This window comes from Pseudomonas sp. LBUM1641 (genome assembly GCF_059716235.1).
Genome location: NZ_CP166815.1, coordinates 922747 through 1150096 on the forward strand (window position 1 = coordinate 922747; position 227350 = coordinate 1150096).

At 59.8% G+C, this 227350-nt stretch carries 220 protein-coding genes, 4 tRNA genes, 3 rRNA genes and 2 pseudogenes (2 of these 229 running past the window's edge); 110 read left to right on the forward strand and 119 right to left on the reverse strand.

The window, feature by feature from the left end; genetic code table 11:
• The 11 genes from acs to dksA all read right to left on the reverse strand — a co-directional run.
• Positions 1-1913, reverse strand: the 5' portion of a protein-coding gene (acs, locus tag ACA046_RS04050) for an acetate--CoA ligase (protein ID WP_497675950.1). 25 nt of this gene lie to the left of the window's left edge; the window shows 1913 of its 1938 coding nt (coding positions 1-1913); its start codon is at positions 1911-1913; its stop codon lies beyond the left edge, outside the window.
• A gap of 105 nt (positions 1914-2018) precedes the next feature.
• Positions 2019-3683 carry a glucose-6-phosphate isomerase gene (gene pgi, locus ACA046_RS04055; protein ID WP_459025984.1) on the reverse strand — a complete coding sequence of 555 codons (1665 nt, stop codon included), beginning with the start codon at positions 3681-3683 and terminating at the stop codon, positions 2019-2021.
• 225 nt (positions 3684-3908) lie between these two features.
• A complete protein-coding gene (gene panC / locus ACA046_RS04060) occupies positions 3909-4760 on the reverse strand; it encodes a pantoate--beta-alanine ligase (protein WP_459025986.1) in 852 nt (283 codons plus the stop codon).
• Positions 4757-5557, reverse strand: coding sequence for a 3-methyl-2-oxobutanoate hydroxymethyltransferase (panB, locus tag ACA046_RS04065; RefSeq protein WP_459025988.1), 801 nt, complete (start codon positions 5555-5557; stop codon positions 4757-4759). Before panB ends, panC begins: the two co-directional genes overlap by 4 nt.
• Positions 5558-5905: 348 nt before the next feature.
• Complete coding sequence (gene folK, locus ACA046_RS04070; RefSeq protein WP_459025990.1) at positions 5906-6394, reverse strand: 2-amino-4-hydroxy-6-hydroxymethyldihydropteridine diphosphokinase; 489 nt, start codon at positions 6392-6394, stop codon at positions 5906-5908.
• A gap of 4 nt (positions 6395-6398) precedes the next feature.
• Positions 6399-7805 (reverse strand): polynucleotide adenylyltransferase PcnB, encoded by a 1407-nt coding sequence (locus tag ACA046_RS04075; protein ID WP_017478579.1) that lies wholly within the window; start codon positions 7803-7805, stop codon positions 6399-6401.
• 712 nt (positions 7806-8517) lie between these two features.
• Positions 8518-9954 carry a sigma-54-dependent transcriptional regulator gene (locus tag ACA046_RS04080; RefSeq protein WP_167665372.1) on the reverse strand — a complete coding sequence of 479 codons (1437 nt, stop codon included), beginning with the start codon at positions 9952-9954 and terminating at the stop codon, positions 8518-8520.
• Positions 9955-9976: 22 nt separating this feature from the next.
• The gene (locus tag ACA046_RS04085) at positions 9977-12931 is read right to left on the reverse strand and encodes a sensor histidine kinase (protein ID WP_173860361.1); all 2955 of its coding nucleotides are present in this window, start codon (positions 12929-12931) and stop codon (positions 9977-9979) included.
• The gene (locus ACA046_RS04090; RefSeq protein WP_003176118.1) at positions 12915-13091 is read right to left on the reverse strand and encodes a hypothetical protein; all 177 of its coding nucleotides are present in this window, start codon (positions 13089-13091) and stop codon (positions 12915-12917) included. The genes ACA046_RS04085 and ACA046_RS04090 overlap by 17 nt, the downstream gene beginning before the upstream one ends.
• Before the next feature lie 84 nt (positions 13092-13175).
• The gene (gene gluQRS / locus ACA046_RS04095) at positions 13176-14063 is read right to left on the reverse strand and encodes a tRNA glutamyl-Q(34) synthetase GluQRS (protein WP_497675951.1); all 888 of its coding nucleotides are present in this window, start codon (positions 14061-14063) and stop codon (positions 13176-13178) included.
• Positions 14064-14147: 84 nt separating this feature from the next.
• On the reverse strand, positions 14148-14582 hold the full coding sequence (dksA, locus tag ACA046_RS04100) for an RNA polymerase-binding protein DksA (RefSeq protein ID WP_088423525.1): 435 nt from the start codon (positions 14580-14582) through the stop codon (positions 14148-14150).
• 321 nt (positions 14583-14903) lie between these two features.
• Between dksA and ACA046_RS04105 the strand changes: the two genes are divergently transcribed.
• Positions 14904-16076 carry a pyridoxal phosphate-dependent aminotransferase gene (locus ACA046_RS04105; RefSeq protein WP_497675952.1) on the forward strand — a complete coding sequence of 391 codons (1173 nt, stop codon included), beginning with the start codon at positions 14904-14906 and terminating at the stop codon, positions 16074-16076.
• Positions 16076-16789, forward strand: a complete 714-nt coding sequence (gene sfsA, locus ACA046_RS04110; RefSeq protein WP_459025998.1) for a DNA/RNA nuclease SfsA — start codon at positions 16076-16078, stop codon at positions 16787-16789. The genes ACA046_RS04105 and sfsA overlap by 1 nt, the downstream gene beginning before the upstream one ends.
• Here the strand turns inward: sfsA and ACA046_RS04115 are convergent.
• A complete protein-coding gene (locus ACA046_RS04115) occupies positions 16786-17103 on the reverse strand; it encodes a Rieske (2Fe-2S) protein (RefSeq protein WP_497675953.1) in 318 nt (105 codons plus the stop codon). The genes sfsA and ACA046_RS04115 overlap by 4 nt on opposite strands.
• A gap of 206 nt (positions 17104-17309) precedes the next feature.
• Here ACA046_RS04115 and ACA046_RS04120 point away from each other — a divergent pair, with 206 nt between their 5' ends.
• The 3 genes from ACA046_RS04120 to ACA046_RS04130 are packed head-to-tail and all read left to right on the forward strand — an operon-like array spanning position 17310 to position 19989.
• Complete coding sequence (locus ACA046_RS04120; protein ID WP_497675954.1) at positions 17310-18188, forward strand: heme/hemin ABC transporter substrate-binding protein; 879 nt, start codon at positions 17310-17312, stop codon at positions 18186-18188.
• Positions 18185-19222: a FecCD family ABC transporter permease gene (locus ACA046_RS04125; protein ID WP_167665379.1), complete on the forward strand. Its 1038-nt coding sequence runs from the start codon at positions 18185-18187 to the stop codon at positions 19220-19222. The genes ACA046_RS04120 and ACA046_RS04125 overlap by 4 nt, the downstream gene beginning before the upstream one ends.
• Positions 19222-19989 carry a heme ABC transporter ATP-binding protein gene (locus ACA046_RS04130; RefSeq protein WP_497675955.1) on the forward strand — a complete coding sequence of 256 codons (768 nt, stop codon included), beginning with the start codon at positions 19222-19224 and terminating at the stop codon, positions 19987-19989. The genes ACA046_RS04125 and ACA046_RS04130 overlap by 1 nt, the downstream gene beginning before the upstream one ends.
• Before the next feature lie 248 nt (positions 19990-20237).
• Here the strand turns inward: ACA046_RS04130 and ACA046_RS04135 are convergent, their stop codons facing one another.
• The 3 genes from ACA046_RS04135 to ACA046_RS04145 all read right to left on the reverse strand — a co-directional run bounded on the left by ACA046_RS04135 (position 20238) and on the right by ACA046_RS04145 (position 22707).
• Positions 20238-20510, reverse strand: a complete 273-nt coding sequence (locus tag ACA046_RS04135; protein ID WP_010174414.1) for a TfoX/Sxy family protein — start codon at positions 20508-20510, stop codon at positions 20238-20240.
• Positions 20511-20711: 201 nt separating this feature from the next.
• Entirely contained in the window at positions 20712-21056 is a 345-nt protein-coding gene (locus tag ACA046_RS04140) for a pentapeptide repeat-containing protein (protein WP_076013731.1), read from the reverse strand.
• A 94-nt stretch (positions 21057-21150) separates the two neighbouring features.
• Positions 21151-22707 (reverse strand): bifunctional aminoglycoside phosphotransferase/ATP-binding protein, encoded by a 1557-nt coding sequence (locus tag ACA046_RS04145; RefSeq protein ID WP_459026006.1) that lies wholly within the window; start codon positions 22705-22707, stop codon positions 21151-21153.
• A gap of 118 nt (positions 22708-22825) precedes the next feature.
• Here ACA046_RS04145 and mrcB point away from each other — a divergent pair, with 118 nt between their 5' ends.
• From mrcB to ACA046_RS04230, 17 genes are all read left to right on the forward strand, one after another.
• The gene (gene mrcB, locus ACA046_RS04150) at positions 22826-25150 is read left to right on the forward strand and encodes a penicillin-binding protein 1B (RefSeq protein WP_076013729.1); all 2325 of its coding nucleotides are present in this window, start codon (positions 22826-22828) and stop codon (positions 25148-25150) included.
• A 16-nt stretch (positions 25151-25166) separates the two neighbouring features.
• Positions 25167-25901, forward strand: a complete 735-nt coding sequence (locus tag ACA046_RS04155; RefSeq protein WP_258343643.1) for a tetratricopeptide repeat protein — start codon at positions 25167-25169, stop codon at positions 25899-25901.
• Positions 25901-26230, forward strand: a complete 330-nt coding sequence (locus tag ACA046_RS04160; protein WP_003212129.1) for a YqcC family protein — start codon at positions 25901-25903, stop codon at positions 26228-26230. Before ACA046_RS04155 ends, ACA046_RS04160 begins: the two co-directional genes overlap by 1 nt.
• Positions 26231-26661: 431 nt before the next feature.
• Positions 26662-28386 carry an acetolactate synthase 3 large subunit gene (locus ACA046_RS04165; RefSeq protein WP_003212127.1) on the forward strand — a complete coding sequence of 575 codons (1725 nt, stop codon included), beginning with the start codon at positions 26662-26664 and terminating at the stop codon, positions 28384-28386.
• Positions 28387-28388: 2 nt separating this feature from the next.
• The gene (gene ilvN / locus ACA046_RS04170) at positions 28389-28880 is read left to right on the forward strand and encodes an acetolactate synthase small subunit (RefSeq protein ID WP_003176102.1); all 492 of its coding nucleotides are present in this window, start codon (positions 28389-28391) and stop codon (positions 28878-28880) included.
• A 46-nt stretch (positions 28881-28926) separates the two neighbouring features.
• Positions 28927-29943 carry a ketol-acid reductoisomerase gene (gene ilvC / locus ACA046_RS04175; RefSeq protein WP_007948647.1) on the forward strand — a complete coding sequence of 339 codons (1017 nt, stop codon included), beginning with the start codon at positions 28927-28929 and terminating at the stop codon, positions 29941-29943.
• Between the two features lie 144 nt (positions 29944-30087).
• Positions 30088-30945, forward strand: a complete 858-nt coding sequence (gene pssA, locus ACA046_RS04180) for a CDP-diacylglycerol--serine O-phosphatidyltransferase (protein WP_003212123.1) — start codon at positions 30088-30090, stop codon at positions 30943-30945.
• A 63-nt stretch (positions 30946-31008) separates the two neighbouring features.
• Positions 31009-32022: a protein-methionine-sulfoxide reductase catalytic subunit MsrP gene (msrP, locus tag ACA046_RS04185; protein ID WP_497675956.1), complete on the forward strand. Its 1014-nt coding sequence runs from the start codon at positions 31009-31011 to the stop codon at positions 32020-32022.
• Entirely contained in the window at positions 32022-32642 is a 621-nt protein-coding gene (gene msrQ, locus ACA046_RS04190) for a protein-methionine-sulfoxide reductase heme-binding subunit MsrQ (protein ID WP_497675957.1), read from the forward strand. Before msrP ends, msrQ begins: the two co-directional genes overlap by 1 nt.
• A gap of 544 nt (positions 32643-33186) precedes the next feature.
• Positions 33187-34723: ribosomal RNA gene (locus tag ACA046_RS04195) — 16S ribosomal RNA — on the forward strand.
• 83 nt (positions 34724-34806) lie between these two features.
• Positions 34807-34883 (forward strand) — tRNA-Ile (locus tag ACA046_RS04200).
• A 30-nt stretch (positions 34884-34913) separates the two neighbouring features.
• Positions 34914-34989, forward strand: a tRNA-Ala gene (locus ACA046_RS04205).
• A gap of 248 nt (positions 34990-35237) precedes the next feature.
• Positions 35238-38131: ribosomal RNA gene (locus ACA046_RS04210) — 23S ribosomal RNA — on the forward strand.
• A gap of 174 nt (positions 38132-38305) precedes the next feature.
• Positions 38306-38421 (forward strand): 5S ribosomal RNA (gene rrf, locus ACA046_RS04215).
• Together the 16S, 23S and 5S rRNA genes with 2 tRNA genes alongside form the textbook arrangement of a ribosomal RNA operon.
• A gap of 170 nt (positions 38422-38591) precedes the next feature.
• Positions 38592-39251 (forward strand): paraquat-inducible protein A, encoded by a 660-nt coding sequence (locus tag ACA046_RS04220; RefSeq protein WP_063033189.1) that lies wholly within the window; start codon positions 38592-38594, stop codon positions 39249-39251.
• The gene (locus ACA046_RS04225) at positions 39238-39861 is read left to right on the forward strand and encodes a paraquat-inducible protein A (protein ID WP_497675958.1); all 624 of its coding nucleotides are present in this window, start codon (positions 39238-39240) and stop codon (positions 39859-39861) included. The genes ACA046_RS04220 and ACA046_RS04225 overlap by 14 nt, the downstream gene beginning before the upstream one ends.
• Positions 39854-42157: a PqiB family protein gene (locus ACA046_RS04230; RefSeq protein ID WP_459026011.1), complete on the forward strand. Its 2304-nt coding sequence runs from the start codon at positions 39854-39856 to the stop codon at positions 42155-42157. Before ACA046_RS04225 ends, ACA046_RS04230 begins: the two co-directional genes overlap by 8 nt.
• 187 nt (positions 42158-42344) lie before the next feature.
• On the opposite strand, the gene mksF is transcribed toward ACA046_RS04230, so the two are convergent.
• The 3 genes from mksF to mksB are packed head-to-tail and all read right to left on the reverse strand — an operon-like array spanning position 42345 to position 47171.
• Entirely contained in the window at positions 42345-45185 is a 2841-nt protein-coding gene (mksF, locus tag ACA046_RS04235; protein ID WP_258343647.1) for an Mks condensin complex protein MksF, read from the reverse strand.
• Positions 45182-45889: an Mks condensin complex protein MksE gene (gene mksE / locus ACA046_RS04240; RefSeq protein ID WP_076014910.1), complete on the reverse strand. Its 708-nt coding sequence runs from the start codon at positions 45887-45889 to the stop codon at positions 45182-45184. Before mksE ends, mksF begins: the two co-directional genes overlap by 4 nt.
• Complete coding sequence (mksB, locus tag ACA046_RS04245; protein ID WP_063033185.1) at positions 45879-47171, reverse strand: Mks condensin complex protein MksB; 1293 nt, start codon at positions 47169-47171, stop codon at positions 45879-45881. The genes mksE and mksB overlap by 11 nt, the downstream gene beginning before the upstream one ends.
• Positions 47172-47377: 206 nt before the next feature.
• Here mksB and ACA046_RS04250 point away from each other — a divergent pair, with 206 nt between their 5' ends.
• Both ACA046_RS04250 and rimI read left to right on the forward strand, forming a co-directional pair.
• Positions 47378-48115, forward strand: a complete 738-nt coding sequence (locus ACA046_RS04250; protein ID WP_459029189.1) for an energy transducer TonB — start codon at positions 47378-47380, stop codon at positions 48113-48115.
• The gene (rimI, locus tag ACA046_RS04255; protein WP_003214382.1) at positions 48108-48560 is read left to right on the forward strand and encodes a ribosomal protein S18-alanine N-acetyltransferase; all 453 of its coding nucleotides are present in this window, start codon (positions 48108-48110) and stop codon (positions 48558-48560) included. The genes ACA046_RS04250 and rimI overlap by 8 nt, the downstream gene beginning before the upstream one ends.
• Positions 48561-48680: 120 nt before the next feature.
• On the opposite strand, the gene ACA046_RS04260 is transcribed toward rimI, so the two are convergent.
• The gene (locus tag ACA046_RS04260) at positions 48681-49085 is read right to left on the reverse strand and encodes a serine kinase/phosphatase (protein ID WP_459026015.1); all 405 of its coding nucleotides are present in this window, start codon (positions 49083-49085) and stop codon (positions 48681-48683) included.
• A 151-nt stretch (positions 49086-49236) separates the two neighbouring features.
• Between ACA046_RS04260 and can the strand changes: the two genes are divergently transcribed.
• A complete protein-coding gene (gene can, locus ACA046_RS04265; RefSeq protein WP_003214385.1) occupies positions 49237-49881 on the forward strand; it encodes a carbonate dehydratase in 645 nt (214 codons plus the stop codon).
• On the opposite strand, the gene ACA046_RS04270 is transcribed toward can, so the two are convergent.
• From ACA046_RS04270 to ACA046_RS04285, 4 genes are all read right to left on the reverse strand, one after another.
• Positions 49878-50402 carry an SET domain-containing protein gene (locus ACA046_RS04270; RefSeq protein WP_459026018.1) on the reverse strand — a complete coding sequence of 175 codons (525 nt, stop codon included), beginning with the start codon at positions 50400-50402 and terminating at the stop codon, positions 49878-49880. The two genes, can and ACA046_RS04270, sit on opposite strands and share 4 nt — an antisense overlap.
• A gap of 171 nt (positions 50403-50573) precedes the next feature.
• On the reverse strand, positions 50574-51743 hold the full coding sequence (locus ACA046_RS04275; protein WP_459026020.1) for a hypothetical protein: 1170 nt from the start codon (positions 51741-51743) through the stop codon (positions 50574-50576).
• Between the two features lie 122 nt (positions 51744-51865).
• Positions 51866-53566 (reverse strand): acid phosphatase, encoded by a 1701-nt coding sequence (locus ACA046_RS04280; RefSeq protein WP_497675959.1) that lies wholly within the window; start codon positions 53564-53566, stop codon positions 51866-51868.
• A 264-nt stretch (positions 53567-53830) separates the two neighbouring features.
• Complete coding sequence (locus ACA046_RS04285; RefSeq protein WP_497675960.1) at positions 53831-55249, reverse strand: short-chain fatty acid transporter; 1419 nt, start codon at positions 55247-55249, stop codon at positions 53831-53833.
• A gap of 188 nt (positions 55250-55437) precedes the next feature.
• Between ACA046_RS04285 and ACA046_RS04290 the strand changes: the two genes are divergently transcribed.
• Positions 55438-56727 carry an MFS transporter gene (locus tag ACA046_RS04290; RefSeq protein WP_459026026.1) on the forward strand — a complete coding sequence of 430 codons (1290 nt, stop codon included), beginning with the start codon at positions 55438-55440 and terminating at the stop codon, positions 56725-56727.
• 3 nt (positions 56728-56730) lie between these two features.
• On the opposite strand, the gene ACA046_RS04295 is transcribed toward ACA046_RS04290, so the two are convergent.
• Positions 56731-58101 (reverse strand): GntT/GntP/DsdX family permease, encoded by a 1371-nt coding sequence (locus tag ACA046_RS04295; RefSeq protein WP_023659163.1) that lies wholly within the window; start codon positions 58099-58101, stop codon positions 56731-56733.
• Between the two features lie 217 nt (positions 58102-58318).
• On the opposite strand from ACA046_RS04295, the gene ACA046_RS04300 reads away from it, so the two are divergent.
• The gene (locus ACA046_RS04300) at positions 58319-59224 is read left to right on the forward strand and encodes a cation diffusion facilitator family transporter (RefSeq protein WP_497675961.1); all 906 of its coding nucleotides are present in this window, start codon (positions 58319-58321) and stop codon (positions 59222-59224) included.
• Positions 59225-59227: 3 nt separating this feature from the next.
• Here ACA046_RS04300 and ACA046_RS04305 read toward each other — a convergent pair whose 3' ends face one another.
• Positions 59228-59902 (reverse strand): heavy metal response regulator transcription factor, encoded by a 675-nt coding sequence (locus ACA046_RS04305; RefSeq protein ID WP_008437506.1) that lies wholly within the window; start codon positions 59900-59902, stop codon positions 59228-59230.
• A gap of 160 nt (positions 59903-60062) precedes the next feature.
• Between ACA046_RS04305 and ACA046_RS04310 the strand changes: the two genes are divergently transcribed.
• The 3 genes from ACA046_RS04310 to ACA046_RS04320 are packed head-to-tail and all read left to right on the forward strand — an operon-like array spanning position 60063 to position 65602.
• Positions 60063-61286 (forward strand): TolC family protein, encoded by a 1224-nt coding sequence (locus ACA046_RS04310; RefSeq protein ID WP_445572674.1) that lies wholly within the window; start codon positions 60063-60065, stop codon positions 61284-61286.
• A 17-nt stretch (positions 61287-61303) separates the two neighbouring features.
• Positions 61304-62422, forward strand: coding sequence for an efflux RND transporter periplasmic adaptor subunit (locus ACA046_RS04315; protein ID WP_497675962.1), 1119 nt, complete (start codon positions 61304-61306; stop codon positions 62420-62422).
• Between the two features lie 18 nt (positions 62423-62440).
• Positions 62441-65602: a CusA/CzcA family heavy metal efflux RND transporter gene (locus ACA046_RS04320; RefSeq protein WP_497675963.1), complete on the forward strand. Its 3162-nt coding sequence runs from the start codon at positions 62441-62443 to the stop codon at positions 65600-65602.
• Between the two features lie 139 nt (positions 65603-65741).
• Here ACA046_RS04320 and ACA046_RS04325 read toward each other — a convergent pair whose 3' ends face one another.
• The 4 genes from ACA046_RS04325 to ACA046_RS04340 form a co-directional block, all read right to left on the reverse strand.
• The gene (locus tag ACA046_RS04325) at positions 65742-67145 is read right to left on the reverse strand and encodes a heavy metal sensor histidine kinase (RefSeq protein ID WP_459026035.1); all 1404 of its coding nucleotides are present in this window, start codon (positions 67143-67145) and stop codon (positions 65742-65744) included.
• Positions 67142-67816 (reverse strand): heavy metal response regulator transcription factor, encoded by a 675-nt coding sequence (locus ACA046_RS04330; RefSeq protein WP_076014924.1) that lies wholly within the window; start codon positions 67814-67816, stop codon positions 67142-67144. The genes ACA046_RS04325 and ACA046_RS04330 overlap by 4 nt, the downstream gene beginning before the upstream one ends.
• A gap of 220 nt (positions 67817-68036) precedes the next feature.
• Complete coding sequence (locus tag ACA046_RS04335) at positions 68037-68222, reverse strand: hypothetical protein (RefSeq protein WP_076014925.1); 186 nt, start codon at positions 68220-68222, stop codon at positions 68037-68039.
• Between the two features lie 236 nt (positions 68223-68458).
• Positions 68459-69787: an OprD family porin gene (locus ACA046_RS04340; RefSeq protein WP_459026039.1), complete on the reverse strand. Its 1329-nt coding sequence runs from the start codon at positions 69785-69787 to the stop codon at positions 68459-68461.
• 237 nt (positions 69788-70024) lie between these two features.
• Between ACA046_RS04340 and ACA046_RS04345 the strand changes: the two genes are divergently transcribed.
• The 4 genes and pseudogenes from ACA046_RS04345 to ACA046_RS04360 all read left to right on the forward strand — a co-directional run bounded on the left by ACA046_RS04345 (position 70025) and on the right by ACA046_RS04360 (position 72411).
• A complete protein-coding gene (locus ACA046_RS04345; RefSeq protein ID WP_459026041.1) occupies positions 70025-70357 on the forward strand; it encodes a DUF2790 domain-containing protein in 333 nt (110 codons plus the stop codon).
• Between the two features lie 107 nt (positions 70358-70464).
• Positions 70465-71241: pseudogene (locus ACA046_RS04350) on the forward strand (PAS domain-containing protein); the annotation flags it as partial.
• Between the two features lie 108 nt (positions 71242-71349).
• Positions 71350-71781 (forward strand): annotated as a pseudogene (locus ACA046_RS04355) (methyl-accepting chemotaxis protein); the annotation flags it as partial.
• 54 nt (positions 71782-71835) lie between these two features.
• Positions 71836-72411 carry a flavin reductase family protein gene (locus ACA046_RS04360; RefSeq protein WP_497675964.1) on the forward strand — a complete coding sequence of 192 codons (576 nt, stop codon included), beginning with the start codon at positions 71836-71838 and terminating at the stop codon, positions 72409-72411.
• A gap of 165 nt (positions 72412-72576) precedes the next feature.
• Here ACA046_RS04360 and ACA046_RS04365 read toward each other — a convergent pair whose 3' ends face one another.
• A complete protein-coding gene (locus ACA046_RS04365; RefSeq protein ID WP_459026045.1) occupies positions 72577-73461 on the reverse strand; it encodes a LysR family transcriptional regulator in 885 nt (294 codons plus the stop codon).
• A gap of 121 nt (positions 73462-73582) precedes the next feature.
• On the opposite strand from ACA046_RS04365, the gene ACA046_RS04370 reads away from it, so the two are divergent.
• Positions 73583-74953 carry an MFS transporter gene (locus ACA046_RS04370; RefSeq protein WP_497677042.1) on the forward strand — a complete coding sequence of 457 codons (1371 nt, stop codon included), beginning with the start codon at positions 73583-73585 and terminating at the stop codon, positions 74951-74953.
• Between the two features lie 122 nt (positions 74954-75075).
• On the opposite strand, the gene ACA046_RS04375 is transcribed toward ACA046_RS04370, so the two are convergent.
• Positions 75076-75879, reverse strand: coding sequence for an AraC family transcriptional regulator (locus ACA046_RS04375; protein WP_459026047.1), 804 nt, complete (start codon positions 75877-75879; stop codon positions 75076-75078).
• A 203-nt stretch (positions 75880-76082) separates the two neighbouring features.
• Here ACA046_RS04375 and ACA046_RS04380 point away from each other — a divergent pair, with 203 nt between their 5' ends.
• Genes ACA046_RS04380 through ddlA form a run of 4 tightly spaced genes read left to right on the forward strand, consistent with a single transcriptional unit; the run spans position 76083 to position 78677 of the window.
• Positions 76083-76637, forward strand: a complete 555-nt coding sequence (locus ACA046_RS04380) for a DUF2975 domain-containing protein (protein WP_459026049.1) — start codon at positions 76083-76085, stop codon at positions 76635-76637.
• A gap of 7 nt (positions 76638-76644) precedes the next feature.
• On the forward strand, positions 76645-76860 hold the full coding sequence (locus tag ACA046_RS04385) for a helix-turn-helix domain-containing protein (protein WP_010177071.1): 216 nt from the start codon (positions 76645-76647) through the stop codon (positions 76858-76860).
• A gap of 40 nt (positions 76861-76900) precedes the next feature.
• Positions 76901-77539 (forward strand): LysE family transporter, encoded by a 639-nt coding sequence (locus ACA046_RS04390; protein WP_076014934.1) that lies wholly within the window; start codon positions 76901-76903, stop codon positions 77537-77539.
• 43 nt (positions 77540-77582) lie between these two features.
• Entirely contained in the window at positions 77583-78677 is a 1095-nt protein-coding gene (gene ddlA / locus ACA046_RS04395) for a D-alanine--D-alanine ligase (RefSeq protein ID WP_497675965.1), read from the forward strand.
• A 13-nt stretch (positions 78678-78690) separates the two neighbouring features.
• Here the strand turns inward: ddlA and ACA046_RS04400 are convergent, their stop codons facing one another.
• The 4 genes from ACA046_RS04400 to ggt all read right to left on the reverse strand — a co-directional run bounded on the left by ACA046_RS04400 (position 78691) and on the right by ggt (position 82044).
• Positions 78691-79005 carry a helix-turn-helix domain-containing protein gene (locus tag ACA046_RS04400; RefSeq protein WP_017478621.1) on the reverse strand — a complete coding sequence of 105 codons (315 nt, stop codon included), beginning with the start codon at positions 79003-79005 and terminating at the stop codon, positions 78691-78693.
• Positions 78992-79312 (reverse strand): transcriptional regulator, encoded by a 321-nt coding sequence (locus ACA046_RS04405; RefSeq protein ID WP_497675966.1) that lies wholly within the window; start codon positions 79310-79312, stop codon positions 78992-78994. The genes ACA046_RS04400 and ACA046_RS04405 overlap by 14 nt, the downstream gene beginning before the upstream one ends.
• A gap of 159 nt (positions 79313-79471) precedes the next feature.
• Positions 79472-80194 (reverse strand): purine nucleoside phosphorylase YfiH/LACC1 family protein, encoded by a 723-nt coding sequence (locus ACA046_RS04410; RefSeq protein WP_497675967.1) that lies wholly within the window; start codon positions 80192-80194, stop codon positions 79472-79474.
• A gap of 23 nt (positions 80195-80217) precedes the next feature.
• Complete coding sequence (ggt, locus tag ACA046_RS04415) at positions 80218-82044, reverse strand: gamma-glutamyltransferase (protein WP_497675968.1); 1827 nt, start codon at positions 82042-82044, stop codon at positions 80218-80220.
• Between the two features lie 191 nt (positions 82045-82235).
• Here ggt and ACA046_RS04420 point away from each other — a divergent pair, with 191 nt between their 5' ends.
• Positions 82236-83126: a bifunctional helix-turn-helix transcriptional regulator/GNAT family N-acetyltransferase gene (locus tag ACA046_RS04420; protein WP_497677043.1), complete on the forward strand. Its 891-nt coding sequence runs from the start codon at positions 82236-82238 to the stop codon at positions 83124-83126.
• Between the two features lie 42 nt (positions 83127-83168).
• Here ACA046_RS04420 and ACA046_RS04425 read toward each other — a convergent pair whose 3' ends face one another.
• The 4 genes from ACA046_RS04425 to fabI form a co-directional block, all read right to left on the reverse strand.
• Positions 83169-85577: a TonB-dependent siderophore receptor gene (locus ACA046_RS04425; protein ID WP_497675969.1), complete on the reverse strand. Its 2409-nt coding sequence runs from the start codon at positions 85575-85577 to the stop codon at positions 83169-83171.
• 75 nt (positions 85578-85652) lie between these two features.
• Positions 85653-86597 (reverse strand): FecR family protein, encoded by a 945-nt coding sequence (locus ACA046_RS04430; RefSeq protein ID WP_497675970.1) that lies wholly within the window; start codon positions 86595-86597, stop codon positions 85653-85655.
• Positions 86594-87109: a sigma-70 family RNA polymerase sigma factor gene (locus ACA046_RS04435; protein WP_087693776.1), complete on the reverse strand. Its 516-nt coding sequence runs from the start codon at positions 87107-87109 to the stop codon at positions 86594-86596. The genes ACA046_RS04430 and ACA046_RS04435 overlap by 4 nt, the downstream gene beginning before the upstream one ends.
• 101 nt (positions 87110-87210) lie before the next feature.
• The gene (fabI, locus tag ACA046_RS04440; protein WP_497675971.1) at positions 87211-88005 is read right to left on the reverse strand and encodes an enoyl-ACP reductase FabI; all 795 of its coding nucleotides are present in this window, start codon (positions 88003-88005) and stop codon (positions 87211-87213) included.
• Between the two features lie 160 nt (positions 88006-88165).
• Here fabI and ACA046_RS04445 point away from each other — a divergent pair, with 160 nt between their 5' ends.
• From ACA046_RS04445 to ACA046_RS04455, 3 genes are all read left to right on the forward strand, one after another.
• Entirely contained in the window at positions 88166-88717 is a 552-nt protein-coding gene (locus tag ACA046_RS04445; protein ID WP_003217838.1) for a hypothetical protein, read from the forward strand.
• Positions 88718-88757: 40 nt separating this feature from the next.
• The gene (locus ACA046_RS04450) at positions 88758-89357 is read left to right on the forward strand and encodes a hypothetical protein (RefSeq protein ID WP_003217840.1); all 600 of its coding nucleotides are present in this window, start codon (positions 88758-88760) and stop codon (positions 89355-89357) included.
• 101 nt (positions 89358-89458) lie between these two features.
• Complete coding sequence (locus ACA046_RS04455) at positions 89459-90496, forward strand: SMEK domain-containing protein (protein WP_003217842.1); 1038 nt, start codon at positions 89459-89461, stop codon at positions 90494-90496.
• Between the two features lie 51 nt (positions 90497-90547).
• On the opposite strand, the gene rimJ is transcribed toward ACA046_RS04455, so the two are convergent.
• Positions 90548-91102 carry a ribosomal protein S5-alanine N-acetyltransferase gene (gene rimJ / locus ACA046_RS04460; protein ID WP_497675972.1) on the reverse strand — a complete coding sequence of 185 codons (555 nt, stop codon included), beginning with the start codon at positions 91100-91102 and terminating at the stop codon, positions 90548-90550.
• Between the two features lie 145 nt (positions 91103-91247).
• Between rimJ and ACA046_RS04465 the strand changes: the two genes are divergently transcribed.
• Positions 91248-92288, forward strand: coding sequence for a DMT family transporter (locus tag ACA046_RS04465; protein WP_497675973.1), 1041 nt, complete (start codon positions 91248-91250; stop codon positions 92286-92288).
• Between the two features lie 81 nt (positions 92289-92369).
• Here ACA046_RS04465 and ACA046_RS04470 read toward each other — a convergent pair.
• Both ACA046_RS04470 and ACA046_RS04475 read right to left on the reverse strand, forming a co-directional pair.
• Positions 92370-92446, reverse strand: a tRNA-Met gene (locus ACA046_RS04470).
• A gap of 269 nt (positions 92447-92715) precedes the next feature.
• Positions 92716-93036: a DUF6124 family protein gene (locus ACA046_RS04475; protein WP_497675974.1), complete on the reverse strand. Its 321-nt coding sequence runs from the start codon at positions 93034-93036 to the stop codon at positions 92716-92718.
• 427 nt (positions 93037-93463) lie between these two features.
• Between ACA046_RS04475 and ACA046_RS04480 the strand changes: the two genes are divergently transcribed.
• Positions 93464-94681 (forward strand): MFS transporter, encoded by a 1218-nt coding sequence (locus tag ACA046_RS04480; RefSeq protein ID WP_008430708.1) that lies wholly within the window; start codon positions 93464-93466, stop codon positions 94679-94681.
• 108 nt (positions 94682-94789) lie between these two features.
• Here ACA046_RS04480 and ACA046_RS04485 read toward each other — a convergent pair whose 3' ends face one another.
• Positions 94790-95341: an RNA polymerase sigma factor gene (locus ACA046_RS04485; RefSeq protein WP_497675975.1), complete on the reverse strand. Its 552-nt coding sequence runs from the start codon at positions 95339-95341 to the stop codon at positions 94790-94792.
• Positions 95342-95605: 264 nt separating this feature from the next.
• Here ACA046_RS04485 and sctW point away from each other — a divergent pair, with 264 nt between their 5' ends.
• From sctW to sctU, 11 genes are read left to right on the forward strand one after another with little or no spacing between them, the layout of a single operon-like run.
• Entirely contained in the window at positions 95606-96700 is a 1095-nt protein-coding gene (gene sctW / locus ACA046_RS04490) for a type III secretion system gatekeeper subunit SctW (protein WP_497675976.1), read from the forward strand.
• Positions 96697-98793, forward strand: coding sequence for a type III secretion system export apparatus subunit SctV (gene sctV, locus ACA046_RS04495; RefSeq protein WP_497675977.1), 2097 nt, complete (start codon positions 96697-96699; stop codon positions 98791-98793). The genes sctW and sctV overlap by 4 nt, the downstream gene beginning before the upstream one ends.
• Positions 98794-98803: 10 nt before the next feature.
• Positions 98804-99703, forward strand: a complete 900-nt coding sequence (locus tag ACA046_RS04500; protein WP_497677044.1) for an FHA domain-containing protein — start codon at positions 98804-98806, stop codon at positions 99701-99703.
• Entirely contained in the window at positions 99700-101058 is a 1359-nt protein-coding gene (locus tag ACA046_RS04505; protein WP_497675978.1) for a FliI/YscN family ATPase, read from the forward strand. Before ACA046_RS04500 ends, ACA046_RS04505 begins: the two co-directional genes overlap by 4 nt.
• Positions 101045-101485 carry a type III secretion system stalk subunit SctO gene (gene sctO / locus ACA046_RS04510; protein ID WP_497675979.1) on the forward strand — a complete coding sequence of 147 codons (441 nt, stop codon included), beginning with the start codon at positions 101045-101047 and terminating at the stop codon, positions 101483-101485. Before ACA046_RS04505 ends, sctO begins: the two co-directional genes overlap by 14 nt.
• Positions 101457-101915, forward strand: a complete 459-nt coding sequence (locus ACA046_RS04515) for a type III secretion system HrpP C-terminal domain-containing protein (protein ID WP_497675980.1) — start codon at positions 101457-101459, stop codon at positions 101913-101915. Before sctO ends, ACA046_RS04515 begins: the two co-directional genes overlap by 29 nt.
• The gene (locus tag ACA046_RS04520) at positions 101912-102925 is read left to right on the forward strand and encodes a FliM/FliN family flagellar motor switch protein (protein WP_497675981.1); all 1014 of its coding nucleotides are present in this window, start codon (positions 101912-101914) and stop codon (positions 102923-102925) included. Before ACA046_RS04515 ends, ACA046_RS04520 begins: the two co-directional genes overlap by 4 nt.
• Positions 102922-103575, forward strand: coding sequence for a type III secretion system export apparatus subunit SctR (gene sctR / locus ACA046_RS04525; RefSeq protein ID WP_497675982.1), 654 nt, complete (start codon positions 102922-102924; stop codon positions 103573-103575). Before ACA046_RS04520 ends, sctR begins: the two co-directional genes overlap by 4 nt.
• Before the next feature lie 7 nt (positions 103576-103582).
• Positions 103583-103846, forward strand: coding sequence for a type III secretion system export apparatus subunit SctS (gene sctS / locus ACA046_RS04530; protein WP_497675983.1), 264 nt, complete (start codon positions 103583-103585; stop codon positions 103844-103846).
• 10 nt (positions 103847-103856) lie between these two features.
• Positions 103857-104645 (forward strand): type III secretion system export apparatus subunit SctT, encoded by a 789-nt coding sequence (gene sctT, locus ACA046_RS04535; RefSeq protein ID WP_497675984.1) that lies wholly within the window; start codon positions 103857-103859, stop codon positions 104643-104645.
• Positions 104642-105739: a type III secretion system export apparatus subunit SctU gene (sctU, locus tag ACA046_RS04540; protein ID WP_076014954.1), complete on the forward strand. Its 1098-nt coding sequence runs from the start codon at positions 104642-104644 to the stop codon at positions 105737-105739. Before sctT ends, sctU begins: the two co-directional genes overlap by 4 nt.
• Here the strand turns inward: sctU and ACA046_RS04545 are convergent.
• The 7 genes from ACA046_RS04545 to ACA046_RS04575 form a co-directional block, all read right to left on the reverse strand.
• Positions 105736-106098, reverse strand: coding sequence for a transcriptional regulator (locus ACA046_RS04545; RefSeq protein WP_497675985.1), 363 nt, complete (start codon positions 106096-106098; stop codon positions 105736-105738). The genes sctU and ACA046_RS04545 overlap by 4 nt on opposite strands.
• Positions 106099-106103: 5 nt before the next feature.
• Positions 106104-106307, reverse strand: a complete 204-nt coding sequence (hrpT, locus tag ACA046_RS04550) for an HrpT family type III secretion system protein (RefSeq protein WP_497675986.1) — start codon at positions 106305-106307, stop codon at positions 106104-106106.
• Positions 106304-108445, reverse strand: a complete 2142-nt coding sequence (gene sctC / locus ACA046_RS04555; RefSeq protein WP_497675987.1) for a type III secretion system outer membrane ring subunit SctC — start codon at positions 108443-108445, stop codon at positions 106304-106306. Before sctC ends, hrpT begins: the two co-directional genes overlap by 4 nt.
• 14 nt (positions 108446-108459) lie before the next feature.
• On the reverse strand, positions 108460-108852 hold the full coding sequence (locus tag ACA046_RS04560) for a type III secretion protein (protein WP_497675988.1): 393 nt from the start codon (positions 108850-108852) through the stop codon (positions 108460-108462).
• Between the two features lie 127 nt (positions 108853-108979).
• Positions 108980-110130 (reverse strand): IS3 family transposase gene (locus ACA046_RS04565; RefSeq protein ID WP_497675450.1). Its coding sequence is split into 2 segments (ribosomal slippage): positions 108980-109896 and positions 109896-110130, totalling 1152 coding nucleotides; the frame shifts between segments, so codons are not numbered across the junction.
• An 18-nt stretch (positions 110131-110148) separates the two neighbouring features.
• Positions 110149-111036: a LysR family transcriptional regulator gene (locus tag ACA046_RS04570; protein ID WP_497675989.1), complete on the reverse strand. Its 888-nt coding sequence runs from the start codon at positions 111034-111036 to the stop codon at positions 110149-110151.
• Positions 111037-111055: 19 nt separating this feature from the next.
• Positions 111056-111805 carry an SDR family NAD(P)-dependent oxidoreductase gene (locus ACA046_RS04575; RefSeq protein ID WP_497675990.1) on the reverse strand — a complete coding sequence of 250 codons (750 nt, stop codon included), beginning with the start codon at positions 111803-111805 and terminating at the stop codon, positions 111056-111058.
• 96 nt (positions 111806-111901) lie between these two features.
• Here ACA046_RS04575 and ACA046_RS04580 point away from each other — a divergent pair, with 96 nt between their 5' ends.
• Positions 111902-112273: a winged helix-turn-helix transcriptional regulator gene (locus tag ACA046_RS04580; protein ID WP_497675991.1), complete on the forward strand. Its 372-nt coding sequence runs from the start codon at positions 111902-111904 to the stop codon at positions 112271-112273.
• Here ACA046_RS04580 and ACA046_RS04585 read toward each other — a convergent pair.
• From ACA046_RS04585 to ACA046_RS04595, 3 genes are read right to left on the reverse strand one after another with little or no spacing between them, the layout of a single operon-like run.
• Positions 112262-113119, reverse strand: a complete 858-nt coding sequence (locus ACA046_RS04585) for an SDR family NAD(P)-dependent oxidoreductase (RefSeq protein WP_497675992.1) — start codon at positions 113117-113119, stop codon at positions 112262-112264. The two genes, ACA046_RS04580 and ACA046_RS04585, sit on opposite strands and share 12 nt — an antisense overlap.
• Before the next feature lie 50 nt (positions 113120-113169).
• Complete coding sequence (locus ACA046_RS04590; RefSeq protein WP_497675993.1) at positions 113170-113919, reverse strand: sulfite exporter TauE/SafE family protein; 750 nt, start codon at positions 113917-113919, stop codon at positions 113170-113172.
• A gap of 46 nt (positions 113920-113965) precedes the next feature.
• Positions 113966-114613: an AraC family transcriptional regulator gene (locus ACA046_RS04595; RefSeq protein WP_497675994.1), complete on the reverse strand. Its 648-nt coding sequence runs from the start codon at positions 114611-114613 to the stop codon at positions 113966-113968.
• A 66-nt stretch (positions 114614-114679) separates the two neighbouring features.
• Here ACA046_RS04595 and ACA046_RS04600 point away from each other — a divergent pair, with 66 nt between their 5' ends.
• A complete protein-coding gene (locus ACA046_RS04600) occupies positions 114680-115315 on the forward strand; it encodes a helix-turn-helix transcriptional regulator (protein ID WP_497675995.1) in 636 nt (211 codons plus the stop codon).
• A gap of 56 nt (positions 115316-115371) precedes the next feature.
• On the opposite strand, the gene ACA046_RS04605 is transcribed toward ACA046_RS04600, so the two are convergent.
• From ACA046_RS04605 to ACA046_RS04635, 7 genes are all read right to left on the reverse strand, one after another.
• On the reverse strand, positions 115372-116157 hold the full coding sequence (locus ACA046_RS04605; protein WP_497675996.1) for an ABC transporter substrate-binding protein: 786 nt from the start codon (positions 116155-116157) through the stop codon (positions 115372-115374).
• A gap of 104 nt (positions 116158-116261) precedes the next feature.
• Positions 116262-117212, reverse strand: a complete 951-nt coding sequence (locus ACA046_RS04610; RefSeq protein ID WP_497675997.1) for an ornithine cyclodeaminase family protein — start codon at positions 117210-117212, stop codon at positions 116262-116264.
• Entirely contained in the window at positions 117209-118186 is a 978-nt protein-coding gene (locus ACA046_RS04615) for a threonine/serine dehydratase (RefSeq protein ID WP_497675998.1), read from the reverse strand. The genes ACA046_RS04610 and ACA046_RS04615 overlap by 4 nt, the downstream gene beginning before the upstream one ends.
• Positions 118187-118210: 24 nt before the next feature.
• Entirely contained in the window at positions 118211-119344 is a 1134-nt protein-coding gene (locus ACA046_RS04620) for a succinylglutamate desuccinylase/aspartoacylase family protein (RefSeq protein ID WP_497675999.1), read from the reverse strand.
• A 249-nt stretch (positions 119345-119593) separates the two neighbouring features.
• Positions 119594-119803 carry a helix-turn-helix domain-containing protein gene (locus ACA046_RS04625; RefSeq protein ID WP_497677045.1) on the reverse strand — a complete coding sequence of 70 codons (210 nt, stop codon included), beginning with the start codon at positions 119801-119803 and terminating at the stop codon, positions 119594-119596.
• Between the two features lie 92 nt (positions 119804-119895).
• A complete protein-coding gene (locus ACA046_RS04630) occupies positions 119896-120069 on the reverse strand; it encodes a cupin domain-containing protein (protein ID WP_497676000.1) in 174 nt (57 codons plus the stop codon).
• Positions 120070-120337: 268 nt separating this feature from the next.
• The gene (locus ACA046_RS04635) at positions 120338-121258 is read right to left on the reverse strand and encodes a LysR family transcriptional regulator (RefSeq protein ID WP_497676001.1); all 921 of its coding nucleotides are present in this window, start codon (positions 121256-121258) and stop codon (positions 120338-120340) included.
• Between the two features lie 140 nt (positions 121259-121398).
• Here ACA046_RS04635 and ACA046_RS04640 point away from each other — a divergent pair, with 140 nt between their 5' ends.
• Positions 121399-121794 (forward strand): RidA family protein, encoded by a 396-nt coding sequence (locus ACA046_RS04640; RefSeq protein WP_497676002.1) that lies wholly within the window; start codon positions 121399-121401, stop codon positions 121792-121794.
• A gap of 172 nt (positions 121795-121966) precedes the next feature.
• On the opposite strand, the gene ACA046_RS04645 is transcribed toward ACA046_RS04640, so the two are convergent.
• Complete coding sequence (locus ACA046_RS04645) at positions 121967-122584, reverse strand: helix-turn-helix domain-containing protein (protein WP_497676003.1); 618 nt, start codon at positions 122582-122584, stop codon at positions 121967-121969.
• Between the two features lie 45 nt (positions 122585-122629).
• On the opposite strand from ACA046_RS04645, the gene ACA046_RS04650 reads away from it, so the two are divergent.
• The 5 genes from ACA046_RS04650 to ACA046_RS04670 all read left to right on the forward strand — a co-directional run bounded on the left by ACA046_RS04650 (position 122630) and on the right by ACA046_RS04670 (position 127470).
• Positions 122630-123325 (forward strand): B3/B4 domain-containing protein, encoded by a 696-nt coding sequence (locus ACA046_RS04650; protein WP_497676004.1) that lies wholly within the window; start codon positions 122630-122632, stop codon positions 123323-123325.
• Between the two features lie 61 nt (positions 123326-123386).
• The gene (locus ACA046_RS04655) at positions 123387-124022 is read left to right on the forward strand and encodes a LysE family translocator (RefSeq protein ID WP_497676005.1); all 636 of its coding nucleotides are present in this window, start codon (positions 123387-123389) and stop codon (positions 124020-124022) included.
• A gap of 520 nt (positions 124023-124542) precedes the next feature.
• A complete protein-coding gene (locus tag ACA046_RS04660; RefSeq protein WP_497676006.1) occupies positions 124543-124977 on the forward strand; it encodes a hypothetical protein in 435 nt (144 codons plus the stop codon).
• The gene (locus tag ACA046_RS04665) at positions 124974-126434 is read left to right on the forward strand and encodes an ATPase domain-containing protein (protein ID WP_497676007.1); all 1461 of its coding nucleotides are present in this window, start codon (positions 124974-124976) and stop codon (positions 126432-126434) included. Before ACA046_RS04660 ends, ACA046_RS04665 begins: the two co-directional genes overlap by 4 nt.
• Positions 126435-126444: 10 nt before the next feature.
• On the forward strand, positions 126445-127470 hold the full coding sequence (locus ACA046_RS04670) for a sensor histidine kinase (RefSeq protein WP_497676008.1): 1026 nt from the start codon (positions 126445-126447) through the stop codon (positions 127468-127470).
• Between the two features lie 155 nt (positions 127471-127625).
• Here the strand turns inward: ACA046_RS04670 and ACA046_RS04675 are convergent, their stop codons facing one another.
• The 3 genes from ACA046_RS04675 to ACA046_RS04685 form a co-directional block, all read right to left on the reverse strand.
• Entirely contained in the window at positions 127626-128354 is a 729-nt protein-coding gene (locus tag ACA046_RS04675; RefSeq protein WP_497676009.1) for an SDR family oxidoreductase, read from the reverse strand.
• 127 nt (positions 128355-128481) lie between these two features.
• Positions 128482-128967, reverse strand: a complete 486-nt coding sequence (locus ACA046_RS04680; RefSeq protein ID WP_141606912.1) for a nuclear transport factor 2 family protein — start codon at positions 128965-128967, stop codon at positions 128482-128484.
• Between the two features lie 205 nt (positions 128968-129172).
• On the reverse strand, positions 129173-129913 hold the full coding sequence (locus tag ACA046_RS04685) for an SDR family NAD(P)-dependent oxidoreductase (RefSeq protein ID WP_497676010.1): 741 nt from the start codon (positions 129911-129913) through the stop codon (positions 129173-129175).
• A gap of 174 nt (positions 129914-130087) precedes the next feature.
• On the opposite strand from ACA046_RS04685, the gene ACA046_RS04690 reads away from it, so the two are divergent.
• Both ACA046_RS04690 and ACA046_RS04695 read left to right on the forward strand, forming a co-directional pair.
• Entirely contained in the window at positions 130088-130687 is a 600-nt protein-coding gene (locus ACA046_RS04690) for a TetR/AcrR family transcriptional regulator (protein ID WP_497676011.1), read from the forward strand.
• A gap of 288 nt (positions 130688-130975) precedes the next feature.
• Positions 130976-131515 (forward strand): NADPH-dependent FMN reductase, encoded by a 540-nt coding sequence (locus ACA046_RS04695; RefSeq protein ID WP_497676012.1) that lies wholly within the window; start codon positions 130976-130978, stop codon positions 131513-131515.
• Between the two features lie 396 nt (positions 131516-131911).
• Here ACA046_RS04695 and ACA046_RS04700 read toward each other — a convergent pair whose 3' ends face one another.
• From ACA046_RS04700 to ACA046_RS04750, 11 genes are all read right to left on the reverse strand, one after another.
• Positions 131912-132490 carry a hypothetical protein gene (locus ACA046_RS04700; protein WP_497676013.1) on the reverse strand — a complete coding sequence of 193 codons (579 nt, stop codon included), beginning with the start codon at positions 132488-132490 and terminating at the stop codon, positions 131912-131914.
• A 37-nt stretch (positions 132491-132527) separates the two neighbouring features.
• On the reverse strand, positions 132528-133391 hold the full coding sequence (locus ACA046_RS04705) for a hypothetical protein (RefSeq protein WP_497676014.1): 864 nt from the start codon (positions 133389-133391) through the stop codon (positions 132528-132530).
• Complete coding sequence (locus ACA046_RS04710; RefSeq protein WP_497676015.1) at positions 133378-134565, reverse strand: tyrosine-type recombinase/integrase; 1188 nt, start codon at positions 134563-134565, stop codon at positions 133378-133380. Before ACA046_RS04710 ends, ACA046_RS04705 begins: the two co-directional genes overlap by 14 nt.
• Positions 134566-134779: 214 nt before the next feature.
• Entirely contained in the window at positions 134780-135880 is a 1101-nt protein-coding gene (ychF, locus tag ACA046_RS04715; RefSeq protein ID WP_076014965.1) for a redox-regulated ATPase YchF, read from the reverse strand.
• Between the two features lie 23 nt (positions 135881-135903).
• Positions 135904-136488 (reverse strand): aminoacyl-tRNA hydrolase, encoded by a 585-nt coding sequence (gene pth, locus ACA046_RS04720; RefSeq protein ID WP_017475979.1) that lies wholly within the window; start codon positions 136486-136488, stop codon positions 135904-135906.
• A 165-nt stretch (positions 136489-136653) separates the two neighbouring features.
• Positions 136654-137253 carry a 50S ribosomal protein L25/general stress protein Ctc gene (locus ACA046_RS04725; protein WP_497676016.1) on the reverse strand — a complete coding sequence of 200 codons (600 nt, stop codon included), beginning with the start codon at positions 137251-137253 and terminating at the stop codon, positions 136654-136656.
• A gap of 138 nt (positions 137254-137391) precedes the next feature.
• Complete coding sequence (locus tag ACA046_RS04730; protein WP_003208392.1) at positions 137392-138333, reverse strand: ribose-phosphate pyrophosphokinase; 942 nt, start codon at positions 138331-138333, stop codon at positions 137392-137394.
• Between the two features lie 45 nt (positions 138334-138378).
• Positions 138379-138453, reverse strand: a tRNA-Gln gene (locus ACA046_RS04735).
• 36 nt (positions 138454-138489) lie between these two features.
• Positions 138490-139341: a 4-(cytidine 5'-diphospho)-2-C-methyl-D-erythritol kinase gene (gene ispE, locus ACA046_RS04740; protein ID WP_076014967.1), complete on the reverse strand. Its 852-nt coding sequence runs from the start codon at positions 139339-139341 to the stop codon at positions 138490-138492.
• A 1-nt stretch (position 139342) separates the two neighbouring features.
• Complete coding sequence (gene lolB / locus ACA046_RS04745) at positions 139343-139960, reverse strand: lipoprotein insertase outer membrane protein LolB (protein WP_063033130.1); 618 nt, start codon at positions 139958-139960, stop codon at positions 139343-139345.
• A gap of 4 nt (positions 139961-139964) precedes the next feature.
• Positions 139965-141689, reverse strand: coding sequence for a tetratricopeptide repeat protein (locus ACA046_RS04750; protein WP_076014968.1), 1725 nt, complete (start codon positions 141687-141689; stop codon positions 139965-139967).
• Between the two features lie 303 nt (positions 141690-141992).
• On the opposite strand from ACA046_RS04750, the gene hemA reads away from it, so the two are divergent.
• From hemA to ACA046_RS04780, 6 genes are all read left to right on the forward strand, one after another.
• Positions 141993-143282, forward strand: coding sequence for a glutamyl-tRNA reductase (hemA, locus tag ACA046_RS04755; RefSeq protein WP_076014969.1), 1290 nt, complete (start codon positions 141993-141995; stop codon positions 143280-143282).
• Entirely contained in the window at positions 143279-144361 is a 1083-nt protein-coding gene (gene prfA, locus ACA046_RS04760) for a peptide chain release factor 1 (protein ID WP_003208405.1), read from the forward strand. Before hemA ends, prfA begins: the two co-directional genes overlap by 4 nt.
• Positions 144362-145192 (forward strand): peptide chain release factor N(5)-glutamine methyltransferase, encoded by an 831-nt coding sequence (gene prmC / locus ACA046_RS04765; RefSeq protein WP_459026087.1) that lies wholly within the window; start codon positions 144362-144364, stop codon positions 145190-145192.
• Positions 145186-145941: a molybdopterin-synthase adenylyltransferase MoeB gene (locus tag ACA046_RS04770; RefSeq protein ID WP_459026089.1), complete on the forward strand. Its 756-nt coding sequence runs from the start codon at positions 145186-145188 to the stop codon at positions 145939-145941. The genes prmC and ACA046_RS04770 overlap by 7 nt, the downstream gene beginning before the upstream one ends.
• Positions 145934-146728 carry a glutamate racemase gene (gene murI / locus ACA046_RS04775; RefSeq protein WP_459026091.1) on the forward strand — a complete coding sequence of 265 codons (795 nt, stop codon included), beginning with the start codon at positions 145934-145936 and terminating at the stop codon, positions 146726-146728. The genes ACA046_RS04770 and murI overlap by 8 nt, the downstream gene beginning before the upstream one ends.
• 111 nt (positions 146729-146839) lie before the next feature.
• Positions 146840-147358 carry an acyloxyacyl hydrolase gene (locus ACA046_RS04780; RefSeq protein ID WP_497676017.1) on the forward strand — a complete coding sequence of 173 codons (519 nt, stop codon included), beginning with the start codon at positions 146840-146842 and terminating at the stop codon, positions 147356-147358.
• Between the two features lie 136 nt (positions 147359-147494).
• On the opposite strand, the gene ACA046_RS04785 is transcribed toward ACA046_RS04780, so the two are convergent.
• The 12 genes from ACA046_RS04785 to ACA046_RS04840 form a co-directional block, all read right to left on the reverse strand.
• Positions 147495-147800, reverse strand: coding sequence for a YkgJ family cysteine cluster protein (locus ACA046_RS04785; RefSeq protein ID WP_063033124.1), 306 nt, complete (start codon positions 147798-147800; stop codon positions 147495-147497).
• Between the two features lie 54 nt (positions 147801-147854).
• The gene (locus tag ACA046_RS04790; protein WP_076014974.1) at positions 147855-148346 is read right to left on the reverse strand and encodes a DUF2878 domain-containing protein; all 492 of its coding nucleotides are present in this window, start codon (positions 148344-148346) and stop codon (positions 147855-147857) included.
• The gene (locus ACA046_RS04795) at positions 148339-149610 is read right to left on the reverse strand and encodes a class I SAM-dependent methyltransferase (RefSeq protein WP_497676018.1); all 1272 of its coding nucleotides are present in this window, start codon (positions 149608-149610) and stop codon (positions 148339-148341) included. Before ACA046_RS04795 ends, ACA046_RS04790 begins: the two co-directional genes overlap by 8 nt.
• The gene (locus ACA046_RS04800) at positions 149597-150403 is read right to left on the reverse strand and encodes a DUF1365 domain-containing protein (RefSeq protein WP_497676019.1); all 807 of its coding nucleotides are present in this window, start codon (positions 150401-150403) and stop codon (positions 149597-149599) included. Before ACA046_RS04800 ends, ACA046_RS04795 begins: the two co-directional genes overlap by 14 nt.
• Complete coding sequence (locus ACA046_RS04805) at positions 150400-151647, reverse strand: NAD(P)/FAD-dependent oxidoreductase (protein ID WP_497676020.1); 1248 nt, start codon at positions 151645-151647, stop codon at positions 150400-150402. The genes ACA046_RS04800 and ACA046_RS04805 overlap by 4 nt, the downstream gene beginning before the upstream one ends.
• Positions 151644-152426, reverse strand: coding sequence for an SDR family NAD(P)-dependent oxidoreductase (locus ACA046_RS04810; RefSeq protein ID WP_497676021.1), 783 nt, complete (start codon positions 152424-152426; stop codon positions 151644-151646). The genes ACA046_RS04805 and ACA046_RS04810 overlap by 4 nt, the downstream gene beginning before the upstream one ends.
• A complete protein-coding gene (locus tag ACA046_RS04815) occupies positions 152423-152845 on the reverse strand; it encodes a nuclear transport factor 2 family protein (RefSeq protein ID WP_459026100.1) in 423 nt (140 codons plus the stop codon). The genes ACA046_RS04810 and ACA046_RS04815 overlap by 4 nt, the downstream gene beginning before the upstream one ends.
• Positions 152838-154283, reverse strand: a complete 1446-nt coding sequence (gene phrB / locus ACA046_RS04820) for a deoxyribodipyrimidine photo-lyase (protein WP_497676022.1) — start codon at positions 154281-154283, stop codon at positions 152838-152840. The genes ACA046_RS04815 and phrB overlap by 8 nt, the downstream gene beginning before the upstream one ends.
• The gene (locus ACA046_RS04825; RefSeq protein ID WP_459026104.1) at positions 154284-155213 is read right to left on the reverse strand and encodes a MerR family transcriptional regulator; all 930 of its coding nucleotides are present in this window, start codon (positions 155211-155213) and stop codon (positions 154284-154286) included.
• Positions 155214-155216: 3 nt separating this feature from the next.
• Positions 155217-156188, reverse strand: a complete 972-nt coding sequence (locus ACA046_RS04830; protein WP_256576889.1) for a YbgA family protein — start codon at positions 156186-156188, stop codon at positions 155217-155219.
• A 112-nt stretch (positions 156189-156300) separates the two neighbouring features.
• Entirely contained in the window at positions 156301-156516 is a 216-nt protein-coding gene (locus ACA046_RS04835; RefSeq protein WP_497676023.1) for a TIGR02450 family Trp-rich protein, read from the reverse strand.
• The gene (locus ACA046_RS04840; protein WP_076014983.1) at positions 156513-157499 is read right to left on the reverse strand and encodes an NAD(P)/FAD-dependent oxidoreductase; all 987 of its coding nucleotides are present in this window, start codon (positions 157497-157499) and stop codon (positions 156513-156515) included. Before ACA046_RS04840 ends, ACA046_RS04835 begins: the two co-directional genes overlap by 4 nt.
• 209 nt (positions 157500-157708) lie before the next feature.
• On the opposite strand from ACA046_RS04840, the gene ACA046_RS04845 reads away from it, so the two are divergent.
• Complete coding sequence (locus ACA046_RS04845) at positions 157709-158608, forward strand: TIGR01777 family oxidoreductase (protein WP_459026110.1); 900 nt, start codon at positions 157709-157711, stop codon at positions 158606-158608.
• A gap of 14 nt (positions 158609-158622) precedes the next feature.
• Positions 158623-159648, forward strand: a complete 1026-nt coding sequence (gene hemH, locus ACA046_RS04850; protein ID WP_497676024.1) for a ferrochelatase — start codon at positions 158623-158625, stop codon at positions 159646-159648.
• Positions 159649-159788: 140 nt separating this feature from the next.
• On the opposite strand, the gene ACA046_RS04855 is transcribed toward hemH, so the two are convergent.
• The 3 genes from ACA046_RS04855 to algW form a co-directional block, all read right to left on the reverse strand.
• A complete protein-coding gene (locus ACA046_RS04855) occupies positions 159789-160508 on the reverse strand; it encodes a DUF4198 domain-containing protein (RefSeq protein WP_459026114.1) in 720 nt (239 codons plus the stop codon).
• 12 nt (positions 160509-160520) lie between these two features.
• Positions 160521-162632 (reverse strand): TonB-dependent siderophore receptor, encoded by a 2112-nt coding sequence (locus ACA046_RS04860; protein ID WP_497676025.1) that lies wholly within the window; start codon positions 162630-162632, stop codon positions 160521-160523.
• Positions 162633-162740: 108 nt separating this feature from the next.
• Entirely contained in the window at positions 162741-163895 is a 1155-nt protein-coding gene (gene algW / locus ACA046_RS04865; RefSeq protein WP_017476007.1) for a Do family serine endopeptidase AlgW, read from the reverse strand.
• Positions 163896-163997: 102 nt separating this feature from the next.
• Between algW and ACA046_RS04870 the strand changes: the two genes are divergently transcribed.
• The 3 genes from ACA046_RS04870 (at position 163998) to cysN (ending at position 167859) form a co-directional block, all read left to right on the forward strand.
• Positions 163998-164756: a Nif3-like dinuclear metal center hexameric protein gene (locus tag ACA046_RS04870; protein ID WP_459026119.1), complete on the forward strand. Its 759-nt coding sequence runs from the start codon at positions 163998-164000 to the stop codon at positions 164754-164756.
• Between the two features lie 277 nt (positions 164757-165033).
• Positions 165034-165951: a sulfate adenylyltransferase subunit CysD gene (gene cysD, locus ACA046_RS04875; RefSeq protein WP_016971196.1), complete on the forward strand. Its 918-nt coding sequence runs from the start codon at positions 165034-165036 to the stop codon at positions 165949-165951.
• A 9-nt stretch (positions 165952-165960) separates the two neighbouring features.
• Positions 165961-167859 (forward strand): sulfate adenylyltransferase subunit CysN, encoded by a 1899-nt coding sequence (gene cysN, locus ACA046_RS04880; protein ID WP_497676026.1) that lies wholly within the window; start codon positions 165961-165963, stop codon positions 167857-167859.
• 174 nt (positions 167860-168033) lie between these two features.
• On the opposite strand, the gene yihG is transcribed toward cysN, so the two are convergent.
• From yihG to ACA046_RS04895, 3 genes are read right to left on the reverse strand one after another with little or no spacing between them, the layout of a single operon-like run.
• Positions 168034-168927: a 1-acylglycerol-3-phosphate O-acyltransferase, YihG family gene (gene yihG, locus ACA046_RS04885; RefSeq protein ID WP_076014989.1), complete on the reverse strand. Its 894-nt coding sequence runs from the start codon at positions 168925-168927 to the stop codon at positions 168034-168036.
• Positions 168928-171027, reverse strand: a complete 2100-nt coding sequence (gene pta / locus ACA046_RS04890) for a phosphate acetyltransferase (protein ID WP_459026124.1) — start codon at positions 171025-171027, stop codon at positions 168928-168930. It lies immediately after the preceding gene.
• A 60-nt stretch (positions 171028-171087) separates the two neighbouring features.
• Positions 171088-171426: a DUF3565 domain-containing protein gene (locus ACA046_RS04895; RefSeq protein ID WP_459026126.1), complete on the reverse strand. Its 339-nt coding sequence runs from the start codon at positions 171424-171426 to the stop codon at positions 171088-171090.
• Here ACA046_RS04895 and ACA046_RS04900 point away from each other — a divergent pair.
• The 3 genes from ACA046_RS04900 (at position 171395) to ACA046_RS04910 (ending at position 173873) form a co-directional block, all read left to right on the forward strand.
• Positions 171395-171880 (forward strand): FKBP-type peptidyl-prolyl cis-trans isomerase, encoded by a 486-nt coding sequence (locus ACA046_RS04900; RefSeq protein WP_003208457.1) that lies wholly within the window; start codon positions 171395-171397, stop codon positions 171878-171880. The genes ACA046_RS04895 and ACA046_RS04900 overlap by 32 nt on opposite strands.
• A gap of 135 nt (positions 171881-172015) precedes the next feature.
• Complete coding sequence (locus ACA046_RS04905) at positions 172016-172498, forward strand: glutathione peroxidase (protein ID WP_459026128.1); 483 nt, start codon at positions 172016-172018, stop codon at positions 172496-172498.
• Between the two features lie 271 nt (positions 172499-172769).
• A complete protein-coding gene (locus ACA046_RS04910) occupies positions 172770-173873 on the forward strand; it encodes an NADH:flavin oxidoreductase (RefSeq protein ID WP_459026130.1) in 1104 nt (367 codons plus the stop codon).
• Here the strand turns inward: ACA046_RS04910 and ACA046_RS04915 are convergent.
• Together ACA046_RS04915 and cysZ are read right to left on the reverse strand one after the other, a co-directional pair.
• Positions 173842-175044 carry a glycosyltransferase family 4 protein gene (locus tag ACA046_RS04915; RefSeq protein ID WP_459026132.1) on the reverse strand — a complete coding sequence of 401 codons (1203 nt, stop codon included), beginning with the start codon at positions 175042-175044 and terminating at the stop codon, positions 173842-173844. The genes ACA046_RS04910 and ACA046_RS04915 overlap by 32 nt on opposite strands.
• A 64-nt stretch (positions 175045-175108) precedes the next feature.
• Positions 175109-175864, reverse strand: a complete 756-nt coding sequence (cysZ, locus tag ACA046_RS04920) for a sulfate transporter CysZ (protein WP_459026134.1) — start codon at positions 175862-175864, stop codon at positions 175109-175111.
• A 293-nt stretch (positions 175865-176157) separates the two neighbouring features.
• Here cysZ and trxB point away from each other — a divergent pair, with 293 nt between their 5' ends.
• Complete coding sequence (gene trxB, locus ACA046_RS04925) at positions 176158-177120, forward strand: thioredoxin-disulfide reductase (protein ID WP_063033099.1); 963 nt, start codon at positions 176158-176160, stop codon at positions 177118-177120.
• Positions 177121-177302: 182 nt separating this feature from the next.
• Here the strand turns inward: trxB and ACA046_RS04930 are convergent, their stop codons facing one another.
• Genes ACA046_RS04930 through ACA046_RS04955 form a run of 6 tightly spaced genes read right to left on the reverse strand, consistent with a single transcriptional unit; the run spans position 177303 to position 180240 of the window.
• Complete coding sequence (locus ACA046_RS04930) at positions 177303-177644, reverse strand: HopJ type III effector protein (RefSeq protein WP_076014996.1); 342 nt, start codon at positions 177642-177644, stop codon at positions 177303-177305.
• Positions 177637-177933 carry a DUF1244 domain-containing protein gene (locus tag ACA046_RS04935; protein ID WP_008432302.1) on the reverse strand — a complete coding sequence of 99 codons (297 nt, stop codon included), beginning with the start codon at positions 177931-177933 and terminating at the stop codon, positions 177637-177639. The genes ACA046_RS04930 and ACA046_RS04935 overlap by 8 nt, the downstream gene beginning before the upstream one ends.
• A 23-nt stretch (positions 177934-177956) precedes the next feature.
• On the reverse strand, positions 177957-178328 hold the full coding sequence (folX, locus tag ACA046_RS04940) for a dihydroneopterin triphosphate 2'-epimerase (protein ID WP_003208474.1): 372 nt from the start codon (positions 178326-178328) through the stop codon (positions 177957-177959).
• A 2-nt stretch (positions 178329-178330) separates the two neighbouring features.
• Entirely contained in the window at positions 178331-178891 is a 561-nt protein-coding gene (gene folE / locus ACA046_RS04945) for a GTP cyclohydrolase I FolE (RefSeq protein WP_076014997.1), read from the reverse strand.
• A gap of 20 nt (positions 178892-178911) precedes the next feature.
• On the reverse strand, positions 178912-179622 hold the full coding sequence (gene folM / locus ACA046_RS04950) for a dihydromonapterin reductase (RefSeq protein WP_459026140.1): 711 nt from the start codon (positions 179620-179622) through the stop codon (positions 178912-178914).
• A 57-nt stretch (positions 179623-179679) separates the two neighbouring features.
• Positions 179680-180240, reverse strand: a complete 561-nt coding sequence (locus tag ACA046_RS04955; protein ID WP_497676027.1) for an antibiotic biosynthesis monooxygenase — start codon at positions 180238-180240, stop codon at positions 179680-179682.
• 246 nt (positions 180241-180486) lie between these two features.
• Between ACA046_RS04955 and ACA046_RS04960 the strand changes: the two genes are divergently transcribed.
• Positions 180487-181413 carry a MerR family transcriptional regulator gene (locus ACA046_RS04960; RefSeq protein WP_459029195.1) on the forward strand — a complete coding sequence of 309 codons (927 nt, stop codon included), beginning with the start codon at positions 180487-180489 and terminating at the stop codon, positions 181411-181413.
• Between the two features lie 2 nt (positions 181414-181415).
• Here the strand turns inward: ACA046_RS04960 and ACA046_RS04965 are convergent, their stop codons facing one another.
• Both ACA046_RS04965 and ACA046_RS04970 read right to left on the reverse strand, forming a co-directional pair.
• Positions 181416-182021 carry a hypothetical protein gene (locus tag ACA046_RS04965; protein WP_459026142.1) on the reverse strand — a complete coding sequence of 202 codons (606 nt, stop codon included), beginning with the start codon at positions 182019-182021 and terminating at the stop codon, positions 181416-181418.
• Positions 182022-182079: 58 nt separating this feature from the next.
• Positions 182080-182547, reverse strand: a complete 468-nt coding sequence (locus tag ACA046_RS04970) for a PAS domain S-box protein (RefSeq protein ID WP_459026144.1) — start codon at positions 182545-182547, stop codon at positions 182080-182082.
• 113 nt (positions 182548-182660) lie between these two features.
• On the opposite strand from ACA046_RS04970, the gene ACA046_RS04975 reads away from it, so the two are divergent.
• Positions 182661-183116, forward strand: a complete 456-nt coding sequence (locus tag ACA046_RS04975) for a flavodoxin (RefSeq protein ID WP_003208486.1) — start codon at positions 182661-182663, stop codon at positions 183114-183116.
• Here ACA046_RS04975 and ACA046_RS04980 read toward each other — a convergent pair.
• Entirely contained in the window at positions 183097-183993 is an 897-nt protein-coding gene (locus ACA046_RS04980) for a LysR family transcriptional regulator (protein ID WP_497676028.1), read from the reverse strand. The two genes, ACA046_RS04975 and ACA046_RS04980, sit on opposite strands and share 20 nt — an antisense overlap.
• Positions 183994-184092: 99 nt before the next feature.
• Between ACA046_RS04980 and ACA046_RS04985 the strand changes: the two genes are divergently transcribed.
• The 5 genes from ACA046_RS04985 to ACA046_RS05005 all read left to right on the forward strand — a co-directional run bounded on the left by ACA046_RS04985 (position 184093) and on the right by ACA046_RS05005 (position 188892).
• On the forward strand, positions 184093-184479 hold the full coding sequence (locus ACA046_RS04985) for a CidA/LrgA family protein (protein ID WP_497676029.1): 387 nt from the start codon (positions 184093-184095) through the stop codon (positions 184477-184479).
• Entirely contained in the window at positions 184469-185155 is a 687-nt protein-coding gene (locus ACA046_RS04990; RefSeq protein WP_497676030.1) for an LrgB family protein, read from the forward strand. The genes ACA046_RS04985 and ACA046_RS04990 overlap by 11 nt, the downstream gene beginning before the upstream one ends.
• 165 nt (positions 185156-185320) lie before the next feature.
• Positions 185321-186103, forward strand: coding sequence for a class II aldolase/adducin family protein (locus ACA046_RS04995; RefSeq protein ID WP_167665440.1), 783 nt, complete (start codon positions 185321-185323; stop codon positions 186101-186103).
• Positions 186103-187005 (forward strand): alpha/beta fold hydrolase, encoded by a 903-nt coding sequence (locus tag ACA046_RS05000; RefSeq protein WP_459026152.1) that lies wholly within the window; start codon positions 186103-186105, stop codon positions 187003-187005. Before ACA046_RS04995 ends, ACA046_RS05000 begins: the two co-directional genes overlap by 1 nt.
• A 975-nt stretch (positions 187006-187980) precedes the next feature.
• Complete coding sequence (locus tag ACA046_RS05005; RefSeq protein ID WP_177083339.1) at positions 187981-188892, forward strand: SDR family oxidoreductase; 912 nt, start codon at positions 187981-187983, stop codon at positions 188890-188892.
• 161 nt (positions 188893-189053) lie between these two features.
• Here the strand turns inward: ACA046_RS05005 and ACA046_RS05010 are convergent, their stop codons facing one another.
• A complete protein-coding gene (locus ACA046_RS05010) occupies positions 189054-189296 on the reverse strand; it encodes a hypothetical protein (protein WP_459026156.1) in 243 nt (80 codons plus the stop codon).
• A gap of 80 nt (positions 189297-189376) precedes the next feature.
• On the opposite strand from ACA046_RS05010, the gene ACA046_RS05015 reads away from it, so the two are divergent.
• From ACA046_RS05015 to ACA046_RS05025, 3 genes are all read left to right on the forward strand, one after another.
• A complete protein-coding gene (locus ACA046_RS05015; RefSeq protein ID WP_459026158.1) occupies positions 189377-191167 on the forward strand; it encodes a DUF1302 domain-containing protein in 1791 nt (596 codons plus the stop codon).
• Positions 191168-191193: 26 nt separating this feature from the next.
• A complete protein-coding gene (locus ACA046_RS05020) occupies positions 191194-192561 on the forward strand; it encodes a DUF1329 domain-containing protein (protein WP_497676031.1) in 1368 nt (455 codons plus the stop codon).
• A gap of 240 nt (positions 192562-192801) precedes the next feature.
• The gene (locus ACA046_RS05025; RefSeq protein ID WP_497676032.1) at positions 192802-195282 is read left to right on the forward strand and encodes a LuxR C-terminal-related transcriptional regulator; all 2481 of its coding nucleotides are present in this window, start codon (positions 192802-192804) and stop codon (positions 195280-195282) included.
• A 155-nt stretch (positions 195283-195437) separates the two neighbouring features.
• Here ACA046_RS05025 and ACA046_RS05030 read toward each other — a convergent pair whose 3' ends face one another.
• Positions 195438-196226, reverse strand: a complete 789-nt coding sequence (locus ACA046_RS05030) for an IclR family transcriptional regulator (RefSeq protein ID WP_167663781.1) — start codon at positions 196224-196226, stop codon at positions 195438-195440.
• Positions 196227-196345: 119 nt separating this feature from the next.
• Between ACA046_RS05030 and hmgA the strand changes: the two genes are divergently transcribed.
• From hmgA to ACA046_RS05050, 4 genes are all read left to right on the forward strand, one after another.
• Complete coding sequence (hmgA, locus tag ACA046_RS05035; RefSeq protein WP_497676033.1) at positions 196346-197629, forward strand: homogentisate 1,2-dioxygenase; 1284 nt, start codon at positions 196346-196348, stop codon at positions 197627-197629.
• A 3-nt stretch (positions 197630-197632) separates the two neighbouring features.
• On the forward strand, positions 197633-198919 hold the full coding sequence (gene fahA, locus ACA046_RS05040; protein WP_459026165.1) for a fumarylacetoacetase: 1287 nt from the start codon (positions 197633-197635) through the stop codon (positions 198917-198919).
• Between the two features lie 12 nt (positions 198920-198931).
• Positions 198932-199576, forward strand: coding sequence for a maleylacetoacetate isomerase (gene maiA, locus ACA046_RS05045; RefSeq protein WP_497676034.1), 645 nt, complete (start codon positions 198932-198934; stop codon positions 199574-199576).
• 68 nt (positions 199577-199644) lie between these two features.
• On the forward strand, positions 199645-201012 hold the full coding sequence (locus tag ACA046_RS05050; RefSeq protein ID WP_167663777.1) for an MFS transporter: 1368 nt from the start codon (positions 199645-199647) through the stop codon (positions 201010-201012).
• Here the strand turns inward: ACA046_RS05050 and ACA046_RS05055 are convergent.
• Positions 200983-201807 carry a class I SAM-dependent methyltransferase gene (locus ACA046_RS05055; protein ID WP_497676035.1) on the reverse strand — a complete coding sequence of 275 codons (825 nt, stop codon included), beginning with the start codon at positions 201805-201807 and terminating at the stop codon, positions 200983-200985. The two genes, ACA046_RS05050 and ACA046_RS05055, sit on opposite strands and share 30 nt — an antisense overlap.
• A gap of 42 nt (positions 201808-201849) precedes the next feature.
• Complete coding sequence (locus tag ACA046_RS05060; RefSeq protein ID WP_167663775.1) at positions 201850-202653, reverse strand: SirB1 family protein; 804 nt, start codon at positions 202651-202653, stop codon at positions 201850-201852.
• Between the two features lie 186 nt (positions 202654-202839).
• On the opposite strand from ACA046_RS05060, the gene ACA046_RS05065 reads away from it, so the two are divergent.
• A complete protein-coding gene (locus tag ACA046_RS05065; protein ID WP_076017715.1) occupies positions 202840-203859 on the forward strand; it encodes a Leu/Phe/Val dehydrogenase in 1020 nt (339 codons plus the stop codon).
• Positions 203860-203865: 6 nt separating this feature from the next.
• Here ACA046_RS05065 and ACA046_RS05070 read toward each other — a convergent pair whose 3' ends face one another.
• The gene (locus tag ACA046_RS05070) at positions 203866-205173 is read right to left on the reverse strand and encodes an acetamidase/formamidase family protein (RefSeq protein ID WP_497676036.1); all 1308 of its coding nucleotides are present in this window, start codon (positions 205171-205173) and stop codon (positions 203866-203868) included.
• 204 nt (positions 205174-205377) lie between these two features.
• Here ACA046_RS05070 and ACA046_RS05075 point away from each other — a divergent pair, with 204 nt between their 5' ends.
• Positions 205378-206103, forward strand: a complete 726-nt coding sequence (locus ACA046_RS05075; protein WP_087695180.1) for a dienelactone hydrolase family protein — start codon at positions 205378-205380, stop codon at positions 206101-206103.
• Positions 206104-206293: 190 nt separating this feature from the next.
• Here ACA046_RS05075 and ACA046_RS05080 read toward each other — a convergent pair whose 3' ends face one another.
• Positions 206294-206554 (reverse strand): YebG family protein, encoded by a 261-nt coding sequence (locus ACA046_RS05080; protein ID WP_003212789.1) that lies wholly within the window; start codon positions 206552-206554, stop codon positions 206294-206296.
• Between the two features lie 461 nt (positions 206555-207015).
• On the opposite strand from ACA046_RS05080, the gene ACA046_RS05085 reads away from it, so the two are divergent.
• The 4 genes from ACA046_RS05085 to ACA046_RS05100 all read left to right on the forward strand — a co-directional run bounded on the left by ACA046_RS05085 (position 207016) and on the right by ACA046_RS05100 (position 208636).
• Positions 207016-207351, forward strand: a complete 336-nt coding sequence (locus ACA046_RS05085; RefSeq protein ID WP_459026175.1) for a DUF6124 family protein — start codon at positions 207016-207018, stop codon at positions 207349-207351.
• A gap of 173 nt (positions 207352-207524) precedes the next feature.
• Positions 207525-207716: a type II toxin-antitoxin system RelB family antitoxin gene (relB, locus tag ACA046_RS05090; RefSeq protein ID WP_093201623.1), complete on the forward strand. Its 192-nt coding sequence runs from the start codon at positions 207525-207527 to the stop codon at positions 207714-207716.
• Positions 207706-207975, forward strand: coding sequence for a type II toxin-antitoxin system RelE/ParE family toxin (locus ACA046_RS05095; protein ID WP_010176957.1), 270 nt, complete (start codon positions 207706-207708; stop codon positions 207973-207975). The genes relB and ACA046_RS05095 overlap by 11 nt, the downstream gene beginning before the upstream one ends.
• 172 nt (positions 207976-208147) lie before the next feature.
• A complete protein-coding gene (locus tag ACA046_RS05100) occupies positions 208148-208636 on the forward strand; it encodes a phosphate-starvation-inducible protein PsiE (protein WP_497676037.1) in 489 nt (162 codons plus the stop codon).
• On the opposite strand, the gene ACA046_RS05105 is transcribed toward ACA046_RS05100, so the two are convergent.
• From ACA046_RS05105 to ACA046_RS05115, 3 genes are all read right to left on the reverse strand, one after another.
• The gene (locus ACA046_RS05105) at positions 208633-208950 is read right to left on the reverse strand and encodes a DUF3509 domain-containing protein (RefSeq protein ID WP_076017627.1); all 318 of its coding nucleotides are present in this window, start codon (positions 208948-208950) and stop codon (positions 208633-208635) included. The two genes, ACA046_RS05100 and ACA046_RS05105, sit on opposite strands and share 4 nt — an antisense overlap.
• Positions 208951-209251: 301 nt before the next feature.
• Positions 209252-210547, reverse strand: coding sequence for a serine/threonine transporter (locus ACA046_RS05110; RefSeq protein ID WP_076017626.1), 1296 nt, complete (start codon positions 210545-210547; stop codon positions 209252-209254).
• Between the two features lie 60 nt (positions 210548-210607).
• Positions 210608-211984 carry an L-serine ammonia-lyase gene (locus ACA046_RS05115; RefSeq protein WP_497676038.1) on the reverse strand — a complete coding sequence of 459 codons (1377 nt, stop codon included), beginning with the start codon at positions 211982-211984 and terminating at the stop codon, positions 210608-210610.
• A 137-nt stretch (positions 211985-212121) separates the two neighbouring features.
• Here ACA046_RS05115 and ACA046_RS05120 point away from each other — a divergent pair, with 137 nt between their 5' ends.
• Positions 212122-213069 carry a LysR substrate-binding domain-containing protein gene (locus ACA046_RS05120; protein WP_010176953.1) on the forward strand — a complete coding sequence of 316 codons (948 nt, stop codon included), beginning with the start codon at positions 212122-212124 and terminating at the stop codon, positions 213067-213069.
• A gap of 211 nt (positions 213070-213280) precedes the next feature.
• Positions 213281-213691, forward strand: coding sequence for an HPF/RaiA family ribosome-associated protein (locus ACA046_RS05125; RefSeq protein ID WP_010176952.1), 411 nt, complete (start codon positions 213281-213283; stop codon positions 213689-213691).
• A 69-nt stretch (positions 213692-213760) separates the two neighbouring features.
• Here ACA046_RS05125 and ACA046_RS05130 read toward each other — a convergent pair whose 3' ends face one another.
• The gene (locus ACA046_RS05130) at positions 213761-215269 is read right to left on the reverse strand and encodes an MFS transporter (protein WP_497676039.1); all 1509 of its coding nucleotides are present in this window, start codon (positions 215267-215269) and stop codon (positions 213761-213763) included.
• A 104-nt stretch (positions 215270-215373) separates the two neighbouring features.
• On the opposite strand from ACA046_RS05130, the gene ACA046_RS05135 reads away from it, so the two are divergent.
• Entirely contained in the window at positions 215374-216246 is an 873-nt protein-coding gene (locus tag ACA046_RS05135; protein WP_459026182.1) for a LysR family transcriptional regulator, read from the forward strand.
• Here the strand turns inward: ACA046_RS05135 and fecA are convergent, their stop codons facing one another.
• From fecA to ACA046_RS05150, 3 genes are all read right to left on the reverse strand, one after another.
• On the reverse strand, positions 216247-218592 hold the full coding sequence (gene fecA / locus ACA046_RS05140; RefSeq protein ID WP_497676040.1) for a TonB-dependent Fe(3+) dicitrate receptor FecA: 2346 nt from the start codon (positions 218590-218592) through the stop codon (positions 216247-216249). It lies immediately after the preceding gene.
• A gap of 90 nt (positions 218593-218682) precedes the next feature.
• Positions 218683-219624, reverse strand: coding sequence for a FecR domain-containing protein (locus ACA046_RS05145; RefSeq protein ID WP_497676041.1), 942 nt, complete (start codon positions 219622-219624; stop codon positions 218683-218685).
• Positions 219621-220109 (reverse strand): sigma-70 family RNA polymerase sigma factor, encoded by a 489-nt coding sequence (locus tag ACA046_RS05150; RefSeq protein ID WP_076017621.1) that lies wholly within the window; start codon positions 220107-220109, stop codon positions 219621-219623. The genes ACA046_RS05145 and ACA046_RS05150 overlap by 4 nt, the downstream gene beginning before the upstream one ends.
• A gap of 159 nt (positions 220110-220268) precedes the next feature.
• Between ACA046_RS05150 and ACA046_RS05155 the strand changes: the two genes are divergently transcribed.
• From ACA046_RS05155 to ACA046_RS05180, 6 genes are all read left to right on the forward strand, one after another.
• Positions 220269-220571 carry a DUF3649 domain-containing protein gene (locus tag ACA046_RS05155; protein WP_459026188.1) on the forward strand — a complete coding sequence of 101 codons (303 nt, stop codon included), beginning with the start codon at positions 220269-220271 and terminating at the stop codon, positions 220569-220571.
• A complete protein-coding gene (locus ACA046_RS05160; protein WP_459026190.1) occupies positions 220568-222142 on the forward strand; it encodes a PepSY-associated TM helix domain-containing protein in 1575 nt (524 codons plus the stop codon). The genes ACA046_RS05155 and ACA046_RS05160 overlap by 4 nt, the downstream gene beginning before the upstream one ends.
• Entirely contained in the window at positions 222143-222469 is a 327-nt protein-coding gene (locus tag ACA046_RS05165) for a DUF3325 domain-containing protein (protein ID WP_459026192.1), read from the forward strand.
• Between the two features lie 11 nt (positions 222470-222480).
• A complete protein-coding gene (locus ACA046_RS05170) occupies positions 222481-223041 on the forward strand; it encodes an RNA polymerase sigma factor (RefSeq protein WP_076017617.1) in 561 nt (186 codons plus the stop codon).
• On the forward strand, positions 223038-224027 hold the full coding sequence (locus ACA046_RS05175; RefSeq protein WP_459026194.1) for a FecR family protein: 990 nt from the start codon (positions 223038-223040) through the stop codon (positions 224025-224027). The genes ACA046_RS05170 and ACA046_RS05175 overlap by 4 nt, the downstream gene beginning before the upstream one ends.
• Positions 224028-224300: 273 nt before the next feature.
• The gene (locus ACA046_RS05180; protein WP_497676042.1) at positions 224301-226541 is read left to right on the forward strand and encodes a TonB-dependent receptor; all 2241 of its coding nucleotides are present in this window, start codon (positions 224301-224303) and stop codon (positions 226539-226541) included.
• 135 nt (positions 226542-226676) lie between these two features.
• Here ACA046_RS05180 and ACA046_RS05185 read toward each other — a convergent pair whose 3' ends face one another.
• Positions 226677-227027 carry a glutaredoxin family protein gene (locus tag ACA046_RS05185; protein ID WP_497676043.1) on the reverse strand — a complete coding sequence of 117 codons (351 nt, stop codon included), beginning with the start codon at positions 227025-227027 and terminating at the stop codon, positions 226677-226679.
• Positions 227027-227350, reverse strand: partial view of a nucleoid-associated protein YejK gene (gene yejK, locus ACA046_RS05190; RefSeq protein ID WP_003212745.1) — the 3' end only. Its footprint extends 681 nt past the window's final position; only the last 324 of its 1005 coding nucleotides appear in the window; its start codon lies off the right edge, out of view; it ends in the stop codon at positions 227027-227029. Before yejK ends, ACA046_RS05185 begins: the two co-directional genes overlap by 1 nt.

Here is a 227350-nt window from a genome sequence, read left to right on the forward strand (position 1 = left end):
AGGCCATCCACCACGCTCGGGTCGGCCAGGGTGGAAGTATCTCCCAGGCTGTCCAGTTCATTGCAGGCAATCTTGCGCAAAATCCGCCGCATGATCTTGCCTGAGCGGGTTTTCGGCAAGGCCGGTGCCCATTGAATCAGTTCGGGCTTGGCGAAGCTGCCGATTTCCTTGCTCACCAGGTCCAGCAAGTGCTTTTTCAGCGCGTCGTCGGGCTCAACGCCATTCATGGGCGTGACGAAGGCATAGATGCCCTGGCCCTTGACGTCGTGGGGATAGCCCACCACGGCGGCTTCGGCGACCTGATCATGCAACACCAGGGCGCTTTCCACCTCGGCGGTGCCGATACGATGCCCGGACACGTTGATCACATCATCGATACGCCCGGTGATCCAGTAATCGCCGTCCTCGTCCCGCCGGGCGCCGTCGCCGGTGAAGTAGTAGCCGGGGTAGGGTTTGAAATAGGTGTCGATCATCCGCTGCGGGTCGCCGTACACGCTGCGGATTTGCCCTGGCCAGCTGGACTTGATCGCCAGCACGCCGCTGCCGGCGCCGCTGATTTCCTTGCCTTGCTCATCAAGCAGCACCGGCACTACGCCAAACATCGGCTGGGTAGCACAGCCGGGTTTGATGCGCTGGGCGCTGACCAGCGGGCTGAGCATGATGCCGCCGGTTTCGGTCTGCCACCAGGTGTCGACAATCGGGCAGCGTTGTTCGCCGACCGCGTTGAAGTACCAGTCCCAGGCCTCCGGGTTGATCGGCTCGCCGACACTGCCCAGCAGGCGCAGGCTGGCGCGGGAGGTATTTTCCAATGGGCCGTGGCCTTCACGCATCAGCGCGCGCAAGGCGGTAGGCGCGGTGTAGAAGATGTTGACCTTGTGTTTGTCGATTACCTGCCAGAAGCGCGAGCTGTCCGGATAGCTCGGCACACCCTCGAACATCAGCGATGTGGCGCCATTGGCCAGCGGCCCATAGACGATATAACTGTGGCCGGTGACCCAGCCGACATCTGCAGTGCACCAGAACACTTCGCCGTCGCGGTAGTCGAGGACGTACTTGAATGTCATCGCAGCCTGCAACAGGTAACCGCCGGTGGTGTGGAGCACACCTTTGGGTTTGCCGGTGCTGCCGGAGGTATAGAGGATAAACAGCGGGTCTTCCGCCTCCATCGGCTCGGGCGGGCAGTCGTCGCTGGCCGCATCCAGGGCCTGTTGATACTTGAGGTCGCGGCCTTCGGTCCAATTGACCGCCGCGCCGGTGCGCTGCACCACCAGAACTGTGCTGACGTCCGGGCAACTGGCCAGGGCCTTGTCGACATTCTGTTTCAGCGCCACAGGCTTGCCACCGCGCACGCCTTCATCGGCGGTGATCACCGTGCGGCAGTCGGCGTCGAGAATACGGTCGCGCAGAGCGTCCGGCGAGAAACCACCAAACACCACCGAATGCACCGCGCCGATCCGCGTACAGGCGAGCATCGCGTAGGCCGCCTCGGGAATCATCGGCATGTAGATACACACCCGGTCGCCTTTCTTTACGCCGCGGCTTTTCAGCACGTTGGCCAGGCGGCTGACGTTTTGGTGCAGTTGGCGGTAGGTGATTGTCGAAGACGTTGCAGGATCATCGCCTTCCCAGATGAAGGCCGGCTGGTCGGCACGTTGCGCCAGGTGGCGGTCGATGCAGTTGTAACTGACGTTCAGTTGGCCGCCGGCAAACCATTGGGCGGCGCCGGTCTTGATGTCGGATTTCTGAACGGTTTGCCAAGGCGTGGACCAGTCGAGAAAGCGCTTGGCTTGCTCGGCCCAAAAGGTATCGGGTTGTTCGACGGATTGGCGGTAGAGGCGCTGGTAGTCATCTTGACTGAGTTGCGCAGCCCGGCGGACGGCATCGGCGGTGGGGAACGTGCTGATATCGAACATGAGGGATCCTTATTCTTGTTTTTGCGACAAGCAATAAAGATGCACCCTGTGGCAGGCGGGTTCAAGGCCAACGTCCAAACAGACGTTGGCCTTGCAGGCATTACATCAACCGCGGTGACGACCGCGGAAGTAGTTGATCAACCCTTGGGTGGACGCATCGTCCGCCGGCTGCTCTTCAGTGCCGGTCAGGCGGTTGTAGACGCCTTTGCCCAGTTCCTTGCCCAACTCTACGCCCCATTGGTCGAAGGCGTTGATGCCCCAGATGACGCTCTGCACGAACACTTTGTGTTCATACATGGCCACCAGCGCGCCGAGGCGGCGAGGGCTGATGCGTTCAACCACAATGGTGTTGCTCGGACGGTTGCCCGGGATCACCTTGTGCGGTGCCAGCTTCTGCACTTCGGCCTCGTCCATGCCTTTTTCGCGCAGCTCGGCTTCGGCTTCGCTGCGGGTCTTGCCGAGCATCAGTGCCTGGCTCTGGGACAGGCAGTTGGCGTACAGCCACTGATGGTGGTCGGAGACCGGGTTGAAGCTGACGATCGGCACGATGAAGTCGGCCGGGATCAGCTGGGTGCCTTGGTGCAGCAACTGGTGGTAAGCATGCTGACCATTGCAGCCTACGCCGCCCCAGATAACCGGGCCGGTGTCGGTGGAAACTGGTGTACCGTCCTGGCGCACGCTCTTGCCGTTGGATTCCATGTCCAGCTGTTGCAAGTGCTTGGTGATGTTGCGCAGGTAGTGGTCGTACGGCAGGATCGCGTGGCTCTGCGCGCCCCAGAAGTTGCCGTACCACACGCCCAGCAGACCCAGCAGCACGGGCATGTTCGCTTCGAACGGCGCGGTCTGGAAGTGCTGGTCCATGGTGTAGGCACCGGACAGCAGTTCCTTGAAGTTGGACATGCCGATGGCCAGCGCGATCGGCAGGCCGATGGCCGACCACAGCGAGTAACGACCGCCAACCCAGTCCCACATCGGGAAGATGTTCTCTTCGCGGATACCGAACGCCACGGCGGCCGCGTTGTTGCTCGATACGGCGATAAAGTGGCGATACAACTCGGCTTCCGAGCCACCCTGGGCCAGGTACCAGGCGCGGGCAGCCTGGGCATTTTTCAGGGTTTCGAGGGTGTTGAAGGATTTCGACGAAACGATGAACAGCGTGGTCTCGGCGCGCAGCTTCATGGTCAGCTCGTGGAACTCGCTGCCGTCGATGTTCGCCAGGTAATGGCAGCGCACGCCTTTGTGGGCGTAGGACAACAGCGCTTCAGACACCAGCTCCGGACCGAGGAACGAGCCACCGATGCCGATGTTCACCACGTCGGTGATCGGCTTTTCGGTGTAGCCACGCCACAGGCCGTCGTGGATGCGGCCGACCAGGTCAGTGATCTGGTTCAGCACCTTGTGCACGTCCGGCATGATGTTCACGCCGTTGACCGACAGCTTGTCGCCGACCGGGCGACGCAGCGCGGTGTGCAGCGCCGGGCGACCTTCGGAAGAGTTGACCGGCTCGCCGTTGAACAGCGACTTGATCGCGCCCTGAAGGTCGACTTCCTTGGCCAGGCCTACCAGCAGGTCGCGGGTTTCGCTGGTGATCAGGTTTTTCGAGTAATCGAGGAAAAGTCCGCAGCTGCTCAAGGTGAACTGGGTAAAGCGCTGGGGATCGGCATTAAAGGCTTCGCGCATGCTGAAATCCTGCATGGCTTGGCGATGTTGATTGAGCGCTTGCCAGGCGGGCAGAGCGGTAACGTCATGAGGGGTGCGGTAGTACGCCATCGCTGCGGGTTTCCTTTTTATTGCTGGGACTGCTTGTAGGACACTTCAAAGCCGGGAATGTCCTGTCTTTGTGAAGATGACAGGCTCCGGTCGACGCCAACGAATAGCGTAGGGCGAATACATTAAACCTAGCGTGTCGATCTGTCTTGGCTTTGTCTGCGCTGTGGCCGGTACTTTTTTATACCGGCCGATCAGGCAGTGCAACAGGAGGGGTGTGCCGCGGGGTCAGTTCAGCTGCAAATGCAGGTTGTCGATCAGCCGGGTGGCGCCCAGGTAGGCGGCGACCAGAATCACCAGATCCTTGTCTTCAGCGGTGGCCGGACGCAGGTGCAGGCCCTGGCGGACCTCCAGGTAATCCATGCGAAAGCCCGCGGCTTCAATCTGCTGGACCTGTGCCGCGCGCAGTTTGGCGAAATCACGGTCGCCCGCTTCAATGGCGGCGGCAATCTGGCTGAGGCTGCGGTACAGCACCGGTGCGATCGCGCGCTGCTCTTCGGTGAGGTAACCGTTGCGCGACGACAGCGCGAGGCCATCGTCGGCGCGAACGGTCGGCTCGCCGATAATCTGGATCGGCATGTTCAGGTCATGGACCATGGCGCGAATGACTGCCAGTTGCTGGTAGTCCTTCTGGCCAAAGATCGCCAGGTCTGGCTGGACCATGTTGAACAGCTTGCTGACCACCGTGGCCACACCTTCAAAATGCCCGGGACGGCTGGCGCCGCACAGTCCTTCGGACAGTTGTGGCACGCTGACGCGCGTCTGGCCGGCCATGCCGTCGGGGTACATCTCGTCGACGGTCGGGGCGAACAGCAGGTTGCAACCGGCTTGCAGCAGCTTCTCCTGGTCAGCTGCCAAGGTGCGCGGGTACTTGTCCAGGTCTTCGCCGGCGCCGAATTGCAGCGGGTTGACGAAAATGCTCGCGACCACGAAGTCCGCTTGTTGCGCAGCCTTGGTCACCAGCGTGGCATGGCCACTGTGCAGGTTGCCCATGGTGGGCACAAAGCCGATGCGTTTGCCTGCGCTGCGGGCATGGGCAACGGCGGCGCGCAGTTCGCGCACGGTCTTGACGGTGTTCATGCAGAGAATCCGTGTTCAGCGCCTGGGAAGGTAACGGCTTTGACTTCGCTGACGTAGGCGGCGAGGGCCGATTGAATGCTGTCCTGGCCAGCCATGAAGTTCTTCACGAACTTGGGTACGCGACCGGTCAGGGACAGGCCCAGCATGTCGTGCAGTACCAATACCTGGCCGTCGGTGCCAGAACCGGCGCCGATGCCGATCACCGGGATTTTGACGGCCTGGGTGATTTCCGCTGCCAACTCGCTTGGCACGCACTCCAGCAAAATCATGCACGCACCGGCCTGCTCGAGGGCGATGGCATCGGCCCGCATCTGACGCGCCTGGGCTTCGCCGCGGCCTTGCACCTTGTAGCCGCCGAGGATATTCACCGACTGGGGCGTGAGGCCCATGTGCGCGCAAACCGGCACACCACGTTCAGCCAGCAGGCGAATCGACTCCGCAAGCCACGCGGCACCTTCAACCTTGACCATGTGTGCACCGGCACGCATCAGTTGAGCGCTGTTGGTCAGGGTCTGTTCGATGGTGGCGTCGGCCATGAAGGGCAGGTCGGCGATGATGAAGGCGCCTTCGTTGCCGCGTTTGACGCAGGCGGTGTGGTAAGCGATTTCGTCGTTGGTGACCGGCAGGGTGCTGTCATGCCCTTGTAGAACCATGCCCAGGGAGTCCCCCACCAACAACACTTCAACTCCTGCCTGGCAGCTGGCCTGGGCAAAAGTGGCGTCGTAGCAGGTCAGCATGGTGATCTTTTCACCTTTGAGTTTGAGGCTCTGCAAGGTGCTCAGGGTAACGTTTGGCATGAAAAGGGTCCTCATTCAGGCGCTTGGAAACAGCGAGTAACGCGCGTGAGTCTTCGTTTATACAGGCGCACTTTCTTAAGGATCAGTGCTTATAAGGCCTGGATTGCGCCCTTTAGCGCCGGGTAGGCGGCAGCGGGACGCCTATAGTCGTGAGGAGGACTCTGGAAGTCAATTGGATGTGTTACCGCATTGTTACGCGAGGGGTGTTACCGCTGTTACTGATGCGATTCAGCAGTAAATGATGCGTAGTTAATGTAGGAGTGAGCTTGCTCGCGAAGGTCGTTAACGATGACGCGGGAAGCATGACACCCAGCGGTGTTCTCAGGTTTTTCGCGAGCAAGCTCGCTCCTACAGGTTTGAAGGCAGGCGTTCCAGGCCGACAAACGGGCAGGCGTCCAACAGGTCGCTGAGCAGGCGGCCATCGGCGAGTTGCAGGCTGGCGGGGGCCAGTTCTGCCAATGGGTAAAGCACGAATGCACGCAGATGCATTTGATAGTGCGGCACCTTCAGGCGCGGCTCGTCGATAAGCCGGCCGCCAAAGATCAGGATATCCAGGTCCAGGGTGCGCGGGCCCCAGCGCTCGAGGCGCTCGCGGCCTTGGTCATTCTCGATGGCTTGCAGGGCATCAAGCATTTCCAGAGGCGCAAGTGCGCTGTCCAGGGCCGCGACCGCGTTGGTGTAGCGCGGTTGGCCCGGGAGCAGGGAATCACTTTGATAGAAGGCGGAGACGCCCGCCAGCGTGGTGTTCGGCAACTGCGCCAAGGCCTCGATGGCATGGCGCAATTGTTGTTCAGGGGCCGCCAGGTTGCTGCCCATGCCGATGTAGATACGTTCCACGGGCTTACTCGCCAGACGCGCTCGAGGCGTCGCCAGCGCTTCGCTTGCGCTTGCTGCCACTGCTGCGGCGACGCTTTTTCGGGCCATCGCCGGTGGCTTCGCCTTTGCTGCTGAGCTCTTTGATCATCTCGCGGCGCTGGCTGTCGTTGGCGTCCTGGTAATCGGTCCACCATTCACCCAGGCCGTCGGTCTGCTCGCCGGCGCTTTCACGCAGCAGCAGGAAGTCGTAGCCGGCACGGAAGCGCGGGTTGTCCAGCAACAGGTCGGCACGTTTACCGCTGCGGCGTGGCAGGCGCTCCTGCATGTCCCAGATCTCGCGGATCGGCATGGTGAAGCGTTTCGGGATCGCGATGCGCTGGCATTGCTCGGCGATCAACTCGTGAGCCGCTTCCTGCATGGCCGGGATCGCCGGCATGCCACGGTCCTGCAGGCGCATCACGCGTTTTGGAAGCGCTGGCCACAACAGTGCAGCAAACAGGAACGCCGGGGTGACCGGTTTGTTCTGTTTGATCCGCAGGTCGGTGTTGATCAAGGCTTCGCTGATCAGCGTGTGGGTGTAGGTCGGGTTGTACTCCAGTGCCTCGGCGCTGGCCGGGAACAATGGGTCGAACAGCTGCAGGTCTACGAGCATTTCGAACGTGTCGGCGGCATAGCCGGAGAGGAACAGCTTGAGCACCTCTTCGAACAGCCTGGCCGAGGGGATTTCCCGCAACATCGGCGCCAGGTCGCGAATCGGCGCGGCCGTGTGCTTCTCGATGCCGAAGTTCAGCTTGGCCGCGAAACGCACGGCCCGCAGCATGCGCACCGGGTCTTCCTGGTAGCGCTGCGTCGGGTCGCCGATCAGGCGCAGCAGGTTGTTGCGAATGTCGTGTACGCCATTGGCGTAGTCGAGGATGCGCTCGCTGACAGGGTCGTAATACAAGGCATTGATGGTGAAGTCGCGGCGTTGCGCGTCTTCTTCCAGGGTGCCGTAGACATTGTCCCGCAGGATGCGACCGCTTTCATTGCGGGAAGACTGGTTAGTGTCTTCTTCTTCATCGTTTTGCGGGTGGTTGGCGCGGAAGGTCGCGACCTCGATGATCTCGCGACCAAAGTGGATATGCACCAACTTGAAGCGCCGGCCAATGATCCGCGCATTGCGGAATTCGGCACGCACTTGTTCCGGCGTGGCACTGGTGGCGACGTCGAAATCCTTGGGAGTGATGTTGAGCAACATGTCGCGCACGCAACCGCCAACCAGGTAAGCCTGGTAGCCGGCGTTCTGCAGGCGTTCGACGATGTTCACCGCATAACGGCTGAACTGGGCACGCTGCAACGAATGCTGGTTGCTATTAAGCACTTCAGGCGTGCTGCGGATGTGTTGCGTACGACGCAAGGGAGAACGGAATGACTGGAACAACTTCTTCAGCATGGGATGCACTGTTTGAAGGAATGTTCGGCCATAACGAAGAATGACCGCATGATGGGCGGGGATTCTAGCATTTAGTCAGGGGATGGTGTAGGAACTAGCTGCAAGGCTTGAGCCAGAAGCTTAAAAGAAGGGTGGCAGGTACCAAATCGCGGAAACTACAAGGGGAGCCGAAGCTCCCCCAGAAGTAGTTGCGTGCTCTATTTTTATTATTGGTTTCGGGCTTCTTGTTTTTGTTGATCGCCCTCGCCATGAAGCTTCACCTTCATGACACTCCCAATCGGGAGCCAAGAGCAAACGGATTGCTTTGGTCGCTGTGTTGCTGATCTACGATCCAACCAGTTCAGGCTCTGCCTTAGGGCAGTTTTTGTTGTTCTCGGCCTGGTTGCGGGGCAAGCCCCAAATGCAACGCCTCTCCAAAAGAATCAGTTAGCTGCGCCTCCGCCGTGTTGTTTTTGTTATGCGTGAGTCGATTCGTCTTATTTTTATTGTCTTGTACATTTGCTTGTTATTGTTTTTGTAGTAAGCATATAGCAGGGTGCGTGCCAACTTTTGCGAAGCCCAGCAAAATAAGGGGTTCGGAGCGCTTTCGGGTTTTTTGAAGGCGAAAAAAAGCCGGGGCTTCGTTACCGTAAGCCCCGGCTTTTGTTACGTGAAAAATCAGCGGTAACAGTTTTTTCACATCTGAGGGTGTTACCTGTGGGGGCGCCCCCACTCAGCTTTCGCTGGCAACCCCGGTTTTGCGCCGTGGGATACCCAGGCGCTGGCGCCGTTCCCACAGGCATTTACGGCTGACGCCCAGTTTGCGCGCCAGTTCGGTCTCGGTCATATGGTCCTGATGCTCGAGGACGAAGTGCTGGAAGTAATCCTCCAGTGACAAATCTTCCGTCGGCTCGTGGCTGCTGTTACTGCCACCCTGCTGCGGCGGAAGGCCGATGAAGTCGTCGTCATCCAGGTCGCTGAGCTCGATATCGATCCCCAGCAGCTCGGCGGAAATCTCCGGGCTCTCCGACAGGATCACCGCGCGTTCTACCGCGTTCTCCAGCTCCCGCACGTTACCCGGCCAGGAGTAGTGTCGGATTGCCTGCTCGGCATCGGCAGCAAACTTCAGGTCGGTACGGTTGATCCGCGCACTCTGGCGGGCCAGGAAGGCCGTGGCGATTTCGTTGACGTCGGCGCCACGCTCACGCAGGGCCGGCAGTTTGAGCGCGATCACGTGCAGGCGGTAATAAAGGTCTTCACGGAACTGGCCGATCTTGGCCAGGCTTTTCAGGTCACGGTGCGTGGCCGCGATCAGTCGTACATCGACCTTCTGCGACTGTACCGAGCCAACGCGGCGGATTTCACCTTCCTGGAGTACCCGCAGCAAACGTGCCTGAGCTTCCAGTGGCAGTTCGCCAATCTCGTCGAGGAACAGCGTGCCGCCATCGGCGGCTTCAACCAAACCCGCACGGCCAGCGCTGGCGCCGGTAAAGGCACCTTTTTCATGGCCGAACAATTCGGATTCGATCAGGGATTCGGGGATCGCCGCGCAGTTCACCGAAATCATCGGTGCCTTGGCGCGCTTGGACAGGTTGTGCAGGGCGCGGGCCACCAGTTCTTTACCGGTGCCGGATTCGCCCTGAATCAATACATTGGAGTCTGTTGGCGCCACTTTGCGGATCTTGCTGTACAGGTCCTGCATCGGTGGGCAGGAACCGATAATGCCGATTTCGCCATTACTGTTATCCACGCCGGGCTTTTCAGCGCCGTTGACGGCCTTGCCCGCTGCCGGGCGTTCAGCCGGTGTGCTGCTGGCGGATTGACGGTCACGCAGGATGCGCGCCACGGCCTGGAGCATTTCGTCGTGGTCGAAAGGCTTGGCGATGTAGTCCACCGCGCCCATCTTCATCGAGTCCACTGCCGAGCGCAGGCTGGCGTAGCTGGTCATGATCAGCACCGGAGTGCCTTGGCCGAGTTTGATCAACTCGGTGCCAGGGGCGCCCGGCAAACGTAGGTCACTGACGATCAGGTCGAACGTGGGAATGCTGAAACGCTCTTGGGCTTCCTGCACCGAGCCGGCTTCGCTGACCTGGTACTGATTACGTTCAAGCAGGCGACGCAAGGCAGAGCGGATAATGGTTTCGTCTTCGACGATCAAAATGTGCGGCATTGATTCAACTCTCTCGACGGTCTCAGTTCACAGCGGACGTCGCTTCGACATGACGCGGCAAGGTCACCCGAATACGGGTGCCGCGTTGGCTTTCGGTGTCAGCCGGGCTGTCGATGGTGATTTGTCCATAATGCTCTTCAACGATGGAATAGACCAGTGCAAGGCCCAGACCGGTACCTTCACCCGGATCCTTGGTGGTGAAGAAGGGTTCGAACAATCGATCCATGATGTTCTGTGGAATGCCGCTGCCTTCGTCCTCGACGATCAGATCGACCGTGTGCTCGAAAGCCTCGCTCTTGACCCGTACTGCGCTGCCGGCCGGCGACGCGTCGCGGGCGTTGGACAGCAGGTTGATCAGCACCTGGGCCAGGCGTTGTGAATCACCGTCGACCCAATGTTCCGGGTCGCACAGGTTAAAGAACTGTACTTCGAAATTGCGCCGGTTCAAGGCCAGCAGCCCAATGGCATCCTGGGCGACTTCGGCCAGGCACACTGCTTCGTCGTGATTCTGATGGGCACCCGCGTGGGCAAAGCTCATCAGCGACTGCACGATGCGCGAGACACGCTTGGTCTGCTCGAGAATCTGCCCGCTGATTTCGATGATTTCGCCGTCTTCCTCGCGCTCTTCCCGCAGGTTTTGCGCCAGGCAGGCGATGCCGGTGATCGGATTGCCGATTTCATGGGCCACACCCGCCGCCAAACGCCCGATGCTGGCCAGGCGCTCGGAGTGCACCAGTTTGTCTTCGAGCATCTGGGTGTCGGTCAGGTCTTCCACCAGCAACACCAGGCCGCTGTTACCGGGAGCGAGGGGCTCGTCGATGGCGGCCTTGTGCAGGTTGAGCCAGCGGGTCTGGCCGTCCAGTGCCAGGTGCTGTTTGTGCAAGTGTTCGTCGGGCAGGTTGATGAAGCCCTGGAGCAGTTCTTTCCATGGGTCGCCAATAGTGTTCAGGCGCGAACCCACCACGCGCTGGGCGGCGATCCCGGTGAGTTCTTCCATGGCCTTGTTCCACATCAGGATCTCTTGATCCTTGGCCAGGGAGCAGACGCCCATCGGCAACTCTTGGAGCGTCTGGCGGTGATAACGGCGCAGCGCGTCGAGTTCGGCGGCCAGGCCGGTGAGGCGCGAGTGGTAGTCCTCGAGCCGGCTCTCGATGAAGTGGATGTCTTCGGTCACGTAGTTTTCGCCACCGGCCTTGTAGGGCAGGAAGGTCTCGACCATGTCTTGGGACACACTCGGGCCCATCAAGCCGGAAAGGTTGGCCTCGATACGGTCACGTAACCGGCGCAAAGCGTAGGGCCGGCGTTCGTCGAATGGCAGGTAAAGGTCGCGCAGGGCCTGCTCGACTTCCTTTTGTGCAGCCTTGGCGCCCAGCGGCTTGGCCAGTTGCGTGGCGAACTCCTGGGGCGAGGCAGCGTGCAGTTCGCGGCGTTGCGGGCGGCGTACGTTGTCCACGGCGCAGGCTTCGGCGGCGCTGGTTTCTTCCGGGCTGGCGTTAGTGAACAGCGAGATCAGAGTGAACATCAGCACGTTGGCCGCCAGCGAAGCAATCGCCGCCATGTGCCAACTGGTGTCATCCAGCACGTAGATCATGTTCAGCAGCGGGATGTAGAAACCCTGCAGATTGCCCACCAAGGGCAGCAGCATGGTTACGGTCCACACCAGGATGCCGGCCAGCAGCCCGGCGATAAACCCACGGCGGTTAGCGGTCGGCCAGTACAGCACCGACAACACGCCCGGCAGGAACTGCAAAGTGGCGACGAAGGCGACGATGCCCAGGTTGGCCAGGTCCTGCTCGGCACCCAGCATCAGGTAGAAGCCATAGCCAGCCATGATGATGGCGACGATCAGGGCGCGGCGGGTCCATTTCAGCCAGCGGTAGATATTGCCTTCGGCTGGCGGCTGGTAGAGCGGCAGTACCAGGTGATTGAGCGCCATCCCCGACAGGGCCAGGGTACTGACGATGATCAGGCCGCTGGAGGCCGATAATCCGCCGACATAGGCCAGCAGGGCCAGTGACTTGCTGTTGGCGGCAATGCCGATGCCCAGCGTGAAGTATTCCGGATTGGTGGTGGCGCCAAGCTTCAGGCCCGCCCAGAGAATCAGCGGCACCGCCAGGCTCATCAGCAGCAGGAACAGCGGCAAGCCCCAGCTGGCGCTGACCAGTGAACGCGGGTTGAGGTTTTCGGTGAAGGTCATGTGGTACATGTGCGGCATCACGATGGCCGAGGCGAAGAACACCAGCAGCAGCGTGCGCCATGGGCCTTCCTGCAACGGCGTGTGCAGCGCGGCCAGGGCGGTCTGGTTTTGCAGCAGCCACAGTTCCAGTTGTTGCGGGCCGTCGAATACACCGTAGAGCGCATACAGGCCAACGCCGCCAATGGCGATCAGCTTGATCACCGACTCAAATGCGATCGCGAACACCAGGCCTTCATGCTTCTCACGGGTAGCGATATGCCGTGAGCCGAAGAAGATTGTGAACAGGGTGATCAGCGCACAGAAGCTCAATGCAACGCGGTGCTGCACCGGCTCGCGGGTGAGGATGCTGATGGAGTCGGCCACCGCCTGGATCTGCAACGCCAGCAACGGCAGCACGCCGATCAGCATGAAGATCGTGGTCAGCGCACCGGCCCAGGTACTGCGAAAGCGGAACGCAAACAGGTCGGCGAGTGACGACAGCTGATAGGTGCGGGTGATTTTAAGGATCGGATACAACAGCACCGGCGCCAGCAAGAATGCCCCGGACACCCCGAGATAACTCGAAAGAAAGCCATAACCGTACTGATAGGCCAGGCCCACCGTGCCGTAAAACGCCCAGGCGCTGGCGTACACGCCCAGGGACAAGGTGTAGGTCAACGGATGGCGAATGATCGCCCGCGGAATCATTCCACGCTCACTGATCCAGGCTACCCCGAACAGCGCGGCCAGGTAGGCGGCGCTGATCAGCAGCATCTCGGTCAGGCTAAAGCTCATCGGCATCTTTTTGGCTCTGCAGGATGAAAGTCACGACGATCAGAATCAGCCAAAGCAGATAGGGCCGGTACCAGGCGCCTGTGGCGTCGATCCACCAATCCATGATGGCGGGAGAAAACAGGTAGATCCCGACGACCAACAGTAGGACCAATCGATAGATGTACATGTTGGCCCTTGATTGAAATTGCGGAAATATAACGATTTTTTGTATGAGCGATGGTAACGGATGGCTCGCAAGCTGCAAGCGCCTTCAGCGCAATTGCGCTTCGGCCAGTGTGAGTGTGCGCGGGATCTGTGTGGCATCCCAGTGCGCAATGCCCCACTCCAGCAGTTCCCGTGGGCTGGCGTGGTTCAGCTCGTCGCCCGCTGGCTGGCCCAGGGCACGCAGTGCTCTTAACAGCAAAGGCGTGGCCTGGTCGGTGGCCAAGGGCGGTGAACGATAGGATTTGCCCAGTTTGTTACCGTCCGGCTGGATGATCAGGGGCAAATGCAGGTAGCGCGGTTGGCGCAGGCCCAGCAGTTCTTGCAGATACAGCTGGCGCGGCGTGGAGTCGAGCAGGTCGGCGCCACGCACGATGTCGGTCACACCTTGCCAGGCGTCATCGAGGACCACCGCCAGTTGGTAGGCATACAGGCCGTCGCGACGGCGAATGATGAAATCGCCTACGTTGCGACCCAGATGCTGTCGGAATTCGCCTTGTACACGGTCAGTAAAGTAGTACTCCAACTCTGGCACCCGCAAACGAATGGCGGCATCTTGCTGGTCATGCCCGGCATTGCGGCACAGGCCGGTATAAATCCCGTTGTAGGGTTCCAGTTGCTTGCGCGAACAGGTGCAGGCATAGGCCAGGCCGTGGTTGAACAGGCGGTTGAGCACTTCGGCGTAGGCATCGTGCCGCTCGCTTTGTCGGACCAATTCCCCGTCCCATTCGAAGCCGTAGCTTTCAAGGGCATTGAGGATTGCGGCCTGGGCGCCGGGTTCTTCCCGTGGCGGATCGAGGTCTTCCATGCGCATCAGCCAGCGGCCTTGATTGGCGCGGGCGTCGAGGTAGGAGGCGAGGGCAGCGACCAGGGAACCGAAGTGCAGGTGTCCGCTGGGCGTGGGGGCGAAACGCCCGATATAGGAGGAGGCTGTCATGGGCCGGATATTACTGGAAAACCAGCAAACGCCAGAAACAAAAATGGAGCGTTCGCACGCCCCATTTGTACAGCTCGGCGGTGATTACTTGCCGACCTGTTTTTCCTTGATTTCAGCCAAGGTCTTGCAGTCCACGCACAAGTCGGCGGTAGGACGCGCTTCCAGGCGGCGAATACCAATCTCGACGCCGCAGGACTCGCACCAGCCATACTCTTCGTCTTCGATGAGTTGCAGGGTCTTGTCGATTTTCTTGATCAGCTTGCGCTCGCGATCACGGGCGCGCAGTTCAAGGGCGAACTCTTCTTCCTGGCTGGCACGGTCTGCCGGGTCCGGGAAGTTGGCCGCTTCGTCCTTCATATGGTCAACGGTACGGTCAACCTCTTGCATCAAGTCCTGTTTCCACTGCTTCAGGATCTTGGAGAAGTGATCGCGCATGGGCTTACCCATGTATTCCTCACCCTTCGATTCGACGTAGGGTTGGAAGCCGCTGATGCTCTGTTGCTTTGCTTGGGTGGGCATGAATGGACCGCCTCTCACTCTTCTAATCCATTGCGCAGGATTGCAACATCACCGACACCTGCCGGCCCTGCGGCTGCAAGCGGGCGAACTTACCAGATAGATTCGGGGTGCGCCACTCCCGGTTGTCGAGGCACCGTCTCCTGAGGGTTGCAAACCACCGCAGGCCCCAGCAGGGCGGGCTTGTACGGTCTCGAATGTTGATTTTAGCTGTTTTGCAGGTAGTTGCTCGCCGTGCTTGCTACATGGCTTCGGGCAATAGAGCAGGTTTTGCGCGGCGGGTTGGGTAGAATCAGGGTTTGTCCTCACAGTTAAGGAAGGCTAATGGCTCAGCCCTACAGTGCTCGCAGTCGCGCTATCGAACCTTTCCATGTCATGGCGTTGCTGGCGCGGGCCAATGAATTGCAGGCCGCCGGTCACGACGTGATTCACCTGGAAATCGGCGAGCCGGACTTCACCACCGCCGAGCCCATCATCAAGGCCGGGCAGGCGGCGCTGGCCAATGGCAAGACCCGCTATACCGCGGCCCGCGGGCTGCCGGAGTTGCGTGAGGCTATCAGCGGTTTCTACCAGCAGCGCTACGGGCTGGATATCGACCCTGAGCGAATTTTGATCACCCCGGGTGGCTCAGGTGCCCTGCTGCTGGCGAGCAGTTTGCTGGTGGATCCCGGCAAGCACTGGCTGCTGGCAGACCCCGGTTACCCGTGCAACCGTCACTTCCTGCGCCTGGTGGAAGGCGCGGCGCAATTGGTCCCGGTCGGCCCCGACGTGCGTTATCAACTGACCGCCGACCTGGTGGCACGCCATTGGGATCAAGACAGCGTGGGCGCGCTGGTCGCTTCGCCTGCCAACCCTACCGGCACCATCCTGACGCGCGAAGAGTTGGCCGGACTGTCGAGCGCCATCAAGGCGCGCAATGGGCATTTGGTGGTGGATGAGATCTATCACGGCCTGACCTACGGCACCGATGCCGCCAGCGTGCTGGAAGTCGACGATGAAGCCTTCGTTCTAAATAGTTTTTCGAAGTATTTCGGAATGACCGGCTGGCGCCTGGGCTGGCTGGTGGCGCCGCCGGCGGCCGTGGGTGAGTTGGAGAAGTTGGCGCAGAATCTCTACATCAGCGCACCGAGCATGGCCCAGCATTCGGCCCTGGCTTGCTTTACCCCGGAAACCTTGAACATTCTTGAAGACCGCCGGGCCGAGTTTGGTCGTCGTCGCGACTTCCTGCTGCCAGCCCTGCGGGAGCTCGGCTTCGGCATCGCCGTTGAACCGGAAGGCGCGTTCTACTTGTATGCCGATATCAGCGCATTCGGCGGTGATGCCTTCGCTTTCTGCCGGCACTTCCTTGAAACCGAACATGTAGCCTTCACCCCGGGCCTGGATTTCGGTCGCTATCAAGCCGGTCACCATGTGCGTTTTGCCTACACACAAAACCTTGATCGACTACAGGAAGCTGTTGAACGGATTGCTCGTGGCTTGCGGAGTTGGCAAGGCTGATGCGCTTTAATCCTCCCCTCGAAGAAGGCCGGCTGATCCGCCGCTATAAGCGTTTTCTCGCCGATATCGAAACCGTTACCGGCGAGTTCCTGACCATTCACTGCCCGAACACCGGCTCGATGTTCAACTGCATGGTGGAAGGTGGCCAAGTCTGGTTCAGCCGCTCCAATGACCCCAAGCGCAAGCTCCCCGGCACCTGGGAAATCAGCGAAACCCCTCAAGGGCGCCTGGCATGTGTGAACACCGCGCGGGCCAATCAGTTGGTGGAAGAGGCGCTGCGGGCCGGTGTTATCAGCGAGCTCAACGGCTTTACGGCGCTGAAGCGCGAAGTGGCCTACGGTCAGGAAAACAGTCGGATCGATTTCCGTCTGGATTACCCAACGGGCCCAGCGTATGTCGAAGTCAAAAGCGTCACCCTTGGTTTTGACGGGACCTCGACGGCGGCGTTTCCCGATGCCGTGACCCAGCGCGGGGCCAAGCATTTGCGGGAACTGGCGCATCTGGCGCGTGAGGGTGTGCGGGCGGTGCAGTTGTATTGCGTCAACCTCTCGGGGATTGATGCGGTGCGTCCTGCCGAAGAAATTGATGCCGGTTATGCGGCTGCATTGCGTGAGGCCAAGGCGGCGGGCGTCGAGGTGCTGGCCTATGGCGTGCGGGTGACGTCAGAGGAAATCTGTGTCGACCGTCGCCTGGAAGTATTGCTCGGCGATTAGAGTTGTACCCAGAGGCCCTGTTCGTCCTCACGGCCGGGCAGGGTTGTCAGGCTTTGACCGGCGCAAGGCCCGGCGACGCACTCACCGCTTTCGATCAGGAACAGTGCGCCGTGGGTGGCGCACTGGATCAGGCTCGCGCTCGGGTCGAGAAACTGGTGCGGCTGCCATTCCAGCGGCACCCCGCGATGTGGGCAGCGGTTGATATAGAAGTAGGCAATGCCTTCGCGGCGCACGGCAAACAGCTTGCGGCCGTCGATATCGAAACCGCGGCTGGCGTTGGGTGCGAGTTCGCTGGAGGCGCAGAGAAACTTCATATCGGTCCTTAAGTGCCGCCGTTTGCGGGCTGCAAGGCTATCCTGATTTTACCGAAGAGCCCGGCGCTTGACGTGCAAATGCAAACAATTATCAAATGCCGGCTTCGCCCGTTAGCTGACTGGGCGCTCTGTACGATGTCGGGCAGCCTTGATCTGTCACATTGCGAGTGTTTCAGCGGGCTCACCCCTTGGAAGGAAACCCTTTTATGCGCCTGAGTGCCAGTGCTATCGCGCTCGTTGTCGGACTGCTGGTCAACGCTGGGGCCCAGGCCTCTGAACTGCCACAACGTTGGGTCAGCGCCGGTGGTGCGTTGTCGGAATGGGTGGCGGCCCTGGGCGGTGAGTCAAAGCTGGTGGGCGTGGATACCACCAGTCAGCATCCTGAATCCCTCAAGGCGTTGCCGAGCATTGGTTACCAGCGGCAGTTGTCGGCGGAGGGCATTCTGAGCCTGCGCCCGCAAATCCTGGTCGGCACCGAGGAAATGGGCCCGCCGCCGGTATTGGCGCAAATCCGCAATGCTGGTGTGAAAGTGGAGCTGTTTTCGGCCGAGCCGGATCTGCCGACGCTGCAGGGCAACCTTCAGCATTTGGCCAAGTTGCTGGGCAACGAAGCCAAGGCTGCGGAGCTGTTCGGCGACTATCAGCAACAACTGGATCAACAAAAGAACTGGGTGACCAAGGCCCAGTCCACGCAAAAAGCGCCTGGAGTGCTGTTGCTGCTGGGGCACGCTGGCGGCAAACCGCTGATTGCGGGTAAAGACACGGCGGCTGACTGGATGTTGCAGCAGGCCGGCGGCCATAACCTGGCGACGCACAATGGTTACAAACCGTTTTCCGTGGAGTCCCTGGCGGGTCTCAATCCTGAAGTGCTGGTGTTTGCCGATCGTGCCCTGACGGGCGATGCGGCCCGCGCAGCGTTATTCAAGGAGAACCCGATCCTGGCTTCGACGCCAGCGGCCAAAAACGGTCGCGTCTACGAATTGGACCCGACGCTGCTGGTGGGCGGGCTTGGGCCGCGCTTGCCGCAAAGTCTGGTGAAGTTGTCCGCCGGGTTCTATCCGTCCCAGGCTAAAACCGCCCCATGACCACTCTGGTTAAACCGCGAACCCTGTTTATCGGCTTGAGTCTGCTGTGTGTATTGGCGATTTGGCTGTCATTGGCCCTGGGGCCGGTCAGCTTGCCGTTGATGGACACACTCCGGGCGGCGTTGCGCTTGTTGGGTGTGCCCATCGACGCGCACGGCCTGGAGCAGGCGGAGTTAATCCTCGGGCAGATTCGCCTGCCGCGTACGTTACTCGGCTTGGCCGTCGGCGGGGTTCTGGCACTTTCCGGCGTTGCAATGCAGGGGCTGTTTCGTAATCCCTTGGCCGATCCCGGGTTGGTCGGGGTTTCCAGCGGTGCAGCGTTGGGCGCGGCGATTGCGATTGTCGGTGGTTCGTTTTTTGGTGGTTTGCCGGATGCCCTCGGGCCGTATCTGCTGTCGTTGTGTGCCTTCCTCGGTGGTTTGGGGGTGACGGCGCTGGTCTATCGCCTGGGGCGGCGCAACGGACAAACCAATGTCGCGACCATGTTGCTGGCGGGTATCGCCCTGACGGCGCTCGCCAGTTCCGCGGTGGGCCTGTTTACCTACCTGGCAGATGACGCCACCTTGCGCACCCTGACGTTCTGGAACCTGGGCAGCCTGAATGGCGCCAGCTACTCGCGGTTATGGCCGCTGTTGTTGGTGAGCGCTGGCGTCGCCCTTTGGCTGCCGCGCCGGGCCAAGGCGCTGAATGCCCTCCTGCTGGGTGAGTCGGAAGCCAGCCACTTGGGCATCAATGTTGAAGGTCTCAAGCGCGAACTGGTGTTCTGCACCGCGCTGGGCGTGGGCGCCGCTGTGGCGGCGGCGGGGATGATCGGCTTTGTCGGGTTGGTGGTGCCGCATCTGGTGCGCCTGCTGGCGGGGCCCGATCATCGGGTGCTGCTGCCAGCCTCGGTGTTGGCGGGGGCGAGTTTGCTGTTGTTTGCCGATCTGGTGGCGCGCCTGGCCTTGGCGCCGGCGGAATTACCTATCGGCATTGTTACCGCGTTTATCGGTGCGCCGTTTTTTCTCTACCTGTTGTTACGAGGGCGCGCCTGATGCTGCGAGTAGAAGGCCTGCAGATCCGCCGTGGGCGCAAAACCGTGTTGGCGGACGTCACCTTGGACCTGCTGCCAGGTGAAGTGCTTGGCGTGCTGGGCCCCAACGGTGCGGGGAAAAGTACATTACTCGGTGCGTTATGCGGCGAGTTGCAGCCCGACCAGGGCCGTGTGTGGCTGGACCAGCGCGAGTTGAAGGACTGGGGCGGAGCGCAGCGTGCCCAGCGCCTGGCGGTGTTGCCGCAGACCTCGACCCTGGACTTTGCCTTTCGCGTCGAAGAGGTTGTGGGCATGGGGCGCTTGCCCCATCAGACCGGCCGGGTGCGTGACGATGAAATCATCAACGCCGCCTTACAGGCTGCCGACGTCGGCCACTTGAGCGGGCGCAGTTACCTGGCGTTGTCGGGCGGTGAGCGGCAGCGTGTGCACCTCGCACGAGTGCTGGCGCAGCTATGGCCAGGTGAGGCGGGGCAGACCTTGTTGCTGGATGAGCCGACGTCGATGCTTGATCCGTTGCACCAGCACACCACCTTGCAGGCGATCCGTACCTTTGCCGACCGTGGTGCGGCGGTGCTGGTGATTCTTCACGACCTGAATCTGGCGGCGCGCTACTGTGATCGCATCCTGTTGCTGGAGGATGGGCGGCCCCATGCGTTGGATACACCTGCGCAGGTGCTGCGGCCTGAGCCGCTGAAGGCGGTATTCGGGTTGGATGTGTTGGTGCAGCCGCATCCGGAGCGCGGCCATCCGTTGATCATTGCACGCTGAAATCGCCGCAGTTTTTCATAGGCAAAAAAAGACCCGGCAAGAGCCGGGTCAAATAACCGTGATTAGCCTGATGAGGAGATAATCTGAGAGTCCGAACCAATGGTCTTTCAGTTATCGGCTGATCTCGCGACCAGTTGTGATAATCATAACGATTCTCATTTAAGAGTCAACATTTGTTTTTGCGACCTTTTCGAATTTCCTCAAACATTCGTTTGGAACCCCCGGAAACGTGGGGGCAAGTTGCCGTCTCAATTCTTTTGGCGTGCCGAAAGAGCGTCCAGTTGACGGTTTAAAGCCTCCTTGCGTTCAACGGGAATGTCATTCCAGTGCACATCCATCAGCGCGCCTTCAATGGCGTACAGCAATACCTTGGATGCCCTGAAGCCACGGGTGCGTACTGCACGGTACGCGTCTACTGCCCCCAGACGGCGTAAGTCGGACGCACTGTGGATGCCCACCGCATGCAGCCATTGCGCCGACGTCTTGCCAAGGTTTTTCAGGTGTTGCAGCTCATCATTCATCAAGCCTCCTTGCGACGGCCGAATGGTTCGGTGGGTATCGTGACCAGGCAAGCCTGAAAGGAGTGTAGCGCTCAGTAGGAAAAGCGTAGTTCTTTGGTTGGCAACGACCTAAAGCTTCTAAGGCAGGCGGGGATTTTGGCGTAGGAAAGGGTGAAGCCCCCCGGTAAGCCTTGGGCGTAGCCGGGAGGCGATACAGCGGTTTTACCGTGTACGGTAGCGCAAGCGCGTGCCGAAATTGACGGACATCAGGATCTCGTCAGCGCTCAGCTCAGGGGGGAAATAAGTGCCGGAAATCTGGGCATGCGCCAGGCTCGCGCCTTCCAGTGGGCAGTCGCGCAAATCCAGGCCGCGCAAGTCGGCGGAGCGGAAATAAGCGTCGGTGAAATCTACGCCCTCGGCATTCAGGTCGCGCAGGTCCAGGCCGCGAAAGTCCCCGCCGCGCATATCGATCGGACCGTCTTTCGGACGCTCCTGGTTGAAGCCGCGGATGTCATCTTTATGCAGAAGCGCGTACAGCGGGGTATCAAGTAGCTTCGGATGGCTCACAATGGCGACTCCCGTGTTGGAATTATGACGCCATTATAGTGCCACTATTGCTCGGCCGTGAGCCCCGGAAGGCTACACGACCAAGAAATATTTCTTACAGGCCCGGCAGGCGCTGGCGGATATGGGCCACCAATGCGTCCAGGGTTCCGCTTTCATTGGTTTCCACGCGTTTGCTCAGCAGTAGCTCTTCAGCGCTGAGTGGGTCACGGGTGGCTTGCTGCTCTTCGATGATAGTCAGGGTGGCGTCGGACGGATCATTCTTGTCCGCCTGACGCTGTGCCAGCCAAGCGGCGATAACAGCCTGTGGCGCATTGCAGTCGAGGATCAGGAACGGTGCGCCGGTGGCCTCGGCGATTTTCGCCGCAGCGTCGCGCTGTTCGCGCTTGAGGAAGGTCGCGTCCAGTACCACCGGGAAACCGGCGCGCAGCACGGTGTCGGCGACCTCGTTCAAGCGCGCGTAGGTGGCGGCGCTGGCGTCTGCGGCGTAGATCCCGGCCTGTGGCGTGTTCTCGACCTTCTGCTCACCGAACAGGCGCTTGCGCTCTACGTCCGAACGCAGGCGAATCGCCCCCAACGCTTCTACGAGGCGCATGGATACATGGCTTTTGCCAACGGCCGATACGCCGTGGGTGATGGCCAGGAAGCGTGATGGGATGGTGCTGTAGCTTTCCGCCAGGTTGGCGTAGTTGCGGTATTGGCGCAGGGTGGTAGCACGCTGCACCGCGTCCGCTTCGGAAGGCATGCTGAACAGCGCGACCTTGGCGCGTACCAAGGCGCGGTAGGCTTTATAGAAGTTCAGCACCTCCAGGCCTTGATAATCGCCGGTCAGCTCCAGGTACTGGCTGATGAAGCGTCGCGCCAGGCTCTTGAGGCCACGGTCTTCCAGGTCCATCGCCAGGAAGCCGGTGTCGGCATACACGTCGGTGAAGCGGAATGGCTCGTTGAACTCGATGCAGTCGAAGATCACCACGTGGCCATCAATCATCGTGGCGTTGCCCAGGTGAATATCACCGTGGCATTCGCGGGTAAAGCCGTTGAGCTTGCGTTGTTCGAACAGGGGCTTGAGGCGCTCGAAGCTGCTTTCGGCCCAGGCCTGCAAGGCGTCCAGTTGCGCCAGATCGGCCTTGTCGCTGAGGAACGGGCGGATCTGCTCGAAGTTCTGCAGCACCGGCGCCATGACGTCGTGCGGGGTGCCGGCGGAGTGGGTGGCCGGCACTTTCGGGGCGTTCAGGTGAAAATGCGCGATCTGCCTGGCCATTTCGTCGATGTGTGCGTTGGTCAATTCGCCGTTGGCTTGCAAGGTGCTGAGCAGTTGGCTCTGCGGGAACTGGCGCATTTTCAGCACATAGTCGATCACCGGGCCGTCGCCATCCAATTGCGGTGCTTCGGCGCTGCCGGTGATTGGCAACACTTCAAGATACAAATCATCGGTCAGGCGCTGGTTGAGGCGCAGTTCTTCATTGCAGAAGTGGGCGCGGGCTTCCAGAGTGGTGAAATCGAGAAAGCCGAAATTCACCGGCTTCTTCATCTTGTAGGCGTAGTCACCCGTGAGAAGGACCCAGGAAATATGGGTCTCGATGACTTGGAACTGATCCACCGGGTGGGGAAACAGGGCCGGGTTTTGCAGGGCAGCAATCAGGGACTGGCTCACGGGCGATCCTTCAGAGTCTGGGAAAATTCATGGCGGGCATTATGGCGGCTACAGACGGTCATGCAAACCGCTGTCCGGCTCATGTTGGTCATCAATAAAGTGCGTATAATCCGCCGCCATGACTCGTACCCGATCTCCCCGTTCCCGTAAAAAACCTCCTTCCCGCGGCCTGCGCCCTTGGCTGGGCTGGGCGCTTAAGCTCGGCCTGGTAGGGCTTGTAGTGATCGCCGGCTTCGCGGTTTACCTCGACGCTGTGGTCCAGGAGAAGTTCTCCGGCAAGCGCTGGACCATTCCGGCCAAGGTATACGCGCGCCCGCTGGAACTGTTCACCGGCCAGAAGCTGAGCAAGGATGACTTCCTTACCGAACTCGATGCCCTGGGCTATCGCCGCGAACCCGTGAGCAATGGACCCGGTGCCGCTGCCGTCTCCGGTAACACCGTCGACTTGAACACCCGCGGCTTCCAATTCTATGAAGGCCTGGAAAAACCCCAGCCGGTGCGCGTGCGTTTCTCTGGCGACTATGTGGCCGAACTGTCCTCGCTCAACGGTTCGAAGCTGCCGGTGGTGCGCCTGGAACCCTTAATGATCGGTGGGATTTATCCGAAAAACCTGGAAGACCGCATCCTGATCAAGATCGATCAGGTGCCGCCTTACCTGCTGGATACCCTGATTGCCGTAGAAGACCGGGATTTCTACAGCCACTGGGGCGTATCACCGAAGTCCATCGCTCGCGCCGTGTGGGTCAATACCTCCGGCGGCAAGATGACCCAGGGTGGCAGTACGCTGACGCAACAATTGGTCAAGAACTTCTACCTGACCAACGAACGCAGCCTGACCCGTAAACTGACCGAAGCCATGATGGCGATGCTGCTGGAGCTGCATTACAGCAAGCAGGAAATTCTTGAGGCGTACCTCAATGAAGTGTTCGTCGGCCAGGACGGCCAGCGTGCGGTGCACGGTTTCGGTCTGGCCAGCCAGTTCTTCTTCGGCCAGCCGTTGTCCGAGTTGAAACTGCATCAAGTGGCGCTGCTGGTGGGCATGGTCAAGGGGCCGTCCTACTACAACCCGCGTCGCAACCCGGAGCGCGCGCTCGAACGGCGCAACCTGGTACTTGATGTGCTTGAGCAGCAAGGCGTCGCCACTCCTGAACAAGTCGCTGCCGCGAAGAAAATGCCACTGGGTGTGACCACCCGAGGCAAGCTTGCCGACAGCTCATTCCCAGGCTTCATTGACCTGGTCAAACGCCAGTTGCGTGAAGACTACCGTGACGAAGACTTGACCGAAGAAGGCCTGCGGATCTTCACCAGTTTCGACCCGATCCTGCAAATGAAGGCTGAAGCTTCGGTCAATGACACTTTCAAACGCCTGGCAGGCCGTAAAGGCTCCGACGACGTCGAGGCCGCGATGGTGGTAACCAACCCGGAAACCGGTGAGGTCCAGGCCATGATCGGCAGTCGCCAGGCCAGCTTTGCCGGCTTCAACCGCGCGCTGGACGCGGTGCGTCCGATCGGCTCGCTGGTCAAGCCGGCGGTGTATCTGACGGCGTTGGAAAAACCGAGCAAGTACACGCTGACCAGTTGGCTGTCCGATGACCCATTGTCGGTCAAAGGTGCCGATGGCCAGATGTGGACGCCGCATAACTTTGATCGTCGCTCCCACGGTACGATTTTCCTGTACCAGGGCTTGGCGCATTCCTACAACATCTCGACCTCTCGTCTTGGCCTTGAGCTGGGCGTGCCGAATGTTCTCAAGACACTCGGTCGGCTGGGCATCACTCGCGAGTTCCCGGCGTTCCCGTCGATGCTGCTGGGTGCGGGTGCGATGAGCCCGATGGAAGTGGCGACCATGTACCAGACCCTGGCCAACGGTGGTTTCAATACGCCGATGCGCGGGATCCGCAGTGTGTTGACGGCTGAAGGCGAACCGCTCAAGCGTTATCCGTTCCAGATTCAGCAGCGCTTTGACCCGGCCTCGATCTACCTGATCCAGAACGCCATGCAGCGCGTTATGCGTGAAGGTACCGGGCGCTCGGCCTACAGCGTGTTGCCAGCCAACCTGACGCTGGCCGGCAAGAGCGGTACCAGTAACGATTCGCGGGACAGCTGGTTCGCAGGTTTCAGCCAGGACCTGCTGGCGGTGGTCTGGCTGGGGCGCGACGACAACGGCAAGACGCCGTTTACCGGTGCCACCGGCGCGTTGCAGGTGTGGACCAGTTTCATGAAGAAGGCTGATCCACTGCCGCTGAACATGCCGCAGCCGGACAATATCGTTCAGGCCTGGATCGATCCGCATACCGGACAGGGTTCCGATGCCAACTGTCCGGGCGCGGTGCAGATGCCGTATATTCGCGGCAGCGAACCGCCACCCGGTGCAGCGTGCGGTGCCAGTGCACCCGCGAGCGCTGAATCGGTGATGGATTGGGTCAAGGGCTGGATGAATTAAGCAAAGAGGGTTTCACGTGAACAAGTTGTTGATTCCAGCTATTACAGTTTTGGCATTGCTCGGTGGTTGCGCCAGCGTGGAGCGGGGTTCTATCCCGGTGGTGGATTCCAGTACAACGGTGTCCAACAACGACCGGATCTCGGCCAATGGCGGCTTCCGTCAAACCGTCACCAACCGCCCAGCCCAGGCTAAGGCGCAAGCCGTGCCTCAGGATTCGGGCGTAGTGGTGATGATCCCGGGCGCTGGCGCAGCTACCTCGGCACCTATCAGTACTCAGCCGTGGACTCCAGGCCCGAGCACCTCGGGCCCGGCGGACTCTGCGCCGATTCAAACGGCGCCAATCAACCAGGGCACCTACAACATGCCGTCGACGCCAAGCGGGATTCCGTCCGCCAGCAGCGCCGGTGGCTTGTCGGCCGATGAGCAGTTGGACGGCCCGGTGCTGGCATTGCTGACTACCGCCCAACAGCAGCAGTCTGGTGGCGACTTGAACGGCGCATCGTCGAGCCTCGAACGCGCCCAGCGCGTAGCGCCTCGCGAGCCACAAGTGCTTTACCGCCTGGCTCAGGTGCGCATGGCCCAAGGCGATGCCCCGCAAGCAGAACAATTTGCCCGCCGTGGCCTGACCCTGGCCAATGGCCGTCCTGATCTTCAGGCCAGTCTGTGGAGCTTGATCGGTGATGCCCGTGAGAAGCAGGGCGATGCTGCCGGCGCTGCCCAGGCTCGGCAAAAAGCCAAGGTAAGCCTCTGATGGATGCACGCTTTCCGGCGATTGCCGAACAGTTGTTGTTGATCGAGCGCGAACTGCGCTTGCAGGGCTGGTGGGACGAAGTGTCCCCCAGTGCTGAAGCCTTGAGCAGTGTTGAACCCTTTTCCGTCGACACCCTGGACTTCCACCAGTGGCTGCAATGGATTTTCCTGACACGGATGAAGCAGATCCTCGAGCAGGACCTGCCATTGCCCAATGCGTCGGGGATTCTGGAAATGGCCGAGATGGTTTACGCCGATCGTCCGCTCGAGAGCCTTGGCCTACGGACTGCGCTGAAAAAGTTCGATCAACTGATCGTCGACGCTCGTTAATTGCCTGGCTGCCGGTTTTTCCGGCAGTCTTGCGCATATTTCTACCGCTTTGCGCCATTCAGGCGAGTTTTATCCCTCCTCAAGCCGCTTTCTTCTACGTTCTCATGCGCTTAGTTGGAAAAAAGCGCAATTATTGCTTGACTTGCAGAGGCTGAAACAGAAGAATCCAAAGTCCGCTGTAGAGGGACTGCCAGAAGCAGACCCACTCAGCAGATCATGAGGCGCATACCCGCGCCGACCTGTTACACCCGCAACGCGTTACCTCGCGCTGGGTGGGAAAATCCCGCAACACTTGGGACGCTCCCAATACTTGCTCAGTCAGTGCTGACGTAGTCGGCGACCACCGTCGCTCATGCTCTGCTGAGAAGTAAACCTATTAAGACCCGTCGGTTTTTAACGGACGGTATTCTGGCGTTTTAGAGGTGAACAACGTGGAGCTTTTATCTGGCGGTGAGATGCTCGTCCGCTTTTTGCGTGACGAAGGCGTCGACTATATCTACGGGTACCCAGGCGGTGCTCTGCTGCATGTCTACGACGCACTGTTCAAGGAACCGGCTGTTACCCACATCCTGGTTCGCCACGAACAAGCTGCTACCCATATGGCTGACGGTTACGCCCGTGCCACCGGTAAAGCCGGTGTAGTACTGGTGACTTCCGGCCCTGGCGCGACCAATGCCATTACCGGCATCGCGACGGCTTATATGGACTCCATCCCGATGGTGATCATTTCCGGCCAGGTGGCGAGCACCATGGTCGGTACCGATGCATTCCAGGAAACCGACATGATCGGTATCTCCCGGCCGATCGTGAAACACAGCTTCATGATCAAGCATGCCTCGGAAATCCCGGAAGTCATGAAGAAGGCGTTCTACCTCGCACAGTCCGGTCGCCCGGGTCCTGTGGTGGTCGATATCCCGAAAGACATGACCAACCCGGCGGAAAAATTCGAATACATCTTCCCGAAGAAAGCCAAGCTGCGTTCCTACAGCCCGGCTGTTCGCGGGCACTCGGGGCAAATCCGCAAGGCGGCAGAAATGCTGTTGGCGGCCAAGCGTCCGGTGCTCTACTCGGGTGGTGGCGTGATTCTGGGCGGCGGTTCTGCACCGCTGACCGAACTGGCCAAGATGCTCAACCTGCCAGTCACCAACACCTTGATGGGCCTCGGCGCATTCCCGGGTTCGGACCGTCAGTTCGTCGGCATGCTCGGCATGCACGGCAGCTACACCGCCAACCTGGCCATGCACCATGCTGACGTGATCCTCGCCGTCGGTGCGCGGTTCGATGACCGGGTGATCAACGGCGCGAGCAAGTTTTGCCCGAATGCAAAGATCATCCACATCGATATCGACCCGGCATCGATCTCCAAGACCATCAAGGCCGACGTGCCTATCGTAGGTCCTGTGGAAAGCGTGCTGACCGAAATGGTTGCTGCGCTCAAGGAAATCGGCGAAGCCCCGAACAAGGATTCCGTCGCCAGTTGGTGGAAGCAGATCGACGAGTGGCGCGGTGACCGCGGCCTGTTCCCTTACGACAAGGGCGATGGCAGCGTCATCAAGCCGCAGACCGTGATCGAAACGCTGTGCGAAGTGACCAAGGGCGATGCCTTTGTGACCTCCGACGTGGGCCAGCACCAGATGTTCGCGGCGCAGTACTACAAGTTCGACAAGCCTAACCGCTGGATCAACTCCGGTGGCCTGGGCACGATGGGCTTTGGTTTCCCTGCGGCCATGGGTGTGAAGCTGAGCTTCCCGGATACCGACGTTGCTTGCGTCACCGGCGAAGGCAGTATCCAGATGAACATCCAGGAACTGTCGACCTGCCTGCAATATGGTTTGCCGGTGAAGATCGTCTGCCTGAACAACGGTGTACTGGGCATGGTTCGCCAGTGGCAGGACATGAGCTACGGCAGCCGTCACTCCCATTCCTACATGGAGTCTCTGCCGGACTTCGTCAAATTGGTTGAAGCCTATGGCCATGTCGGCATGCGCATCACCGATCTGAAGGATTTGAAGCCGATGATGGAAGAGGCGTTCGCCATGAAGGACCGCCTGGTGTTCCTCGATATTCAGGTCGACACCAGCGAGCACGTCTATCCGATGCAGATCAAAGACGGCTCCATGCGCGATATGTGGCTGAACAAGACGGAGCGTACCTAATCATGCGGCACATTATCTCCCTGCTTCTGGAGAACGAACCGGGCGCTCTGTCACGTGTGGTCGGACTGTTTTCGCAACGCAACTACAACATCGAAAGCCTGACCGTGGCGCCGACCGAAGACCCGACCTTGTCGCGTCTGACGTTGACCACCGTTGGCCATGATGAGGTGATCGAGCAGATCACCAAAAACCTCAACAAGCTGATCGAAGTGGTCAAGCTGGTCGACTTGTCGGAAAGTGCCCACATCGAGCGTGAACTGATGCTGGTCAAGGTCAAGGCAACAGGCGCCCAGCGCGCCGAGATCAAGCGCACTACCGATATTTATCGCGGGCAGATCGTCGATGTGAGCGCCAGCGTTTATACCGTTCAATTGACCGGTACAAGCGACAAGCTGGACAGCTTCATCCAGTCGATCGGGACGGCCTCGATTCTGGAAACTGTACGCAGTGGCGTCACCGGGATTGCTCGTGGCGACAAAGTACTCAGCATCTAACCCAATTAGTGAATGGCCTAACGGCCTGGATATATAGAGGAACCTCATGAAAGTTTATTACGAAAAAGATTGTGACCTGTCGATCATCCAGGGCAAAAAAGTCGCCATCATCGGCTACGGTTCCCAGGGCCACGCTCAAGCGTGCAACCTGAAAGATTCCGGCGTTGACGTGACTGTTGGCCTGCGCAAAGGTTCGGCCACTGTTGCCAAGGCTGAAGCTCACGGCCTGAAAGTAACTGACGTTGCTTCTGCTGTTGCTGCTGCCGACCTGGTCATGATCCTGACCCCGGACGAGTTCCAGTCCGCGCTGTACAAGAACGAAATCGAGCCGAACATCAAGAAGGGCGCCACCCTGGCCTTCTCCCACGGCTTCGCGATCCACTACAACCAGGTTGTGCCGCGCGCTGACCTCGACGTGATCATGATCGCGCCGAAAGCACCGGGCCACACCGTGCGTTCCGAGTTCGTCAAAGGCGGCGGCATCCCTGACCTGATCGCGATCTACCAGGACGCCTCGGGCAACGCCAAAAACGTTGCACTGTCCTACGCCGCTGGCGTTGGTGGCGGTCGTACCGGCATCATCGAAACCACCTTCAAGGACGAGACTGAAACCGACCTGTTCGGCGAGCAAGCCGTTCTGTGCGGCGGCACCGTTGAACTGGTTAAAGCCGGTTTCGAAACCCTGGTTGAAGCTGGCTACGCGCCAGAAATGGCCTACTTCGAATGCCTGCACGAACTGAAGCTGATCGTTGACCTCATGTACGAGGGCGGTATCGCCAACATGAACTACTCGATCTCCAACAACGCCGAATACGGCGAGTACGTGACTGGCCCGGAAGTGATCAACGCCGAGTCCCGTCAGGCCATGCGCAACGCCCTGAAACGTATTCAGGACGGCGAATACGCCAAAATGTTCATCAGCGAAGGTGCAACCGGCTACCCTTCGATGACCGCCAAGCGTCGTAACAACGCCGCTCACGGTATCGAAATCATCGGCGAGCAACTGCGCTCCATGATGCCGTGGATCGGTGCCAACAAGATCGTCGACAAAGCCAAAAACTAAGTCGTACGTATCAAGGGAAAACGCGGCTTAGGCCGCGTTTTTTCGTTTGCGGGGCAGGTTCTGGTATAAAGCTGCATCGTTTGCGGGCGAACACTCGCCGCAAGTTTCTGTCGAAATTTTTCACACCGTTGCAAGGTAAAGTCCATGAGCGAACGTCCCGAAGAGCCAAACCAGGCCTCTGACGCCGAAAGCCTGCTACCGATCGATGAACATGTCGAAGAGGGGCACGATGCTGAAGGCCGTAAAGTCCGGCATCGTGGCATCTATCTTCTGCCCAATCTGTTTACCACTGCGAACCTGTTCGCGGGGTTCTACTCCATCATCAATTCCATGAGTGCCCAGAGTGCATTGGCGGCCGGCGATGCTGCCGGGGCAAGCAAGTATTTTGGTTTCGCCGCGATTGCGATCTTCGTCGCCATGGTCCTTGATGGCCTGGATGGGCGCGTGGCACGCATGACCAATACCCAAAGTGCCTTCGGCGCCGAGTATGACTCGCTGTCAGACATGGTTGCCTTTGGTGTGGCACCGGCGTTGCTCGCATTCGCCTGGGCGCTGGGTGATATGGGCAAGGTCGGCTGGATGGTCGCCTTCATCTATGTGGCTGGCGCGGCATTGCGTCTGGCGCGGTTCAATACCCAGGTAGGGACTGCCGACAAGCGCTACTTCATTGGCCTGGCCAGTCCGGCTGCGGCGGGTGTGGTAGCCGGTATTGTCTGGGCATTCAGCGACTACGGTATCCAGGGCTCGAAGATGTCATTCCTGGTGGCCTTGATGGTTGCGGCGGCCGGCATGCTGATGGTCAGCAACATCAAGTACAACAGCTTCAAGGAGCTGGACCTCAAGGGGCGCGTGCCATTTGTGGCCATTCTGGCGGTGGTGCTGGTGTTCGCCGTGGTCTTCAGCGATCCGCCGCGAATCCTGCTGTTGGCGTTCCTTGTCTATGCCGCGTCGGGCCCGGTGCAGTATTTGCTGCATCTTCGTCAGCGCAAAACGTTGCCTTAATGTAATTTCCCCCATACTCCGCAGTCTATTGGTGCATCTGTCCTCCAAAGCTGCGGAGTTGCCATGTTAATCAAGTTTCCCAAAGCGTCTGATTGCCAAGAATCGGACGTCACGCCTGAATCCCTCTATTTCTCCCGTCGCAGCTTGCTCGGTGGTGCGCTTGCCGGCCTGGCTGCCAGCAGCCTGCCGCGTTGGGCCAGTGCGGATGATGCTGCGCGTTACGCGGATGTTGAGCCGGGCAAGGCGCCCGGATGGTTTGCCGAAAAGCTGCCGGGTACGAAATGGCAGGCGGTAACCGTCAAGGACGAGGCGATCACTCCGTTCAAGGATGCGACCCACTACAACAACTTCTATGAGTTTGGTACGGACAAGGGCGATCCGGCGGCGAATGCCGGGTCTCTGAAGACCGAACCGTGGAGCGTGGTGATTGATGGCGAGGTCGCCAAGCCCGGGCGTTACGCGCTTGAAGACTTCATGAAGCCGTATCAGTTGGAAGAGCGAATCTATCGACTGCGCTGCGTAGAGGCGTGGTCGATGGTCATTCCGTGGATAGGTTTCCCTATTTCGGAATTGCTCAAGCACGTCGAGCCGACGTCCAAGGCTAAATACATCCGCTTTGAAACCCTGCAGGATCCCAAGAGCATGCCGGGGCAGCGGTCTAACTTCGCTTTGATCGACTGGCCTTATGTAGAAGGGTTGCGACTGGATGAGGCGATGAATCCCCTGGCGATCCTGGCGGTAGGTATGTATGGGCGGGAGTTGCCAAATCAGAATGGTGCCCCGTTGCGGTTGGTGGTGCCATGGAAGTATGGATTCAAGAGCGTGAAGTCGATCGTGCGCATCAGCCTCGTCAGCGAGCAGCCGAAAACCACCTGGCAAAGCATTGCGGCGAGTGAGTATGGGTTTTATGCGAACGTGAATCCTACCGTCGACCACCCTCGCTGGACTCAGGCGCGGGAGCGGCGTTTGCCCAGTGGGCTGTTCAGTCCCAATGTGCGTGAGACGCAAATGTTCAACGGCTACGCCGATGAAGTCGCCTCTCTATATACGAGCCTTGATCTGCGGAAGAACTATTGATGCGCTACCCGGTTTGGCGCATCAGCGTCTTTATAGCAGCGGCGGTGTGGCCGCTGTTCTGGTTGTACGAGGCCTGGAGTTTTGCTCTGGGGCCTGACCCGGGGAAGGTGCTGATGGATCGGCTCGGGCTTGGGACCTTGATTCTGCTGCTGGTCACTCTGGGCATGACGCCCCTGCAGAAGCTCAGTGGTTGGGCGGGGTGGATTGCTGTGCGGCGGCAGCTGGGGTTGTGGTGCTTTGCGTATGTGGTTTTGCATCTTGCGGCTTACTGCATCTTCATCCTGGGCCTTGATTGGTCGCAGTTGGGCGTCGAGCTGCAGAAGCGGCCTTACATTATCGTCGGTGCCTTGGGGTTCCTTTCTTTATTAGTGCTCGCAGTCACTTCCAACCGCTACAGCCAGCGGCGGCTTGGTACGCGCTGGAAGAAGCTGCATCGCTTGGTTTACGTGATTCTCGGGCTTGGACTGCTGCACATGTTGTGGATCGTACGGGCAGATCTGAAGGAGTGGGCTATCTATGCATCTATTGGAGCGCTGCTTCTAGTCCTGCGTGTACCACCTGTAACGCGCCGGATTCCCCGTCTTATTGCTAAAAAACCATCTTCTGCAACAAAAGCGTAATTAACCCTTGACGGCAGATTCTGGAAGTCTATAATTCGCCCCACTTCCGGCGCAGTCGAAACGGAAAACTCCTTGGTAAACAAAGAGTTATGTAGGTTTCGATAGCGAGCTGCTTCAGATCATCGAAGCCCAGAAGGAGTTAGTAAGGTCGTGTTGTTTAGCCCTATTAACGGTTCGATCTTCTCGGTCGAAAGCGGAGAAAAAGAGGTGTTGACAGCAGCGTGTAACGCTGTAGAATTCGCCTCCCGCTAACGAGAGATCGGAAGCGCAAGTGGTTGAAGTTACAAAGGAAACTTTGAAAACTTCTTAAAAAAACCGCTTGACAGCAACAGAGGCTGCTGTAGAATGCGCGCCTCGGTTGAGACGAAAGATCTTAACCAACCGCTCTTTAACAACTGAATCAAGCAATTCGTGTGGGTGCTTGTGGAGTCAGACTGATAGTCAACAAGATTATCAGCATCACAAGTTACTCCGCGAGAAATCAAAGATGTAACCAACGATTGCTGAGCCAAGTTTAGGGTTTCTTAAAAACCCAAAGATGTTTGAACTGAAGAGTTTGATCATGGCTCAGATTGAACGCTGGCGGCAGGCCTAACACATGCAAGTCGAGCGGTAGAGAGAAGCTTGCTTCTCTTGAGAGCGGCGGACGGGTGAGTAATGCCTAGGAATCTGCCTGGTAGTGGGGGATAACGTTCGGAAACGGACGCTAATACCGCATACGTCCTACGGGAGAAAGCAGGGGACCTTCGGGCCTTGCGCTATCAGATGAGCCTAGGTCGGATTAGCTAGTTGGTGGGGTAATGGCTCACCAAGGCGACGATCCGTAACTGGTCTGAGAGGATGATCAGTCACACTGGAACTGAGACACGGTCCAGACTCCTACGGGAGGCAGCAGTGGGGAATATTGGACAATGGGCGAAAGCCTGATCCAGCCATGCCGCGTGTGTGAAGAAGGTCTTCGGATTGTAAAGCACTTTAAGTTGGGAGGAAGGGCAGTAAATTAATACTTTGCTGTTTTGACGTTACCGACAGAATAAGCACCGGCTAACTCTGTGCCAGCAGCCGCGGTAATACAGAGGGTGCAAGCGTTAATCGGAATTACTGGGCGTAAAGCGCGCGTAGGTGGTTCGTTAAGTTGGATGTGAAATCCCCGGGCTCAACCTGGGAACTGCATTCAAAACTGACGAGCTAGAGTATGGTAGAGGGTGGTGGAATTTCCTGTGTAGCGGTGAAATGCGTAGATATAGGAAGGAACACCAGTGGCGAAGGCGACCACCTGGACTGATACTGACACTGAGGTGCGAAAGCGTGGGGAGCAAACAGGATTAGATACCCTGGTAGTCCACGCCGTAAACGATGTCAACTAGCCGTTGGGAGCCTTGAGCTCTTAGTGGCGCAGCTAACGCATTAAGTTGACCGCCTGGGGAGTACGGCCGCAAGGTTAAAACTCAAATGAATTGACGGGGGCCCGCACAAGCGGTGGAGCATGTGGTTTAATTCGAAGCAACGCGAAGAACCTTACCAGGCCTTGACATCCAATGAACTTTCTAGAGATAGATTGGTGCCTTCGGGAACATTGAGACAGGTGCTGCATGGCTGTCGTCAGCTCGTGTCGTGAGATGTTGGGTTAAGTCCCGTAACGAGCGCAACCCTTGTCCTTAGTTACCAGCACGTAATGGTGGGCACTCTAAGGAGACTGCCGGTGACAAACCGGAGGAAGGTGGGGATGACGTCAAGTCATCATGGCCCTTACGGCCTGGGCTACACACGTGCTACAATGGTCGGTACAGAGGGTTGCCAAGCCGCGAGGTGGAGCTAATCCCAGAAAACCGATCGTAGTCCGGATCGCAGTCTGCAACTCGACTGCGTGAAGTCGGAATCGCTAGTAATCGCGAATCAGAATGTCGCGGTGAATACGTTCCCGGGCCTTGTACACACCGCCCGTCACACCATGGGAGTGGGTTGCACCAGAAGTAGCTAGTCTAACCTTCGGGAGGACGGTTACCACGGTGTGATTCATGACTGGGGTGAAGTCGTAACAAGGTAGCCGTAGGGGAACCTGCGGCTGGATCACCTCCTTAATCGACGACATCAGCTGCTCCATAAGTTCCCACACGAATTGCTTGATTCATTGAAGAAGACGATAAAGAAGCAGCCCGAAATTGGGTCTGTAGCTCAGTTGGTTAGAGCGCACCCCTGATAAGGGTGAGGTCGGCAGTTCGAATCTGCCCAGACCCACCAATTTTGTGTGGGAAACGCCTGTAGAAATACGGGGCCATAGCTCAGCTGGGAGAGCGCCTGCCTTGCACGCAGGAGGTCAACGGTTCGATCCCGTTTGGCTCCACCACTACTGCTTCTGTCATGTAAAGCTTAGAAATGAGCATTCCATCGTTGTGATGGTGAATGTTGATTTCTAGTCTTTGATTAGATCGTTCTTTAAAAATTTGGGTATGTGATAGAAAGATAGACTGAACGTTACTTTCACTGGTAACGGATCAGGCTAAGGTAAAATTTGTGAGTTGCTCTTAATTGAGTATTATCGAATTTTCGGCGAATGTCGTCTTCACAGTATAACCAGATTGCTTGGGGTTATATGGTCAAGTGAAGAAGCGCATACGGTGGATGCCTTGGCAGTCAGAGGCGATGAAAGACGTGGTAGCCTGCGAAAAGCTTCGGGGAGTCGGCAAACAGACTTTGATCCGGAGATGTCTGAATGGGGGAACCCAGCCATCATAAGATGGTTACCTTACACTGAATACATAGGTGTATGGAGCGAACCAGGGGAACTGAAACATCTAAGTACCCTGAGGAAAAGAAATCAACCGAGATTCCCTTAGTAGTGGCGAGCGAACGGGGACTAGCCCTTAAGTGGCTTTGAGATTAGCGGAACGCTCTGGAAAGTGCGGCCATAGTGGGTGATAGCCCTGTACGCGAAAATCTCTTAGTCATGAAATCGAGTAGGACGGAGCACGAGAAACTTTGTCTGAATATGGGGGGACCATCCTCCAAGGCTAAATACTACTGACTGACCGATAGTGAACTAGTACCGTGAGGGAAAGGCGAAAAGAACCCCGGAGAGGGGAGTGAAATAGATCCTGAAACCGTATGCGTACAAGCAGTGGGAGCCCACTTTGTTGGGTGACTGCGTACCTTTTGTATAATGGGTCAGCGACTTATTTTCAGTGGCGAGCTTAACCGAATAGGGGAGGCGTAGCGAAAGCGAGTCTTAATAGGGCGTCTAGTCGCTGGGAATAGACCCGAAACCGGGCGATCTATCCATGGGCAGGTTGAAGGTTGGGTAACACTAACTGGAGGACCGAACCGACTACCGTTGAAAAGTTAGCGGATGACCTGTGGATCGGAGTGAAAGGCTAATCAAGCTCGGAGATAGCTGGTTCTCCTCGAAAGCTATTTAGGTAGCGCCTCATGTATCACTGTAGGGGGTAGAGCACTGTTTCGGCTAGGGGGTCATCCCGACTTACCAAACCGATGCAAACTCCGAATACCTACAAGTGCCGAGCATGGGAGACACACGGCGGGTGCTAACGTCCGTCGTGAAAAGGGAAACAACCCAGACCGTCAGCTAAGGTCCCAAAGTTATGGTTAAGTGGGAAACGATGTGGGAAGGCTTAGACAGCTAGGAGGTTGGCTTAGAAGCAGCCACCCTTTAAAGAAAGCGTAATAGCTCACTAGTCGAGTCGGCCTGCGCGGAAGATGTAACGGGGCTCAAACCATACACCGAAGCTACGGGTATCACCTTCGGGTGATGCGGTAGAGGAGCGTTCTGTAAGCCTGTGAAGGTGAGTTGAGAAGCTTGCTGGAGGTATCAGAAGTGCGAATGCTGACATGAGTAACGATAATGGGTGTGAAAAACACCCACGCCGAAAGACCAAGGTTTCCTGCGCAACGTTAATCGACGCAGGGTTAGTCGGTCCCTAAGGCGAGGCTGAAAAGCGTAGTCGATGGAAAACAGGTTAATATTCCTGTACTTCTGGTTATTGCGATGGAGGGACGGAGAAGGCTAGGCCAGCTTGGCGTTGGTTGTCCAAGTTTAAGGTGGTAGGCTGGAATCTTAGGTAAATCCGGGATTCTAAGGCCGAGAGCTGATGACGAGTGTTCTTTTAGAACACGAAGTGGTTGATGCCATGCTTCCAAGAAAAGCTTCTAAGCTTCAGGTAACCAGGAACCGTACCCCAAACCGACACAGGTGGTTGGGTAGAGAATACCAAGGCGCTTGAGAGAACTCGGGTGAAGGAACTAGGCAAAATGGCACCGTAACTTCGGGAGAAGGTGCGCCGGTGAGGGTGAAGGACTTGCTCCGTAAGCTCATGCCGGTCGAAGATACCAGGCCGCTGCGACTGTTTATTAAAAACACAGCACTCTGCAAACACGAAAGTGGACGTATAGGGTGTGACGCCTGCCCGGTGCCGGAAGGTTAATTGATGGGGTTAGCTAACGCGAAGCTCTTGATCGAAGCCCCGGTAAACGGCGGCCGTAACTATAACGGTCCTAAGGTAGCGAAATTCCTTGTCGGGTAAGTTCCGACCTGCACGAATGGCGTAACGATGGCGGCGCTGTCTCCACCCGAGACTCAGTGAAATTGAAATCGCTGTGAAGATGCAGTGTATCCGCGGCTAGACGGAAAGACCCCGTGAACCTTTACTATAGCTTTGCACTGGACTTTGAATTTGCTTGTGTAGGATAGGTGGGAGGCTTTGAAGCGTGGACGCCAGTTCGCGTGGAGCCAACCTTGAAATACCACCCTGGCAACTTTGAGGTTCTAACTCAGGTCCGTTATCCGGATCGAGGACAGTGTATGGTGGGTAGTTTGACTGGGGCGGTCTCCTCCTAAAGAGTAACGGAGGAGTACGAAGGTGCGCTCAGACCGGTCGGAAATCGGTCGTAGAGTATAAAGGCAAAAGCGCGCTTGACTGCGAGACAGACACGTCGAGCAGGTACGAAAGTAGGTCTTAGTGATCCGGTGGTTCTGTATGGAAGGGCCATCGCTCAACGGATAAAAGGTACTCCGGGGATAACAGGCTGATACCGCCCAAGAGTTCATATCGACGGCGGTGTTTGGCACCTCGATGTCGGCTCATCACATCCTGGGGCTGAAGCCGGTCCCAAGGGTATGGCTGTTCGCCATTTAAAGTGGTACGCGAGCTGGGTTTAGAACGTCGTGAGACAGTTCGGTCCCTATCTGCCGTGGACGTTTGAGATTTGAGAGGGGCTGCTCCTAGTACGAGAGGACCGGAGTGGACGAACCTCTGGTGTTCCGGTTGTCACGCCAGTGGCATTGCCGGGTAGCTATGTTCGGAATAGATAACCGCTGAAAGCATCTAAGCGGGAAACTAGCCTCAAGATGAGATCTCACTGGAACCTTGAGTTCCCTGAAGGGCCGTCGAAGACTACGACGTTGATAGGTTGGGTGTGTAAGCGCTGTGAGGCGTTGAGCTAACCAATACTAATTGCCCGTGAGGCTTGACCATATAACACCCAAGCAATTTGACTACTCCTGACTTGGAAACAAGTAGAAGCATCAGATTGCGGTGTGTGAAGACGAAACGAACCGAAAGTTCGAGATACTCACAAAACACCGAAAGCTATCACATACCCAATTTGCTGAAGCGAGACCAATTGGTCACGACTCAGTACCCGAATTTCTTGACGACCATAGAGCATTGGAACCACCTGATCCCATCCCGAACTCAGCAGTGAAACGATGCATCGCCGATGGTAGTGTGGGGTTTCCCCATGTGAGAGTAGGTCATCGTCAAGATTAAATTCCGAAACCCCTGATTGCTAACGCAATCAGGGGTTTTGTTTTGGGCGGTCGGAAAGATTACCGACATGCTCGATATACAGCGGTACCCCGACAAATTTGCACAGTTATTTCTGAACCAGAACACTAGAATAGGCACCTAACCTTTTTTAGAGTCCGAGCCCTATATGCCCGACCCGGTTGATGCCCTCGAGGTGTCAGACTTACCGCTGGACGAACTCGTGGCATGCCATGAGTGCGACTTGTTGATGCGCAAGCCGGAGCTTGCCCGCGGTGAAAAGGCCCAATGCCCACGCTGCGGCTACGAGCTGTACGCTCACCGCCACAACGTCGTTGAACGAAGCCTGGCCTTAGTGATTGCCGCGCTGCTGTTGTACGTCCCCGCGAACTTTTTACCCATCATGCAGCTCAATCTACTCGGGCAGTCCTCGCAGGACACCGTATGGACCGGCGTGGTTGGTCTGTTCGACACCGGTATGCAAGGCGTCGCTGTGGTGGTGTTCCTCTGCAGCATGGGCATTCCATTGCTCAAGCTCCTGTGCCAACTGGCGGTATTGCTGAGCATCCGCTGGAACATCGGCCGCAGCTACGGCCTGCTGTTTTATCGCATCTACCACCATCTGAAAGACTGGGGGATGCTCGAGGTCTACCTGATGGGCGTGCTGGTGGCGATCGTAAAACTGGCCGACATGGCCACCATCACCGTTGGGCTGGGCCTGGCCTGCTTCGTAAGTCTGTTAATGGTCCAGATACTGCTGGAGGTGGTCATGTCACCTCACCAGATCTGGGAAGCGCTGTCAGGAGAGGATGCTCATGCGGGCGATTGATGCGGGCATTCTGATCTGTACCGAATGCCATGAACTAAACAAACAAGACCCCGACACCGACGAGCAAACCTGCACCCGTTGCGGTGCGCTGGTCCACGCCCGTCGTCCGAACAGCCTGACGCGCACCTGGGCGCTGCTGATCACGGCAGCCATCTTGTACATCCCGGCCAACCTGCTGCCGATCATGACCGTCAACTCCCTGGGCCAAGGCGATCCGAGCACCATCATGTCCGGCGTGATCCAGCTGATGCAGCACGGCATGTTCCCGATCGCCGCTGTAGTGTTTATCGCCAGCATCCTGGTGCCCACCTTCAAGCTGGTGGGCATCGGCTTGTTACTGTTCTCGGTGCAACGTCACCAACCACTTTCCGCGCAACAACGCATTATCATGTACCGCTTTATCGAGTTCATTGGCCGCTGGTCCATGCTGGATATCTTCGTGATTGCCATCCTTGTGGCGGTCGTAAACTTTGGGCGACTTGCCAGTGTCGAGGCCAATCTCGGTGCCGTGGCGTTCGCCAGTGTGGTGATCTTGACGATGCTTGCCGCAGTAACTTTCGATCCCCGACTGATTTGGGATAACACGGAGTCGGACGACGACCATGAGTGATTTGCCTAAGGCTAAAACCCGCCCAGCTTCCAACTGGTCGGCCATTTGGGTGCTGCCCCTGATTGCCCTGATTATCGGCGGCTGGCTGGGATGGCGTGCCTATAACCAACAAGGGATCGAGATTCAGGTTCGCTTTGAAAGCGGCGAAGGCATTCAGGCCAACAAGACCGAAGTGGTCTACAAAGGCATGTCCGTGGGTAAGGTGAAAACCCTGGCCCTGGATGACGAAGGTAACAATCGCGGGGTGATTGCCACCATCGAGATGAACAAGGATGTGGAGCAATACCTCAAGACCAACACCCGCTTCTGGCTGGTAAAGCCGAGCGTCAGCCTGGCCGGGATCACCGGCCTGGAAACCCTGGTCTCGGGTAACTACATCGCCGCCAGCCCGGGCGATGGTGAGCCGACACGCAAGTTCAAGGCCCTGTCCGAAGAACCCCCGTTATCCGACGCCAAGCCCGGCCTGCACCTGACGATCAAAGCCGATCGCCTCGGCTCGCTGAACCGTGGCAGCCCGGTGTTCTACAAGCAGATCCAGGTTGGCCAGGTCAAAAGCTACCTGCTCTCCGAAGACCAGACCACCGTTGAAATCAAGGTCTACATCGAACCGACCTACGCCAGCCTGGTGCGCAAACACACGCGTTTCTGGAACGCCAGCGGCATCAGCATCGACGCCAACCTCTCCGGCGTAAAAGTGCGCAGTGAATCCCTGGCCAGCATCGTTGCCGGCGGTATCGCCTTCGCCACGCCAGAGAACCGCAAGGACAGCCCACCGACGGATCCAAGCCTGCCGTTTCGCCTGTACGAAGATTTCGACGCCGCCGCGGCGGGCATCAAGGTCAAGATTAAACTCACCGACTTCGAAGGCCTCCAGGCGGGTCGTACACCCGTGATGTACAAAGGCATCCAGGTCGGTAGCCTGAAAACCCTGAAGATCGACCCGGACCTCTCCAGCGCCAATGCCGAGTTGACCCTCGATCCACTGGCTGAAGACTACCTCGTCCAGGACACCCAATTCTGGGTGGTCAAACCCTCCATCTCCCTGGCGGGCATCACCGGCCTGGAAGCGTTGGTCAAAGGTAACTACATCGCCATTCGTCCTGGCGACAAGGGCAGCGCGCCACAACGGGAGTACGTCGCCCGGGCCAAGGCACCGCCACTGGACCTGCGTTCCCCCGGCCTGCATATGGTGCTGTTCACCGACAACCTCGGTTCCCTGGACGTCGGCAGCCCGATCCTCTACAAGCAGGTCAAGGTCGGTTCCGTACAGAGCTACCAGTTCTCCCGCAAGAACAAGCAACTGGTGATCGGCGTCCACATCGACAAAGAATATGAAGGCCTGGTCAACGGCTCTACCCGATTCTGGAATGCCAGCGGTGTGACCCTGACCGGCGGACTCACCGGCGGCATCCAGGTGAAGAGTGAATCCCTGGCCAGCCTGATGGCGGGCGGTATCGCCTTCGAAACCCCGGAGCCGAATGTACCGCTGAAAAAGCGCATCCCGCGTTTCCGTCTGTTCCCGGACCGCGAAGCCGCCAACCAGCACGGTACGCTGGTGACCATCAAGGTCGACCGCGCCGACGGCCTGCGCCCCGGTACGCCGGTACGCTTCAAAGGCCTGGACGTAGGTAAGATCGAAAGCGTCGACTTGAGTGCCGACATGCAATCGGTACTGCTCAGCGCGCGTATCACCCAAGTGGCTGATCGAATCGCCCGGGCTGGCAGTCAGTTCTGGGTGGTCAAGCCTGAGCTCGGGCTGATGAAAACGTCGAACCTGGAAACCCTGGTCACCGGGCAATACATCGAAGTGCAGCCAGCGGTGAAAAACGCCGGCCCGCAAAAAAGCTTCGTTGCCCTCGAACAACCGCCTGAGGCCGTTCATCAGGAAGCGGGCTTGAGCCTGGTGCTCAGCGCTGCGCGTCGTGGTTCGCTGAAGGAAGGTGTGCCGGTTACCTATCGAGAAGTCACGGTAGGCAAGGTCACAGGCTACGAGTTGGGCCAGACCGCCGACCGCGTGCTGGTCCACATCCTGATCGAGCCCAAGTACGCGCCGCTGGTGCGCAGTGGCAGCCGGTTCTGGAACACCAGTGGCTTTGGTCTCGACTTCGGCCTGTTCAAGGGCGCGACGGTACGCACCGAATCCCTGGAGACCCTGGTCGCCGGCGGAATCGCCTTTGCCACGCCAGACGGCGAACGCATGGGTAATGCTGCTCGGCCCCAGCAAACTTTCCCGCTGTTCGACAAGTTCGAAGACGAGTGGCTGACTTGGGCTCCTAAAATTTCGCTAGGTAAATAGACCGAGTCGCGGCCATCGCGGGCAAGCCCGGCTCCCACATTAGAGATGCATTGTCAGGAAGAGTGCATTCCAAGTGTGGGAGCCGGGCTTGCCCGCGATGAGGCCCTCAGCAGCACCACAAAATCCAAGCCACAAAAAAGGCCGCGATCCAAAAGATCGCGGCCTTTTTGCATTTCAGCGCAGTTGATTAAACCTCATCCAACTCCGGTTCATCCGCCTGCACATTCACCGTCGCCTTCACCACATCGTGACGACGAATGTATTTCCAGTCCGCCTCATCAATGTAGATCCCGTTCGGCCCGCTGCCGCCTTCCAGATCAATCGCCACCTGGGCGGAAACCTGTGGCTTCACACTGGCCAGAATCGGCACGAAGCCCAACTGCAAGCTGGTTTCCAGCAACGCCGCCTGGTTCTTCTCATCGATATCCGCCGCCTCGTCGAGGTAGTAAGGCAAGCGCACGCGCCCGGCCTGGTCGCGGTCCATCAAGTGCAGCAACAAGTACATGTTGGTCAGCGCCTTGATGGTCATGGTGGTGCCGTTGGAGGCGGCGCCATCAATGTCGGTGTGAATGATCGGCTGGCCGTTGACCTTGGTGATCTCGAACGCCAATTCGAACAAGTCCTTGAGGCCCAACTGGTTATGGTTGGCCGCCACCAGGCGCGCCAGGTATTCCTTGGCTTCCTCGTTCTTGTTGTCCTGCTCGGCGCTCTGGCTCAGGTCGAATACCGACAGGGTTTCGCCTTCTTCATACTGACCGGCACTGTGGATGATCTGGTCGATATGCTTGAGGGCTTCCTTGTTCGGCGCGAGCACGATGCGGAAGCTCTGCAGGTTGGACACCTGGCGCTTGTTGATCTCGCGGTTGAACAACGCCAACTGGTGCTCAAGGCTGTCGTAGTCGCTGCGGATATTGCGCAAGGTCCGCGCGATATCGGTGACCGCCGCACGCCGTGCCTTGCCCAACGTCAGGGCTTCATCGGTACGGTGCGCGTAAGCGTTGATCAGCAGGTGCAGGCGGCGCTCCATATCGTCTTCACTGTCGAACTTGGCCACGCCCTTGAGGCGCACCTGTGCATACAGCGCGTCGATCTGGCCGTCAGCCCGCAGCAAACCCTGCCAACTGTCCTGATAGTCATTAAGCAGTGGCAGCAGGTTTTCCATGGAGTCGTCGACCGGGTCCATGAACGGCGTACCAAACGGCAAGTCCGCCGGCAGCAGCTGGCGACGACGCAACGCGTCATCCAGCGTGCGCTGCTTGGCTTCCATATCACCAATCTGGCGGCCTACCAGTTGCAGCTTGGCCGACAGTTGCTGGACGCGCTCGGTAAACGCATCGCTGGAACGCTTCAACTCGTCCTGGGCCGCTTCCATCTGCGCCAGGCTTTCCAGCTTCTCGCCTTCTTCGGCACTCAGGGTTTGCGAGCGGCGGAAATCTTCCAGCGCCTTCTGCGCGTCCAATACCTGTTGGTACAGCGCTTCAGTCTGGGTCTTGCTCGCCGCGCGGTCAGACGCCACGGCTTGCTGGGTTTTCAGTTGCTTGAGTTCTTTTTCCAGACGCTCTTTCTGGTCACGCAACGCGGCGCGGTCAGCCAAGGCCTGCAATGCCGGCGGCTCGATATGCGAGATATCGATGGCCAACCCCGGCACTTCAAAACGCTCGCCCTTGAAGCCGTCGAGGATCTGCTCCAGGGATTTCACCCACAGGCCGTCTTCATCCAGGGTGATGCCATGCTCACCCAGCGGCAAGCTGAACAGCGAACTGTTGAACAAGCGCATCAGACGCTCGACATCCTGCTGCGAGAATTCTTCCCGCAGCTTGGCGTAGCTGTTGTTGTCGGCGTGATCGAGTTGTTGCTTCACCGACTTCAGGCGTTTTTCCAGGTCCCGCAGACGCTCGTCCAGATCCTCGGCACTGAACTGACGCGACTGCGCCAAGGCACCGGCCAATTCATCGTGAGCATCCTTGGCGGCCAGCAGTTGCTGCTCCAGCACCTTGACGTCATCCACCAGGGCGAAGCGATGCTTGAGCACCGACAGTTCACCGAGCCAGCGCTGAATGCCGCTGATTTCCCGCTCCAGGCGCATCAGTTCCTGAGTGCCGCCGCGCTGGTCGTTCTGCAGTGCGTCTTGCTCGTTGCGGTAATGCTCGGCCTGGATCGTCAGCTCTTCCTTGCGCGCACTGGCGTAGTCCGACCAAGTGCCCAACAACGAATCCAGCAGCGGCGACAGGCGATGCAGTTTGCCCCGCAGGATTTCCCGCTGTTTCACGCCATTGGACAGCGCTTCCACCAGCGGCCCGGCGGCTACCAATGAGTTGTAGTCCTGCTCCATGCGTCGTACATCACGGAAGGCTTCTTCACACGCTGCGATGTAATCCACGCTGCCGGAACGCAGGCTGTGTTCGAAGGCATCCAGGAACAGCTGCTTCAACTTGGCCGCGGTAATTTCCCGCATGTGCAGCAAGTTGATAAACAGCGCACGGAAGGTCTTCAGGCTCTGCTCGCTGGTGGAGCGCAGCGGAATCAGAGTCAGGTCCAGCGGGATCGACGTGTGGCCGCCCACCAGCAAACGCCGCAGTTCATCCGGCTTCAGCTCGTAGGCCTTCAGGCCTTCACGCTCAAGGTTGGTGAACAGCTCTTTCTGGCGCAGGCAGGTGTCGTTCTTCTGGTAGTGAGCCAGGTCCAGCTTGCCCGCGTAGGCAAAGAACTGGTGACCGAAACCGCCGCCCGGGCCGCGACCGACCACGCCGATCACGTGTGGACCATGGGGCAGGGCCACTTCCACCAGGATGTAGCTGGTGTCGGTAGCAAAGTAGAAACGCCGGGATTGCTCCAGGGTGTACTTGCCGAAACTCATGTCCGACATGCGCGCCAGAATCGGGAACTGCAAGGCGTTGATCGACGCTGATTTACCGAGGTTGTTCGCGCCGTACACCGACAACGGCTCTTCCAGCGGGAACAAACCCAGGCTGTAACCGGCGGTGTTCAAAAGGGCGAAGCGGCGAATGCCGTAGCGTTCCTTGCTCATGCATCGGTCTCCTGTTCTTCGGCAATGGCACGGGCCATGGCGTCTTCTTCGCTTTCTTCTGCGAAGTCACTCAAGTCCAGCGGGTCATCGGTCTTCAGCAGCTTTTCATCGCTGTCTTCGTCGATGATTACCGGGGCCGGCAACGGCAACACGCTGTGGATACTCGCGGCGAGGTCACGGTCTTGCTGCACCGAGAGACACACATCGAGGAAGCGGTGCATCGGCGGCAGGAAGCGGTAGATACCGTTCTCTTCACTGGCAAAACCCAGCTGGGTCATGCGACGCATGATTTTTTCTTCCAGCTCCTCAACGGTCGTCACTTCAGCCTGGATAAACAGGTCGCGGTACTTTTCCAGCAACGACGGCAGCTCATCTCGGCCCAGGCTGCCACCGTCAAGCACAGCGATCGGGTCGCGGCCCTGGTCGGCCAGGTGCTCGACGATGATGAAGGTGAACAACGCCAGGCGCTGGGCGGTCTTGTTGACCTGCGCGGCGGCCACGGCGGAGTCCGGTACGAAGTAGTAGAAACCCCGCGTGTCGCACACCAACTCAAAGCCCAGGGCCTTGAACAGCGTGCGGTACTGGTCCTGGAAGTTCGACAGTTGGGCGTACAGCTCCGGGTCGCGGCGGCTGACGTGGTAACCCTTGAACAGCTCGCGAAAGATCGGCGCCAGCTGGGACAGTTCGGATAGATCAAGTTGCATGCGAAGTCCTTACATAAGCAATGCTCGCAGAATTCTCGGCAGAGTCAGGCGTGGCCGGGAGCAGGGCGAATGAGCGCAGGCTGACCTGGTGCTCGTGAGTGTGGTAATCCCGTCGTTCCAGACGTTCGCGCTTGAAGCGTTTCTCCCGCGAAAGGCGTGAGAACCAGTACAGCAACTCGTCGGTTGCGCCGTCCGGTTCCTGCTCCAGCAGCCAGGTCATCAGGTCGGGCATCGGCAGCGCGTCTTCGCAGCGCTCGAGCATTTCCTTGACCGTGCGCGGTGCGCGAGGGGCTTCGCCCTTGTGGGACTTGTGCGCCTTGGGAAAACGCGCCGGTTTCGGTTCGAAGTTGGCCAGGGCGTACACATAGGCTTCGACTTGGCTCGCACTGCCGAGAAAGGTGCTTTGCGGCCGGGTGAACATCGGCATCGCCGCTTGCGGCACCGCGTCCAGGCCCTTGCGGCGAATCGCCGACAAGGCCAGCGCCGCGCCTCGGGTCACGGCGTTGTGCCGACGCGCTTCTTCACGCAGCGGCAGCAGCAGTTCCCGGGCGTGACGCAAGGTCAACTGGGCGCTGGTCTGCATTTCGAGGATGCGCGCGTGGGTGCGCAGCAGCATGTCGTCGTCCACCAGGTGGCCGAGGCGCTGCTGTTCGGTAAGCATGCGCAACAGCACGTTCTCGACCTTGCGCACGCCTTGTTCGAAGGCGCCGTCGGCGTTTACCAACTGAATCATCGGTTCGACGTATTCGTCCCAGGTCGCCAGTACTTCGGCGTAGCGCTGGCGCAACGGGATCTGCCGGTCGCTGGTCTTGGCGCGGTCGGCCACGGCGGCGAGGGCTTGTTCGTCGTTGGCGAGTTTTTTCAGCACATCGCGCACGCGCATGTCCAGCAGGCGCAATTGGCGCGCCAGGTCATGGCCATCACGGATGTCGAAGGCGTCCTGGATATAACCTGCCAGGCGCTCAAGGTGGCGCAGGTAGGCTTCGATTTCCAGGCACAGGCCTAGCCGGTGCTCCTTGCGAAGATAAGCCAGGAAGTCGTGGATCTGCGCGTTGAGCTCGAAACGGTTCGGGCTCTTGGCGACAGGCACCAGGATATCCAGGCGAATCCACACGTCCAGCAGGCTGGTGATGTCCTGTGGCGTGCTGTCCAGTTGTTGGGCAGCCAGTTGGGCGCGCAGTTCGCTGAGGCTCAGGGTGCCTTGGTCGAAGTGTTCGCACAGTGGCTCAAGCAGGGCCCAGTGTTCGGCGAGGGCGCGCAAGACGCGCTTGGGTTCGATCATCGGAATGGCCGGCTGGTTAGCGATTAAAAGCAGCGATTGTACTGCATCGGTGGTGGGATTTATCCACAGCCGGTCGTGAGGCACCCACTTGCACGATCAACTGCGGGCGATCTTCGTCGAAGGGCGGTAGAATCCCCGTTCTTTAGTTATCCACAAGTGGCCGACCTTTGCTTATCGAGTCCCGACGTCGCGCTTACTTGACCGCCATGCAGGTGGTCAACTGGCTGCCGCGCACTGAATTGCCCTTCGCCGCACCCTCGCGGCCCGAGCTGCTGGAGGCCCCGGAACCGTTCGAGGCTTTCGAGCCTTCGGGTGAGGAGGCGGCGGCGCCCGTGCCGCTGGTCAAGCCTGTGGCTGAAACCCCGGTGGTTCGGCCAAAGGTCGAAGTCCCACGGCCGTCGCCGGTTGCCAAGCCGGTCGTCGCCGAGGAAGCGCCTGCCGTGGCCAAGGCCCCGGTCGTGCCGCCGCCGCGCTTTGCCCTGCAACTGCTGCGGGCCGGGCGTTGCCTGTTGCTGGTGGAGTTGCCGACCGGCGAGCGCTTCCAGTCCCGTGACCCGGCCTATCTGCTGCTCAAGGACATGTTGCGCGCCGCCGGCCTGCCCGACAGCCCGCAAATCGTCGGCGAGCCGGTACGCTGGCCACTGCTGGCCCGTGGCACCATGGACCAGGGCCCGGAGGCTGCGCGGGACTTTGTGCAAGGTTTTGTCTCGGCACGGCTGGAAGACGAGCCCTGCGTATGCCTATGGCTGATCGGCCTGCCCGCCGTGCGTTTTGCCGGCGAAGCCGACGCCGAGGCCTGGTACCGCGAACTGCAGGTCGAAGGTCTGGGCTCCGTCTGGGCCTTGCCGGGCCTGGAACTATTAATGGAAGAGCCACAGCGTAAGGCTGATGTCTGGCAAGCCATGCGCCGGCTGATGGCGCGCTGGAAAAGTACCGATGAGTGAAGCTTTATCCTTCCGCCCGATGACCGAGGCGGACCTCGACGCTGTACTGAAGATCGAATACGCAGCGTTCAGCCACCCCTGGACCCGCGGGATTTTTCTCGATGGGCTGGGCAAGTACCAGATCTGGCTGATGTTCGAAGGTGAGCAGCAGGTGGGCCACGGGGTGGTGCAGATCATCCTCGATGAAGCGCATTTGCTGAACATCACGGTCAAGCCGGAAAACCAGGGCCGTGGCCTGGGTTTGAGCCTGTTGGAACACCTGATGTCACGGGCCTACGAGGCCAAGGCGCGGGAATGTTTCCTGGAAGTACGCGACAGCAACACCGGCGCGTTCCGGCTGTATGAGCGTTACGGATTCAACGAAATTGGCCGCCGGCGGGACTATTACCCCGCCGTCGGTGGTCGTGAAGATGCGGTCGTGATGGCCTGCACCCTGGTCGACTAAACACAGGGCCTAATGTGGGAGCGGGCTTGCTCGCGAAGGCGGTGGTTCAGTCGCCCGATGTATTGACTGACACATCGTATTCGCGAGCAACCCCGCACACACATTTAGTTCAGCAGAGTGTCAGCGGTTTCCATCTACTGGATCGATATCGGCCAGCTCGGCCTCATCCAGGCCATTGCCGCCGCCAATCTCGTCTTCATCGACGATGCTCAGGTCCCAATCGGCCTGTCCATCTTCACCTTCTTCCCGCGCGTCCCGCGCACCATCTTCGCGGATCAGCGTTTCCGGGCTCATGTCATCATCGGTTGATTCATGATCAGCAGTGGAAGCCCCGGTCATCCCGGCTTCGCGCACCCGTTCGTCGGGCATCAAATGCTTGCGTTCACCTGGCGGAATTTCTTCGCCGATCTCTGCCGTTGGCTCCTCTTCGTCAAAATCCAGTTCGCGCATCGAACCCATGCGGTCTTCGTTATCATCAATCGGCTCGGGTTGGGTGGCGCCGAAAGGACGTCGTGAATCAGTCATGGCGATTCCTCATACTGTGGGGCTTATAGTGTGTGGACAGGCATGGCTCCCCAAGATTCAAGTAATTGCCAGCCGGCTATCTTTATTCCCGGCGTGACCCGGATGGGCGGTCGTCTGTCAAAGCTGCGCATCATTCCTGAGGCTTTCCCTGATGAACGAACTACAAGACCTGCTTGATAACAACGAACGCTGGGCGGATGCGATCAAACAGGAAGATCCCGAATTCTTCGCCAAGCTCGCCCGCCAGCAAACCCCGGAATACCTGTGGATCGGTTGTTCCGACGCCCGCGTACCGGCCAACGAGATCGTCGGCATGCTGCCAGGCGACCTGTTTGTGCATCGCAACGTGGCTAACGTGGTGCTGCACACCGACCTCAATTGCCTGTCGGTGATCCAGTACGCGGTCGACGTGCTCAAGGTCAAACACATCCTGGTCACTGGCCACTATGGCTGTGGCGGTGTGCGCGCCTCGATGCAGGACAACCAGTTGGGCCTGATTGACGGCTGGCTGCGCACGATCCGTGACCTGTACTACGAAAACCGCGACGTGCTGGCCCAGTTGCCCACGGAAGAGGAACGCGTAGACCGCCTGTGCGAGCTGAACGTGATTCAGCAAGTGGCCAACGTCGGGCACACCAGCATTGTGCAAAACGCCTGGCACCGCGGGCAGAGCCTGTCGGTTCACGGCTGTATCTACGGGATCAAGGACGGTCGCTGGAAAAGCCTGAACACCACCATCAGTGGTTTCGAGCAGTTGCCGCCGCAATACCGCCTGCGCCCGCTGGGTGCGGTCTAAGGGCTTTTGCGTTTGCGCCACTGCTCCATGAACTGTTGACCCTCGGTGTTCAGCGGCTCGTTCATGCCGGTGATCCATCCCCGGCAGTTGAGTTCGCCACATTGGCAGCGAAACTGTCGGAACAACACTTCCTCGGTGTGGGCGTAATCCATGGTCAACAGGGCGCCTGCGGGCACCGGCTGAACGGACCACAGTTCCAGGTACGTCATGTCGAGAAACACGTTCGGGTTGCACGAGTGCGACAGCAGACCGCTGAACCACGGGTCGTACAAGTGGATTCGCGAGGATATCTGCACCGTATGCAGGCGCCGCTCACTCAGGGCATAGCCGGACACCTTGGCGATGCACAGACGGCTATCAAAGGCGACGCGGGTTTTGATGCCATCCCCTGAGCCGTCCCGGGCACGCACCACTTCGTAGTCGCGGGTGCGTGGGTAGGCGTGTTGGGCGAGCACGGACGCAAACGGGTAAAGACAGTCACTCACAACGGTTTTAGCCTGATCCATGGCTTGAGTTTTCATGACTCTCCAAGAGGGGCTGCATCGACCTGCCGAGGGTGTCTGGACTGCCAGTCTTGCAGCGGATGGGCACGGCTCAAGCCTCGCCTAAGCGGGAGCCGATTTCTACTGTCAAATCTGACAGTAGAAATCGGCTATTTTTTCTGTAGGAAAACGCCCCCCTTGCAGCTTGTGTCAAAGCGCCGGCGCATCAACCGACGATGCCGGCACTGCGCCCTTCAATTGCCTTAGCTGAGTTTTGATCGCCGGTTGGGCGCACTTGGCGTTCGCTTGTTCGGGCGTCAGTTCGCGGATCGAGGTGTAGAACAGTTCGCAGGTCTGCTCTTTGCGTGTTACCTGCCAGGTGTTCATGCAGCCCTTGAGCTGCACATTCGGATCGCTGGCGGGTTTCTGGCCCATCGAGGCCTGCCAGCAGGCGGCGCTCAAATCCTGGCCCATCACCTTCAAACCGGCCTCATCGGCCTTTTGCTCGTCGCCGTCATAAGTGTCGGGGTTGGCGGCGTACCAGATGTAGCTCGGGTGATTGGCCCCCAGCACGGCGACCTTGCTGCCATCGACCGGACTGATCTGCGCCAGGCCCAACACACCTACGGTTTGCCCGTATTGCTGCTTGATCCAGCTGCGCACTGGCGCCCCGAAGGCCACCATCGGCAGTGCGCCGCCCGCGTGCAGGCTCAGCTCCTTGACCATGCGCGTCTGGTAGTCGGTGAAGTAACCGTACACGCCTTCCAGGTCCTTGCCCGCGGTGGCGGGGGCGGCGATCGGGGCGATGTCGATGATGGTCTGGTATTCCGGCGTCTGGGTTGCCGGGATGCCATTGGCCGTCAGCAGGGTCGCCCAGCGGTCAGTGGTGGCCGACTCCAGGTAGTCCTGGAAGTGGGTCAATGAATAGTCCGGCGGGAAGTGCAGCAGTTCGATGCTCTTGCGGTTTTCCAGGGCCATGCCCAGCGGCAGGAACAGGTACCAGTTGAACTGCCACTTGCCATCGCCATTGAGTTTGCTGGCGCCCTGGTAAGCCAGGTCGGCGGTGTCGAGCAAGGTGGTCAGCGGCTGGCCATAACCGTCCGGCACGCCGCTGAAGGTGGCAAGCACCTGGTCATGCTCGGTTTTTACGCTGACTTTGCCTCGGCTGTAACCGTCTCGTTGCAGGCTCTGGTTCAGGTAGTGCTCGACGGTCTGCTCCAGCGTCCAGGGACGAAAGCAGATGACGTTGCAATTGTTCGGGTACGCGAACAACTGGGTGACCCGTTGCGGGGTACCCAGCGGTACGGTGACGTCAGCGTGTACGACCGCACTCAAGGTCAGTGCGGCCAGGGTGAAGGACAACCTGGTGAGTTTAAACATGGATGGTTCCCTGTCAGCGAAAGCCCGTCTGCGCGGGGTGAATGCCCACCCTCACACAGTAGCGGTTGACCGGGAAAAGCGCGTAGAAAAACTGCGCGCTTGTCGCTTTTGAGCAAGAGCGTCTACACCTTGAAGTGCAGCGCGTTGGTCAGGTCACCCATGGGTTTCTGGCCGCGTGCGACCATCGATTCGTCCCGCAGCTTGATGCCATCGAGTTTCTCCAGTTGGAACACCCGGGTGATCAGGCGCAGGATCGACGCCGTGTCATACACCGTATGGTCCACCGTGCCCTTGCGCGCGAACGGTGAAATCACCAGCGCCGGAATGCGCGTGCCCGGGCCCCAGCGGTCGCCTTTTGGCGGTGCCACGTGGTCCCACCAGCCGCCGTTCTCGTCGACGGTGATGATCACCACCATGTTTTTCCACTGCGGGCTTTCCTGCAGCATCTTCAACGTACGGGTGATATGCCGGTCGCCCGAAGCCACATCGGCGTAACCGGCGTGCATGTTCAGGTTGCCCTGGGGCTTGTAGAAACTCACCGCCGGCAGCGTGCCGGCCTGGGCGTCGGCCATGAAGTGGTTGGTGCTCGGGTCGTCGCCCAGGCCACCATCGCGCAGGCGTTTCTTGCGCTCTACCGGGTTTTCCGGGCCTTGCTGCTTGAAGTAGTTGAACGGCTGGTGGTGGTACTGAAAGCTCGGGATCTTCGGAATCGCTGCCGAATCTTTGTGCTCGTCGATCGTTGCCTGCCAAGCGCCGCCGTACCAGGCCCAGTCGACGTTCTTCTTCGACAGTTTGTCGCCGATGTGCTCGTGGGATTGTGGCACCAGTACGCTGGGCAGGTCCGGCTTGGCGTAGTCCGGACGTTCCGGGTCGCGGATCCAGGTGGGCCAGTAGGGCGGCGCCATGGTGTTCACTGCATAGCCATCGGGGGTCAATGCGCTCGGACCGAATTGCGGCGGGCCGGTCATCGCGCTGGCCGGGGATTTGTCCAGCGGCTTGAGGCGTGTGCCGGTCGGGTCGTCGCTCTGCAACGTGGCGATCTGCGACTTGGCCACTGAATTGGCGGCGTCCGGGTAGAACGGCACTTGGGCGCTGATCAGGTACTGGTGGTTGAGGTACGACCCGCCAAAGGCGCCCTGGAAGAAGTTGTCGCACAGCACAAATTCCCTGGCCACGTCCCACAGGCGCAGGGAATAGCGGGTTTGCGGGTAATGGCCGAAAGTCAGCGCGCCCGAGTCGGCCCAGGCGACGAAACGGTCGTTCTTGCCGCCGTTGATCTGCATTTGGTTTTGATAGAACACGTGCCACAGGTCGCGGGTGACCAGGGCCAGCGGCAGGTCTTCACCGTCAGGGCCTTTCAACGCGAAAGGCGCGTTGGGCAGGTGTTGCTGATATTGGGTGGCACTGGGGTAGACCACCCCGTCGATGGTCTGCGGGCCCAACTGGGTCACCCCGCCCCACACCTCAGGCAAAGTGTCCAGCAGGCTGCCGTCACGGTCGTGTTGCTGGTAGTCGGCGGGCTTGAGCGCGGAGAGCGGGCTCTCCACGCCGGGGAAGTCGGCAAACAGATTGTTGAAGCTGCGGTTCTCGCCGTAGATCACCACCACGTTTTTCACGTTGTCGTGCAGGGCCTTGTCCAGTTCTGCAGGAGTCAGTTCGCGGTCGACCGGCGAGCCCGGCTTGTCCGCCGTGCCACCGCAGGCGCTCAGGGTGGCTCCGGCGCCGAGTACGGCAACCCCGCCTAGAAAGCGCCGACGGCTGGAGTCGGGGAGGGTGTCGGAGGCGTTTTTGGAGGCGTTCTGGTCTTCTGTTTCGTCAGTCATCCGAGGCTTCTCACTGCTGTTTTTGGTTTATTTTATTTCTGGATGTTTCATTGAAATGGCGTGAAATATGGCAAAGCTTAAACGCTTCAGTCTATAAGGCGAGGCCTTAGGGCGTAAGGGAACTGTTTGTGACTGACGGGTTTTGTAACGCGACCGCGCTGCGACGCACTGATTTGCCCCTTGATCGGCGAGGTGCCGATCAAGGGGCAAGAGGCGTTGCCGGGCCTGGGTGAGAAGCTTAAGCAGGCAATATGACAGAAGCGTTTACGGCATCACCGGCGGCAAATATTTAAGCGTCGTGCCCAACGCCCACAGCAAAAACAGCACCAGCGGCGTATGCACCAGCAACTGCACAAACGAAAAACCGATCAAGTCCCGCGCCTTCAACCCCAGCACGCCCAGCAGCGGCAGCATATAGAACGGATTGATCAGGTTCGGCAGCGCTTCGGCGGCGTTGTAGATCTGCACCGCCCAGCCCAGGTGATATTCCAGGTCATTGGCGACCTGCATCACGTACGGCGCCTCGATGATCCACTTGCCGCCGCCCGACGGAATAAAGAAGCCCAGCACCGCCGAGTACACGCCCATCAACAGCGCGTAGGTGTCGTGGGACGCGATCGAGGTGAAGAAGGTCGAGATATGGTGGGCCAGGGTTGCGCCGTCACCACCTTTGACCACCGTCATCAGCGCCGCAATCGAGCCATACAACGGGAACTGGATCAGCACCCCGGTGGTGGTCGGCACCGCCCGGGCCACCGCATCCAGGAAGCTGCGCGGGCGCCAGTGCAGTAACGCACCCACCATCAGGAACAGGAAGTTATAGGTGTTGAGCCCCGAGATCGCGCTGATCGCCGGCTTGGTGGAGAACTCGTGGAACAGCCACCCGGCCGCCAGCAACGCCAGCAGGATGGTCAGCAACGGGCTGTGTTCCAGCCACTCGCCCGGGCGCGTCGGCGGTTGTGGCTTGGGCAGGTTGAAGGCTGGGTCGACACCGCAGGCCTTGGCGTCACGGGCGGAGTTCGGACCCGGCGCGGTGGCGTAGGCGATGATCAGCGAGACCACGATCAACGCCAGCAACAGCACGCCGGATTGCCACAGAAAGATCGTCTCGGTGAACGGGATCATCCCGGTGATCGACAGAATCGAAGGCGGCAAACTGGCCGGGTTGGCCTGCAACTGCGCTGCCGACGACGACAGCCCCAGCGCCCAAACGGCACCTAGACCGAGGTAGGCCGCAGCACCGGCCGCGCGATAGTCCATGCGCAAATCCGTACGACGGGCCAGTGCCCGCACCAGCAAACCGCCGAACACCAGGGACAGGCCCCAGTTGAGCAACGAGGCGACCATCGAAATCAGCGCCACCCACGCCACGGCAGAACGGCCGTTCTTCGGAATGCGCGCCAGGCGATCGATCAGTTTCACGGCGGGTGGGGAGCTGGCGACCACGTAACCGCCAATCACCACAAAGGCCATTTGCATGGTGAACGGGATCAAACTCCAGAAACCGTCACCAAAGGCCTTGGCGGCCTCGGTCGGCGCGGCGCCCATGCTCAGGGTCGCCACCGCGACAATGATCACGGCGAGGGCGGCAAACACCCAGGAGTCCGGAAACCAGCGCTCGGCGAAGTTTGAACAACGCAGGGCGAATCGGGCGTAGCGGCTGTCTTCGATAGCATCGGCCACGTTCAGTACCTCTATTTGTATTTATTATGGGGGCGGCAGTTTTGCTGCATGTTCCTCTACGGCTATTCATTTGGGAATGTAGTTATCTTCATTGATCAATGAGTAAAGCAAATATATCCAGCGTGATTGCCATCACTCGGCCCAGCTCATAACCTGCAGTCCATTTCGTTTGTCTGCCGAGCTTTCACATGACTGCCACCGCTTATCCACAGGCGCAGCGTTTCTCCCGCGCCGACTACAAAACCCTGGGCTTGGCCGCCCTGGGCGGGGCCCTGGAAATCTACGACTTCATCATCTTCGTATTTTTCGCGCTGACCCTCAGCCAGCTGTTCTTCCCGCCTGAAATGCCCGAGTGGCTGCGCCTGCTGCAAAGCTTCGGCATCTTCGTCACCGGCTACCTCGCGCGCCCGCTGGGCGGGATCCTGATGGCGCACTTCGCCGATCACCTGGGGCGCAAACGGGTGTTCAGCCTGAGCATCCTGATGATGGCGCTGCCGTGCCTGCTGATCGGGGTGATGCCCACCTACGCACAAATCGGTTATTTCGCGCCGTTGATCCTGCTGGCGCTGCGCATCCTCCAGGGCGCGGCGGTGGGCGGGGAAGTACCCAGTGCCTGGGTGTTTGTCGCCGAACACGCCCCGGATAATCATCGCGGCTATGCCCTCGGCTTCCTGCAAGCCGGGCTGACTTTCGGCTACCTGCTCGGTGCGCTGACCGCGACACTGCTGGCGCAAGTCTTCACCCCGGCAGAAATCCTCGACTACGCCTGGCGCTTCCCGTTTCTGCTGGGCGGCGTATTCGGCGTTATCGGCGTGTGGTTGCGGCGCTGGCTCAGTGAAACCCCGGTATTCATCCAAATGCAGGCCCGCCGCCAGGCCGGCGCCGAACTGCCCCTGCGCACCGTCTTGCGAGAGCACCGCAGCGCGCTGCTGCCGGCGATGATCCTCACCTGCGTACTCACCTCGGCGGTCGTCGTGCTGGTAGTCATCACCCCGACCATGATGCAGAAAACCTTTGGCATGAGCCCCAGCCACACCTTCGCCCTGAGCGCGCTGGGCATCGTGTTCCTGAACATCGGTTGTGTGTTGGCCGGGCTGCTGGTGGACCGTATCGGCGCCTGGCGCGCGGTGTTGGTCTACAGCCTGTTGCTGCCGGTGGGGATTGCCGTGCTGTATGCCAGCCTGATTGCCGGCGGCGTATGGCTGGGCGCGGCATATGCGATTGCCGGGTTGAGTTGTGGGGTGGTGGGCGCGGTGCCGTCGGTGATGGTCAGCCTGTTTCCGGCGCAAGTTCGGGTGTCGGGAATCTCCTTCACCTACAACATTGCCTATGCGCTGTGGGCGAGTACCACGCCGCTGATGTTGATCGCACTGATGCCCACCAGCCCATGGATCTGCGTGGGGTATTGTGTGGTGATGGGTGCGGTGGGCGCAGTGAGTGCGGCGCTTTTTGGCAAGCGCCGCACCCAGGCAGGATAAGGCTTACGTCAGGAAGTGCCACATCAGCAGCGTGCCGACCAAACCGACCACCGACACAATGGTCTGCAACACCGACCATACCCAAATCGTCTGCTTCAACTGCAAGCCGAAGTACTCACGCACCATCCAGAAGCCGGCATCATTGACGTGGCAGAAGAACACCGAGCCGGCACCAATCGCCAGGGCGACCAGTGAGCTTTGCGTCGCCGCCAACCCCGCCATCATCGGCGCGAGGATGCCCGCCGTTGTCGTGGTGGCGACGGTCGCCGAACCTGTGGCCTGACGCAGCGCTACCGCAATCAACCAGGCCAGCAACAGGTACGGCATGTGTGCGCCTTCGGCCACCTTGCTGATGGTCTGGCTCACGCCGGCATCCAACAGGGTTTGCTTCAACCCGCCGCCCGCGCCGATGGTCAGCAACAGCACCGCGATTGGCGCCAGCGCCTTGCGCAAGGTATTGCCGACATCGGCCCGCGGCATGCCGCTGGCCCAGCCCAGGCAAATCACGGCGGCAATCACCGCCAGGCCCAGCGCGATCAACGGCTCACCGAGGAATTTCAAGGTCAACGCCACCGGGCTTTCCGGCGACATGGCGACCTTGGCCAAAGTGCTGCCGAGCATCAGGATCACCGGCAACAGAATGATCAGCAGCGACACCCCAAAGCTCGGCTGGCGCGGGGCCTTGGGCGGTGCACTGAACAGCGCGCCAATGTCGGCCGGCTCGTCCACGTGCATGCGCTTGGACAGCCAGTTGCCGTACAACGGGCCCGCCAGAATCACGGCCGGTACCGCCAGGCAGAAGCCCAGCAACATGGTCAGGCCCAGGTCGGCGTGCAACGCGCCCACCGCAATCAGCGGGCCCGGATGCGGCGGCATCAAAGCGTGCAGGGTGGTCATGCCCGCCAGCGCCGGGATAGCGATTTTCAGCAGCGGCTGGTTCGAACGCTTGGCCATCACAAAGATGATCGGCACCATCATCACCAGGCCCACTTCGAAGAACAACGGCAAGCCAATCACCATTGCCACCAGCGCCATCACCCAGGGCAACGACTTGCCCTTGCCCAGCCCGAGCAGGGTGGTGGCGATACGGTCGGCAGCGCCGGACTCGGCCATCAACGCGCCGAGCATCGAGCCCAAGGCAATGATGATCCCGGCTTCACCGAGGATCGCCCCGGCGCCTTTGCTGAACGCCTTGGCCACTTCTTCCGGCGGTAAGCCGGCGCCGACACCGGCGATAAACGTGCCGATCAGGATCGACAGGAAGGGCGGCAGCTTGGTCGCGCTGATCAACACAATGATGCTGGCGATGGCCAGTAATACGCAGAACATGAGGCGGGTGTCGTGAACCATCCACGCGGCAGTCGATAACTCCAAAACGGGACTCCTTATCGAACAGGTTGGCTAATATGTTTCTTTTTGTTTCCTGCTCGAAAAGCATACCTGATACAACGGTTCCAGAGCGTTCATGTTCAATTTTGGTGCGCATGGCGTAACGTCCAGCTGACGGCGGGATGACAATTTCGCAACCCATGCCGGTGGTTTTGACCTATAGCTCTATGATCAACCGGACCACGACCCACGAGGACATTTCATGAGTGCAGGACACAGCCACGCCCAAGTACGCGCCGGTCACGAGCGGTTGTTATGGATCGCATTGGCACTTACCGGCAGCTTTATGATTGCCGAGGTGATCGGCGCCTTTATCACCGGCAGCCTGGCGCTGTTGTCCGATGCCGCGCACATGATGACCGATGCCTTGGCGCTAGGGATTTCCCTGGTGGCGATCCAGGTGGCCAAGCGCGCCGCCGACCGCAAGCGCACATTCGGCTATGCGCGTTTCGAAATCCTGGCGGCGGCGTTTAATGCGCTGCTGCTGTTCGGCGTGGCGTTCTACATCTTGTATAAGGCGTATCAACGCTTGCAGGCGCCCGCTGAGATCCAGTCCACCGGCATGCTGGTGATCGCGGTGCTGGGGCTGATCGTCAACCTGATTTCCATGCGATTGCTGAGTGCGGCCAGCGGCGAAAGCCTGAATGTGAAGGGCGCGTACCTGGAGGTCTGGAGCGACATGCTCGGCTCCGTCGGCGTGATCATCGCGGCGTTGGTGATCATGTACACCGGCTGGGGCTGGGTGGATTCAGTGGTGGCGGCAGCGATTGGCTTCTGGGTGTTGCCACGTACCTGGACGCTGCTCAAGGAAAGCATGAACGTGCTGCTGCAAGGTGTGCCGGACGGCATCGATATCGACAAGGTGGAGCAGGCGATTCGCGGCGTTCCCGGCGTCAAGGACGTGCACGATCTGCATATCTGGGCCCTCACCAGCGGCAAAAATGTGCTGAGCACTCACTTGGTGGCGGATTCGGCGCAAGTCACCGAGCAACAGATCCTCAGCCAGGTGACGGAGTTACTGCATGAACAATTCGATATTTCCCACGCCACGATCCAGATCGAAGGCGAAGGTTTTCAGCATGACGAGCACGACGAGGTGCACGCCTGACCGTCATTCACGGTCTTCCAGCACATAACCCACGCCGCGCAAGGTATGGATCAACTTGCGCTCGAACGGGTCATCGATCTTCGCCCGCAGGCGGCGGATCGACACTTCCACCACATTGGTGTCGCAATCAAAGTTCATGTCCCACACGAACGAGATGATCTGCGTGCGGGACAGCACCACGCCGCTCTGGCGCATCAGCAGGTGCAGCAGGGCGAATTCCTTGGTGGTCAGGTCGATGCGCTGCAGGCCGCGAAACGCCCGGTGGCGGCCCTGATCCAATTCCAGGTCGGCCACCCGCAACACATCCGGCACCGGCGAGTGCACGCTGCGGCGCATCAAGGTGCGCACTCGTGCGAGCAATTCGGGGAATTCAAACGGCTTGACCAGGTAATCATCGGCGCCCAGGTCCAGGCCCTTGATCCGGTCGGCGAGGCGGCCTTGGGCGGTCAGCATCATGATCCGCGTGCTGCTGTTCTGGCGGATGCGTTGCAACACATCCCAGCCATCCATCAGCGGCAGATTGACGTCGAGCATCACCAGGTCATAGGCGTGCTGGCGGGACAAATGCAAGCCGTCGGCACCGGTGGCGGCACAGTCGACGATATAGCCACTTTCACTCAATCCCTGATGTAAATAATCGGCGGTTTTAGGTTCGTCTTCGATGACCAGAATACGCATGTCGGGGATCCCGCTGGGCAGTGGAAAGTTGCCGGGAGCTTAAAGCAAAAGCCCGTGGCAGAGCCGTTGCTAACGGATTTGTAATGTTCTGGCCACTCCTCTGATAAGTACTGAAAGTTACATTGCCCACCTGTTAATTCATGGGCATGGAACTCTGGTTATGCCAACTTTTATAAGCACGTTCATTGGGCCCGCCGTTCTATTGCTGATGACGGTTCAGGGCGTCAATGCGCAAACCCTGACCCTCGAATCGGCCCTGCAAACCGCCTTCGCCAACAACCCGGACATGGCCGCTGCACAGTGGGAAATCGACATCGCCCAAGGCGGTCGCCAACAGGCCGGTTTGATCCCGAACCCGGTCGCCTCGTGGGATGCCGAAGACACCCGCCGCAACTCGCGCACCACCACCGTCAAGCTGAGCCAGACCCTGGAACTGGGTGGCAAGCGCGGCGCACGGATTGATGTCGCCACCCGCGCCCAGGAAGCCGCCGCACTGACCCTGGAGCAGCGCCGCAACGGACTGCGTGCGGATGTTATCGACGGTTACTACGGCGCGCTTCGGGCCCAGGAACGTCTCGACCTGGCCCAGCGCTCATTGGCATTGGCCGAGCGCGGCCTGGTGGTTGCCAACGGTCGCGTCACTGCCGGCAAATCGTCGCCAGTGGAAGCCACCCGGGCCCAGGTTCAGCTCTCGGAAATTCGCCTGGAATTCAACCGCGCGCAGATGGGCCTGACCGACGCCTATCGCCGCCTCGCTGCCAGTACCGGCGCGGCCAGTACCGACTTCCAGGCGGTCGCCACCCAAGCCCAGGCGGCACCTGAATTACCGCCGACCGCGCAGTTGCTGGGGCGTCTGGAGCAAACCGTCGAACTGCGTTTGGCCGAGCTGCAAATCGTCCAGGGTGAAGCGGCACTGGGCCTGGAAAAAGCCCAGCGCATTCCCGATCTCGACGTGTCCATCGGCAGCCAGTACGACGCCAGCGTACGTGAGCGGGTCAACGTGGTGGGCGTGTCGATGCCCATCCCGCTGTTCAACCGCAACCAGGGCAACGTGCTCGCCGCCAGTCGCCGTGCCGACCAGGCCCGCGACCTGCGCAACGCCGCCGAACTGCGCCTGCGCACCGAAACCCGCCAGGCCCTGGACCTCTGGCAAACCGCGAATACCGAAGTGCGCTCGTTCAACCAACAGATCCTGCCCGCCGCCCAAAGCGCCGTGGACAGCGCCACCCGTGGCTTCGAAATGGGCAAGTTCAACTTCCTCGAGGTGCTCGACGCCCAGCGCACCTTGATTGCGGCCCGCACCCAATACCTCGCGGCGACCGCCCAGGCCACTGAAGCCTGGGTGCGTATCGAACGGATTTACGGCGACCTCGCCCGGTTTTGAATTTCCAGGAGCATTCCATGAACAACACACAAAGTAGGGCACTGGCCATTGCGCTGGGGCTGATGCTGGCGTGGCCGGCCATCAGCGGTGCGGCAGAGGCGGAAGAAGAAGGCAAAATCGAGCTGACCGAACAGCAGATCCAGGCCGCCGGCATTCAACTTGCCCCGGCGCAATCCCGGCAGATCAGCACCGTGCTTTCACTGCCAGGCGAGGTGCGTTTCGACGAGGACCGCACCTCCCACATCGTCCCGCGTGCCGCTGGCGTAGTGGAGTCGGTGAAGGTCAACCTCGGCCAATCGGTAAAGAAGGGCGAGCTGTTGGCGGTGATCGCCAGCCAGCAGATTTCCGATCAGCGCAGTGAACTGGCAGCCAGTGAGCGCCGGGTTGTGCTGGCCCGCACCACCTTCCAGCGCGAACGCCAGTTGTGGCAGGACAAAATCTCTGCCGAACAGGATTACCTGCTGGCGCGTCAGGCGCTGCAAGAGGCCGAAATCGCCCTGAACAATGCGCGGCAAAAGATGAGCGCCCTGAGCGGCAGCGCTGTGTTGGTCGGCGGTAATCGCTACGAATTGCGGGCGCCGTTCGACGGCGTGGTGGTGGAAAAACACCTGGGTGTCGGCGAAGTGGTGAGCGAGACCAGCAACGCCTTCACCCTCTCGGACCTGTCCCAGGTGTGGGTCACCTTCGGCGTGTTCCCCAAGGATTTGAACAAGGTCCGAGTCGGCAAACCGGTGAAGGTCACCTCCTCGGAAATGGGCACCGAAGTGCTCGGCACCGTGGCCTATGTCGGCAATTTGCTGGGGGAGCAAACCCGCACGGCCACCGTGCGCGTCACGGTGCCGAACCCCGACGCTTCGTGGCGTCCAGGGCTGTTCGTCTCCGTGCAAGTTGCCACCGACACTTACCAGGCCAAGGTCACGGTCCCGCAGGAAGCGATCCAGACCGTCGAAGACAAACCCTCGGTGTTCGTGCGCACCGGCGACGGCTTCATGACCCGGCATATCGAACTGGGCGTCAGCGAAAACGGTTTCGTCGAAGTCCGCCAGGGCCTCGACGCCGGTGCGCAGGTGGCCACCGTCGGCAGCTTCATCCTCAAGTCCGAGTTGGGCAAGGCCTCGGCCGAGCACGCCCATTGACCCTGCGAGTGATTTCCCATGTTTGAGCGCCTTATCCAATTCGCCATCGAGCAGCGCATCATCGTGTTGCTGGCGGTGCTGTTGATGGCCGGTGTCGGCATCGCCAGTTATCAGAAATTGCCCATCGACGCAGTGCCCGACATCACCAACGTCCAGGTGCAGATCAACTCGGCGGCGGCGGGGTTTTCGCCGCTGGAAACCGAGCAGCGCATCACCTTTCCCATCGAAACCGCCATGGCCGGGCTGCCGGGGTTACAGCAGACCCGCTCGCTGTCGCGCTCGGGCTTGTCCCAGGTCACGGTGATTTTCAAGGACGGCACCGACCTGTTCTTCGCCCGCCAACTGGTCAACGAGCGCTTGCAAGTGGCCCGCGAGCAATTGCCGGATGGCATTGAAACCATGATGGGGCCGATTTCCACCGGGCTCGGGGAGATTTTCCTGTGGACCGTGGAGGCGAAAGATGGCGCCCGCAAGGAGGACGGCTCAGCCTATACGCCGACTGATCTGCGGGTGATCCAGGATTGGATCATCAAGCCGCAACTGCGCAATGTGCCGGGCGTGGCCGAGATCAATACCATCGGCGGATTTGCCAAGGAATACCAGATCGCCCCGGACCCCAAGCGCCTGGCGGCCTACAACCTGACCTTGGGCGACCTGGTCACGGCGCTGGAGCGCAACAACGCCAACGTCGGCGCCGGTTACATCGAGCGCAGCGGCGAGCAATTGCTGATCCGTGCGCCGGGGCAAGTCGGGTCCATCGACGACATCGCCAACATCGTGATCACCACCTCTGACGGTACGCCGATTCGCGTGCGCAACGTCGCCCAGGTCGATATCGGCCGTGAGTTGCGTACTGGCGCCGCCACTGAAAATGGCCGCGAAGTAGTGCTGGGCACGGTGTTTATGCTGATCGGTGAAAACAGCCGCACCGTGTCCCAGGCGGTCGCGAAAAAACTCGAAGAGATCAACCGCTCACTGCCTGACGGTGTGGTCGCCGTCACCGTCTACGACCGTACCAACCTGGTGGAAAAAGCCATCAGCACCGTGAAGAAAAACCTCTTCGAAGGCGCACTGCTGGTGGTGGCGGTGCTGTTCCTGTTCCTTGGCAACATCCGCGCCGCGCTGATCACTGCGATGGTGATTCCCCTGGCGATGTTGTTCACCTTTACCGGGATGTTCACCAACAAGGTCAGCGCCAACCTGATGAGCCTCGGCGCCCTGGACTTCGGGATTATCGTCGATGGTGCGGTGGTGATCGTCGAAAACTCCATCCGCCGCCTGGCCCATGCCCAGCAGCGCCACGGGCGATTGTTGACCCGCAGCGAGCGCCTGCATGAAGTGTTCGGGGCGGCCAAGGAGGCGCGGCGCGCGCTGATCTTCGGGCAACTGATCATCATGGTGGTGTACCTGCCGATCTTCGCCCTCACCGGGGTGGCCGGGAAGATGTTCCACCCGATGGCGTTCACCGTGGTGATCGCGCTGCTGGGGGCGATGATTCTGTCCGTGACCTTCGTGCCGGCAGCGATTGCGCTGTTCGTCACTGGTAAGGTCAAGGAAGAAGAAAACCTGGTGATGCGCACCGCACGTCGCGTCTACGCGCCGGTGCTGGATTGGGTGATGGCGCGCCGCCCGTTGGTGTTCGGCCTGGCGGTGCTGACCATCGTCGTGTCGGGTGCGGTGGCCAGTCGCATGGGCAGCGAATTTATCCCCAGCCTGAGCGAAGGTGACTTTGCCCTGCAGGCCATGCGCGTTCCGGGCACCAGCCTCACGCAATCGGTGCACATGCAGCAACAGTTGGAAAAAACCCTGATGGCCGAAGTGCCGGAAATCGAGCGGGTATTCGCCCGCACCGGCACCGCGGAAATCGCCTCCGACCCGATGCCGCCGAACATCTCCGACAGCTACGTGATGCTCAAGCCCAAGGACCAGTGGCCGGATCCGAAGAAGTCCCGCGAGGCGATCATTGCTGACATCCAGCGTGCCAGCGCGATTGTGCCGGGCAGCGTGTATGAACTGTCGCAACCGATCCAGCTGCGCTTCAACGAGCTGATATCCGGGGTGCGCAGCGACGTCGCGGTGAAGGTGTTTGGTGACGACATGGCGGTGCTCAACAAGACCGCCGGGGAAATCGCCGAGACCTTGCAAACCCTCAAGGGCGCCTCGGAAGTGAAGGTGGAACAGACTTCCGGCTTGCCGGTGCTGACCATCAATATCGACCGTGACAAGGCCGCGCGCTTTGGCCTGAACGTGGGTGATGTGCAAGACACGATTGCCGTCGCCGTGGGTGGGCGCCAGGCCGGAACGATGTACGAAGGCGACCGGCGTTTCGACATGGTCGTGCGTTTGTCCGACGCCCTGCGTACCGACATCGAAGGCCTGTCGCGGCTGTTGATCCCGATTCCGGCATTGGCGAATAACGCGGCGGGGCAGTTGGGGTTTATCGCGCTGTCGGAAGTCGCCAGCCTGGACCTGGTGCTCGGCCCCAACCAGATCAGCCGCGAAAACGGCAAGCGTTTGGTGATCGTCAGCGCCAACGTGCGTGGGCGGGATATCGGCTCGTTTGTCGAGGAAGCCGGGACTGCCATCGGCACCCAGGTGAAAATTCCTGCGGGCTACTGGACCAGCTGGGGCGGCCAGTTCGAGCAGTTGAAGGAGGCCTCCGAACGCTTGCGCATCGTGGTGCCGGTGGCGTTGCTGCTGGTGTTCGGGCTGTTGTTCATGATGTTCAACAACCTCAAGGACGGGCTGCTGGTGTTTACCGGGATTCCCTTCGCGTTGACCGGTGGGATCATGGCGCTGTGGCTGCGGGATATTCCGCTGTCGATCTCGGCGGGCGTGGGCTTTATCGCGCTGTCGGGAGTGGCGGTGCTTAACGGGCTGGTGATGATCGCGTTCATACGTAGCCTGCGGGAGGAAGGGCGCTCACTGTCGGTGGCGATTAACGAAGGCGCCCTGACGCGCTTGCGCCCGGTGTTGATGACGGCACTGGTGGCGTCGCTCGGGTTTATCCCCATGGCCCTCGCCACCGGCACCGGCGCCGAAGTACAGCGCCCGTTGGCGACGGTGGTGATTGGCGGGATTATCTCGTCGACGCTGCTGACCCTGCTGGTATTGCCGGCGCTGTATCACTGGGCGCATCGGCGTGAGGAACAGGAAGACCGCGTGATGTCTGACCAATAACCTGTGGCGAGGGAGCTTGCTCCCGCTGGGCTGCGCAGCAGCCCCAACACTGGTGACCTATTTTCAGCTGAAAGAATGCGGTGGGCTTTTTAGGGTTGCTGCGCAACCCAGCGGGAGCAAGCTCCCTCGCCACAATGATTTATTGGCAGATAGCGTTGGTGTGAAGAGGAAACACCAGTCGAAACTCAGTGAAACTTTCAGGCAGGCTGCTGACTTCAGCCCGCCCCTGATGCAGCATCATGATCGACCGCACAATCGCCAGCCCCAGCCCGGTGCCACCTTCGGAGCGGGCGCGGCTGCTGTCGACGCGGTAGAAGCGTTCGAACAGGTTCGGCAGGTGTTGCGCTTCAATCCCCGGGCCGGAATTGCCCACCGACAGCGATACTTGCTCGGTGTGAGTCTCTACCTGCAACGAAATATTGGAGGCTGGTGGACTATGACGAATGGCATTGGACAGCAAATTGGAAATCGCCCGCTGAATCATCAAACGGTCGCCATGCACGAAGGCATCGCCGTCGAGGCTCAAGGTCAATTGCTTGTCTTCGGCACTCAACGCAAACAGCTCCATCACCCGGCGTGCTTCAGCGGCCAGGGACACCGGCGCAAACGAAACCCGCGCCGCAGGGTGGCTGACCTGCGCCAGGAACAGCATGTCGGAGACAATCCGCGCCAAGCGTTCCATCTCTTCAGTGCTGGATTCCAGCACCGCTTTGTACTCCTGCGGCGGGCGCTCCCGGGACAACGTCACCTGGGCCTTGCCCATCAAATTGGTCAGCGGCGCGCGCAGCTCATGGGCCAGGTCATCGGAGAACTGCGACAGCTGCTGCACGCCGCCGTCCAGGCGCTGCAACATGAAGTTGATGCCTTGCGCCAACTCGCCCAGCTCCTTGGGCAAGTTATCCACAGCCAGGCGGTGGGTCAGGTCCTGCGTGGTGACTTTTGCGGCGACGCGGCTGAACTGCTGCAGCGGCGCCAGCCCGCGTTGCACCACCCACCAGGCGCCGATGCCGATCAGCAGCAACAGCAGCGGCAGGGCGATCACGGTGGAACGCAGGTAGGCGCTGAGCAGCGCCTGATCGTCCCTGCGATCCAGCGATAACAGGACCCGCACGCGCTCGCCACTGGCCAGGCGCATCAGGCTGGAGGCACTGAGTACTTGATTGCCGTTGCCGTCGTCCCAGTTCAGGTAACCGAGGTTCTGGGACGGGGCGAAGTCGGTCAGCAACGGTTCCTGGGGCTTGGCGCCGATGCTGAGCAGCACCACTTCATTGGGCGCAGTGCCAACGATGGTCAGGTAGAAATTATCGTGCCCCATCACCAGGTCCATCAGCGAGTGCGGGCGGGCTTGGATGTCGCGGGTGTCCAGGCCGAGGGCGAGGCTGTGCTGGATCTGTTCCATCTTGCTTTCCAGGCCCTTGCGCGCCAGTTTCTCCAGCTCGTGGGTCAGCGCCAGGTACGCCAACGTTGCGAGCAACACCACCAGGCCGGCGCCCATCAGGCTCACCGTCAGCCCAAGGCGCATCGACAGGCTGCTGGCTTTCATTGACGGGCCTCCAGCACATAACCCACGCCGCGAATGGTGTGGATCAGCTTGACGTCACTCTGGTCATCGACCTTGGCCCGCAAGCGGCTGATGGAGACTTCCACCACGTTGGTGTCGCAGTCGAAATTCATGTCCCAGACCAGGGAAATAATCTGCGTGCGGGTCAATACTTCGCCGGACTGGCGCATCAGCACGTGCAGCAGTGCAAATTCCTTGGTGGTCAGGTCGATACGTCGGGTGCCTCGGTACGCGCGGTGGCGGCGTGGGTCAAGTTCAAGGTCCGACACCTGGAACACTTCCGGCACCGGTATGTGCTCACTGCGACGCAGCAGGGTGCGCACCCGGGCGAGCAACTCCGGAAACTCGAAGGGTTTGACCAGGTAATCATCGGCGCCCATGTCCAGGCCCTTGATCTTGTCGGCCAACCGGCCACGGGCCGTCAGCATCATTACCCGCTGGCTGCTGTCGCGGCGCAATTGCTCAAGCACTTCCCAGCCATCCTTGGCCGGCAGATTGACGTCGAGAATCACCAGTTCATAAGCGTGTTGCGCGGCCAGGTGCAGGCCGTCCACGCCGCTGGCTGCACAGTCGACCACGTAACCGCTTTCGGTCAGGCCCTGCTGCAGGTAGGCGGCGGTTTTTTGCTCGTCCTCAACCACAAGGATACGCATGGGGAATTTACCTTTTATTGATAGAGAGAGACTGTGATTCGGATTTTCCGAAGCCTGAAGGCTGAAGTAACTACAGGGTCAACCGGGCAGTTTGTGACTGCTTGTTGCGCTGCAAAACCGGCAGGCAAAAAAAACGCCCCATGCGGGGCGTAAAAAATTCATCTCTTTCCAAAGGAGCTACACAAAAGCTTCAGAGATGAATGTGCTCGGTGTGCGCCGTTCAGATCGACTGCTTCTGTGCGTCGGCGGGCGCGGTCTCGGCCACGGACTGTTCGCCGTGGACCTGCTGCTGTTGCTGGCGGAACTCGGCGAGGAACTGCCGGGAACGGTCGGCACCGTCGTCGGCCAATGCGAGGCTGGAAGTGGCGCCGAGAAAACTGATCAATAACAAGTGCGATGGCTTCATGACGTGTCTCCAAATAAGGCGTGTGCCGTTAGTTGTAGCCAGTATAAGAAGCGCAACTTAACGAGAAGGTGAGGCGCATATTACAGTTCTGACAGGCTTCAAATTGTGAACAGATGTTATTCAATTGTAGGAGCGAGCTTACTCGCGAAAGTCGTTAACGATAACGCGGGGCTTCTGGTTTAACGCAGCGCTCTCAGGTTCTTCGCGAGCAAGCTCGCTCCTACAAAGGGCGTCGTTTAGAGAATTGCCAATGGATATTCGACAATCAGCCGAACTTCTTCCAGGTCCGACTCAAAGGCACTTGAACGAACCGTCGCCTGGCGCAGCCGCAGCGACAGGTCTTTCAAGTTGCCGCCCTGCACCACGTACTTGGCCTCGATATCCCGCTCCCAGCGGCGTTGATCGGTCAACGGGTCGCCGGCCGCGTCACGGCGCATGTACACCGCATTGGCGTTGCTGTAGTCGGCGCCGGTGCCCTTGCCGTAGCGGGTCATGAACGACAGGCCGGGGATGCCGAAGGCCTGCATGTCGAGGTTATAGGCGAGCATCCACGAGCGTTCCTTGGGCGAGTTGAAGTCGCTGTACTGGATCGAGTTGTTGAGGAAGATCGAGTCCGACATGCGCAGGTAGTCAAAGTCGTCATCACCGTTGTTGCGCTGGTGGGACAACGCCAGGCTGTGGGCGCCCACCTTGACCCCGACCCTGGCGCTCCAGATGTTGTTATCGAACTCGCCCAGGCGTTTCTTGCCCTCGTCCACCGCCTTGTAATAGTTGAAGTCGCCAAAGAGCGACACATCATCGTTCAGCGGGTAGCTGGCGGCGCTGCCGAAGTAGTACTGGTCCCAGGCATCCTTCAGGCGGCTGGTGTACAGGCTGACGCTGAGGTGTTTGTTTACTTGATATTCGCCACCGGCGTAGCCGATCCAGGGCGAGTCCACCTTGCCCGCATAAAACGTCGCAAAGCCTTTATCCATGCCGCTCTGGGTGGGCTGGCTCATGCCGCTCAAATGCCCGGCCTGCAGGCTCAGGCCTTCAACACTGGTGTTTTGCGCGGTGACGCCACGGAAACTTTCCGGCAACACCCGCGAGTCGCCATAGGCCACCACCGGGGTCAGCGGGAATACATCACCGGCCTTGATCACGGTATCCAGCAGGCGCAGTTTTACCGCGCCGCCGAGCTTGCTGTAGCCGTCCTCCGGGTGGTTGTCGCTGTCTACCGGCAGCACGCCGAACGAGCCCTTGCCACCGCTGCGGCCGGTGCCGGAGTCGAGTTTCAGGCCATACATCGCAAACGCGTCCAGGCCGAAACCTACCGTGCCTTGGGTAAAACCGGATTCGAATTTGCCGATAAACCCTTGGGCCCAGGCTTCCGAGTAGCCATTGCCGGTGGGGCTGGACTGGCCCTTGCGATCGTCACGGTTGAAGTAGAAGTTGCGGGCCAGCACGTTCAACGTGCTGCCTTCGATAAACCCTTCAAGTTTATCTTCCGCGGCCATGCTTGAAAGCGGGGTAAGCCCCGCGAGTGCGGCAATCATGGAAAGCGAAAGTGTGCGGTGATTACTCATGTAGCGCTCCTCGGTAGTGGCAGCTATTAGCTTCTTATCGATGGGGCATTCTTGTTTTAGTGGTGCCCGCGCAGATAGTTGCAAACACGAGATAACGACGAGGTGGCGCACAGATTACAATTTTGGAATTTCAACAAGACATAACGGATAAGTAATCTTTCGGTGAACTTTGCGACAGGCTTAGTTAGTTACTCTTGCTCTGACTTTCAATCAATGAAATCAGACGAGGACGCCCTCATGAACACCCTGAAAACCACTGTCGCTGCATTGGCCCTGATCTTTTCCGTCGGCGCGATGGCTGAAGGCGGCGGTGATCGCACCTTCGCCCAGATGCTGCAAAACAACGAGCAAGCCATGGCCGCCTATGCCGCGAAAAAAGGCAAGGCGGTACCCGTGGTCCAGGACTATCGCTACGGCATGAAGCTGGACATTGCCAAGGTGGTCAACGTCACGCCGCCGATCCGTTCGTGCAACGCGGTACCGTCGCGCATGACCTATGAAGATTCCACCGGCAAGCTCAACACGCTCCAGTACCAGGTCATGGGCATCTGCCGTAACAACGGCAGTTGAGGGGCCGCGAAAATATAGTTGAGCAATGCGCTAAAGCGCTCTTCAGAAAGCGCCAGCAGCGCCGATGCAGGTCAGACCCACGTCCTTACTTGCCCACCGGTGCCTCCATGTTCAACACCCGTCTCAAGCAGGAGCTGTCCGCTCTTCGCGAAGAATTGTCCAGCCTGCAGCAAGTCAGAGAGAGCCTGGAAAGTGAAATGATGACCCTGACCCTGGATCCCGAAGGGCGCATCGAGTCGGTCAATGCCATCTTTCTTCAGGAGATGGCGTACCAGACAGGCCAACTGCAAGGCCGCTTGATCGAAGACCTGGTACCGGCGCACGTCAAGCAGGACGCGTTTCAACTGCGCTTCAAAAACGCCCTGGTGCGTGGCGAACATTTCGCCGGCACGGTGCGCCTGACGCGGGGCAATGGCAACGAGGCGTGGCTGCGTTCCATCGTGCAACCGGTGCGCAGCAGCGACGGGCGTATCAAGCATATTTCGATGTTTTCCAGCGACCTGACCCGCACCATCGAGGCCTCCCGCGAGCACGAAAACCTGATCACCGCGCTGGTGCGCTCTACGGCGGTGATCGAGTTCGACCTGAACGGTAATGTGCTGACGGCCAACGACCGTTTCCTCAACGGCATGGGATACAGCCTGGCGCAAATCCAGGGCAAACATCACCGGATATTTTGCGAACCGCAGGACGCCAACAGCGTCGAGTACCAGCAGTTCTGGAAGCGTCTGAACGCCGGCGAATTCGTCGCCGGCCGCTTCAAACGTGTAGACAGCCACGGGCGGGTGGTGTGGCTGGAGGCCTCGTATAACCCGGTACTCGACGCCAATGAGCGGCTGTACAAAGTGGTCAAGTTCGCCACGGTGATCACCGACCAGATCAACCAGGAACAGGCCGTGGCCGAAGCGGCCAACATCGCCTACAGCACCTCGCTGCAAACCGATAGCAGTGCCCAGCGCGGTACCACTGTGGTCACCCAGGCGGTGGACGTGATGCGCGACTTGGCCAAACACATGCAACAGGCAGGCGAGGGCATTGAAGCGCTGAACGCCCAGTCCCAGGTGATTGGCAGCATCGTCAAGACCATCAGCGGCATCGCCGAACAGACCAACCTGCTGGCGCTCAACGCCGCCATCGAAGCCGCCCGCGCCGGTGAGCAAGGCCGTGGTTTTGCGGTGGTGGCCGATGAGGTTCGGCAACTGGCTTCGCGTACCAGCAAGGCCACTGAAGAAATCGTTGGCGTGGTGCGCCAGAACCAGGACATGGCCCGCGATGCAGTGGCGCTGATGACCGATGGCCGCCTGCAAGCCGAGCAAGGCCTGGCGTTGGCGGCCGAGGCGGGCACGGTGATCGTCGAGATCCAGGACGGTGCCCAAAAGGTGGTCAGCGCGGTGGGGCAGTTTGCCAATCAACTAAGCAGCTAGCCACCGGGGTTCGTGCTTGAGGTATCGTAGGTTTTTTTTTCGAGCCTTTCGTCCATGAGCCCTAACCATCGCCGTCCCGTCCCGCTGTCCAAGGCCTACCGCTTGCTCAACCACGGCCCGACCGTGCTGGTCAGCGCTGCGCACAACGGCCAGCGCAACATCATGGCGGCGGCCTGGGCCATGCCGCTGGATTTCGAACCGCCCAAAGTCGCCGTCGTACTCGACAAGGCCACCTGGACCCGGCAACTGCTGGAAAGCGCCGGCACCTTCGTGCTCAACGTGCCGTGCGCGGCCCAAGCCGATATTGTGCAGACCGTAGGCAACACCACCGGCAGCGAGACGGACAAGTTCGCGGCGTATGGCTTGCAGGCGTTCAGCGGCGAACACACCGAAGCACCGATGCTCGAAGGTTGCGTGGCGTGGCTGGAGTGCCGGTTGCTGCCGGAGCCGCATAACCAGCAGACCTACGACTTGTTCCTCGCCGAAGTGGTGGCGGCCGAAGCGGATGAGCGGGTGTTCAGCGACGGTCGTTGGCATTTCGAAGGGCACGATGCGCTGCGTACCTTGCACCATGTGGCGGGTGGGCATTTCCTGACGATCGGTAAGCCCATTGATGGGCGACAGCTTTAAGCCCAGTGCCTAATTCTTCCGGTAAAGCCTGGTTTTGTGGCGAGGGAGCTTGCTCCCGCTGGAGCGCGAAGCGGTCCCATTGTTTCCTGCCAATACACTTGGTCGGTAGATATACGACTGCTGCGCAGCCGAGCGGGAGCAAGCTCCCTCGTCACAAAGGTTGTGTTACCACTGGGTTTTGCTGAGCGCTTCGGCAAACGCCATCAACTTCGGTGAGTACTGCCGCGATGGCGGATACACCAGGGATATCGCTCGACTGCGCCCGGCAAAATCCTCCAGCAAGGGCACCAGGCGCCCGGCGGTCAGGTCCTCCCGCACTGCAAAATCCATCACCTGGGCGATGCCAAACCCGCCCAGTGCGCCGTCCACCAGCGCATCGCCAATATCAAAGATCAGCCGTCCCTCGACGCTCACGTCCTGCACCTTGCCCTCCAGCATGAACTGCCAGTCCACCAGTCGGCTGGTGCGCAGGTTACGTACGGTCAGGCAGTTGTGGTCTCTCAGTTCATCGACGGTTTGCGGTGTGCCAAAACGCGCGAGATAAGCCGGGGCGGCAACGGTGACCCAGCGCAGCGGCGGCAGTGCCCGGGCGATCAGGCGTTGGTCCTGGATATCGCCGGTGCGCAGCAAGGCATCAAAACCTTCGTCGACGATGTCCACCAGGCGATCAGTCATCACTGCTTCGATACGCAGTTCGGGGTATTGCAAAGTCAGTTCGCCGATCACCGGCATCACCACTTTGCGGCCAAACAACGATGGCGTGCTGATCTTCAGCAACCCCGAGGGTGAAGCGCGGCGGTCGAGCATCTGTCGTTCGGCTTCGGCCAGTTCAGCCAGCAACGGCGCGCTGCGTTCATACAGCATCTGGCCGTCGGGTGTGAGGCTGACGCTGCGAGTGTTGCGTTGCAGCAGGCGTACGCCCAACTGGTTTTCCAGGCGGGAAATGGCGCGAGACAAGCCCGATTGGGTTAACCCCAAGTCTCCTGCAGCCCGGGTGAAACTGCGGGTTTCGGCGACCCGCACCAGTAGGCGAACAGCGTTCAGATCCATGATTAAATTCATTACTGAAAGAGTGATAAGGCTATTTATCATCTGTTGGGCATGAAAGACACTGGCGCCTCTCACTTTTTGGCAGGACGCTGTGATGTCTTTATCTCGACCCTCAGGCTGGATGCTGTTGCTGCTGGCGACCGCGCAACTGATCATCGCCCTCGACGCGACCATCGTGTTTGTCGCGCTGCCGCAGATCGGCAACCACCTGGGTTTTTCCGCCCAGCAATTGCAGTGGGTGGTCAGCGCCTACAGCGTGGCGTTCGGCGGCTTCCTGTTGCTGGGCGGTCGCGCCGCAGACCTGCTGGGCAAGCGGCGCTTGTACATTCTCGGCCAGTCTCTGTATGCGCTGTCTTCCCTGGCGGCGGTGCTCGGCGGCAGCGCGTTGTTGCTGGTGCTGGCCCGGGCGGTACAGGGCGTGGGTGGGGCGCTGTTGTTCCCGGCCACGCTGGCGCTGATCAACACCCACTACGCCGAAGGGCCGGCGCGTAATCGTGCATTTGCGGTGTGGAGCGCGGCCTCGGCAGCGGGCCTGGCATTGGGCGCGTTGCTCGGCGGCGTGCTGACCCAGGCCTGGGGCTGGGAAGCGGTATTCCTGGTGAACGTGCCGCTGGCCGGCGCCTGCGCCCTGGCGGCGCGTTACTGGATTCCCGCCGATGGCGAGCGGGCCTGTGGGCGCAACTTTGACATCAGCGGCGCGTTGACCGTGACGGTAGGCGGCACGCTGCTGGTGTTCTCCCTGGTGCAGGGGCCGGAGTGGGGCTGGGCGGCGCCGTCGACCCTGGGTTGCATGGCCTTGGCGCTGGCGCTGCTCGGGTTGTTTGCCTGGATCGAACACCGAGGGCGCGATCCCCTGATGCCGCTGCGGTTGTTGGGCTATCGGGAGTTGCGCATGGCCATGGTGTTGACGGCGGTGTTCATGAGCAGCTTTGGCGTGCAGTACTACTTTCTGGCGGTGTATTACCAGCAGGTCTACGGCTATAGCGTGTTGCAGGCGGGCTTGGCATTTTTGCCGGCGACCCTGGTGTGCACCGGCGGTATCTGGCTGGCGGAGCGTTCGTTGGCACGCCTGGGATTGCGCACCACCTTGGTCAGCGGCCAGTTGGCGGGTGCGGTGGGCATCGCCCTGGTGTGCCTGGCATTGCCGACGGGGGCGGGGTTCTGGTCATTGCTGCCGGGGATTTTCATCTTGAGCATCGGCCAGGGCATGACCTGGACGGCGATGTGGGTGGCCGCCGGTTTGGGCATCCGGCCGGGAGAGCAAGGTGTGGCGGCGGGCATGGCGTCCACCAGCCAGCAGATTGGCGGCGCATTGGGGTTGGCGTTGCTGGTGTCGCTGGCGAATGCCGGCGGGTCGACGGGTGCGGCGCAGGCGGGCGGGATTGAACTGGCGTTGTGGTGGAGCGCGGCGATTGCCCTGGCGGGGGCGGTGCTGGCGTTGGCCCTTAAAGAACGAGCTCCAGCGTCGAATACGATTTCGGCAGCGACATAGTTCAAATGTGGGAGCGGGCTTGCTCGCGAAGGCGGTGGATCAGTCAATGCATTCAGTAGCTGACACACCGCATTCGCGAGCAAGCCCGCTCCCACAGGTTGATCGCATTTCAAGGCGGGATTTCAGCGCCCGAGCATCTTCACCCAGCGCGACGGCGGCATGCCGAAGGTGCTGCGAAACTGGCGGGTCATGTGACTCTGGTCGGTGAAACCGGCGGTCAGTGCCGCATCCACCAGTGACTGGCCCTGACCCAGCAAGCTGCGCACCAGGTCCAGGCGGCGCATGGTCAGGTAGCGATAGGGACTGGTCCCGAACAACAACCGAAAATCCCGCGACAGCGCCCAGCGGTCGCGGTTGGCGTGCTCCGCCATTTCATCGAGGGTGATCGGCCGGCCCAAGGCGCTGTGGATAAATTCCCGCGCGCGTTCGGCAGCGCGGTAGTCGAAAGTCTTGCGATTCACCGTGATCCCCGAGGCATTGTTCAGCGCCTGGGCCAGGTCGAACATTGCGTCCTGTTCCTGCAACGGATCAATCGGGCAATCCAGGCTTTGCAGCAACACTTCACTGGCGCGGTACAGCCACGGGTCGCTGGACAGCCCGCCGGGAATAAACGGTAACGGCTTGCCACCGAGCACTTGCTGGATCAGCGCCGGCTCCACGTAAATCATCCGGTATTTGAAACCTTCCTCGCTGCCGGCCCACCCGTCATGCACTTCATCGGGATGAATCACCATGGTCCGCCCCGGCAGGCTGTGGGTCATGCCGCCGCGATAGTGAAAACTCTGCACACCGAACAGGGTACGGCCGATGGCGTAGGTGTCGTGGCGATGAGGGTCGAAGCCAAACCCGGCAAAATACGCCTCGATACGCTCCAGGCCACTGGCGTGGGGCGCGCGGTGCAGCCAGTCGAGAGAGGGTTTGATCATGGTGTCAGTCGCAGGTCGGGACGCAAATACGTTACCCCAGTGTGACCGGGCTGTCTGCTGCGGTCTTGAACGATTGTGCCACTGCTGAAATTTCGGAGGGCAGTATCGGTTTTGTGTTCAGGTATCGTTAATCATTAAAAAATGATTGTTTTACAATAATTAATCGTTTATTTTTCCGCCTCAAATTTCTGAGAGGCTTCCCCATGAATTCCCAACGTCTTGCCCAGCTCAGCCAGCGCATGGCACTGCTTACCCTGTTGATGATTGTCGCCATACTGCTGCTCAATACCGCCGCGTGGCTTTACCCGCAACAAAGCGCTTCGTTCGGATTTGGTTTCGCCTTGAGTGGCAAACAAATCGAGGGGCGGGCGGAGATGGTGGCGGCTTTCCCTTGGTGGCAGACACTGGGCGGCGTCCTGCTCTCCAGCATTCCCTTGATGGCGCTGGTGTCCGGTTTGAATCATTTGCGCCAGCTGTTCCAGAACTATGCTCGTGGGGAGTATTTTTCCTGCGCCGCCGCGCAGCACTTGGGTAAAGTAGGCCGGGCCGTGGCACTGTGGGTGTTGCTGGATTTTCTGTGTGAGCCCTTGCTCAGTGTCTGGGTCACGATGAACGAGCCGGTTGGCCAGCGGCTGCTCACCTTGAGTTTTACTCCGCCCAGCATCGTGGCGCTGTTTCTCGCCGGCTGCATTTCGGTGATCGCGCGTATCCTGTGGCAGGCCAGTGAAGTGGATTCTGAAAACCGCACGTTTGTTTGAGAACAGCATGTCTATTGTGATTGAGTTGGACGTTATGCTCGCCCGGCGCAAGGTCAAGTCCAAGGACCTGGCCGCCGCCATTGGTATCACCGAACAAAACCTGTCATTGCTAAAGCAAGGCAAGGTCAAGGGCATACGGCTGGCCACCCTGGATGCAATCTGCAAGTATCTGGAGTGTCAGCCGGGCGACCTGCTGGTGCATGAACCCGAACCTGAGCTGTAAACGGCAAGGATCTTTAATTCCCTGAAGGATGGATCAACCGATGCTTTTCCCAAGCCTGCCGTACGCCGCGCCTCTTCTGTCGCTGGCCTTGCTCTGGACCGTCGCGGTCGTCACCCCCGGGCCGAACTTCTTCAACACGGCGCAATTGGCCGCCAGTTGCTCGCGCCGCCATGGCGTGGTGGCGTCCGCTGGCGTGGCCACCGGCACAGTGATGTGGGGCCTGGCCGGCGGCTTGGGGATCAAGTCATTGTTTACCGCAGCGCCGATGCTGTACCTGGCGTTCAAGATCATCGGTGGCTGCTACCTGATTTACCTGGGGTTGAAACTGTTCCGGCGCTCGGCGCCGGCCATGGCCCAGAACCTGTTGCCCGACGAACCTCGGCGCTCGCTGTTTTCCGCCTGGCGCCTGGGTTTATTGGGCAACCTGTCCAACCCCAAGGCGGCGCTGTTCGTCGCGACGATCTTTGCGTCCACTATGCCCCCATCACCGTCGCCGATGCTGCTGACCCTGGCTGTGATCACCATGGCGACGCTGTCATTCAGCTGGTATTCCTGCGTGGCGCTGGTGTTTTCCAGTGAACGGATGGCCAACGTCTACAGCCGCTCGCGCAAGTGGCTGGACCGGTTTGCCGGTGGTTGTTATGTGCTGTTCGGGGCTACGCTGGTAGCGAATCGCTGACGGCTCATGGTAAGAAGCCTTACTTTCAAACGTGAGGCCGATCATGAGCAAGCTGCGGGTAGGGATTATTTTTGGTGGCCGTTCGGCCGAGCATGAAGTGTCGCTGCAGTCGGCGCGCAACATCGTCGATGCGCTGGACCGTTCGCGCTTCGAGCCGATCCTGATCGGCATCGACAAGGCCGGCCACTGGCACCTCAACGACACCTCGGGCTTCCTGCTCAATGAAGAAAACCCGGCGCTGATCGCTCTCAATCAATCCAATCGTGAACTGGCGGTCGTGCCGGGCAAGGCCAGCCAGCAACTGGTGGAAACCGCCAGCCAGGCCTCGCTGGAACACGTCGATGTGATCTTTCCAATCGTCCACGGCACCCTCGGCGAAGACGGCTGCCTGCAAGGGCTGCTGCGCATGGCAGACCTGCCGTTTGTCGGCTCCGACGTGCTGGGCTCGGCCGTGTGCATGGACAAGGACATCAGCAAACGCCTGCTGCGCGATGCCGGGATTGCCGTGACGCCGTTCATCACCCTCAACCGCAGGAATGCGGCGCGTACCACCTTCGACCAAGCCCAACAGAAACTCGGATTGCCGATGTTCGTGAAACCGGCGAACCAGGGGTCGTCCGTGGGTGTGAGCAAGGTGGGCAGCGAGGCTGAATATCACGCTGCCGTAGAGCTGGCACTTGGGTTTGATGAAAAGGTGCTGGTGGAGTCGGCGGTAAAAGGCCGGGAAATCGAATGCGCCGTATTGGGCAACGAGAATCCCATCGCCAGCGGTTGTGGCGAGATCGTGGTGCGGGACGGGTTCTATTCCTACGACAGCAAATACATCGATGACCAGGCGGCCCAAGTGGTGGTGCCGGCGGATATCAGTGTTGAAGCCAGCGAGCGCATTCGTGCGTTGGCCATCGAAGCGTTTGAAACCCTGGGCTGCGCCGGGCTGGCGCGGGTGGATGTGTTCTTGACGGATGAGGGTGAGGTGCTGATCAACGAAATCAACTCGTTGCCCGGGTTCACCCGCATCAGCATGTACCCGAAGTTGTGGCAGGCGGCTGGCATGAGCTACAGCGAGCTGGTGAGCCGGTTGATCGAGCTGGCGCTGGAGCGGCATTCGGCGCGTAAGGGGTTGAAGATTAGCCGGTAGACCAGTAACGCCATCAGGCGTTACTGAGGACTTCTCGAAAAACGTCTGGCCTGATGGCTGCTATGTGCAGCAAGGAACGTGCCGCGCCGGAAGGAGAACGGCGCCCTTGCTCCCATTCTTGAAGCGTTCGTACAGAGACCCCCAGCAGTTCGGCAAACTTGGGCTGTGACAACCCGGTCTTGCTGCGCGCCTCAGCCGCTTGGGTAATTTCGACGTGATGGACGTGACCATGACGCCCTTCCTTGACGTCGATAACGGCAGCCAGCAATTCCTCGCCGATGTTGCGCTTGGCGTCACGTTCCTTCAGCTGTTTCTCAGTGAGTGGCATGGTTCATCTCCTTGGCGATTTTGTAGAGGACATGCGCGGGAATATTCTCGGTGGCACCTTTGGCATAAATCAGCAAGGCAACTAGTGCGCCGCACGCCAATTGCGTTGTGTAAATGATCCGTACTGAGCTGCTCTTGCCCCGGCCTTCCAAGCTCCAGCGTACTTTTCGGCAACCACCAGAACCTGGAATGACAGTACCTGAATCGGGGTGGTTGGCTAGAAAAGCCATAAAAATACCCCGTTCTTCTTCGGTCCAGTAATCGGGCCATAGCTTACTGAATAATGGTGACTCGATGATCGTTAACACGCAAAAATTCTACGTCTTTGACGTAGCCTCTGGCAAGAAGGGGCGGGGCCAGAAAATGTCAGCGGATGGAGGGGGATTCAAGAAACGTTGTTTCGCAAAAAATGACAGCCTACAGATTTTCTTAGGCTAATAGCTAAGAGAGCTGTGGGTGTCGTCCCATTACACGGCGCGAGCAATCCACGAATACAACAACGTCTTCCTTTCCGTACTGTCATGGGTCCTTCTGCGATAACTCGCAAACGCCGGCGAGGTGCAATACGTACACACCTCGCTCACCTCAACCTGCTCACGTTTTATCCCTGCCGCCTCCAGTAAGATCAGCGCATAACGGCTCAAATCAAACCACGCACTCAAATCCTGCCTCGGATCAGGCGGCGCAATCTGTGGCGCCAACAGCGGCCCCGGCTGCTCAAACGTCCACGGCGCATTTCCATCCCGCCACAAATTCCCCTGGCTCGCCTGCAACTGCGCCACAAACTCGCCACTCACCTCATAACAACAAGGCTTGATCGAAGGCCCAATCGCAATCCGCAACTGATCCAGCGCCACACCCTCGGCGGTAAACCTTTGCATGGCATTGGCGATGATCCCGCCTTGCAGTCCCTTCCAGCCGCCATGAATCGCTGCGACAAAGTCCCCGTTCTCCGAGGCCATCAGCAGCGGCAGGCAGTCGGCGGTGATCACCGCAATTGGCTGCGTATCCCGGCTGAAAACCCCATCGGCTTCAACCGTATTGGCTACCAGCTCCGGGCGCCATTCAAGGGTCGTGGCGCTGTGCACCTGCTTGCAGATGAACACCTCGTCAGGCCGCAATGGATCGTCAATCGAACAAAACCCATGATCGACGCCCACCAGGGCGCCGAGGTTATTTGCCTTGTGCACGCGCAGCTCTCCAATGAGTCAACTCAATCCCCCAGCGCTTCGCCTTCACGGCGTGGATCAGCCCCGCCGATCAACGACGCTTTGCCCTGCGCATCGCGCACCCGGACGATCGCCTGGGCGCCGCTGGTCATGTCGATTTCGCTCAGGGCGTGGCCTTTGTCCTTCAGCGCCTGTTTCAACGGTGCACTGAACAACCCGGCTTCCAGCTCGGTCGCGCCGTTGCGGCTGCCGAAGTTGGGCAGGCCGACGGCGGCTTGCGGGTCGAGGTTCCAGTCGAGCATGGCCACCAGGGACTTGCTCACATATTCGATGATCTGCGATCCGCCCGGGGAACCAACCGTGGCCACCAGCTCGCCGCTCTGGCGATCAAACACCAGCGTCGGCGCCATGGACGAACGCGGGCGTTTGCCCGGCTCGATCCGGTTGGCCACCGGCTGGCCGTTCTCTTCGGGAATGAAAGAGAAGTCGGTCATCTGGTTATTCAGCAAAAAGCCCTGGACCATCACATGGGAACCGAATGCCGCTTCCACCGTAGTGGTCATCGACACCGCGCCACCCACGTCATCCACTGCCACCACTTGCGAGGTGGAAATGCGCAGCGGCGAGCGATCCGGCGCGTAGGCCACTTCAATCCCGGCCGGCTTGCCCGGCTTGGCGACGCCCATGCTGCGTTCACCAATCAACGCGGCGCGGCTGGCCAGATAGTTCGGAGCGATCAGCCCGGCAACCGGCACCGGCACGTAGTCCGAATCGGCCACGTATTGGGCGCGGTCGGCGTAGGCCAGGCGGTCGGCCTCGGCGATCAGGTGCACCGCTTCGGGCACCGGCTCCAAGCCTGCCGGTGAGTCGCTCTTCACCGGCTTCAACGGCGCGAGGGCCATGCGCGGGTCGCGGGCTTCCAGAGCCTGCAACGTGCCGAGGATCTGCGCAATGGCAATCCCGCCCGACGACGGTGGTGGCATGCCGCAGACTTTCCAGCGCTTGTAGTCAGTGCACAACGGCGCCCGCTCAACCGCGTTGTAGCCCTTGAGGTCGGTCAGCGTCAGGCTGCCGGCGTTGCTGTTGCCCTGCACCTTGCGGGTGATCTCCTCTGCAATCGGGCCGAAGTACAGCGCGTCCGGCCCTTCCTTGGCGATGCGTTTGAAGACGTTGGCCAGCGCCGGGTTTTTCAGCAGTGTGCCCGTGGCCTTGGGGCTGCCGTCGGCGTTCAGAAAGTACGCGGTCATTTCCGGCGAGCGGGTGATGTAGCGGTCGGCGGCAATCAGGCTGTGCAGGCGTGCCGAGATCGGGAAGCCCTGTTCAGCCAGGCGAATGGCCGGCTCGAACAGCGTCGCCCATTGCAGGTGGCCGGTCTTCTTGTGGGCCATCTCCAGGGCGCGCAACACGCCCGGAGTTGCCACGGAACGCCCGCCAATCTGTGCATCGGGGAAGGCCATCGGCGTACCGTCGGCCTTCAGGAACAACCGCTCGGTAGCGCCCGCTGGTGCGGTTTCGCGACCGTCGTAGGCATGCACCTGCTTGCCGTCCCACAGCATGATGAACGCGCCGCCGCCGATCCCGGAGGACTGCGGCTCCACCAGGGTCAGCACGGCCTGCATGGCAATCGCGGCGTCGATGGCCGAGCCGCCCTTGCGCAAGATTTCCCGCCCGGCTTCGGCGGCCAGCGGGTTGGCGGCGGCGGCCATATGGCGCTCGGCGTGGCGGGTGCTCATGTCGGTGCGATAGCCCGAGCCGAGTTCCGGGGCGGGCGGCAGTTCAGGTGCGGTGGCACTGTGGCAAGCGGCGAGGGTGAGGGCGGCGGTGATCAGCGAGAGGGTGGTAAGGCGTTGGCGGTGGAAAATCGAAAGCACGCGATGACTCCGTTCATTTGAGAATGATCTGTTGTCCGTGTAGGGAATGTACCTCAGTGCTTTAGGAGAGGGGAGATTGATCTGTATTTGGTTGTGCGGTACAACTATATCTCTTCATTCGGGCAAGAGGTTTTTCCGTGAACCGTTCCAGGCCAGACCTTATCGATCAGATCCGCTGTGCCTCACGCCTCATGGTGCGGGAGCTGGGCTTCATGCAGCCGAGGTTGGCGGCCAGCAGTTATCCACCGTCATCAGTGCACACGATTGTTGAAATCGGCGAGCGTGGCGCACTGACAGCGGCTGAACTGGTCACCTTGCTGGGCCTGGAAAAATCGTCGGTGAGCCGCATGGTGCGCAAGCTGATCGAGGCGGGCGAGCTGGAAGAGTTTGCCAACGAGGACGATGCCCGCTCGAAAAAGCTGCGGCTCACCACACGAGGCCAGAAGACGTTACGCGACATCGAAACGTTTGCCCGGCGCCAAGTGGGCGAGGCGATTGGCGACTTGTCCAGCGAACAGCAACAGGCCGTCAGCCGTGGGCTTGATCAGTACGCCGCAGCCCTGCAAACCCAACGCACCGGCGTCCGACAGCCAAGGCACTACAGCATTGCCCGTGGCTACCGGCCTGGGGTGATTGGGCGCATCGCGCAGATGCACGCTGAGTACTACGCCAAACACGCCCATTTTGGCCAGCCGTTCGAAAGCCTGGTGGCGGCGGACATGGCCGAGTTGATGGGACGCCTGGCCAACCCTCGCAACGAAGTGTGGGCGGTACTGGATGGGCCGCAGATTGTGGGTTCGATTGCCATTGATGGCGAGGGCGAAAACGGCGAGGCGATCTTGCGCTGCTTCATCCTGGACCCGTCGGCTCACGGTCAGGGCCTAGGTAAACGGCTGCTGAAAGAGGCGCTGGATTTCTGTGACGAGCACCGGTTCCCGGCGGTGCGGCTGTGGACGTTCAAGGGCCTGGATGTGGCGCGCAAGCTTTATGAAAACGCGGGCTTTGTGCTGGAGTCCGAGCAGGAAGGGCAGCAGTGGGGCAAGTCGGTGGTGGAGCAGTGTTTTGTGCGGCACGCTATTTGACGCAACAGCGCCCCATGCCACGGGGCGCTGGCGCCTGGCCGGTTAAAAGTCCCAGCGCGTGGTGAGCATCACATTGCGCGGGGTGCCGTAATAGGCCGTGTTATAGAACCCGATGTTGGTGTAGTACTGCTTGTCGAACAGATTGTTGACGTTCAGCGTCGCGGAAAGGTGTTCGCTGACCTGGTACTTGGCCATCGCGTCCACCACCCAATACGCTTCCTGCGAGAACTCTTCGTTTTGCGCCTTGGGCCGGTTGTACACCACTTGCCAGCTTCTGCTCTGCCAGCGTGCGCCGCCGCCGAGGGTCAGGCGGTCCAGCGGGCCCTTGAGCTTGTACGAGGTGAAGAAGCTGAGCTGGTCTTCCGGCTCCCAGGTCGAAGCCTTGTCGCCATGTTCATCCCGCAGGATCTTGTGGGTGTAGCCGGCTTGGGCCTGCCAGCCCGGCGCCAGTTCGCCGGACATTTCGGCCTCGAAGCCTTTGGTCTTGGCCTTGATGCCTTTTTCGGCATAACCCAGGGACGGATTGGTAGGCGCGGCGTTGTATTCAGCGTCCGGCTCCGCGCGGTTGGTTTCATGCACTTCGAAGTAGGCCATGCTGGTGTTGAGCCGGCCCTCGAAGAACTCGCCCTTGAGGCCGGTCTCGTAGTTCTTGCCTTCATCCGGTTCCAGCAATTTGTTGTTGCGGTCGCGGCTGTAGCTCGACGGCATGAAGATGTCGGTGTAGCTGGCATACGCGGTGAAGTTGTCGTTCAGGTCATAGGTGACCCCGGCGTAGGGCACCAGCTTGCCGGTCTCGGTGGAGTCGTCGTCGCCGCGCAATGTGTAGTTGGCCACGCGGCTGCCGAGGAACAGGTTCAAGTCGTCCGTGAGGTTGAAACGTGCGGCCATGTAGCCGGCGGATTGCCGGGTGGTGGCATCGATGGTGCGGGTCGGCGCGCCCCAGTCTGGCTCCGGCACATTGCCGTCGAAATTCCAGAAATCAATCTGGTTGTTGCCGACATAAGTGGGGGCGCCGTAGTCTTTTCCGGTCCAGTGGGAGTTCGAGGCCGACGCGCCAATCACCAGTTCATGGGTACGGCCCAGCAGGCTGAACGGACCGCTGGCGTAGATATCGCCCGAGTCGGCGCGGGTATTGCCGGTGAACTTGTTCGCGTACAGGGACGAGAGTCCGGTGGCGGCGAACGGACCACTCATGATCGAGCCCAACGGCGCGTCGTAGCCCATGAGTTGATGGGTGTATTGGCCCTTGATCACCCAGCCATTGTCGAAGTTATGCTCGAGGGTGGAGAACGCGCTGCGGGAATACTGCTCCCAACGGCTCCACTTGGCGCCGTTGTTATAGGAGCGTTTCACGTCGATGCGGTTGCCGCTGCGGTCGAACAACGCCCGGCTACCGGACCAGCCCGAGCCCTGCGGGTCACTGTTCTGGTAATCGAAGCCGACGGTGAGCAGGGTGTCTTCGGTCATGTCAGCTTCCAGTGTGCCGAAGTACACATTGGTGTTGCGCTGGTAGTGGTCCATGAACGAGTGCTTGTCCTGATACGCCGCCACCGCGCGTCCACGCACGTTGCCGCTGTCGGTCAGCGGGCCACTCACGTCGATCTGGGAGCGATAGTTGTCCCAACTGCCGGCGCCGAGTTCCACGCTGGCCTTGAAGTCGCGGGTGGGCTTTTTGCGGATCAGGTTGATCGTCGCGCCGGGGGCGCCAGCGCCAGTCAGCAGCCCGGTGGCGCCCTTGAGAATTTCCACGCGGTCATAGATCGCCATGTCGGTCAGGGTCTGGCCGGACGAGTAGGCGGAGTTGCGCAGGGTAGGAATGCCGTCGTACTGGAAGTTCTCCACCGAGAAGCCGCGTGCGTAGTAGTTATTGCGCTCGCTGTCGAAGGTCGACACGGTGATGCCCGGCGTATGGCGCATCACGTCATCGATCGAGGTAAGCGCGAAGTCATCCATATGCTGGCGCGTGATCACGGTGATCGACTGCGGGGTTTCCCGTGGGGTCAGCACCATGCGCGTGGCGGTGGCGATGGTGCCCGGAGTATAGGAACGGCTGCCCTCCGTGATGGTGCCCAACTGGTTGGCAGTGATCTCTGTGGCGCCCAGCGACAGCGCGCCGCCGGCTACCGGCAGGCTTTCCAACTGATAGCCATCGGCATTGCCGGCTGCGGCAAAACCGGTGCCGGCCAGCACCTGCGCGAACCCGTCCGCCACGCTGTAGCTGCCGCGCACACCGGGGCTGTTCAACCCGGCCACCTGTTGCGACAGGAACGAAATCGGCACACCGGCGGCCTGGGCGAAGCGGGTCAGTACATCACCGAGTTTGCCGGGCGCGACGTCGAACGTCTGCACCTGCTGTTGCGCGTAAGCCAGGCCCGGCACCGCCAGCGGCAGGCAGCCAAGCAACAGTCGACTGGCCAGTAACAGGCCGCCGCGAGTGGGGGTTGAAGACATGTTATCGGTGCTCCTTTGGATGTTGGCCAAGGGAAGGACGCGGTAAAACCGAAAACACGCAACGAGGCGCAAAAATTATTCGGCGGGTACTTTCAAGCGCACACGGGTAAGCCACGGGGTGTAGGTGCTGACTTCAATCGGCAGGGTGCGCGTGAGCAGGCGCAACGCGCGGTCGCTGTCGTCCGTCGGCAGCATCACGGTCACCCGGATGCCTTGCAGCACCTTGCGATCGAACATCAGCACTCCCGGGCGATGCCGCGCCAGGCGCTCAAGCACATCCGCCAGCGGCTCGTCATTGGCCAGCAATTGATGGGCTGTCCAGGCTTGCTGCTGCGCCTGCACATCGACGCTTTTCGGCGTGCCCGGCCCGTTTGCATCCAGGCGCACTTGCTGGCCGGGGGCGAGGGTGATCGTGTGCCCGGCACTGTCGATGCGGGTGGAAGATTCGAGCATCTTGACCACCGTGGCGGTGTCGCTGAGTTCGACGATAAAGCGCGTACCCAGGGCGCGAATGCTGCCTTGCGGGGTGTCGACATAAAACGGCCGCTGGGCGTCCTTGGCCACTGTCACCAGTATCTCTCCGTGCAGCAGTCGCACGCGGCGCTGGGTGGCGTCCAAGTGCAGGTTCACGGCGGAGTTGCCTTCCAGTTGCAGGTCACTGCCGTCGGCCAGCAGCGTTTGGCGCCATTGGCCACGGTCCGTGCTCAGGTCGGCGAACAGATAGCCACGTTGCTCGTACTGGTACGCCGGCACGCCCGCTAGCAGCAGGGCCAGGGCGAGACACTTAACCAGCGTTGCCCCGTGGCGCGGCTGCCGGGCCCGGCGCAATGCGGCACGGGCCGGGGCTTGTTTGAGAGGCTGCAAGTGGCCCTGAAGGCGGGCAATGGCTTGGGGGTGCAGCGGGTCGGCGGCCAGCCAGGCGCGAAATGCTTGTTCGCTGGCGTCGTTGCCTTCGTGATCCAGCCGCACCAGCCATTCGGCAGCCTGGCGCAGCACAGCGTGGGGCAGAGGCTGGTTCATGGCTGGGCGCACGCATCGCACGCCAGCAAGGCTTCCACCAGGTCGTTCTGTACCGTGCGCACCGAAACCCCGAGGCGCTGGGCGATTTGCGCCTGGTCCAGGCCTTCGAGGTAACGCAGGATGAAGGTGTCGCGTATCCGCTTGTTCATGCGCGCCAAGGCCCGATCAATCGCTTCAAGCATTTGCGCGGCTTGCAGGATCTGCTCCGGTGAAGGCGCCTGTTCAAGGTACGCGGCGCAGCGTTCGAGCTCTTCGCGGTAGGCCTGTTCCAGGCGTCGGCGGCGGCCATTGTCCATCAGCAACCGGCGCGCGATGGTGGCCAGATAAGCCCGTGGCTCACCCGGTGCGACGTAAGTGCCCGATGCCAGCAAGCGTACGAAAGTGTCTTGCGCCACGTCGGCCGCCTGATGGGAGCAATGCACGCGACGCCGCAACCAGGTCAACAACCAGCCGTGGTAGCCGCGGTACAGCGCATCGAGCGTAGGAGCGTCGGTGGGCGAAGACAGCTTCATGAGAGAGAGTCGTAAGTGAGAATTAATCCCATTTTAGTGGTTTCAAACTTCGGGCTGCAATAGAAAGCCCGCATTGCGCGGGCTTTCGTGTCAGTGGCGGGTCAATCGTCGAGATTACCCATGGCCGTGGTATTGAAACCGCCGTCCACGTACATGATCTCCCCACTGATACCCGACGCCAGGTCCGAGCACAGGAAGGCGCCGGCGTTACCGACCTCTTCAATGGTGACGTTACGCCGCAGCGGCGTTTGCGCCTCGTTGGCGGCCAGCATCTTGCGGAAATTCTTGATGCCGGAAGCGGCGAGGGTGCGAATCGGACCGGCGGACACCGCGTTAACCCGCGTGCCTTCCGGGCCGAGGGAGCCGGCCAGATACCGCACGCCAGCCTCCAGCGAAGCCTTGGCCATCCCCATCACGTTGTAGTTGGGCATGGTGCGTTCTGCGCCCAGGTAAGACAGGGTCAACAGGCTGCCATTGCGGCCCTTCATCAACTCCCGACCGGCCTTGGCCAGGGCCACGAAGCTGTAGGCGCTGATGTCGTGGGCGATGCGAAAACCCTCGCGGGTGGTGGCGTCGGTAAAGTCCCCTTCCAACTGATCACCCGGGGCGAAACCCACGGAATGCACGATGCAGTCCAGGCCATCCCACTGCTTGCCCAGCTCGGCAAACACCTGGGCGATCTGCTCGTCACTGGCCACATCACACGGGAAACACAGCGCCGGGCTGGAACCCCAACCGGTGGCGAACTCTTCCACGCGGCCTTTCAATTTCTCGTTCTGATAGGTGAAGGCCAACTCGGCGCCCTCACGGTGCATGGCGGCGGCAATGCCCGACGCGATGGACAATTTGCTGGCGACGCCCACGATCAAAACGCGCTTTCCGGCGAGAAAACCCATGTGTAGCTCCTTTTTTCAGGTTGTTCGGCAGTGGTGGGATTTCGACGGCGGGGGGATATTGCGAGGCACATGGGCGGTTGGGGAGATACTTTTCAGGGTAGTGGCATTAAGCTATCCAGCACCTAGCCATCATGGCATTTAACAAGGTTTGAATTTATCTATGGGTCGTTCCTTTGCTTGGATCTTTCCGTTGTGCCTGGTGGCTGTTTTTGGTGCGGGTTGTTCTTCTCATAAAGGCCCGCCGCCGACCAAACCCAAGCCGGTCGTACTGACGGCAGACGACCACCATGCGAAGGTTATTTTCAAAATGCTCAGCACCGAATCGCAGGTGAGCTTCAGCGCTGGGCCCGTGGGGAATTTGAGCAGCGTGGGGGTTGTTTACAACGATTCCCTGGAGCAGCAGGCGCCGGCGTTTATCCGAGGGTTATACAAGGGCCTGGCCCATGGGCTCTATCGTGCCCGGCCGTTCAGGGAGACGTTGGTGCCCGCGGATCAGTTGACGATGGTGGAGGGCGTTGCGAACTGGCGTAATGATCACGGCACGTCGTACAGCCTGGAAAAATGCGGGCCGCTGTCGCGCAGCTTTCTGCCGAAAGCGAACAAGACCTATGTGGTGGAGTTTGATTTGCAGGGGTTCTCAGTGTGCAGCCAGAAGATTTATGACGTGACGGCGGAGGGGCAGAAGGAGTTGGTTGTGCCGGTAGAGATTTAATGGATTGACACGCCCTCATCCCGTTTTTCTGGAGTTTTTTATGCGTACTTTACCGCTGATGTTATTCGTTGCCGCCCTCCTGCTGAGTGGCTGCAGCATCCCCTACCAAACCCCTCAAGCCCGGGCCCAGATAGCGCAAGACCTGGGAGTTTCCGGCAGTGACATTATCGACATCTCCTATACCAACTTCTGCAGACTGAAGTACGGCGACGAAGCAATCTGCCATGCCGAGCAAGGGTTGGCGGTGCTGACCCGTAAAGGGCTGATCCTGAGCAAGTATCAAAGCAGCCGGTACGTGCCTTCCTACACACTGAAAACCGCTGAAGTGCTGTGCGGCCATACCGCCACCTCGCGGGAAGCGGCGGAAGCGCTGAACATGTTTACGGCGAACTCCAACTTTGTGTTGCTGCCGCTGGATGCAGACAAACACTGGAATGGAACGATGCATCGGGAGATGGTGGATTATTTGTTGGCCAATGGTCAGCCATTGTTGATCGGTGCTGGCGCGAAGGCGGTCAGGCCGAGCGGGAAGAAGATGTATGGCGGAGGGATGATTCCGGGGACAAAGATTCCGTACTTTACGGAGTTTGAGTATTCGGAATTGGTGAATCCTTGTCCGGGTGTGCGGCCTGGTGGGTAATTCCTAAGCATTTTCTGCGTTCTAGCGTTGATGGACAAACCGGCGATGTTGCTATATTAGATGTTCTTTCTGCTATTACATGACAAGCAAGGAGTAAGCTGATGATCACCAGAGGACATTTTATAGGTGAAATTATTGATAATTTTTCAGAACTTAGGGGGCATATAGAGTTAAGGGTTTCTCTCGGGCTTACAGATTTGCCCGTGTATGCTGAAAATTTTATTCGTGATGTCTTGAATATAATTGAAGGGCGCTCGTTGGAAAGTCTGAACAAAACAAGATCGAATAATCCTGGTCTTGATTTGGGAGATAAAGTCTGGAAGGTCGGTATCCAGGTTACGGCAACCTCTTCGTCTGCTAAAGTTTACAAGACTCTTTCAAAAATTACGGCTGCACAGAAGTTAGCCTATAAAAAAATTATTATTGTTATTCTTGGGGCGAAGCAAGGATCTTATAAGCTAAACGCTACCAAGCTCAGTGGGTTTTCTTTTAATAAGCAAGATATTTGGGACTTGTCCGATCTGGCGCGCAAGTCCATGGATCTAGACAGTCGTAAATTGCAGGACCTTCACGAGTTGGTGCAGTCAGAATGCATGAGGTTGAAAAACGATCTTGAGGTTCGAAAAAAAGGCGGAAAATATAAAACCGATGGTTACGCGATGTGGGAATTGCCACCGCAGCCTCAGATTGGTGACGGTAAGAAGTTTGTTTCATATCTGATGAATGATATGAAGATAGGTGTGACAAGCTCAGAAAAGAAAGGCATCGCTCAGGCGCTAGTAGTGATGGGCGATAAGCTTACTAGATTGCCTAGGGTGACAAGGGAGTTTCTTGTTTCATTAATGGAGCACCGACGCTCAGGTGATTCTAAAAGATTTGGGGAACTACATGCCCACCTGCTTTATTCCGTTGTAGAGCGGAAGTTTCAAGGTGTGGATTTAGACGGCGAGTTGGGGATCTTGGCGGAGGCGGGATTCGTCGAGGTAAACGGAGAGGAGTCATACGATTACGGTCCCGCTGAAATTGGGGTGACAATCACTGAGTGTTATGAGCTTGCAATTAGCTTTTTTGAATTTATTGACGTCAAGAAGTTGAACCTGCGGCAGGTAGTTGGTGAGGTAAATTTGTCGGGGTTCTAAATCGCAAGTCGTCGGGCAATTTTTTTCCGGATTTACAAGAGGCGATTTTATTCACAAGACTTCGAGGTTAGTTAATGCGGTCAATATATGGTCGGTCCAAACCCCGTTGATCCTAAGATACGCCCGTGCTTCACCTTCTCTTTCAAACCCCAGCCGCGCCAGCAGGCGCGCGCTGCGCTCATTCTCTGGGCGGTAGTTGGCCATGATTCGGTGCAGTTGCATGGCGTCGAACACATGGGCAATCGCCGCCGTCAGCGCTTCATGCATCAGGCCCTGGCCTTGGGCGGATTCAGCGAGTGCGTAACCCAAGTGACAAGCCTGAAACGCACCGCGCACGATGTTGCTGAAGTTGCAGGCACCGATGATTTGGTCCTGGCTGAATATCAGCAGGTGCAACGCTTCGCCGCTGGCGGTTTTGTCGGCCATGGCGTGGAGGCGTTCGGTGATGGCGTCCAGTTCAAAAAAGGCGTCGTCACGCAAAGGCTCCCAAGGCTGCAGGAAATCGCGATTTTGCAGCAGGTACGTTTGCATGGCGCGAGCGTGGGAAGGGTGGGCGCCCAGCAGTAAGAGGCGGTCAGTGCTGATGCCGGTAGCGGGGAATGTCATGCGTCACCTTCTTGTGGTTTGCCAGCCGGGCTATCCTGCCGCTTCAGTCGCACAGAATCCAGCCAGGCTGGCGTTCACGTAATTCTTACCCGGGCACAGCTATGATGCTCGTCCTTATGCAATAAGCCTGATAGGGCAACCCATTATGAATGTGAGCGTTCTCTACGCGTTGGCTGCTGCGGCGTTGTTCGGCGCCAGCACTCCGCTTGCCAAGCTCTTGGGGCTGGATACGCCGCCCATCCTGTTGGCAGGGCTGCTCTATCTGGGCAGCGGCCTGGGCCTGGCCATCGTTCGGTTTGCCCGCGACCACGGCTGGAAACGGCCCGGGCTTGCAGCCGGAGAGTGGCCCTGGTTGATGGGCGCCATTGTCTTTGGGGGCGTGCTTGCGCCTGTGGCGCTCATGTATGGCCTCACCCGTACCGCGGGCGCCACCGCATCGCTGATGCTCAATCTTGAGTCAGTGCTCACGGCCGTTCTGGCGTGGGTCGTGTTCAAAGAGAACGCGGATCGCCGGATTGTCATCGGCATGATCGCCATTGTTTTGGGCGGGCTCGTTTTGTCGTGGCCGCAAGGGACGGCGACGGCTCATGATTGGACGGGGCCGCTGGCCGTGGCGTTCGCCTGTTTTTGTTGGGCCATCGATAACAACCTGACCCGTAAGGTCTCTGCCTCGGATGCGCTTTTTATCGCCGGGAGCAAAGGCTTGGCGGCGGGGGTGGTCAATTGCTGTCTGGCGTTGGCCATCGGGTCGCAACTGCCAGCCGTGGCCACGCTGGGGTCCATCATGGTGGTTGGGCTGCTTGGGTATGGCGTGAGTCTGGTGTTGTTTGTGCTCGCTCTGCGCGGGCTTGGCAGCGCGCGCACCGGGGCCTATTTTTCCACGGCTCCCTTCCTTGGCGCGGTCATCTCGATTCTGATCCTGGGCGAGTCGGTCTCGCTGATGTTCTTGCTCGCTGCCGCCTTGATGGCCATCGGAGTGTGGATTCACTTGATGGAACATCATGCGCACGAGCATCAGCACGATCCACTCACGCACGGCCATCGTCATACACACGATGAGCACCACCAGCATGTGCACGGCTTTGAGTGGGACGGTACCGAACCACATAGTCATGCGCATGAGCACGCACCGATTCAGCATAGTCATGCGCATTTTCCCGATGTGCACCATCGGCATAAGCACTGATTTCGCAGGAGTAATAGGGCCGAGTACTTTTCTTCGGGCATAAAAAAACGGCCTACCTTTCGGTAAGCCGTTTTTAGTACTTGGTGGCTACACAGGGACTTGAACCCCGGACCCCAGCATTATGAATGCTATGCTCTAACCAACTGAGCTATGTAGCCAAGTGGCGCGCATTATTCGCGGAGAACGGGAATGCGTCAAGCGCTTTTTTTGAAAATTTATCTACGCTATCAACTGTTTAACGGGAAACACCGGGTTTGGTGACGAGCGGTTGGGGTTTGCGCAGGTCCCAAGGCGGCGAAGATCAAAAGGTGGGAGCGGGCTTGCTCGCGAATGCGGTGTGTCAGTCAACAGAGGTATTGGCTGGTCCACCGCATTCGCGAGCAAGCCCGCTCCCACATTTGATCTGTGGTGTTCTGGCGTTCGCGCGTCAGGTTTTGCGCGGGTGCAGGCACTCTATCGAGCGGTCGACCATGGCTTTGGCCATTTCCAGCAGGTGCCACACGGCAAGCACTTTGGCACGCTCGGGGGTTTGCAGTTGTTCACCACAATCGAGCGCGGTGGCCGAGGCGCTGTGCAGCAGGTCGGCGGTGTAGAGCAGGGAGTCTTCGACGCTGATTTCGTCGCTGATGGCGTAGAAGTTTGTCGAGGGTTGCGGCGGATCGGTGGGTAAGTAGTGGTCGAGCGCTCGGTTGAAAGCGGCGCGGTCTTTGGCTTGGTCACGGGGTGGATCGGGGACGATCTTGAACATGGTGTAGCTCCTATTGACCTGAAGAAGCTGCCACCGTCGCTGCTAAACGAGAAGGGTGGCGGCTGTACGCGGGTTAGCAGACCAGTCAATAGGAAAACCGGCGCACCCGAAGGTGCCCCACGCACAGCCACCATAAACTGGGGCGTAAAGCGTGTGCCTATTGAGTTCAGGCTGCTAAACCCGATCACTGAAAACCAGCGACGGACCGAAGACTAGTCACCGACTCCCCCAGGCACAAGGCCGAAAGATTCTCTAGGAAACGTCCCGCAAATTAAAGGGATTCATCTTGCTGGCCCTTTACAAGCCATGACCGCTGCATCGATTCACCTACTCGTTAGCCTGCTAACGGGATAGCCTTCCTGCACCCAAAAGTGGCACATTGTCGCACCTGCACCTGTGCATCCATCTGCTGTATGGAAAACCTCCCATGGCTCTGAGCAATTCCCAGCCCTCCGTGGCTACGGCGCCTGCCGCCGGGCAAACCAGCCCGTTGGTGATGCGTGTGATCGGCGCGGTGGCGCTGGCGCATTTGATCAATGACTTGATCCAGTCGGTACTGCCCTCGATCTACCCGATGCTCAAGGCCAATTACGGCCTGACGTTCACCCAGGTCGGGCTGATCACTCTGACGTTCCAGCTCACCGCTTCCCTGCTGCAACCGTGGGTGGGTTATTACACCGACCGCCATCCCAAGCCGTACCTGTTGCCCTGCGGGATGATTTGTACGCTGGTGGGCATTTTGATGATGTCCCAGGTGGGCAGCTTCCCATTGATCCTGCTGGCAGCGGGGCTGATTGGTATCGGGTCGTCGACTTTCCACCCGGAAGCGTCCCGCGTGGCGCGCCTGGCTTCGGGCGGGCGTTATGGCCTGGCGCAATCGACCTTCCAGGTGGGCGGTAACGCGGGTTCCGCGTTCGGTCCTTTGCTGGCGGCGGCGATCATTATTCCGTTCGGCCAGGGCAATGTGGCCTGGTTCGGTCTGTTCGCTGTGTTTGCGTTGTTTGTGCTGTATGCGATCAGCCGCTGGTACGCGCACCACTTGAACCTGTTCAAGCTCAAGCAAGGCCAGGCGGCCACCCATGGCCTGTCCAAAGGCCGGGTGCTGAGTGCATTGGTGGTGCTGGGCCTGCTGGTGTTTTCCAAGTACTTCTACATGGCGAGTTTCACCAGTTACTTCACCTTCTACCTGATCGAGAAGTTCGACCTGTCGGTGGCCAGTTCCCAGTTGCATCTGTTCCTGTTCCTGGGGGCGGTGGCGGCGGGTACGTTCTTTGGCGGGCCGATTGGCGACAAGATCGGCCGTAAGGCGGTGATCTGGTTTTCGATCCTCGGCGTTGCGCCGTTCACCTTGCTGCTGCCCCATGTGGACCTGTTCTGGACCAGCATTCTGAGCGTGGTAATCGGCTTTATCCTGGCCTCGGCGTTCTCGGCGATTGTGGTGTACGCGCAAGAATTGGTGCCAGGCAATGTGGGGATGATCGCCGGGGTGTTCTTCGGTTTGATGTTCGGTTTCGGCGGGATTGGTGCAGCGCTGCTCGGGCACCTGGCTGACATTCACGGCATCGAGTACGTGTACACGCTGTGCTCGTTCTTGCCGCTGTTCGGGGTGTTGGCGATTCTGTTGCCGCGTACCAAAAAGGCCTGATATCGGGTCAATCGAGTCGGGCAGATATCCTTGCTGCCCAACGTTTGCGTCAAACGGGTAAATCAACTGCTCCTGCAAAGGGTGTCGGCGTTGCGCCGGTGCCCTGATTTACGGTTGTAGCGGGTTGTAGGTGGCTCGCTTCAACTGTTCCCGCGCCCGGGACAATCGTGAGCGCACGGTGCCGATGGGGATGTCCATGGCGTCGGCGGTGTCCTGGTAGCTGCCGTCGGTTTCCAGCGAGGCGTAGAGCGTTTTACGCATTTCCGGGGGCAAATTCTTGATCGCCCGCAAGGTCTTTTCGAGTTTGCGGTTGATCTCGAACTGCCAGTCCAGGCTGTTGTTTTCTTCCTGCCCATGCCACAGCGCCTCATCGAATTCGCAATGCACCGGTTTGGCATACATGCGCCGGAAGTGGTTGCGGATCAGGTTCTGGGCAATCCCGCACATCCAGGTGCTGAGGGTGGCCTGGCCACTGAAGCGGTCCCGGTTGCGCCAGGCCTCCAGGTACGTCAGTTGCAGAATATCGTCTGCGTCTTCCGGGTTCAGTACGCGTTTATGAATGAAGCGGCGGAGTTTCTTGTGGTGGTCTTCCGACAGGTTCTGGATGGAGCGGTGCGGGTCAGGTGTAAGGTGAACTAAAACATCGATAGGGATATCCATGATTTTTTCCTCAGGGTAGACACGATCGAAATAATTCCGACGGGAACCCCCTTAGCACTGCCTGTGCCAAGCACAAATCACTCATAAGCTGTTGATATATATAGCGAAATATCTTGTTTTCATGCTTTTCCACGCAAGGTTTTGCACAAACCTGCGCAGGGTTGTGCCGGTTTTTTCATAAGCCTCGCAATCGCCGATAAGTTGGAACCGTAACGGGTTTGCCCGCCACACAAGGACACGAATCTCCCCGTCCTGGCATTCCCCATGAAAGTCGATCCCCATATTGATGTGCAAAAGCCCCAGAGCCTGGATCAGCCTGCGCCTGCAAGGGTTGATCACCGGCCACCCTCCACGGCGAGCGCCGCGCCGATCGGCGACGACCTCGGTTCGCTGTTCAACCAAGAGGTCGAGCTCAACAGCCGTGCGCTCGGACGGCGGCAGATAGGCCTGCGTGTAATGCCGGTCGAGCAACTGGCGCAACTCTATGAACAGTTGGGGCATCCGGCTCAGGCAACGCTGGCGACCGTCGCGCGTAATGTCAGGGTTCAACTGTTGGTGAACTCCAGCGTCGAGAAATTTCTGGAGATCACCGGCAATGACCCGGCCCGGGCCTACGTGGTGCTCCAGCAAGTGGCCGCGCAGGCCGATGCCGAGGTGCGCAGCAACGAGGCGAAGCTGGCTCGTGAGGCGCTGGTGAAGCTGGAGATGCGCTTCAAGCCGCAGATCCAGGCGGGCCTGAACACGGCATTGGCGCTGCAGGCCAGCAGTGATGACCCTCAACTGCGCCAGGCGGTGCGCGGTGTGTATTACGCCAGCGTGGTTACCCGGCAATCCCTGGCAACGATGCTGCAGGCGCTGCTGGGGTTGTTCGGTGGCGATGACTTTGGCCTGGGGCTGAAGCTGATGCGCCGTGCCCTGGCCGACGATATTGCGGCGCTGACCCCTTCGATCGCATCGGCAAAACTACTCACGCTGCTGGTGGGGTTGCGCGGCTGCGATCAACTGGGTGGCATCTTGTGTAATTGCCGGGACCTGATCGAACGCCTGGCCCTCACCTATCCCGCGGTGACACGGGACGCGGTGGCGCTGCTCCAACGCTTGCTGGCCTACTCGAACACCGGGATTGCGGCTGCCGAGATCCAGCGTCTGGCCAATGAGTTGGGCGGTGCTGACGTACTCAATCAAGTGATTTCACTCAATAGCGTTTACCCCGTTCTCAAGAGCCTGCCGCTGGCAGTGTGGCGTGATACCAGGGGCCGTGAAGAGTGCCTGAACAGCTTTTTGCTGGTGATGGACGAGTACGCACGCACCGAGCGCGGCGCCCGGCAGGGTATGGCCTTGCAGGGCCCCGATGCATGAGCGCGTTACGGGTCATCAATGGCGTGCTGCTGAAGGTTGCACAACGTGCCGAAGTCTTGGGCGCGGTGGTCATCATGGCCATTGTGTTTATCTTTATTGTGCCGCTGCCCACCTGGCTGGTGGACATCCTGATTGCCCTCAATATCTGTATCTCGTGCCTGTTGATCGTGCTGGCGTTGTACCTGCCGGGACCGCTGGCATTTTCTTCGTTTCCGTCGATCCTGTTGCTGACCACGATGTTTCGCCTGGCCCTCTCGATTGCCACCACGCGATTGATTCTGCTGGAGCAGGACGCCGGCGATATCGTCGAGGCCTTCGGCAATTTCGTGGTGGGCGGCAACCTGGCGGTGGGGTTGGTGATCTTCATGATCCTGACCATCGTCAACTTCCTGGTGATCACCAAAGGTTCCGAGCGTGTTGCTGAAGTGGCGGCGCGCTTCAGCCTGGATGCCATGCCCGGCAAGCAAATGTCCATCGACAGTGATTTGCGTGCCGGCCTGATCGATGGCGAGCAGGCCCGGGACAAACGTGAGCAGTTGTCCCGCGAGAGCCAGCTGTTCGGGGCCATGGACGGGGCCATGAAGTTCGTCAAGGGCGACGCCGTTGCCGGGCTGATTATCGTGGTGATCAACTTGCTGGGCGGTTTCTCCACCGGCATGTTCCAGCACGGCATGAGCGCCGGCGATTCCATGGCGCTGTACTCGGTATTGACCATCGGTGATGGCCTGATTGCGCAGATTCCCGCGCTGCTGATTTCCTTGACCGCCGGCATGATCATCACCCGTGTGGCACCGTCCGGGCGTAACAAGGGCTCCAATAACATGGGCGCCGAGATCGCCCGGCAAATGACCAGCGAACCCAAGAGCTGGATCATCGCCTCGGTCGGGATGCTCGCGTTTGCGGCGCTTCCCGGGATGCCGACGATGGTATTCATCCTCATCTCATTGATCACCGGTTCCCTGGGTTATTACCTGGTACGCAAGCGCCAGCGGCTAGAGCAGCCGGAGCAAACGAATGCCGACACGGTCGCCCCGCAAGACAATGGTGAAGAAGACTTGCGCGGCTTTGATCCGTCGCGGCCTTACCTGTTGCAGTACCCCGCAGCTTTGCACGGCAGTGCGCAGGTGGCGCAGGTCACCCATGGCATTCGCCAGGCGCGCAATGGCCTGGTCACGCAAATCGGCCTGACGCTGCCGCCGTTTGAAGTCGAGTTCGCACCGGCACTGGCCGACGATGAGTTCCGCTTTTGCGTGCATGAAGTGCCGATGATCAAGGCCACTCTTGGCAATCGCATGGCGGTGGTCCGTGACACCCTGGCCGCTGAGCCCGAAGACGGCGCCAAGGGACTGCCTGAGCGCGACGAACAGGAATGGGTGTGGTTGGCGCCCGATGATCCATTGCTTGATGATGAGCAATTGGAGCGCTTCACCCCAGAGGGCTTGATCATCGAGCGCATGACCCGCGCGATGCTGCTGAGCGGGCCGCAGTTCCTCGGGATTCAGGAGAGCAAGTCGATTCTCAGCTGGCTCGAGTTCAACCAGCCGGAGCTGGTGCAGGAGCTGCAACGCATCATGCCGCTTTCACGTTTCTCGGCGGTGTTGCAGCGCCTGGCCAGCGAGGGTGTTCCGCTGCGTGCCGTGCGCCTGATCGTCGAGGCCTTGATCGAGTACGGCCAGCATGAACGTGAGCCGGACGCCTTGGCCGACTACGCGCGCATCGCCCTCAAGTCGCAGATTTTCCATCAGTACAGCGAAGCCGATGGCCTGCATGCCTGGCTGTTGTCGCCCCACACCGAAAACGTGCTGCGCGATGCATTGCGCCAGACCCAAACCGGGGTGTTCTTTTCCCTCGACAACGACAGCAGCGCGGTGCTGGTCAGCCTGCTCAAACAAGCCTTTACCGTGCGGGCCAAGAGCAAGAGCGTGCTGTTGGTTGCGCAGGATTTGCGCAGCCCGTTGCGTACCTTGCTGTTGGAAGAATTCAACCATGTGCCGGTGCTGTCGTTTGCCGAGTTGGGCAGCTCCTCGAAGGTGAAGGTGCTGGGGCGTTTTGATCTGGGTCAGGATGATCTGTTGCACGGCGCAGTGGCATGAGGGCTTGATGATGTTTGAGTTGCGCGTGCTGGATGGCCAGCACCAGGGGGCGGCGCTGCCGCTGTTTGGCGAGCAGTGGAGTATTGGTGCCGATCCTGACGCGGACCTTTCACTGTTCGACCCGGGCATTGCCGAGTGGCACGTGTGGTTGCGCCTTGCCGGCGGGCAATGGTTGCTGCAGGCCGAGCAAGGGCTGGTGCAGAACGCCGAGGGTCAGCTCGTCGCTCAGATCAGTGACTTGCCACTCAACGTGCCTTTTTCGATTGGCCAGATTCGGCTCTGCGTCACCCGGGCCGATCAGCCCTGGCCCAAGGCGCCTGTCGTTACGGATCTGGAGCCGGCACCCGTCAGTGAGGCGCCGCCGACGCTGATGTTGTCCTCGATCTCGAGGTCGCAGCAGAAGCGTTTGATCAGCCTAGTGGTGGTGGGGGCGGTCATCATCACGGCGATCGGTATGGTTTCCAATGGCGAGCGACAGGCACAGGCATCGCTGATGCCACCAGAGGTCCGCAAGCCCGAGTTGGGCTCGCCCTACGAGGTGCGTCAGCAGTTGCTCAAGATGCTCGGCGAGCGAGAGTTGGGCCACCGTGTGAGCCTGCAAGTGATCAATGGCCAGGTCAGCCTCAACGGCGATGTGTCCCGGGACGACGTGGAATTGGTATCGCGCATGCTCAGCCGTTTTGGTGAGCAGTTCGAAACCTCGGTGCCGGTGCTCAGCCGTGTCAGCGAACGCAACAGTGAACTGCCCTTCAAGATTTTGCAGATCGTCGGCGGGCCCAACGGGCACGTGGTTTTGGAGCAGGGCAACCGACTGTTCGTCGGTGATGAGGTGGAGGGTTTGCGGCTGGTGCTGATCGACAACACCAAGGTGGTATTCGACGGCGTGCAACGGTTCGAGGTGCGCTGGTGAGTGAGCAGATGCAGGCTCGTCTTGAGGCCTGGCAGCAGCGCCAGTCGAGTGCGCTGGCCAGCTTTGCGCCGGTGGCGGTGCGCGGGCGTATCCAGCGGGTCAACGGCATGTTGCTGCAATGCCGGCTGCCTCAGGCGCGCATCGGTGACTTATGCCAGGTCGAAAAAACCGTGGGTGACTACATGCTCGCCGAGATTATCGGGTTCGATCAGCAGGATGCCGTGCTCAGTGCCCTGGGCAACCTGGAAGGCGTGCGGGTGGGCGCCAGCGTGCAGCGCCTTGGGGTGCCGCATCGGGTGCGGGTGGGGGACGATTTGCTGGGGCAGGTGCTGGATGGCTTTGGCCGGCCGATTGCGGGCGAAGGTCCGAGTGCGTTTGTCGAGGATGACGCCGAGGATGCGAGCCCTGTGCTGTGCGAGGCACCCTTGCCCACCGAGCGGCCGCGGATCAACCGGGCGCTGTCCACCGGGGTGCGCTCGATCGATGGGTTGGTGACGCTGGGGGAAGGTCAGCGTGTCGGCCTGTTCGCCGGTGCCGGCTGTGGCAAGACCACCTTGTTGGCCGAGATCGCCCGGAACGTGGAGTGCGATGTGATTGTGTTCGGCCTGATCGGAGAGCGCGGCCGCGAACTGCGCGAGTTTCTCGACCATGAGCTGGACGATCAGCTACGAGCCAAGGCGGTGCTGGTGTGTGCGACCTCTGATCGCTCCAGCATGGAACGGGCGCGCGCCGCCTTCACGGCGACCGCGTTGGCCGAAGGGTTTCGACGCAAGGGCAAACGTGTGTTGCTGCTGATTGACTCCCTGACCCGGTTCGCCCGGGCCCAGCGCGAGATCGGCCTGGCCGCCGGTGAGCCACTGGGCCGTGGCGGCCTGCCGCCGTCGGTGTACAGCCTGATGCCGCGCTTGGTGGAGCGCGCCGGGTTGACCCGCGACGGGGTGATCACCGCGATCTACACCGTGCTGATCGAGCAGGACTCGATGAACGACCCGGTGGCCGATGAAGTCCGCTCGCTGCTCGATGGCCATATCGTGTTGTCCCGCAAGCTGGCCGAGCGCGGCCACTACCCGGCGGTGGACGTGTTGGCCAGCCTTTCCCGAATTTTAAGCAACGTGGCTGAGCCCGCGCACATCAAGGCCGGCACCGCATTGCGGCGTTTGTTGTCGGCCTACCAGCAGATCGAGCTGATGCTCAAGCTGGGCGAGTACCAGCCTGGCAGCGATGCCCTGACAGACCTGGCGGTGAACAGCCGCCAGGCAGTGGATGGTTTCCTGCGCCAGGACTTGCGTGAGCCGGCGCCGATGCAAACTACCCTTGATCTGCTGATGGAGCTGACCTGCGATGTCCCTTTCTGAAATAGACACCCTGCGGCGCCTGCGCAAGCATCGGGCCGATCGCGCCGAGCGCACGTTGCGGGCGGCCAAGCGGCTTCAGCAAGCGCTGCTGTTGCAGATCCAGCAGGCACAGGACGCGCTTGAGCACACCCGCCAGGAGGAGGCGCGCAAAACCGCAGAGCTGTTGGGCCAGCATCAAGGGCAAGTGATCTCGTTTCGCGACCTCAAGTCCTGGAATACACAGGAGCGCACGTTCTCCGCCGACACCCGGCGCGAGGAAGGGCAGTTGCATGCATTGCACGGCCAGCGTGAGGAGCAGTTGACCCATATCGACAGCGCACAGCGGCACGTTACCCAGTGTTTGCGCGAGGTTGAAAAACTCCAGGAGCTATCCCTTTTGTTGGTGCAGGAAGAGAACGATGACGCAAGTTCCAGTGAACAAACCTGAGCGTCCGCGTCCGCGCGAGCCTCGGGATGAACGTGAGCCCGGTACGGGGGCGTTCGTGCCCGTGGAGCAGAGGCTGTTATTTACCCAACTGTTTACCCGCGACCGTGAGGGGGGCGGCTATGGTTCCTCCCGCACGGCACTGACAGCGCCAACCGAGGCGCTGATGATCGAGACGATGACCGAGCAATTGGCGCCCCGTATGCAGGCCGCTGCGCAGTGGCCGTTGCAAGCCATGTTGTACCTGCCGCGCCTGGGGCGGATCACCGCGAGCGTGCGCCGCGAACAAGGCGCCTGGAACGTTGAGCTGACGGCTGAGGAAACGCACACCGCACGTTGGCTGCCAGGCGTGCGGCAACGCCTTGAGGACGGCTTGGCCGGAGCGCTGGCCCAACCAGTGCACGTGCACCTGGCACACATGGCCCCGGCATGATCATGCCGGTTTTGAGCGTGCCCGTGGTCAACGCAAACACAGTGGCGGCGCGGCGCAGATTAGGGCGTGGCATGCGCATGTCATTTCAGGTCTCTGGGCAGCACGGTGAGTTGCTGATGGTGCCCGGTCGTGCGCCCGTGGGGGGCAAACCGCTGTGTTTCGAGAGTACCAGCGGGGTGCTGGCTTTCGCCGAGCCCGGGCCGCTGTTCAGCCTGCTGGGGGAGTGCCCGGTGACACTGGCAGAGGCCGGTAACGACCCGGATTCCTGGTTCTGGGAATTGTTCCAGCACCACCTGAGCCCTGAGGTGCGAGCGGCGTTCGGTTACCTGCGGTTGTTGCCTGCTCCCAGGAAGTTGACGTTCGGTTGCCGGTTGACGGTGACGCTGGGTGCGTCCCGCGTGGTGAGTTACCTGTGGCTGGCGCCCGAGACCTTGCTGGCGTTGTGCGACGCCGGCCCCTGGCGGCCCATAGCCGCCCCGCTGCCCGCGTCGTTTCAACTGGCGCTTGCGGTGACGCTGGGGCGCCTGCGGCTGCCGATTCTCCAGGTGCGCCAGCTGCGTGCCGGTGACGTGGTGATGCTTGAACAACCCACGTTCGACCCACAGGGCAATGGCCTCCTGCACGTCGGCAGGCACCGGCTGCACGGCTGTATTGATGATGAATCCGGGCCGTTGTGTCTGACGCTTATTTCGATCGAGGAAACGTCTGTGGACGAGGATTTTGCAACACAACAATACCCGGGGCATGAGGATGAACAACCCGTGGTGGATGTCTTCGGCCATGAGCCCTTCGACGAGTTGAGCATGGCCCTGAATGTGCGCTGCGGCACCCTGAGCCTGACCCTCGGCGAATTGCGCAACCTGGCCCCCGGCGCGGTATTGGGCATCTCCGGTTACGCTCCCGGCATGGCGGGGCTTTATTACGGCGACCGGCCCATCGGCCAGGGGCAGTTGGTGGAAGTGGACGGGCGCCTTGGGCTGCAGTTGTCTCGTGTGGTTTTTGCCCGATGACGCTCCAGGGGATTGACCCCCTTGTACTGGCAGTGTTTCTCGGCGCGTTGTCATTGATGCCGATGCTGTTGATCATCTGCACGGCCTTCTTGAAGATCGTCATCGTGCTGATGATTACCCGTAATGCCATCGGCGTGCAGCAGGTGCCGCCGAGCATGGCCATCAACGGCATAGCACTGGCCGCGACGCTGTTTATCATGGCGCCCGTCGGGTATGAAATTGCCCAGAACGTAAAGGCGTCCCCGGTGGACATGAGCAATGTACAGACGCTTATGGAAACAGGGGTTGAGGCCATCGCGCCGTTGCGCGCGTTCATGCTGCGCAACACCGACCCGGATGTGTTGACCCACCTGCTGGAAAACAGTGCGCGCATGTGGCCGCCCGAAATGGCGCAAAGCACCCAGCGCGAAGACCTCATCCTGTTGATCCCCTCGTTTGTGTTATCGCAGTTGCAGGCGGGGTTCGAGATCGGCTTCCTGATCTACATCCCGTTCATCGTCATCGACCTGATTGTCTCCAACCTGCTGTTGGCCCTGGGGATGCAGATGGTCTCGCCGATGACCATTTCCCTGCCGCTCAAACTGCTGTTGTTCGTCATGGTTTCCGGGTGGTCGCGATTACTCGACAGCCTGTTCCTTTCTTACCTCTGAGTGACCTATGGAACCGATCGTGCTGTTCAAGCAGGGCATGCTGCTGGTGGTGGTGCTGTCGGCACCGCCGTTGATCGTGGCGGTGATCGTCGGCGTGCTGACGTCCCTGGTGCAGGCCCTGATGCAGATCCAGGACCAGACGCTGCCCTTCGGCATCAAACTGGTGGCGGTGGGCGTTACCCTGATATTGACCGGGCGCTGGATCGGCCTGGAGTTGATCCAGCTGATCAACCTGATGTTCGACATGATCGCCCGTTCGGCATTGAACTGAGGGACTGCACGTGTTGCTTTATCTTGAGTATTTGCCAAGCCTGCTGGTGGCCATGGCGCGCATTTATCCCTGTGCGTTCCTGGTGCCGGCGTTCAGTTTTCAACATATCCGCGGCATGCCGCGGCACGTGATCGTGATGGTCATGGCGTTGATTCCTGCGCCCGGTATTCATGCCGCCATGAGTGGCCAGGACTACTCCGCGCTGATGATCAGCGGGCTGGTCCTCAAGGAAGCGGCCCTGGGCTTTTTGCTGGGGATCTTGCTGGCGATGCCGTTCTGGATGTTCGAGTCGGTGGGGGCACTGCTGGATAACCAGCGCGGAGCCTTGGCCGGTGGCCAACTCAACCCGTCGCTGGGGCCGGATGCCACACCCATCGGGCATCTGTTCAAACAGTTGGTGATTTATCTACTGATCGTCATGCTGGGGCTGAGTGTGTTGACCCAAGTGATCTGGGACAGCTACCTGATCTGGCCGGCAACCGCCTGGCTGCCGCTGCCGGCTATCAATGGCTTCAGCGTTTTCCTCGGCGTGCTCGGCGACACCTTTACCCACATGATGCTGTACGCCGCGCCGTTCATTGCGGTGCTGCTGTTTCTCGAATTCGGCTTCGCGGTGCTGGGCTTGTACAGCCCGCAGCTGCAGGTTTCAACGTTGGCAACGCCGGTCAAGTGCCTCGCCGGGCTTGGGATTCTGCTGCTGTATTTTCCATTGCTGCAGGATTTGATCGTCACCCGTATGGCGCAGCTGGCAGACCTTAAACATTCCATCGGCCTGATGTTTCAGGGGGTTGCACCATGAGTGATTCGGGGGAGAAAAAACACGCCGCCACCCCCAAGAAGCTCAAGGACCAGCGCAAGAAAGGCCAGGTCGCGCAGAGCCAGGATGTCGGCAAGTTATTGGTGCTGACCGCCTTGAGTGAAATCGCCTTGCTCACCGCTGAAACCAGCATGCAGCGCCTCCAGCAATTGATCATGCTGGCGATGTCGGGCATCGGCCGGCCCTTCGTGCGGGCCCTGGAAGAAGTGCTGATGGAAGGCCTGCTGATGTTTTTCTCGTTCGCCCTGTTGATGGCCGGGGTGGCGATTGCCGTGAAGCTGATCAGCGGCTGGTTGCAGTTCGGCTTCCTGTTCGCGCCGGATAACTTGGCACCGAACTTCAGTCGCCTTAACCCGCTCAGCCAACTCAAGCAGATGTTCTCCGCCCAGTCGGTGATGAACCTGTTGATGGGGCTCGCTAAGGCGCTGCTGCTGACCCTGGTGTTGTACGTGGTAATCGAGCCGTCGTTGGCGGCGTTGATCAACCTGGCCACCAGCGATTTGCAAAGCTACATCCTGGCACTGATCACCTTGTTCCGGCACTTGCTGCATGCCTGCCTTGGATTGTTGCTGGTGCTGGCGCTGATCGACATGGCGATGCAGAAGCACTTCTTCGCCAAGCGCATGCGCATGACCCAGGTGGAGGTGATGAAAGAATACAAGGACATGGAAGGCGACCCCCATGTCAAGGGTCAGCGGCGTCAGCTGGCGTATCAACTGGCCCAGGAAGAGCCGAAGGTCAAGCTGCCCAAGCTTGAAGAGTCCGACATGCTGGTGGTCAACCCGACGCATTTTGCCGTCGCGCTCTACTACCGCCCCGGGAAAACCCCGCTGCCAATGTTGGTAGACAAGGGCACGGATGCCGAGGCCCGCAAACTGATCGACCGCGCCAAGGCGGCCGATGTACCGGTGATCCAGTGCGTATGGCTGGCGCGTACGCTCTATGAGAAGAAACTGGGGGCGCCCATTCCACGGGAGACACTGCAGGCGGTGGCCCTCATCTACCGTACGCTGCGTGAGCTGGATGATGAGGCCAAGCGCGACACCCTGCATTTGCCGGAGCTGGAGCAGCGTTAACGCGTGCGGCGTACATCCAGCGCTTCAAGTTTGGCCAGGGACAGTATTCGGCTGACGATGCCATTGAGCGCAGCGCCGTCCACCGGTAACGCGTGCCAGATCACCAGCGCGCCCTTGGCATCCAGATAAACAAAGCACCCGTCGAATGCCAGCGCATGTTCGAAGCGCCGTTCAAGCACGTGCTGCAACTGCCCGGCCTGCAAGGCCTCGGGTGTTATCTGCAAGGCCAGGCCCCGCTGGGTACCGGCCTTGATGGGGAGCAGGGTAATACCTGGAGAGAGGGGCAGGTGAGCGTCATTGCCGCTCACCAGCTGGTCCAGGAACACCTGGCGATGTTGATCATCGTCGGGTAATCCCATGGGGTTCACCGCTCCAGGGATATGGTCTGATAATCCGACCGCTCGCCGGCAGGGCCGGGTTCTGCGCGCATTTGTGGCGGCCACCAGAACACCATTTTATCGGCGCTGGATTGTGGGCGTGAGCAGGAGTCGCCCTTGCACGTTGGCGTGCAACCGACGATGAGCAGGGCCAGGCAAATCAAGGTGGCGCAGGACAGTTGTCGTTTCATTGTGGGTTGCTCCGGGCTGGCGTGAGCAGGGAAGGGCGGGGCACGCCGATGTGCTCGTCTTTGATGACAGGGCGGATGGCGATGAGCACTTCAGCCTCTTCGCCCGGCTTGAGCCAGGCACGCGGCCAGACGCTGACCGCCAGGGTCTGGGAGTTGCTGCATTCCTTTTCATCAATGCGCACGTGGCGATTGAACTGGTTGCGCAACACCACCACCGCTACGTTGAACTGCGGGCCGGCGTACCACTGGCTGCGCTCGGTATTGAGGGCCAACAGGTCCCGGGTGGCGCACAAGGTATTCAGGCCAAGTGGCATCGGCGCGGCCTTGAACCCCCTGGGCACTTGCCCGCTGACGAGGTGAGCCAGGGTGCTGGTGATGTCGCTGCGCTTGATCACCGGTTGATGCTCGGCATAGCGCCTGGCCAGAGGCTTGAGCGCCGCCTGCAGTTCGGCCTGGTCTTCCTGTGGCAAGTAGCGTGAAGGGTCGGCCTGATCTCCGATGACCCGCGGGGTCAGGATAAACAGGCGCTCGCGCCGGTTGTTCTGGCGTTCGGTGGAGGAAAACAGCGCTTTGCCCAGCAGCGGTATGTCGCCCAGCAACGGTATCTTGTTCTGCTTGTCGGTTCTTTCGGTGACATGGAAACCACCGACCACCAGCGAGCGTTTCTCCGCCATCACGGCCTGGGTGCTGACCTTGCCCCGACGCACATCGGGGCCGATACGCTCGGGGTTGGACTCATCGAAGTTACCGTCCTCGATGTCCACCACCAGATGAATCTGGTGTTGACCCCGGCTGGTGATCACCCTGGGCACGACCTGGAAACTGGTGCCGACCGTGATCGGCAGGACGGTTGCGACTTCTGCACCGGCAGTCAGGTATTGAGTGCGGTTGAAATCAATCACCGCCGGTTGGTTTTCCAGGGTGAGCACCGACGGGTTGGACACCATCGTCGCCAGGCCACGTTGTTCCAGGGCGCGTACATCGGCATAGAAGCGATCGCGGTTTTCGATCGACAGTTGCGATGAAGTCCCGGGTGCCATGTTCACGCCGCCACGAAAGCGGCTGTTTTGAAAGCCCCAGTTGACCCCGAATTCGCGCAATTGAGTGCGCTCGATATCGAGGATGATTGCGTCGATTTCCACCAGTTTGCGCGCCACGTCGAGCCGGGCGATCAGCTCTCGGTACATTGTATGGCGTTCCGGCAGGTCATAGATCAGCACGGCGTTGTTGCGCACATCGGCTTCGACCCGGATTTTACTGGTGGAAACCGGTGCCCGTGGGGTGAGCCCCATGCCGCTGTCCAATGGCCCAGGGTTGATTGCCGTGCCGAGCATCTGCCCCAGCATCGGGTTGCCCAGCCGTGGAAAGCTCGGCGTGATAGGCGAGGGTTGTGAGGCTGAGGCGGGGCGTTGGCTCAACGTCGAGAGCGTCGAGGCGGGGCGAGGTTCCAACAAACCGCGCAGCATGCTGGCGACGCCGGGAATGATCAGTTTTTCACCGCGATAATCAATCGGACGGTCCGCGGCATTGGCGAATTTCAGCGGGTAACTGAGGATGCTCTGCTTTTCATCGGGAGATTTGCGCTGGCTGCTGAATTGCTTGATCTGCTCGATATAGCGCTTGGGGCCCGAGACCAGCACCACGCCATCGTCGGACAACTCTCCCCAGCCAAACCGGCTGTCGAGCAGGCCAATATCGGTCAGGGCCTGCTTGAGGTCGGCGAGGGTCTCGGAAGAGACTTCCAGTCGCGCTGACTCTTGTTGGTCCAGGGTGCTGATGTACAGCGTGTTGTTGTACAGGTACCACTGGAAGCGATGCTCTACGCCAAGCCTGTCGAGCAGCGATTGCGGAGTATTGGCGCGTATCTTGCCATTGACGTTGCCTTCCAGCAGGCCGTCGATTTGCAGTTGCGTGCCGAACGACTGGGCGAAGTCTTCCAGCACATCCCGCAGCGGCTTGTGTTCGGCTTCATACGCGAAGGCGGTGTTTTTCCATTCGGCGGGGACGGCGGCGAGGGTGCTTTGCGATGGAATCAGCAACCACGGCATGAGGATCAGGCAGGGCCAATGGGCTCGCTTTACGGTGGTTGCGGGCGAGTTGGCGCGCAAGCGAGTGTGCTTGTCGATCTTATTAGGCATGAAGAGTTCTCAGGTTAATGCGTCAGCGAGCGTAGCGAAGTGGGCGTGAACTTCTGGGTGGGCCTGGCCAGGCGCGTGGCCATGGCTCGCCAGGTATCGCGTTGGTTGAGCAGGGCTTCGAGACAATCCAGCAGGCGCTTCTCGTTGGCCCCTTCCCGCTGGCACTGGACGAGCCAGAGCACGCCGCTGACCGGGTCCAGGGCGAGTGCGCCATGAAAGTGGTTCAGGCTGGCGCCTCCCAGGCGCATCAAGGTTTGCAGCCCTAAGGTGTCCGGGCGACTTTGAGTCAGCTGGACACTCAGTTGCACGGTATTCGAAATACGCTGAAAAATAATTTCATCGTCGTCTTCGAACAGCCTGAGCTGGCCTTCTGTGCCGTTCACCCAGCGAGCAATCAGCGACTGCAACTTACTGCACGCCGTCGATCACAGTCTTGAACAGTGAGTGTTGGACGCGGACCTGTTCGTGAAATGCGAACGAAGAGATGCGTTCTTGTTTAACAAGATCGCCGAAGTATGAATCGCCCCGGATTCTCTAGACACCTTGCAAGCTCATTGCGTAACGTTTTTCAAACTCTACCGGTGACAGCTGATTGTTGAAACCATGGCGGCGTTTTGCGTTGTAGAACATTTCGATGTAATCAAACACATCACTGCGAGCATCTTCCCGCGTGGTGTAGATTTTTCGCTTGATCCGTTCCCGTTTCAGAAGCTGGAAAAAGCTCTCGGCCACGGCGTTGTCATGACAATTGCCTCGGCGGCTCATGCTGGCAACCAAATTGTTTGCCTTCAAAAAACTGCGCCAATCGGAGCTGCTGTACTGGCTGCCCTGGTCGGAATGAACCATCACCTCTTGTTTCGGTTTTCGCCTCCAAACCGCCATCAATAACGCATCAATGGCCAAATCACTGGTCATCTGCGCCTTCATTGACCAGCCAATGACCTGACGAGAAAACAGATCCAGCACCACCGCCAAATACAACCAACCTTCATACGTACGAATGTAGGTGATGTCGGTGACCCAAATTTTGTTAGGTTCTACGACATCGAACTGGCGCTCCAGTAAATTGGGTGAGGCGACCGCTGGCTTACCGCCGTATTTGCCAGGACGGCGTCGATACCCTGTCTGAGAGCGCAGACCTTCAAGACGCATCAGCCTCGCCACACGATGCCGACCACAAGCTTCACCGACCTCGCGCAGGTCGTCATGGATTTTGCGATAGCCATAAACTCCGCCGCTCTCCAGCCACGAGTGCTTGATCAAACCCAGCAATCGCTGGTCGTCTTTAGCGCGTGCAGATTGCGGCTCAGACAACCAAGCGTAATAACCACTGGGATGGACTTTCAGCGTCAGGCAAAGCCGTCGAATGGAATAGTCGCCCGCGCGCTGCTTGATAAAGGCGTACTTCAGCCGCACTCCTTGGCAAAGTACGCGGCGGCCTTTTTTAAGATGTCTCGCTCTTCAGTGACCCGCTTGAGTTCCGCTCGCAGACGACGCAGTTCAGCGTGCTGATCGTCGTCTTGCTGCCGTTCTGCCTGAGGTTTGCTGTAGCGCTTTATCCAGGCATAGAGGCTATGCGTCGACACGCCAAGACGCGCCGCCACATCAGCGACAGGCAGCTTCTTTTCGGTCACTTGATTGACCGCTTGGATTTTGAATTCTTCGGGATAACGTGGGTTGCTCATGGCACCTCCTGATTGGCCTCAGTTTAAGGCATGGAGGTGTCTACGAAACCCGGGGCGATTCACATAGGTATCAGCCAATTCGCGGTAGACGACACCTGGGTGCGGGCTCGCCACAACCTGTCGAGGTAGCAGAGCCACGCCAAAACCCGCTGCCACCAGGCTGACCATACTCGACATCTGCCAGGCCTCAAGGGCAATGCGGGGGTTGAATCCGGACGCTTCACAGGCCAGCAGGAATTTGCCGTGCAGGCTGGGGATCCTGTCGGCGGGAAATGCCATGAACGAGTCGTGAGCCAGATCCTTCAACCACAGCGTTTCTCGGCCTGCCAAAGGATGAGCGGTAGGCAGCACTGCGATTAGTCGCTCGGTCTCGATCACCTGTGTGTGTATATCACCAAGATTGGCGACGGGCAGCCGGACGATGCCCAAGTCGATTTTACTCGCCTGCAATTGGCTGGCCTGTTCGGCGGAGGTCAGTTCACGCAGGTCGATATGGATGCGGGGAAAGGCTTCACGAATCTGCGCCAGCAGCCGGGGCAACAGCTCGTAACTCACTGAACCAACGAAGCCAATGGTGAGTCGGCCGTCAATACCTTCGCTCGCGCGCACGGCAGCATCGATCGCTTTTTTACTCCGATCGAGCAACTCTCGCGCTTCACCCAGAAAGACCTCACCAGCAGGCAGCAGCGAAACTGAGTGTCGGTTTCTGGCGAGCAGCGGGACACCGACCAGTTCTTCGAGATTTTTGATGGCTTGGCTCAGGGGCGGCTGCGCCATATGCAGCCGCAGCGCTGCGTGGCCAAAGTGCAGCTCCTCAGCGACCGCGATGAACTGTTGGAGTAATCGGGTAGATATCATCAGGCGCTCGTTCAAAACTGAGGAACCAGCATACCAATCCAGCGGCATGCTGGGTTCCTTGGAGGGGTCAGACTTGTGCCGACCCGCCATCCACGAACAGCTCGCTACCATTGACGAAGGAACTTTCGTCCGAAGCCAGGAACAGGGCAGCGGCGGCGGTTTCTTCTGGTCGGGCGAGGCGACCCAGTGGAGTGGTACTTTCGACGAACTGGATCATTTCCCGGTTAGCCTTCTCATCGGTCGCCAGATCGTGCCATCCAGGTGTGGAAGTGGCGCCTGGCACCAGCACGTTGACGCGGATCTTGCGCGGTGCCAGGTCGAGGATCCAGTTACGAGCGAAGTTACGAATGGCAGCCTTTGAGGCCCCATAGACACTGAAAGCGGGTGTGCCGGTGATCTGCGTTGTCGACCCGGTCAAGATGACAGAAGCTCCGTCCTTGAGCAGTGGAAGGGCCTTTTGCACAGTGAACAAAGTGCCTTTCACGTTGGTTGCAAATGTAGAATCGAATTGCTCTTCCGTGATTTGCCCGAGTGGGGCGAAGCTGCCACCGCCTGCATTGGCAAACAGCACGTCGATAGAGCCCGCTTCACGTTTTACGATCTCATAGAGGCGATCCAGATCGGCCAAGTTGGAGATATCGGCTTGGACTCCTCTGGCGTTACCTCCTACCTCAGCCACAGCAGCGTCCAGTTCTTTTTGTCGCCGACCACACATGAACACCGTCGCGCCTTCGGCTGCAAAACGTTTGGCTGTCGCCAGGCCAATTCCACTATTTGCGCCTGTGATGACAGCGATCTTTCCAGTTAGTTTGCTCATTACGTTCTCCAGGTTTTTTTGAATTCCATTCGAGTGTGCGCTGATACATTCTGTTATGGTAGTACCTACCTAAAGGTGCGTACCGAGATTATCGCTATGAGTTCGATAGAAAAAGACTGTGGTTTGGAAGTGGCTTTGTCGGTCATCGGCGGCAAATGGAAGCCCATCGTGCTGTTCTACCTCAACGGAGGGCCGCGTCGGTATGGGGAGCTGAAGCGCCTTGTAACAGGCATCAGCGAAAAAGTACTGATTCAGCAGCTGCGAGAGTTGGCCCGAGACGGGATCATCCAACGTCGTGATTATCACGAGGTGCCGCCTCGGGTTGACTACGAAATGACTGAGTTTGGGCAATCGCTCTCAGCCGCTCTGGTGCCGCTCTGTGATTGGGGAACTGCCAATCGCGCTCGTGTGCAGGCTTTGTTTACCTTACCTGCTGAGCCTGCGGCGTCTGGAAATTCAGTCAAGTAAGGTTCGATGCAGCTCAGGCGGGCCACCCAGACTGTAACGATAGGTTCTTGGCAGTGTGCCGTCTGATTCGGTCACACTCAGCGCCAGACCGAGTTCTACGCCGATCAAAGCGCGCCCCGAATAACTCATGCGCTCGGGTGATCGCTGCAGCGCTGCGATTAAATGTCCGCTGAATTCTGGAGATTCGCGACGAGTTTTCGGTCGTGACTTTTCTGGAAGGCTGTCGAAGTAGGCACGCGCGCGTTCGGTATCCAGACCGCCCATCCAGATCGAAACTGCAGCGATACCATGAGGCCGAAGCTCCTTGGCCATGTCGGCAACCATCTTGTCGGAGCCTGCTTTCTGAGCCCCGTAAGCAGGTCCTTGATGGTAGGAAACCGCTCCATAGTGGCCAGTATTCACGATGAGGCCGACGCCGCTGGCGATTAACAACGGGGCAGCGTAGTAGCTGGCGATGTAATGGGAACGCAACCCCACGGTGATGAGATCGGCTTCATCTATTCGGCGCTCCCAGAAGCCGGGAGAGGTCAAAACCGGCGGCACCTTGGCCGCGTTATTGACCAGGATGTCCAACTTGCCATGGTCTCGCTGGATAGTTGAAAAAAGGGCCTCAACCTCGGCGTCGACATTGTGATCAAGCACCGCCGCTATACCTCGACCTCCCGCTTGCGTTACCAAATCTGCCGTGTCGTGCACGGTACCGCCGAAGGGGCTGTCGGCAGAAGCCGTGCTGCGACCTGTTACGTACACCGTCATACCTGCCTTCCCGAGCGCAATTGCGATGCCTTTTCCTGCTCCACGGGTAGCGCCTGTGACGACGGCTACCAACTCCGAATCTGAGGGCATATCGATCTCGCTTAACTGTCAGTTTAAGAAACGATGCCTGCCGTGAGGATCTAGAACCAATAACGACAAGCGTAAAAAATGGTCATGAGCGTGCCTGTTCCGATTACGACTGCGCGTACCAGCCAGCTTGGCAGCCAGCGAGTCAGGTGGCCCCCGGCATAGCCGCCGAGCAGCGCGCCAACGAGCATGGGCAAGGCCGCGGCCCAAATTACGGCGCCCTTGACGATGAACACCACGACAGCCGCTAGGCTGACGCTGCCTGCAATGAGATTCTTCAGGACCTTGACCTTGCGGATGTCCTGCGGCTCGCGCAACGCAATGACGGCGGACAGCAGGATGCCGAGGCCTGCGCCGAAAAAGCCGCCGTACAGTGAACTGAGTATCAGCGCGGGCAACGCGCCTTTCGCGACAATGGATGCACGCCGCTGCATCGACCATCGGCCGAGCATCGGCGCCACCGCGAAGAGTGCAGTGGCGAAGCCGATCAACGCCGGCACTGGCAACATGAAAGCTTCGCTAGGCAGCGCGAGCAGCAGGCCCGCGCCGACCATGGCCGCACAGAAGGCAATGACCAATGACCCGATCAGTTGCCTATCCAAAGGCGGCATCTTGTGTCTGTCGGCCAGTGCCGCAAGCCAGTGCCCTGGTGCGATGGCAACTGCGTTAGTGGCATTGGCCAGCACCGGAGGCAATCCGCCCATCAGCATGATCGGAAAGGTAATCAACGTCGCCCCCCCAGCCACGGCATTGACCACTCCGCCGACAATGCCGGCGCTGAACAGCAACAACATTTGATTCATTCCCGACTCCTTTACAGTCGGGGGGAAGATACCTTCATGGCCAGATTCATCTCTCGTACGTTTGTGACCGGCCGAGGCTTTTCCGGTAAGCCCCAGGGGTCGTGCCGAACACTCGGAAAAAATGCCGTGCCAAATGGGTTTGATCGAAGAAGCCGCAGGCGGCTGCGACATCCGCCAGTGCCGCTCCAGACCGAAGCTGGCGACGGGCATCGTTCAAGCGGGCCACGACATTATGGGCGTGAGGCGGTATACCGAACTTTCGAGTGAATTTGCGGGTGAATGCTTCTCGACTCAGGCCGGCTTTTGCAGCCAATCGGGCAATGTTTGGTTCTGCTGGGATAATCGCATCGTGAGCATGAAAGAGCGCACCAATAGCGCTGGCGTGCGTGTCGGCACCTGGGCGAAAGGTGAGCACATGCGGTTGAACGCCTAGTTCGAGGTCGCTGACGTAGAGATTCAGACAACGTGTCCCAGACTGCACTTCCGGCAGGCTGGCGTGAGGACAGCCTGCGGGGATGTACAGGCAGGAACCCGCCGGAACGTTGATGCACTCGCCACCGATGCGAAAGAATCGACTTCCGCTGATCACGAAAGTGAGTTGATGTTCATCATGGAAATGCACGCCAGACACCGGTGTGTCATCGCCTGACCAAGCGCCGTATTCGGCGAAGTCATCGCGCCAATAGGTCCACATCCACTCACTCCGGTTTTTACCTGTGATTCGTTTATGATGGCGTGCATCCTGACAATCGGACCCGACATGAGCCCAACGCGCGACGCCTTCGCCAGCCGTCTGATCAACTACAAGACCATCGCCGACAGCATGGCCACTTTGCTGTTTCCACACGCAGAGGTGGTGCTGCACGATTTGGCGACGCAAACGGTCGTGCACATCGCCAACAATATCTCCAAGCGCAAGATCGGCGACGACTCGGCGTTGGAAGAGGTCGGTGGCGATCTGAGCCAGCAATTGAGCTTGGGTCCTTACGAAAAACTCAACTGGGACGGCCAGCGCGTAAGGTCTATCACCAGTGTCCTGCTGGATGATCAGGGTAAGCCCGAAGTGGCGCTGTGTATCAACCTCAACTATTCAGTACTGGAGCAGGCGCGGGATGCGCTGAATCTGTTCTTCCAGGCCAGTCGCATGGTCACCCAGCCCGAAGCGCTGTTTCGTGACGACTGGCAAGAGCGCATCAACACATTCCTGCACAGCTGGCTGCAGGACAGGCACCTGGCGCTCAACAGCCTGACTCGGGCCCATAAACGCGACCTGATCGAGGCCCTGTTTCACGAGGGCGCATTCGACGGTAGAAGCGCCCACGATTATGTTGCCAACGTCCTTAACATGGGGCGCGCAACCGTCTACAAATACGTCAAAGCGTTCCGAGACGCCTGATCGAGAGACTTGAGGAATGGGAGCGAACAAGTCCGCTCCCGATGTCTCAGCGCCGATCACTGTCCATAGATATCGAAGCTGAAGTATTTCTGATCAATCTTTTGATACTCGCCGCTAGCCCTGAGCGCGGTAATCGCGCTGTTGAAACGGCTCGCCAGGTCCTGATCATTTTTGCGCACAGCAATGCCCACGCCATCGCCGAAGTATTTGGGATCGCGCAGTGGCTCCCCCACGAACGCGTAGCCCTTGCCATTGTCTGTATCGAGAAAGCCCAACTGCACGGCGACGTCATCGCCCTGTACCGCATCCAGACGACCTGCCAGCAGATCGAGATAAGCCTCGTTCAGCGTGGCATAGCGGACAACCTCCGCGCCTGCGGGCACCAGTATTTCAGTTGCGAATCGGTCATGGGTGCTGGACCGCTGCACGCCAATGCGCTTGCCCTTCAGGTCACTGAAGTTGCTGCTAAGAGCAGAGCCTTTCTTCATCGCGATACGGCTGGCGCTCTGGTAATACTTGTCGGTGAAATCCACCGATTTCTTGCGGTCTTCAGTGATAGTCATCGAGGACAGAATCGCGTCGATCTTGCGCACTTTCAGCGAGGGGATCAGACCATCGAACTCCTGCTCGACCCATACGCACTTGACCTCCATCTGCTTACAAAGCGCGTTACCGATATCGTAGTCGAAACCGACTATTTGGCCATCGGCGGCCTTGAAAGCGAAAGGAGGATACGCCGCTTCGATGCCGATCCTTAGGGCGTCCTGGGCGAACGTCGGTGGGGCGGCGAATGCGCAAACGAGTGAGAGAGTAGTCCAACGCAACAACGGCTTTACAGTCATGATTCAGATCTCCGGCAAGTCGCCAGTCAAAGAAGGTCGATGAGCGTCCCGACGGAGCAGGGACGCCTGTTGCAGCGGCAGTAAAGCGATTGAAAGTCAGGTCCTCACGCTTGGGCGCAGGATTCCAGTGCGCAGCGGGATATCTGTGCATCCTGTACGGCGACACCGGTCAGATCGATGACGGTGATTTGCTTGTCATTGCTGCGGGCGCTTACATCGCCTGCCAGCACCTGACCGAGCTCCAGCAGTTGTTCCTTGTCGATCAGGCCTGCTTTCAGAGCGTGAGAGATTTCCCCGTACTGGCTGCACTGGACGATCGAATCCACGACGATGACATCAGCGCGGCCAACCAATTCCGGATCCAGTTCCTGCTTGCCCAAAGTGTCCGCACCGACGGCGGTAATGTGGGTCCCTGGGCGGATCCATTCGCTTTTAAGCAATGCTTCACGGGAAGGCGTGGTGGTAACGATCAAATTGGCCTGCAGCGCGACCTGCTGTGCATCGAGTGTGGTTTCCACGCGAAAACCCAAAGCCTGGGCAAAGCCGCGATAGGCATCAAGTTCTGACTGCCTGCGCCCCCAGACAATGACATCGCGGCAATCGGTGACGGCCATCAATTGCTCTAGTTGCATGCGCGCCTGCATGCCGGTGCCGACGATACCGATTGCTTGTATGTTCGACGGCGCCAGTGCTTTCGCGGCAATTTGCCCGGCGAGCGCGGTGCGGATGCAGGTCAACCAGCCACCGTCCTGCAACAACGCCAGCGGCTGCCCGGTCTGGGCCGACAGCACCAGCATCAGGCCATCATTGCTTTCCAGCCCTTTGGACGGGTTGTCATAAAAGCCGGTGGAAATCTTCACCGTGAAGGTTTCCGCACCCTCCACCCATGCTGATTTGACGCAACAATCGCCGTTGGACTGCGGGAAAACGAAATTCTGCACCGGCGGGACCTTGACCTTGCCCTGCGAAAACGCGATGAAACCTTGCGCGACCTGTTTGGCTGCCTCGGTCAGGTTCAACGCGCTGATGATCTGTTGCTGGCTATAAACCTTCACTGGATGGCTCCGACGAATTTTTCGAGAAGTATGTTGCGGCCGCACAGGACCACTGCGATGCGTTTGCCTTGAAAGTCGCCAGCCAATTTCAGAGCCCCGGCCAAGGCGACGCCCGCAGCGCCTTCGATGATCCAGCGCTCATAGCGCGCGACCGCTTTCATGGCTGTGCGGATGTCGTCTTCACTGACCAGCACTGTGCGATCGATGACGCGCTGACACAGGGGGAAGGTGATGCTGCCGGGCTCGATGCCACCTGCTGTGCCATCGGAAAGGGTGTCCAACTCTTCCATTTCGATGATTTCGCCGGCGGCCAGCGAGCGTTCCATGGTTGGGGCGTTTTCCGGCCAGCAGCCGATGATCTGTGCGTTCGGGCTGAGGTGTTTGAGCGCCGTGCCGATGCCTGAAATCATTCCGCCGCCTCCGACTGCGACGAACACCGCATCGACGTCCGGCAGTTGTTCCTGGATTTCCATGCCAATGGTGCCTTGGCCCGCAATGATTTGCAGGTCGTTATAAGGCGAAATGAAGAGCGTGCCCCGGCGCTCGGCCACGCGCGCTGCTTCCAGCTCGACGCTCAGCGGATCGGTATCGAGGGTGACGACATCGGCACCCAGAGCGCGGATCGTATCCAGTTTCAACGCCGAAGCCGTGGTGGTTGCATACACCGTGACTGGCACACCGGCGGCCTTGCCCGCCAGTGCCACGCCTTGGCCGTGATTGCCGGATGACGCGGTGATTACACCTTGCTGGCGCTGCTGTTCGGTAAGCAAACGGACCTTGTTGCTGGCGCCGCGAAATTTGAACGATCCCGTGTGTTGCAGGTGCTCACACTTGAGATACAACTCGACTCCGCTTAAGTCTGACAGACGCGGGCTATAGGCCAGCGGAGTTACTGCAACCCCCGGACGTAGCTCCGCGTGGGCCTGCTGGATGGCGCCGAACAGCTTGGCGAAAGTTTCATTGTCGATTGCCATGAGACGTCCTCTTTGAATATTTGATTAGAAGTGCTGCAGCAACTTGCCTGGCTGACGGTGCGGCAAGGGTGTCTTACTGGCGAGCAAGGCAACGCGCTGTCCTGCGCGGACAAGCTTGAAAAGAGGTTGCACGATCACCACGCCATCAACATCGCTATTCACCGGAATTCGGGGGGTGCCCAAAGGAGCATCAAGCGGCACGATTTCGGCGATCAGCTCACCGCGGCAGACAGCTTCGCCGAGACTTTTTTTCCACACGAGCAGGCCGTTGCCGTTTGCCTGTAAATGCGAAGCGCCCTCCAGCGGATACACCTGGACCAGACGCACGTCCGGTTCTGGCACCTCCAGCGCCAACAGACCCTCGCGAGCCAAGAAGCGCAGAATGCCTTCGGCGTCTTCCCGTGCGAGCTCGTCATCGACGTCCGCCTGTCCGCGTAGCTCGATGCTCGCCGCGAAGCCCCTCTGCTCCGGAGCGGCCAGCCCTTGTTCGACGAGTATTTTCCAGGGCTTGTTGTAGGCTTCGTCGAAGGGCTGGCCGCCTGCTTCGTCCTCGAGGAAAACTGCTCCGATGTTCATGCAGGCCGCGAGCTCCAGGGCACGTTTATGCTGATCGTTGATGCAATACAGATGCATCACGGCCGCCGTATCGCAGTGCAGATCGAGTACCAGATCGTGTTTGAACGCTTCCTGGAGCAGCGCTCGCTTGTTGCTCGCCACGCATTCCTGTGACTCAAGGCCAATTAGCGATTGAGCGAGCAGATGCTTGAGTTCTGCTGTGTCGGTACGCTGCCCGATCAATGGAGAGACGATCTGCGAAAGCGCTTGAGTGGCATCCGGGAAATTACGATTGAAGTTTTCCCCGTTGGCCAGATTGAAGCGCCCGGTCACATAACCGAACACGTTTTGTCCGAGTCCAACAGGATTCGCGAAAGGGCAAATCACGATGTCCCCAAGGATGCGCTGCTCTTGTTCCAGCGTCTGCAAGCGCTGCAGCAGGTGCTGTACAACCAGCAAGCCGGGGTGTTCATCGGCGTGCAGGCCTGCCTGAACATAGGCGCTACGTTCGCCGCTCCCGCCTGTGAATCGGTGCTTGAGAATTTGATGCTGGCTGCCTGGCGCAAGCGAGGGCAGCGTCACGATCTCTGTGATGATAGGCATGGCGACAACCAAGCGACGTGGAATATTAATCTACGGTAGATCTATTTTCCATGTACTGCAATGGTTTTTTTAGAACTGGAAGTGGCCAGTGGTAGAGAGATCTAGGGCTGCGCTCCTTTGAACCGACAGCAGGGCGGAGAGCTGGCTAGGCACCATCCCAGTGTTGATGCTCACATATCGATACCAACTCGCTATCGATCTGCCTCTCTAACAAACCGGCGAAGGTGGAGCATCTGATCCCTCATCAGCTCACGTCTTTGTGAACCTGTAGATCCGTGGTGAAACTCCCATAACACGATTAAAAGCTGCACTGAATGCAGTCTCGGACTCATAACGATGAGTGAGAGCGATAGACGAAACTGTGGCTTTGGTCTCCACCAGAGCTTGGCTGGCGAGACGCATCCGCCAGTGCAGCAGGTAGTGAAGCGGGCTGGTCCCAAGCGCGACATGCCTACGCAGCGCCCAAGGTCACCAAACCTCCATTGTCCAAATGGAGCCGCGTGTATGGTGGCCAGTGCTTTGCTCACTTTCGCGTCGGCCAGCGGCGCCAACTAGACCTGCGGTGGAGCGGACTGTTCTGATGACAGGTAGATACGGATCATCTGGATTAGCATTATTTGGGTCAGTTGTTCGAGCATTGATGCAGATCCCGCCTCATCTGAGCGTTGCTCGACCACTATCGCTTCACGAACCCAGTGCAGCCGGTTCGCTGCGTCTCCCTGCACTTTGATATGGCAGTCTATGGCGTGAGTCAGCTATCGACCCAAAGCCGCCCCTCGCGAATGGCGGCATTCGGCCAAGAGCAGCCTGTCGAGTCACGCACAGAGATAGGCTCGATACGGAAAGATCCGTAATCGAATTCAGCGCTGCTAAATAACCGCGCGCTTTTTGATGAATGCAAAATGCGTTGGGCCATCATTGACGAAGGTTTCCACTCTAACGTTCCTGTAAGCCCGCATTGGGGGCAACCCTTGGCCGAAAGGTCCTCCAGCATCAACCCCTCTCAACCACCGGTGCATGTTCGGCCATCAACTCTATGACCCAGTCGATAAATACTCGCACCTTGGTGCTGACATGACGGTTGGGTGGGAATGCCAGATACATCGGCATCGGTTCCATGTGCCATTCCTCAAACAGCGGCAGCAGCTCGCCGCCGGCTAAGTGCGGTTTGGCCATGTACTGCGGTAGCCAAAGCACGCCCAGGCCAGCCAGACCTGCGGCAAGGTATGCATTGCCATCGTCGATAATCAACAGCGGGCGGCCTTGGACCTCGATGATCTCCTCACCCCGCTGCATCGCGTAGGGCAAGGCCTTCCCCGTACGCGACCAGAGAAAGCCGACAGTACTGTGCCTGCCCTCATCCAGTTCTCGTGGATGCGCCGGCTTACCCAAACGCCGCAGGTAGTCTGGCGCGGCATAGATGCCGAGCTTGAGGTCACCCACATGCCTTGCCACCAGGGACTGATCGGTGATCTCGCCGCCACGTACTACGCAGTCGATGTTTTCGCCAATGATGTCGATGATGCGATCGCTCACGCCCATGGTCAGCTGGATTTCAGGGTAGCGTGCGTAGAATCCTGGCAAGGCGGGTATCAGTACCATGCGCGCCAGCGGACTGGGCACGTCCACCCGCAACCGGCCGCGTGGTGCAATCGATGCGCTGGACAGGCTAGTCTCGGCATCGTCCATATCGGCAAGCAGCCGGATGACGCGCTCGTAGTAGGCCGCGCCATCGGCGGTGATGTTGACCTTGCGTGTGGTGCGGTTGAGCAGGCGCACGCGCAGCCTCGCCTCCAGTTGCTGGACGAGTTGCGTCACGCTGGTCTTGCTCATGTGCAGGGTGGCTGCCGCCTTGGTGAAGCTGCCGGTTTCCACCACTCGGACGAAGGCCTGCATCGCATCGAAACGGTCCATTTCACGCCTCACTCGGGTCGGGATAGTTTGGATTCTACAAACAATCATGACCAGAGTTGCTCGTTTATCCAGGCCGGCGTTTTTTTTACAGTGGCTCCATCTTAAACAGCGGGCCGCGATGGCCCTGAAGGAGATATGCCATGACCAGTAAACGTGATGTGGTTTTCCCGCCTGACCGCCATGCACTGTACGAACTGCACCGCTACTCGCCGGCGATTCGCTCCAATGGCTTTCTGTTCGTATCCGGCCAGGTCGGCAGCCGCAAGGATGGCTCGGCCGAACCGGACCTCGTGGCACAGGTTCGCCTGGCCTTCGCGAACCTCAACGCGATCCTGGCAGAGGCCGGCAGCAGTTTCGACGATGTGGTCGACACGACCATCTTCATGGTCGACCCCGACTTGAAATTTGAAACTATCTGGGAGATAGCAGCTGAGTACTGGGGCGAAGCGCCCTACTCGACGGCGACCGCCATCGGCGTGACCTGGCTGTCCGGCTTCGACTTCGAGATCAAGGTGATCGCCAAACTACCGGAATAAAACCGGATCAGCGCCACTCCGACCGTCGAACGGAATCCTCTTGTTTTCAGATGAAACGCGCATCCCACTCCCGGTCGAGTTCTGCCTTTAGTGACTGTCCGCATATGGCCGATTTCTGCCTGTCACGAAAAGCCACTAACACACCAAAGCCGATACCCTCCGCCCGATGTCCCTATATTTCGGGAGCGGAGAGATGTAATTCCGTTACAGACATGGTGAATATCAGCTTGGATTTCCCGCCGTTGGAATAGGAGTGTGGAACATCGGTTTTTGCCACGGCAGAACAACCTTCTGAAACTGATAACTCGGTCTCACCCACTATGAACTTAAGAATTCCTTTCTCTACATGAAATAGCTCAACAGTGTCCTGAGGGTGCCCTGATGAAGCGAATGTCTCGCCTGGATACATCTCCCATCGCCATAGTTCAATCATGTTCGGGCCAGTGGTCCCTGCAAGCAGGCGTGCTGTTCCCCCTAAACTACCGGTCCATAACGTCGGGATTTCCTGACGTTCAATGAGGTGAGCGGATGGGGCGTCGGACACGTTGACAACATCCGCAACAGAAAGGCCCAAGGCACCTGCGATTTTGCAAAGAATCGCGATGCTTGGGTTGGCAGTGCACTTCTCGATCTCGACAACCATGCCTTTGCTTACACCGGAGAGACGGGAAAGCTCGTCCAGAGTGATTTTCCGCTTCTTTCGCTCCTGTTTGAGCTTGCGGGAAACCGCTTCGCTAACCGTATGAACGTCAGCACCTGTATTGGTCGATATATTGACTATTTTGGTCATTGGTCCCTAGTATGCAGTGGATTTTAGGGTTGAGAGGATTCTCTGATGTTGTCCGTACTACCGTCAATTGACCAGCATGTAGCCAAACTGGCACCTGGGTTCAGAGCGCTGAGCATTGTGGTCGAAGCTGCCCCGATAGCCAATCCGGATATCGGCAAAGATGCTTTGGCTCGTGCCTGCCAATCGGTTTCGGCAGGTGGCCCAATATGGGCAGAGGCTCACCTGACAGCTTGGGCGGGTCTTTTTCGAGCGTTCGGTGCCAAGCCGCAGCGCACACCTTGCTCGGCTGAAGCTCTACGCAAACGGGTTCTGCGCGATGGCAGCCTGCCGAGTATCGATCCAGTGGTTGATCTCTATAACGCGATTAGCATTGAGTATGCAGTCCCTGTCGGCGGTGAAAACCTTGAAGCCTATGTGGGCTTGCCACGACTTGCTATTGCTGATGGATCGGAACCCTTTGACACTATGAGAGAGGGCTCCGCTGTCCATGAGTTTCCTGAGCACGGCGAAGTTATTTGGCGGGATGATAAAGGCGTGACTTGCCGTCGTTGGAATTGGCGACAAGGCGTGAGAACGCGGCTGAGCGCAGATGCAAAGTATATATGGTTTATTCTGGAAAGTTTGCCGGCCATGCCCCTTGAAGCGTTGACGGAAGCGGGTGACAAGCTGATCGAAGGCTTGCAACTGATGATGCCCGGTGTGCAGATTGAGAGTGTGCTCATCGGCCCTGGAGCCGACTGATGATAAGCGAGATGGCACAGGCTTCTTCTGACGGGTATCTAACTTTGCTAAGGGGCTTTAAATGTCGTTTGATTTGCACCATCTGCTGCTCGTATTCACCGCCTATATCGTTGGTGCGGCGAGTCCGGGACCTAGCAATATGCGGATCATGGGGGTCGCGATGCATCAAGGCAGGCAGCCTGCGCTGCTTCTTGCGGCAGGCGTTATCAGTGGTTCGTTTTTTTGGGGATTGATGGCCGCTACAGGTGTCTCAGCCATCCTGGCACAGTACGCGCAAGCGCTCGGTGTCTTGAAAGTGGTCGGGGGGGGCTACCTGTTATTCCTCGCCTTCAAGGCTGGTCGATCCGCGCTTACTACCGATGAACATCTAGAGAAGGGGATCGCGGCTGCACCGAGAGGTTCAGGCTTCAGCCTCTACCAGCGCGGATTGCTCATGCATCTTACAAACCCCAAAGCGTTGCTGGGTTGGATTGCGACTATGACGCTCGGGTTGGGGCCGGAAGCTACGCCAACAACGGTTGCGATTATCCTGGCCGGATGCGCGATGCTGAGTGTCACTATCTTCTGCGGCTATGCGATCGTCTTTTCCACCGAGCCCATGATCAGGGGGTATCGCAGGGCGCGCCGACACATCGAAGGTACCCTGGCCATAGTGTTTGGAGCCGCTGGGATTAAGCTGCTGATCTCCCCCACCTGACACGCTCTAGATCCAGAAACATAAGGCCGTGATGATATTACAAGCTGCTGTTCAACTGAACCGCTGAGCGTCCGCTTTTGGACCAGAGTGTGTAAAAACGTTTCGCAAAAATTGAAGTGTGTGCGTCTACGTTAAATCTGAAATGTATTGGCCCTTCAGCAGATGTGGATTTCGCAAAGAAGCGCGATTTCCAGTCCGGTTTTGAGTACCTGTCGCGCTGAAAAACGATTTTACACAGCCTCGGCCGGTAGCTGCCGCTCAAGAGCGATCCCTTTCGACCACAGCAGATGCTCAACGGTGTCCAGTAAAGCCGGAGCGTTTCAGCTGGAGTATTAATGCCACCCTCGGCGGTTATGCCGGGAAAGTAATTAGTGCTCGTAATTCTGAGAGATCGGGGGCCATCCCATTTGGCAGATAGATCATTAGTATAGACAGTGAAGAAGGTTCTCTGGCCAATTAGGACTCTGTGATTCGTTATAGGGTGTACTATCAAAGATTAGCCATCAGAAATCAGCTAGCCATGTCCGCGCTAAACGAAGAGAGCCGCCAGATCGTAGCTGCTCTGGCGCAACGGGTTGGCCCCAATGCTGATACTGCAAGCATCGCGCAAGCGACTGTCTCGATTTTGGAGGCTATGCACGCAGCACTTACCCCCATCATTGGTCAGCAGGGGGGCGCAGCGCTTTATCGACGCAGCCTTCATCTCTGCGCCTCCCGCCAGCCGTACCTGGCCCACATATCTGCTCGTGTGCAAACCGGGCTGGATCTGAACACTCTTAATTCTGAACTCGTTACAGAAAGCGAAGCAGACGCCTTGTTGTTTGGTGAAGTGATGCTGACCACCTTCTACGAACTGCTCACTACGCTGATCGGGCCCTCGCTCACCGCACGCTTGCTTCGTGACGTGTGGAAACCTTCTTTGAGCGACACATCTGCGCAGGAAAATTCGCAATGAACACCAAAGTGACTATCAACCGCTTGGCCACCGGGGTGCCAGGACTGGACGAGGTGCTGGGCGGGGGATTGCCGGAATTTTCGTTCAACCTAATCGCCGGCCCGCCTGGCTGCGGCAAAACCACCCTGGCGCATCAGATGATGTTCGCCCTGGCGACGCCCGAGCGTCCGGCATTGTTCTTCACCGTACTCGGCGAACCTCCGTTGAAGATGCTGCGTTACCAACAGCAATTCGACTTTTTCGACGACGAAGCCATCAATCAGTCGATCCGTTACATCAACCTTTCCAGTGACACCCTGGAGGGGGATTTGGATGAAGTATTACGCCGAATCGTCGCTGAGGTAGAGGCATACTCTCCGGCGCTGGTGTTCGTCGACTCGTTTCGTTCAGTCGTGCTCGCGAGCCAGGCGCAGGACAACCCCAACAACAACTTGCCGCAGTTCGTTCAGCAACTGGGCATGTTGATGACCACTTGGCAGGCGACGACCTTCCTGATTGGCGAATACTTCACCGAAACCGACACCAACCCGATTTTTACCGTGGCCGATGGCCTGATCTGGCTGCGCCAGAGCGTTCAGCGCAACTCGATGGTGCGCAAGCTGGAAATCATGAAGATGCGCGGCCAGCCAACGCTGCCAGGCCTGCACACCTTCCGCATCGCAACATCGGGTATCAAGGTTTTTGCGCCAGCCCAACTCAACCAGGTTGAAGCCCCACCGACGCTTCCAATGCGGCGCCTGAAAATGGGTGTGCCACAGCTCGACGAGATGCTTGGCGGGGGCTTGCCCCGTGGTTACTCATTACTTGTGGCAGGCCCATCAGGTTCGGGCAAAAGCATTCTGGCTGCGACCTTTCTCGCTGAAGGTGCGCGCAACGGCGAAACCGGTGTGATCGCAATGTTCGAGCAACGGCCCAATCACTCCCAGAACACCACCCTCGCGAGTCTTATCCAGAGCGGACAGATCGGACTGATAGACAGCCGCGCGCCGGACTTGTCCATCGACGAAATCGTCCAGTTGCTGTTGAGCGAGATCAAACGGCTGAATGCCACCCGCGTTGTGATTGACTCACTGTCAGGTTTCGAACTGGCGCTGGCGCCGACCTTCCGCGAAGACTTCCGTGAGTCTCTGTCGCGCATGGTTACAGCCCTCACCAGCGTCGGCGTCAGCGTGCTGATGACCTCTGAGCTGGAAGACCGCTACACCGATCTGCGCTTCAGCCCCTACGGCACGGCATTTCTCACCGATTCGATCATCGTTCAGCGCTACATTGAAGTGCAGAGCCGCTTGTTGCGCATCATGGCTGTGGTCAAGGTTCGGGCCAGTGCCCACTCCGATGAACTGCGGCTGTACAGCATCGACAATGATGGCTTGCAGATCGGCGAAATGTTGCCGGATAAAGAAGGATTGCTGGGTGGACGACCTACCCAGCAACGTTTGGGCACAGTCGAAGGATGAGCGACATATTATGAGTGAGGCCGACGGAAAGAATGAGCGAGCGATAGCCACTGCAGCACGCGAGCTGTTTCTGCTCGGCCGGAAAACGGTGGCGGCGCGGGCGGTGCTCGCAGCGGTGCATAAAGAACTCAACCAAGCCAATACCCAGCTCGTCGATAGCCAGCAGGTCGAGCAACTGATTGAAGCAAACCAGCAGTTAGTGCTGGCAATTCTATCGGCGCAGTCGGATGCTGAAAGTCCGAAATTCGCTCAAGCAGAGCAACAAATGTACCTGGAGATGCGCGAAGCCAATGAACAATTGGTGATAGCCGCGCTTAGCGCACAAGACCTCCAAGTTGCAGCAGAACATGCGCTGGATCAGCAACGCAACTTTCTAAACCAGGTGGCCCACGAACTGCGAAATCCACTGACGCCCATTAGCATGATTGCTGGCAGGCTGGTATGTGTTCCTAGCGAAGAATTACCCCGTATGCAGATGTTGATTGAGGGCCAGGTGAAGCAGATGTCCCGATTGGTCGAAGACTTACTCGACATTGCCCGCGCCAGCACCGGCAAATTTCGCCTTGATTGCCACATTGTCGATATGGCTCAAATCATCCATGAGGCAATAGACATCTGCACCCCGATCATGGTCGCTCATAACCTGCATCTTATTTCGCAACTGCCGGAGGGCACTTTGATGGTTAAGGGCGATCCTGCTCGCCTTACTCAAATCCTTGGCAATCTGCTGGGCAACGCAGCGAAGTATACGCCTGCCGATGGTACGGTCATTATGACAGTGACAACTCAAGCCGAATACTTGGAGATACTTATACGCGATACCGGTGTTGGTATAACTCCTAGCGCACTACCATTTATTTTTGAGCCCTTTGTACAGGATGTTCACGCAGTGGGTTTCAACGGGGCAGGCCTGGGCATCGGTCTGACTGTCGTGCGTGAGTTGATCGAGGCCCATGGCGGTACGGTGACTGGTACCAGTGAGGGAGAAGGGAAGGGAAGCGAGTTTGTAATGAAACTACCCCTAGCGAGCCATTGACGGCGTCTAGACGGAAAAAAAGCTTTCCAAAGGCCTAACTGTAAAGCATTGAATGACTGCTTTTGGCCGATTGCTGCCCGTCACTAGCGGCAGAAATCGGCCAGCAGCGGACAGTCGAATCCCTTGGGCATCGCGCGCGGCTGGCTTTCATCTGACTACCAGGGCTGTCTACCGTGACTTCCAAAAAAGCCACCGGTTGGACCATCGGGACCCAGCAGCGACATCTTGATGACTATTTGTGCCCCTTCTTCAGGCGTCAATACGCCCGAGTTGCCATTAAGATCGGTCCGCACATGCCCAGGCTCGACAGCATTCACTTTGATTCCCAGCGGCTCAAGCTCTTTCGCAAAGGAGACCGTTATGGCATTCAGTGCCACTTTTGACGAGGTGTAATCGAGAAGGTTGACGGTCGAATAGATAGATGTCGGATCTGTTATCAAAGTGAGCGAACCGACGCCGCTGCTCATCATGACGATCCGGGCGTGGGCGGCATTTTTCAGCAAGGGCAGGAAAGCTTGGGTGACGCGCACCGGACCAAACAGATTGACCTCGTAAACAGCTTTCATGTCCTGCATTCGCACCTCACTGGGTGCCTTGGTCATGTCGACCGCAATCCCGGCATTGTTGATCAGGACATCAAGTGCACCTATTTGCTCAGACAGCATCGCTGCGGCTCGGTACACACTGTCTTCGACCGCAACGTCCAGTTCCAAGAGGCCTGCATCGAGCCCGGCATCACGTAACTGGGCGACGGCCTGCTCGCCTCGGTGCTGATCGCGTGCACCGATCCAAACAAAGAACCCTGCCTCGGCAAGTCCCTTAGCAATCGCCAGCCCAATGCCTTTATTGGCGCCGGTGATGAGCGCCTGTCGTTTGATAGTCATCGTGGTAGTCCTTGGAATTTCAAGATGCTCTTTCTTTAGTTTGCAAGGCTCCGGGGTGCCAACTCGAAGAGTCAGAGCCCCACACCCGAACCCTCTCGCGAGCTGAGCGTAGAGCCTGTTTGTTCTGTCAGGCGGTTTGGGCGACCGCATCACTTTGAACACCTTTAACGTGGTGCTGAAGGTCGCCTGCAAAACGCAAAGTCACCTCACGACGAGTGAAACGCCACGCCCCATCCTGCAGCTCGAATTGGTCGAGGTACTTGCCGGCGCAGATAGGTTGCAATGGGAATCCGTCGAGCTGCTGATGCACGGTGTAGTAACTCTCAGAACTCGCTTTATCGCCCGAAGGCGCGACGTCAATCAGTACGTTGGTGATCGAATGCCAAGTGCGCGGCGTACCGTCGGCGTGTACCTGAAGACCCGCCTCGAAAAAAACCAGCAACCCCTCAACCGTGGAGGCCTCAGTGCCTAGCACATGAATCACCGCATGCTGAAGCACTTCGGCCACACCCGCGAAATCTCCGCTGTCAAGACGATGGATGTAGGTAGCGTGAAGACGATGAATGGCGCTCTCGGCTGCAAGACGTGCGAGGATTTCTGGTGAGTTAGTCATGACTCTCTCCTAGGCTTCAGCCCACAAAGGAAGGATGTATAGCGGCGGCCATACATTTGATGCGCTCGGCAAACGACCTTGGCGATAATCCAATTTGGCGTCGGACGAGCAATGATTTTGATAAGCGAATTGTCAGTCTTGTGGCTGGCGCCGAAACGGGATCAACACTTGCGGTGAACCTCGGGCTCCGCAGCCATCCAGTGATCTAACACTGCGAAGCCCCGCCATCCGCGAACAGTTCGACGCCGTTGACGTAGCTGGCTGCATCACTGGCCAGGAAGGCCACGGCAGCGCCAATCTCATGGGCCTGACCGATACGTCCGATGGTACTCTTCTCACTCAGGGACTCGATCACGGCCTCAGCGTGTTCCGCTAGCATATGACGTAGTGACGGGGTATCCACAGGGCCCGGGCTCAGGAGGTTGATGCGCACTCCTCTGCCTTTGATATCGAGCGTCCAGCTTCTGACCAGCGTGCGCAATGCTGCTTTGGTGGCGCCGTACACGCTGAGGCCGGGGCCGGGATCAATGGAGGCAGTAGAACCAATGATAACAATGCTGCTGCCTTCGCCCATGAGAGGCAGTGCGCCCTGAACGGTGAAGGTCACACCCTTGACGTTGGTGCTGAATACTCGGTCGAAATAGGCCTCGGTGATGCTGCCAAGCGGAGCGATTTCACCCATACCGGCGTTGGCGACCAGCACATCGATTCGGCCATGACGAGTCTTGATTACGTCAAATAGCACAGCGAGATCGGCTATCACCGAGACGTCCGCGACCACCGCGCTGGCCTGGTCCCCGAGCTTCGATAAAGCCTCCTCCAGTTGCTCCTGCCGACGCCCGGTAATCACCACCGTGGCCCCTTGCCCTGCCATCTCTTGGGCGATGGAAAGGCCCAATCCCGAGGACCCTCCGGTGACGAGAACGACTTTGTCTTGAAACTGCATGCTGATACTCCCGTATGTGTTGAGGGCGAATGAATTTATATAGCGCACACTACATAGCGTTCGCGAAGGCCGCAAGCTATTTAGTAGTTGCTATATAATCCCGCCGTTCAGCTCAGCGCAGTTGCCCCAGGATATAGCGGTCGCTACAATCACGAGCACACCAACGAGATCACCATGACTGACAAAATTCGCCAACGCCGCCCTGCTTTCGATAGAGAGGCTGGTGTCGCCATTGCCCAAGCCATGTTCCACGAACACGGCTTCGACGCGGTGAGCCTCACGGATCTCGTCGAGGCCATGGATATCAAGCCGCCCAGCTTTTACGCCGCGTATGGCAGCAAGGCTGAGTTATTCGAGAAGGCCATGCTGCGCTACACCCGCGAGCACGCTTTGCCGCTGGACAAACTGCTGGCGCCGGACCGACCAGTGCCTGAAGCACTCGCCGCCTTGTTGGTCGCGGCAGCGAAGCAGTATGGAAACGACAGTGTCTTACGCGGTTGCATGGTCACCGAGGGCACGCGTGCGGACGACGAGGTAGCCCGCCAGATGGCGCAAACTCTGGCGGACGGAGGCGTCAAGGCGATTCGGAATTATCTTGATCTGACACTGCCCGAAAAAGCCCAATGCCTCACTGACTACCTTTCGATTACCCTGCGCGGGCTATCGTCCGCGGCGTGTAACGGCATGCCCCGCAAACGACTAATCGACGCCGCGCAGACGGCGGGCCGGTTCATTGCTCACGAGTTGAGTAAAGAACAGCGAACGGCACGCTAACCCATGCACCCACCACCGAGCTGTCAGTCTTGAATATACGCTGACCTGGCCGCACACGGCTGAAGGGACTTCCTGCGACCGCCAGAGGCCGCTTCTGGCCGATTTCTGCCTGTCGCGAAGGGCTGAAAACAACCCGTTGCTGACTGTCGCATCGTTACAGTGAATGTCGCCTTAGGAGCCGCGGAGCAGCGGCCTCTCCTGGATATCAGTCACGGCGCAAATGGCAGAGGGTCGGATATCTACCTGGCATGGGATACTACGCACCCGATCGATCACGGTTCAATCAAGATGCTTCGTCTTCTTTCCTTGTCTGGCAGCCTACGCACTGCGTCGTCAAATACGCACACACTCATCGCGGCTGGCCTGTTGGTGCCGCCGGGCGTTGTAGTTGAACATTACGATGAGATTGGCGAACTGCCCCACTTTAATCCGGACCTCGAAGTCAACCTTCCCCAGAGCATCGTTGATTTACGCACTCGAGTGGGTCAGGCAGACGGCCTCCTGATTTCTTGCCCGGAATACGCTCGCGGGATACCAGGGTCCTTCAAGAACATGCTGGATTGGCTGGTAGGAAGCCTGGATTTTCCCGGAAAGCCAGTCGCACTTTTCAACACCTCGCCTAGAGCATCTGCTGCCCAAGCCGCTTTGAAGCTGGTCTTGGAAACGATGTCCGCAACGCTCGTCCACGATGCTTGCGTCACTCTGCAATTGCTGGGCAAGCAGACCGATCCAGTCGCCATAGCGAATGATCCCGTTAGCGGCGAAACACTGCGGCAAGCGCTTCAGGCAATCGTCGAGCATCTACATGTCGTGGCGGCACCATCTTAAATCCTAGGGGCGGAGCAATGATGCACCACGTCATTTGTCACCTTTGATCGACGTCTTTGCATTTGCCATACCTAAACGTCGGATAGTGCCTCGGTAGCGGACCTTCGCAAACCGGCCGCGAGGGACCGCTTTTGGCCGATGACTGCCTGTCGCCAGCGGCAGCAATGGGCAGCTCTCTACCGATCATGTTTACTAAGCGTGCTGGTCAAATCCGATGCAATCGGTGGTCTAATCGAATGCAAACGCCTGGTCAAGTGCAATGCAAACGAGTGGTCAGTACCGATGCAATCAGATGGTCAAGTGGAGTGCAATTTCGCAGCCGTTCGATGTTTTTTTGAAACTCCTCGAGTATCAATGCCATCGAGCGTTCAATGAAGAGGCCCTAAAGGGGCGCCGTTATTTTTTCCCTGGATGAAAATCGTTAGTGTCCAGATTCACTGGGTCACACATGAATGGGTACGAGAGGATAACTTTGGTTCCGTTTGTTTCAATATAGTTAACCAGCAACTCACAGTTATCCTCAAAGCCAAAATTTGACCTGAGTATTTGCTTTCTTTCGTGTTCAATTATCCCTGGAATCAAGCTTCCGTTAGAAGCATTGATAATGTATGTTTTTCCAGTTTCGAGCAGTTTTTCATCCATGTCGCTGTGTAAGTACCATGTCGAATAGCCGAATTTGGTCTTGCTTCTTATTTGTATTTTTTCTAAAGTTGCTGGCCTAGAGCCGTTGTTGCTAATCATGAAATTGGCGTGCAGATGGTCACCCCCCGTCATCGATATTTGTATTACTGCCTTTTCAGGGTCTAACAACCGTTTAACTGGCTCTGCTGCCCAAATAGAAACGAGTGTTAGTGCAAAGCCAGCTAGCATTAGTGGGCTGCCGATGAAGCGCCGCCATCCTTGAGCGGCAGAGCAATGTTTGCATCTGGTGGCTTTATTATTTATTTCTTCTCTACATGCACAGCACAATTTCATTGCGTAGCTCAGTTCCGATGTGGAGGGACTTACTTCATCAATGCAGCGATGCTTTGTGAAGATTTGTTGGGGTGAAGTCGGGCAGTTGGCCTACATTCTCGAACCAGCCTTCTTGAACCGCAGATAGCTCATGTTCTGCGTGAGTCTCAAACGAGTCTACGGTGAGAGACATTGCGTAGTTAAGCTGGTTTACATATGGTGTCATCGAATTTTTTATCTCAGCGCATTTTGCATTGTTTACTATCGATTGATCTCTCATTGGTTTAGCGACTTTGATCAAGGAGGCTGCAAGGCTCCAGTCAATGTTTTGGGTGCCTGACGAATGAAGCGCGAGCATCACGCATCTCATAGCAGCTGTGGCGTTTCCATCGACATCTGGCAAGAATGTGTCTTCTGTTTTGCACTCAACCAGGGCGGATATAGATACGAAATCATTACGCGTATTCACCGGTATTCCGTAGGAATCTAAAGCAGCTAGCAAAGGAAATGCATACAGCGCACGTAAAATTTGATTTGATCTAGTCGGGGATAGAGAGTCCTCGGGTAATTGCTTGATTCGTGTATCTAGCTCAAGTGCGGTTTTAGTAAGGCTGCTTATTGTTTCACTGATATTTGCACTATCAGTTGCCTCATGGCTGTGTAAAACCAGATCCTGTGTGTTTAGGAGTCTGAGTGAGTTTGTGAGGCGTCTAGCATCCGATGCCGCTTTTTTGAGTGCTCTTAGGCGGGCTTGAACGTCGCAGGGGCGCTGGATGGGGAGGGGGGAGCGCTTCTGCGAGAAAAAAGCGATCAATGTTGTTTTTTCCGCTGTTGATAGGTGATCCAAAGACGTATGGTTCAAGATGCTTTCAACTAGTAAGCTGCGAAAAGTTTCCCTGCCTTTATCGTCACATCGAAGCATTCGAGGCCTCCGTTTTCCATAGGTCCAGTTTGTCTGCCCACTGCTGCATCATTTCTGCCCGTTCATCCATGTAGGTGGCGTGATTATAAGCCCGACGAACTGAGTTGGGCTCTGTATGAGCCAGCTGCGCCTCAATCGCGTCTGGTCTGTAACCCATTTCGTTAAGCCTTGTGCTTCCTGTAGTACGAGTCCCATGGGGGCTATATATCGTTGCCCAACCAAGTTTTTTCAGAGCTTGGCGGAATGCCGCATCAGACATCGGCTGATGGCGATCATCTCGGTTAGGGAAAACATAGGTGCCTTGACCGGTGATGGGCTGCATAGTTGTTAGCACTGAGATTGCCTGGCGGGGCAGGGGGAGCAAATGCTCGCGACGTGCCTTCATGCGCTCTTTAGGAATTTTCCACAGCCCATTGGCTAGGTCGAACTCATCCCACTTCGCCTGAACGCTTTCATTGGCTCTAGTCAGCGTCAACCACATTAATCTGAATGCCATCTGCGTCTGGAATTGCCCGCCGTGGGACTCAAAAGCGTTAAGCAGATTGCCTACCTGGGCCGACGAAAGTGCCGCTTTGTGTTGGGTTTTGTTTGGTGGCAATGCCTTTCTAACAGGCCATACGGGATCGCTATCGGCTCTGAGAGTAGCTACTGCTAGCTCGAAGACCCCTGACATTGTGCGTTTTGCTTCTGCAGCTACAGATGGGGCACCGCGCTTCAGTGTTTTGTTCAGAATCTCGAGTACATGTGCCGATGTAATGGTACGAACCGGAAGCTTTCCAATCGAAGGGAAAACAACTCTCTTCAGCATCGCTAATCTCCGAGACTTCGTCACTGGTTCCCAACCCTTCAGGGCGAGCCACTCTTGGGCGATCATCTCAAAGGTATTGGAAGCATCAATCTCACGTTTGATTTTCGTGAGCTGCCTGTTCTGTACCGGGTTGATGCCCTGTCTGACTAGCTTGCGCGCTTCGTCGCACTTCTCTCGAGCATTGGCTAGCGAGAGGTCGGGATAATCGCCAAGGGCGAACCAAGAGGCTTTGCCGCAGAGCTTAAAGCGGTATCGCCAAGCCCGAACCCCATTAGGCTTTACCTCTAGGTACAGGCCTCTAGCGTCGTTGATGCGGTACAGCTTGTCTTTGGGTTTTGCAGCCCGGCAGTGAGCGTCGGTGAGCATGGTATGACTCAGTTTTACAGGATGCATTTATCGTATACACCTAAAAACGGCCTGTCCAAGAATCATATACACCGGTGTAGTCGCTTTTTTTCTGCATGCCGGTGCAATCACATGCAACTCATAGAAACGCGAAAGCCCCATAAAATGGGGCTTTCTTGGCGATTTGCACGCCGCTAAGCAAGCTTATGCAATCACCTGCAATGTTATCTACAATTTACACGTTGAAGCGGAAGTGCATCACGTCGCCATCCTTGACAATGTATTCCTTGCCTTCCAGGCGCCATTTACCGGCTTCCTTGGCACCGGCTTCACCCTTGAACTGGATGAAGTCGTTGTAGGCGATCACTTCGGCACGGATGAAGCCTTTTTCGAAGTCGGTGTGGATCACGCCAGCCGCTTGCGGGGCAGTGGCACCGACCTTGACGGTCCAGGCGCGGACTTCTTCGACACCGGCGGTGAAGTAGGTCTGCAGGTGCAGCATTTCGTAGCCGGCGCGGATCACGCGGTTCAAACCAGGCTCTTCCAGGCCCAGGGCCTCGAGGAACATGTCTTTCTCTTCGCCGTCTTCCAGCTCGGCGATTTCCGCTTCGATCTTGTTGCAGACCGGAACAACGATCGCGCCTTCTTCTTCGGCAATGGCCAGGACCACGTCGAGCAGCGGATTGTTCTCGAAACCATCTTCAGCGACGTTGGCGATGTACATCACAGGCTTGGTGGTCAGCAGGTGGAAGCCCTTGATCACGGCCTTTTCGTCGGTGCTCATGCTCTTCATCAGGCTGCGTGCCGGCTTGCCCAGGGTGAAGTGGGCAATCAGCTGCTCCAGCAAGGCTTTCTGGACGACTGCATCCTTGTCGCCGCCTTTGGCGTTGCGCGTGACCTTTTGCAGTTGCTTTTCGCAGCTGTCGAGGTCGGCAAAGATCAGTTCCAGGTCGATGATCTCGATGTCGCGTTTCGGGTCGACGCTGTTGGAGACGTGAATCACGTTCTCGTCTTCGAAGCAGCGGACCACGTGCGCGATGGCATCGGTCTCACGGATGTTGGCGAGGAACTTGTTGCCCAGGCCTTCACCTTTCGACGCGCCGGCTACCAGGCCTGCGATGTCGACGAACTCCATGGTGGTTGGCAGGATGCGCTTTGGATTCACGATGGCCGCCAGGGCGTCCAGGCGTGTATCGGGCATCGGCACGATACCGGTGTTCGGCTCGATGGTGCAGAAGGGGAAGTTCTCCGCCGCAATACCGGATTTGGTCAGGGCGTTGAACAGGGTGGACTTGCCGACGTTAGGTAGGCCGACGATGCCGCAATTGAATCCCATGGTGTTTCCCCTCGGGTAAAGAGTCAGGCCTTCTGGCTGTGCAGGTTTTTCATCGCACGGTTCCATTCACCGGCGAAGATATCCGGCAGCACGCCGAGGGCAAAATCGATGCTGGCATCGAGTTTTTCCTGTTCGGCGCGTGGCGCACGACCCAGGACGAAATTTGAAACCATACTGGCAACGCCCGGGTGGCCAATGCCAAGCCGCAAGCGGTAAAACGTATTCTGATTGCCCAACTGCGCGATGATGTCGCGCAGGCCATTATGCCCGCCATGGCCGCCGCCTTGCTTGAGCTTGGCAACGCCGGGTGGCAGGTCAAGTTCGTCATGGGCCACCAGGATTTCTTCGGGTTTGATCCGGAAGAAGCCCGCAAGCGCCGCGACAGCCTGGCCGCTGCGGTTCATGTAGGTGGTGGGAATCAACAGACGAACATCCTGACCCTGATGCGAAAAGCGTCCGGTCAGGCCAAAATATTTGCGATCGGCCGTAAGGTTTACACCTTGTGCGTGGGCGATGCGCTCAACAAAAAGGGCCCCCGCGTTATGCCGGGTCTGTTCGTATTCGGCGCCTGGATTTCCCAGGCCAACGATCAGTTTAATGGCAGTCACGACAGGGGCCCTTCCTTTGGAGTTGTGGATAACATCGCCGTTGGTGCGGCGAAAGTGGACGACAAAAGCTTAGTAACCGTTAGAGGCCAACTTCGCATTCTCGCCCGCTTTCTCGCTACGTTCCGGTCCGCGATGTTTCCTCAAGCTCCGGCATTACAGAGTGAATTACTCTGCAGCGCCTTCTTCAGCTTCTGGTGCAACGCGTGGAGCGTGTACGTTTGCAACAGCTTTGTCGTCACCGTGAGCCAGTGCAACGAACTCAACGCCTTTAGGAGCCTTGAGATCGGACAGGTGAACGATTGCGCCGATTTCCAGAGCCGACAGGTCGACTTCGATGAACTCAGGCAGATCTTTCGGCAGGCAGGTCACTTCGATGTCAGCGATAAGGTGCGAAACTTCGCCGCCTTTCTTGACCGGAGCTTCTTCACCAACGAAGTGCACAGGCACGATAGCGGTCAGTTTCTGACCAGCTACTACGCGTACGAAGTCAGCGTGCAGCACGTGGCCTTTAGCTGGGTGACGTTGCAGTGCCTTGATGATGACGTTCTGCTTCTTGCCACCAACGTTCAGCTCGATGATGTGGCTGTAAGCCGCGTCGTTTTCGAGCAGTTTGGCGATTTCTTTAGCCAGCATGCTGATGGATTCAGGGGCTTTTTCGCCACCGTAAACTACAGCTGGAACCAGGCTTGCGAGACGACGCAGGCGGCGGCTCGCACCTTTCCCCAGGTCGGAACGCAGTTCAGCATTCAAAGTAAAATCGTTCATGTTGTATCTCCAAAATAACCACATTCGCCCTAGCGTTTGCGACCAGCGCTAAAGGCGATATGGGCAAAAAAGCCCCGCCCCAACAGAATGCTGGGGCGGGGCGCTTTTCGTCAGGTTGATGTCGCTAAGGTTTGACCCTTAACGGAACATCGCGCTGATCGATTCTTCGTTGCTGATGCGGCGAACCGCTTCGGCAACTACCGGTGCGATATCCAGTTGACGGATACGCGAACAGGCTTGAGCGGCAGCGGACAACGGGATGGTGTTAGTCACCACCAGTTCGTCCAGCATTGAGTTCTCGATGTTCTCGATCGCTCGGCCCGACAGCACAGGGTGTGTGCAGTAGGCGAAGACTTTTGCTGCACCGTGCTCTTTCAAGGCTTTCGCCGCGTGGCACAGGGTGCCGGCGGTGTCGACCATGTCATCAACCAGAATACAGGTACGCCCTTCGACATCACCGATGATGTGCATCACTTCAGAGTGATTGGCTTTCTCACGGCGTTTGTCGATGATCCCGAGATCCACGCCCAGGGATTTGGCAACAGCCCGTGCACGCACGACGCCACCAATGTCCGGGGACACGATCATCAGGTTTTCAAAGCGCTGGTCTTCGATGTCATCCACCAGGACGGGGGAGCCGTAGATGTTATCTACCGGAATATCGAAGAACCCCTGGATTTGGTCAGCGTGCAGGTCAACCGTGAGAACACGGTCGATGCCTACCACGGTCAGCATGTCAGCAACGACTTTCGCGCTGATAGCCACACGTGCGGAACGCGGACGGCGATCCTGACGGGCATAACCAAAGTAAGGGATTACAGCTGTGATTCGAGTCGCTGAGGAGCGGCGGAAGGCATCAGCCATCACGACGAGTTCCATCAGGTTATCGTTGGTCGGAGCGCAAGTCGGCTGAATAATGAAGACGTCTTTACCGCGAACGTTTTCATTGATCTCGGCTGTAATTTCGCCGTCGGAGAATTTACCGACAGATATGTCACCGAGAGGGATATGCAGCTGACGTACAACACGCCGAGCCAGATCGGGGTTGGCATTCCCCGTAAAGACCATCATCTTGGACACGCGCAGTACCTAGAGGCTGAGGGTAACCTGGATGAGTATAGAAAATGGCAGGGGCGGCTGGATTCGAACCAACGCATGGCAGGATCAAAACCTGCTGCCTTACCGCTTGGCGACGCCCCTGTATCTGTTGCAACGAGTACCCAGTACTCGGTTCCTTTAGAGCAGACTTTGCAGCTTGCGATGCAACATCGAAACGTTGCTTCCCTTTGCTACAAACCCTGTAAGGGTCTCTGTAAGAAGGGCCGAGACTTTATCAGCTTCAGCTTTGCTTGGGAAGCCCCCAAACACACAACTTCCAGTTCCGGTTAATTTTGCTTCGGTAAAATTACCTAACAAATTCAAAGCGTTACGTACATCTGGATAACGCCTTGCTACAACCGGTAAGCAGTCATTTCGACTGTTTCCCTTGGGAACGGGGCGCACTTTAATGGGAGGAGAGTTACGTGTCAACAGTGGATCTGAAAAAATTTCTGCTGTACTTACAGATACTTGCGGAACAAGCACGACATACCACGGCTCTTCGGGGTCTACAGGGGTGAGTTTCTCCCCCACGCCTTCGGCAAAAGCGGCGTGCCCACGCACGAAAACCGGGACGTCCGCGCCCAGTGTCAGGCCCAGCGCCGCTAGGCGATCGTGGTCCCAGCCCAGCTGCCACAAGTGATTCAGGCCGAGCAAAGTTGTCGCGGCATTTGAGCTGCCGCCACCGATGCCGCCACCCATGGGCAGGATTTTTTCGATCCAGATGTCGATGCCCAACGGGCAACCGGATTGTTCCTGAAGTTTTTTCGCGGCCTTCACAATCAGGTTGCTGTCGTGAGGCACGCCTTCGAATTCGGTGTGCAGTTGAATCACGCCGTCATCACGAACGGCGAAAGTCAGCTCATCGCCGTAGTCGAGAAATTGAAAAATAGTCTGCAGCTCGTGATAGCCGTCTTCACGACGACCGAGAATGTGCAGCATCAAATTCAGTTTGGCCGGGGAGGGCAGTGTCAGACGTTGCGCGGTCATGTCACTGCCCCAGTTTGCGAGGTTGCCAGTCCTTGATCACCAGCGTGACGTCAAGGTCGGTGCCGTGCAGCTTGATGCGCTCGGGCAGCCAGTAACCGTTCTGTTGCACATAGCTCAGGTACTCGACCTGCCAGCCATCCTGCTCCAGCGAAGCCAGGCGGCTGTCGCCATTTAGGCTCAGGCGGCTCTTGCTGTCTGGCGCGGGAAGACCGCGCACCCACCACACCAGGTGCGATACGGGCAGTTTCCAGCCCATCTGTTCTTCCAGCAGGGCTTCCGGTGTCGGCGCCTCAAAGCGGCCCTGATTGGCCACTTCCAGGCTGACTTGCCCCGGGCGGCCGGTCAGGCGTGCTGCACCGCGGCCCAAGGGGCCGGACAGGCGGATGTCGTAATAGTCCTGGCGTTGCAGCCAGAACAAGGTGCCGCTGCCCGAATCTTTCGGGGCGCGAATGCCGACCTTGCCCTCGATCTGCCAGCCATCAAGGCTGCTCAGTTGATCCTTGTGCTGCTGCCATTGCGCCGGGTTGCCCGGGCCTTCGACAGATTCACGGGTGCCAAGGCCTGAACAGCCGGCGAGCAGGGCGATAAAGCTGAAAACGATGACGTGGCGCAAAAACATAAAATTAAAGGGTCTCGGATCCGGTCAGGCGCTTGATGGTGCTGCGCAGGATTGGGCTTTCGGGTTGTTCCTTGAGGAACTTCTCCCAGATTTGTCGTGCTTCACGCTGCTTGCCGTTGGCCCAGAGCACTTCGCCCAGGTGTGCGGCCACTTCCTGGTCGGGGAAGCGCTCCAGCGCCTGGCGCAGCAAGCGTTCGGCTTCGTCCAGGTTGCCCAGGCGGTAATTCACCCAGCCGAGGCTGTCGAGTACGGCCGGGTCTTCCGGGTTCAGCTGGTGAGCCTTTTCAATCAGCTCCTTGGCTTCGGCGTAGCGCGTTGTACGGTCGGACAAGGTGTAGCCCAGGGCGTTCAGTGCCATGGCGTTGTCCGGGTCGCGCTTGATGATCAGGCGCAGGTCTTTTTCCATCTGCGCCAGGTCATTGCGTTTTTCCGCCTGCATGGCGCGGGTGTACAGCAGGTTCAGGTCGTCCGGGTATTGCAGCAAGGCTTGCTGGAGGATTTTCCAGGCGCGATCGCCTTGCTTGTTGGCCGACAAAGTCTCGGCCTGGATCAGGTACAACTGAATCGCGTAGTCCGGCTCGGCATCCCGTGCGGCAGCCAGGCGTTTTTCGGCCTCGTCGGTGCGGCCGTTGTTCATCAGGATATCGGCCTGGCGCAGTTGCGCCGGCAGGTAATCATTGCCGGGGCCAACCTGGGCGTACTCAAGCAGTGCGGCCTGCGGGTCGTTACGCTCTTCAGCGATGCGGCCCAGGTTCAGGTGCGCCGAATCAACGTGGCTCTCGCGGGCGATCAAGTCTTCCAGGTAACCCTTGGCCTCATCCCACGCCTTGGCTTCCAGGCACACCAGCGCCAGGGAGTAACGCAATTCATCATCGTCCGGGTATTGCTGGACGAGGTTGGCGAACTGCACTTTGGCGTCTTCCATGCGGTCCTGTTCAACCAGCATGCGTGCATAGGTCAGCAACAGGCGTTTGTCGCCCGGGTACTTCTTGATGCTTTTTTCCAGCAGCGGAATCGCTTCCTTGCCGCGGTTGAGGTTTTGCAGCAGGCGGGCACGCAGCAGGATCGGCGCTATCTCGCCGTCTTCCGGTGGATGCTGCTCCAGCAGCTTCAACGCGGCCTCGGGCTCGTCATCCTGTTGCAGCAACAGCGCCTTGCCGAAAATCAGCTGGCTGTTGTTCGGGTGCTTTTGCAGCAGGCGGTCGAAACTCTTCATCAGGCCGTTGCGGGTGTCCTGATCGGTGTCGGCGGCCGACAGCGCGAGGAAATCGAAATGCGTGTCGCCCTTGCCCTGAAGGACTTTCTCCATATACACCATGGAGTCGTCATAGCGCCCGGCGCGGGCCAGTTGAATGGCGGCTGCCCGTTGCGCTTCGAGATCGTCCGGCGCGTTTTTCGCCCAGATCAGCGAGGTGTCCAGCGCGGCCTGATCTGCGCCCAGGTACTCGGCGATACGAAATGCGCGCTCGGAAATCCCCGGATCCTGAGTGTTGATGGCCTGGGTCACGTAGTTGTCCAGTGCAATGTCGAAACGATTGCGCTGGCCGGCCAGCTCCGCGCTCAGCAGACTGAAGACCGTCTCTTCACTGAACGAGGAATAAACCTTGGGCTTTTCAGGGGCGGGGGTGCTGTCTTCTACCGGCGGTGTACCGTCCGGCGACACGGGTGCCATGGCCTGGCAGCCGCTGAGGAAGACAAAAGCAAGGAGCAACGCGGAAGATCTATTCATATAGGAAGAGGACGACTAACCTGCGGTCGGATCATCATGACACAAGCCTTCGGCCAAACATAACCGGGGCGCCCGTAATACGCTTATTGCTTTCCCTGTAGGAGCGAGCTTGCTCGCGAAGATCGTCAACGATAACGCGTTCATTCTGGATTGACGCGTTGTGTGAGCGTTTTTAGCGAGCAAGCTCGCTCCTACAGGATGCCTTTATAGACACAAGGCATTAGGACAATAGACTACGGTGGTTGTTCTGAATCATTCGAAGTAGGACAATTGTCGGCTTCCCGACATCATCAGCGATATTGAATGGCCTTCCTTGCACTCGGTATTAACCACAAGACTGCTTCTGTAGACGTCCGCGAGCGCGTGGCTTTTACTCCAGAGCAGTTGGTTGAGGCCTTGCAGCAGCTCTGCCGGCTCACCGACAGTCGCGAAGCTGCGATCCTTTCGACCTGCAATCGCAGCGAGCTCTATATAGAGCAGGAACATCTTTCAGCGGATGTGGTGCTGCGCTGGCTGGCCGATTACCACCATTTGAGCCTCGACGAACTGCGCCAAAGCGCCTATGTGCACGAAGAGGATGCGGCAGTTCGTCACATGATGCGCGTCGCCTCCGGGCTCGATTCGCTGGTGTTGGGCGAACCGCAGATTCTCGGCCAGATGAAATCGGCCTACGCCGTGGCCCGCGAGGCCGGCACTATCGGCCCGCTGCTGGGGCGCTTGTTCCAGGCCACCTTCAATTCCGCCAAGCAGGTGCGCACCGACACCGCCATCGGTGAAAACCCGGTGTCCGTGGCGTTTGCCGCCGTCAGCCTGGCCAAACAGATTTTCAGTGACTTGCAACGCAGCCAGGCCCTGCTGATCGGCGCTGGCGAGACCATCACCCTGGTCGCCCGCCATCTGCATGAGCTGGGGGTGAAGCGCATTGTCGTCGCCAACCGCACCCTGGAGCGCGCCAGCATCCTCGCCGAACAGTTCGGTGCCCATGCGGTGTTGCTCTCCGACATCCCGGCCGAACTGGTGCGCAGCGACATCGTCATCAGTTCCACCGCCAGCCAGTTGCCGATCCTCGGCAAGGGTGCGGTGGAAAGTGCCCTGAAACTGCGCAAGCACAAGCCGATCTTCATGGTGGATATCGCCGTTCCCCGGGATATCGAGCCTGAAGTCGGCGAGTTGGACGACGTTTATCTCTACAGCGTCGACGACCTGCACGAAGTGGTCGCGGAAAACCTCAAGAGTCGCCAGGGTGCAGCCCAGGCCGCCGAGGAGATGGTCAGCACCGGTGCCGACGATTTCATGGTGCGCCTGCGTGAACTGGCGGCGGTGGACGTGCTCAAGGCCTACCGACAGCAAGGCGAACGCCTGCGGGACGAGGAATTGATCAAGGCCCAGCGTATGCTCGCCAATGGCAGCAGCGCCGAAGACGTGCTGATGCAACTGGCGCGCGGCCTGACCAATAAATTGCTGCACGCCCCCAGTGTTCAGTTGAAAAAGCTTACCGCCGAAGGCCGCCTCGATGCGCTGGCCATGGCCCAGGAACTCTTTGCCCTCGGTGAGGGCGCGACAGAAAGCTCTTCGGATAAAAAACCGCAATGAAAGCGTCACTGCTCAATAAACTGGACGTCCTTCAGGACCGTTTCGAAGAACTGACCGCCTTGCTCGGCGATGGCGAGGTCATCTCCGATCAAACCAAGTTCCGCACTTATTCCAAGGAATACGCGGAAGTTGAACCGATCGTGGGCACCTATAAACAATTGCTCAAGGTTCAGGCTGACCTCGAAGGCGCCCAGGCGCTGCTCAAGGACAGCGACCCGGACATGCGCGAAATGGCCGTTGAAGAAGTGCGAGAGGCCAAAGACAAGCTGATCGAACTGGAAGGCGACTTGCAGCGCATGTTGCTGCCCAAGGACCCGAATGATGGGCGCAACGTGTTCCTCGAAATCCGCGCCGGCACCGGTGGCGACGAGGCGGCGATTTTCTCCGGCGACTTGTTCCGCATGTACTCGCGCTATGCCGAGCGCCGCGGCTGGCGGGTCGAGATCCTGTCCGAGAACGAAGGCGAACACGGCGGCTATAAAGAAGTCATCGCCCGGGTTGAAGGCGAGAATGTCTACGGCAAGCTGAAGTTCGAGTCGGGCGTGCACCGCGTGCAGCGGGTTCCGGCGACGGAATCCCAGGGTCGCATCCACACTTCCGCCTGCACCGTGGCCGTATTGCCCGAGCCGGACGAACAGGAAGCCATCGAGATCAACCCGGCAGACCTGCGGGTCGACACCTACCGCTCATCGGGCGCCGGTGGCCAGCACGTGAACAAGACCGACTCCGCGATCCGCATCACTCACTTGCCTTCGGGCATCGTGGTGGAATGCCAGGAAGAACGTTCCCAGCACAAGAACCGTGCGCGGGCCATGTCCTGGCTGTCGGCCAAGCTGAATGACCAGCAAACCAGCGCCGCCGCCAACGCGATTGCCAGCGAGCGTAAATTGCTGGTGGGCTCGGGCGACCGTTCCGAGCGTATCCGTACTTACAACTTTGCCCAAGGCCGGGTCACCGACCACCGCGTCAACCTGACGCTGTACTCCCTGGACGAAATCCTCGCCGGTGGCGTTGATGCGGTTATCGAGCCGTTGTTGGCCGAATACCAGGCTGACCAACTGGCGGCGATAGGTGAATAAATGACCATTATTGCCAGCCTGTTACGCGCCGCCGACCTGCCAGACTCACCCACAGCGCGCCTGGACGTGGAATTGTTGCTGGCGGCTGCCTTGGGCAAGTCCCGCAGCTACCTGCATACCTGGCCGGAAAAAATCGTCAGCAGCGAAGATGCACTGACCTTTGCCGCCTACCTGCAACGCCGCCGCACCGGCGAGCCTGTGGCCTACATCCTCGGTCAGCAAGGCTTCTGGAAGCTGGACCTGGAAGTGGCGCCGCACACGCTGATCCCGCGTCCGGAAACCGAGATGCTGGTGGAAGCCGCCCTGGAATTGCTGCCTGCCACACCGGCCAAAGTCCTCGACCTCGGCACCGGCAGCGGCGCGATTGCCCTGGCCCTGGCCAGCGAACGCCCGGCCTGGCAAGTCACGGCTGTCGACCGCGTGCTGGAAGCCGTGGCCCTGGCCGAACGCAACCGCCAGCGCCTGCACCTGAATAACGCCACGGTGCTGAACAGCCATTGGTTCAGCGCCCTTGAAGGCCACACCTACAACCTGATCATCAGCAACCCGCCTTATATAGCCGACACCGATCCGCATCTGGTGGCCGGTGATGTGCGCTTTGAGCCGGCCAGCGCGCTGGTGGCCGGCCATGACGGCCTGGACGACCTGCGGCTGATCATCGCCCAGGCGCCCGCGCACCTCGACGCTGCGGGCTGGCTGTTGCTGGAACACGGTTACGACCAGGCGGCCGCCGTGCGCGACCTGCTGCTGGGCGAAGGCTTCGAGGAAGTCCACAGCCGCATCGACCTGGGTGGCCACGAACGTATCACCCTGGGGCGCCGGCCGTGCTGAATGATCAGGAGCTGTTGCGTTATAGCCGACAGATTCTGTTGCAGCATGTCGACATCGAAGGCCAGTTGCGTCTGAAAAGCAGCCGCGCGCTGATCGTCGGGCTCGGTGGCCTTGGTTCGCCGGTAGCGCTGTATCTGGCGGCGGCGGGTGTGGGTGAGCTGCATTTGGCGGATTTCGACACCGTCGACCTGACCAACCTGCAACGCCAGATCATCCATGACACCGACAGTGTCGGCCTGAGCAAGGTAGATTCGGCGATTCGTCGCCTGAGCGCGATCAATCCTGAGATACAGCTGGTCGCTCATCGCAGCGCGCTGGATGTCGATTCCCTCGCGGCTGCCGTGGCGGCGGTCGACGTGGTGCTCGATTGCAGTGACAACTTCTCCACCCGCGAAGCGGTCAACGCCGCCTGTGTTGCCGCCGGAAAACCTCTGGTCAGCGGCGCCGCGATTCGCCTCGAAGGCCAACTGTCGGTGTTCGACCCGCGCCGCGCCGAAAGCCCTTGCTACCACTGTTTATACGGGCACGGCAGCGAAGCCGAACTGACCTGCAGCGAAGCCGGCGTCATCGGCCCGTTGGTGGGCCTGGTCGGCAGCCTGCAAGCCCTGGAAGCGTTGAAGTTGCTGGCTGGTTTCGGCGAGCCGTTGGTGGGAAGGCTGTTGTTGATCGACGCCCTGACCACGCGTTTTCGCGAGCTGCGGGTCAAGCGTGATCCCGGTTGCAGCGTCTGCGGTAGCCAACATGGTTAAGGACGCGCCGATTGGTGTGTTCGACTCCGGCGTCGGCGGCCTGTCGGTGCTGGACGAAATCCAGCGCCTGCTGCCCCATGAATCGCTGCTGTACGTGGCGGATTGCGGGCACATCCCTTACGGCGAGAAAACCCCGGCCTTCATCCTTGAACGTTCGCGGCGAGTGGCGGAGTTCTTCCGTGAGAAAGGCGCCAAAGCCTTTGTGATTGCCTGCAACACGGCGACTGTTGCTGCGGTCGCCGACTTGCGCCAGGACTATCCCGACTGGCCGTTGGTGGGCATGGAGCCAGCGGTCAAACCCGCCGCCGCCGCGACACGTAGCGGCGTGGTCGGAGTGCTCGCGACCACCGGCACCCTGCAAAGCGCCAAGTTCGCCGCCTTGCTCGACCGCTTTGCCACCGATGTACGGGTGATTACCCAGCCGTGCCCGGGCCTGGTGGAACTGATCGAGACCGGCGACCTGGGCAGCCCGGCCTTGCGTGTGATGTTGCAGGGTTATGTCGAACCGTTGATCGCCGCCGGTTGCGACACCATCATCCTCGGCTGCACCCACTACCCATTCCTCAAGCCGCTGCTCGCCGGGATGCTCCCGCCGACGATCATTCTGATCGACACCGGCGCTGCAGTAGCACGTCAATTACAGCGCCTGTTGAGTGATCGCGAACTGCTGGCCACCGGCACTCCGCAGCCGGCGCAATTCTGGACCAGCAGCGATCCGCAGCATTTAAGAAATATCCTACCTACCCTATGGAAATTCCCCGGAGTTGTGCGTAGTTTTGCGATGTGAAAAAAACGTGAAATAACGCGTTTATCCGCTGAACTTCTGGCTCTATGGCAGCTTCTATAGCAAGTTAGCCTGTACAAAATCATACAACTTCGTTCGGAAAGGATGTTTCTTATGAAGCGCTTGTTCTGTTTGGCTGCGATTGCGGCCGCCATGTTGGGGCACTCTTTTTCCGCGCAGGCAGCGGGTCTGGAGTTTGGAGTGGGGAGCACCAGCGATTCGACCATGACCTATCGCCTGGGGCTGACGTCGGATTGGGATAAAAGCTGGTTGCAGAGCAACACGGGTCGTCTCACGGGTTACTGGAGCGGCGCGTACACCTTTTGGGACGGTGACAAGCGCGCCAGTGTGAGCAGCCTGTCGTTCTCGCCGGTGTTTGTGTATGAGTTTGCCGGGGAGAAGGTGAAGCCCTACATAGAGGCCGGGGTCGGCGTGGCGCTGTTCTCGCGCACGCGGGTCGAAGACAACAATATCGGCCAGGCTTTCCAGTTTGAAGACCGACTGGGCTTTGGTCTGCGCTTTGTCGGTGGGAGTGAGGTGGGGATTCGGGCCACCCATTACTCGAATGCCGGGATCAGCAGCAACAACGATGGTGTCGAGAGCTATTCGCTGCACTACACGATGCCACTGTAATTCCTCAGAACGCTGCAACACCATTGTGGGAGCGGGCTTGCTCGCGAAAGCGGTGTATCAGCCACGAATCAGTTGACTGACACACCGCTTTCGCGAGCAAGCCCGCTCCCACATTTGCTTATTGTTGGTTTCAAAATCAGCGATACACCGTCGCAAGCCCCTGGCGCTCATCGATGCACTCCGGTGCGCCCATCTCGAACTCCCGGCAGATCAGCGGCCGCTTCTCGTAAATCGTGCACATCATCGTGTCGCGATCCAGCGCCGCGCACCAGCCATCATCCAGGCGCAGCATGACTTCGCCGCCCCAATCGTCGGTATCGATAAAGCGGTCAGGCACGCCGGTGTCGGTGATCAGCATGACTTCCAGCTGGCAGCAGCACGCGGCGCAGGTGGAGCAGGTGACGGCGGGTTCGGCGATTTGTGTGTGGGGGATGTTGGTCATAGGCGCGCAGTGTAAGGCAAGCGGCTTGCATGTGTGTAAAAGGCCTGACGGACGTCAGTGTGACAACTGCCTGGCGACCCAATGCAGCAACGGGAAGATCATGCCCCAGAGCAACGCGAGACCGATGACGGTCGGCACCGTGCCATAGCCGAAACTGACGCCGGCCAACTGGCTGCCTGCGTAATAGGACAACGGTCCGCCCACCGCGCCCAACAGACTGGCGCGCCACCAGGGTTGGGCGCTCCAGGCCAGGCAATGGCGCAGGGTGGTCGCCAGCAGTGCCCACAACAGGATCAGCCACAAAGGCGCCAGCGGCCCGGGCAGGCTGAAATGAAACACACCAAAGGCGCGCAACGCGGTGTCGACCACCGTGCCCAGCAGGGTGACCGCGAGAATCACCTGGCCTTCCTCGGACCACGAACTTATCCACAGCAGGTGGACCGCCAGCACCGCCACTCCCACCAACAGCCACAGGCTGTCGCCGCCCAGCACACAGGCAAACCAGCCGCACTGGAACAGCACGGCATTCGCCAGTGGTTTAAGCATCAAAGCGCCCGAGCAGCGGTTGGGTCAGCGCCGCCGGCTTGGCCAGCAGCATCTGGGCAGTACCGATGGTGCGCTCCATAAAGCCTCCCTCGCAGTAGCACAGGTAAAACTCCCACAGCCGCAGGAAGTATTCGTCGTAGCCCATTTCCGTCAGGCGGCTGTGGGCGCGGCGAAAGTTCTCGTGCCACAGGCGCAGGGTTCGTGCGTAGTGCAGGCCGAAATCCTCCATGTGCAGCAGGTTCATGTCGGTGTCGCGGCTGACGATCTCGAGCATTTTCTGCACGCAGGGCAGGGCGCCGCCGGGGAAGATATAGCGCTGGATGAAATCCACGCTGCTCTTGGCCTGCGCGTAGCGCTGTTCACGAATGGTGATGGCTTGCAGCAACATCAGGCCGTTGCTCTTGAGCAACTGCGCGCATTGTTTGAAATAGGTCGGCAGGAAGCGATGGCCCACGGCTTCGATCATCTCGATGGACACCAGCTTGTCGTACTGGCCGGTCAGGTCGCGGTAGTCCTCCAGCAGCAACGTCACCTGATTCTGCAAACCCAGGGCCTCGATGCGTTTTTCAGTGTAGGCAAACTGCTCTTTGGACAAGGTGGTGGTGGTGACCTTGCAGCCGTACTGCTGCGCGGCATAAATCGCCATGCTGCCCCAGCCGGTGCCGATCTCCAGCAGATGGTCCGACGGTTTCAGCGCGAGCTTCTGGCAGATGCGCTCCAGCTTGTTCAGTTGTGCCTGTTCCAGCGTGTCGTCGGCGGTGAGGAACTGTGCGGCCGAATACATCATGGTCGGGTCGAGGAATTCTTCGAACAGGTCGTTGCCCAGGTCGTAGTGGGCGGCGATGTTTTTCTGCGAGCCCTTACGCGTGTTGCGGTTGAGCCAGTGCAGGCCTTGGGTGAAGGGCCGTGCCAGTTTCGCCAGGCCGCCTTCCAATGCATCCAGCACGTCGAGGTTGCTGACCATCACCCGCACCACGGCGGTCAGGTCGGGGCTGCTCCAGTAACCATGAATAAATGCCTCGCCCGCGCCGATGGAACCGTTGGCCGCCACCAGCCCCCACACCGCCGAATCGAGGATCTGGATTTCCCCCAGCAGGTGCGCTTCCCGTGCGCCGAAGACTTGCCGCTCGCCATCCTCGATCACCACCAACTGGCCGTGGCGCAGTTGGCCGAGCTGGCGCAGCACCGCTTTGCGCAGCAGCGCGGCGGTCATGCCGTTGACGTTCAAACGATTGGATTTGACCGATAAGCTAGGGGATTTCATGGCGGCGATCCTTGGTGTACCCGACTGCGGTGCGAGAAGCGCCTTCGGCGGCGTGATGGGAAAAAATCGGCGTGCGTTTAAGCAGAAGGCGCAGGGCCTGCCAATAAATGGCCAGGCAGGTCTTGGCGGTCATCCACGGGAAGCGCCACAAATAACGGTGCAGGCTGGCGCGGTTCAAGTCGTCACGTTGCAGACTCAAGGTGGCGTCGAACACTTTCAGCTCGCCCTGCCAGTCGGCCATGTGCACGCCGAGTCTGGCGGCGGGCGGGCTGAAGCTCATGCGGTATTCCAGGTCCCGGGGCAAAAACGGCGAGACATGAAAGGCCTTGGCCACGGCGAAGTGCTGATGCTCACCAGCAGGCAGCGCCTGGGCCGGCAGCACGTAGTGATAGCGCTCGCGCCACGGCGTGTTGGTCACTTCACACAGAATCGTGGCCAAGGTGCCATCGGCCTCGAAGCAGTAGAAGAAACTCACCGGATTAAAAGCCAGGCCCCAACTGCGGGCCTGGGTCAGCAGGCAGATTGCGCCCTCGGGGATGCGCCCGAGGGCCTTGCCGACTTCTTGGCGCACGGCATCGGTCAAGCTCATGCCGTGACGGGTAAATTCACGCAGGTAGTCCTGCTGGCGAAACGCGAACGGCGCCCAGCGGTCGCCGGCCAATGGCGACAAGCCGAAGACTTCGTCCTGTTCACTGAGGTCCAGGTACAGCAGGCCTATCCGATAACGGAAGGCGTGGCCCTTGGGCGTAAACCGCCGATGGGCGATCCAGCCGCTGTACAGGGCGCTGTTCACAGCGCTTCCCCAAACGCTTTGGCCACGCGCAACGCGCTGACCACACCGTCTTCGTGAAAGCCGTTGGCCCAGTAGGCGCCGCAGTAATAGGTGTGCTGCGTGCCGTGCAATTCTTCCCAGCGCGCTTGAGCAGCCACGGCGGCCAGGCTGTATTGCGGGTGGGCGTAGGTGTAGCGGGCGAGGATTTTTAGCGGGTTGATCATCGCCGTCTGGTTGAGGCTGACGCAAAAAGTGGTGGCGCTGTCGATGCCCTGCAGGATGTTCATGTCGTAGGTCACGGCAGCCTGTTTTTGCGTGCTGCTGTCCAGGCGGTAATTCCAGCTGGCCCAGGCCAGTTTGCGCTCGGGCAGCAAACGGGTGTCGGTGTGCAGGACTACGTCGTTGTCGGCGTAGGGCAGGGCACCGAGGATCTGCTGCTCGGCCAGGCTCGCATCCCCCAGCAATGCCAGGGCCTGGTCGCTGTGGCAGGCGAACACGACTTTATCGAACGCCTCGCTGCCCGCCGCGCTGTGGATAAGTACGCCGATCGGTGTGCGCTCAACCCGGGTCACGGGGCAATTGAGGCGAATTTTTTCACGGAAGGACTGGGTCAGCGGCTCGATATAGCGGCTGGACCCGCCTTCGATCACGCACCACTGCGGCCGGTTACTCACCGATAACAAACCGTGGTTCTTGAAGAACCGTACGAAGAATTGCAGGGGAAACCCGAGCATGTCAGCCAGGGACATCGACCAGATCGCTGCGCCCATCGGCACGATGTAGTGCTGGATAAATCGCTGGCCGTAGCCGCCCGCTTGCAGGTACTCGCCCAGGGTCATCTCGGCGTTGATACGTTGCTCTTGCAGGTCCAGCGGCGCCTGGCGGTTGAAGCGCAGGATGTCGCGCAACATGCCCCAGAACCCCGGCGACATAATATTCCGGCGCTGGGCAAACAGGCTGTTGAGGTTGTTGCCGTTGTACTCGAACCCGGCGTTCGGGTCGCACACCGAAAAGCTCATCTCGGTGGGTTTGAACGTCACGCCGATCTGCCCCAGCAGCTTGATGAAGTTGGGGTAGGTCCAGTTGTTGAACACGATGAAGCCGGTGTCCACTGCGTAGCTTTTGCCATCCACCGTGACATTCACCGTGTGGGTGTGGCCGCCGATGCGGTCACCCGCTTCGAAAAGGGTGATGTCGTGGCGGCGACTGAGCAGATAGGCGCTGGTCAGCCCGGCTATGCCGCTGCCGATAATCGCGATCTTCACAGGTCGTCCTTCCTCGGCGGCGGGCTGCGCAACATGCGTTTGCCGATGATCAGCTTGACGCGGTTCGGCAGTTTCGACAGCGGCCATAGCGCGGCAATAAACAGGGCCGGGAAGGCAATTTCCAATGGGCGGTTTTGCAGCTTGGCGAAGATATGCCGTGCGGCCTTGTCCGCCGGCCAGCTCAAGGGCATCGGGAAATCATTGCGGGCGGTCAGCGGTGTGTCGACAAAGCCCGGGCTGACCACGGTGACGTCAATGCCCTCGGGCGACAGGTCGATGCGCAGGGATTCGAACAGATAACGCAGGCCCGCCTTGGAGGCACCATAGGCTTCAGCCCTGGGCATTGGCAGGTAAGTCACCGCGCTGGCTACGCCGACCAGGTGGGGTGTATGGCCGACACGCAACAGCGGCAGCGCGGCTTCGATGCAGTAACTGCTGGCCAGCAGGTTGGTGCGCACCACGTGCTCGATGATCGAGGAGTCAAACTGCTTGGCGTCCACGTATTCGCAGGTGCCGGCGTTGAGAATCACAGTGTCCAGCGAGCCCCAGACCACGGCGATATGCTCGCCGATTTCGCGTACGGTCTGGCTGTTGGTCAGGTCGCCTGCCACCACCAGCACTTGCCCGGGGTATTGCTGCGCGAGCTGTTCCAGCGGCTCTTTGGAGCGGGAGCTGACAGCCACGTGGGCGCCGCTGTCGAGCAGCGCTTTGGCCAGTTCGGCGCCGATGCCACTGCTGGCACCGGTCAACCAGTAACGACGAGGCGGCACGAGGTTCATCCCATTCTCCTTTTTAGCCAGCTGATCACGCCGCCGAGGACCGGCACGTGTTCATACAACAGTGCACCCGCATCAAAATAATCCCGGTGGTGGTACACCTTCTCGCGCCATAGCAGGTGCGAGCAGCCTTCGACACGAATCACTTTACCGCCGCCCAGGCGTGGGTGGCAGAAGCTCATTTTCCAGCGCAGGTAGCCTTCACCCTCAGCCACTTGATCGAAGCCATGGAAGTCAAAGCGCAACTGGGTCACGTTGTCGTACAGCTCGGCGAAATAACGCTGCAGCGCCGGCAGCCCGTGCACTTCGTGCAGCGGGTCGGTGAAGCTGATGTCCTTGCTGTACAGGCTGTCGAGCAGGTGCAGATTGTGTTTGTCCACACTGGCAAAGGCCTGGGCGAAGCGGCGCAGGAAGTCACTCATAACCACCCCCGACCGCCTGGCGTGAAGGCAGGCTGCGGAAGGCGGCGAGGGCGCGCTCGCGGGACTTTTTCAGATCGACGATAGGACGAGGATAGTCGGCCACGCCAAACAAGCCGCCCACGGCATCGGGGTTGTGCACTTCCTTTTTGTTCAGCGCTGCCAGTTGTGGCAGCCAGTGCTTGATAAACACGCCTTCGCCGTCGAATTTTTCCGACTGGCTCAAGGGGCTGAAGATCCGGAAGTACGGCGCCGAGTCGGTGCCTGTGGACGAACTCCACTGCCAGCCACCGTTGTTGGCTGCCAGGTCGCCATCGATCAGGTGGCGCATGAAAAATCGCTCGCCTTCGCGCCAGTCGATCAGCAGGTTTTTGGTCAGGAACATCGCCACCACCATGCGCAGGCGGTTGTGCATCCAGCCGGTTTCGAGCAATTGGCGCATGGCCGCGTCGATGATCGGCAGGCCGGTGCGTGCTTCCTGCCAGGCTTTCAAGTCTTCCGGGCTGTTGCGCCAGGCCACGGCTTCGGTTTCCGGGCGGAACGCGCGGTGGCGCGAGACCCGTGGGTAACCCACCAGAATATGTTTGTAGAACTCGCGCCACAGCAGCTCGTTGATCCAGGTAATCGCGCCGATGTCGCCGCTTTCGAATTCACCCTGGTTGCTTTGCAGCGCGGCATGCAGGCACTGGCGCGGCGAAACCACACCGGCGGCCAGGTAGGCCGAAAGCTGGCTGGTGCCGGGCTTGGCCGGGAAGTCGCGTTCGTCCTTGTAGTAGCTGATTTGCGCGTCGGCGAATTGATCGAGACGGCGCCGGGCTTCGGCCTCACCCGCCGGCCACAGGGAGCGCAAGGCTTCGGTCGGCGTTGCAAAACCCTCGACGTGATCCGGGATCGGGTCGCTTTTGAGCTTGAGTGCCGCCTGTGCCTTGGGTGTGGCGATCAGGCGCGGCAAGGCGCCGTGCAGACGGTTGTAGCAGACCTTGCGGAACTGGCTGAACACCTGGAAGTACGTGCCGGTCTTGGTCAGGACGCTGCCGGGCTGGAAAAACAACTGGTCCAGGTAATTGTGAAACGTGATGCCCCGGGCTTCGAGGGCCTTGGCCACGGCGGCGTCGCGGCGCTCTTCGTGGATGCCGTATTCGTCATTGACGTGTACCGACTGGATCGACAGCTCCTGGCACAGGTCTCCCAGGACGTGCGGTGCCTGGTCCCAGGTCGAGGCATGGCGGATCAATAGAGGAATGTTCAACTCCCCCAGTGCCACGCTCAAGCTCTTCAGGTTGCGCAGCCAGAATTCGACTTTGCACGGCGCGTCATCGTGGGCCAGCCATTGCTCCGGGCTGATCAGGTAGACAGCCACCGTCGGCCCGCGCTGTGCGGCGGCGGCGAGGGCGGTGTTGTCATGTAGGCGCAGGTCGGTGCGCAGCCAGATCAAGTGCATTTAAATAAGTCCACGCTGGATCAGTACCTGATGGGCCGACAAAGGGTCTTCGGCCAGGAGCAATTCAGGAATGTCTTGGGTTAATACGGACAGCTCCGCCTGGTGGATGCATACCGTTGGTCCGGTTATCAGTTTTGGGCAACTGAAGCCGCTCAACAGTTTGCCCAGCGCCGACACATGGAGTGCCTTGCTCGAATACAACAGCACCGCGCGGGGTTGCAGGTGTTCGACGGCCAGGGCCAGTTCGCCGGCCGGCAATGGCCAGTCGAAGACTTCCACCGGGCAATCGGCACTGCTGGCGAGCCAGGCGGTGAGCCACAGGTGCGGCTCCAGCGGCAGGTCGGAATGGTTGATCAGCAGCAGCGGGGCGCCGTTGAGCTGGCGGTTGTTGTGATACATCCGCGCGCCGAATTTGCTGCGCAGCCAGGAATAGAAAAATACCCGCTCCATCTGCGCACCGAATTGGCCTTGCCAGCGCAGCTCAAGTTCCTTGAGCAACGGCAGCAGAAGTTGCTCGCACAGGGTGCGCGGTGGGTACAGCGCCATCGCCTGGTTGAAAGCATCATCCACCCGGCGCTCGGCCAGCTCGCTGATGGCCTGCAACAGGTGCTGGCGGCGGTTGTGCCATTCATTTTCCACCGGCGGTTCGCTGGCGGTTGGTGCGGTGTCGATCAGGCTCTTGACCTGGCTGACCGGCACCCCGCGGTTGAGCCAGGTCAGGATGGTGTGGATGCGTTGTACATGCTCGGCGCTGAACAGGCGGTGCCCCTTGGGCGTGCGCTGGGGCACGATCAAACCGTAGCGCCGCTCCCAGGCGCGCAGGGTCACAGCGTTGACACCGGTTTGGCGCGCCACTTCGCGGATCGGCAACCAGCCTTGTTCGAGGGCCTCGGCGATGTCTTCCACAGGTGCTTGCAGGGGGAAAGTCATAGGTTAAATCGCATTACGCAGGCTGAGGTTTTCCGGGTGCGGTTGCAGGTAGGCCTGCTGCGCGATGTAGCGGTCCGGATGCTGGCGAAAGTGGTGCTTGAGCAGCGTCAGCGGCACCACCAGCGGCACGATGCCCTGGCGGTATTGGCTAATGATGGTCTGCATTTCCTGTTTGTCTTCGGCGCTGATGGCTTGCTTCAGGTAGCCGCTGATGTGTTGCAGCACGTTGGTGTGGGTGCCGCGTGTGGCGCACTGGGTCAGGGCGCTCATCAGTTCGCTGAAGTAGCCGGCGGCCAAGGCGTCGAGGTCGACGTCCTTGGGCATGCTGCCCAGCAGGTTGCCCAGGCTTTTGTAATGCACCGGGCTGTGGGCCATCAGCAGGTATTTGTAGCGTGAGTGAAATTCCAGCAGGCGGTGACGGGTCAGACCTTCGGCGAGCAGTTGCTGCCAGGTGGCGTAGACGAACACCCGGGTCAGGAAGTTTTCCCGCAGCACCGGGTCATTCAGCCGACCGTCTTCTTCCACCGGCAGGTTGGGATGGCGTGCGCAAAACGCTTGGGCGTAGATGCCGCGCCCGCCACCGTCGATGGGCATGCCGTTGTCCTGGTAGACCTTGACCCGCTCCAGGCCGCAGGACGGGGATTTCTGCATGAAGATATAACCGCAGAGATCGGTGTGTTCAGCGGCCATTTGTTGGCCGTAGTCATCCAGTGGCTGGGTCACGTTGAGTTCGCGATGCACGGTGCCGACAGCTTGGGGATTAAGCGGGTCGCCCACCAGGCGAATCGGCTCGCGGGGAATGCCCAGGCCGATGGCGACTTCGGGGCACAGCGGCACGAAGTCGAAATAGTCGGCGAGGGTCTGGCTGCACAGTTGGGATTGTTTGTGCCCGCCGTTGAAGCGCACGTTCTCGCCCAACAGGCAGGCGCTGATGGCGATTTTCGGTTTTCCGGTGGCGGGCAGGGTGCTGGACATGGCCAAACCTCAGTGAAATTCCTGTACAGAGTTAAATTTCTGTACAACTTGATCTCATCATAGGTTTTAAGCTGTACAAGTCAAATAATTTGTACAGGTATTTGCAGGATGGCTATTTCCAACCAATTTTCCAGTCTTCGGCGCTTTGCAGGGTTTGCCAAGCCAGGCGCTGAACCCGATGGCTCATTACAGCTTCCAGTTCGATTTCCTGCACATCGCCTTCGTCGTCGCGCAGCAACTTGGTCACCAGGAAGTGTTTTTCCTTGTGCTGCGGACGGGCTGCTGTCCACTTCGACAGCAGCAACTTGGCGGGATTGATACGGTTCATTGCAGGTGCTCGATCAACCGCCGTGCCGCTTCCTGGCCGCTGAGCCAGGCGCCTTCCACGCGGCCCGACAGGCACCAGTCGCCGCACACGTACAAGCCCAGGTCGGCGTCGGCCAGCACGCCAAATTCATGGCTGGTGGACGGCCGCGCATACAGCCAGCGGTGGGCGAGGGTGAAGGACGGTGCCGGCATGGCGCTGTGCAAAAGTTCGGCGAAGGCACCGTGCAAGTGCTCGACCACCGCTTCCTTGGACAGGTCCAGATGTTGCTTGCTCCAGGTGCTGGTGGCGTGCAGTACCCAGGTGTCGAGGCGGGTGTCGCGCCCGGGTTTGCTGCGGTTGCGGGCCAGCCAGTCAAGCGGGCTGTCCTGCACGAAGCAGCCTTCCATGGGCGTATCCAACGGTTTGTCGAAGGCCAGGGCGACCGCCCAGGTTGGGTCCATTTTCACGCCGGCGGCGGCACTTGCCAGCTTTGGCGCGGCGGCCAACAGGGCGGTGGCTTGGGGCGCCGGCGTGGCGATAATCACGTGGCTGAACGGGCCGTGGTTTTCGCCGTCGGCGTCCAGCAGGTTCCAGTGGTGTTTGCCCTGGAACACTTCGGTGATGCGGCAACCGAACTGCACCGGCAAGTCATCCAGCAGGGCGCGGGTGATCGCACTCATGCGCGGCGTGCCGACCCAGCGGATCTGTTCATCGGGGGAGGGCGTCAGTTGCCCGGACTTGAAGTTGTACAGCTGCGGCTTCCATTGCTCGGCACAACCATCGGCCTGCCAGCGTTGCACCTCGTTGACGAAGCGCCGGTCGCGGGCGGTGAAGTACTGCGCGCCCATGTCCAGTGCCCCCGCATCGCTGCGCTTGCTGGACATACGACCGCCACTGCCACGGCTTTTATCGAAGAGTTGTACAACGTGCCCCGCGTCTTTTAACGCTCGGGCGGCGGAGAGACCGGCGATGCCGGTGCCTATGATCGCGATGGGAACAGTCATGGGAGGCCTCGTTTTACCGTTGGGTACAGACTACGCCGACACCAATAGCTGTACAATATTGTTTTTTGGTATAAGTTTTGGCGTACCTGATCGTTTGGCGTGACCTATGGTTAACCCTGAGGGTTTAACCACCGTTGCGCCCGATTAGAACATCCCTGTCTATAAAATAGACTAACGGTGGTCGGCGAACGTTACACGAGGAACAACTCATGCACATTTTGCTGACCGGCGGTACGGGTTTGATCGGCCGCCAACTTTGCCAATACTGGCTTACCCAGGGCCATCGCCTTACGGTCTGGAGCCGTCACCCCGAACAAGTGGCCAAGTTGTGTGGCGCCCAAGTGCGCGGCGTGGCTCGCCTGCAAGACATAAACGAGGCGGTGGACGCGGTGGTCAACCTGGCCGGCGCGCCGATTGCCGATCGGCCCTGGACGCATAAGCGAAAGGCGCTGCTGTGGAGCAGCCGCATCGGCCTCACCGAAACGTTACTGGCCTGGTTTGAGGGGCTTGAGCAAAAACCGGCGGTATTGATCTCCGGTTCTGCGGTGGGCTGGTATGGCGACGGCGGCGAGCGTGAGCTGACCGAAGACAGCGGCCCGGTACAGGACGATTTCGCCAGCCAGCTCTCTATCGCCTGGGAAGAAACCGCCCAGCGCGCCGAGGCATTGGGTATCCGCGTAGTCCTGGTGCGTACCGGGCTGGTGCTGGCGGCCGAGGGCGGCTTTTTGTCGCGGCTGTTATTGCCGTTCAAACTGGCGCTGGGCGGGCCGATCGGCAATGGTCGGCAGTGGATGCCGTGGGTCCATATAAAGGATCAAATCGCCCTGATTGATTTTCTTCTGCACAAGGAAGGCGCCAGCGGTCCTTATAATGCCTGTGCGCCACACCCGGTGCGCAACCTCGAATTCGCCAAGACCCTGGGCAAGGTCCTGCACCGCCCGGCGTTCATGCCCATGCCGGCGTTTGCCTTGCGCATTGGCCTGGGTGAGCTGTCCGGTTTGTTGCTGGGTGGCCAGCGGGCGTTGCCGCAGCGGCTGCTGGCCGCCGGTTTCACTTTTCAGTTTACTGAGTTGCACGCGGCCCTGGACGACTTGTCCAGCCGCCTCTAGAGATAGGATGTTGCATGACGGATCACGCGTTGTTACTGGTCAACCTGGGTTCACCGGCGTCCACTTCGGTGGCGGATGTGCGCAGCTACCTTAATCAATTCCTGATGGACCCTTACGTCATCGACCTGCCGTGGCCGGTGCGGCGCTTGCTGGTGTCGCTGATCCTGATCAAACGCCCCGAGCAGTCGGCCCATGCCTACGCCTCGATCTGGTGGGACGAAGGCTCGCCGCTGGTCGTCCTCAGCCGCCGCCTGCAACAACAGATGACCGCGCAATGGACCCAAGGGCCGGTGGAACTGGCAATGCGTTATGGCGAGCCGTCGATTGAAAGCGTACTGACGCGCCTGGCGTCCCAGGGCATCAAGAAAGTCACCCTCGCGCCGTTGTACCCGCAATTTGCAGACAGCACCGTGACCACGGTGATCGAAGAAGCCCGACGCGTGGTGCGGGACAAAAAGCTGGCGATCGAGTTTTCGATTCTGCAGCCGTTCTACGATGAGCCGGAATACCTCGATGCCTTGGCCAACAGTGCCAGGGCCTATGTGGAGCAGGATTTCGATCACCTGCTGCTGAGCTTTCATGGATTGCCCGAGCGTCACCTGAAAAAGCTCGACCCTACCGGGCAACACTGTTTCAAGGACGCCAACTGCTGCCAGAACGCCTCACCCGAGGTGCTTGCCACGTGTTATCGCGCGCAGTGCTTCAGCGTTGCGCGGGACTTCGCGGAGCGCCTGGGGTTGCCAGATGGCAAATGGTCGGTGGCGTTCCAGTCGCGGTTGGGCCGGGCCAAGTGGATCGAACCCTACACCGAGGCGCGCCTTGAAGCGTTGGCTCAACAAGGCGTGAAGAAGTTGCTGGTGATGTGCCCGGCGTTTGTCGCGGACTGCATCGAGACGCTGGAAGAGATCGGCGATCGCGGCCTGGAACAATTCCGCGAGGCGGGGGGCGAGGAGCTGGTATTGGTGCCTTGCCTGAATGATGACCCGCAGTGGGCGGCGGCGCTTAATACCCTGTGTGAAAGAGCGCCGGTTGCACTGTAATCAAGCCGAGTGAGGACTGAATGTGGGAGCGGGCTTGCTCGCGAATACGGTGGGTCAGTTAATGAAGATGGCGACTGACCCACCGCCTTCGCGAGCAAGCCCGCTCCCACATTGACTGTGCCCACTCTGAGTTTTCGGGGTTACTCGTGATGCGGCTCGCCCAGGAAGGTCAGGGAACTGAACAGTCCGCGAGTCGCTACATCAGCATTGTCTTTAAGCGGGATCTCCACCTGCGCGGCAATCACATTCAATCCTTCATTCCTCACCATCACCTGGGCGCGACCGTCTTTATCGGTCTCGGTGCTCAAGGTGTTCGGTGCATTGCGATAGTCCCCGATCAGCTTGATTCCTGCCGCTGGCTTGCCATCCAGCAGCACCCGTACGGGCAGTGATTTACCCGGGCCTACGGTCAGCGGATCAACTTCCGGCAAGATCAGCAGTTTGATCTGATCCAGCTTCGGCAACTTTGCTCCCGGCTGGTAGATCGCCAGGCTGTACTTGAAGGTCTGGGTCGACTCAATCGCCCCCGGCACTTTGCTGCGGCCCTCGTTGATCCATTTCTTATCAGCCGTCTGTGACCACATGCCGTTATCCAGCGCCACGGCCAGGACAACCGGCGATTTGAGCGGCTTCAGGCGTGCATGGTCGGGCAGGCGTTCCACGGTCACCGGGATCATTTTGCCGCTGGCGTCATAGGCCCAGGCGCCGCTGATTTTCTGCGCCTTGAACGCGTTGTCTTCGGCGCCGTGGCCGTAGATCACTTCGATATTGCCGCGCCGTTGTTCGGTCCACAGCCCGTGGGCCGAGACTTGGGTGGCAAACAACAGGCCGAGCACGGCCAGGGATTTGAAGGCTTGCATGGAGACGTCCTTTTACAGGTTGAGGGTCAGGCTGACGGTGAAATTGCGCGGCTCGCCGTGGTTGACCCAGTAATTGCTGTAGGAGCGCTCGTAGTACTTTTCATCGAACAGGTTGTTGAGGTTCAGGCCCACGGTGACGTTGTCGCTGGCCTTGTAATGGGCCAGCAAATCGACGGTATGGTAGGCCGGCAATTCAAAGCTTTTGCCGGCTTCGCCGGAGCGGTCGCCGACGTAGGTAAAGGCCGCACCGAGGTCGGAGCCACGCAACAGGCCGTCCTGGAATTCATACACCCCGAGTAAACTGCCGCTCCGTTTGGCCACGCCGAGAATTCGGCTGCCCGCGGGGATGTCTTTGTCACCTTTAGTCACTTCGGCGTCGATGTAGGCAAAAGCGCCGATGACCCGTATCGCGTCAGTCACTTGCCCGGTCAGTTGCAGGTCAAAACCCTGGCTGCGTGCCTTGCCCATGGCCCGCTGCATGTCGGTGGCCGGGTCTTTGGTCAGGACATTTTCCTTCTCGATATGGAAGGCGGCGAGGGTGGTGCTCAGGCGGTCGTCGAACAGCTCGCTCTTGATCCCGATTTCATAACCCACGCCTTCCTCCGGCTTGAAGGTTTTGCCGCCGGCGTCCAGGCCATTGTTGGGTTTGAACGAGGTGGAGGCGTTGGCGAACAGGCCCACTTCGGGCGTCAACTGATAGAGCAGGCCGGCGCGTTGGGTCAGGGCGTCATGAGTCTGCTGGCTTTTGGCGTGGTTGCGGGCGAAGTCGTCGGTGTGTTGCTCGAAGTGTTCGAAGCGCGCGCCGATCATCCCGCGCAGGCGGTCGGTGAAGATGATCTGGTCCTGCAGGTTCAGCGCCTGGCTTTTCACCTGTTCGAAAAAGTCGGTGCCCGAGCGTTCGCCGTTGGGTTTTGGCTTGCCGTAGACCGGCTTATAGATGTCGATGGTGTAGTCGCCGCCAGCAATCGCGGTCACCCGTTCTTTCTTGCGGTAATCCTCGTATTCGGTGCCGATCAGCAACTCGTGCTGCCAGCTGCCAATGTCGAACCGGCCGCGCAGTTCGAGCTGGGTGATGCTGTCGTGCCAACCGGTGGAGCGTTCGCGGTAGCGACGGTTGAGGGTGTGGCCGTCGGCACTCAGTGGGCGGTTTTCCGAAGCGTCGCCCCACAGGCTGCCCTGTTTGTAGTGGCTGGCGAGGCGCAGTTGCCAGGCATCGTTGAGGTGATGTTCGAGGGTGGCTTGCAGGCGGTTGTTGTGGTTGCGGATATCGCCGTCGTTGGGCTCGCCGAGGAAGGTCGAGCGGGAAACGCCGCTCCAGCGATTGTTCGGCGCGACGATGCCACGGTCGAAGGTGGAGCGGTGGCGCACGAATTCGCTTTCCACCAGCAGGCGGGTGTCCGGGTCCAGTTGCCAACTGATGGAGGGCGCGACGAACACCCGTTTGGCCTCCACGTGGTCGCGGAAGCTGTGGTTGTCTTCCAGCGCCAGGTTCACCCGTGACAACACGTTACCCTCGCTGTCGAGCGGCGTGTTCACGTCCAGCGCAGTGCGATAGCGGTCCCAACTGCCGGCGCTGGTCTGCACGGTGGTGAAGGCTTCGGGTTGCGGCTTCTTGCTGACGATATTCACCGTGCCGCCCGGATCGCCACGGCCATACAGGCTGGCGGCGGGGCCCTTGAGCACTTCGATGCGTTCGATATTGGCCGCATCCGGCGTGCTCGGGTAACCGCGGTTGGCGCTGAAACCGTCCACGTAAAACTCAGAGGTGGTGAAGCCGCGAACACTGTATTCGTAAAGCGTCAGGCCGCCGAAGTTGTTCTGTCTGGATACGCCGCCGGCAAATTCCAGGGCGCGCTCGACGTTGGTGCTGCCCAGGTCCGTGAGCACCGAGGCGGGAATCACGCTGATGGATTGTGGGATGTCTCGCAGGGCGGTGTCGGTTTTGGTAGCGCTGGCAGAGCGGGTGGCGCGATAGCCTTTGACGGGGCCAGTGGCGGATTCATACGCCTCACTGGTGATGCGGGTAGCCTCCAGTTCTAAGGTGGCAGTGTCTTCGGCGTAGGCGGGGTCCACCAGCAAACCCAGGGCGATTCCCGCCAGTGGGGCAAATCTTCGAGACGGCATGATAGAACGTTCCAATAGCGATATTGAAACAATATAACATCTCTATTGAGAGTAATTTTCTTCCGAAACATTAGGTAACAGGAGCCCTCGAACGGGCTCCTTCCCAGGTTATTCCTCTTCTTTCACCGGCGCCGGCGGCGGACGCAGGCCGATTTCTGCCGACAGCTTGATTTCCTTACCGTTGCGCATCACCTGGATCGCGACCTTGTCGGTCGGCTTGATCCGCGCCACCTGGTTCATCGACTTGCGGCCATCACCGGCCGGCTCGCCGTCGATGCTGAGGATCACATCTCCCAGTTGCAGGCCGGCTTTCTGCGCCGGGCCGTCGCGGAAGATCCCGGCGACCACGATGCCAGGGCGCCCGGTCAGGCCAAACGACTCGGCCAGTTCCTTGGTCAGCGGTTGGACTTCAATCCCCAGCCAGCCACGAATCACCTGGCCATGCTCGATGATCGACTTCATCACTTCAGTGGCGAGTTTTACCGGGATGGCGAAGCCGATGCCCTGGGAGCCGCCGGACTTGGAGAAGATCGCGGTGTTGATGCCGGTCAGGTTGCCGTTGGCATCCACCAGCGCGCCGCCGGAGTTGCCCGGGTTGATCGCCGCGTCGGTCTGGATAAAGTCTTCGTAGCTGTTGAGGCCCAACTGGTTACGCCCGGTGGCGCTGATGATGCCCATGGTCACGGTCTGGCCGACCCCGAACGGGTTGCCGATGGCCAGCGCCACGTCACCTACGCGCAAGCCTTCGGAGCGGCCGATGGTAATCGAGGGCAGGTTTTTCAAATCGATTTTCAGGACGGCGAGGTCGGTTTCCGGGTCGCTGCCGACCACCCGGGCCAGGGTTTCCCGGCCATCACGCAGGGCCACGACAATCTGGTCGGCGCCGGTGGTCACGTGGTTATTGGTGAGGATGTAGCCTTCGGGGCTCATGATCACGCCGGAGCCGAGGCTGGATTCCATGCGACGCTGCTTGGGTGAGTTGTCGCCAAAGAAGCGCCGGAATTGCGGGTCTTCAAACAGCGGATGCGCCGGTTTGTTGATGACTTTGGTGGTGTACAGGTTCACCACGGCGGGCGCCGCGATCACCACCGCATCGGCATAAGTCACCGGGCCTTGTACCACCGCGCTGGTTTGCGGTGCCTGTTGCAGGTTGACATCGAGGGTCGGCAGGCCGACCAGTTGTGGATAACGCTGAATAATCAGCATCGCGATCAGCACGCCAGCCAACAATGGCCATCCAAAAAAACGCAGTGCCTTGAGCATTAAGAAAATCCTGACGGGTTGCAGGGGGCGGGAGAGCGCCCATAATGTCGCGCATTATACGAGGCCGTGAGCGCCTCTGAACGGGATATTTAGGAGTCTTTTATGGCCGTCGCCCTGAGCACCTTAGTCGAGGAAGCGGACCGCTACCTTAATAGTGCAAAAATCGCCGATTACTGCCCCAACGGCCTGCAGGTCGAGGGCCGGCCGCAGGTGCTGCGCATCGTCAGCGGGGTGACCGCCAGCCAGGCATTGCTGGACGCTGCCGTCGAAGCCCAGGCCGACCTGGTGCTGGTGCACCACGGTTACTTCTGGAAAGGCGAAAGCCCGTGCATCACCGGCATGAAGCAGCGCCGCCTGAAAACCCTGCTCAAGCACGACATCAGCCTGCTGGCCTACCACTTGCCCTTGGATCTGCACCCGGAGGTCGGCAACAACGTGCAACTTGCCCGGCAACTGGACATCACCGTCGAAGGCCCACTGGACCCGGACAACCTCAAAGTCGTCGGCCTGGTGGGTTCCCTGGCGGAGCCGATGTCGCCCCGCGACTTCGCCCGCCGCGTGCAGGAAGCCATGGGCCGTGAACCGCTGCTGATCGAAGGCAGCGAGATGATCCGCCGCGTGGGCTGGTGCACCGGTGGTGGCCAGGGCTACATCGACCAGGCGGTGCTGGCCGGGGTCGACCTGTACCTGAGCGGCGAAGCTTCGGAGCAGACCTTCCACAGCGCCCGGGAAAACGACATCAGCTTCATAGCGGCCGGGCATCACGCCACCGAACGGTATGGTGTACAAGCGTTGGGTGATTACCTGGCGCGACGCTTCGCCCTCGAACATCTCTTTATCGATTGCCCAAACCCCATATAAGAGCACCCACCTCCGTAGCAACTGTCGAGCGCCAGCGAGGCTGCGTCGGCAGCACCGCCAATCCCGAACCAGGCGCCATACCGAGGCGCGCCCGACGCAGCCTCGCTGGCGCTCGACAGCTGCTACGGGGAGGGGAGGTTTCAGCCAAACCGGGCGGTATATTGATATACCGTTTCGATCTAGCCGGCGCCCTCAATAGAATCAGGTGCTGTGCTAGCATGCCCCGCTCGAACACGGCCCGCTGGCCGTCCATAAGATCGTTTTTCCGTGAGTAGCCATGGTCGACAAACTGACGCATCTGAAACAGCTGGAGGCGGAAAGCATCCACATCATCCGCGAGGTCGCCGCCGAGTTCGATAACCCGGTGATGCTCTACTCGATCGGTAAAGACTCCGCCGTGATGCTGCACCTGGCACGCAAGGCATTTTTCCCGGGCAAGCTGCCGTTTCCGGTGATGCACGTCGACACCCGCTGGAAATTCCAGGAGATGTACAAGTTCCGCGACAAGATGGTCGAAGAACTGGGCCTGGACCTGATCACCCATATCAACCCCGATGGCGTGGCGCAGAACATCAACCCGTTCACCCACGGCAGCGCCAAGCACACCGACATCATGAAGACCGAAGGCCTCAAGCAGGCTCTGGACAAGCATGGTTTCGACGCCGCATTCGGCGGTGCCCGTCGCGATGAAGAGAAATCCCGCGCCAAAGAGCGCGTGTACTCGTTCCGCGACAGCAAGCACCGCTGGGACCCGAAAAACCAGCGTCCCGAGCTGTGGAACGTCTACAACGGCAACGTCAACAAGGGCGAGTCGATCCGTGTGTTCCCGCTGTCCAACTGGACCGAGCTGGACATCTGGCAGTACATCTACCTGGAAGGCATCCCGATTGTTCCGCTGTACTTCGCCGCCGAGCGCGAAGTGATCGAGAAGAACGGCACGTTGATCATGATCGACGACGACCGCATCCTCGAGCACCTGTCCGACGAAGACAAAGCCCGAATCGTCAAAAAGAAAGTACGTTTCCGTACCCTTGGCTGCTACCCGTTGACGGGCGCGGTGGAGTCCGAAGCCGAGACGCTGACGGACATCATTCAGGAAATGCTCCTGACGCGAACTTCCGAGCGCCAGGGCCGGGTCATCGACCACGATGGCGCAGGCTCGATGGAAGATAAAAAACGTCAAGGCTATTTCTAAGGGGCTGTCATGTCGCACGTATCTGATTTGATCAGCGAGGACATCCTCGCCTACCTGGGCCAGCACGAGCGCAAGGAAATGTTGCGCTTCCTGACCTGTGGCAACGTCGATGACGGCAAGAGCACCCTGATCGGGCGCCTGCTGCACGACTCCAAGATGATCTATGAAGACCATCTGGAAGCCATCACCCGCGATTCGAAGAAGTCCGGCACCACCGGCGATGACATCGACCTGGCCTTGCTGGTCGACGGCCTGCAGGCCGAGCGCGAGCAGGGCATCACCATCGATGTTGCCTACCGCTACTTCTCCACCGCCAAGCGCAAATTCATCATTGCCGACACCCCCGGCCATGAGCAGTACACCCGCAACATGGCCACCGGTGCCTCCACCTGTGACCTGGCGATCATCCTGATCGACGCCCGCTACGGCGTGCAGACCCAGACCCGTCGCCACAGTTTTATCGCCTCATTGCTGGGGATCAAACACATCGTGGTGGCCGTCAACAAGATGGACATCAACGGCTTTGACCAAAGTGTGTTCGAGTCGATCAAGGCCGATTACCTGAAGTTTGCCGACGGTATCGCGTTCAAACCGAGCACCCTGACATTCGTGCCGATGTCGGCGCTCAAGGGCGACAACGTGGTGAACAAGAGCGAGCGTTCGCCTTGGTACACCGGCCAGTCGCTGATGGAAATTCTCGAAACCGTCGAGATCGCCAACGACCGCAACTACACCGACCTGCGTTTCCCGGTGCAGTACGTCAACCGTCCGAACCTGAACTTCCGTGGTTTCGCCGGCACCCTGGCCAGCGGCATCGTGCACAAGGGCGACGAAATCGTGGTGCTGCCGTCGGGCAAGAGCAGCCGCGTCAAATCCATCGTCACCTTTGAAGGCGAGCTGGAAAACGCCGGCCCAGGCCAGGCCGTGACCCTGACCATGGAAGACGAGATCGACATCTCCCGTGGCGACTTGCTGGTACATGCCGACAACGTGCCGCAAGTGACCGACGCCTTCGACGCCATGCTGGTGTGGATGGCTGAAGAGCCGATGCTGCCGGGCAAGAAATACGACATCAAGCGCGCCACCAGCTACGTGCCGGGTTCCATCACCAGCATCGTGCATCGCGTCGATGTGAACACCCTGGAAGAAGGCCCGGCGAGCGCCTTGCAGTTGAACGAGATCGGCCGGGTCAAGGTCAGCCTCGACACGGTCATCGCCCTGGACGGTTACGCGAGCAACCGCACCACCGGTTCGTTTATCGTCATCGACCGCTTGACCAACGGCACCGTGGCAGCCGGCATGATCATCGCGCCGCCGGTGACTCACGGCAGCGCGGCGCAGCATGGCAAGTTGGCTCACGTGGCCACCGAAGAACGCGCCCAGCGCTTCGGCCAGCAACCGGCAACCGTGTTGTTCAGCGGCTTGTCGGGCGCCGGCAAAAGCACCCTGGCCTATGCGGTTGAACGCAAGCTGTTCGACATGGGCCGTGCAGTGTTTGTGCTGGATGGCCAGAACCTGCGCCATGACCTGAACAAGGGCCTGCCGCAGGACCGTGCCGGGCGCACCGAGAACTGGCGCCGTGCCGCGCATGTGGCGCGTCAGTTCAACGAAGCGGGCTTGCTGACTCTGGCAGCGTTCGTTGCCCCGGATGCCGAAGGGCGTGAACAGGCCAAGGCGCTGATCGGCGGTGATCGTTTGCTGACCGTCTACGTGCAGGCTTCGCCGCTGGTGTGTGCCGAGCGGGATCCGCAAGGGCTGTACGCAGCGGGCGGGGATAACATCCCGGGTGAGTCCTTCCCGTATGACGTGCCGTTGAATGCTGATCTGGTGATCGACACCCAGGCGTTGTCGCTGGAAGAGAGCGTCAAGCAAGTGCTGGAACTGCTGCGCCAGCGCGGCGCGATCTAAGCGTCACGCGCACAAAAAAGCCCGCCACCGATCACTCGGTGGCGGGCTTTTTCATGCGAACCGTGATCTCTGTAGGAGCGAGCTTGCTCGCGAAAAACCTGAGTGCGCCGCGTTGAATCAGGATGCCAACGTCATCGTTAACGACCTTCGCGAACAAGCTCGCCCCTACAGCTGTCAAGCAGGAAAGTCGCGGTGAAGCTGTTCCAGCAACACATCCTTCTCTTCCCACAACCGGTTGATCCAACCCTGGAACGCCAACCGATATTCCCCATCCTGCTCATAATTCTTGCCGATGAATTCGGCCGGAATCTGCACTTCCTCAAACTGCACGACAACCTCCTTCACATTCCCACACAGCAAATCCCAATAACCGGGGCGCCCACCAGGATAGTGAATGGTCACGTTCACCAGCGACTTCAGCTGTTCACCCATGGCATCCAGCACAAACGCGATACCACCGGCCTTCGGCTTGAGCAGATAACGAAACGGTGACTTCTGCTGTGCATGCTTGCCGGGGGTAAACCGCGTGCCTTCGGCAAAGTTGAAAATGCCCACCGGGTTGTGGCGAAACTTCGCGCAGGTCTTGCGGGTGGTTTCCAGGTCTTTGCCTTTCTTCTCCGGGTGCTTTTCCAGGTACGCCTTGGTGTAGCGCTTCATGAACGGGAAGCCCAGTGTCCACCACGCCAGGCCGATCACCGGGACCCAGATCAGCTCTTGCTTGAGGAAGAACTTCAGCGGTCGAATACGCCGGTTGAGCACGTATTGCAGCACCATGATATCGACCCAGCTCTGGTGGTTACTGGTCACCAGGTACGAGTGCTCATAGTCGAGGCCTTCCAGGCCCTTCAAGTGCCAGCGGGTGCGACATACCAGGTTCATCCAGGCCTTGTTGTTGCTGATCCAGGCCTCGTGGGTCTGGTTCATCAGCCATTCGCTGAAGCGCTTGGCAAACGGCAGCGCCTTGAACAGCGCCACGATAAACAGGAACGAGCACAGCAGGATCGTGTTCAACGCCAGCAACAGCGAGGCGATCACCCCGCGCACGGCAGCAGGTAGAAAATCCAGCATTTAGACATCCATAGGTCGGTTGGCGGCTTGAATCGCGGTCAATGCGATGGTGTACACGATGTCGTCCACCTGCGCCCCACGGGGCAGGTCGTTCACCGGTTTGCGCAGGCCTTGCAGCATCGGCCCCAGGCTCACGCAATCGGCACTGCGCTGCACGGCCTTGTGGGTGGTGTTGCCGGTGTTGAGGTCAGGGAACACGAACACCGTGGCCTTGCCCGCCACCAGGCTGTTAGGCGCCAGTTGCCGGGCCACAGTTTCGTTGGCAGCAGCGTCGTACTGCAACGGGCCGTCGATCAGCAGCGAGCTTTGGGCTTCGTGGGCGAGCAGGGTGGCTTCGCGGACTTTCTCGACTTCTTCGCCCGTGGCGGAATCACCGCTGGAATAACTGATCATCGCCACCCGTGGCGTGATGCCGAACGCGGCGGCCGAGTCGGCGCTTTGCAGGGCGATTTCCGCCAGCTCTGCGGCACTTGGGTGCGGGTTCATCACGCAGTCGCCGTACACCAGCACTTGCTCCGGGAACAGCATGAAGAACACCGACGAGACCAGGGTGCAGCCCGGCGCGGTCTTGATCAGTTGGAGGGCCGGGCGAATCGTGTTGGCGGTGGAGTGGATCACGCCAGAGACCAGGCCATCGACTTCATCCAGGGCGAGCATCATGGTGGCGATCACCACTGTGTCTTCCAGCTGCTGCTCGGCCATCGGCGCGTTGAGGCTTTTGGTTTTGCGCAGGGCCACCATCGGCTCCACGTAGCGCTGGCGAATCAAGTCCGGGTCGAGAATCTCCAGGCCTTCGGGCAGCTCGATGCCATGGGCGCGGGCCACCGCTTCCACGTCCGCCGGCTTGGCCAGCAGTACGCAACGGGCAATCCCGCGTGCCTGGCAGATGGCGGCAGCCTGCACGGTCAGCGGCTCGCTGCCTTCCGGCAAAACGATGCGCTTGTTGGCAGCCTGGGCGCGCTGGATCAATTGATAGCGGAACACCGCCGGCGACAGGCGCATCTCCCGCGGCGTGCCGCAGCGTTGGTGCAGCCAGCGAGCGTCGAGGTGGCTGGCGACGAAATCGGTGATGATCTCCGCACGTTCGCGGTCATCAATCGGGATTTCCTTGTTCAGGCTGTTGAGCTGGTTGGCGGTGTCGTAGGAGCCGGTGCTCACCGACAATACCGGCAGCCCGGCCTGGAACGCGCCCCGGCACAGGTCCATGATCCGTGGGTCGGGCAGGGTGTCACTGGTCAGCAGCAGGCCGGCCAACGGCACGCCGTTGATGGCGGCCAGGCTGACGGCGAGGATGATGTCGTCGCGGTCACCGGGGGTCACCACCAATACGCCGGGCTTGAGCAGCTCCACGGTGTTGCGCATGGTGCGGGCACAGATGATGATTTTGGTCATGCGCCGGGTTTCGTAGTCACCGGCGTTGAGGATTTGCGCGCCCATCAGGTCGGCCACGTCGCGGGTGCGCGGGGCGTTGAGTTCCGGCTGGTACGGGATGCAGCCCAACAGGCGGAAATCGCCACTGCGCAACAACGGCGAATGCTCTTTGAGGCGCGCCGAGAACGCGTCCATGCTTTCGTCGGTGCGCACCTTGTTGAGGATCACGCCCAACACTTTTGGATCTTTCGGGCCGCCGAACAACTGGGCCTGCAATTCCACGCGGCCGGAGAGTTCGGTGAGCACTTCGTTTTCCGGGGCCGAGACCAGGATCACTTCGGCGTCCAGGCTCTTGGCCAGGTGCAGGTTGACCCGGGCCGCATAGCTGGCGCTGCGGGTTGGCACCATGCCTTCGACAATCAGCACGTCTTTGCCCACGGCAGCTTGTTGGTAAAGGGTGATGATTTCTTCCAGCAGTTCATCCAGCTGGCCGTCGCCGAGCATCCGCTCTACATGGGCCAGGCCCAAGGGCTGGGGCGGTTTCAGGCCGTGGGTACGGGCCACCAGTTCGGTGGAGCGCTCGGGGCCGGTGTCGCCGGGATGTGGCTGGGCAATCGGTTTGAAGAAGCCGACTTTCAGCCCGGCCCGTTCAAGGGTACGCACCAGCCCAAGGCTGATGGAGGTCAGACCCACACCAAAATCGGTGGGCGCGATAAAAAAAGTCTGCATGCGAATTCTCTGGAGGTGCATGGCTTCGGTGGCGGCCTATGGCTGGCTGCCTACCGGGAATCAGGTGCCAAGGTTATCTCTATCTGAGCCTTGCGCACACCAGCCGCACGTAAAGGGCTTGTCTATTTTTTCAAGGCGTTGCGCCGGGTCCGTGACCCAGGCGCGGGATTGCCAGGGTGGCTGGTGGCGCAGGTGCTGGGTGTGGCCGCAGGAAAGCTCGACGACCCAGTGCAGGTCTTCGTCCTGGTGAAATCCGACGACCGTCGGGTCAGTTGTTCGACCCCGTCCGTCCGGGTTGTGTTCGCTTTCGGGCAAATCCTTGTTTAGACTTGTCCGTTCTTCATTCTTCTGCAAAAGGTCTCGCCCCATGCCGATCGCCGCCAATAAGGCTGTCTCCATTGACTATACCCTGACCAACGACGCTGGTGAGGTCATCGACAGTTCTGCCGGCGGCGCGCCGCTGGTCTACCTGCAAGGTGCAGGTAACATCATCCCGGGCCTGGAAAAGGCTCTGGAAGGCAAAGAGGTCGGTGACGAACTGACCGTTGCCGTAGAACCTGAAGATGCCTACGGCGAATACGCTGCCGAACTGGTCAGCACCCTGAGCCGCAGCATGTTCGAAGGCGTCGATGAGCTGGAAGTGGGCATGCAGTTCCACGCTTCCGCTCCGGACGGCCAGATGCAGATCGTCACCATCCGCGACCTGGACGGCGACGACGTGACCGTCGACGGCAACCACCCGCTGGCTGGCCAGCGCCTGAACTTCCAGGTGAAGATCGTCGCTATCCGTGACGCTTCCCAGGAAGAAGTGGCCCACGGCCACGTGCACGGCGAAGGTGGTCACCACCATTAATTGATAGAGCGACGCTCTGTCAGTTGGAAAAAGGCGCCTTCGGGCGCCTTTTTCATTTGGCGGCTATTCTTGCCGACTTGTCGGCTGTAATCTCGAGTGGCCGTTACAAAGAACATAGGATATCTGGAGTTCGTCATGAGTGCTTTCCACGACCTTAAACTCAAAGCCCTGGATGGTCAGGAGCTGCCTCTGGCGCCCTTCAAGGGGCAAGTCGTGCTGGTGGTCAACGTCGCCTCCAAATGTGGTTTGACACCACAGTACGCCGCGCTGGAAAACCTCTATCAGCAATACAAAAGCCAGGGTTTCACCGTACTCGGGTTGCCGTGCAATCAATTTGCCGGGCAGGAACCGGGCACCGAAGAAGAAATCCAGGCGTTCTGCAGCCTCAATTACGGCGTGACCTTTCCTTTGGGCAGCAAGCTTGAGGTGAATGGCCACGATCGCCACCAGCTGTATCGATTGCTGGCGGGCGAGGGCGCCGAGTTTCCCGGGGACATCACCTGGAACTTCGAGAAATTCCTGCTGGGTAAAGACGGCCGGGTCCTGGCGCGTTTTTCGCCGCGTACACCGCCGGATGATCCCACCATCGTGCAGGCGATTGAAAAAGCATTGAGCTGATACACGCGCTCTTGTTGTGAGAGAGCTTGTTGTGGCGAGGGGGCTTGTCCTGTGGCGAGGGGGCTTGTCCCCCGTTGGAGTGCGAAGCGCTCCCGCTTTTTTTTTGGGGCCGCTACGCAGCCCAGAGGGGGACAAGCCCCCTCGCCACAAAAGCCAGTCACCAAAGTCTTCCGGCTTTTACCCCTTAATCACCCCAATCAATAGTGCTATCCAGCACGCTGCTCACTCCATATTATCCACATCATAAATTCCTTTCTGATGGAGTGCTCCCATGCCTGTCCAAGCCTTGTTCAAACCGTTCCAGCTCGGCGCACTGCAACTGCCGACCCGCGTGGTGATGGCGCCGATGACCCGTTCGTTCTCCCCGGGTGGCGTGCCTAACTCCAAAGTGATCGAGTACTACCGCCGTCGCGCCGCTGCCGGTGTCGGACTGATCATCACCGAAGGCACCGTGGTCGGTCACCCGGCCTCCAACGGCTACCCGAACGTCCCGCACTTCTACGGTGAAGCCGCCCTGGCCGGCTGGAAGAAAGTGGTCGACGCGGTGCACGCCGAAGGCGGCAAGATCGTTCCGCAACTGTGGCATGTGGGCAGCGTACGGCGCATCGGCACCGAGCCGGATGCCAGCGTGCCAGCTTACGGCCCGACCGAAAAACTCAAGGACGGCAACGTCGTCGTCCACGGCATGACCGTGCAAGACATCAAGGACGTGATTGCTGCGTTCGCCCAAGCCGCCAAGGATGCCCAGAGCATCGGCATGGACGGTGTGGAAATCCACGGCGCCCACGGTTACCTGGTGGACCAGTTCTTCTGGGAAGGCACCAACCAGCGCAGCGACGAATACGGCGGCAGCCTGGCCAACCGTTCGCGCTTTGCCATTGAGTTGATCCAGGCCATCCGCGCCGCCGTGGGCCCGGACTTCCCGATCATCTTGCGTTTCTCCCAGTGGAAGCAGCAGGACTACACCGCGCGCCTGGTGCAAACCCCGGAAGCGCTGGGTGAATTCCTCAAGCCGCTGTCTGACGCTGGCGTGGATATTTTCCACTGCTCCACCCGCCGTTTCTGGGAGCCGGAATTCGAAGGCTCCGAACTGAACCTGGCTGGCTGGACCCGCAAGCTCACCGGCAAGCCGACCATCACCGTGGGCAGCGTCGGCCTGGACGGCGAGTTCCTGCAGTTCATGGTCAACACCGACAAGGTTGCGCAACCGGCCAGCCTGGAAAACCTGCTGGAGCGCCTGAACAACGACGAGTTCGACCTGGTCGCCGTGGGCCGCGCACTGCTGGTGGATCCGGATTGGGCGCTGAAGGTTCGGGAAGGCCGTGAAGGCGACATCCTGCCGTTCAGTCGTGAGGCGTTGACGACTCTGGTGTAAGGGGCGACAGGGCGGGCACCGGTTGCTCGTCCTCGCACACCCCGCGTAACTGCCGCTCAAACTGCTCGACAATCGCTGGCCAACCCTGACGGCTGGCATGTTGCCGGGCATTAAGCCGCACCCGCCTTAGACTCTCGCGCTCTTCCAACAGCCAGTTCGCGGCGTCGCAAAACGCCTCCTCATCCCCCGGCATCGCCAGCACGCCGCTGTAGCCATGGCGAATATGCTGGGTTGCGGCCGCCTGGTCGTATGCCACGACACCCAACCCTGACGCCATGGCTTCCAGTACCACGTTGCCGAAGGTTTCAGTAAGGCTGGGGAACAGGAACAGATCCCCGGATGCGTAATGCCTGGCCAACTCTTCACCGCGCAGGGTGCCGCAGAAAATCGCCTCCGGCAGTTCTTTTTCGAGCATCGCCCGTTGTGGGCCGTCACCGACGATGATCAGTTTCATCTGGCGCAGTGGGTAGGTGTCCTGCAGCGTTTCAAAGCAGCGCTTGAGCAACCCGAGGTTTTTTTCCTGGGCCAGGCGGCCCACATGCAGCACCGCAGTTTGCTCACTGGTCAGTGCCCAACTTTCACGCAGCGCATTGTCGCGTTTGGCCGGATGAAACAGCTGGCTGTCGACACCTCGCGCAAGCATGCCCAGGCGCTCGAAGTGGCGCCGCTCGAGCTCCATGCGTTGGCTGGCGCTGGGCACCAGGGTCAGGGTCGAACGGTTATGGAACCAGCGCAGATAGTGGGTCAACACCCGGCTTAACATACCCAGGCCGTACTGGTTGGAGTACTGCTGGAAATTGGTATGGAAACCGCTCACCACGCTGATCCCCAGGCGCCGCGCGGCCCTGAGTGCGGACAAACCCAACGGCCCTTCGGTGGCGATGTACAGCACATCCGGACGCTGGCGGGTCCAGCGCCGCAACAACTTGTGCATCGACGACTGGCCCCATTGCAGCCCCGGATAACCCGGCAACGGCCAACCACGGCAAAGCATCAGGCCGTCGTCGCTGGGCCGGCTCTGGTCGCTGCCCTGGCGCGGGCGAACCAGTTCGACTTGATGCCCACGCGCGCGCAAGCCGTCACACAGGCGGCCAAGTGTATTGGCCACCCCGTTGATCTCAGGCGGGAAGGTTTCGGTGATCAGGGTGATGTGGAGCGAAGCTGTCGTCATGACCCACAGTGTCGGCGTGGGCCATGTCGTCATTGTGTCTTTTGGATGATGGATTTGTGACGGCTCAGGCCTTTTTAACGGCCATCGCCTCGGCGCCTTGCTCACGCACCCAGAACAACGTCGCCCCGGCCACCGCCGCCGGCATCATCAGCAGGTTCACCACCGGCACCAGCAGCACCAGGTAAACGATGCCGCCAAAGCTCATGCTCTGCCAGCGCTTCTGGCGCAGCCAGGCGAGCATTTCGTTCCAGCCCAACTTGTGGTTGTCCGCCGGGTAGTCGATGTACTGGATCGCCATCATCCACACGCCGAACAGCAGCCACAGCGGCGCGGCCACCAGGTTGACCACCGGGATGAACGACAGGATAAACAGGCCGATGGCCCGTGGCAGGAAGTAGCCCAGTTTGCGCATTTCCCGGGTCAGGGTGCGGGGGACCATGGCCGCCAGTTCGCCCCAGCTGAATGCCGGGAAGTCATCGGTGCCGCGCACCACCACTTCGACCTTTTCCGACAGAAAGCCGTTGAACGGCGCGGCGATGATGTTGGCGAGCATGGTGAAGGTGAAAAACACCATCAGCACCACCAGCACCACGAATAAAGGCCACAGCAGATAATTGAGAAAGCTCAGCCAACTCGGCAGCGTCGGCATCAGCGTGTCGACCCACAGGCTGAACTGATGGCCGGCGAAGTAGATCAATCCGACGAACAGGATCAGGTTGATCGCCAGCGGCAGCAGCACGAACAGGCGCAAGCCAGGGCTGAGTACCAGTTTGAGGCCTTCGCGCAGGTACTGTGGGCCTGAAAGAACGGGGGCGGGCATGGATAACTCCGGGCAATGGGGGCGAACGCGCCGACCTTACCGGCTTTGGGAGTACCGGGAAAGCACGGCCCGCCTCGCGACATTAACGGTAACAAAGGTGTCGATTAATAGAGGGCACGGGATAGAGACCACCTATGAGCTGGATTGTTATTCCGTATTTCCTTAATCTTGCCTCCCTCTATACGCTGCACCCATTATTTTCAGGATCTGCGAGTTCAAGCCTTCCCCAAGTGCTTCGCGGTCCTTTTTTATTCCAGCCGTTCTGTAGTCCGGGCGGTCGATAGGAGTGAGTCATGTCTGATACCCGTCATTCGCGAGTGATTATTCTCGGTTCCGGCCCTGCCGGTTACAGCGCTGCCGTCTACGCTGCCCGGGCCAACCTCAAGCCGCTGCTGATCACCGGCATGCAAGCGGGCGGTCAGTTGACCACCACCACCGAAGTCGACAACTGGCCAGGCGACGTTCACGGCCTGACCGGCCCGGTGCTGATGGAACGCATGAAAGAACACGCCGAGCGTTTCGAAACCGAAATCGTGTTTGATCACATCAACGCGGTCGACTTCTCGAAAAAGCCATACAGCCTGACCGGCGACAGCGGTGTGTACACCTGTGACGCGCTGATCATCGCCACCGGCGCCAGCGCTCGTTACCTGGGCCTGCCGTCGGAAGAAGCGTTCATGGGCAAGGGCGTTTCCGCCTGCGCGACCTGCGACGGTTTCTTCTACCGCAACAAGCCAGTGGCTGTGGTCGGTGGCGGCAACACCGCGGTGGAAGAGGCGCTGTACCTGGCCAACATCGCCAGCACTGTGACCCTGGTTCACCGCCGCGAGACCTTCCGCGCCGAGAAGATCCTGATCGACAAGCTGCATGCCCGCGTTGCCGAAGGCAAGATCATCCTCAAGCTCAACGCCACCCTGGATGAAGTCCTGGGCGACAACATGGGCGTGACCGGTGCTCGCCTGAAGAACAACGACGGCAGCTTCGACGAACTGAAAGTCGACGGCGTGTTCATCGCCATCGGCCACACCCCGAACACCTCGTTGTTCGAAGGCGTGCTGGATGCCAAAGACGGTTACCTGATCGTGCAGGGCGGCCGTGAAGGCAACGCGACGGCCACCAACATCGAAGGTATCTTCGCTGCCGGTGACGTGGCTGACCACGTCTACCGCCAGGCGATCACCTCCGCCGGCGCTGGCTGCATGGCGGCACTGGATGCCGAGCGTTACCTCGACGGTTTGAAAGACGCTGCGTTCTAAACCGCTGAAACAAAAAAACCGGCTGCGAGGCCGGTTTTTTTACGTCTGCGATTTATGCAACACCGCAGCTCAAATGTGGGAGCGGGCTTGCTCGCGAATGCAGAGTGTCAGTCAATACATCGGGTGACTGATACACCGCATTCGCGAGCAAGCCCGCTCCCACATTTTGATCTATGCCTGACTCAGGATTTGCGAGTCAGTGGCTGTGCGGCAAACTTCACCCCGGCCAACCCATGCTCGATCAGCGCACGAATGTTGCCGTGGTCACTGCCTTCAGGCGTGGCCAGCACCGAACGGTAATGCTCGCCAAACGCCAACAGCGCTTCCTGGTCGCTAAAGCCTTCCAGCAACGCCAGGCCCAGGGTCTTGCACGATCCTTCGTTCTGCCCGGCGGCGTTTTCCACGCTGGCGTTGGTGAAGGCTTGTGGCTGGTAGTCGTAACCGGCGGCAACAAAAGCCAGGGTGTCGGCGAAAGCGTGTTCGCCGCTGTTGAGGCTGGCGCGCAGGGTGTTCAGGTCAGTCATGGGTTTTTCCTTTGGCGAATGCCGCTTGCTGTTCGGCACTGGCTTCTTGCTGGTATTGGGCTTTCCACTCGGCGTACGGCATGCCGTACACCACTTCACGGGCGTCATCGAGGCTCAGCTCGATCTGGCGCTCGTCGGCCTCGGCCTTGTACCACTTGGACAAGCAGTTGCGGCAGAAGCCCGAGAGGTTCATCAGGTCGATGTTCTGCACATCCTTGCGGCTGTCCAGGTGGGCCACCAGCCGGCGGAAGGCGGCGGCTTCGAGTTCGAGGCGTTGTTGATCGTTCATGGTACTCACTGCAAAGGTAAGGGTTAGCGACTGGCCGCCAGGGTGATCGACACCGATTCGGCAAAACGCAACGCATGGGGTTTGTCGACTTCGACTTCGGCGTACAACACCGACGTATTGCTCATCACCAGGTCGAGGATTTCCTGGGTCAGGCGCTCCAGCAGGGCGAAGCGGTTGCCTTCCACATGGGCGATGATCGCCTTGGTGATGGTGCGGTAGTTCAGCGCGTGGTCGATGTCGTTGTCGCGTACGGCTTCCTGGGCGGCATACAGGATGGTCAGGTTGATCAACACATCCTGCTTGTTGAGGATTTCATCCTCGTTGATCCCGATAAACGTGCGCAGGCACAGGTCTTTGACCCGGATGCGCGCCATGCCTGGCTGAAGTTGTGGCATTGCTACTTGCTCCGTCCAATCAGTTGCAGGAACTCCATGCGCGTGGTGTTCGACTCGCGGAACGCGCCGAGCATCACCGAGGTGTTCATGGTTGAATTCTGTTTTTCCACGCCGCGCATCATCATGCACATGTGCTTGGCTTCGATCACTACTGCCACACCTGCTGCTTGAGTGACTTCCTGGATAGCGTCGGCGATTTCCCGCGTGAGATTCTCCTGGATCTGCAGGCGCCGGGCGAACATGTCGACGATCCGCGCCAGCTTCGACAGGCCGAGGACCTTGCCGGTCGGAATATAGGCCACATGGGCCTTGCCGATAAAGGGCAGCAGGTGATGCTCGCACAGCGAATACAGCTCGATGTCCTTGAGGATCACCATCTCGTCGTTGTCGGAGGCGAACAGCGCACCGTTGACGATTTCCTCCAGGTTCTGCTCGTAACCATGACACAGGTACTGCATGGCCTTGGCGGCCCGCTTCGGCGTGTCGAGCAAACCTTCGCGCTCCGGGTCTTCGCCCAGGCCCTTGAGGATCTCGCGGTAATGGTGGGGCAGGGACAAAGTCATACAACATCCTCGCAAACGGCTTACTTGATATGCCGCCCGCCGTTGACGGTCAGGGTGGTACCGGTGACATACGGGTTATCCAGCAGGTAACGCACGCTCTGGTAAATCACCTCGGGGCCGGGTTCGATGCCCAGTGCCGCCTTGGCCAGGACCTTGGCGCGGTAGGCCGCGTCGTCGCCCTCGTTGAACATCACCATCGCCGGGGCAATGCCGTTCACCTTGATCGTCGGTGCAAGTTGCGCGGCAAACGACAAGGTCAGGCTGTCGAGCCCGGCCTTGGTGGCGCAGTAGGCAATGTGCTGGCGGCTGCCCTTGCGGGTCACGTCATCGCTGATGTGCACGATATCCGCAGGCGTGGAGCGTTGCAGCAAGTGAGCACAATGCAGGTTGATCAGGTACGGCGCAAGCATGTGCACGCTGAACATGTCGGTAAAGGCGCGGCTCTCGTCCCCGGGCGTTTCCGCCTCCCAGGCCGACGCATTATGGATGATCGCGCGCAGGCTCTCGGTGTGCGTCTTCAGCTCGTCGATGAAGGCGAGAATACCTGCCTCGCAGGAAAAGTCGGCAAACACGCCAATCGCACCCCGCTCGCGCAGGGTCTGCACGCCGGGACGTTCGCTGCGGTAACTGAAAATCACCGGCTGCCCTTCGTCCAACAGGCGCAGGGCGCAATGCATGCCGACACGTTGGCCGGCACCGGTGATCAGGATCGGGGCGGGAGTTGAAGACATGGGAAGCTCGAGTCGCTGGCAGGCTAAAACTATACCAGCGCGCGGCCTCCCTTGTACTCAAGCAGCGGCTTCGGTGGCCTTTACCCGGGCCGGAGCCGGATGCAGCCAGTTGGCCAGCAGGTGGGTCGACAACGGAATAAAGAAGTAAACCATCAGCGGCGTCAGCGCGAGGGTGCTGACCAGCACACGGCTCAACAAACCCAGCTCGCTGAGCAGCGGCTCAAGGGCGAAGTTGAACAGCAGCGACACCGGGAAAAACGCCAGCCAGATGGCCACGGCCTGCTTCCAGCGTGGCGGTCGTGCGGCGGCGGCGCCAAACCAGCCGTCGATACCGCGTACACGATGCTCCGAGGGCGCAGCAAACAGCTCGCTGCCACGACCGAGCCATGCACCACGAGACGCGGAAAACTCCCAGGCATGCAGGGTCTTTTCGTCGGCGAAGCGGAAAATAATTTGGAATTCATCATCGTTGGGCGGCGGGGCGAGCACGCCGGAGCCCAGGTAACCGGGAAAGTCCGTGGCCAATTGCTCGCCTTCGCGCAGCCAGGCCATCAACTCTTCATAACGACCCTTGGCCACGCGGCGCGCAACCATCAGGGTGACGGGGGAGGTAGACATTGTGTATCTCCATAAGGATCAGGTGCGCTTGGCCGGGTAGGTGGCGCACGAACGAAGCTGCGGGGTAAGCAGCCACGTTGAAAAAACAGGCAAGGATTATTCCTGTTTTGAAAAAATACACCAGCGGCATTGGTCGGCTGGCCGAAGACCTTGAAACGGACAGCTGTATGGGCGTTAAATGGGATCCAAATTCCTCACGGTGTTTTTAGTGCGCTGATGTCTGTAATGACTGCTCCATCCCCTGATATGACGCTTGGCAACCCCGCCGATTCCGACGAGTTGTTCCCGATTCGTGAAGTGGCAAGATTGACAGGCATCAACCCCGTCACCCTGCGTGCCTGGGAACGTCGGTATGGGCTGATCCAGCCGGTTCGCACCGAAAGCGGGCACCGCCTGTATTCGCGCACCGATATCGACACCGTTCATCGTATTCTTGACTGGATCGAACGCGGTGTGGCAGTGAGCAAGGTGGGGAAAATCCTCGCCCGGGATGATCAGCAAGTCGAAGTTGCAGCCGTCGCACCCGCCGGTGCGGAACATGAATGGAGCCAATGGCAGCAACAGTTGCGAACGGCCGTCGGTGCCTTCGACGATCGGCAACTGGACCGGTTGTATGGCCAAATTTTCGCAGCCTACCCGGTGAGCGTGGTTTTCCAGGACATCCTGATGCCGCTCTGGCAGCAGTTATTGCGTCACCAGGGACTTTTTGGCCAGACCAGCGAATGGCTGTTTTTGGATGGGTTCCTGCGCAGCCGCACCTGGAAACGCCTGCAAACCGGCTGCGCCTCCCCGGCGCCCCGGGTATTGCTGGCTGCTGTCGCCGGAGAATGCCGAGAGCTTGAACTGTTGGTCGCAGGTGTGCTGCTGAGCAGTGACGAGTTGGCCGTCAAGGTCTTGAGCGTGGGCCAACCGATCGATGAGTTGACGCTTATTTGTGAAAAAACCAGGCCACAAGCCCTTGTGGTGTTCTCCAATCACTCGCCCACCAGTGAGTTGCCCCGGCGCCTCGAGCGGCTTGCCCTGACCATCGACTGCCCGCTTTTGTTAGCCGGTGATGCGGCAGAATTGGCTCAGGAGCAACTGAAGGGGTCGCCGGTCGGATGCTTGGGCAATGAAGGACGATTGATGCAGCGCCGCCTGCAGCAGTTTCTGCGCGGCGGCCTGGATACCTGAATTCAGGCGTGGACTTCGGGGTGGAACAAGCGATGTTGCTGCAGGATAAACTGGCGCAGGCGCTCGGTTTCATCCGCATCACTCTGGCTTAGGCGATAGGCAAACAACCCTCGGGCATTTTCCCGCTCCAGCGTGCCGCGTACCGAGATACGCTCATACCCGGACGGGCTGAACCACAGGGAAAAGGTTTTTGGCGCCTTGATCCGCCCGCGAATTTCCACCAGCAACCCTTTGAACGACACCTCATGCACCCACAGCGCACCCGGCTGCCCCTTGATATTTTCCAGCGGTACCGGCTCTTCAAGTGCCAGGCGCCACGGGCGAATCATCGGCCCGTCTTCGAAAATACTCGGCACACCCAGGCGCAAATGCACGGCATGAAACTCGTCTTCCACTAGTTGCAGCGGAAAGGTCATTTGCTGGTTATCGAATTGTGCCTGGAGGGTGACATGGTCGTGAGCCGCCAAGCGGGTGAGCAAATCACGAATCTGCGCACCGCCATTGACCGTCAGGCTCGACGACGCATCCCGCACGTTGAGTTGCGGGTTGTGGTGCATGGTCTGAATAAAATCCAGCTCGTCCTGCGTCAAAAGCGCGTCGCGTTGCATTGATCTTGCTCAAGGAAAAGGTATTAAAACGCCATTATCTCTTTAAAGACCGCGTTTTCTAGTTTTTGTTAGATCCGCTCGTCGCCCTGAGTGCCTCAAGCTCCGCCTTGAGGTCCGCCAACTGGGCTTCCAATTGCGCGACACGCTGCTGGGCCTTGACCTGAGCGGTCACATCTTTCTGCACGCCGACAACGTAGGTCTGCTTGTCGGCCGGGTTGTAAACCGTCGATAACGACAGCTCATTCCAGAAGTGGGTGCCATCCTTACGGTAATTGCGCAGGATTTCCCGGCAGGGCTCACCGCTCTCCAAAGCTTCGCGAATCGCCATAAGCCCTGGCTGGTCACGGTCTCCCGATTGCATGAAGCGGCAATCCTGATAGAGGATTTCGTCGAGGGTGTAGCCGGTCATGCGCTCGAACGCCGGGTTTACGTAAATCAGTGGCATATCCTTGCCTTCGCGCTCGGCAATTACGATGCCGTCGTTGGAGGCGTTGATCACCAGTTGCATCAGCTTGGCGTTAATCATTGAGCGGTCCATGGCTTGTCTTTGGAATTCGCAGTTTAAGACATGCTGGCAGCCTTTCCACTGGCCCCAGCTGTTAATATCCCAGGCTTTTAGTCAGTTACAGGATCAGATTGATGAAAGTCGCCATCCTTTCCGGCTCGGTGTACGGCACGGCTGAAGAAGTCGCCCGGCACGCTGCAAGCATTCTCAACGCTGCCGGTTTCGACGCCTGGCACAACCCGCGTGCCACCTTGGCTGACGTGCAGGGCTTCGCGCCCGAGGCTTTTTTGGCGGTGACTTCTACCACCGGCATGGGCGAGTTGCCCGACAACCTGCAGCCGCTGTACTCGACCATCCGCGACCAATTGCCCGCTGCCTGGCGTGGCCTGCCGGGCGCGGTGATCGGCCTGGGCGACGCCAGCTATGGCGACACCTTCTGCGGCGGTGGCGAGCAAATGCGCGAGCTGTTTGCAGAGTTGGGCGTGCATGAAGTACTGCCGATGCTGCGCCTGGACGCCAGCGAAAGCGTGACCCCGGAGGCCGACGCCGAGCCATGGCTGGCGGAACTGGTCACTGCACTGCGCGGTTGACCGGGAATTCTCGCAACAATGCCAGCCAGGCCTGGGCGGCTTTCGACAGATAGGCGCCCTCACGCCAGATAAAGGCAATGTCCCAGCGCAGGTATTCCGGCGCCTTGAGCGTCAAGCGCACCACGCCGGGCCTTACCAGGCCACGGGCTACCACGCTGGGCAACAACACCACGCCTTGGCCGGCGGCCACCAAGGCGGCGAGAAAATCCGCCTGGCCACTGCGCCCGCTTTCCTTCGGGGTAAAGCCCAGTTGCTGACAGGCCTGCAACAGGCGGTCGTTCAATACAAAACTACGTTGGTACATCAGGAACGGCGTGTCAGCCAATTCCTCCAGGCGGATTTGCGCGTTATCGGCCAGCGGGTGATCCATGGGCAGCAGGGCGTCCAGCGGCTCATCACAAAATGCCTGCCAGGCGAACGCCGGGTCGCTGGGCATCAAGCTACCGCCCACCTCCAGTTCTCCACTCAAGATTGCCTGCTCGATATTGCGGCTGCCACCTTCCATCAGTTGAATCGTGACGTTCGGATAGCGCCGGCGGTATTCGGCAAACAACCCGGCAAACAGCGTGTCGCCACCCAATTGCGGCAAGCCCATACGCAGTTCGCCACGGGTCAGCTGATTCAAGTCATCCAGCTCGCTGAGCAACTCGGCTTGCTGGCGCAGCATCGCCTCTGCCCGCTGCAACACCACTTGCCCGGCCGCCGTCAGGCGAAACTGCGAACCCAGGCGATCCAGCAACGGCGTGCCCAGGCTTTGTTCCAATTGCGCGACCTGCTTGCTGACAGCGGACTGGCTGATGTGCAGGGTTTTGCCGGCTTGGGTAAAACCGCCCCGGTGGATCACTTCGACAAAGCTGCGCAGCTGTTTAAATTCCATCGACCTGATTCCAGTTTGGAATAGATTGCAGTCTAACAATTCGCTGTGGGGATGCCAGGCACCTCTTTAAAATAGAAGCCCTGCGAGGACCCAAAGCTCATGAAACGTTTAACTTTCAAACTCGTCGGTCGGTTGCTGGCTGAACTGATCGTCCTGCTGGCCATTTACTTTCTGGGCTGCGAATTGGCCGCCTGGCTCAGCTGGCCCATTCCCGGCGGTGTGGTCGGCCTGGGCCTGTTGCTGCTGACCTTCGCCACCGGCCTGGTAAAACCGGCGGCCCTGCAATTGGGCGCCGGTGTGCTGATGGCGGAGATGCTGCTGTTCTTCATTCCTGCGTTGATGAGCCTTCTGGACTACGGCAGCCTGGTAAAGCACGACGGCTGGCGGATCATGCTGGTGATCGGCTTCAGCACCTTGTCGGTGATGCTGGTGACCGCGTTTACCGTGGAATTCGTTTGCCGTTGGAAGTTGCGCCATGAAGCTTGAGCTGATGCCGATGTTCTGGTTGGCGCTGACCCTCGGCGCCTACGCCTTCAGCCGCTGGATCTATCGGCGGACCGGGCGTTACCTGCTGTCGCCGCTGATCCTGGTGCCCGCGCTGTTGCTGGCGGTGGCCGTGCCAATGAAGACTGCTTATGCCGAATACTCCACCGACACCCACTGGCTGATGCTGGTGCTGGGCCCGGTGACCGTGGCATTCGCCATTCCGATCTGGCAACAGCGCCAGTTGCTGATGCGTCATTGGTCAGCGTTGATGCTGGGGATGGTGGCGGGCAGCGCGGCGTCCATCGCCACTTCGTATGGCCTGGCCAAAGCCTTGGCGCTCGACAGCTCGGTGACGATGTCGTTGGTGCCCCGTTCGATCACCACGCCGTTCGCCATGCCGGTGTCTTCCGACCTGGGCGGAGTGCCGGAACTGACGGCCGTATTCGTGATGTTCACCGGTGTGTTCGGCGCCATGCTCGGCGGCGTGTTGCTCAAGTGGCTGCCGCTGCGCACACCGTTGGCTCGTGGCGCATTGTTTGGCGTGGGCGCTCACGGCGCGGGTGTCAGCCGGGCCCATGAAGTGGGTGGCGAGGAAGGCTCGGTGGCGGGTCTGGTGATGGTGCTGACCGGGTTGCTCAACCTGTTTGCCGCGCCTTTATTGGCGTCGCTTCTCTGACGCAATTTGAGCGAGTTGCAACTATCCTCATGACTGACCCGCTCGGTCATCAAGGTGGCTGCCAATGCAACTACGGCAGCCTCGGCGTCTGACTAGACTGCCTCTTCTGCCTGGATTGCCCCTTCACTCAAAAAAATAATAAAGCGCGCCAAGGAGGTCATTGCCGTGAGCCTAGCCACTGTTCAATCGACACACAGCGTAAAAGATCAGGTCAGCGCTGCCGAATGGCAGACCCGCGTCGACCTCGCCGCGTGCTATCGCCTGGTAGCGATGCACGGTTGGGACGACCTGATTTTCACCCATATCTCAGCCAAGGTGCCGGGCACCGAAGACTTCCTGATCAACCCTTATGGGCTGATGTTCCACGAGATCACCGCATCGAGCCTGGTGAAGGTCGACCAGGCCGGCAACAAGCTGATGGACAGTCCCTACGAGGTCAACCCGGCGGGCTACACCATCCACAGCGCGGTTCACGAAGTTCGCCACGACGTGGTCTGCGTGCTGCACACCCACACCGCTTCCGGCATTGCTGTTTCCGCGCAGAAGCAGGGCGTATTGCCCATCAGCCAGCAGTCCTTGTTTGTGCTGTCCAGCCTGGCCTATCACGCCTACGAAGGCGTGGCGCTGAACCACGAGGAAAAGGCCCGCTTGCAGGCCGACCTTGGCGAAAACAATTTCCTGATGCTGCACAACCACGGCTTGCTGACTTGCGGTGGCAGCATCGCCGATACCTTCCTGATGATGTTCATCTTTCAGCGCACCTGCGATATCCAGGTGATGGCGCAGAACGGTGGTGCGGAATTGATCACGATTGCACCACCGATATTGGCCGGTGCCCGGGCGATGATCGCCGGGGTTACCAAAAGCGCCCAAGGCATGGGCGGCGCGCTGGCATGGCCGGCGCTGCTGCGCAAACTCGACGCACTCGACCCCGGGTATAAAAGCTGATGCCACTCGCCGAGATTCCGCTGCGTATCTGGCGCCAGCGCGCCCAGAGCTTCGAGTTTCGCGGCCGCACCATTCGTTATTGGGTGGCGGGGCAGGGCGAGCCGTTGCTGCTGATCCATGGGTTCCCGACGGCCAGTTGGGATTGGCATTACCTCTGGCAGCCGTTAGCCCAGCGCTATCAAGTGATTGCGTGCGACATGCTGGGGTTTGGCGACTCGGCCAAGCCGTTGGATCACACGTATTGCCTGCTGGAGCAGGCGGATTTGCAGCAGGCTTTGCTGGAGCATCTTTGGGTGCAGCAGCCGGTGCATGTGTTGGCCCATGATTACGGTGACAGTGTGGCGCAGGAGCTGTTGGCGCGGCATTACGAAGGGCGGTTTCAGATGGCCAGTGGTGTGTTTCTCAACGGTGGGTTGTTTCCGGAGACGCATCGTCCGGCGTTGGTTCAGAAGCTGTTGCTGAGCCCGTTGGGTTGGATGATCGGGCGGGCGTTTGGGCGTAATGCGCTGGCCAACAGTTTCGGGCAGATTTTTGGGCCTTCGACCCGGCCCAGTGAAAGTGCGCTGGATGATTTCTGGAGCTTGATCGAGAGCCAGGATGGGCCGCGGATTTTGCACAAGTTGATTGCGTATATTCCTCAGCGTAGGCAGCAGCGGGATCGATGGGTGGACGCGATGCAGCGGGGGGAGGTGCCGTTGCGGGTGATCGATGGGGAGGTTGATCCGATTTCTGGGGGGCATATGGTTCAGCGCTATCGTGAGCTGGTGCCGCATGCGGATACGGTGTTGCTGGCGAATATTGGGCACTATCCGCAGATTGAGGCGCCGGTGCAGGTGTTGAAGCATTATCTGGCGTTTCGGGAGGGGCTTGGGGTGGGGGCTTCTCGTGTGGCTTATTCTTGAGGTTTTGATGGGGGGCATATCCGTTATTTAGGTAACGGCCACCTATGGTTCCGCTCTTACAGCGGGTCACTTTTGAAAAGCCGGAATGCCGGCCCAGTCAAAAGTAACCAAAACGCTCTGCCCCGCCTGTCGGCGCCTCGCCTAGGCTCGGCGTTCCCTCACTCCGGCACCGCGAAGCGGGCCGCCGCGACGGGCCATCCATGGCCCGTCGCGGCTAAACCGGCGTCCTGCCGGTTTACCCGCTCCTCAATACCTGCGTTCGGCCTCGGGCTGAATGGGGCAGTCAGATCAAAATCAAAAGCAAGAGCACAGCGGCCTACAGGCCGGCTTGAGTGTTAGAAGCAGAGGCAAGATCCAGAGCGAAAGCAGGGCTGCTTTTCTGTGGGAGCGGGCTTGCTCGCGAAAAACCTGAGACCGCCGCGTTCATCCAGAATGCCAGCGTCATCGTTAACGACCTTCGCGAGCAAGCCCGCTCCCACATTTGGACCGTGCCCGCTTTAGCTTTTGATTTAGCCTTTGCTTCACCACACTCAAGCCGGCCGGTAGGCCGCTGTGCTGTTGATCTGCTTTTGATCTTGATCTTAGGCGCCCCGTTAAACCACGCTGGCCGAACGTAGGCAGTACGGAGCGGGTAAACCGGCAGGACGCCGGTTTAGCCGCGACGGGGCAGGGACGCCCCGTCGCGGCGGCCCGCTTCGTGCTGCCGGAGCTGAGGGCACACCGAGCATTAGCGAGGTGCCGAGTGGTGGGGCAAGAGCGTTTTGCTTACTTTTGCGCTGTTCAAAAGTGAGCCGCTGTAAGAGCGGAACCAATCGAAGCCGTAACCGAAGGAATGGATATGTACTCACCCCAACGCCCCGCCAATCATCCCCGAGCCTTATCGCGCACCATTCACCCCCAACCGTATTTATTGTGACCACAAGCCCCGTGCCTGACACTCAACCCATCCACCCCTAACCACCCCTGGAGTCCCCAATGAGTGAGCCTGTGCAGTTCCAAGACAAGGTCGTGATCGTCACCGGTGCCGGCGGCGGACTGGGCCGCGCCCATGCACTCCTGTTCGCCAAACACGGCGCCAAAGTGCTGGTCAACGATCTTGGTGGCTCAACCCAGGGCGAAGGCGCCAACGCCTCAGCGGCGGACCGCGTCGTAGCCGAAATCCGTGAAGCAGGCGGTATAGCCGAAGCCAACCACGACTCCGTCACCGACGGCGACAAAATCGTCCAGAACGCCCTCGACGCCTTCGGCCGCATCGACGTCGTAGTCAACAACGCCGGGATCCTGCGGGACAAAACCTTCCACAAAATGGAAGACAGCGACTGGGACCTGGTCTACCGCGTGCACGTCGAAGGCGCCTACAAAGTCACCCGCGCCGCATGGCCACACTTGCGCGAGCAAGCCTACGGCCGCGTGATCTTCACCGCCTCGACCTCGGGCATCTACGGCAACTTCGGCCAGTCCAACTACGGCATGGCCAAACTCGGCCTGTACGGCCTGACCCGCACCCTGGCGCTGGAAGGCCGCAAGAACAACATCCTGGTCAACGCCATCGCGCCTACCGGCGGCACACGCATGACCGAAGGCCTGATCCCGCCGCAAGTCTTCGAACGCCTCAAGCCGGAATTGATCAGCCCGCTGGTGGTGTACCTGGGCAGCGAGGCATGCCAGGAAACTTCCGGGCTGTTCGAGGTGGGCGGTGGCTGGATCGGCAAGACCCGCTGGGAGCGCAGCCTGGGTGTTGGGTTCGACCCTGAGGCAGGGTTCTCGCCGGATGACGTCGCCGCCCACTGGCAGCAAATCTGCGATTTCGAAGGGGCTGCTCACCCCAAGGACAACATCGAAGCCTTGAAAGAGATGATGGCCAATCTGCAGAAATACAGCCTGTGATCGTTGCATGAAAAAGTTTTAATCAACCGGGGCGCCATGGCGCCCCGGTTTATTTCAGGCATAAAAAAAGCCGCTGCAAAGGCAGCGGCTGAAGTAAGACGTTTGATCAAGGAGCAATAAATCAACGTCAGTGAACACCGGTAACAGATTGAAAATAGTGATCAATCCATAAAAAACGTGCTGTTCTTCCTGGTTCTGGAAGCGGGCGGTTTGCCCTGAAAGCCAAGCAAGAATAGGCTTTTGTTACAGAATGAAAAATAGCGATTCAAGACAAGGACTGTTACCAAACCAGCAACAGTGACAATAGCGCCCATCCATCCTTCTGATAATCCTTCATCCATCTCGTCCATACCCTCGCCAATACGCCGCCCAGAGCGCTCTTTCATCCTTTCGAGCGACAACACGAATACCTCCTTGGTGCGCTTATCGCTCCTGATCGCGGGCAGTAGGGTGGGGCCTTCTGTCACACCACCGGGGAAGACGCATGACAAGAACAACAATGCGCGCCATCTTCAGGCCACAGGCGCTGGCCGCTGCGGTTGCTTTGGGTTGCTGTGCCCAGGCGCAGGCTGTTTCGTTCAACATCGGCGAGATCGAAGGGCAATTCGATTCCTCGCTGTCGGTCGGTGCCAGTTGGGGCATGCGCGACGCCGACAAGAAGCTGGTGGGTATTCCCAACGGCGGAACGGGCCAGGCTTCCACCGGCGATGACGGTCGCCTGAACTTCAAGAAGGGCGAGACCTTCTCCAAGATCTTCAAGGGCATCCATGACCTGGAGCTCAAGTACGGCGACAGCGGCGTGTTCGTGCGCGGCAAGTATTGGTACGACTTCGAACTGCAGGACGAAGACCGCGAATTCAAGCAGATCAGCAATAACCACCGGGACGAGGGCGCGCGCTCTTCCGGCTACGAATTACTGGATGCCTTCGTCTATCACAACTACTCCATCGGCGATTTGCCGGGCAACGTGCGCGTCGGCAAGCAGGTGGTCAGCTGGGGTGAAAGTACGTTCATCGGCAACTCGATCAACAGCATCAACCCCATCGACGTTTCTGCCTTCCGCCGGCCCGGCGCCGAGATCAAGGAAGGGCTGATTCCGGTCAACATGGTGTTTGCATCCCAAAGCCTCACCAACCAGTTGAGCGTGGAAGGCTTCTACCAGTTGAACTGGGAAAACACCGTGGTGGATAACTGCGGCACCTTCTTCGGCAACGACGTGGTGGCCCACGGCTGCAACGGCAACTACACCGTCGGCAGCCCGGCGATTGCGCCGTTGCAACCGGTGGCGGCGGCGTTCGGCCAGGGCTTCCAGGTCACGAACGAAGGCGTCGTGGTGCAGCGTGCAAAAGACCGCGAGGCGCGCGATGGCGGCCAGTTCGGGATGGCGCTGCGCTGGCTGGGGGATGACACGGAGTACGGCCTGTACTTCATGAACTACCACAGCCGCACGCCGACCGTCGGTACCATCACCGCCAACACCAACCTGGCAACCATTGGCCGTATCGTCAATACAGCCAACGGGATCGCCCCGGGGTCCGGGGCCGGCCTGGCGCAAAGCACGATGCTCGGTCGCGGCCAGTATTACCTCGACTACCCGGAAAACATCCGCCTGTTCGGTGCCAGCTTCTCGACCACCTTGCCCACCGGCACGGCCTGGACCGGCGAAATCAGCTACCGCCCGAATGCCCCCGTACAACTCAACACCACCGACCTGACGCTGGCCTTGGTCAACCCGATTGCCGGTAACGCCGCGTCACCGATCGCCAGTTCCTTCGGTTCCGACAACGCTGGCTATCGCCGCAAGGAAATCACCCAGATCCAGAGCACCATGACCCAATTCTTCGACCAGGTACTGGGCGCCGAACGCCTGACCCTGGTGGGCGAAGCGGCTTTTGTGCACGTCGGCGGGCTGGAGGCGAAATCCAAGCTGCGCTATGGCCGCGATTCGGTCTACGGCCAATACGGCTTCGGTGGCGACACCGACGGTTTTGTCACGGCCAACTCCTGGGGTTATCGCGCCCGGGCCATCCTCGATTACAACAACGTGTTCGCCGGGGTCAACCTCAAGCCCAACGTCTCGTGGTCCCAGGACGTCAGCGGCTACGGCCCCAACGGCCTGTTCAACGAAGGGGCCAAGGCCCTCAGCGTTGGCGTGGACGCGGACTACCGCAACACCTACACCGCGAGCCTGAGCTACACCGACTTTTTTGGCGGTGACTACAACACCCTCACCGACCGCGACTTCATCGCCCTCAGCTTTGGCGTGAACTTCTGATTTGGCTTAAAGAAGGACAAGAGACTATGCGCAAGATGATTCTGCAATGCGGCGTGTTGGCACTGAGCCTGTTGGCGGCCAACGTGATTGCCGCGGTGTCGCCGGAAGAAGCGGCCAAGCTCGGCACCACCCTGACCCCGGTGGGTGCCGAAAAGGCCGGTAACGCTGACGGCTCGATCCCGGCATGGACCGGTGGCATCCCGAAAAACGCCGGGGCGGTGGACAGCAAAGGCTTCCTCGCCGACCCGTTTGCCAGTGAAAAACCACTGTTCGTGATCACCGCCGCCACGGTCGACAAGTACAAGGACAAACTGTCCGAAGGCCAGGTGGCGATGTTCAAGCGCTACCCGCAAACCTACAAGATCCCGGTGTACCCGACCCATCGCACGGTCAACCTGCCACCGGAAATCTACGAGTCGATCAAGCGCAGTGCGTTGAACGTGCATGCGATCAACGACGGCAATGGCCTGGAAAACTTCACCGGTAACCGCTACTACGCGTTCCCGATTCCGAAGAACGGCGTTGAAGTGTTGTGGAACCACATCACCCGTTACCACGGTGGCAACCTGCGCCGCATCATCACCCAGGCCACGCCGCAGACCAACGGCAGCTACACGCCGATCCGTTTCGAAGAAGAAGTGGCCGTGCCGCAGCTGATACCGGACATGGACCCGGTCAAGGGCGCCAACGTGCTGACCTTCTTCAAGCAATCGGTGACCGCCCCGGCGCGCTTGGCCGGTAACGTGCTGCTGGTGCATGAAACCCTCGACCAGGTGAAGGAGCCGCGCCTGGCCTGGGTCTACAACGCCGGCCAGCGCCGGGTGCGTCGTGCGCCGCAAGTGGCCTACGACGGGCCGGGCACCGCGGCCGACGGCCTGCGTACCTCGGACAATTTCGACATGTTCTCCGGCGCCCCGGACCGCTATGACTGGAAGCTGGTGGGCAAGAAGGAGATGTACATCCCCTACAACAGCTACAAGCTCGACTCGCCGACCCTCAAGTACGACGACATCATCAAGGCCGGCCACATCAACCAGGATTTGACCCGCTACGAGCTGCACCGGGTCTGGGAAGTGGTCGGTACCGTCAAGCCGAGCGAGCGGCACATCTACGCCAAGCGCCACATGTACATCGACGAAGACAGCTGGCAAGTGGCATTGGTGGATCACTACGACGGCCGTGGCCAACTGTGGCGTGTCGCTGAAGGTCACGCGCAGTTCTACTACGACCACCAGGTGCCGGCCTACACCGTCGAGACCCTGTACGACATCATCGCCGGGCGCTACATCGCCCTGGGGATGAAGAACGAAGAGAAGAGCAGCTTCGTGTTCGGCTTTGCGGCGAAGGCGGCGGACTACACGCCAGCGGCATTGCGTTCTGAAGGCGTACGCTAAAACCTGATTGGAACACGGTCAAACTGTGGGAGCGGGCTTGCTCGCGAAAGCGGTGTATCAGTCAATATATCCGGTGACTGACACTCCGCTTTCGCGAGCAAGCCCGCTCCCAGATTTACTGTGTTCCACCTTTAGAACATATGCCCGGCAATCAGCCTGCTGAATATTCCTCAACAACCGCCAGCCACAGGACTAGGGTAGGGCGCACGCCGCCTAATAATAAAAAACAGGGACGCAGTAATGACCGCCATGACCCGTTGTCTGGATCGTCCTGGATTCATGCCACGCTTGTCTCCCCATCATCTGTTGCGCCCGCGTTTGTCCGGGCCGTTGCTCAACGCCTCGGCGCGGGTGAAGTTGCTCTGCGCCCCGGCCGGCAGTGGCAAGAGCGCGTTGCTTGCCGAATGCGCATTGCAGGCACCTGCGGATTGCCAGGTGTATTGGTTACCGCTGAATGGGGCGGCCCTGGATTTGTGTCAGCGTCTGGCCCAAACCCTCGGCCTGGTGTTTGTCGATGAACCCACGCTGCTGCTGGCCCTCAACCGCTGGCAAGCGCCGGCCTGGCTGTTTCTCGATGACTTCTGCCGGGTGCCGGCACCTGAACTGGATGCGCTGCTCGATCGCATTCTGGCGGCCAGCAGTCCCGTTTTAACCTGGTGGATTGGCGCGCGGCGGCGGCCGGCGTGCAACTGGCCACGGCTGTTGCTCGACGATGAGTTGTGGGAGTGCAACGCAGCCGAGCTGGCGTTTGATCACACCGAGATCCAGCACTTGGCCGGGCCCTGCGTCGACAAGGTGCTGAAGTTCAGCGCCGGCTGGTGCGCCGGCGTGCGCATCGCATTGCTTGAGAGCGACGGGCACCCCGACAAAACCTTGCTCGACTACCTGCAACACGAGCTGTTCAGCGGCCTGGCGCCGGAGCTGGCCGAAGCCTGGCGCGTGCTTGCGCACTTGCCACGTTTCAACCCGAGCCTGTGTGATCACCTGTTCGGCTTCGGTGATTATCTGCGTGACTTGCAGACGTTGGGCGCCTTTATCGAACCCTGGGAAGACTCCACCGACTGGCTGCAAATCTTCCCGCCGCTGGCGCAACTGTTACTCGACGAACCGTGGCCGGCCAAGCGCTCCTGGCACCGTCGCGCCTGCCAGTGGTTTACCGCCGCCGAGGATTGGCAAGCCGCGTTTGAGCAGGCGCTGCTGGCCGAAGAGTACGAAGTGGCCGTGAGCCTGTTGCAGCACTTCAGTTTTGAAGACTTGTTCCGCCAGCAAAATGCGGTGCTTTTGTTGCGCCTGCATGAGCAGCATGGCGATGAATTGATGCTGGGTTCGGCGCAGCTGGTGGGCCTGGTAACGGCGGCGTTGCTGTTTGCCGGGCGCTTTGACCAGGCGGCGTTATGCATCGATCAACTGGCGCGTTTCACCCCGCAACCGACTGCGCATTCGCAGCGCTATCTGCTGGCCCGCTGGCAGGCGCAATGGGGTTGGTTGTTGCACCTGGGAGGCGAAGCCGTACGCGCCCGGGAACATTTTCTGGAAGCCCTGCAAGACTTGCCCGAGAGTGCCTGGACCTCGCGCCTGATGTGCCTGTCGGGCCTGACCCAGCAAGCCTTGCTGCGTGGCGAGTTGGACGTCGCCCAGTCGTTGAACCGTGAAGCACTTTGCCTGGCGCGTTCCCATGGCTCGTTGCTGCTGGAGGCGTTGCTGGAACTCGATCATGCGCAGTTGCTGGAGCAGCGCGGCGCGCCGTATCGGGCCCAGAGCCTGCTGGAAAACGTGCAGCGCATGCTGGTGCAACAGCGGCTTAAAGCCGGGCCGTTGATGGGGCGGATTTCCTTGCGGCGTGGGCATCTGGCCTTGCGCCAAGGGCACGACGCCGTGGCCGCCGAATGCTTCGAATCCGGCCTGGGCATGTGCCTGCACAGCCAGGACAAACGCGTGCTCTATGGCTACCTCGGTCTGGCTTTATTGGCCGCCAACAAAGGCGATTACGCCGAGGCGTTTATCCAGTTGCGGGACGCCGAGCGCCTGATGCAGCAACGCCAGGTGCCCGACACCGTGTACCGCGCCGTGTTGCTGTTGCTCAGCGGGCATTTCTGGCTGCAACAGGGCCGCGCCGAACTGACCCTGGAAGCGGTGACCCGCGTGCTGCGGCACTACCGTGGCCCGAAGGCCAAACAGGCGCCGCCGGCCACCCTTGAATTGATCCCGCGACTTGAGTATTTGCAGGTGCTGGCGGAAGTAAAATTACGCCGCGCCGAAGAGCCTATCGCCCGCCTGAGTGCATTGCTGGAGACTGCCCGTCAGCGCGGCATGCTGTGCCTGGAAGCGGAATTGCAGTTGGTGTTGGGGGAAGTGGCCTGGCAAGTCGGCGATCGACCGTTGGCCGTGCGCTCACTGGAAGCCGGGTTGGAACTGGCAGGACGATGCCAGGTACAACAGGCGATTCGCGAGTTGCGCCTCAGGCAGCCGGGATTGTTGAGTGCGTTGGGGCTGGAGCCGCAAGAGTGCCTGGCGACGGCGGGGGAAAACCCTCTGAGCCAGCGCGAGCTTGAGGTGCTGCAATTGATTGCCCAGGGCAATTCCAATCTGGAAATTGCCGGGCAGTTGTTTATCTCGCTGCACACGGTGAAAACCCATGCGCGGAGGATTCATAGCAAGTTGGGGGTGGAGCGGCGTACCCAGGCGGTGGCCAAGGCTAAAACCTTGGGATTGATGGCCTGAAGCCAAGCGCCATTTCTCAAACAATGAAGATCACATGTGGGAGCGGGCTTGCTCGCGAATGCGGTGTATCAGTCACTGATGCTTTAACTGACAGACCGCATTCGCGAGCAAGCCCGCTCCCACATTTTGCTTTGTTGTGTGCCTGATACTGGGAGTCAGGGCTGATAACCCATCCGCCAACTCACCGCCTGGGTTGCCGCCAACAAACGCTTCGCCGCCGGGCCGTCTTCGTCGGCATGGAACAGCGACGTCGGCCCAACCACGGTCAATACCGCCGCCACCTGCCCGACCGCGTTGAACACCGGTGCCGACAACGCGTCCACACCCGGCATCAGCAAACCGTGCACAAAGTGCAGGCCACGCTGGCGGATCTGCTCGCAAGCGGTGGCGTAGGCCTGGTCATCCGCCAACGCATGGGCGATGCCCGCCTGAATCTCCCGCTCGCGCAACTCCACGGTTTCCCGCGACGGCAGAAACGCGCTGAACACCAGCCCGGTGGATGAACTGAGCAGCGGCAACACCGAGCCCAATTGCGTCACCACCGTTACCGCGCGCACCGCCGGCTCGATGTGCACCACGGTCGCGCCTTGATTGCCCCAAACGGCCAGGAAGCAGGTTTCATTCAACTCGTCCCGCAGTTCCGCCAGGGGCAGGGCGGCGACTTTCAGCACGTCCATGCTGCCCAGTGCGGCCAAACCCACGCGCAAGGCTTCGCGGCCCAGGCCGTAATGGTTGGTGGCGGTGTTCTGTTCGGCAAAACCGGAGGCAATCAGCGCCTGCAAATAGCGGTGGACCTTGCTCGCCGGCATTTGCACATGTTCGGCCAGGCGCGACAGCGAGGTGGCCGGCGACAGTTCGGCCAGGGCCTTGAGGATGTCGGTGCCCACTTCAGCCGAGCGGACTTTCTGTTTACCGGTGTCGCGAGGGGCGGGCGGCTTTTCCATGGAAGGCATGAATCCGAAAGACGAATGGGCGTCTTTATAGCTTGACGGTCAACAGGTATCAAATTACGTTATTCGTAACTGGATTACGATAAAAACAACTTCCGCTCAGAGGACGATCCATGACCCTCGAATACCAATCAGGCTTCGGCAATGAATTTGCCAGCGAAGCCTTGCCCGGCGCACTGCCGGTCGGCCAGAACGCTCCGCAAAAAGCGCCCTACGGGCTGTACACCGAACTCTTCTCCGGCACTGCCTTCACCATGGCCCGCAGCGAAGCCCGGCGCACCTGGTTGTACCGCATCCAGCCGTCGGCCAATCACCCGGCGTTCGTCAAGCTGGAGCGGCAACTGGCCGGTGGCCCGCTTGGGGCTGTGACGCCTAATCGCCTGCGTTGGAACCCGTTGGATATTCCCGCAGAGCCGACAGATTTCATCGATGGGCTTGTCGGCATGGTCGCCAACTCCGGATCGGAAAAGCCCTCAGGCATCAGCATCTACAACTACCGCGCCAATCGCTCCATGGACCGCGTGTTCTTCAACGCCGACGGCGAACTGTTGATCGTTCCCGAGCAGGGCCGCCTGCGCATCGCCACCGAACTGGGTGTGCTGGAAGTGGAGCCGCTGGAAATTGTCGTGCTGCCCCGCGGCCTGAAATTCCGCGTCGAGTTGCTGGATGCACAAGCCCGCGGCTACGTCGCTGAAAACCACGGCGCGCCACTGCGCCTGCCGGACCTCGGGCCGATCGGTAGCAATGGCCTGGCCAACCCACGGGATTTCCTCACCCCCGTCGCCCATTACGAAGACCTCAAGCAACCGACCACGCTGGTGCAGAAATTCCTCGGTGAACTCTGGGGCTGCGAGCTGGACCATTCGCCGCTGAACGTGGTGGCGTGGCACGGCAACAACGTGCCGTACAAATACGACCTGCGCCGCTTCAACACCATCGGCACCGTGAGTTTCGATCACCCGGACCCGTCGATCTTCACCGTATTGACCTCGCCCACCAGCGTGCACGGCCTGGCCAACCTCGACTTCGTGATCTTCCCGCCCCGCTGGATGGTTGCCGAAAACACCTTCCGGCCACCGTGGTTCCACCGCAACCTGATGAACGAATACATGGGCCTGATCCAGGGCGCCTACGATGCCAAGGCCGAAGGCTTTGTGCCCGGCGGCGCGTCGTTGCACAGCTGCATGAGCGCCCATGGCCCGGATGGCGAGACCTGCACCAAGGCCATCAACGTGGAGCTGGCGCCCCACAAGATTGATAACACCATGGCCTTTATGTTCGAGACCAGCCAGGTGCTGCGTCCTACACAATTCGCGCTGGAATGCTCACAGCTGCAACCTTCTTACGACGCTTGCTGGGCCTCGCTCCCTGCAACCTTCAACCCGAATCGGAGATAACCCATGACTCAGCCTAATCTCACCCGCAGTTGGGTGGCTTCCGCCAACGGTCACCGGGATTTCCCGCTGCAAAACCTGCCCTTGGGTGTGTTCAGCGTTAACGGCGCTGAACCGCGCAGTGGCGTGGCGATCGGCGACCATGTTTTCGATCTGCATGCCGCGTTGGAATTTTTTGACGGTGAAGCCCGCCGTGCGGTTGAAGCCACCGCTGGCGGTCAACTGAACGCGTTTTTCGAACTCGGTCGCGGCCCGCGTGTGGCCCTGCGTGAACGCCTGCTGGAACTGCTGGCGGAAGGCAGCGACCTGCAAGGCAAACTGCAATCAGCGCTGCACCCGGCTGCCGATTGCCAGATGCACCTGCCGGCCAAAATCAACGATTACACCGACTTCTACGTCGGCATCGAGCACGCGCAAAACGTCGGAAAATTGTTCCGTCCCGATAACCCGCTGCTGCCCAACTACAAATACGTGCCGATCGGTTATCACGGCCGTGCGTCGACGATTCGTCCGTCGGGCACCGAGGTCCGCCGCCCTAAAGGCCAGACTCTGCCAGCCGGTCAAACCGAGCCGACCTTCGGCCCCTGCGCCCGCCTGGATTACGAGCTGGAACTGGGCATCTGGATCGGCCAGGGCAATGCCATGGGCGACTCGATTGCCATTGGTGACGCCGCTGATCACATCGCCGGTTTCTGCCTGCTCAACGACTGGTCGGCGCGGGATATCCAGGCCTGGGAATACCAGCCACTGGGCCCGTTTCTGTCGAAGAGTTTTATCACCAGCATTTCGCCATGGGTGGTGACGGCTGAGGCCCTGGAACCATTCCGCAAGGCACAACCGGCGCGCCCTCAAGGCGACCCGCAACCCCTGCCGTACCTGCTGGACAAGCGCGACCAGGCCGCCGGTGGTTTTGATATCGAACTGGAAGTACTGCTGACCACCGCCTCGATGCGTGAGCAGAACCTGCCGGCCCATCGCTTGACCCTGAGCAACACCCAACACATGTACTGGACCGTCGCACAAATGGTTGCGCACCACAGCGTCAACGGCTGCCAGTTGCAGGCCGGCGACCTGTTCGGTTCGGGCACCTTGTCGGGGCCGGAAGCCGGTCAGTTCGGCAGCCTGCTGGAAATCACCGAGGGCGGTAAAAAGCCGATCGAATTGGCCTCCGGCGAAGTACGTAAATTCCTCGAAGACGGCGACGAAATCATCCTGCGCGCGCGCTGCAGCCGCGACGGTTTTGCCTCCATCGGCTTCGGCGAATGCCGGGGTACCGTGGTCGCGGCGCGCTAAGAGGGCAGGGCCATGGAACTCTATACCTACTACCGCTCCACTTCGTCGTACCGGGTGCGGATCGCGCTGGCCCTCAAGGGCCTGGACTTCACCGCGGTGCCGGTCAACCTGCTGGTGCCCAAGGGCGGCGCCAACCATCAGCCGGAGTACTTGGCGATCAACCCGCAAGGTCGTGTACCGGCCTTGCGCACGGATGATGGGGATGTATTGATTCAGTCGCCAGCGATCATCGAATACCTGGAGGAACGTTATCCACAGGTGCCGTTGCTCTCCAGGGATCTGGCAACCCGCGCCCATGAGCGCGCGGTGGCGTCGATCATCGGTTGCGACATTCACCCTCTGCACAACTCCAGTACCCAGAATCTGCTCAAGCAGTGGGGGCACGATGAAGCGCAGGTGCTGGAGTGGATCGGGCACTGGATCAGCCAGGGTCTGGCGGCGGTTGAGCAGTTGATTGGTGATCAGGGTTATTGCTTTGGCGACCAGCCGGGGATGGCGGATACGTTCTTGATTCCACAGTTGTATGCGGCGCAGCGGTTCAAGGTGTCGTTGGCGGCGTATCCGCGCATTCAGCGAGTGGCGGGATTGGCGGCGCAGCATCCGGCGTTCATGGCGGCTCACCCCGCCAACCAACCGGATACCCCTGACACGCCATAAATCTCCAGGCTCCCACATGTGATCTTCAGCGTTTCCCAAATATATAAAAACAATACAGGTCCCTTGCGATGCACAATCAGATTGCCAGCTTTCGTGCGGCACTCGACGCCCGCCCGGTGTCGCGCTATCAGTGGTTGATTCTCCTGTTGCTTGCGCTGTTACTGGTCACCGACGGCTACGACGCCCAAGTCCTGGGCTATGTAGTACCGGCGCTGGCCAAGGACTGGGGCCTGGAAAAAGCCGCGTTCGGCCCGGTGTTCAGCGCCAACCTGCTGGGGCTGACCCTCGGCTCCCTGGCCGTCACACCGCTGGCGGATCGCTTCGGGGTGCGGCGCATCCTGTTGTGCTGCGTATTGATCTACGCCAGCCTCACGGTGCTGATGGTGTTCGCCAATTCCCTGAATACCCTGATGGCCGCGCGCTTTATCTGCGGCATCGGCATGGGCGGTGCGATGCCCAGCGCCATGGCTTTGATGTCGGAGTATTCGCCACCACGCTTGCGAACGTTGATGGTGACGCTGGCGGCCTGTGGCTTCTCTTTCGGTGGTGCGGCAGGTGGTTTTGTCGCGGCCGGGTTTATCGACAGTTTCGGCTGGCAGGCGGTGTTCCTCGCCGGTGGTGTGACGCCATTGCTGTTGTTCCCGTTTCTCGCTTGGATGCTGCCTGAATCGCTGCCGCGCCTGCTGCGTGATGCACCGCCTTATGCGCGCCTGCAAAAAGTCACCGCGCGCATGCTGCCCGACTGGCAACCACCGGCGGCGAGCGAGGAACAAAACCGCCAGGAGCAAGGCAGCAAATTGACGGTGGTGGAGCTGTTCCGCCATGGTTACGCGCGCCCGACTTTGCTGTTATGGGCGACGTTTTTTGTCAGCCTGATCCTGCTGTATTTCATGATCAGCTGGTTGCCTTCGCTGTTGCTGGAAAGCGGCTTGGGCCTGAACGAAGCCAATCTGGTGACCTCGATGTTCCTGTTCGCCGGGACACTGGGTGCCATCGGCATGGCCTGGTTTGCCGACCGGTTGAAAAGCAAAGTCCGCCTTTTGTCCGGTGTGCTGGCAGCGGCGGCGGTGTGCACCATTTTGCTGGGACTGAACCACGACAACCCGCGTTATCTGGTGGCCTGCGTGTTTGCGGCGGGCTTCTGCATCATCGGCGGTCAGCTCACCTTGAACGCGTTCGCCAGTAACTTCTACCCGGCTCACGTGCGAGCAACCGGTACGGGCTGGGCGTTGGGCGTCGGGCGGTTCGGCTCGATCCTCGGCCCACTGTTCGGCAGCATGCTGCTGGCGATGCACATACCGGTGCAGCAGATTTTCTTTTTCTGCGCGATTCCGGCGGTGATAGCGGCGTTGCTGATTATTCAGGTGCGTTCGCCCAAGGGCGCAGCGCCAACAGGCCCTGATACGTTATTGGCGCCTGGCGCTGATCACGCGTAATCCCCAGCCGGTGGACACGCTGCCATCGTTCTGCTGAAGGTGAGCGATGGCGGCCAGGAAGCGTTCTTTCAGGCGGGCCTTGGCAGGGATTGTCAGCCGGTCGATATCGTAGGTTTCTTTCAATGACGTCCACAGTGCCGCTGGCTGAGGCTGCCAGTGGACGTCGATGTCTTCGAAGCGGATGTCAGTGAAATGATCTGCCAGCAAGGCTCGCCAGCCGTCTTCGTTGCGCGTGCGCGGGTCGCCCATTGGCATGTGGGCCAGTTGGTCTTCCTTGGCGATTGGACGAAAGGCGTCCAGAAACGCGTCGCCGACAGGGCCCAGTAGAAAACTCCTGCCGATCAGCACCGCCAATGTGCCGCCCCTGCGCAATACCCGCTGTACCTCTTGCAGTACCTGTTCAAGATCATCCATCAGCATGAGCGCCATGTGCGACAGCAATACGTCGACGCTGGCCGTGGCCACGCTCAATGCCTGGGCGCGTTCCTTGAGCAGGGTGACCTCAACTGGAAGACGCTCGCGGGCGGCGTCGAGTTCGGCCTGGCTCATGTCGACACCGATCAGTTGCAAGCCGGGTTGCTGGCGGTCGGCCAGCAGCTTGAGCAGATAACCATCGCCGCAGGCCAGGTCCAGCACGTTCATCGGGCTTTGTGCGGTGGGCACGTGCGCAGTCAAGGCAGCATAGGATGAGCTGTATTTCACCGCCGGCAGTTCGGCGAATGCCGCGCTGGTGGTGCCGGGCTGGCGATGGTGAAAATCTTCGAGGTAACGTTCGGCGGGGGAGCGCAGGGGCATGACAACCTCATCCATGGGGCGGTACAGCTTACGCCATGCGGGTCAATGCACCACAGAGTTGGGCGGCAAGTGCCCCAGCCGTTCGGTCAGGCGCAGGCGCTGGATCGGGTCTTCGCTGAGCATCAAGGCATGCTCAAGATCAAAACGCTCAGCATTCGGGCAATCCAGACGCTGATACAAACTGGCCCGGGCCAGGTAATCGGCGGCGCTGGCATTGCCCAGTTCCAGCACGCGTTCGGCATCCACCAGAGCGGCCAGGTGGTCGTCGTTGGACAGGTGCAACTGGCGCAGATTGCGCGACAGCCGCTGCAGGATCGAACGCGGCTCGGCAGTGTGCAGGTGGTCGGCCTGCAACTTGAGATTCGGCCCGTACTGGCGAGTCAGCAGGTCGCGGCAATCGTTGGGGTACAGGCGTCGGCCGCCGCAGGGGTCGAGTAGATGATCGGCGCCCGGTACGCGCAACAGGAAGTGCCCCGGGAAGTTGACGCCGACCAGCGGAATGTCCAGGCGCCGCGCCAGCTCTAGGGCAATCAGCCCGAGGGCCAGCGGCTGCCCGCGCTTGCGCTTCAACACCTTGTCCAGCAGCGCGGCGGCGGGGCGCAGCGGGGTGTGGTCATCCTGGGCAAACCCCAGGTCGTTCATGCGCCGCAGCAAGGGTTGCCCGAGTTCATCCGCCGGCAGCATCGGCATGCTGAGGCTGACCAACTGTTGCAACACCTTGAAGTCCTGCAGGATGGCCGCCGGGTCCACCGCCGGGTCGTGCTCGGCTGCCATCCACAGCGCGGCTTCAAACAGCGCGGGCGGTGACCGTTCAAGGCAGGCAAAAAAGGCGTCGCGGGGCTTCATTGGGTTCTCCGGCGGATGTCTCGTTTTAGCCTTGCTGCGAACTTTCGTCCAGTACCTTAAGACGTGTCCTACCTGTTTATGTCGCAAACCCTTTAAAACCGGTGGCCTTATTCCTGCACGCTCGGGCAGGGTTTCGCTGGCAGTCCTATACTTGGCGCCTACCAGAAGTGATTCGGGAGCTCGACGATGTTTGCGCTCATGCACAGCACCCGCCTTGAATCGCTGCACCTGAGCGTTGACCCGGCCACCGGGTTGAAGGCGGTCATTGCCATCCATAACAGCCGCCTGGGCCCCGCCCTTGGAGGTTGCCGCTATCTCTCTTACCCCGACGATGAAAGTGCCGTGGAGGATGCCGCGCGCCTGGCCCAAGGCATGAGCTACAAGGCCGCACTGGCGGGGTTGCCGGTGGGCGGCGGCAACGCGGTGATCATCCGCCCGGCCCATGTGGAAAGCCGCGCCGCGCTGTTTGAGGCCTTTGGTCGCTGCATCGAGCAGCTCGACGGTCGCTACATCACCGCCATCGACAGCGGCACTTCGGTGGCCGACATGGATTGCATCGCCCAGCAGACCCGCTATGTCACCAGCACCACGGCGGCTGGCGATCCGTCGCCCCACGCGGCGATGGGCGTATTTGCTGGCATCCGCACCACCGCCATGGCCCGCCTGGGCAGCGATAATCTGGAAGGTTTGCGCGTGGCGATCCAGGGCCTGGGCAACGTCGGTTATGCACTGGCCGAGCAACTGCACGCCGCCGGCGCGGAATTGCTGGTGAGCGACATTGACCATGGCAAGGTGCAACTGGCCATGGAACAGCTGGGCGCGCACCCGATTGCCAACGAAGCCCTGCTCAGCACCCCGTGCGACATCCTCGCGCCCTGCGGCGTGGGCGCGGTGTTCAACCGCTACACGGTCGCGCAGTTGCGGTGCGCGGCGGTGGCCGGCTCCGCGAGTGCGCAGCTGACCAACCTGCAAGTGGCCGATCAACTGGAAGGCCGTGGGATTCTTTACGCGCCGGACTACGTGATCAACTCCGGCGGGCTGATCTACGTTGCCCTCAAGCACGGCGGCGCGGAGCTGGAAACCATCACCGCGCACCTGTCGAACATCGGCACCCGCCTGACCGAAATCTTCGCCCATGCCCAGGCTGAAAAACGCTCACCCGCGCGGGTGGCGGATGAGCTGGCGGAGCGGTTGCTGTACCGCTGAGGCGGGTCAAAGCTGATATTTATCCCGGGCCAGTTGGCCCACGCCCATACGATCAAGGATGTGCATCGGGCACAGGATCGTGACCCGCACGGTTCCCGGCAGGCGGCTGATTTCGATGGAGCCGTTGATGGTCGCACGGTTGCGCACTTCGTCGATCGTCAGCCCGGTCACGGCGGCTGCGCGTTCCAGCCCGTTGTCCGTCGCGACGTTCAGATTGGTCCCACTGCCGATAAAGGTGATGGGCGCGTTCTCCTCGATCTCCACCTGGCCCCAGCGCTCGCCCAATGCCTTCACCTGTAGGCGTTGCTCCGCGGTCATTGGGCGTGCCATGGGCGGCAGGTCGTCGAGGTTTTGCAGCAGGATCGGGCCGTCCAGGTTCAGGCCTTTGATCACCTGCACCGTCAGTTCGGTTTCCCCCGACACATCGGTGGCGTGCCCGGCAATTTCGCCGTTGCCTTGCTGTGCATGCATATCGCCTATGTACACCCCGGCGCCGGGGACTTTCACTGGGCAGATCAGGATGCAGCCTTCGCGCACGGAATTGGTGTCCATGTGGCCATCGGTTTTCGCGGCGTGCAGTTCTTCATGAGTCATGCCGTAGCGATGGGGCGCGCCCACCAGGTACTGGCCGAAGTCGCCGCAGTTGTGGGAATCCGGCAGATCCCTCGAAGGCGTGGTGCCGATGTTGCCCAGGAACGGGCGCATATGCGCGGCCAGGCCGGGGATGTCGGCGCGTGCCAGCGACAGGATCGAATGCTGGGCAGACAATTCGGGCAGCGCCGACATGTCCGAGGCTTTGCCGGCCAGGCGATCCGCCACGGCCTGATTGACCGTCAGACTCACCTGATGCTCGGCATCCAGGACGATCACGTAGCCATTACTGAAACGGAATGCACTGACTTCAGCCCCGCAGGCATCGCAGCGGATAGCTTCTTCGCCAATGCCTTCGACGTGGCTGGCGGGATGCTCTTGCCCGCAATTGGAGCAGAACTTCGCGACGAACGGGTCGCCGTGGTAACGCCCTTCGACAAAACTCATGACCCCCGACGATGTGGCCAGGGAGGTGACCCGCATGCGCTTGATCTTCAGCGCCACCGAGTCGCCGATTTCGGCCCCGGCGATAAACACCGGCTGGGTCACCTCATGGCCACCCTCAAAGGCCGGCGTAATCATCGGGCCCCAGCACCCGGGCGGGGTACCGGTGATCAAGGTGCCACCGTCGGCCAGCGGGCCGAGCATTTTCTGGCTGGGGCCGAGCAGCCCATTGGTGTAGGAGGTGACGGTGAGGCGGTCTACAGAAGGGAGGTTATTCATTTTATTTTCCGGGCCCTGGGTGATTGAATGTTGAACAGGCTTCATCACTTAAACGCCGGTGTGTATCTGTCGTGTGTCGCGCTGCCGCGATTGCCGGTACGTGTGTATCTGAGGGGCATCCATACACACTTTGATACACCCGCAGTGGCGGTCACGGGCAAATACAGATATCTCTGTTATCAAACCCATCAGAACGAGGTTGGCATGTCCAAACAAACAGCAGGGCGCTCCAGCGGGCGCATGATCACCTTCAAACGCCCGGATGGCGCGGACGTCAACGGCTACCTGGCCAGCCCGGCGGTACTCGAAGGCGCGCCGGCGATCGTGGTGATTCAGGAATGGTGGGGCGTCAACGACCAGATCAAGGGCGTGGCGAATCGCTTGGCCGAGTGCGGCTACCGTGTACTGGTACCGGACCTTTATCGCGGCGCGTCCACGGTGGAAGAGGAAGAAGCTCATCACCTGATGGATGGCTTGGATTTTGGTGATGCGGTTTCTCAGGACATCAAGGGTGCCGTGCAGTACTTGCAGGCGGATTCGAAAAAAGTCGGCGTGACCGGCTACTGCATGGGCGGGGCGTTGACGTTGCTGGCGTTGAACGCGATTCCGGAAGTGGCGGCGGGCGTGGTGTGGTACGGCTTCCCGCCGCTGGAATACCTGGATGCGTCGAAGATCAAGGCGCCGCTGATTGGACACTGGGGCACACAGGATGCCTTCTTCAACATCGACACCGTGGCTGAGCTGGAGTCAAAACTGCACGCAGCCGGTGTGGATGCGACCTTCCATCGTTATCTGGCGCGTCATGCGTTTGCCAACGAGACAGCGATTGGCGATGGCCGTATTGCGGATACGCAATACGATGCTGCCTGGTCGCAACTGGCTTGGGACCGGACGTTGACGTTCTTCGGCAAGACCTTGTGGCAGGCATGACACATGTGAAAGGCATCAACGCATAACCTGTGGCGAGGGAGCTTGCTCCCGCTGGGCTACGCAGCAGACCCAAAAGCTTGGGAGCGCTGCGCACTCCAACGGGAGCAAGCTCCCTCGCCACAGCAAGCTCCCTAGCCACAAGCAAGCTCCCTCGGCCACAGCAAGCCCTTTCGCCACTACTGGCAATGCATCACTCAGCCGCTGGTTGCCCAATCTCCGCCAATGCACTCGCATTGTTCTTGAACGCCGCCGCAAACGCCGCGCGGTTCTTGGCCATGAAAATACCGGCATCTTCTGCCTGCTTCTCGCTCAAGCCTTCGACGTTTTTCAACAGCACTTCCATCAGGGACTCTGCCAGTTCAAGCATCTGGTCGTGTGCGTCGGCAAGTTTGCGATCCACGAATGTAGTCTCCAGGTCACGGGTACTGCGATACAGGGTTTCAACAGCCATTTTTCGGCCTCGTCATCGGTGCAGTATTGAAGGGAGTTGCCCTTGGTTCGAGTGTCGCCAAGCGTTCTCGCGACTACTGTATTTATATACAGCTAAAAGCATAAGCCAATCCATGGGCTTTGGGTAGTGGCTTTTCAATGTAGTTGGAATCCGGGGGTTTGCAGCAAGAGAAATTTCTGACAACTTGCCGGGGTTGCGCCGGTTTCGTCCGTTCGCTTACCTTCCTCGGGCGCTGCAAATGCAGCGAACGGGCTTGGCGGCTCGGTAACGAAAGGCGTAACAACGTCCCAACAAGATTGCAGACGCTTCCTGGCGTTTGTATTCCTGTGTCATGACGGGTTGCGCATGGACCCTTCGGGGTGCCGGTTTTCTTTCGTACCGGTCCGCCAACCTTGTGCAATCCGTCACCCAATCTGCTTGGCGGCAGATGGGGACGGTCCTTAATACGGAAGAGTCTGACCATGAAAAAGATTACCCCGAGCCCGCCTTACGATTCACACACTGACACCCGTCTTCAAGCCGCAGCCAACCGCGCGATTGATCACTATCTGCGCCCAGAAACACCTGAACCACCTTCCGAGCCCTCCTCGATTCTTTTCAGCGTAACGCCCAATGCCGACACCGAAACGTTACTCGCCAACGCCAGCGAAACGTTGAACAGTGCCCGTGAAATGGCCTGTAGCCTGGCTTTTGAGCTTGAGGGCCCACAGCGCAGCTTGTTGCTGGCGATCCATCAATTACTGGAAATGAGTGGCTTATTGGTCGATCAAGCGCTCGATCAGGTCGCGCCAACCTGAACCGGTATTCCAAATAAGCGGAGGAGGCAGGCTAAGTACGCTCGTGCGAGGCCTGTTCTTTTCAGTTGTTGAGTCCAAACGGCGACTTTTTCTGTTACTCACTTCATCGCTTGGCCCACGACAGTGAAAAGTCTAGCGACTAGACTCCTTTCTCATCGACAACGGAGGCCCCTATGAGCACTTCCTTTTTTCCTCGAGCTCCCCTGACCGAAACCGAGGAGCAAGCTGCCAGCTACGACCGCTGGTTTCGTGCCAAGGTGCAAGCCGCTTTGGATGACCCTAGTCCCGGCATCCCTCACGATCAGGTGATGGCCGAAATGCAGGCGCTGATCGAATCTAAACGCAAGAAAGGCGATGCTGATTGAATGGGCACCCGCTGCGCGGGCGCAACTCTGGAAAATTCTTGATTACATCAGCGATCGCAATCCCAATGCCGCTCTTGAGCTGAACCGAGCAATAGAAGCCTCAGTATTGGCCCTCTCCCGCAGACCTCATCTTTACCGAACAGGCCGTGTTGGCGGCACACGAGAAATGGTCGTGCATCCCAATTACCTGGTGGTTTACCAAGTCACCGACTCTGTTCGGGTCCTGGCGGTTTTACACGCGCGACAGCAATACCCTTGAGCAGTTGATGGTTGGGATGAGGAGTGTTTTTTGTTCTCCTCTCCCTTCACACGTGCCTCATATCACCCCGCCACCATCTCACTCCCTGTTCCCTGGCCTTTTTTCTGCATGCAGAGAAACCGTCACGTCCAACCTGCATTATCCGGTCGAGCCGACCTAAGGAAGCATCATCGTGAAAATCAACTGGGCTGAAAACCTGCGCAAGGCCGTGCACCAACTGGCCGAGTCCTTGGGAAATCTGTTCGTCGAGACGTTCCACTACCTGGCGCTGTTCGCCATTGGTGCGGTGACTGCCTATGCAGCGGTTATGGAGTTTCTGGGGATGCTGGAAACGGGGCACATCAAGATCGATGACATCTTGCTGCTGTTCATCTACCTGGAACTGGGGGCGATGGTCGGGATTTACTTCAAGACCAACCATATGCCGGTGCGCTTTCTGATCTACGTGGCGATCACGGCACTAACACGTCTGCTGATCTCCAACGTCTCCCACCACAACCCGCCCGACATCGGCATCATCTACCTGTGCGGCGGGATTCTGCTGTTGGCATTCGCGATTCTGGTGGTGCGGTATGCGTCGTCGGCGTTTCCGTCGGTGAAGGTCGAAGGCCCGCGCCGCAAGGGCGAAGCGAGCCTTGAAACAGAGAAAGGCGAGGTTTAAAACCCGACGTTCAGCGGCGGCCGGGTGACGGGCGGCCGCTGCAACACTTTGTGACTGTCCCCATCGGTCATCACCGCCAATATCTCGATCGCGCTATGCCCCTGTTCGATCGCAATCCCGAATTGCACACTTTGCACCAGGCGTTTCAGGCGCTGTGGGTCGTTGCGTTGTTCGGCGCTGATCATGCGTTTGGCCACGACGCCGTCTTCATCGGACAGGGTCAGCATGATGCTGCCGTCCAGCCGCTGGATGCTTAAATTGACCCGGTATTTCGGGGCGAAGGTGTCGGTGATGATCTGAAAAGGGTTGTCCATGGTGCGTTACCGCCTGATAAGAACATGCAGTCATTGACGACCGGTGTCGGGATTAGTTCGCGTTTCCTGACCACCGGCCATTCGCTCGCTGAGGCTTTCACAAGGTCCGTTTTCCTCAGTAGCTGTACAGCAAAGGGCGTGCCGTACAGCAAATCTGCCTGCCATCGGATGACCCCTGTGGGAGCGGGCTTGCTCGCGAATGCGGTGTGTCGGCCAATGAATCCTCAGCTGAACGACCGCTTTCGCGAGCAAGCCCGCTCCCACATTGGGTTGGCGGTGTTTTTACGCGCGGTGATCCGTTTCAGGGCATCACGGAAAAAACGATCGCAGACAGCGCAATCAAGCCGACCAATACCACAAACACGTTCGACGCCTGGCCCGAATACTGGCGCAAAGATGGCACTCGGCGGATGGCGTACATCGGCATCAGGAACAACAGGCAGGCGATGATCGGCCCGCCCATGGTTTCGATCATGCCGAGGATGCTCGGGTTGAAGGTGGCCACGGCCCAGCAGGTGAGCACCATGAACAGCGCGGTGCAGCGCTCCAGCCACTTGGCGGACATCGAACGGTTACGTCCGCGCAGGGATTTGACGATCAGGCCCTGGAAGCCTTCGCTCGCGCCGATGTAGTGGCCCAGGAAGGATTTGGTGATTGCCACCAGCGCGATCAACGGCGCGGCGTAGGCGATCACCGGGGTCTGGAAGTGGTTAGCCAGGTACGACAGGATCGAGATGTTCTGCGCCTTCGCGGCGGCGAGGTCAGCCGGCGACAGGGCCAGCACGCAACTGAAGCAGAAGAACATCACCGTCAGCACCATCATGCTGTGGGCCATGGCCAGGATGCCGCTGCTTTTGCGCTCGGCCTGCGGGCCGTACACGCGCTTCTGGTCGACGGCGAAGGCGGAGATGATCGGTGAGTGATTGAAGGAAAACACCATCACCGGGATTGCCAGCCACAAGGTCTTGAAGAAAGCCGGCAGCGGCATGCCTTCGCTGGCGGAGGCGAAGAACGCGCCGTTCCAGTTGGGGATCAGGCTCACCGCCAACAGCAGCAGGGCGGCGACGAACGGGTACACCAGCACGCTCATGGCCTTGACGATCACGCCCTGGCCGCAACGCACAATGGCCATCAGGCCGAGGATCAACACCAGCGACAGGATCGCCCGGGGCGGCGGCGCCATGTGCAGTTGGTGTTCCATGAAGCTGGTCAGGGTGTTGGTCAGCGCCACGCTGTACACCAGCAAAATCGGGAAGATCGCGAAGAAGTACAGCAAGGTGATCAGCTTGCCGGCGCCGATGCCGAAGTGTTCTTCCACCACGTCGGTGATGTCGCCGGATTTGCCCGACAACACAAAGCGCGTCAGCCCACGGTGGGCGAAGAAGGTCATCGGGAAGGCCAGTAGCGCCAGCACGATCAACGGCCAGAAGCCGCCGACACCGGCGTTGATCGGCAGGAACAAGGTGCCGGCACCGATGGCGGTGCCGTAGAGGCCGAGCATCCAGGTGGTGTCATGTTTGTTCCAGCCTTGTGTAACGGTGGTCGGCGTCAGGTCTACAGCAGGATTTTCGGCAGCAGGTGTACGTACATCGGTCATCGTTATTGCCTCGTTATTGTTTTTGCGCGGGCTCACGTTGGGGCGATCAGGGAATGCTCCTCAGCACTCCACCCAGCTGACCGCCAGGCCGCCCCGTGAAGTTTCTTTGTATTTGTCGTGCATGTCGGCGCCGGTGTCGCGCATGGTGCGGATCACCCGGTCCAGGGAGATGAAGTGCTTGCCGTCGCCGCGCAGGGCCATTTGCGTGGCGTTGATCGCCTTGACCGCGGCGATGGCGTTGCGCTCGATGCACGGCACCTGGACCAGCCCGCCAACCGGGTCGCAGGTCAGGCCGAGGTTGTGTTCCAGGCCGATTTCGGCGGCGTTTTCCAGTTGTTCCGGAGACGCACCGAGTATGTCGGCCAAACCTGCGGCGGCCATGGCACAGGCCGAACCGACTTCGCCCTGGCAGCCGACTTCGGCGCCGGAGATCGAGGCGTTTTTCTTGCAGAGGATGCCGACGGCGGCCGCGGCGAGGAAGAAATTCACCACGTCATCGTCGGACGCGTCCGGGTTGAACTTCATGTAGTAGTGCAGCACCGCCGGGATGATTCCCGCCGCGCCATTGGTCGGCGCGGTGACCATGCGACCACCGGCAGCGTTTTCTTCGTTGACGGCGAGGGCGAACAGGTTGACCCATTCCATCGCCGACAAGGTCGACGTGATGACGTTGGGTTTGCCGATTTCCAGCAGGCTGCGGTGCAATTTCGCCGCGCGCCGTGGCACATCCAGGCCACCGGGCAAGATGCCTTCGTGGCGCAGGCCTTGTTCGACGCATTCGCGCATCACCGACCAGATATGCAGCAGGCCGCTGCGGATCTCGGCGTCACTGCGCCAGGCCCGTTCGTTGGCCATCATCAGTTCGGAAACCCGCAGGCCGTGCTTGTTGCACAAGGCCAGCAGCTCGACGGCGCTGGAGAAGTCGTAAGGCAATTGCACTTCGCTGGTCGGCGCGATGCCGGATTCGGCTTCCGCCGCTTCGATGATGAAACCGCCACCCACCGAGTAGTACGTCTGCTCGCTCAACAGGCCGTTTTCGCCATAGGCGTGCAGGGACATGGCGTTGGGGTGGTAGGGCAGGCTTTCGTCCAGCAGCAGGAGGTCGTGTTGCCAGTTGAAGGCAATCGGCGTGCGGCCGGCGAGCAGCAATTGGCCGGACTCGCGCAATTGCTGGATGCGAGGGCCAATGCTAGTGGGGTCGATACTGTCTGGCCATTCGCCCATCAGGCCCATCACACAGGCGCGGTCGGTGGCGTGGCCAACACCGGTGGCGGACAGCGAGCCGTACAAGCGCACTTCTACGCGACGGGTTTCGTCGAGCAATTGCTGGTCGATCAGCGCCTGGACGAAGGTCGCCGCCGCCCACATCGGGCCCACGGTATGGGAGCTGGAAGGACCAATGCCTACCTTGAATAGATCGAAAACACTGATAGCCATGCTAAACCCTTACAAGCAATGGAGTAGGAATCGCTGCCATCTTTTGTAGGACAAGCGGAATTGGCGCGATACTGAGCCTCTGGATCGGCAGTGACCAACGAATTATCCTAAGACACCCTTTAGCAGGACTAAACCCTATGGCTCGCCCGCTTCATGGCCAGACCTACGTCTGGTTGCACGTTTTTTCCTGCGCGGCACGGCATTTGTCGTTCACCCGTTGCGCCGAAGAACTGCACATCACCCCGGGCGCGGTCAGCCAGCAAATTCGCCAGTTGGAGGAGCGTTTGGGCTTCCGGCTGTTCCATCGACGGGCACGCGGGGTTGAGCTGAGTGCAGAAGGCCAGCGGCTGGCGATTACCGTGGGCGAGGCCTATGGCAGCATTGATGCCGAGTTGCAGCGCCTGGACGCCGGGATGATCAGCGGCACCTTGCGCTTGCGTTCGATCCCGTCGTTTCTCGGTAAATGGCTGACCCCGCGTTTGCCACGTTTGCAGCAGCGTTTCCCGGACATCCAATTGCGCATGGTCGCGGAAGACAGCAGCATCGCCTTGCACGAGGGCGACTTCGACCTGGCCATTGACCTTAACGACGGCAGCTACCCGGGATTGTTATCCACAGCCCTGCTGGATGAGCAGATCTTCCCGGTGTGCGCACCGAGCCTGCTGCGCGGGCGGCCGCCGCTGCATGGCCCCGCCGACCTGGTGCATTTCCCGCTGCTGCACGACATTACCGCCTGGCGTGGGAGTTATGAGTACGCGGAGTGGGAGTTCTACCTGAACGCCATCGGCTACGACGCTGCCGACGTACGGCGCGGGCATACCTTTAACCGCAACCACCTGACCATCGAGGCGGCCATTGCCGGCATGGGCGTGGCGATTGCCCGGCGAACCTTGCTCAATGACGAACTGGAACGTGGCACGTTGATCGTGCCGTTCGGCCTCGCTGTACCCAATCATAAACGTTACGTGCTGCTGTATGCCCCAGGCGCGCTGAGCCATCCGGGTGTGCGGGCGGTGCATGACTGGCTGGTAGAGGAAGCGGGAATTTTTCGCGGATTGCACCCGTTGGGAGAGGGGCAATTGTAAGGAAAGTGGTCGTAAGAAGATGTAACTAACTCCCCACCCTAACAGCGCTTTTGCTCGTTGTCAGACTTAATTTGTAATGTGGGATTTATCTTTGCAAAGGGCTTGAAATGTTCCTCTGTCTGCTCAATTGTGTAATCAGGAGGTCATGGTTTTCACCCATCCGGTGAAGCAGGAATGGCCTTCGGCGAGCTAGCTGAAATAAGGGAAAACTATGCAAATCCAAGTCAATAGCGATAACCATATTGAAAGCAGCATCCGACTGGAGGAGTGGGTACGTACCACCATTGAGAGCACGCTCGAACGTTATGAAGAGGATCTGACCCGCGTCGAGGTTTACCTGCGGGACGAGAACGGTGACAAGCCCGGTCCACACGACCTGAGTTGCCGACTGGAAGCACGGCCAAAGGGCCATCAACCGATTTCGGTCCTCCATAAAGCCGATACGCTGGAACAGGCGATCGATGGCGCAGCTACCAAGCTGGAGCATGCCCTGGAGCATCTGTACGGCAAACTGCGCGGCAAACCACGCGCCGCGGGTCAAAGCCTGCCTAATACCAAGGCCGACGAGGCCGAGCTTGAAGAGGAATTTCTGGAAAACGAACAGGCTGCGCTTAACGGCTGATAGCTGATACTTTTTTCAACCCCACTGAAAACGGGCCTGCAGATGCAGGCCCGTTTTTCGTTTAAAGCGTCAGCGCGGGCTGCGCCGGAAAAAACAGGCGCTCAAGACTGCCAGTGCGCAAGCGCCCAAGCCTGCATACAACATGGCCCAACCTGCACCGTTGCGTAGCGCGGCCTGGGCAATCAACGAGCCCTGCGGCAACACGTCCAGCTTGCCGGCGGCGATGTCCTGGCTGAGGGTGGCCAACTGCGCCGTGTCGGGCAATGCGCCAGCCAGGTGGTGAGCGATCCCGAGTATCAACACCAAGCCCATCAACGCGATATTGAGCGCCAGGGTAATCAGCCGTGCACTGAAGTCGATGCCCGACGCCATCCCCGCGCGGTCGGATGAGACTGAGCCAGTGGTGGTGTTGGTGGTGGGCGAGTTGGTAAACGCCAAGCCGCTGCCGGCAATCCCACAGGCGATCAGGATCAGTACCACACTGGGCTGGTCGCTATGGTTGATCGCGGCCATGGCCACAAAGCCCACGCCCATCAGGCCCAGGCCCAACGGAATGATGCGTTCGGCGCCGTAGCGCAGGGCCAGGCGTTCGGCCAGGGGCGGTACCACCAGCGTGGGCAGGGTATAGGCGAGCAGGGCGAGCCCGGTGAGCAGGGTGTCGTAGCCCAGGCCGGCCTGGAAATACAGCGGCAGGTAGATCATGAAGGGCCAGAAGCTGAAGTTCATGCCGATCGAACCCATCAACGCGCCGTTGAAGCGCGGGATGCGGAACACCGAGAAGTCGAACATCGGGTGTGGGCTGCGCCGCTCCACAGCCACGAACAACAGCAGGCTGGCTACCGATAATCCGGCCCAGCCGAGCATGGCTGGGGTGGCAAAGCCGCTCTCGGTGCCCTGGGTGATGAAGTAAACCAGGGCGAACACCGCCAGAGTCAGGGTGGTCATACCGGCGATGTCGAGGCGATGAGCGGCCGGGTCGCGGGATTCCTGCACGCTGATGCGCAGCAATACCAGGGTGAACAAGGTCAGCGGCGCATGCACCAGGAACACCCAGCGCCAATCCGCGACTGCCAGGATCAACGCCCCCACCATCGGCCCGAAGCCCAGGCCCACACCGGCAATCACACCCCATATGGCAAAGGCTCGCGCCCGCGCCGCCTGCTCGCGGAACTGGTGCGACAGGATCGCGAACTGGCAGATCATCATCGCCCCGCCACCCACGCCCTGGACGAAACGCGCGGCGATCAGCGTAGACGCATCATTGGCCAGCCCACAGGCCAGCGACGCCAACCCGAATACCCACAGGCACAGCACCAGCATGCGCCGCCGGCCAAAGCGATCGGCCAGTGTGCCCGCCGCCATCAGCACGCTGGTGCAGGCCAGGGTGTAGGCATTCATGATCCATTGGGCGTCCTGGAAGCCGGTACCCAATTGCTGTTCGAGGGTGGGAAGGATCACGGGCACGCTGGAAATCTCCAGCCCGAACATCAGCGCCACCAGGCATATGGCGGTGAGCGCCAGGCCGTCTCTGGCGGTACGCGGCGGGTTGATGGCGGATACAACGGCGTCGGATGACATGGCCTCTTCCTTTCGATGGGGGAAGGTGTCATTTTCACGGGAACAGGATTCTTTATTAGCGATACTTCTTCCTTCGATACGGGAATAAAAGGCGACAAACGACGATGGCTACTCCGCGTTTTGATGGTGTTGAACTGTTTTTACAAATCGTCGAGAGCGGCAATCTGACCGAGGCCGCCGAACGGCTGAACCTCACGCGCTCAGCGGTGGGCAAGGGCTTGGCGCGCCTGGAAGCGCGGTTGGGGACGTCTTTATTGCAACGCTCTACCCGGCGCCAGCGTCTGACCGAGGACGGGCAGGCCTATTACGAGCATTGCCTGCGTGCGCTGGCGGAACTGGAAGCCGCCGAATCCGTGCTGGAAAGTGGCCGTCAGCAGCCTCGTGGACGGTTAAGGGCCAGCTTGCCTTTGGCGTTCGGTCACCACTATGCGGCGCCGGCGTTATGGGGGCTGATGGACCGATTTGCGCAACTGGAGATCGAGATTTCCTTTTCCGACCGGCTGATAGACCTGGCCCAGGAAGGCTTCGACCTGGCGGTGCGCATCGGCGCATTGCCCGACACCGACCGCTTGAGCGCAAGGCGCCTTGGCGAGCAGGCGATTGCCCTGGCGGCGTCGCCCGCGTACCTGCAGCGCACCTGTCGAATCGAATCCATCGCGGACCTGGCCGGGCATCGAGGCATTGCCTACCGCAGCAATGCCCCGCAGCGGCAGCGAGTGGCCTCGCCGTTGATCCTCGATGACCTCCAGGCTGTGGCCGATGCCGCCATCGCCGGAGTCGGCCTGGCCTGGTTGCCCAGCTGGCTGATCGCCCACTACGTACTGCGCGGGCAACTGCAGGCGGTACTGCCGAACCACCGCGAGCAACCGATGCCGATCCATGTCATCTGGCCCACGGCGACGCACATGCCGGCCAAGACCCGGTGCGCCATCGACGCGTTGGTGGCCGGCACACCGTCGTGCCTGGCGGGTAGCTGATCAGAACGCGATGGACGTCTGCACATACAGGGTGCGCGGCTCGCCCACGTATTTGCCCTTGTTGTTATCGTCAAACGAGCGGGTGTAGTACTGCTTGTTGAAGATGTTTTTCACACCGACCGCCACGTTCAAGTCCGACAGCTGCGGGCCGAAGTCATACGCCGCGCGGCTGCTGAACAGCATGTAGCCAGGAATGCGCCCGGTGCTGCCGTCAGCGCTTTCCGCCTCGGTGTTGGCGTTGTCGGCGAACTGGCTGCTCTGGTAGCTGCTGTCCACATTCAACTTCCAGCGACCTTCGGTGTAACCCACGCCCAGGGTGCCCTTGTGCTTGGAGGAGAAGGGCACGCGGTTGCCTTTGTTCGGGCCGTCTTCACGAATGGTGGCGTCGACGTAGGCGTAAGTGGCGTACACATCAAAACCGGCGAGCGCCGGGCTCAAGCCGTCGAGGGCATAGTTGATGCTGGACTCGATGCCCTGGTGACGGGTTTCGCCACGGGCGATCACCGTGTCGTTGGTCTGGTTACTGTCGTACTGATTGTCAAAGTTGATCAGGAACGCGCCGATTTCGGCCCGCAGGGTGCCGTTGTCGTAACGGGTGCCGAGCTCCCAGGTGCGGGCCTTTTCCGGCTTCACTTCGCCGCTGGTCACACGGTTGGGCATCTGGCTGTACTGCACGCTGCCGAACGAACCTTCGGTGTTGGCGTAGAGGTTCCAGTCGTCCGTCAGGTGGTAGAGCACGTTCAACGCCGGCAGGGCGGTGTTGTAGTCACCCTTGTATTTGACGTTGCTGAGGTTGTTGGTCTGCTGGGACTCGATCATCTCGTAGCGGATGCCTGGGGTGATGGTCCATTTGCCGATATCAATCCGGTCATCGACGAAGAATGCATTGGCCTCGGTGCTGCCCCGGGTGTCGCGGTCGTTGCGGCTGTCGGTGGTGGGCAGTTGCTGGTTGGTGGAAATCGGCGTGCGGTAGCGCATTTCGTGGCCGGCTTCGTTGATGTAGCGATAGCCCACGCCGACTTCGTGGCTGGTCGGGCCGAGGTCGAAGCCTTGGGCGAAGCGGGTTTCCAGGCCACGGACCCAGTACTCGCGAGGCGACAGTGAGAGGAAGCTGCCCTGGTCGAGGTAGCCGCTGCGCAGGGTGGTGGTGAAGAAGCTGTTGACGGTGAATTCCCGGCGGTCTTCCTGATAGCGGTAGCCGGCGTTGAACATGGTGCGGCGCCCCCAGAACTGGTCGTAGGGGCGGGTGGATTGATACGGGTTGGCCTTGTAGGCCGCGGTGCTCAAACCGCCGGGCATATCGGCCTTGCCTTCGTAGTACTGCGCCATGGCGTTGAAGCTGTTGGCGTCGTCCAACTGGTATTTGCCCTTGAGGATCAGGTCGTCGATGCGGGTGTCGCTGTTCTCGCGCCAGTCACCACCACGGGTGCCGGAATACAGGATCGCGCCGCCCAAACCGTTGTCTGCAGTGCCGCCCGCCAGCAGGTTGCCGGTGGTCTTGAAGCCATCGTGGCTGGAAGACGGGCTGGTTTCGGTCTGCAGGCCGCCTTTCACCGTTGGGGCGTCGGGAATCGCGCGGGTGACGAAGTTGACGATGCCGCCGACGTTCTGCGGGCCATAACGCACCGCGCCGCCGCCGCGCACCACGTCCACCGCGTCCATGTTGCCCATGCTGATGGGTGCGAACGACAACTGCGGCTGGCCATACGGTGCAAACGGCACCGGGATACCGTCCATCAATACTGTGGAGCGCGAGGCCAGGCGTGGGTTGAGCCCGCGAATACCGAAGTTCAGTGCCATGTCGTGACTGCCGGTGCCGTTGTTTTCCGGAGCGTTGACCCCGGGAATGCGGTTGAGCACATCGCGAGCCTGGGTGGCGCCCTGGCGTTCGAATTCTTCGCGACGGATCACGTCCCGCGCCCCCGGGTGGTCGAAGACGTTGGTTTGCGCCGCGTCCCCCAGCCAGTCGCCGACCACGTTGGAGGTGCCCAATTCGAGAGTGGCCGGAGCATTCGCCGGTTGCAGGCTGAAGGCATTGTTACCCTCGGCGCGGGCTTGCAGGCCGGTGCCTTTGAGCAAGGCATTCAGGCCCTCTTCAGCGGTGTAGTTGCCCGACAGGCCATGGCTTTGCACGCCGGCGGTCACGTCGGAGCCAAATGAAATCAGCACGCCGGCTTCGCGGCCAAACTGGTTCAGCGCCGCTTCAAGTGACGTAGGGGCGATGCGGTAGGGCTTGGCATCGGCCGCCAACACGTAGGGCACGGCGCTGAAACTGAGGCTGGCCCCCAGCAACAAATGGCGCAGGGTGCGAGCGAGGGGCGTCAAGCGAGTCGGTTGCTGGGGCATGAAGTGCGGTCCTGAGAAGGAAGGATCAAGGTGGCTTTCCTTCTCTGTCACGCGAGGTGCGGAAAACGGCTCACGGGTTGTGAAAATAATTCAGGCGCGGGCTTCGACGGTGACCCAGTAGCGGGTAAACCGCCGAACCTTGACCGGCAGGCTGACTTGCAGCAGGTCCAGGATTCGCTCGCTGTCGTCCAGCGGGTAGCTGCCGGAAATCAGCAGGTTGGCCACTTGCGGGTCGCAATTGAGCTGGCCACGGCGATAACGGCTCAGTTCAGCGAGGAAATCTGCCAGGCGCATGTGGGCCGCCACCAGCATGCCATCGGCCCAGGCACCGCTGCCGGCGTCGGTGGGGCGGGCGGTGTCCCAGCCTTTGCGGGTGAAATTGACCTGATGGGCGTTGTCGACGGTCAGCGGCAAACCGCTATAGGTGTTGGGCATCACGTCAACGTGCCCGTCAAACACCGCCAACTGCGTGTGATCATTGAACTGCCGTACGTTCAGCCGAGCCGCCTGGGCGCTGAGCAGGCCCTGGGCGGTGACGATCCGCAGCGGGGCGTTGCCGGTTTTGGCGGTCAGCTGGATTTCGCCTTCGAGCAGGCGGATCAAGCGTTGTTGACCCTCAAAATGCACATCAACGGCACTGCCGGTGTTGAGCTGCAACTGGCTGCCATCTGCCAGCTGGAACGTGCGCCGCTGGCCGATGGGGCTGCGGTAGTCCGCGCTCAACGGCGGCAGTATATGTTGCTGGCGCAAACCCCAGGCCGCTGCCGACCCGGCGCCGAGTATCAGCAACAACTTCAGGGCCTGACGGCGACTGCTGGATTTCGGTGCATTCAAGGCGGCGTGGGCCAACGGTGATGGCATCCCGCGCAGCCGCTGGTTCACTCGCTGGATGTGCTCCCAGGCCCGCTGATGTTCGCTGTGGGCGTCCAGCCAGTGTTGCCAGGCCGCCTGTTTGCGCGGGTTGAGCGGGCCTTGCTGCATTTCCATCAGCCAGTGCACCGCTTGTTCGGCGACTTGCGTTGAGACACTCATAGGGCGAAGTAGCAGCGCATCGCCGCTTTATGCAGGTGACGCTTGACCGTGGCGATGGAGATCCCCAGTTCCGCGCCGATTTGCGCGTAGGTCAAGCCGTCGAGCTGGGCCAGCAGGAACGCGCGTTTAACCTGGGGCGCCAAGCCATCCAGCAACTGGTCCAGCTCCATCAGGGTTTGCAGAATGATCGCCCGCTCTTCTTCCGACGGCGCCACGTGTTCGGGCATCTGCGCCAGGGCGTCGAGGTAGGCGCGCTCCAGGTCCTGGCGGCGGTAATGGTTGAACAGCACGCGCTTGGCGATGGTGGTAAGGAAGGCGCGCGGTTCGATCAGCGTCGGGGTTTCCCGTGCGGTCAGCACGCGAATGAAGGTGTCCTGGGCCAGGTCGGCGGCACTTTCCGGGCAGCCGAGCTTGCGTCGCAACCAGCCGGTGAGCCAGTGGTGATGGTCGTGGTACAGCACTTCGACGGTATTGGACGGCTGCAACGCGCACACTCCGCAAGCATGGGCATACTTTAGAGAACAAGAATTGTTCGCATTGTAGGGCGCCTAAGCAGGTTCGGCAATTGCCAGGCATGCGTTCTCTTTTGCTTATGAGAATATTTATCATTAATATTGCGGGCTGACGAACCTGGCGCCCTGTGCATGAAACGCAAAACCTCACTTCCCGTTTCCTACCGTCTTGCCGTGACTTCGCGGGTGCTGGCGGCTGTGGTCGGCGGTTACTTGCTGGCGTCCCTGGCCAGCGTCTGCATGACGTTGTGGCTGCCCACCCGCCGCGCTGATGCTGTGATCAGCGGGATGCTGAGTTCGTTTGTGTTCTATCTGTTGGCGGTAATCTGGTGTTTCGCCTGCCGTACCGCCTGGCGCGCCTGGTTTGGCGTGTTGCTGCCCAGCGCGATGCTGGCCACGTTCGCCGGGTTGACGTACTGGATGGCACGCACATGAAAGAGGGCTTCCGCCAGGCCATGGCCTGGTTGCACACCTGGGCCGGGTTGATATTCGGCTGGCTGCTGTTTGCGATTTTCCTGACGGGCACCTTGTCCTATTTCAAGGACGAAATTACCCACTGGATGCAGCCTGAAGTGCAGGCGCATCCCGTAGACGACGCCCGTAGCCTGGCCGTCGCCCAAGCGTATTTGCAGCAACAGGCACCCAACGCCGCGCGCTGGTTTATCAATGTGCCGAGCCCCCGTGAACCCGGCCTGTCGGTGATGTGGCAAGACAAGGTCGACCCGGGCAAGCGCGGCAATTTCGTCGAGAAACTCCTCGATCCCGTCAGCGGCCAGCCGGTCCACGCCCGGGAAAGCATGGGCGGCGAATTCTTCTATCGCTTCCACTTCCAGCTGCAAATGCCGTATCCGTGGGGGCGCTGGCTGTCGACCATCGCCGCGATGGTGATGTTCGTGGCCCTGATCACCGGGATCATCACCCACAAGAAAATCTTCAAAGACTTCTTCACCTTCCGCCCGCGCAAGGGCCAACGCTCCTGGCTCGACGGGCACAACGCCGTGGGCGTGCTGGTGTTGCCCTTTCACTTGATGATCACCTACAGCAGCTTGGTGATTTTCATGAGCATGGTGATGCCGGCGAGCATCCTCGCCTCTTACGGCAACGACACCCGTGCGTTTTTCAACGATGTGTTCCCGGCCACCGACAACGCGCCGGCCCTTGGCCAACCCGGGCAGCTGTTGCCGCTGGGGCCGATGTACGAGCGGGCGCGCGAGCAATGGGCGGGTGGGCATGTCGGACGGCTGGTGGTGAATAATCCAAGCGATGTGAACGCCTCGGTCAATGTGTTCCGCGCCGGGTCGGATCGAGTGGTGCACGACTTTGGCAGCACCGTCTCATTCAACGGCACCACCGGCGAACTGCTGCGGGTGAGCGGTGAGCAGTCGCTGCCGGCGGCGATTGGTGGCAGCTTCTACGGTTTGCACATGGGCCATTTCGCCGGCCCGGTATTGCGCTGGCTGTATTTCATCTGCGGCCTCGCAGGCACCGCGATGATCGGCACCGGGCTGGTGATGTGGCTGGGCAAGCGTCAGCTCAAGCACACCAAAACCGGGGTGATGCCCTTTGAACTGCGGTTGGTGGAAGTGCTGAACATCGCCAGCATGTCGGGCTTGATGATCGCCATCGCCGCGTTCTTCTGGGCCAACCGCCTGTTGCCGGCAAGCTTTGCCGGGCGTTCGGACTGGGAAGTACAAGCCTTCTTTATTGCCTGGGGCTTGAGCGTTGTACACGCGATTGTCCGCCAGGGTCGCCGCGGCTGGGTTGAGCAATTGGGCGTGGGCGCGCTGCTGTTTATCGGCGTGCCGGTGCTCAACGCGCTGACCACGTCGCAGCATTTGGGTGTGTCCCTGGCCAACGGCGATTGGGCCATGGCCGGCTTCGACCTGACTTGCCTGGGCAGCGGCGTGTTCCTGGCCTGGGCTGCGTGGAAAATGCAGCACCGCCGCGTCCCTCAACACAAGGCCGAACGCGCCCGGCCGTTGACCCTCAAGGGCGAGGTGAACTGAATGCTCCTGGCGCTGTTGCTGTGTTACGCAGGCTTTACCGCATTGTGCCTGTCCATGGACCGGCACCATGGCGAACTGCTGCGCAGTAAACCCTCTCCCCGTCGGCGGTTGGGTTTGCGCGTGGGCGGCTGGCTGCTTTTGATCGTCTCGATCTGGCCGGCGGTGCTCGCGACCGGTTGGAGCCAGGGTCTGGTGGAGTGGTGCGCGGTGTTGATGCTCAGTGGATTGCTGCTGGTGTTGCTGTTGCCGTATCGGCCAAGGCTGGCCTTGATTCTGGCGGGCGTCGGCCTGCTGGCCAGCCCGGTTGCGGCCTTCGCGACCCTTTGAGTCCACCGTTGATGATCATCACGCCTCCCGAATCCAAAGAGCAGCACGCAGACGCGGCAGGCGGACGGGCGCATTTCCTGCAAGTGTTCCTGTCCCAGCGCTCGCAGATGGAAGCGCTGGTCAGCCGCCGCGTGGGTTGCCGTGCGACGGCGGCGGACCTGGTGCAGGATTTGTTCCTGCGCTTCTGGCGCCGGCCACTGGTGCAGGTCGAGGAGCTCAGCACCTACCTGCTGCGTTGTGCCGGCAATATCGCCATCGACCACCTGCGCAGCGAAGGCGCCCGGGTGCGCAGCAGTGAAGGCTGGCTGCCGGAACAACAGGATAACCAGGGCTCCGAGCCCCAGGCTGCGCTGGAGGCGGGCAATGATCTGCGCCATGTCGAAGCGGCTCTGCGCAGCTTGCCGGAGCGTACCCGACAGATTTTCCTGCTCAACCGCATCCATGGCCGCAAGTACGCGGAAATCGCCAAGGCCATGGGCCTGTCCCAAAGTGCCGTGGAAAAACATATGATGCGCGCCCTCGAAGCCTGCAAGGCCAGCCTTCGTGAACCATCGCCAAGGAAAGCCCCGTGAACGCCACTGCCCGCGTCACCCCGACGCCCGACCAGGAACAGGCCGCATTGGCCTGGCTGAGCTTGTTGCACGACCAGCCCAGCAGTGGCGATCAGGCCACGTTCAGCCATTGGCTGCGGGCCGACCCGGCGCATGTCGAGGCCTATGCCCAGGCCCAGGTGCTGTGGGAATTGAGTGAAGTACCGGCCAGAACGTTGGCGGATGAGGATGCCCTGGCGCTGCAGGGTTACTTGAACGCGATGAATACCTCGAAACGTTCCAGCGTGCGGCGCTGGTCTGGCGCCCTGGCCATGGCCGCCTGCCTGCTGGTGATGATCTCGATGGGCGCCGGCTGGCAGCCGTCGCGCTGGGTCGATGACTTCGGCGCGGATTACGTCACCGCGCCGGGTGAGGTGAAGACCGTGACCCTGGCCGATAAAAGCCTGGTTACCCTGGACGCCGACAGCGCGATCTCCGTGGATTTCAAGCATGGCGAGCGCCATATTCAGCTACGCCGTGGCGCCGGTTTTTTCAGTGTGACCCACACGGGCGAATCCTTCGTGGTCGAGGCCGGCAGCGGCGAAGCGCGGGTGCTCGGCACGCAGTTTGAAGTGCGCCTGCAACCGGCGGGTGCGCAGGTGACGGTGTTGTCCGGTCGGGTTGGGGTTACGCCGTCGAAGTATGCTCAGCAACAGATTCTGACGGCCGGCCAGCAAGTGGCTTACGCCGATGGTGTCGCCGATGAACTGCACGCGGTCGACAGCGAGTCGCGACTGGCTTGGCGCGATGGCTGGCTCAATTACTACAAGGCGCCGCTGGCCGACGTGGTGCAAGACCTCGGCCGCTACTATCCCGGGCGCATTCTGCTGCTCAACGAAGACCTCGGCACGCGGCGGGTCAGCGGCAGTTTCCCGAGCAAGGATCCACAAGCGGTACTCAACGCGCTGCAGGCCGTCCTGGGGTTTGAACAGCACACGCTGCTCGGTCGAATGATCGTATTGCGCTAGACACAGGTCGCTGCGTTGCAATGGCGTAGCACTGTCATTACTTGCACCTTCCCTCCTTGAAGATCCCCATGCTTTGGCACCTCGGGGTCTGTAGACCTTTCATTTAACCTTCATCGCAATCGCCAAAACCTGTAACCAAACCGTTACGTGATGCACGGATGATCCTCGGATTCCTGAGCAGGTGGTCAGGAAGATTGGCGGCGCTGTTCACCCAGCCCAAATCGCCAATACCTCCCCCATAACAACAGATGGATGCATGTAAGGGATCTACTCGTGACCTACAACAAACTCTATGCCCTGCTTTTAGCATCGGGCCTGGGCGGCTTTGCGCCGCTGGTTCTGGCAGACGACTCCCAGGATGTCGGTTCGGTGCACGTCGCCGGCGAACGTACCCTGGGCACCGGCCACATGATTCAGGAAGAAAGCGCCAAGGCCCGGTCCACCGTGACCAAGGAAGCCATGGACGAAATGTCCCCGACGGCCAACGCCATCGACAAGCTCAAGTACACCCCGGGCATTAACGTTTCGAACGATGACGCCAGCGGCATGAGCGGCACCAGCTTCACCATGCGCGGCATGAACTCCGACCAAGTCGGGGTTTCCATGGACGGCGTGCCGATCAACGACTCTGGTAGCTACGGTGTGTACGCCAACCAGCTGGGCGACCCGGAAAACGTCGGCGAAGTGTTTGTCACCCAAGGCTCATCAGAAGCGGACGGCCCGCACATCGGCTCCAGCGGCGGCAACATCGGTATGGTTACGATCCGGCCGACCAAAGAGCCAGGCTTGTTCGTCAAACAATCCATCGGCTCGAACAACCTGACAAAGTCTTTCGCACGGCTCAACACCGGCGACCTGGGCGGCTTCAAGACCTGGCTCTCGGCCTCTCACACCGAAGGCGACAAGTGGCGCGGCAAGGGCACTGTGCGCGGTGACAAGGTAGAGTGGAGCACGCTGTTCGAGGACGACAATGGCAACTCCAGCAACTTCACCATGAAGTACAACAAGCAGGAAAACTACAACTACAACACCCTGAGCAAGGCCCAGTTCCAACAACAGGGGCGGCGCCTGGATTACTCGGAAACCCCGGTCTACAAAAACGGCTTGCTGTCGTCTTCCTACAAGCTCAACCGCAACCCTTTCGAAAGTGTCATGACCACCTTCACCCAGCGCTGGCGCCTGCGTGATGACCTGGCCCTGACGGTTGCGCCTTACTATTACTGGGGCAACGGCGGCAGTTTCAGCGGCCAGACCGCGACCAACCTGGGGCCGAAGTCCGACAAGGCCGGTAACTACGACCTGGGTAACCTCAAGTCGGCCAACTACTATCGGCCGTCCTGGACCGAAACCTGGCGCCCAGGTGTCACGGTCAAAATGAAATGGGACATCAACGAAGAGCACAGCCTGGATTACGGCTACTGGTACGAGCGCGCTCGCCAGCGCCAGACCCAGCCGTATATCGGGATCAACAGCGAAGGTGCACCGGACGACATCTGGGGTGATTACAACAGCGGCGGCCAGGTGGTCGACAAGAACGGCAAGACCGTCCAGGGCCGCCACCAGTACACCGTGACCCCGGCTCAGAAACTGTGGGTGCAGGACAGCTGGCAAGCCACGCCAGACCTGAGTTTTGTCGGCGGGCTGGCCTACCAGTACGTCGAGCGTGACGGCGACAACCTGGGCAGCCTGTACGACAAGCCGGAAAAGCGTAACGCCCGTTACCATCAGTTCCTGCCGAACTTCAGTGCCAAGTACCAGGTCGACGAGAGCAACCAGGCGTTCTACAACGTCACCCGCAACATGCGCACCCCGCAGAACTACGTGCTGTACAACAAGGGTGACTCCCTCAACCTCAACCCCGAGTTGAGCTGGAACCAGGAACTGGGCTGGCGCTACACCGAAGAAAAAATGGCCTTGAGCGCCACCCTGTTCTACATCACCTTCAAGGATCGCCAGCTGTCTACCACCGACTTGAACGGTGACTACGTGATGGCCAACGTCGGTGACGTGACCAACAAAGGCCTGGAGCTGGAGTGGAGCGGCCTGCTGCCGTACAACTTCAACTACTACGCGTCGTACACCTATACCCAGTCCGAGCAGCAGGACGACTTTGTCAGCAAGAACGTGCTGTTGCCGACCAAGGGCAACCAGTTGGCCAACGTGCCGGAAAACATGCTCAACCTGGTGTTCGGGTATGACGACAAGCGCTACTACGGCAACATTGCCGGCAAGTATGTCGGGGCGTTCTACGGCGATTTGACCAACAACGAGAAAATCTCCGGGCGCACCGTGTTTGACCTCAACGCCGGTATCTACTTGCCGGTGGACAAGAAGGTCTTCAAGTCGGCTGCGCTGCGCTTCTCGATGCTCAACGTGTTCGACAAGGAATACTTGAGCTCGGCGCGTACGGTGTCGTTCAACTCGGCGCCGGTAAATGGCCTGGCGGCCAGCTCGGCGTATTACAACGTGGGTGAGGAGCGCACGGCGATGGTATCCCTGGAAGCCAATTTCTAAGGCGTACGCAAACTCAATGTGGGAGCGGGCTTGCTCGCGAAAGCGGTGGGTCAGTCGCCAGATGTATTGACTGAACCAGCGCATTCGCGAGCAAGCCCGCTCCCACATTTGATCGGCGGTGTTTTACAGAGTGAGTTACTTCAGCGCGGCCATGATCGCTTCCGGGTTGTAGTCACGAATCAGCGTGCCGTTCACGTCCACAAACGGAATCCCGCCGCCCCCCAGCGCCTCATACGCCTTGCGCGCCTGGTCATCCTTCTCGATATCAAACGCCTGGTAGGGAATCCCCTTGGAATCCAGAAAGCGCCGGATCTGTTTGCAGTAGCCGCACCACTCGGTGGAATACAGCACCACACGCGCCGCCGCGCGTGTCTGCTCCGGCACCACCTGGGAGGGGTTGAACAGCCGCTCGATCTTGCCCCAGTTCTGGAAAACCACCACCACCAACAACACCAGCAGGACTTTCTTCAGAACCCCGCCCAGCATCAGTTGCGACGCTTGAGCTGGTCGGTCAACTGGGTCGGCAGACCCTTGATGATCAAGGTGCCGGCGGCTTCGTCGTATTCGATCTTGTCGCCCAACAGGTGCGCTTCAAAGCTGATGGACAAGCCTTCGGCGCGGCCGGTGAAGCGACGGAACTGGTTCAGGGTGCGTTTATCCGCCGGGATTTCCGGCGACAGGCCGTAGTCCTTGTTGCGGATGTGATCGTAGAAGGCTTTTGGCCGATCTTCATCGATCAACCCAGACAGCTCTTCCAGGCCCATTGGCTCGCCGAGCTTGGCCTGGCTGCTGGCGTAGTCCACCAGGGT

Coding starts and splice junctions, on each gene's coding strand:
- pgi (WP_459025984.1), bottom strand. CDS start 3,683: ATGGCGTACTACCGCACCCCTCATGACGTTACCGCTCTGCCCGCCTGG.
- panC (WP_459025986.1), bottom strand. CDS start 4,760: ATGAACACCGTCAAGACCGTGCGCGAACTGCGCGCCGCCGTTGCCCAT.
- panB (WP_459025988.1), bottom strand. CDS start 5,557: ATGCCAAACGTTACCCTGAGCACCTTGCAGAGCCTCAAACTCAAAGGT.
- ACA046_RS04075 (WP_017478579.1), bottom strand. CDS start 7,805: ATGCTGAAGAAGTTGTTCCAGTCATTCCGTTCTCCCTTGCGTCGTACG.
- ACA046_RS04080 (WP_167665372.1), bottom strand. CDS start 9,954: ATGCCGCACATTTTGATCGTCGAAGACGAAACCATTATCCGCTCTGCC.
- ACA046_RS04085 (WP_173860361.1), bottom strand. CDS start 12,931: ATGCCGATGAGCTTTAGCCTGACCGAGATGCTGCTGATCAGCGCCGCC.
- ACA046_RS04090 (WP_003176118.1), bottom strand. CDS start 13,091: ATGTACATCTATCGATTGGTCCTACTGTTGGTCGTCGGGATCTACCTG.
- gluQRS (WP_497675951.1), bottom strand. CDS start 14,063: ATGACAGCCTCCTCCTATATCGGGCGTTTCGCCCCCACGCCCAGCGGA.
- dksA (WP_088423525.1), bottom strand. CDS start 14,582: ATGCCCACCCAAGCAAAGCAACAGAGCATCAGCGGCTTCCAACCCTAC.
- ACA046_RS04105 (WP_497675952.1), top strand. CDS start 14,904: ATGGCTCAGCCCTACAGTGCTCGCAGTCGCGCTATCGAACCTTTCCAT.
- sfsA (WP_459025998.1), top strand. CDS start 16,076: ATGCGCTTTAATCCTCCCCTCGAAGAAGGCCGGCTGATCCGCCGCTAT.
- ACA046_RS04115 (WP_497675953.1), bottom strand. CDS start 17,103: ATGAAGTTTCTCTGCGCCTCCAGCGAACTCGCACCCAACGCCAGCCGC.
- ACA046_RS04120 (WP_497675954.1), top strand. CDS start 17,310: ATGCGCCTGAGTGCCAGTGCTATCGCGCTCGTTGTCGGACTGCTGGTC.
- ACA046_RS04125 (WP_167665379.1), top strand. CDS start 18,185: ATGACCACTCTGGTTAAACCGCGAACCCTGTTTATCGGCTTGAGTCTG.
- ACA046_RS04130 (WP_497675955.1), top strand. CDS start 19,222: ATGCTGCGAGTAGAAGGCCTGCAGATCCGCCGTGGGCGCAAAACCGTG.
- ACA046_RS04135 (WP_010174414.1), bottom strand. CDS start 20,510: ATGAATGATGAGCTGCAACACCTGAAAAACCTTGGCAAGACGTCGGCG.
- mrcB (WP_076013729.1), top strand. CDS start 22,826: ATGACTCGTACCCGATCTCCCCGTTCCCGTAAAAAACCTCCTTCCCGC.
- ACA046_RS04160 (WP_003212129.1), top strand. CDS start 25,901: ATGGATGCACGCTTTCCGGCGATTGCCGAACAGTTGTTGTTGATCGAG.
- ilvN (WP_003176102.1), top strand. CDS start 28,389: ATGCGGCACATTATCTCCCTGCTTCTGGAGAACGAACCGGGCGCTCTG.
- ilvC (WP_007948647.1), top strand. CDS start 28,927: ATGAAAGTTTATTACGAAAAAGATTGTGACCTGTCGATCATCCAGGGC.
- pssA (WP_003212123.1), top strand. CDS start 30,088: ATGAGCGAACGTCCCGAAGAGCCAAACCAGGCCTCTGACGCCGAAAGC.
- msrP (WP_497675956.1), top strand. CDS start 31,009: ATGTTAATCAAGTTTCCCAAAGCGTCTGATTGCCAAGAATCGGACGTC.
- msrQ (WP_497675957.1), top strand. CDS start 32,022: ATGCGCTACCCGGTTTGGCGCATCAGCGTCTTTATAGCAGCGGCGGTG.
- ACA046_RS04220 (WP_063033189.1), top strand. CDS start 38,592: ATGCCCGACCCGGTTGATGCCCTCGAGGTGTCAGACTTACCGCTGGAC.
- ACA046_RS04225 (WP_497675958.1), top strand. CDS start 39,238: ATGCGGGCGATTGATGCGGGCATTCTGATCTGTACCGAATGCCATGAA.
- ACA046_RS04230 (WP_459026011.1), top strand. CDS start 39,854: ATGAGTGATTTGCCTAAGGCTAAAACCCGCCCAGCTTCCAACTGGTCG.
- mksF (WP_258343647.1), bottom strand. CDS start 45,185: ATGAGCAAGGAACGCTACGGCATTCGCCGCTTCGCCCTTTTGAACACC.
- mksE (WP_076014910.1), bottom strand. CDS start 45,889: ATGCAACTTGATCTATCCGAACTGTCCCAGCTGGCGCCGATCTTTCGC.
- mksB (WP_063033185.1), bottom strand. CDS start 47,171: ATGATCGAACCCAAGCGCGTCTTGCGCGCCCTCGCCGAACACTGGGCC.
- ACA046_RS04250 (WP_459029189.1), top strand. CDS start 47,378: ATGCAGGTGGTCAACTGGCTGCCGCGCACTGAATTGCCCTTCGCCGCA.
- rimI (WP_003214382.1), top strand. CDS start 48,108: ATGAGTGAAGCTTTATCCTTCCGCCCGATGACCGAGGCGGACCTCGAC.
- ACA046_RS04260 (WP_459026015.1), bottom strand. CDS start 49,085: ATGACTGATTCACGACGTCCTTTCGGCGCCACCCAACCCGAGCCGATT.
- can (WP_003214385.1), top strand. CDS start 49,237: ATGAACGAACTACAAGACCTGCTTGATAACAACGAACGCTGGGCGGAT.
- ACA046_RS04270 (WP_459026018.1), bottom strand. CDS start 50,402: ATGAAAACTCAAGCCATGGATCAGGCTAAAACCGTTGTGAGTGACTGT.
- ACA046_RS04275 (WP_459026020.1), bottom strand. CDS start 51,743: ATGTTTAAACTCACCAGGTTGTCCTTCACCCTGGCCGCACTGACCTTG.
- ACA046_RS04280 (WP_497675959.1), bottom strand. CDS start 53,566: ATGACTGACGAAACAGAAGACCAGAACGCCTCCAAAAACGCCTCCGAC.
- ACA046_RS04290 (WP_459026026.1), top strand. CDS start 55,438: ATGACTGCCACCGCTTATCCACAGGCGCAGCGTTTCTCCCGCGCCGAC.
- ACA046_RS04300 (WP_497675961.1), top strand. CDS start 58,319: ATGAGTGCAGGACACAGCCACGCCCAAGTACGCGCCGGTCACGAGCGG.
- ACA046_RS04305 (WP_008437506.1), bottom strand. CDS start 59,902: ATGCGTATTCTGGTCATCGAAGACGAACCTAAAACCGCCGATTATTTA.
- ACA046_RS04310 (WP_445572674.1), top strand. CDS start 60,063: ATGCCAACTTTTATAAGCACGTTCATTGGGCCCGCCGTTCTATTGCTG.
- ACA046_RS04315 (WP_497675962.1), top strand. CDS start 61,304: ATGAACAACACACAAAGTAGGGCACTGGCCATTGCGCTGGGGCTGATG.
- ACA046_RS04320 (WP_497675963.1), top strand. CDS start 62,441: ATGTTTGAGCGCCTTATCCAATTCGCCATCGAGCAGCGCATCATCGTG.
- ACA046_RS04325 (WP_459026035.1), bottom strand. CDS start 67,145: ATGAAAGCCAGCAGCCTGTCGATGCGCCTTGGGCTGACGGTGAGCCTG.
- ACA046_RS04330 (WP_076014924.1), bottom strand. CDS start 67,816: ATGCGTATCCTTGTGGTTGAGGACGAGCAAAAAACCGCCGCCTACCTG.
- ACA046_RS04335 (WP_076014925.1), bottom strand. CDS start 68,222: ATGAAGCCATCGCACTTGTTATTGATCAGTTTTCTCGGCGCCACTTCC.
- ACA046_RS04340 (WP_459026039.1), bottom strand. CDS start 69,787: ATGAGTAATCACCGCACACTTTCGCTTTCCATGATTGCCGCACTCGCG.
- ACA046_RS04345 (WP_459026041.1), top strand. CDS start 70,025: ATGAACACCCTGAAAACCACTGTCGCTGCATTGGCCCTGATCTTTTCC.
- ACA046_RS04360 (WP_497675964.1), top strand. CDS start 71,836: ATGAGCCCTAACCATCGCCGTCCCGTCCCGCTGTCCAAGGCCTACCGC.
- ACA046_RS04365 (WP_459026045.1), bottom strand. CDS start 73,461: ATGGATCTGAACGCTGTTCGCCTACTGGTGCGGGTCGCCGAAACCCGC.
- ACA046_RS04370 (WP_497677042.1), top strand. CDS start 73,583: ATGCTGTTGCTGCTGGCGACCGCGCAACTGATCATCGCCCTCGACGCG.
- ACA046_RS04375 (WP_459026047.1), bottom strand. CDS start 75,879: ATGATCAAACCCTCTCTCGACTGGCTGCACCGCGCGCCCCACGCCAGT.
- ACA046_RS04380 (WP_459026049.1), top strand. CDS start 76,083: ATGAATTCCCAACGTCTTGCCCAGCTCAGCCAGCGCATGGCACTGCTT.
- ACA046_RS04385 (WP_010177071.1), top strand. CDS start 76,645: ATGTCTATTGTGATTGAGTTGGACGTTATGCTCGCCCGGCGCAAGGTC.
- ACA046_RS04390 (WP_076014934.1), top strand. CDS start 76,901: ATGCTTTTCCCAAGCCTGCCGTACGCCGCGCCTCTTCTGTCGCTGGCC.
- ddlA (WP_497675965.1), top strand. CDS start 77,583: ATGAGCAAGCTGCGGGTAGGGATTATTTTTGGTGGCCGTTCGGCCGAG.
- ACA046_RS04400 (WP_017478621.1), bottom strand. CDS start 79,005: ATGCCACTCACTGAGAAACAGCTGAAGGAACGTGACGCCAAGCGCAAC.
- ACA046_RS04420 (WP_497677043.1), top strand. CDS start 82,236: ATGGTGCGGGAGCTGGGCTTCATGCAGCCGAGGTTGGCGGCCAGCAGT.
- ACA046_RS04425 (WP_497675969.1), bottom strand. CDS start 85,577: ATGTCTTCAACCCCCACTCGCGGCGGCCTGTTACTGGCCAGTCGACTG.
- ACA046_RS04430 (WP_497675970.1), bottom strand. CDS start 86,597: ATGAACCAGCCTCTGCCCCACGCTGTGCTGCGCCAGGCTGCCGAATGG.
- ACA046_RS04435 (WP_087693776.1), bottom strand. CDS start 87,109: ATGAAGCTGTCTTCGCCCACCGACGCTCCTACGCTCGATGCGCTGTAC.
- fabI (WP_497675971.1), bottom strand. CDS start 88,005: ATGGGTTTTCTCGCCGGAAAGCGCGTTTTGATCGTGGGCGTCGCCAGC.
- ACA046_RS04445 (WP_003217838.1), top strand. CDS start 88,166: ATGGGTCGTTCCTTTGCTTGGATCTTTCCGTTGTGCCTGGTGGCTGTT.
- ACA046_RS04450 (WP_003217840.1), top strand. CDS start 88,758: ATGCGTACTTTACCGCTGATGTTATTCGTTGCCGCCCTCCTGCTGAGT.
- ACA046_RS04455 (WP_003217842.1), top strand. CDS start 89,459: ATGATCACCAGAGGACATTTTATAGGTGAAATTATTGATAATTTTTCA.
- rimJ (WP_497675972.1), bottom strand. CDS start 91,102: ATGACATTCCCCGCTACCGGCATCAGCACTGACCGCCTCTTACTGCTG.
- ACA046_RS04465 (WP_497675973.1), top strand. CDS start 91,248: ATGAATGTGAGCGTTCTCTACGCGTTGGCTGCTGCGGCGTTGTTCGGC.
- ACA046_RS04475 (WP_497675974.1), bottom strand. CDS start 93,036: ATGTTCAAGATCGTCCCCGATCCACCCCGTGACCAAGCCAAAGACCGC.
- ACA046_RS04480 (WP_008430708.1), top strand. CDS start 93,464: ATGGCTCTGAGCAATTCCCAGCCCTCCGTGGCTACGGCGCCTGCCGCC.
- ACA046_RS04485 (WP_497675975.1), bottom strand. CDS start 95,341: ATGGATATCCCTATCGATGTTTTAGTTCACCTTACACCTGACCCGCAC.
- sctW (WP_497675976.1), top strand. CDS start 95,606: ATGAAAGTCGATCCCCATATTGATGTGCAAAAGCCCCAGAGCCTGGAT.
- sctV (WP_497675977.1), top strand. CDS start 96,697: ATGAGCGCGTTACGGGTCATCAATGGCGTGCTGCTGAAGGTTGCACAA.
- ACA046_RS04500 (WP_497677044.1), top strand. CDS start 98,804: ATGTTTGAGTTGCGCGTGCTGGATGGCCAGCACCAGGGGGCGGCGCTG.
- sctO (WP_497675979.1), top strand. CDS start 101,045: ATGTCCCTTTCTGAAATAGACACCCTGCGGCGCCTGCGCAAGCATCGG.
- ACA046_RS04515 (WP_497675980.1), top strand. CDS start 101,457: ATGACGCAAGTTCCAGTGAACAAACCTGAGCGTCCGCGTCCGCGCGAG.
- ACA046_RS04520 (WP_497675981.1), top strand. CDS start 101,912: ATGATCATGCCGGTTTTGAGCGTGCCCGTGGTCAACGCAAACACAGTG.
- sctR (WP_497675982.1), top strand. CDS start 102,922: ATGACGCTCCAGGGGATTGACCCCCTTGTACTGGCAGTGTTTCTCGGC.
- sctS (WP_497675983.1), top strand. CDS start 103,583: ATGGAACCGATCGTGCTGTTCAAGCAGGGCATGCTGCTGGTGGTGGTG.
- sctU (WP_076014954.1), top strand. CDS start 104,642: ATGAGTGATTCGGGGGAGAAAAAACACGCCGCCACCCCCAAGAAGCTC.
- ACA046_RS04545 (WP_497675985.1), bottom strand. CDS start 106,098: ATGGGATTACCCGACGATGATCAACATCGCCAGGTGTTCCTGGACCAG.
- hrpT (WP_497675986.1), bottom strand. CDS start 106,307: ATGAAACGACAACTGTCCTGCGCCACCTTGATTTGCCTGGCCCTGCTC.
- sctC (WP_497675987.1), bottom strand. CDS start 108,445: ATGCCTAATAAGATCGACAAGCACACTCGCTTGCGCGCCAACTCGCCC.
- ACA046_RS04570 (WP_497675989.1), bottom strand. CDS start 111,036: ATGCCGCTGGATTGGTATGCTGGTTCCTCAGTTTTGAACGAGCGCCTG.
- ACA046_RS04575 (WP_497675990.1), bottom strand. CDS start 111,805: ATGAGCAAACTAACTGGAAAGATCGCTGTCATCACAGGCGCAAATAGT.
- ACA046_RS04580 (WP_497675991.1), top strand. CDS start 111,902: ATGAGTTCGATAGAAAAAGACTGTGGTTTGGAAGTGGCTTTGTCGGTC.
- ACA046_RS04585 (WP_497675992.1), bottom strand. CDS start 113,119: ATGCCCTCAGATTCGGAGTTGGTAGCCGTCGTCACAGGCGCTACCCGT.
- ACA046_RS04590 (WP_497675993.1), bottom strand. CDS start 113,919: ATGAATCAAATGTTGTTGCTGTTCAGCGCCGGCATTGTCGGCGGAGTG.
- ACA046_RS04595 (WP_497675994.1), bottom strand. CDS start 114,613: ATGTGGACCTATTGGCGCGATGACTTCGCCGAATACGGCGCTTGGTCA.
- ACA046_RS04600 (WP_497675995.1), top strand. CDS start 114,680: ATGAGCCCAACGCGCGACGCCTTCGCCAGCCGTCTGATCAACTACAAG.
- ACA046_RS04605 (WP_497675996.1), bottom strand. CDS start 116,157: ATGACTGTAAAGCCGTTGTTGCGTTGGACTACTCTCTCACTCGTTTGC.
- ACA046_RS04615 (WP_497675998.1), bottom strand. CDS start 118,186: ATGGCAATCGACAATGAAACTTTCGCCAAGCTGTTCGGCGCCATCCAG.
- ACA046_RS04620 (WP_497675999.1), bottom strand. CDS start 119,344: ATGCCTATCATCACAGAGATCGTGACGCTGCCCTCGCTTGCGCCAGGC.
- ACA046_RS04635 (WP_497676001.1), bottom strand. CDS start 121,258: ATGGACCGTTTCGATGCGATGCAGGCCTTCGTCCGAGTGGTGGAAACC.
- ACA046_RS04640 (WP_497676002.1), top strand. CDS start 121,399: ATGACCAGTAAACGTGATGTGGTTTTCCCGCCTGACCGCCATGCACTG.
- ACA046_RS04645 (WP_497676003.1), bottom strand. CDS start 122,584: ATGACCAAAATAGTCAATATATCGACCAATACAGGTGCTGACGTTCAT.
- ACA046_RS04650 (WP_497676004.1), top strand. CDS start 122,630: ATGTTGTCCGTACTACCGTCAATTGACCAGCATGTAGCCAAACTGGCA.
- ACA046_RS04655 (WP_497676005.1), top strand. CDS start 123,387: ATGTCGTTTGATTTGCACCATCTGCTGCTCGTATTCACCGCCTATATC.
- ACA046_RS04660 (WP_497676006.1), top strand. CDS start 124,543: ATGTCCGCGCTAAACGAAGAGAGCCGCCAGATCGTAGCTGCTCTGGCG.
- ACA046_RS04665 (WP_497676007.1), top strand. CDS start 124,974: ATGAACACCAAAGTGACTATCAACCGCTTGGCCACCGGGGTGCCAGGA.
- ACA046_RS04670 (WP_497676008.1), top strand. CDS start 126,445: ATGAGTGAGGCCGACGGAAAGAATGAGCGAGCGATAGCCACTGCAGCA.
- ACA046_RS04675 (WP_497676009.1), bottom strand. CDS start 128,354: ATGACTATCAAACGACAGGCGCTCATCACCGGCGCCAATAAAGGCATT.
- ACA046_RS04680 (WP_141606912.1), bottom strand. CDS start 128,967: ATGACTAACTCACCAGAAATCCTCGCACGTCTTGCAGCCGAGAGCGCC.
- ACA046_RS04685 (WP_497676010.1), bottom strand. CDS start 129,913: ATGCAGTTTCAAGACAAAGTCGTTCTCGTCACCGGAGGGTCCTCGGGA.
- ACA046_RS04690 (WP_497676011.1), top strand. CDS start 130,088: ATGACTGACAAAATTCGCCAACGCCGCCCTGCTTTCGATAGAGAGGCT.
- ACA046_RS04695 (WP_497676012.1), top strand. CDS start 130,976: ATGCTTCGTCTTCTTTCCTTGTCTGGCAGCCTACGCACTGCGTCGTCA.
- ACA046_RS04700 (WP_497676013.1), bottom strand. CDS start 132,490: ATGAAATTGTGCTGTGCATGTAGAGAAGAAATAAATAATAAAGCCACC.
- ACA046_RS04705 (WP_497676014.1), bottom strand. CDS start 133,391: ATGCTTCGATGTGACGATAAAGGCAGGGAAACTTTTCGCAGCTTACTA.
- ACA046_RS04710 (WP_497676015.1), bottom strand. CDS start 134,565: ATGCTCACCGACGCTCACTGCCGGGCTGCAAAACCCAAAGACAAGCTG.
- ychF (WP_076014965.1), bottom strand. CDS start 135,880: ATGGGATTCAATTGCGGCATCGTCGGCCTACCTAACGTCGGCAAGTCC.
- ACA046_RS04725 (WP_497676016.1), bottom strand. CDS start 137,253: ATGAACGATTTTACTTTGAATGCTGAACTGCGTTCCGACCTGGGGAAA.
- ispE (WP_076014967.1), bottom strand. CDS start 139,341: ATGACCGCGCAACGTCTGACACTGCCCTCCCCGGCCAAACTGAATTTG.
- lolB (WP_063033130.1), bottom strand. CDS start 139,960: ATGTTTTTGCGCCACGTCATCGTTTTCAGCTTTATCGCCCTGCTCGCC.
- ACA046_RS04750 (WP_076014968.1), bottom strand. CDS start 141,689: ATGAATAGATCTTCCGCGTTGCTCCTTGCTTTTGTCTTCCTCAGCGGC.
- hemA (WP_076014969.1), top strand. CDS start 141,993: ATGGCCTTCCTTGCACTCGGTATTAACCACAAGACTGCTTCTGTAGAC.
- prfA (WP_003208405.1), top strand. CDS start 143,279: ATGAAAGCGTCACTGCTCAATAAACTGGACGTCCTTCAGGACCGTTTC.
- prmC (WP_459026087.1), top strand. CDS start 144,362: ATGACCATTATTGCCAGCCTGTTACGCGCCGCCGACCTGCCAGACTCA.
- murI (WP_459026091.1), top strand. CDS start 145,934: ATGGTTAAGGACGCGCCGATTGGTGTGTTCGACTCCGGCGTCGGCGGC.
- ACA046_RS04780 (WP_497676017.1), top strand. CDS start 146,840: ATGAAGCGCTTGTTCTGTTTGGCTGCGATTGCGGCCGCCATGTTGGGG.
- ACA046_RS04785 (WP_063033124.1), bottom strand. CDS start 147,800: ATGACCAACATCCCCCACACACAAATCGCCGAACCCGCCGTCACCTGC.
- ACA046_RS04790 (WP_076014974.1), bottom strand. CDS start 148,346: ATGCTTAAACCACTGGCGAATGCCGTGCTGTTCCAGTGCGGCTGGTTT.
- ACA046_RS04795 (WP_497676018.1), bottom strand. CDS start 149,610: ATGAAATCCCCTAGCTTATCGGTCAAATCCAATCGTTTGAACGTCAAC.
- ACA046_RS04810 (WP_497676021.1), bottom strand. CDS start 152,426: ATGAACCTCGTGCCGCCTCGTCGTTACTGGTTGACCGGTGCCAGCAGT.
- ACA046_RS04815 (WP_459026100.1), bottom strand. CDS start 152,845: ATGAGTGACTTCCTGCGCCGCTTCGCCCAGGCCTTTGCCAGTGTGGAC.
- phrB (WP_497676022.1), bottom strand. CDS start 154,283: ATGCACTTGATCTGGCTGCGCACCGACCTGCGCCTACATGACAACACC.
- ACA046_RS04825 (WP_459026104.1), bottom strand. CDS start 155,213: ATGACTTTCCCCCTGCAAGCACCTGTGGAAGACATCGCCGAGGCCCTC.
- ACA046_RS04830 (WP_256576889.1), bottom strand. CDS start 156,188: ATGTCCAGCACCCTGCCCGCCACCGGAAAACCGAAAATCGCCATCAGC.
- ACA046_RS04835 (WP_497676023.1), bottom strand. CDS start 156,516: ATGAACCGTATCAATCCCGCCAAGTTGCTGCTGTCGAAGTGGACAGCA.
- ACA046_RS04840 (WP_076014983.1), bottom strand. CDS start 157,499: ATGACTGTTCCCATCGCGATCATAGGCACCGGCATCGCCGGTCTCTCC.
- ACA046_RS04845 (WP_459026110.1), top strand. CDS start 157,709: ATGCACATTTTGCTGACCGGCGGTACGGGTTTGATCGGCCGCCAACTT.
- hemH (WP_497676024.1), top strand. CDS start 158,623: ATGACGGATCACGCGTTGTTACTGGTCAACCTGGGTTCACCGGCGTCC.
- ACA046_RS04855 (WP_459026114.1), bottom strand. CDS start 160,508: ATGCAAGCCTTCAAATCCCTGGCCGTGCTCGGCCTGTTGTTTGCCACC.
- ACA046_RS04860 (WP_497676025.1), bottom strand. CDS start 162,632: ATGCCGTCTCGAAGATTTGCCCCACTGGCGGGAATCGCCCTGGGTTTG.
- algW (WP_017476007.1), bottom strand. CDS start 163,895: ATGCTCAAGGCACTGCGTTTTTTTGGATGGCCATTGTTGGCTGGCGTG.
- ACA046_RS04870 (WP_459026119.1), top strand. CDS start 163,998: ATGGCCGTCGCCCTGAGCACCTTAGTCGAGGAAGCGGACCGCTACCTT.
- cysD (WP_016971196.1), top strand. CDS start 165,034: ATGGTCGACAAACTGACGCATCTGAAACAGCTGGAGGCGGAAAGCATC.
- cysN (WP_497676026.1), top strand. CDS start 165,961: ATGTCGCACGTATCTGATTTGATCAGCGAGGACATCCTCGCCTACCTG.
- yihG (WP_076014989.1), bottom strand. CDS start 168,927: ATGCTGGATTTTCTACCTGCTGCCGTGCGCGGGGTGATCGCCTCGCTG.
- pta (WP_459026124.1), bottom strand. CDS start 171,027: ATGCAGACTTTTTTTATCGCGCCCACCGATTTTGGTGTGGGTCTGACC.
- ACA046_RS04900 (WP_003208457.1), top strand. CDS start 171,395: ATGCCGATCGCCGCCAATAAGGCTGTCTCCATTGACTATACCCTGACC.
- ACA046_RS04895 (WP_459026126.1), bottom strand. CDS start 171,426: ATGGAGACAGCCTTATTGGCGGCGATCGGCATGGGGCGAGACCTTTTG.
- ACA046_RS04905 (WP_459026128.1), top strand. CDS start 172,016: ATGAGTGCTTTCCACGACCTTAAACTCAAAGCCCTGGATGGTCAGGAG.
- ACA046_RS04910 (WP_459026130.1), top strand. CDS start 172,770: ATGCCTGTCCAAGCCTTGTTCAAACCGTTCCAGCTCGGCGCACTGCAA.
- ACA046_RS04915 (WP_459026132.1), bottom strand. CDS start 175,044: ATGACGACAGCTTCGCTCCACATCACCCTGATCACCGAAACCTTCCCG.
- cysZ (WP_459026134.1), bottom strand. CDS start 175,864: ATGCCCGCCCCCGTTCTTTCAGGCCCACAGTACCTGCGCGAAGGCCTC.
- trxB (WP_063033099.1), top strand. CDS start 176,158: ATGTCTGATACCCGTCATTCGCGAGTGATTATTCTCGGTTCCGGCCCT.
- ACA046_RS04930 (WP_076014996.1), bottom strand. CDS start 177,644: ATGACTGACCTGAACACCCTGCGCGCCAGCCTCAACAGCGGCGAACAC.
- ACA046_RS04935 (WP_008432302.1), bottom strand. CDS start 177,933: ATGAACGATCAACAACGCCTCGAACTCGAAGCCGCCGCCTTCCGCCGG.
- folX (WP_003208474.1), bottom strand. CDS start 178,328: ATGCCACAACTTCAGCCAGGCATGGCGCGCATCCGGGTCAAAGACCTG.
- folE (WP_076014997.1), bottom strand. CDS start 178,891: ATGACTTTGTCCCTGCCCCACCATTACCGCGAGATCCTCAAGGGCCTG.
- folM (WP_459026140.1), bottom strand. CDS start 179,622: ATGTCTTCAACTCCCGCCCCGATCCTGATCACCGGTGCCGGCCAACGT.
- ACA046_RS04955 (WP_497676027.1), bottom strand. CDS start 180,240: ATGTCTACCTCCCCCGTCACCCTGATGGTTGCGCGCCGCGTGGCCAAG.
- ACA046_RS04960 (WP_459029195.1), top strand. CDS start 180,487: ATGACGCTTGGCAACCCCGCCGATTCCGACGAGTTGTTCCCGATTCGT.
- ACA046_RS04965 (WP_459026142.1), bottom strand. CDS start 182,021: ATGCAACGCGACGCGCTTTTGACGCAGGACGAGCTGGATTTTATTCAG.
- ACA046_RS04970 (WP_459026144.1), bottom strand. CDS start 182,547: ATGATTAACGCCAAGCTGATGCAACTGGTGATCAACGCCTCCAACGAC.
- ACA046_RS04975 (WP_003208486.1), top strand. CDS start 182,661: ATGAAAGTCGCCATCCTTTCCGGCTCGGTGTACGGCACGGCTGAAGAA.
- ACA046_RS04980 (WP_497676028.1), bottom strand. CDS start 183,993: ATGGAATTTAAACAGCTGCGCAGCTTTGTCGAAGTGATCCACCGGGGC.
- ACA046_RS04985 (WP_497676029.1), top strand. CDS start 184,093: ATGAAACGTTTAACTTTCAAACTCGTCGGTCGGTTGCTGGCTGAACTG.
- ACA046_RS04990 (WP_497676030.1), top strand. CDS start 184,469: ATGAAGCTTGAGCTGATGCCGATGTTCTGGTTGGCGCTGACCCTCGGC.
- ACA046_RS05000 (WP_459026152.1), top strand. CDS start 186,103: ATGCCACTCGCCGAGATTCCGCTGCGTATCTGGCGCCAGCGCGCCCAG.
- ACA046_RS05005 (WP_177083339.1), top strand. CDS start 187,981: ATGAGTGAGCCTGTGCAGTTCCAAGACAAGGTCGTGATCGTCACCGGT.
- ACA046_RS05015 (WP_459026158.1), top strand. CDS start 189,377: ATGACAAGAACAACAATGCGCGCCATCTTCAGGCCACAGGCGCTGGCC.
- ACA046_RS05020 (WP_497676031.1), top strand. CDS start 191,194: ATGCGCAAGATGATTCTGCAATGCGGCGTGTTGGCACTGAGCCTGTTG.
- ACA046_RS05025 (WP_497676032.1), top strand. CDS start 192,802: ATGACCGCCATGACCCGTTGTCTGGATCGTCCTGGATTCATGCCACGC.
- ACA046_RS05030 (WP_167663781.1), bottom strand. CDS start 196,226: ATGGAAAAGCCGCCCGCCCCTCGCGACACCGGTAAACAGAAAGTCCGC.
- hmgA (WP_497676033.1), top strand. CDS start 196,346: ATGACCCTCGAATACCAATCAGGCTTCGGCAATGAATTTGCCAGCGAA.
- fahA (WP_459026165.1), top strand. CDS start 197,633: ATGACTCAGCCTAATCTCACCCGCAGTTGGGTGGCTTCCGCCAACGGT.
- maiA (WP_497676034.1), top strand. CDS start 198,932: ATGGAACTCTATACCTACTACCGCTCCACTTCGTCGTACCGGGTGCGG.
- ACA046_RS05050 (WP_167663777.1), top strand. CDS start 199,645: ATGCACAATCAGATTGCCAGCTTTCGTGCGGCACTCGACGCCCGCCCG.
- ACA046_RS05055 (WP_497676035.1), bottom strand. CDS start 201,807: ATGCCCCTGCGCTCCCCCGCCGAACGTTACCTCGAAGATTTTCACCAT.
- ACA046_RS05060 (WP_167663775.1), bottom strand. CDS start 202,653: ATGAAGCCCCGCGACGCCTTTTTTGCCTGCCTTGAACGGTCACCGCCC.
- ACA046_RS05065 (WP_076017715.1), top strand. CDS start 202,840: ATGTTTGCGCTCATGCACAGCACCCGCCTTGAATCGCTGCACCTGAGC.
- ACA046_RS05070 (WP_497676036.1), bottom strand. CDS start 205,173: ATGAATAACCTCCCTTCTGTAGACCGCCTCACCGTCACCTCCTACACC.
- ACA046_RS05075 (WP_087695180.1), top strand. CDS start 205,378: ATGTCCAAACAAACAGCAGGGCGCTCCAGCGGGCGCATGATCACCTTC.
- ACA046_RS05080 (WP_003212789.1), bottom strand. CDS start 206,554: ATGGCTGTTGAAACCCTGTATCGCAGTACCCGTGACCTGGAGACTACA.
- ACA046_RS05085 (WP_459026175.1), top strand. CDS start 207,016: ATGAAAAAGATTACCCCGAGCCCGCCTTACGATTCACACACTGACACC.
- relB (WP_093201623.1), top strand. CDS start 207,525: ATGAGCACTTCCTTTTTTCCTCGAGCTCCCCTGACCGAAACCGAGGAG.
- ACA046_RS05095 (WP_010176957.1), top strand. CDS start 207,706: ATGCTGATTGAATGGGCACCCGCTGCGCGGGCGCAACTCTGGAAAATT.
- ACA046_RS05105 (WP_076017627.1), bottom strand. CDS start 208,950: ATGGACAACCCTTTTCAGATCATCACCGACACCTTCGCCCCGAAATAC.
- ACA046_RS05110 (WP_076017626.1), bottom strand. CDS start 210,547: ATGACCGATGTACGTACACCTGCTGCCGAAAATCCTGCTGTAGACCTG.
- ACA046_RS05115 (WP_497676038.1), bottom strand. CDS start 211,984: ATGGCTATCAGTGTTTTCGATCTATTCAAGGTAGGCATTGGTCCTTCC.
- ACA046_RS05120 (WP_010176953.1), top strand. CDS start 212,122: ATGGCTCGCCCGCTTCATGGCCAGACCTACGTCTGGTTGCACGTTTTT.
- ACA046_RS05125 (WP_010176952.1), top strand. CDS start 213,281: ATGCAAATCCAAGTCAATAGCGATAACCATATTGAAAGCAGCATCCGA.
- ACA046_RS05130 (WP_497676039.1), bottom strand. CDS start 215,269: ATGTCATCCGACGCCGTTGTATCCGCCATCAACCCGCCGCGTACCGCC.
- ACA046_RS05135 (WP_459026182.1), top strand. CDS start 215,374: ATGGCTACTCCGCGTTTTGATGGTGTTGAACTGTTTTTACAAATCGTC.
- fecA (WP_497676040.1), bottom strand. CDS start 218,592: ATGCCCCAGCAACCGACTCGCTTGACGCCCCTCGCTCGCACCCTGCGC.
- ACA046_RS05145 (WP_497676041.1), bottom strand. CDS start 219,624: ATGAGTGTCTCAACGCAAGTCGCCGAACAAGCGGTGCACTGGCTGATG.
- ACA046_RS05155 (WP_459026188.1), top strand. CDS start 220,269: ATGAAACGCAAAACCTCACTTCCCGTTTCCTACCGTCTTGCCGTGACT.
- ACA046_RS05160 (WP_459026190.1), top strand. CDS start 220,568: ATGAAAGAGGGCTTCCGCCAGGCCATGGCCTGGTTGCACACCTGGGCC.
- ACA046_RS05165 (WP_459026192.1), top strand. CDS start 222,143: ATGCTCCTGGCGCTGTTGCTGTGTTACGCAGGCTTTACCGCATTGTGC.
- ACA046_RS05170 (WP_076017617.1), top strand. CDS start 222,481: ATGATCATCACGCCTCCCGAATCCAAAGAGCAGCACGCAGACGCGGCA.
- ACA046_RS05185 (WP_497676043.1), bottom strand. CDS start 227,027: ATGCTGGGCGGGGTTCTGAAGAAAGTCCTGCTGGTGTTGTTGGTGGTG.